Below are 223,314 nucleotides of genomic sequence, written 5' to 3'. Positions count from 1 at the left end.
ACGCGGACGCGTTCAAAGCCCTCATCCTCCGGCACGGGTCCCTGGTCCGGGCCTACGTGGCACGGATCGTGGGATCCCTCATCGACGCGGACGACGTCACCCAGGAAGCGTTCTACACCGCCTGGCAGCGGCTACCCGAGCTGCGCGACCCCGCCGCGGTTAAACCCTGGCTGATGCGCGTCGCCAGCAGACACGCATTCGCCCACCTCCGACACAGGCCCCCCACCGAGCCGCTCCCCATCCTGGACGCGGCATACCCCTCCACAATGGAGCCAGAAACCGTCGCCGTCCGCAACGCGCAATTGACGGCGTTAGCTGAGGCCCTGGACAGCCTCCCCGACCAAGAGAGACGCTGTTGGCTCCTCCGCGAAGTTGGAGAACTCAGCTACGACGACATCGCCCAAGAACTCGACATCCCTCGATCGACCGTTCGAGGCAAACTAGCCAGAGCCCGCGCGAGCATCCACGCGCAGATGGAGGGATGGCGGTGACCGACAACAGCACTATCCGCGAACTGGACTGCGGGAAGACCATCGAGCAGCTCAGCGACTATCTCGCCATGGACCGGATCCCCTACGACCCGACCATCGAGACCTGCCCGGAATGCCTCAACGCCCTCCACGCCCTCGATCAAGTCGCCCAACTCTCCCGCGATCTCCTCCTCGACGACGCCGCCCACCTGCCCCCACCCCCGTCGGGATGGCTGGACGCGATCTTGACCAACATTCACAACGACGTCCGCGCAGGACGTTCCCTCCCTTTGCGTCACCCCGACCCGCGCGCGCAACTCAGCATCACCGAAGGTGCCGTGCGGGCGCTGCTACGCTCCGTCGCCGACCAGATCCCCGGCACCGTCATCGGCAAATGCCAGATCGACGGTGATGCCGAACAACTCGGCGCACCCGTCACCATCAACGTCACACTCAGCATCGCCTGGGGCACCCCAATGACTCCCACCGCGCACGATGTCCGGCAACGCATCTACAACGCCCTCACCGAACACACCCACCTCAACGTCACCGCGGTCGACGTCACCATCGAAGACATCCACGGACACGACGACACCCCCACTCAGGAGATGCCATGAGCAGCGACATCGACATCCCCCTCCCCTCTGACGCACTGGACCCCGACACCCTCACCGCCGCAGTACTCGAAATCGACAGCGTCATCGACATCTACCCTCTCGCAGCAACGCTCACCCAGGCGCCCCAGCTGGTTACCGCACTGATCACAGGGAAACCGAGCCGCTTCAACCGGGTCGATGTACGCAGCGATGGCACTGCCCACACCCTCACAGCCCGCATCGGCACCCACCTCAATACCCCCGCCCCCGAAGCCGCCGCACGGGCTGCCGAGGCCCTCCTTTCCCGCATCCCCGAGGGCCACAATGCGACTGTAAACGTCCAGATCTCTCGCATTGCCTGACGCGAGCTCCACCACGTGATTCCCGTAGCGGCGTTGGAATTCACCGACGACACCCTCCTGTTCGCCGCGATCGGCGTGATGACCCTGGCCGCGGCGCTCCTGCCCCGACTGCTCGGCAAACTCCCAATCTCGATCCCCATGGTGTTTCTCGCCGCGGGGATCATTGTGTTTGCCCTTATCCCCGACCTCCCCGACCCACACCCGAGCGAACACCCTGACGTCACCCTGCATCTGACGGAGATCTGCGTCCTGGTCTCCCTCATGGGCGCAGGCCTCGCCATTAACCGGCCGTTGCGCTGGCGAACATGGTCCACCACTTGGCGGCTCCTGGCAGTCACCATGCCGCTGTCCATCGCCGCCGTCGCGGTCCTCGGGTGGGTCGGACTCGGACTCGGAGCTGCCAGCGCCCTGCTCCTCGCGGCAGCTCTTGCCCCCACCGACCCGGTGCTCGCCACCGAGGTGCAAGTCAGCGAACCCGTCGAAGATGAGATGCGCCGGCAAGGCTGGGACATCGGCCGCGACCAGACCGAACGCCTCATGCGGCTCGCCGGGGTCCGCGGCGTCCGCAAGTCGAAGCGGGTATTCACCACGCGCTCCGACAAGACCGGGGCGCTGCCGAGCGACCTGGTCAACCGTCGCTTCACCGCGCCGGCGCCGCGACGGCTCTGGGTGTGTGACGTGACGTATGTCGCCACCTGGTCCGGGTTCGCGTTCGTCGCGTTCGTCACCGACGTCTACTCGAGGCGGATCGTCGGCTGGAACGTCGCCGCCACGCTGCGATCCGAGATCCTGCCGCTGCAGGCGCTCGACATGGCCGCCTGGGGCGCCGGCGGCCGGCTCGACGGGCTCATCCATCACGCTGACCACGGGTCGAACTACACCGCGATGGTCTACACGGAGCGGATCGTCGAGCTCGGCGCGGTCCCCTCCACGGGGACCGTCGGCGACTCGTTTGATAACGCGATGGCAGAGGCGGTCAACAACCTCTACAAGACCGAGCTGATCCGTCAGCGCGGACCGTGGCGGACCGTCGAGCAGGTCGAGCTCGCGACCCTCGAATGGGTGTGGTGGTGGAACAACCAGCGCCTCCACGGCGAGCTCGACATGCGCACCCCGAATCGAGGCTAAGACGGGAGCATGTGAACCTCGTCGAGGCTCCCTGCTACGAACCTCGTGAGGGGCATGTTCGCAGATCTGGCCGGCTTGGGAACAGGGGGATGGAGGGTGAGGTGGTGGTGTCCAGTTCTGAAGCCGACACGGACGAGCAGTTGCTCGCTCGGGTCGGCGACGGGGATGAACGCGCCCTCGCCGCGCTCTATTCGCGGTATGGCTCGATCGTGTTCGGGTTCGTGCTAGCCCGTGCCCCTGACCGTGGTGTGGCCGAGGAAGTGAGTGCGGATGTGTGGCTGGGGTGCTGGCGGTCAGCGCGCGCGTTCCGGGGAGACAGCCGCGTTCTGACATGGCTGTTGGGGATCGCGAAGCGCCAGGTCTATGTGCATACGCGACGGAAGCAGCTCCCACAGGTCCTGCTTGACGAGGAGGCGTACGAGCTTGCGACCGACGACCCGAACCCGGCGGAGTTGATTGTCTCGGCGGCTGCGACACGAGCACTACTTGACTCGCTCGACGCGCTCCCTGCGGAGTTGATGGAAGTGGTGCGTCTGGCGTGGGTGCATGAGCTTCCGTATGACGACATCGCGTCTGTCGTCGGGGTTCCGGTCGGAACCGTCAAGAGTCGTATTTCGAGAGCGCGGCGGGTGCTGCAAGAGGTACTGAGGAGGCAGGATGTCTGATCGTGACATCGGTCCTGGGCAGGACGAGACGTTCCGAGAGGTGCTGGGTCATTGGGAGGCTCGGTACACGTCAGGGGTGCCCGATTTCGAGATGGTGCAGCGGCGGATCGCTGCGTCACCCTCGCCGCTGGCCGTCGGCCGCTGGCCGGCAGGGCGCAGCGCGCGGCTGGTGGGTGCGCTCGCCTGGGCGCAGGTGCGGATCGTGCCGTGGCTGGTCGTGCCGGTCGCTTTGGTGACAGCGACGATGGCCGTGCTTGCGGCACGCTTTTTCGGGGTGAGCCACAGCGCACCTGCGGCCGTGGCTGGCTTTTCGTCGCTGATGTTGTTCGGCATCGCGGTGACCATCACCATGGCACTGTCCTCCGCCAAGGCTGATGCGCTGTCACTCGCGACGCCATTGGGCCCGCAGGTGGTGGTGATGGCCCGGGTGTTCGTCGTGCTCGCGATTGATGCGCTGGTCGGCCTCGCTGCTTCCGGTCTTGTATGGGTCTGGGGCTACACGAGCGACCTTTCCGTGCTGATCGCGAGTTGGACGATGCCCTTGGCGGTGATCGTCGGAGCCGTTGTCTTCGTTGCGATCTGGGTAGCACCCTGGGTGGGTGTGGTGGTCGGCGTGGTGCTAATCCCGCTGGCGACGCCGCCGGCAACTTCGGTGTCGTTCGGTCTCGGAGCGATGTCCGGGGTGTTGTGGGAGACGCTGACACCGGCCGGTGTGCTCGGTGCGGGCCTGCTGCTGGTGATCGTCGCCATCGGCTCTGCGCGTCGCGCCGCCGGTGCAGGGGTCGCGGCTGTCTGAAACCTCCCGTGAACCCGACGCGGGTATCTCGCTACTGACTCAGTAGGGCGATACATCCGAGAAGGGAGCGGGCGTGAGGGGTGGAGTGATCCGGGCGCAATGGCGCCGTGTCGGGCGGGTCATCGTCGTGGGACCGGTTCTGGTCGGTGGCCTGATCGCGCTGGCCGGGTGTGCCGCAGGATCGGCGTGGCCTCTGGTGCAGGCGATGACGATGGTGAGCTGGGCGGCTCAGATCTTTGTGATCTGTGTCGGAGTCTGTGTGGCCGTTGCTGTCACCGGTGATCCGCTCATCGAGCTGCACGAGGCCACGGCAGTCGGGTTTCGTCTTGTCCTGATCGTCCGTGCCGGGATCCTCGCCGTGTCGGGTGTCATCGGCGCGGTGGTGATGTTCGCTCCGCTGCACGCGGTCCGAGTCTGGCCGCGGGATGAGGGATGGATCAGCGTCGTTGTCCCGGTAGGTGCGGTGCTGATCGTGGCCGTGGTTGCGGTGGCCGCTTCCGCGTTCGCGGGAACCGTGTCGGCAACGACGATCGCTGTCGTCGCTGCGTGGATGTTCCTGGCGATGATCTGGGACCCCTACGTGCTCCCTCTGTTTGCGCAGCGGGGCCTCCCGCTGATCGCGGCGGCGGGAATGCTGCTGGTCGCGTGGCGACGGCTGGGAGATGCGGAAGCCAACATTGCGAAGGTCGCGGCAGCATGACACTTGTTGGTCTGTGCCGCGTTCATGCGCGGATGGCACGCCGGCAGAAGGCGTTGTGGTTCACGACGATTCCCTTGACTGCTCTGGCGGCGCTGATCGCCATCGGCAATCGGAGCGCGCCGGGCACCGGCGGCGTGGAGGACTTGGCGTTCACCGGGCAGATGCTCGCGATCTTCACCGGTATCGCTTACGCCGCGGCATTCGCGGACTTCTTCACCACACCGGCGAAGCTCGGAGTGCATGAGCTGGAAGCCTCCGCCCCGATCGCGCCGGTGCTGCTGCGACTGGCGAGGGTGCTGGGTTCGTTCCTCGTTGTTACCCTGCCGTCGTTCGTCGTCTTGCTCGTCATGGGGATCGTTCAGACGATCAACGGCAGCACCTGGTCAATACCGGGTGCCGTCGCGGTCACGCTCACGGTCGTCGGGCCTGCGGCGCTGATTGCGATGACACTGTCCGGACTCGCCGGCGCGGCTCTGCCTTCCGCGTTGGGACGGATCGTCGCGGTGGTGGTGTGGTTTGCCCTGGTGTTTTCCAGCCCGATGATTCCGATCCCGACGCCGAACGGCACTGTGTTCAACGTCATCGGCGATGCCATCCTCCCCGGCTACTTCGGAACGAGCCCGACGTACGCGGCCGCTGGCCCTCTCGGCTTTGACGGCACACCTGTGGGCGCAACCGTCTCCCTGATCTTCCAGTTCGTCGTGATCCTCGTGCTGCTCGTCGCCGGGTCGGTGCTCGCCGAACGCTCCCGGAAGCGTTGAAAGGAATCCCATGTACATCTCGATCGACCATCTGGGCAAGGACTTCCGCAAGAAGCCCGCCGCACTGGAAGGCGTCACCCTCGACCTGCCCAGCGGCATGATCGGGCTTCTGGGCTCCAACGGTGCGGGCAAGACCACGCTCATGCGGATTCTGTGCGGGATCATCCAGCCCACCCGAGGCCGAGTCCTCATCGACGGCCGCGACCTCGCCGATGCTGGCGTGCGCCGAGCGGTGAAGAAGGCGCTCGGATATCTGCCGCAAGACATCGACCCGTACCCCAACCTCACCCCCTTGGAGTTCCTCGACTACGTGGGAATCCTCAAAGGCATCGACAGCGCGAAGACACGCAAGCAGCAGGCGCGTGAGCTCATCGTGCGGGTCGGTCTCGCGGACGCGCAAAACCGCCGAGTGGGTGGATTCTCCGGCGGCATGCGGCGCAGGGTCGGGATTGCGCAGGCGTTGATGGGTGATCCTCAACTGCTGATCGTGGACGAGCCGACCGCCGGCCTTGACCCGGAAGAACGGATGCGCTTCCGCACCCTGCTGGCGAGCCTCGGCCAGAACCGCACGGTGATCCTGTCCACGCACATCCTCGATGACGTTGCACAGACCTGCCCCTACGTGTTCGTGCTGCGCGATGGCGAGCTGCGATACGACGGCTCGACGGAGGGTCTGATCGAAGCCGCGCGGGGCCGAACCTGGCTCACCGCTGCCCGCACCGCACCGCCGCCAGAACACGTCACTGTCGTCAACGCCACGACCACCAGCGCCGGCACGCGATACCGGATCGTCACCAACAACCCGCCCGCGGGCGCCACTGCCGCCGAGCCCAATCTCGAAGACGGGTACATGGCGCTCGCTCTACCGAAGGAACAACCATGACCATCACGTCTCCCCGCAAGCGCCATCTCTCGCGGGATGTTCTCGCTGCCGCAGGTGTGGGGCTCGCCGCGCTGAGCCTGACCGCGTGCGGACTGACCCACCCGGAAGACTTCCCGCTCGACGGCCCGACGCGGACCGCCACCAGCAACCCCGCCGAAGTGACGGCCGAGCAGTTCGGGCACTCGTGGACGCTGAAGGTCGATCACGGCACAGTCGCCTGCGTGATGAACGACGAGGGGGACCCGGTGCTGACCTTCACCGCACCCGACGGCACGGTCTACGCCCTCAACGCGCTCAAGGAGAACAACGACCTCCCCGACATCAGCGAAATCGCAGACGGCTCCATCGGCACGCTCCGCAGCTTTGCATTCACCGTCTGCGACCTCTGAGCTCCTGGAACGGCGACGCCACGCCATGGCACCAACGCCCATGAACCTGCAATCCTGTGCCGTGCTGTCAAAACCGTGGGCAGATGACCCGAAAGCGTTCCTGCCGAAAGTCGGAAACCGTACCTGACGCCAACCAGCACTCTTCGGCGCCCGAACGCGCAGCGAACTACCGATCGGCGGCTAGGAAAGTGTCACGACAAAGTCCGCTGGATCTGCCGCTGATGCCCGAACTCCGGTGACATCTAGTGTCATCTCACCGCGTTCCCGACAGGCGGGGTGAAGCTCGTGATCAGCGATGCCCACACCGGCCTGATCGCGGCGATCGACACGGTGTTCCAGGGCTCCAGTTGGGAGCGTTGCCGGGTGCACTTCATGCGCAACGCGCTCTCGACCGTTCCGAAGGCGACCGGCCCGATGGTCGCGTCGATCATCCGCACGATCTTCGCCCAACCCGACACCGAGCACGTCTTCACCCAGTTCCATGAAGTCGTGCGGATGCTCACAAGGTCGCATCCCAAGGTCGCCGAGATGCTCGAAGACGCGCAGAACGACATCCTCGCGTTCTGCGAGTTCCCGGTGGCGCATTGGCGACAGATCTGGTCCACGAACCCGCTCGAGCGGGTTAACAAGGAGATCAAACGCCGCACCGACGTCGTTGGCACATTCCCCAACCCCGCCGCGCTGCTCCGCCTCGCCGGGCACGTCCTGATCGAGCAACACGACGAATGGGACGGCGCCGACCGACGCTACTTCAGCGAGCACTCCATGAAGCTCCTGAACACCACAGAAGAGGAGGTCGCGATCCCAGAACTAGCTGCGGCATAATCACACACAGCTGAACTCGCACGGTGTTGAAAAACTCCACCACTCAGCGGGACGTCACCGGCGTCGCGGGTGTCTTATCGAGGCATCTCACGGGGGTACGCGCGTGGGTAAAGACGAACGTAGGTGAAGTGAGGCGAGTGGAACCGGTGCTGAGGTCGAACCGCGTGATTACGCGGCGAACGCACTTACCGGCACCCCAGTGAACCCCAAACACTTGGGTTCAAATCCCACCGTCACCGCCACGAAGAACCCCCGCAGATCCCCGAGAACAGGGCGATCGCGGGGGTTCTCTCCTTCCCGGCGCGTCCGTCTCGCGTGCGCCCGGAGGACGTCGGTCGGCGAGGACTCAGGCCCGCGAGGAGCCCCGGCGTGCGAATGCGACGTAGAGCCCGAGCACGACGATCGCGCCGATGATCGAGCCGATGATCCCCGACGTCTGGAAGAAGCCCCCGTTGGGGTCGCTCCCGAAGATGAGGAAGCCGAGGAAGCCTCCGACGAACGAACCGACGATGCCGAGCACGATGGTGAGCAGGATGCCCATGCTCTGCTTGCCGGGGATGACGGCGCGGGCGATGAGCCCGGCGATCAGACCGATGACGATCAGGCCGAGGATGGTCCAGAGCATGGTGTTCTCCTTCGTTCAGCGCCCGTCCGGATGGGACGGGTCGCACAGGTGAGGATCACGCTATCCGCCCGGTGGCCCCGCGATCCCCTCGAGGTCGCACCCTTGACAGCGGGCCGCGAGGGTGGTTCGCGCGCGACGCCGGCTCACCACCCCGTCGAGCCCGGACCTCCCTTGAACGGTCCGACGACGGCTCGCGTGACCCAGCCGCCGTAGAAGCCGCCGGGCTGCGGGGTGACGGTCTCGCCGTCGACGGTGCACGCGTCCATCCGGCCCGCGTAGACGGCCACGCGGTCGGCGAGCGGCGCGAAGCCGGGCGAGGGCTGCGGGTAGGTCCAGGCCGCGCCCGCGCGCACCTCGCCGCCGCCGTGGACGTCGAAGTACGCGGCTGCGCCCTTGAACTCGCAGAAGGACGACCCAGCGGCGGGGATGAGCGACCCGGGGGCGAAGTCCGAGATCGGCAGGTAGTAGACGGGCGGATGGCTCGTCTCGAGCACGCGCACCGCATCCTCGGTGTCGGCGATGACCTCTCCGCCGAGGCTGATCGTGATGCGTCCCGCGACGGGTTCGAGACGCGGCGGACGCGGGTAGTCCCAGACGGACTCCTGCCCGGGGCCGGGGCGCTGCGGCGTAGGACGGGGCACCTGTTCACTGTACGTCGGCGGTGCTTGACTGGGGCCATGCCCACCATGCCGATGTTCCCGCTCGGCGCGGTCCTGTTCCCGCACACTCCGCTGCCGCTGCGGATCTTCGAGCCGCGCTATCTGACGATGGTCGGGCGCCTGCTGGAGGAGGATGACCCGGAGTTCGGCGTCGTCCTCATCGAACGCGGACGGGAGACCGGCGGCGGCGACGAGCGCGTCGGCGTCGGGACCCTCGCGCGCCTCGTGAGCGTGAGCGCCGGGGCGGAGGACCTGCACGTGGTCGCCGTGGGCACCGAGAGGTTCACCGTCGACCGCTGGCTCGACGACGACCCGCATCCGCGTGCCGACCTCACCCTCCTCCCGCCCCTCGTGTGGGACGAGGCGCTGACCCCCCTGCGGACGGAGGCCGAGGCCATCGTCCGCCGCGTCCTCGGCCGCCTTCCCGACGCGGAGTGGGATGCGGACACGGAGCTGTCCGACGATCCGCTCGCCTCCTCGTGGCAGCTCGCCGCGATCGCGCCGCTCGGCGCTTACGACCAGTACACGCTGCTGCGCGCGACGACCCTCGGCGGACTTCTGCGCCAGGTGATCGATGCGACCCTCGATGCCGAGATGCTCTGGATGGCGGAGTAGCCCGAGATCACCCGAGGAGCGTCTCGCCGATGTAGCCGCCGGGCGCACAGCCTGGCGGGATGGCGAACACGGCCGAGCCGATCGGCGTCGTCCACTCGTTCAGCAGGTCGAGGTCGTCCAGGCGCCGCTGGATCGGCACGAACTGGCCGTCCACGTCGGCCTGGAAGGACACGAAGACGAGGCCCGAGTCGGAGACCTCGGCATCCGCGGGCCGTTCGTCGTAGTTGTAGGCGCGCCGGAAGATCCGCTGGGCGGCGTCCTCCGGGCGCGCGCGGCGCACGTGCGAGAACTCGGGGATCACGGGGAAGCCGATCGCGGTCTTCGCGTCGAAGTCCGGTTCGTCGTGCTCGGCCGTGCCGGTCAGGGGGGCACCCGTCGCCAGCGTCCGCCCCACGGACTGCTCCCGCCCCGGACGGTCCAGGCGATCCCACTTGTCGAGATTCATGTGGATGCGGCGGACCACCATCCCCGTGCCGCCCGCGAGCCACCCCTCGCTCGACCAGACCACGGTGTCGAACTCGCTCGTGCCGGGCTTCGGGTTCGAGGTGCCGTCCACCTGGCCGAAGAGGTTGCGCATCGTGGTGCCCGGCGCGACGGTGCCGTACGCGCGCCGGAAGCCCTGCTGGGTCCAGCGCACGCGGCCGAAGCCCCGGGCGTCCTTCAGGAGCATGCGCGTCGCGTGTGCGACGGTGAGCGGGTCGTCCGCGGCGAGCTGGAGGAGCAGGTCTCCGCCGGAGAACTCGTCCTGCAGCCGGTCGATCGCGAAGGCGGGAAGCGGCCGCAGCCACGCCGGCGCGGCGGCGGCTCCCCGGGCGCGCTGGACGAACCGGGGCCCGAATCCGAAGGTGACGGTGAGGCGTGCGGGCGAGATCGCCAGTTCGGGCTCCGAGTCGGCGAGGGCGCCGCGGCCCTGGGTGAGCCGTTCGGCGTCGTCGCTCAGGATCCGCATGAGGCGTCGGAGCGCCGCGGCATCCACGTCGTCGTTCAGGTCGATGGCGACGAAGGTGCCGTGCGCCTGGGCGTCGGTGTCGATCCCCGCCTGGTGGATGCCGTGGAACGGCACGATCTCATCGCCGTTCAGGGGCGTCGAGGGCACGGCGGGCGCGGCGGTGCCGGCGGCGGAGAGCGCGAGGTCGACGCCGATCGCGGCGGCGGCGCCGACGCCGGCGACAGCCCCTCCGAGGAGGAACTGCCGCCGGGTCGATCGCGCCCGACCCGAACCCGGAGCGGGCGCGCTCATCAGTGGCTCGGCGTGGGGGTCGGGCTCATGTCCATGTCCATGTCGCCGCCCTCGTAGTTCTCGTTGGCGCCGGAGTAGTCCTTGACCGGAGCGGTGAAGTCGTACGTCGACCCGTCGGAGAACGTGAGCGTGAACGTGGTGTCCTCGCCCGCCTTCAGCGGTGCGGAGAGGTCCATGAGCATGATGTGGTTCGCGCCCGGCTCGAGCGGGAACTCGCCGCCGGCGGGGATCACGAAGCCGCCGTCCTTCTGCTTCATCACCATCTCGCCCGCGTCGTTCGCGACGGTCTCGTGCAATTCGATCATCGACGAGGCCGGAGTCTCGGCCGAGACGATCGTGATGTCGGCGGTCGAGTCGTTGTGGAGCGTGCCGAACGCGGCGGACATGCCCGAATCGGCCGACTTGACCCAGGCATCCGAGATCGAGACGGACTCGCCCGCCGGTGCGGAGGAGGTCGCCGGAGCAGGTGCGGGCGACGCGCAGCCGGCGAGAGCGAGGGTCGCCGCGGCGGCCACCGCGCCGAGGCGGGCGAACGCGGACACGCGGGTGGTGGTGAGGGAACTGGTCATGATGTGGAGTCTTTCTTCCTGCGAAGGAGGTGGATGAGGGCGTAGGCGGCGACCGCGACGATCGCGCCCCCCACGCCGACCAGCAGGATCCGGATGATCCCCTGGTCTTCGGATGCGCTCTGCGTCTGCGCGTCGGCCGGGTCCGGCGTCGCGGCATCCCCGGTCTCGGCCGCCGATGCCCGATCGAGCGGCGCGGCGCCGCCGACCGTGAACGGCACGATGCCGCTGATCGGATGCCCGTCGGAGGAGACGACCCGCCAGCGGATCTCGTACCCGCCGGTGGGCAGTGCGTCCTCCAGGAGGACCGTCACCACGCCGCTCGCGACCGTCGGCTGATCGACCGCCCAATCGCGACCGGAGCCATCCGCGACGATCACCGCAGCGCCGATCGTGAGGACGTCGGCCGAGAACGTCAGCGACACCTCGGTCGGGCCCGCCGCCACGTCCTGCCCAGGGGACGGCGAGCTCGCGATGAGCTCATCGTGCGCCTGGGCGGGAGCGGCGCCGGCGATCACCCCGGCCATCGCGAGCGCGACGGCGAGGCCGAGGGAACGCAGGCGGGGACGGGAACGCGGACGGGAGCGGGGAGGACGGGACACGGGGCACCACCGATCGATCGCGCGCACGAGGCGCGCACGCTGATCCCGCCGTGCGGGTGCGCGGCGGGCGGGTCAGAGCGCGATCGGGAGGGGAGGCCCGCGGAGCCGGTCATCGGCGAGGCGGGCGGCGGGGCGCACGACCCAGAACGGGGCCGTGGCGCCCACGGAGGTGGAGCGTGCCGTGCGAAGTGCGGGGACGGCCCGCCGGGCGAGGCGCCGCGCCCAGGCCTGGACCTCGCGTGCGAGGGCGAGGAGTGTGCGGGCGGCACGCTCGCCGTGGAGGAGGAGAAGGGTCGTGAGCGTGGCGGCCACCCCGTGCATCGCCCACATGAGCGGGTCGGCGCAGAATGCCGCCGCGGTGCCGGATGCCCCGAGAGCGGGCGCCAGAGCGGTCATCGCGCCGTGGTGATCGTGCGGCACGCTCGCCGCGCCGGCGACCACCGGAGCCCCCATGACGAAGAGGGTGTGGAACAGCAGCTGGCTGACGCCGACGCTCAGCGCGAGGCGGAAGGCCGACAGCGTCCGTCCTGCGAGCAGCGTGGATGCCATCAGCGCGAGGATCCACGGTGCGGCGATGCCCGCCCACCCCGGGACCTCCCCACCCGCGACGACGTGCGACAGCAGCGCCGTGAACGTCGCGATGCTCGCGACGACGGCGCCGCGCGCGACGCGCGAGGCACGGGAGGAACGCATGTCCCCAGTCTTCCATGGCCGTCACCCCGGTCTGGGATGATGCGGGCATGGACGACGAGTTCGAGAGCCTGCGTGCGAGCGCGCAGGAGGCGCTGCGTGTGCGCGACCTGTCCGCCGTGGGGGAGCTTCTCGCCGCGCACGATCCGCCGGAGATCGTGCGGCTCCTCGAGCAGGAGCCGCACGCGGCCGACCGCGCCGTCATGTACCGCCTGCTCGACAGGGAGAGCGCGATGGAGGTCTTCGAGCTCCTCGACACCGGGATGCGCGCGGAGCTCATCGAGGGCCTTCGCGACGAGGATGTCGCCCTCATCTTCGAGCAGATCGATCCGGATGACCGCGCACAGCTCGTCGACGAGCTCCCCGCGGGGGTCGCGAAGCGCCTCATGCAGGGGCTGTCGCCGGCGGAGCGCGAGGTGACGCTCTCCCTCCTCGGCTACCCGAGGCGGAGCATCGGCCGGTACATGAGCCCAGAGTTCGTGCGCCTGCGCCCCCGCCTCACGGTGGGCGATGCGCTCACGCACATCCGCCACCGAGGAGCGGACGCGGAGACGATCTACCTCCTCCCCGTCACCGACGACGCGCGACGGGTCGAGGGCGTCGTCGGCCTCCGCGAGCTCGTCATGGCACGGGCGGACGAGACGGTCGCCGGCCTCATGGTCGAAGCGCGCACCGTGCGCGTGACCGATGACGCCGAGAGCGCCGCACGGCGCATCGTCGAGGCGCAGCTGCTCGCCGCACCGGTCGTGGACGGCGAGGACCGCATCGTCGGCATCGTCACGATCGACGACGCGTCCCGCATCCTGGAGGAGGCCGACGATGAGGATGCCGCCCGCCAGGGTGCCGCTGAGCCGCTGCGGCGGCCGTACCTCACGACACCGGTGCTCGGCATCGTCCGCTCGCGCGTCGTGTGGCTGCTCGTCCTCGCCGTCTCGGCGCTGCTCACGGTGCAGGTGCTCGGCGTGTTCGAGGCGACGCTCGAGGAGGTCGTCACCCTCGCCCTGTTCATCCCCCTGCTCACGGGCACGGCGGGCAACACCGGCGCCCAGGCGGCCACCACCGTCACCCGCGCCCTCGCGCTCGGCGAAGTCCGCGCGCGGGACGTGCTCGCCGTGGCCTGGCGGGAGGTGCGCGTGGGGTTCGTCCTCGGCGCGCTTCTGGGCCTGCTCGGGTTCGCCCTGGCATCCCTCGTCTTCGACGTCGCCTTCGGCGCTGTCATCGGACTCACCCTCGTCGCCGTCTGCACGCTCGCCGCGACCGTCGGGGGTGCGATGCCGATGCTCGCGCGAGCCGTGCGGGCCGACCCGGCGGTCTTCTCCACACCGTTCATCTCGACGTTCTGCGACGCCACGAGCCTCATCATCTACTTCGTGATCGCCACCAGGATCCTCGGACTCTGATCGGCGCCGCGCCCTCAGCGGGGCGTGACGAGCCCGGAGCGATACGCGAGCACGACCAGCTGCACCCGGTCGCGCGCACCGGTCTTGGTGAGTGCGCGGCTCACGTGCGTCTTCGCGGTGAGCGGCGAGACGAAGAGGCGCTCGGCGATCTCGTCGTTCGCGAGGCCGTGCGCGACGAGGGCGACGACCTCGCGTTCCCGGTCGGTGAGGAGATCCAGCGCGTCCGCCTCGACCTCGACCCGTGTGACGGGTTCGGCGAGGACGTGCCCGACGACGGCGGCGGTCGCGGCGGGCGAGAGGAGCGCGTCACCGCCGGCGACGGTGCGGATTCCGGCGATGAGGGCCTCGGGCGCGGCGCCCTTGCCGAGGAATCCGCTCGCGCCGGCCCGGAGCGCGCCGAGGACCTCGGCATCCCCCTCGAAGGTCGTCAGGATGATCACCCGCACCTCTGACAGCTCAGGGTCGGCGGCGATCTCCGCCGTCGCCGCGATCCCGTCGAGCCCCGGCATCCGGATGTCCATCAGTACGACGTCGGGGCGGGTGCGACGGACGGCGTCGACCCCGCTGCGGCCGTCGGATGCCTCGCCGACGACCTCCATCCCCGGCGTGTGGGCGACGAGGGCGGCGACCCCGCCGCGGATGAGGTCCTGATCGTCCACGACGACAACGCGGATCGTCATCGGGGCTCTCCTTTCGTCGTCGGGCGATCCTGGATCGGGAGCTCGGCACGCACGCCGAACTCCTCCGGAGCAGCCCGCACCGACAGCAGGCCTCCCATGGCCTCGACCCGCTCGCGCATGCCGACCAGGCCCAGCCCCGTGGACGCGGCCGGCGTCTCGGTCACCGCCGATGGCGCGGGCACGCCGTTGCGCACCGTGATCACGAGGCGCGACCCCTCGACGCGCACCTCCAGACGGGCCGCGCCGTCACCGTGCTTGTGCGCGTTCGTCAGACCCTCCTGGACGACACGGTAGGCGGCGAGGTCGACGGCGGGAGCCAACGCCGGCACCGCATCCGGGACGCGCGCGTGAACGGTCAGGCCTGTGCGGCGGATGTCCGCCAGCAGGCCGTCGAGGCGCTCCAGGGACGGGGCGGGGGAGCGCATCGCCTGGGCGGACTCGTCGCCCCGGCGCAGCAGGCGCAGGAGGGTCGCGAGCTCGTCGAGTGCGCTCCCGCTGGCGGCCCGAGCCGTCTCGAGCGCGGCGCGGGCAGCGGCCGGGTCTTCGTCGATCACATACTGCGCGAGCCCCGTCTGCACTCCGATCACTGCGATCCGGTGGGCGAGGACGTCGTGGAGCTCTCGTGCGATCCGCAGACGCTCCTCCGCCACCGCGCGCTCCGCCTCCGCCGTGCGCAGAGCCTCCGCGCGCTCGGCGCGCCCGACCGCCTCCTGCAGGGTGCGGCGTCGTGCGTCCTGCACGAGGCCGATCGTCACGCCGAGGGCGAGCGCCGACACGCTCGCGACGACAGCGCTGTCATCCCACCGCGCGCCACGCACGAGCAGAACGCCGACGAGGACGGCTGCGGCCGCCCCGGTGAGCGCCGCGCCCAGGCCACGGCGCCCGCTCTGCACGACGGCGGCCCCGGCGAAGCCGATGGGCAGCGCGACCGTCCCGCCGTGGCCGAGGGCGGCGGAGAGGATGCCGACGACGGCGGTGACCGCGAACACCGCGAGCGGAAACCTGCGGCGCCACAGGAGGGCGACGATCGCGACGGCGCTGAGGAGGACCTCCGGCACGGTGGATCCCTGTGGGTCCAGCGCCCACACCGCGGCGGCGAGCACCAGCAGGGCCGCGACGATCACGGCATCCATCACCGTCGATACGAGGCCGGGGCGCGCAGACGCCGTCGTCGGCGCGGTGTGCTCCCTCATGCTCCTCACCGTACTTCGCGGGGAGTACGCGGGAGTGTCTCCTCGCGGCGGACGACGTCGCGAGGCATCCGCGGGATCGTTGAGTCATCGGTGCACAGGGCACCGACGGAGAGCGGAACTCCCGAAGAAACCGCGAAAGGACCGGCGCAGTCGTCATGGCCGCCTCACTCACCCCCGCCGCCTCCCAGGAGGGCGTGGCTCCCCACGCCACGCCCGAGCGGGACTTCCCCTTCTACAACGGCGTTCCCGTGCAGGTCGGCGGTGGCCGCTGGGCGCTCGTCGTCCTCGGCGTGCTCGCCGGGGCTGCCGCAGACCTGCTCGTCGACGTCCCGGGGCCCGGATGGCTCAGCGTGCTGGCGCGCGCGGCGCTGTTCGTGGGGATCCCGCTCGTCGTGTACGCGCTCGCCGTGCCCGGTCACTGGCGGACCATCTTCCACAGGATGACCGGCCGCGAGGTCCTCACGATGCTCGGGTTCACGGCGCTCAGCCTCGTCGTCTCGTCGATCGCGGGCGTGATCGCCGGCCTCGTCACGCAGACCCACGCCAACGGCATGGGCGGCGTTCTGCACGGCATGGGCATCGGCGACCGGATCATGACGTTCGTGTCGATGGTGCCGCAGCTGCTCGGCGAGGAGATCTTCACGATCCTGCCGCTCCTGGCCGTCCTCTGGTTCGCCGTCACCAAGCTGCGCCTTCCGCGCACGGCCGCGGTCGTGATCGCGTGGGTGGTCACGGCGGTGCTCTTCGCCCTCATCCACCTGCCGACGTACGGATGGAACATCGTGCAGTGCCTCATCATCATCGGCAGCGCACGTCTCGTGCTGAGCCTCGCGTATCTCGTGACGAAGAACCTCTGGGTCTCGACCGGGACGCATGTCCTGGGTGACTGGACCCTGTTCGCGATCCCGCTCCTCGTGTCCTGATCTCCAGACTCCCCGATCGGGAAGGCCCGGCTCCCCCCCAGCCGGGCCTTCCGCCTGTCCGGCCCCGGTCTAGGCTTCAGCCATGGACCCCGCCGCGTGGACCTTCCTGATCCTCGGGGTCGCGATCGTGGCGTTCGTGAGCGGCAAGGTGCCGCTCGCCGTCGTGTCGATCGGTGTGGCGCTGGCGCTCTGGGCGACCGGCGTCCTCACCCTCTCGGGGGCCTTCGCCGGGTTCGGCGACCCGACGGTGCTGTTCATCGCGAGTCTGTTCGTCGTGAGCGAGTCGCTGGATGCCACGGGCGTCACCGCCTGGCTCGGTCAGCAGGTCGTGACGCGGGCGGGGCAGGGGCGGAGACGCCTGACCGTCGTGATCGGGGCGATGGCGGCGGTGCTGTCGGCCTTCATCTCCATCAACGGCGCCGTCGCCGCACTCCTGCCGGTCGTCGTCGTCGTGGCCGTCCGCGCCAGGATCGTCCCATCGAAGATGCTGATCCCTCTCGCGTTCGCCGCGAGCGCGGGATCGCTCCTGACGTTGACGGGAACACCCGTCAACATCGTCGTCTCGGAAGCGGCGGCCGCCGCCGGCGGGCGGGAGTTCGGCTTCTTCGAGTTCGCGCTCGTCGGGGCGCCCCTCGTCATCCTGACCGTCGCGATCGTCGCCCTCGGGGGCAACCGGCTGCTGCCCGAGCGTCGCGCCGAGCACTTCGGCGATCCGGCCGACCCGAGCGAGCACGCCCGCGCGCTGCGCGACAGCTACGCCGTCGACATGGACACCGCAGCCCTCTTCACCGCTCGCGACGGCGTCGCGGAAGTGCTCGTCGCGCCGCGCTCCCGCCTCATCGGACGCACCGTCTCCGCCGGCATGACGACCCGCGGCGAGGACCTCGTCATCCTCGCGGTCCGTCGCGGCGCCGACGACGGGCCGAACGCCTCCCGGGGGACGGGCGTGACCGGATCGCTCACACTGCAGGCGGGCGACGCCGTGCTCGTCCAGGGGCCGTGGGCAGCTCTCACGCGGTACACCCAGTCGGCGGACGTCATCGCCGTGACGCCCCCGCAGTCGCTGCAGCGGGCTGTGCCGCTCGGTCGCGGGGCGAAGCGCGCCCTCGTCATCCTGGGGCTCATGGTCCTGCTCCTGGCGACCGGGCTCGTGCCGCCCGCGGTCGCGGGGCTGCTGGCCGCCGGGTCGCTCATCCTCACCGGCGTCCTCACGATCCCGCAGTCGTACCGCGCGATCTCGTGGACCACCGTCATCCTCATCGCGGGCATGGTGCCGCTCTCGTCGGCATTCATCGCCACGGGCGCAGCGGGGCGGGTCGCCGACGTCGTGCTCGCGGTGATCGGCTCGACGTCGCCGCAGCTCGCCCTCCTCGTGCTGTGTGCGCTCACGATGGTGCTCGGACAGTTCATCTCGAACGTCGCGACGGTCCTCATCGTCACACCGATCGCCGTCGCGATCTCGCAAGAGCTCGGCCTGAGCGTGCTGCCGTTCATGATGGCGTTGACCGTCGCCGGGGCGGCGTCGTTCCTGACCCCGGTGGCGACGCCGGCGAACCTCATGGTGCTGCAGCCCGGCGGCTACCGCTTCGGCGACTACTGGAAGCTCGGCCTGCCGCTCATGCTCGTCTACCTCGCGGTCGCCGTCCTCTACGTGCCGCTCGTCTGGCCGTTCTGAGGCCGCACCGGCGCGGCGGGGATGCCGCGGTGGTCCCGTCGCGAGAGCAGGCGCGACGCCGCGGCGATTCCTGTCGCGAAAGCAGGCGGGATCGACCGCGCGGTCGAAGTCGACCGGGCGTAGCGTCGATCCCGCCTGCTTTCGGTGCGCCCACTCCACCGGTCACCTTCGTCACCGCCGTCTCGACAGACGTCGCCGCTTCGACAGACCTGCCGTCACCGAGGATCCGGGACGGCTCCCCGAGCCCGCACGTCCTGAAGGGTCCGGATTCGCCCGAGGGGCCGGCGTCAGCCCGCGAGCCCGAACAGCTGCAGCGGGTGAGTCAGCCGCCACCACGGGTCGGGGTCGGGGATATCTGCGGTCAGCCGCGCGCCGGACGACGACGACCCGAGGGGGCCCTTGGTGGAGACGGTGCCCACCTCGGCATCCGCGCTGCGCGCGTCGCCCAGCGACAGGTCGGAGGTCACGGCGGCAGACGCGCCGTTCCACAGAAGCAGCGACAGCTCGCTGTCGGTCACGATGCTCGCGCTCGCCCCCCACGCCGTCGTCACGGTGCCGACGATCGCTCCCGTCGACAACACGGTCGGCACGGATGCCTCCGTCGCCACCGCGTCGAGCAGGCGCGCGGTCTCAGCGTCGCGCGCCTCGTCGTCACCCTGGCCGAGGGCGACGGCGTACACGCGCACCGTGGTGTCGCCGACGACCTGCTCCTTCGCGGCGAGCAGGTTGTACAGGCTCTCCAGGCTCCCCGTCTTCAGTCCGACGACAGATGGATCGGCGAGCAGATCATTGGTGTTCACCACCTCGCCGGCACCGGGAAGGTCCACGACGCGCGTGCGCACGATCTCCGCGATGACGGGGTCGGCGAGCGCGAGCCGCGCGAGGGTGATGAGGGATGCCGGGTCCGCGGAGTTCTCGGGATCGATGCCCGTCGGCTCGACGACCGTGATCCCCGCGAGGCCGTGGCGATCCAGCCACGCGCGGGCGGCAGCCGCATAGACCGCGTCGCTCGGCCAGATCGTGCCTGCGAGGCGGTCGGTGTAGTTCCCCGCCGAGCCGATCAGCATGCCCTGCATCATCTGGAACTGGCTCAGGGTGCCGTCGACCGGGACGTCGAGAGCGGACTCGTCCTCCGCGAGGTACGCGAAATAGGTGTCGCGGTCGCTCTCGTCGAACGAGAACGACGGGCCACTCTCGCCGACGGCGAGCGGCATCTGGTCGAGCACCATCAGAGCCGTCACGAGCTTCGTGATGCTCGCCATCGGCAGCCGGTCGCCTGTCGATGCGGGAGTGCTGTCGACCCCGGCGACACCGACGGCCGCAGAACCCTGTTCCGGCCAGACGACGGCCGTCGCCGCGCCGGTGAGGTCCGCAGTGGCGACCGCCTCGATCCGGGGAGCGACCGCCCACAGCGGCCAGAGCAGCGTCGTCGCGGCGTAGACGCCGACGACGCCGACCGCCGAGAGGATCGGCACGACGACGCCGGCGCGCAGGGGCGAGCGATGCGGTCGCCGCGCGAGCAGGTCGGGGGCGACCTCCGTGCCGACCGGGCCGGTCGAACGCGCGGCGACGGCGTCGTCGTCCATCCATCCGAGGGCGCGACGGCCCTTCGCGTTGCGCACGACGACGGCATCCGAGAGGGGGAGCTCCGCACCTTCGCGCCGCGCGCGCCGCGAGTCGGCGGGCGCGTCTTCGATGGTCACGCGACCAAAACTACCGGCTCCGCGGCTAGACTCGACGTCACAACCACGGGAGTCCGGTGAGCCGGGCTGAGAGGAAGCGATCCACGCTTCGACCGTCGAACCTGATCCGGATCATGCCGGCGCAGGGAGGAGAGAACATGAACGCTTCGGCGTCCCCGTCCACCGTCTCATCGAAGGATGTCGCTGCGAGCGGCACGTCGCACCCGCTGCGACGGCTGCGCTGGCGCATCGTCGACATCGTCGTCGCCAGCGTGCTCGGCGTGGCATCCGGTCTGATCTTCCTGCTGTGGAACATCGGATATCTCGGCCCCAAGGCGATCCTCGAGCCTCTCCTTCCCGGACTGCAGGGTCTCCTCGACGGGCCGTGGCTGTTCGCCGGCGTCCTCGGCGCGCTGATCATCCGCAAGCCCGGCGCCGCGCTCTACACCGAGACCCTCGCCGCCGTCGTCTCCGCCCTCGTCGGCAATCAGTGGGGCGGATTCCTCACCCTCGAGGCGGGCCTCGTCCAGGGACTCGGGGCGGAGCTCATCTTCCTCGTCTTCTTCTACCGGGTGTGGAGCCTCCCCGTCGCGATGCTCGCGGGTGCGGGCGCGGCGATCGCCGGTGGCATCAACAACCTCATCCTCTGGTACGCCGGCGCCGACACCGCGTTCACCGTCATCTACCTCATCAGCACCGCCGTCTCGGGGGCTGTCATCGCGGGCGCGCTCTCCTGGTTCCTCGCGCGAGGCATCGCGGCGACGGGCGCGCTCGACCGCTTCGCGTCGGGGCGCGAGCGGCGCGAGCTCGTCTGAGCGGATGTCGGACGTCGCGGGACGCGGCCACCGTGTCGCCCCGGCGCGTGTGGAGGCGCGTGGATGGGGATGGCGACATGCGTCCCGTCGGGCCTGGGCGCTCGACGCCGTCGACCTGATCATCGAGCCCGGCGAGCGGGTGCTCCTCCTCGGCGCATCGGGGGCGGGGAAGTCGACCTTCCTGCATGCCGTCGCCGGCGTCCTCGGCGGTGCGGAGGAGGGGGAGAGTCGCGGCGACCTCCTCATCGACGGGGCGCCCCCCGAGGCGGCACGCGGCCGGTCCGGTCTCGTCCTGCAGGATCCCGACTCGCAGGTGATCCTCTCGCGCGTCGGCGACGACGTCGCGTTCGGCTGCGAGAACCTCGGCGTTCCGCGCGAGGAGATCTGGCCGCGGGTGCGCGAGGCGTTGGATGCCGTGGCCCTGGATGTCGCCCTCGATCGCCCGACCAAGGCCCTCTCGGGCGGGCAGAAGCAGCGTCTCGCGCTCGCCGGGGCCCTCGCGATGCGGCCCGGACTCGTCCTCCTCGACGAGCCGACGGCGAATCTCGACCCCGACGGGGTCGCCGAGGTGCGCGCGGCGGTCGGGCGCGCGGTGGCGGAGAGCGGCGCGACCCTCATCGTCGTCGAGCATCGCGTGGAGGTGTGGCTCCCGCTCGTCGATCGCGTGATCGTGCTCGGCCCGGAGGGCGTGATCGCCGACGGCACCCCCGGGCACGTCCTGGGGGAGCGCGGCGCGCGGCTCGCCGCCGCGGGCGTCTGGGTCCCGGGCATCCCGCCCGCCACCCCGCCCGCCCCGGCCCGCCCGCCGGGCGAGGTGCTTCTGCGCGCGCGGGACCTCGCCGTCGCGCGCGTGCGCGGCGTCGCGGTCGCGTCCGGGCTGGACCTCGACGTCCACGCGGGTGCCGCGCTCGCCATCACGGGCCCGAACGGCGCCGGGAAGTCGACCCTCGCTCTCACGCTCGCAGGGCTCCTGGCGCCCGCCGCGGGCGAGGTCCGTGCCTCCGAATCGCTGGATGCCGGGGCCGGCGAGGTCCCGCTGCGCTGGCGCTCGCGCGACCTGCTCACGCGGATCGGCACCGTCTTCCAAGAGCCCGAGCACCAGCTCCTGCGGACCACGGTGCAGGACGAGCTCGAGGTCGGACCGCGCGCGCTCGGCCGCTCCGAGGACGTCATCGCCGCCCGCACCGACGAGCTGCTGGAGCGGCTGCGCCTCGCGCACCTCGCCCGCGCGAACCCCTACACGCTCTCCGGCGGCGAGAAGCGCCGGCTGACCGTCGCCGCCGCCCTCGCCACGTCTCCGCGCCTGCTCGTCCTCGACGAGCCGACCTTCGGACAGGATGCGCGCACCTGGTCCGAGCTCGTCGCCCTCCTCGCCGCCCTCCGGGACGAGGGAACGGCGATCCTCACGGTCACCCACGACGCCGCCGTCGTCGCGGCCCTGCACGCCCGCCGGTTCGTCCTCGGTGCGCAGGCGGCGCCGGCCGAGAGGGAGGACGCCTCGTGACCCTCCTCGACACCCGGGCGCGTACGGGCCGGGTCGCGCGCATCAACCCGGTCGCGAAGCTCGGCGCGAGCGCGCTCATCGCGATCCCGCTCATCCTCACGCTCGACCCGGTCTCGGCCGCGGTCGCCCTCGCGCTCGAGTGCGCACTGTTCGCCTTCGCGGGGCTCACCTGGCGCGAGTTCTGGGTGCGCACCTGGCCGGTGTGGCTCGCGGCGCCGCTCACGGCGCTCACGATCGCGCTCTACGGCGAGGCATCCGGCCACGTCTACGTCGAGTGGTTCGTCGTGCGCGTCAGCGAAGGCTCGCTCGCCCTCGCCGCCGCGACCTTCCTGCGCGTCCTCGCGATCGCGCTGCCCTCCGTCGTCCTGTTCGTCACCGTCGACCCCACCGACCTCGCCGACGGGCTCGCCCAGGTGGTCCACCTGCCGGCGCGGTTCGTGCTCGGCGCGCTCGCCGGTCTCCGCATGGTGGGGCTCTTCCTCGACGATTGGCACGCGCTCGAACTGGCGCGTCGGGCGCGCGGCGTCGCCGATCGGGGGCGCGTCCGGCGCTTCGTCGGCATGGCCTTCGCGCTCCTGGTCCTCTCCATCCGACGCGGATCCAAGCTCGCGACCGCGATGGAGGCGCGGGGGTTCGGAGCGCCCGTCCGTCGCACCTGGGCGCGCCCGTCGCGTTTCGGGGCCCCTGAATGGGGCCTCCTGCTCATCGGCGCCGCCATCTCCGGGCTCGCCGTTGCCGCCGCCGTGGCCGCGGGCACGTGGAACTTCATCCTCGGACCGAGCTGAGCGTCGGATCGCGCCGACCCCGCAGATCGTGCGACCGGGCGCGGTCAGCGCGGATCGCCTGCCCGACGCGGGCGGGCGGGCGGGGCCCCCGCGAGCGCGCGGGCGACCCCCTCGTCCACGACGAGATCCGTGACGAGGGATGCCGCGAGGGCGCCCCGCAGCGCCGTGAGCTTGGACAGGCTCGACACGACGCACACGCGGCGCGGGATGCGGCGGATCGCAGGGAAGCTCGGCCCGCTGGATCGTCGGTTCAGGTCGATGCCGTCACTCGATCCGTCTTCGCGGTAGAACACGGTCGCGCAATCGCCGACGATGCCGTCGCGCAGGAGCGCACGCGAGTCCTCGCCGGTGAGGTAGCCGCCGGAGTAGACGTGCGAGGGGACGTCGGCGCGCGGCGACCCGAGTCCGAAGACGAACATCCCGACCTCGTCCTGGGCGTCGAGCACCCGGCGCACCGAGCGCTCGCGCCACATCAGGTCCTTCGTGTGCGGGTCGTCGAAGAGCGCCGGAGCGGGGAAGAGCTGGACGTCGGCGCCGAACGCGCCGCCGAACCGCTCGAGGATGGACGAGGCGTAGGGGAGGCCGGAAGTCATCGGGTTCGCCGCGCCGTTCATCTGGACGACGTGGACGTTGTGCAGGCGGCGGGCCGGCAGCTCCCGCGCGATCGCCGAGACGGTGGCCCCCCAGGCGATGCCGATGCTCATGTTGTCATCGGCGAGCGTCGCGACGCGTCGCGCCGCCGACCGCGCGACCCGGGCGAGCCGCTCCGCGTCACTCGCGCGGACGGGGGTGGGCACGATCTCCGCCGTCACGCCGAAGAGGTCCGCGATCCGCTCCGTGAGCCCGTCGACGCCGTCCTGGGGGGAGTGCACCGTGATCTCCACGAGCCCGATCTCACGGGCGTACGCGAGCAGCCGGGAGATCGACGAGCGGGAGATCCGCATCTCCGAGGCGATCTCGTCCATCGTCAGCTCTTGGACGTAGTAGAGGTGGGCGGCGCGCAGGGCGTCGCGCGTGCGCACGTTCGTGACGTCGTCGGTCTCCATGTCGGGCCGCGGCCCCTCTCTTCCCTCGTCTGGACTGCACGATCGTGCGCATTCTCCCGGTCTGCGCACGTTCGTGCACAAGGGGTTGTGCGAACGTGCGCGGATGATCAAGTGTAGAACTCGTCACCGATGGAAGGACCGACGATGAGCAACGCGACACAGCTGCGGCCGAACGTACAGGCGCTCCGGGAGCGCCCCGAGGCGGATGTCCTCATCATCGGCGGCGGGATCAACGGCGTCGCCACGTTCCGCGATCTCGCCCTCCAGGGGGTGGATGTCGTCCTCGTCGAACGCGGCGACTACGTGAGCGGCGCCTCCTCGGCATCCAGCCACATGGTCCACGGCGGCGTGCGATACCTCGAGAACGGCGAGTTCCGGCTCGTGCAGGAGGCGGTCGTGGAGCGCAACGCGCTCGTGCGCAATGCGCCGCACTTCGTGAAGCCCCTCCCGACGACGATCCCGATCCACAAGACGTTCTCCGGCATCCTCGCCGCGCCGTTCCGCCTTCTGTTCACCCACGGGCGCGGCAAGCCCCGCGAGCGCGGCGCTCTGCTGATCAAGCTCGGCCTGACGATGTACGACACGTTCTCGCGCGACGGGGGCACCGTTCCGCGCCACACGTTCCACGGGCGCCGCGCCTCGCGGGTGCGCTTCCCCGACCTCGACCCGCGCTTCGCCTACACGGCGACCTACTACGACGCCTCGATGCACGACCCCGAGCGGCTCGCCCTGGACGTCCTCCGCGACGGACAGCAGGAGGGGGCCGCGCGCTCGGCCAACTACGTCAGCGCCGTGGGCGCGCACGGCTCGGCCGTGACGCTGCGCGACGAGGTCTCCGGCGAGGAGTTCGACGTCACGGCGAAGGTCATCGTGAACACCAGTGGGCCCTGGACGGACCTCACGAACACGGCGCTCGGCGAGCCGACCCGCTTCATGGGGGGGACGAAGGGCTCGCACATCGTGCTCGAGAACGACACCCTGCTGGCAGCGACCCGCGGCAACGAGATCTTCTTCGAGGCGTCCGACGGGCGCATCGTGCTGATCTACCCGCTCAAGGGGCGCGTCATGGTCGGCACGACCGACATCGACGCCGACCCCACCCGACCCGTCGTCTGCACCGACGACGAGATCGAGTACTTCTTCGACCTGATCGCGCAGGTCTTCCCGGACATCTCCGTCACGCGCGACCAGATCGTCTACACCTTCTCCGGCATCCGCCCTCTGCCGCGGCACGACGACCTCGCCCCCGGTTTCGTCTCCCGCGACTACCGCGTCGAGCGCGGCGACCTCCACGGGACGCCCGTGCTCAGCCTCGTCGGCGGGAAGTGGACCACCTTCCGCGCCCTCTCCGAGCACGTCGCGAACGACGCGCTCACCCTGCTCGGGCGCCCGCGCGTCCAGTCGACCGCGAACCTCGCGATCGGCGGCGGAGCGGGCTACCCGAAGGATGTCGACGCCCGCGCCCGCTGGGTCGCCGCCCACCGCGGCGCGCACGAGGCGGCCTTCGCCGACCGCATGCTGGAGCGCTACGGCACCTACGCCGCGAAGCTCCTCACGGCGCTGCCGGTCACCCAGCAGCCGCTGCAGCACGCGCCGGGCTATTCGCGCGAGGAGATCGCCTTCCTCGCCGAGCGCGAGGAGGTCGTCACCCTCATGGATCTGCTCCTGCGCCGCACCTCGGTCGCCTTCGTCGGGAACATGACCCCCGAGACGCTCGAGGAGATCGCGGATGCCGCGGCGCCCGCCCTGGGCTGGGACCAGGACCGGGTGCGCAACGAGATCGAAGCCACGACGTCGAGCCTCCGCGACGCCCACCGCGTCGACCTCGAGCACGCCGGGGTCGCGGCGCTCGCCGGTCCCGGCCGCTGACGGCCGCACACCGCTCCGGCGCGGCCTGACGCCGGTCCCTCCTCAGGCCACCCACGAAAGGTCAATGTCGACATGCAAGAAGTAAATCTGGGGCTCTATTTCCTCTCCGAACTGGTGGGTACGGGGCTCCTCCTCCTTCTCGGTGGGGGCGTGGTCGCCAACGTGGCGCTCAAGGGCACCAAGGGCAACAACGGCGGATTCCTGATGGTGAACTGGGGCTGGGGCCTGGCGGTGTTCGCCGGTGTGCTGGCATCCGCCTACTCGGGTGCTCAGCTGAACCCCGCCGTCTCGATCGGCCTTCTCGTCGCGGGCAAGATCCCCTTCACCCTGTTCCTGATCGCGATCGCCGGCCAGATGGTCGGCGCGTTCCTCGGCGCGGTGCTGTGCTGGCTCACGTACAAGGAGCACTTCGACATCGAGCCCGACCCGGCGAACAAGCTCGGCGTGTTCTCCACGGGCCCGGCGATCCGCTCGTACGGGTGGAACCTCGTGACGGAGATCATCGCGACGTTCGTGCTCGTCTTCGTGATCTTCGCCTTCGCCGACTACGGCGATGTCCAGGTCGGCGTCCCGGGTGCCCTCGGCCCGCTGACGGCCGTCCCCGTCGCCCTTCTCGTGGTGGGCATCGGCGCCTCGCTCGGTGGGCCCACCGGTTACGCGATCAACCCGGCTCGTGACCTCGGACCCCGCATCGCGCACGCCGTCCTCCCGATCAAGGGCAAGGGCTCGAGCGACTGGTCCTACGCGTGGGTGCCGGTCGTCGGCCCCCTCATCGGTGGCGTCCTGGCCGCGCTCGCGGCGCCGGCGCTCCTGCACTTCATCGCCGCGTGACGCGCGCGAGCACTCTTCTCACCCGACAGACAAGGAAGTCCATCTCATGACTCAGTACATCATCGCCCTCGATCAGGGCACCACCTCGAGCCGCGCCATCATCTTCGACAAGAAGGGCTCGGTCATCTCCATCGGCCAGAAGGAGCACGAGCAGATCATGCCGCGCGCCGGATGGGTCGAGCACGACCCCATCGAGATCCGTGACAACATGCGCGAGGTCATCGGCATCGCGCTCGGTCGCGCGAACCTCACCCGCCATGACATCGCGGCCATCGGCATCACGAACCAGCGCGAGACGGCGGTCGTCTGGGACAAGAACACCGGCATCCCCGTCTACAACGCCATCGTCTGGCAGGACACCCGCACGCAGCCGATCGTCGACCGCCTCGCCGGCGACGAGGGCGTCGACCGGTTCAAGGACATCGTCGGACTGCCGCTGGCCACCTACTTCTCCGGCACGAAGATCGTGTGGATCCTCGAGAACGTCGAGGGTGCGCGCGAGAAGGCCGAGGCGGGCGACCTCATCTTCGGGACGACCGACTCGTGGGTGCTGTGGAACCTCACCGGCGGCCCCGACGGCGGGGTGCACGCGACGGACGTCACGAATGCCTCGCGGACGCTGTTCATGGATCTGAAGACCCTCCAGTGGCGTGAGGACATCCTCGCCGAGTTCGGCGTGCCGCTCTCGATGCTGCCGGAGATCCGCTCCTCCAGCGAGGTGTACGGCGAGGCTCGCGACACGTCGCTGCTGCGCGAGACGCCGGTCGCCGGCATCCTGGGCGATCAGCAGGCGGCGACCTTCGGCCAGGCGGCGTTCGATCCGGGCGAGAGCAAGAACACCTACGGCACGGGCAACTTCCTGATCTTCCAGACGGGCACCGAGATCGTCAAGAGTGAGAACGGGCTGCTGACGACGGTGGGGTACAAGCTCGGCGACGGGCCGGCGCACTACGCGCTGGAGGGTTCGATCGCCGTCACCGGATCGCTCGTCCAGTGGCTGCGCGACCAACTCGGCATCATCTCCTCCGCCCCCGAGGTCGAAGAGCTCGCGGCGAAGGTCGAGGACAACGGCGGGGTGTACTTCGTGCCCGCGTTCTCCGGGCTGTTCGCGCCGTACTGGCGCCCCGACGCGCGCGGCGCGATCGTCGGGCTCACCCGCTACGCCAACCGGAACCACATCGCGCGTGCCGCGCTGGAGGCGACCGCCTTCCAGACCCGCGAGGTGCTGGATGCCGTCAACGCCGACTCCGGAGTGGACCTCGCCGAGCTCAAGGTCGACGGCGGCATGACCGCCAACGACACGCTCATGCAGTTCCAGGCCGATGTCCTCGGCGTCGAGGTGGTGCGCCCGGTCGTGGCGGAGACCACGGCGCTCGGCGCCGCATACGCCGCCGGCCTCGCCGTCGGGTTCTGGAACGACCTCGACGAGCTGCGCGCCAACTGGCAGGAGGACAAGCGCTGGTCGCCGACCGGCGACACCGAGGAGCGCGAGCGTCAGCTGCGCCTGTGGAAGAAGGCCGTCACGAAGTCGATGGACTGGGTCGACGACGACGTCCGCTGATCCCGCGAGTCCGAGCGGCGGGTCGCTTCGGCGGCCCGCCGCTCACGGCGTGCGGCGGTCCAGGGCGGCGACGAGACGCCGCGGCGCGGTCGCGCGGTACGAGGCATCCATCAGCTCGGCGACCTCCGTCCAGTCGACCCCGCTCTCCAGATCGAGCGCGAGCCAGCCGTGCGGCCACAGGTAGGCGGGCTCCCAGAAGCGGTCGTCGGCGCGCAGGGCGGGCTCGTCCTCGGGGTCGGGGCGGAACAGGATCGCGCTGTCGTGACGATCGTGGGTGGCGCCGCGCGGCGATCCGCCGTAGTAGCCGAACACGCGCTCGGTGAAGAAGGTCGGCCGCCCGTGCGTGATCTTCTCCGCGGCCTCGGGGAGCGCCAGCGCGATCTCGCGGACCCGCGCGAGGATCGGATCAGCGTCGTCGAACATCACGGGGTGGGTCATGGCGCCATTCTGCCCGCGGCTCAGGTGGCGTTCCAGAGGTCCCGGTAGAAGGAGAGCCGCTCCGCGTCGGGTTCCACCCCGTACGCATCCAGCAGAGCATCTTCCCATCCGGGCCCGTAGTTCCAGACGGTGCTCATGGATGCCGCGGCGAGGTCACCCCAGCGGTCGGCGAGGCCGAGAGCGCCGAGGTCGACGTGCCCGAGCCAGCGGCCGTCCGCGTCGAGGAGGGTGTTCGGGCAGCACGCGTCCCCGTGGCAGACCACGAGCCGGTCGATCGGCGGGGCGTCGCGCAGCGCGCCGGGCACGATGACACCCCGCCGTGCCGCGTTCTCGACGCGCTCGGCGACCGACCAGTCGAACGGGCAGTCCTCGACCGGCAGAGCCTCGTGCAGGGCGCGCAGCCCCTCGCCCACCGCGCGCACCGCCACGGCGGGTTCGGTGATCCAGCGCGGATCGGCGGCGGACAGACCGGGGAGCGCACGCGTCACGAGCCACTCCTCCCCTCCGTCCGACCCGACGTCGAGCACCTCCGGCACGCGCGTGAACCGCGCGGCCCAGGCCAGGCGCTCCGCCTCGGCCGCCATCGAGGTCTCGCCGTGGACGGGCCCGTGCTTGATGTAGCGGCCGTCGCCGGTGCGGAAGGTGACGCCGCCGACGTTGTTGCGCCACACCGGCACCAGCGCGTCGTCCCGGGCGATCGCGCGCACCCGAGCGGGCACCGGCAGATCTGGTGCGGGGAAGGTCATGGCATCCATCCTGCCCGCCGCCGCAGACCCGAGCCCAGGAAGCCCGTGTGATGAGATGGGGGATGCCCGCCGCTCCGCCTCGTCGACACGGAGCTTTCGCCGTGATCTCCGGCCCGATTCCGGTGCTGGCCGTCGGCGACGTGCTCGAGCGGCACGTCGTCCTGACCCCGGCGTCGCTGACGCTGTTCTCCGGCGGTCGTCCACGCGACACCGTCGCCTGGCTGGAGGTCGCCGAGGCCTCGGCGCGTCTGCCGCGGGTGCGGCTGGTGCCGCCCCGCGTCGCGGACGCGCTCGCGGGACTCGTCGCGGCGTACCTCGGCCCGGTGGCGGCGTCGTCGATGACCGGCGAGGTGCGTGTGCGCACGCACGACGGCATGGCGCGCGAGTGGCAGATCGACGGCCATCACGCGGCCGGCTACCGGAGCGAGGACGTGCTCCGAGCCGCCCGCCTCTTCGCGCATCTCACCGCCGCTCCGCAGTCGCGGCGGCTGCTCGGCGACCCCGACGAGGTCCTCGCTCTGCTGGCTCGGGCGACGCCCGCGCGGTGAAACTCAGTTCCTTTGCTACTGGTACGCGATGTCATCGCGTAGGCTGAGCGACGAGTTCGAAGGAGAGCACATCATGGATATCACCGGCGCATCCGCACTCGTCACCGGCGGTGCGAGCGGGCTCGGTCTCGCGACCGCCCGACGCCTGGCCGATGCCGGGGCGCACATCGTGATCGTCGACCTCCCCTCCTCGCCGGGGGCCGAGCGCGCCGCCGAACTCGGGGGGACGTTCGCTCCGGCCGACGTCACCGATCCCGATCAGGTCGCCGCGGCCGTCGCCGTCGCCGGGGAGCACGGGCCGCTCCGCGTCGTCGTGAACTGCGCCGGCATCGCCCCGCCCGCCAAGGTCCTCGACCGCGACGGCCATCCCGGCGACCTCGCCCACTTCGAGAAGATCGTCCGCGTCAACCTGATCGGCACGTACAACGTCATCGGCCAGGCCGCCGCCGCCATCGCGCAGACGGAAGCCACCGACGGCGGCGACCGTGGCGTCGTCGTGAACACGGCATCCGTCGCCGCGTTCGACGGGCAGATCGGACAGCCCGCCTACTCCGCGAGCAAGGGCGGCGTCCACGCCATGACGCTGCCGATCGCGCGCGAGCTGGCGCGCTACGGCATCCGCGTCTGCACGATCGCCCCCGGGATCATGGAGACGCCGATGCTCGCGGGGCTTCCGGAGGCGGCGCAGGAGAGTCTCGGGCAGCAGGTGCCGTACCCGGCGCGTCTCGGCCGGCCTGACGAATACGCCTCCCTCGTGCTCGAGATCGTGCGCAACGGCTACCTCAACGGCGAGACCATCCGCCTCGACGGCGCCATCCGCATGGCGCCGAGGTGAGGAGAAAGAAGACGATGAGCGACTCGATCCTGTTCACCCGTGACGGCGGCCTCGCGCGCCTCACCTTCAACCGCCCCGCGAGCCTCAACGCGATGGGGTTCGAGATGGGGCGCCGTTGGCGCGACCTCGCGCGGGAGATCGCGAGCGACGACGCGGTCGGCGCCGTGCTCATCGACGCGAACGGACCGGCGTTCTGCGCCGGCGGCGACGTGATCGAGATGGCGACCTCCGGCGCATCGGGAGCCGACGTCACCGAGATGGCCGGGATCATCCACGACGGGATCCGCGCGCTCGTCGAGTCGTCGGTGCCGGTGGTCGCCGCTGTGCAGGGCGCTGTCGCGGGCGGCGGCCTCGGACTCATGCTCACCGCCGACTACGTGGTGGCGAGCCCTCGCGCGAAGTTCGTCAGCCGGTACGCGAACATCGGCCTGACCCCCGATCTCGGCGTCTCCACGCTTCTTGCGGCGGCGGTGGGCCAGACCCGCGCGCTGCGCCTGCTGCTGCAGGACGAGACGATCGACGCCGACACCGCCCTCGACTGGGGCCTCGTCACGGAGGTCGCGGACGACCCCGGCGCGCGGGCCGACGAGATCGCGCGGTTCTGGCTCGCGAACGCCACCGGAGCCTTCGGGCACGCCAAGCGCCTGATCCGCGCCGCCGGCCGACGCGCCTTCGCCGACAACCTCGGTGACGAGGCGCGCACGATCGGCGCGCGTTTCGACACCGAGGAGGCGCGCACGCGCGTCGCGGGCTTCGCCGCGGCATCCCGCAGGCCCGCCACCGCCGCTCCGCCGGCCTCAGACTGACCCCCCCCCCCACCCCCCCCCGCCCCCCCGCCCCCCCTCCCCGCGGTCTGACGCCGCCCCGCCCCCCCGCCCCCCCCGCGCGGCCCCCCCCCCCCCGCCCCCCCCCCCCCCGCCCTGGTGGCGCTGCGCCCCCCCCCGCGGGGCCACCCCCCGGCGGACCCCCACCCGCCATAACCGGGACAAGGAGAACACCTGATGACCGAGCCCACCCTCGCCGGCAAGACCATCCTGATGTCGGGCGGCAGCCGTGGCATCGGTCTCGCGATCGCCCTGCGCGCGGCGCGCGACGGCGCGAACATCGCGCTCATGGCGAAGACCGACACCCCGCACCCGAAGCTCGAGGGCACCGTCCACTCCGCGGCCGCGGCGATCGAGGCGGCGGGCGGACATGCGCTGCCGATCGTCGGCGACGTGCGCAGCGACGACGACATCACCGAGGCCGTGCTGAAGACCCAGGGCGAGTTCGGCGGCATCGACATCGTCCTCAACAATGCGTCGGTGATCGACCTCTCCGGCTCGCTCGACCTGGCCGCGAAGAAGTACGACCTCATGCAGGATGTCAACGTCCGCGGCACGTTCATGCTGTCGCGCGCCGCCGTCCCGATGCTGAAGGATGCCGCGAACCCGCACATCCTCTCCCTCTCCCCGCCCCTGAACATCACCCCGCGCTGGCTCGGCGCCCACACCGGGTACACCCTGGCGAAGTACGGCATGACGATGGCGACCCTGGGGCTTGCGGCCGAGTTCGAGGGCGATGGCATCGCCGCCAACACCCTCTGGCCCGAGACGACGATCGCGACGGCGGCGGTCCAGTTCGCCCTCGGCGGCGATCGGATGATGAAGGCCAGTCGCACGCCCGAGATCTACGCCGACGCCGCGTACGCCGTCCTCACGACGCCCGCGGGCGCGCGCACGGGGCAGACGCTCATCGTCGAGCAGGTGCTGCGGGATGCCGGCGTCACGGACTTCTCCGGCTACGCCGCCGTCGCCGGCACGCCCGACGCGGAGCTGTTCCCCGACATCTTCCTCTGACTCGGCGCGGGCGGCCCCGAGAGTCCAAGACGCGCGGTCCCGGTACCTGCGGCATCCGCGTGTCTTGGACTCTCGGCGGAGCCGGAGCCGGAGCCGGGGGCGCGGGGCGAGGGCGGGGGCGAGGGCCCCGGCGAGCCGCGCCGGGGCGAAGGGGATCAGACCAGGCCGAGGCGGACGAGGGCGCGGTGCACGCCGTCGTCCAGGACGCCCGAGGTCACGACGTCGGCCTTCGCCTGCAGTTCGGGATCCGCGCCGCCCATCGCGACGGCCGTGCCCACCACCTCGAACATCTCGACGTCGTTCCAGCTGTCGCCGATGCCCACGGCGGCCGCCGCGTCGATTCCGAGTGCGGCCAGCACCTCGAGGATCGCCGATCCCTTGTTGACGCCGCGCATCGCGATCTCGCCGTTCGACGCGCCCGGCATCGGGATCGAGCCGGGGATCACGTGGAATGCATCGCCGAGGTCCGCCTCGGCGCGGTCGAGGGTGTCGGAGCTGCTGCTGATGAACGTCGCCTTGACGACCTGGTCGAGGTCCAGATCGCCGATCGGGCGGTAGGAGATCGCCGGCAGGGGCGCGTCGTCGTCGTCGAGACCGAGCGCGCGCAGATCGTCCCGGTGGCGGGCGCGACGCTGCCGGAAGAACTCCTCCGCCGCTGCCGCGACGCCCTCCGAGGCGTAGACCCCCTCATCCGTCTGCAGGAAGTAGTGGATGCCGTTGCGCTCGAAGTAGGCGACCATCCGATCGACCGCGGTCCGCGGCATGAGGTGGGCGGCGATGCGCTCCTGGGTGCCGTCGGCGAGGATGCGCACCGAGAAGGCGCCGCCGTTCGTGACCGCTCCGTCGAAGCCGATCTCGCGGACCGCGGGATGGATGTCGCCGGCGGATCGGCCCGTGCAGAGATAGACGAGGTGGCCGGCGCGGCGTGCGGCGCGGATGGCGCTCACGGTCGATGGAGCGATGACCGAGCCGTGTTCGAGGATCGTCCCGTCGACGTCGATGAACACGATGCGCGGCGAGAGGTCGGGTGTGGTCACGCTCTATCCTCCCGCATTCCGCGGCTCATCCCGACCGCGGCGGGACGCCCGGGCGGGATGCGGTGACCTTCGGGAATCCACGCCGGAAAGTGCTTGACGAGATCTCGCAGCTGATTCATAATCTCCTCAGGATAAATCGATTTATCACGAGGAAGTGATCGACATGGCACGAGTCCGCATCTCGGATGTGGCTGCCGCCGCGGGGGTTTCGGTGACCACCGTGTCGCTCGTGCTCAACGATGTCGAGTCGCGCATCTCCGCCGAGACCCGCGAGCGGGTCCGCGCCGCCGCCGCTGCCGTCGGCTACGCGCCCAGCTCGGTCGCCCGGGGGCTGCGCCAGCAGCGGACCAACACCGTCGGACTCATCTCCGACCAGATCGCGACGACCCCGTTCGCCGGTCGCATGCTCGCCGGTGCGCAGGATGTCGCACGGGAGAACGGCAAGCTCGTCTTCCTCGTCGACACGTCCGGCGACCGCGTCGTCGAGGACGCGGCCATTCGCGCGCTCGCCGCCCAGCAGGTGGACGCCATGATCTACGCCGCCATGTGGCACCGCGTGGTGCCGGTCCCGGAGAGCCTGCCCGCCGACGCCGTCTTCCTCGACTGCCGCCCGGAAGGCGGCGGACGACGCAGCGTCGTCCCCGACGACCATGCCGGGGGAGTGGCCGCCGTCCGCGAACTCGTCGCTGCGGGCCACGAGCGGATCGCGTACGTCGATGCCGTCCCCGGCCCGGGCCGCCCGATCGCCGCCGATCTGCGTCTCGCCGGTTACCGCGAGGTCCTCGCCGATGCGGGCATCGCGGCAGATCCGCTCTGGCACGTCCACGGCGAGATGTCCGCGCGCGGCGGACGCGACGCGGCGGACCAGCTCCTCGCGCTGGATGACGCCCGGCGGCCCACGGCGCTCTTCTGCTTCAACGACCGCATGGCGGCCGGCGCCTACCTCGCGGTGCGCGCCCGCGGTCTGCGCATCCCCCACGACATCTCGATCATCGGCTACGACGACCAGCAGCTCATCGCCGCCGAGCAGGACCCTCCCCTGACCACCGTCGCTCTGCCCCATTACGAAATGGGGCGCTGGGCGATGGAGGTCGCGCTCGGCATCCGCGTGGGGGAGACGGATGCCACACACCAGATGGAGTGTCCCGTCATCCGGCGAGACTCCGTGGGCCCGCCACCGGCGCACGTCGGCAAACAGAACCGGCGACGGGCTTCACAGCACACCGAGCGGTCGCGTGACGCGACCCCCGAACGGTGACCGGCTGACCGGTCACAGGAAAAGGAAACCACAATGAAGCGCACATCCGTTTCGATTCTCGCCGCGGCGGGACTCGTCGGCGTGCTGGCGCTCACCGGCTGCGGTCAGGCCGGCCAGGGTGACAGCACGACCGAGGACGGCAAGACGAAGCTGACGATGTGGACGCACTCGGCAGGAAATCCCGCCGAGCTCGCCGTCTACCAGCAGATCATCTCCGACTTCAATGCGTCGCAGGATCAGTACGAAGTCGTCGAGGAGTCGTTCCCGCAGGGGGCGTACAACGACGCGGTCGTCGCCGCGGCGGCCTCCGGCGACCTGCCGTGCCTGCTGGACCTCGACGGTCCGATCATGCCGAACTGGGCGTGGGCCGGTTACCTGCAGCCCCTCGGCATCGACACGAAGATCACCGACTCGCTGCTGCCGACGGCCGTCGGAAAGTGGGACGGCGAGATCTACTCGGCCGGCTACTGGGATGCGGCGCTGTCGATCTTCGCCCGCAAGTCGGTGCTCGAGAAGAACGGCATCCGCATCGCGACGGTGGATCAGCCCTGGACCGAGCAGGAGTTCGCCAGCGCGCTGGCGACCCTGAAGGCCGCCGGATACGACACCCCGATCGACATCGGCGCCGAGGACAAGGGCGAGTGGTGGCCGTACGCCTACTCGCCGTTCCTGCAGAGCTTCGGCGGCGACCTGATCGACCGCGACACGATGCTCAGCGCCGAGGGCGCGCTCAATGGGGACGACGCGATCGCCTGGGGCACCTGGTTCCAGAACCTCTTCAAGGACGGCTACGCCAACGCCGACGGCACCGTCGGCAACCAGGAGTTCGTGGACGACAAGGTGGCGCTCAGCTACACGGGCGTCTGGAACGCGCTGGCATCGGTGGATGCCGTCGGCGACGATCTCGTCGTCCTGCCCCCGCCGGACCTCGGCACGGGCCCGAAGATCGGCGGCGGCTCGTGGCAGTGGGCCATCTCGAAGGGCTGCAACGACGCCGACGGCGCACGCAAGTACCTCGAATTCAGCTTCCAGGATAGGTACATCACCCAGTTCGCCGACGAGCAGATCGTGATCCCGGCGACGGATTCCGCCGCGCAGGCGTCGAAGTACTTCGGTGACGACGGCGTGCTGCGCCCGTTCGTCGAGCTGTCGCAGAAGTTCGCGGTGCTGCGCCCGGAGACCCCGGCCTACGCCGTCATCTCCACGACGTTCGAGACCGCGGCGAAGGACATCATGAACGGCGCGGACGTGAAGACCGCGCTCGACCAGGCCGTGAGCGACATCGACGCGAACATCGCGTCGAATGACGGATACGGCTTCAAGAAGTGACACGCGGAGCGGGCGGGGGCACACCCCGCCCGCTCCCCGCAACGACCTTCTACGACGTGCACCGACCCTGAGAAGAGCTCTCATGACTGTCTCCTCTGCCATCGTCGCGGCCGAAAAGCCGCGGCGCGCGCTCGGCCGCTTCCGCTCGATGCGGGGCCGCGAAACCTGGGCGGGTCTCGCGATGATCGCGCCCGCCGGCATCCTGCTCGTGCTGTTCCTCGTGATCCCGGTGCTGCTCGCCTTCGGGCTCTCCTTCACCAATGCACGTCTGATCTCGCCGAACCCGCCCCGCTTCGTCGGCCTCGACAACTTCGCGCGGGCGTTCGGGGCCGACCCGATGTTCCTGCAGTCGGCGTGGAACACGTTCCTGTTCGCGCTCGTCGTCGTGCCGGTCCAGGCCGGTCTCGGTCTGCTGCTCGCGGTGCTGGTGAACCGCCGGATGCGCGGTGTCACCGCGTTCCGCGTGATCTTCTTCATCCCCGTCGTCACGTCGATCGTCGTGGTCTCGATCCTCTGGAAGTTCATGTACCAGAAGGACGGGCTCATCAACTCGTTCATCGACACGCTGACCTTCGGTGCGTGGCAGAGCGTGGACTGGCTGAACAACCCGACCACCGCCCTCCCGGCCATCATCGTGCTGTCGATCTGGCAGGCCGTCGGATTCCACATGATCATCTGGCTGTCGGGGCTGCAGACCATCCCGGAGGAGCTCTACGAGGCCGCCAAGATGGACGGTGCGAGCCCCTGGCGTCAGTTCACCAGCGTCACCTGGCCGGGTCTGCGACCGACCATGATCTTCGTGCTCATCACGATCACGATCGCCGCTCTCGGACTGTTCGTGCAGGTCGATGTCATGACCCAGGGCGGCCCGACCGGCTCGACCTCCACGATCGTCTACCACGCCGTCCGCAAGGGCTATCAGCAGCAGGAGATCGGGTACGCCGCAGCCATCTCGCTGATCTTCTTCGTCGCGGTGCTCATCATCGCGCTCATCCAGCGCCGCCTCACGCGAGACAAGGACTGACCATGACCGCGACACAGACCCTCACGGCGGGCCCCGCCGGGCGTCGCCCGTCGGCGAAGGCCGGCGCGGAGCGGACCCCGGCACGCCAGCGGCGGAGCCGCCGGATCAGCGGGATCCTCTACTACGGCGCCATGAGCATCTTCGGGATCGCCTTCCTCTTCCCGCTCGTGTTCATGTTCGTCTCGAGCCTCAAGCCCGACAGCCAGATCCTCCAGGACGTGAACTCGCCGGCAGCGTTCCTCCCCGTCGGCGACATCAGCCTCGACAACTACTTCGGAGTGTTCGAGCGGGTGCCGGTGGCGCAGTTCATGTTCAACTCCGTGCTCGTCACGGTGCTGACGGTGGGGCTCGGCCTCATCGTCAACTCGATGGCGGGCTTCGCCCTCTCGCGACTGCGGTGGAAGGGGCGCCTCGTCGTGATGGCCCTCATCATCGCCACGCTGATCGTGCCGTTCGAGACGATCGCCGTGCCGATGGTCTACTGGGTCTCGCAGCTGCCGACCCTCGTCATGGAGGGCGGCGTGCTGAAGTACGACTTCGGCTGGCTGAACACGTACCAGGTGCAGATCGTGCCGTTCATCGCGAACGCGTTCTCGATCTTCCTGTTCGCCCAGTACTTCTCCACGATCCCCGCATCCCTCGACGAAGCGGCGCGCATCGACGGGGCGAGCTGGTTCACGATCTACCGACGGATCATCGTGCCCCTGTCCGGGCCGGCGTTCGCGACGGTCGCCATCCTCACCTTCCTGCCGGCGTGGAACCAGTACCTGTGGCCGCTGATGGTCGTCCAGAAGGAGGGCCTCCGGCCGGTGATGGTGGGGATGCAGTACTTCTTCCAGCTGAACACCGCGTGGGGCGAGGTGATGGCGTACACGTCTCTCATCACGATCCCCGTGCTCCTCGTGTTCCTCGTCTTCCAGCGGGCGTTCGTCAGCAGCATCGCGGCGAGCGGGGTGAAGGGATGACCGGCGTCGCGTTCGATCTCCCCGGGTCCTGGGTCTGGGACTTCTGGTTCGCCGACGACGGTGAGCGCTACCACCTGTTCTTCCTGTACGCCTCGCGCGCGCTGCACGATCCGGACGCGCGGCACTACCGGGCATCCGTCGGGCACGCCGTCTCGGATGACCTGCGCACGTGGACGCAGGTGCCCGATGCCCTCGTCCGCAGCGATGCCGTCGCGTTCGACGACCTGGCGACGTGGACGGGCTCGACCGTCCGCGCCGACGACGGGACCTGGTTCCTCTTCTACACGGGCTCGACCCTGGCCGCCGAGGGGAAGAACATCCAGACGATCGGGTACGCCACCTCCGCCGACCTCGTCACCTGGACGAAGCAGCCCGGGCCGGTGCTGCGCGCGCAGGGCCCCTGGTACGAGACGATCGATTCCGGGGCGTGGCACGACGAGGCGTTCCGCGACCCGTGGGTGTTCCGCGATCCCGACGGCGACGGATGGCACATGCTGGTCACCGCGCGTGCTCCCGAAGGCCCCGAGCTCGGGCGCGGCGTGATCGGGCACGCGTGGTCCGCCGACCTGCGCACGTGGGAGCTGCGCCCGCCGCTGACCGCTCCCTCGGCGAACGGCTTCGGCCAGCTCGAGGTGACCCAGGTCGAGGTGGTGGACGGCCGTCCGGTCCTGCTGTTCTCCTGCCTCGCGGAGCACTCGACGCCCGCCCGAGCCGAGGCGCGCGGCGGGACCTGGGCCGTCCCGGCCGCGGGTCTGCTCGGACCGTTCGACATCGACGGGGCCTATCCGCTCACCGACGAACGGCTCTACGTGGGACGCCTGCTGCGTCGGCGCGACGACGGTCAGTGGCTGCTGTTCGCCTTCCGCAACGCGGACGAGGCGGGGGAGTTCGTCGGTGGCGTCACAGAGCCGGTGCCGGTGTTCTGGGACGGGGGGCGACTCGTCGCCGGTGAGGCCGCCGCTGCCGACGCCTAGGGCGGCATCGACCGCCGTTCGGGGCGCGCTCGCCGATGGGATAGCGTCGGTGGGAGCCCACAGGGACGGACGCGAGCGGAGGTACCGATGGCCCGGCCGAAGCTTCACGACGTCGCGGCGCACGCGGGCGTCTCGGTCACGACCGTGTCGCGCGTCCTGAACAACCGCGGCTACCTGAGCGACGACGTCCGCACGCGCGTGAACACCGCCATCTCCGAGCTCGGCTACCGACCCGACGGCATCGCGCGCTCCCTCATCGGGCGCAAGTCCGCCATCGTCGGGGTGATCGTGCCGACCGTCGCGGACCCGTTCTTCGGCGAGCTCGTCTCGGCGATCGAGAACAGGCTCGCCGAGCGCGGATACAAGGCGATGCTCTGCGACTGTCAGGAGAACGCCGCCCGCGAGGCGGACTACCTCGACCTCCTGCAGGCGAACCGCGTCGACGGCATCATCACCTCGACCCACAACCGCGACGTCGAAGGATACGGGAAGGCGGAGCTGCCCATCGTGGCCGTCGACCGGCGCATCGGCGCGCACATCCCGATCGTCCGGAGCGACAACCGGGCCGGCGGGCGTCTGGCGACGGAGCACCTTCTCGCCCGCGGCACCCGTACCCCTCTCCTCATCACGGCGACCGACCACGCCGGCAACGACCGCGCCGCCGCCTTCCGCGAGGTCGTCGCAGCGCGCGGCCTCGAACCCGTCGTCCGCGCCTACGGCTACGCGACGCCGTTCCCGCAGCGGCGCGCCCTCATCGAGACGTGGCTCGCCGAGACGGGCGCCGACGGCGTCTTCGCGACAGACGACCTCACGGCACTCATGGTGCTCGAGTGGGCCCACAAGACCGGCCGCGCCGTCCCGCACGACGTCCGCATCATCGGCTACGACGGGTCCGCCGCGGTGCGACTGGGGATGCCGGGGCTCACGACCGTGCAGCAGCCGATCGCGCAGCTGGGCGCCCGTGCCGTCGAACTCGTCGTCGACCGGATCGAAGCCGAGGCCGATGACGAGGCCGAAGTAGGCGCCGACACCGCAGCCGAGCCGCCGCTCCCGGTGGAGCTGCGGCTCGGCTGGACGACCTGACGGGTCAGCGGGCGCGCTGCGGGTCGAGGACCGCGATCGGTGCGACGGAGAGGGAACGCACCGTCACGGGTGCATCCACCGCCTCCACGGTGATCGGCGCGGTGAGCGCCGTCGAGGCCGGGTAGACGGCCATCGTGAGGGCCGAACCGTCACCGAGGAACACCTCGACGCTCGACGCATCGACCAGGATGTCGAGGTTCAGCACGTCGCCGGAGAGGACGTCGCTCGTGCGGACGTCGCGGTAGGCGTCGGGGAGCTGCGACGCGAGCGTGTCGTGCGCCCGGTCGACGAAGGCGACCCCGCGTTCCGCGTCGTAGCCGACGGTCACGTCACCGGCGCCGGAGCCGCCCAGACGCAGCCGCAGGCTGCCCGCATCCTCCCGGTCGATCGACACACGGAGGCGGTAGGACACCGCGTCCGGCTGCGTCGCGAGGGGTGCGATCGCGCCCGGCTCGATCGTCTGCGCGGGGGCCGATACCTGGACCCCCTCCAGCCCGCGCAGAGTGTCGACCGGACGCGACCGCAGCATGAGACGACCGCCGTCCTCATCGAGGGTGAGGGTGCGCGTCACGGACAGGGCGCCGCCCTGCCATCCGTCGGTCGGGAGCTCCCGGGCGTAGGCCCAGTTGTTGATCCAGCCGAGTGCGTGGCGCTCGGTCAGCCGCTCGGCGTCGCCGCGGCGCGGGTCGTCCCACGTCACGGCGGCGTAGAAGTCGGCCCCGTCGTCGAGCCAGAGCGGCTCGTCGACATCCGGGGTGAAGCGCTCGCCGTCCCAGTCGCCCGTCCAGTAGGCGAGACCGGTCGTGCGTCCCTCGCTCGTGCCGTCCGCGCTCGCGGCGAGGATCCAGGTGCGTCGGCCCGACTGGGGGTCGACCATCTCGAACAGGTCGGGGCATTCCAGCAGGCCCCAGCGGTCGGTTGCGTAGTCCGAGACGTAGGTCCACGCCCGGAGGTCGTCGGAGACGTAGAAGCCCAGACGCTCGCCCTCGGCGAGGACCATGACCCAGCGGTCGTGCGTCTCATCGCGGATGATCTTGGGATCGCGCCAGTCGACGACGCCGGGGTTGTCCATGATCGGGTTTCCGTCGTAGCCCTGGAACGTGTAGCCGTCGTCGGTCGAGTAGAAGAGCGACTGGCGCTGCACGCCGTCGTCCTGCTGGGTGACGATCGCGATGATCGCGCCCTTGCCGAAGCCGGCGCTGCCGGTCTCATCGACCACGGCGCTGCCGGTGAGGATGTCGCCGAGTCCGTTGCGGTATTTCTCGATCGCGACGCCCTCGTTGTGCCACGTCACGAGGTCATCGGAGGTGGCGTGGTACCACTCGGTGCCGTTCCCATCGGGGTAGTCGGCGTTGTAGAGGTAGTAGAGGTGCCACGTGCCGCCGGCGAAGAAGGGCCGCTGCGGATCGTTGATCCAGTGCGCGTCCGGGGTGAGGTGGAAGCTCGGCCGGTAGGTGGTCCAGTCGGCGGGTCGCTCGAAGGTGAGGGCCTCCGGGCTCGGTGAGGCGGTGGGAGTGGTCGGGGTGGGAGTGGGGGCGTTGTCCCGGGGGAAAGCGAGCACCGCGATCACGGCCGCGACGATGAGAATCGTCACGGCCGTGATCGCGAGGACCACGATCCGGCGGGTGCGCCGCGTGCGGTCGTCCATGCTCACAGGCCGCTCCGCCGGCGTGCGCGGCGGTGGGCAAGGCCCAGCGCGACCGCTCCCAGCGCGGTGCACAGCGCCGCGAGGCTGGCGCCGCCTGCCGCGGTCAGCGGCGAGCCGCCGGTCACCGCGAGGCGCTCCGGCGTCGGGGGCGTGGTCGTGCTCGGCGTCGGGGTGGGCGTCGGCGTCGGCTCGTTCGGCGTGGGTTCGCTCGGGGTGGGCGTCGGCGTCGGGGTCGGCGTGGGCGTCGGGGTGGGTGTCGGGACCGTCTCGAGCAGGGGCTCGATCACCGTCTGGCGGGTCACCGTACCCGGAGCCGTCCGGGTGCCGGTGACGGTCGCGACGTTGGTGACGTCCGTCTTCCCAGCCGCCACGAGCGCGTCGAAGGCGACCTCGACGATCTCGCCGTCGCCGACGGAGCTGATGTCCACGCGCAGGCCGGAGCCATCGCACGCGATCGTCAGGCGCTCCGCTGCCACGGGCTGCAGGTCCACCAGGTAGCCGGTTTCGGGTTCGGTCTGCGTCGTGGAACGGACGCTCACGTCCGTGCAGTCCACCGTCTGGCCGGCGGGCGTCGGGTCCTCGACGGTGATGACATCCCACGGCCCCTTCGGGGTGTCGATGGTCCACCGGACGGTTGCCGGGTCGCTCTCGATCCAGAGACCGTACTTGTTCGCGAGCGACCGGTCCGGCGCGCCGTGGAACGGTCCGGGCTCGTCGTCGGCACCGAGGCGCCCGTCCGCGGGGAACGTGAACGAGGAGGTCTCGCCCGGCGTCGTCGTCTCGGTGGTCGTGACGATCGCTTCGCCGGTGCGGTTCGCCGGGTCATCCGCGGCGTCGTTCAAGACGAGCACGAGTTCCCCCTGGGCGTCGAGGCTGATCGTCCCGATGACCGCGCCGCTGTGAGCGGTCCACGTGTCATTCTCGAGGACGCTGGCGGTGTGGTCGGGGAGGGAGAGGCGCAGGCTGTCGCCCGAGCGGGCGGCGTCCGGAAGGTTCCAGACGACATCGGTCACGGCCGAGCCCGGGACGACCTCGGTGGAGGTCGTCGCCGGGAGGTCGGTGCCTGTGGCACCCCACGCGGGGGTGCCACAGGCGAGGGCCGCGACCGCGACGGCTGCCAGTGCGGAGAAGGTGCCCACGCGTGCGGCGCGTCGACGGGTCACGGCGGGGATCACTCTGACTCCACCGCCTCGGCCGCACGACGGCGGTTGCGGACGACGAGGCCGGTACCGGCCGCGGCGAGCGCGACGCCCGCAAGGACCGCACCGGCGATGACGGTCGAGTCGCCACCGGTCCGCGCGAGCGCGCCGCTGGCCTTGGTGCCGGCGGGGTCACCGGTCGACCCGGCGGGGATGCCCGCGATGGGGGTCGTGGTGCCGGTCGGGGTCGCGGTCGGCGTCTCGGTGGGCGTGGGGTTCGCGCCGGGGGTCGAGGAGATGCCGGCGCCCGCGAGCAGGAGCGTCGTGTCGAGCTGACCGTCGACGGTGTCCGCGACGGCGGCGACGATCGTGGTCTCCGCACCGGGCGTGACCTTCGTCGTGCAGGTGAGGGCCGTGGTGAAGCCGTTCATCTCGGTGTCGTGCGCGGTTCCGGGGTTGCGGCCATCGACGTTGGACACGTACGAGGCCGCCTGGGCACCCTCGTTGATCGTCGCGATGCCGGCGGGCTGCCCCTCGACGGTCGAGCAGAGCTGCCCGTCCACGAAGATGCCGATGGCGTCGTTGTAGTCCTTCGCCGCCCAGACGCCGTACTCCTCGCTACCGAACTGGTAAACGATTGACAGAGTGTCGCCCTCGGGGACGACCGTCAGCGCAAGCTGCGCGGCGTCGTAGGTGGTGGCGCCCACGAGCGTGGCGAGCTCCTGGGAGCCCGCTCCGCCGAGGTCGCCGGTCGTGGTGAGCTTCGAGTTCGGTCCGGTCAGGGCCGAGTGCGTGAAGTCGACATCCGCCGCGGAGGTGGGGTCGGCGTCGCGCAGCGCGCCGGTGGAGAGCGCGACTCCCGAGGCGATGGCGGGGTCGAGCGTGGCGCCGGAGAAGGCCGCCGCCTGCACGGGGCGGCCGTGCGTGAGCGAGGCGGACACGAGCGTGACGTGCGCACCGAGCAGGCTCTGTGCGGCGGATTCCGCCGTAGCGGACTCGAATGTCTGGACATCGGTGGCGGCGAGGGCCGCGGTGGCGGCGAGCGTCGACACCGAGGCGAAGATGCCGACGGCGACGCCGGCGGCGAGGACGCGGCGATCAGCGCGCGTCGGGTGGAAACGGAACATGGCACTCCCTGGTGCGGTCGGGGCGCTCGGCGGCGCCCCCGGCGGAGGCCGGTCGGCGCGCGTCGATGCGTGGAGGGGTGGTGTGGGCGGGAGCCCGTGAGAGTCGAACCACGGGATGCCGGGAGGATCGGCATCCACCCTCAGTGAAGCAGGGCGGACGGCATATGTCAAACGTTTGACAGAATCGCCACAGATGCCCTAGTCTCCTGACTGAGAGCAGACCCACGCCTTCCGCCCCTCCAGAAAGCTGACAGACGTGACCACCATCCACACCTCCGGTCGATTCCGCCGGCGCCTGCGCGCCGCAGGGATCGCCGCCGCCGCGGCGACCGTCGCGACGCTCATCGCCGCCGCGCCCGCGACGGCTGCCGACGAACCGGATGCCGTTCCCGGCTTCCCGGCTCCGACGCAGCACTCGCAGCAGGCCTACGACCCCACGGACGACTTCACCGCCAAGTGGACCCGCGCCGATGCGCGCCAGATCCAGGCCATGAGCGACCCCACCGCACCTCCTCGTGCGAACTCCATGCCCGAGGAATACACGATGCCGACGGTCCCGCAGGACTTCCCCGACATGAGCAACGACCAGGTCTGGGTCTGGGACAGCTGGACGCTGACCGACGAGACCGCTGCGCAGCCCAGCTTCAAGGGCTGGGAGGTCGTCTTCTCCCTTGTCGCCGACCGCAAGCTCGGCTTCGATGACCGTCACACCTACGCCAAGCTCGGCTACTTCTTCCGCAAGGCGAACGTCGCCGAGCGTCCGGAGAACGGCGGCTGGACGTACGGCGGGCTCGTGTTCCCCGAGGGCGCCTCCGGCGCGATCTTCGAGGACCAGTCCTTCAGCCACCAGACCGAGTGGTCGGGCTCGACCCGCATCTTCGACGGCAACAAGCTGCGCATCTTCTACACGGCGGTCGCGTTCTACCGCAACGAGGACGGCAGCAACCGCAAGCCCTACGACCCCCGCATCGTGCAGAGCGAGGGGCGCCTGTTCGCCGACGAGAACGGCGTCTGGATGACCGGCTTCCGCGACCAGCACGACATGCTGCAGGCGGACGGCAAGTACTACCAGGACGGCGACCAGAACGAGTTCTTCAACTTCCGTGACCCGTTCACCTTCGAGGACCCGGCTCACCCCGGCAAGACCTACATGGTGTTCGAGGGCAACACCGCCGCCGTGCGCGGCGAGCGTGTCTGCACCGAGGAGGACATGGGCTACCGCCCCGGCGACCCGTACACCGAGACGGCCGACGAGGTCATGGACAACGGCGCGCACTACCAGCTCGCCAACGTGGGACTCGCGGTCGCCGACAACGCGGCCCTCACCGAGTGGACCTTCCTCCCGCCGATCCTCTCCGCGAACTGCGTGAACGATCAGACGGAGCGCCCGCAGATCTACATGAAGGACGGCAAGTACTACCTCTTCACGATCACCCACCGCGGCACGTACGCGGCAGGCGTGGACGGTCCTGAAGGCGTCTACGGCTTCGTCGGCGACGGCATCCGCAGCGACTTCGAGCCGGTCAACCGCGGCTCGGGCCTGGCGCTCGGCAGCCCGTCGAACCTGAACTACGCCAACGGTGCGCCCTTCGCGCCGGACTTCAACCAGAACCCGGGCCAGTTCCAGGCGTACTCGCACTACGTCATGCCGGGCGGCCTGGTGCAGTCCTTCATCGACACGATCGGCACCAGCGACGACTTCGTCCGCGGCGGCACCCTCGCCCCCACGGTGAAGGTCGACATCAACGGAGCCGACGTGACCGTCGACCGGACCTACGGGAACAACGGGCTCGGCGAGTGGGCCGACATCCCGTCGGGATACGCGCACGACATCGACCCGACGTCTGACGTGCGACCCGTGCGCTGAGGTTCGCCTCTCGCACAATGAGCGGCCCCCGTGCCGCGATCGGAAGATCGCGACACGGGGGCCGCTCCGCTGTGCGCGGGGGCGTGCGGAGGCCGCGTGCGTCTCGCCGGGCGATCGAGTCGGTAGCGTTACCTCTGATCGAGGAGGCGTCATCGACGGTTCGGCAGGGGACGCGCGCACTGCGGCGGAGGTCGCGTCGGCACTCGGCGGGCCCGCGAACGTGGTGTCGCTCGTCCACTGCGCGACGCGACTGAGGGTGAGTGTGCGGGACAGCGGTCGTGTGGACCTGGGCGCGGTCTCGGGACTCCCCGGCGTCATCGGTGTCGCGACGCTCGGCGATCAGATCCAGATCGTCGTCGGGCCCCAGGCGGTCGAGCGGGCGCATGCAGCCCTCGCGCTGGCGCTGCACGTCCCGATCAAGGAGTCCGAGGCCGGCGGGGCGGGCGATTCCGGCCCTGACGCCGCGCCGGCGGAATCGCCGCACCGTCGCCCCATCGTCCGTCCGCTCTACGTCCTGATGGACATCGTGGCGCCGCTCCTGCCGACCTTCGTCGCGGCGGGCATGCTGCTCGCGCTGCACAACATCCTCAGCGCGCCCGGCGTGTTCGGCCAGGGCTCAGTGGCGGCGACCGTGCCGTGGCTCGACGGGCTCTCCGCCCTCATCGGCATCCTCGGCATCGGCGTCTTCACGCTCCTCCCCGTCTTCGTCGGCTACTCGGCTGCCGCCCGGTTCGGCGGCAGCCCGTTTCTCGGCGCGGCGATGGGGGCCGCGCTCGTCGCCGCGCCGTTCGTCGTGGATGCCGGAAGCTTTCCCGCTCTCCACGTCGGGGGCGGCGGCAGCTGGACGATCGCCGGCGTGGATGTGCTCGGCATCGACTACCGGGGCACGGTCATCCCCATCGTCGCCATCGCCTACCTCCTCACCCTCATCGAGCGCGGTCTCGGGACCGTCCTGCGCGGCGCGGCCCGCTTCCTGTTGGTGCCGATGCTCACCCTCCTGCTCACGGGCGTCCTCGCCTTCCTCGTCGTGGGCCCGGTGCTGCGATTCGCCGGCGATGGATTCGCCCGGCTGATCGCCCTGGTCTACGAGCAGTCCGGGCTCCTCGGCGGAGTCGTGTTCGGCGCGCTGTACCCGCTCCTCGTCCTCACCGGCACCCACCAGAGCCTGGTCTCGCTCGAACTCGGCCTCCTCGCGACCGGCGGGTCCTTCATCTTCCCCGCGGCCGGAGCCGCCAATCTCGCGCAGGCGGGAGCGTGCTTCGCCGTCGCCGTGCTCGCCGGCCGGCGGACGCGGCTCCGTGCGCTCGCCGCCGGAGCAGGCCTTCCGGCGTGCGTCGGCATCGCCGAGCCGGCGATCTTCGGCATCAACCTGCGACTGCGCTTCCCGTTCATCGCCGCCGTGATCGCCTCGTCCATCGGCGGGGGCGTCCTCGCCGCCTTCAACGTGCAGGCGGTGACCCTCGGGGCCGCCGGCGTGGTCGGCGTCGCGTCGATCGCGCCGGGCTCCGGCCTCGCGTATCTCGCCGCGATCGGCGCGAGCGGCATGATCGCCTTCCTCGTCACTCTCGTGTGGGGACGCAGCGGGCGCGCACGTGCCCTCGTGGAGGACGCGGTGCACACCGTCCCCGCGGACGGCGCTCGTCCAGGTGGTCTCGGTACCCTGGACTCATGACCGAATCCAGCCCCGTCCGTACGACGAAGCCGCGTCAGGTACGCCCGCGCGCCGAGGGCTGGACCCAGCGAGTGGATGCCGAGGGCAAGCCGCTCCTTCAATTCGCCGCGCCGAAGAAGGGCATGCCGCCCGTCCACCTCGCCGACCTCACCCCGGCGCAGCGTGTCGAGAAGGCCGTCGAGCTCGGGCTCCCCGGCTTCCGGGCGAAGCAGCTCGAGAAGCACTACTTCCAGCACTACACCTCGGATCCCGCGAAGATGACCGACCTGCCGGCATCCGGGCGCGACGACCTCGTCGCCGGCCTCCTGCCGCACCTGCTCACCGAGGTGCGGCGCCTGCAGACCGACAGCGGCGACACGATCAAGTTCCTCTGGAAGCTCCACGACGGCGCGCTCGTGGAGTCGGTCCTCATGCGGTATCCGGGACGCATCACCCTGTGCGTCTCCAGCCAGGCCGGGTGCGGCATGAACTGCCCGTTCTGCGCGACGGGACAGGCGGGCCTCACCCGCAACATGTCGGCGGCGGAGATCATCGAGCAGGTCGTGCGGGCGAACGCGGCGATCCGCGCGGGAGAGCTCGGACCAGCCGAGCACCCCGACGAACGCGTCACGAACATCGTGTTCATGGGCATGGGGGAGCCGCTGGCCAACTACAACCGGGTCATCCAGGCCGTCCGCACCATGGTCGACAAGGAGCACGGCCTCGGCATGAGCGCCCGCGGCGTGACGGTGTCGACCGTCGGGCTCGTCCCCGCGATCGACAAGCTCGCAGGCGAAGGCATCCCCGTCACCTTCGCGCTGTCGCTGCACGCCCCCGACGACCACCTCCGTGACGAGATGATCCCGATCAACTCCCGGTGGAAGGTCGATGAGGCGCTGGATGCCGCGTACCGCTACTTCGAGAAGACCGGGCGCCGCGTCTCGATCGAGTACGCCCTCATCAAGGACATGAACGATCACGCATGGCGCGCCGATCTGCTCGCGACGAAGCTCAACGAGCGCGGTCACGGCTGGGTGCACGTCAATCCGATTCCGCTGAACCCGACGCCGGGATCCGTCTGGACGGCATCCGAGAAGCCGGTGCAGCGCGAGTTCGTCCGCCGGCTCAATGAGGCCGGCATCCCGACGACCCTCCGCGACACCCGCGGCAAGGAGATCGACGGCGCCTGCGGGCAGCTCGTCGCGACGGAGGAGGATCGCGAGGTCGCCTCCGCCGTTCCCGTCGACTGACGCGCGACCCCCCCTTTCGCCGCCGGCCGTCCTCCGATGGACTGGGTCTATCGGCCAGCGACGAAAGGGACCGCACGTGTACTACAGCAACGGCAACTACGAGGCCTTCGCCCGCCCCCGCAAGCCGGAAGGCGTCGATGACAAATCCGCCTGGATCGTCGGCGGCGGCCTCGCGGGCATGGCCGCGGCGGTCTTCCTCGTCCGCGACGGACAGATGGCGGGCGATCGGATCACGATCATCGAGGAGCTCATGCTGCCCGGTGGAGCGCTCGATGGCATCAAGTACCCCGACAAGGGGTTCGTCATCCGCGGCGGACGCGAGATGGAGGACCACATGGAATGCCTGTGGGACCTCTTCCGCACGATCCCCTCGATCGAGATCGAGGGCGCGAGCGTCCTCGACGAGTTCTTCTGGCTGAACAAGGACGACCCCAACTACTCGCTCTGCCGGGTCACCGAGAAGCAGGGGCAGGACGCCCACACGAACAAGCTGTTCACGCTGTCGGAGAAGGCTCAGAAGGACATCACCAAGGTCATCCTCGCCACGCGCGAGGAGATGGAGGACAAGCGCATCGACGAGGTCTTCGGAGAGGACTTCCTGAAGAGCAACTTCTGGCTCTACTGGCGCACGATGTTCGCGTTCGAGGAGTGGCACTCCGCCCTCGAGATGAAGCTCTACCTGCACCGTTTCATGCACCACATCGGGGGGCTCCCCGACCTGTCGGCGCTGAAGTTCACGAAGTACAACCAGTTCGAATCTATCGTGATCCCGATGTACAACTGGCTGCAGGAGCAGGGGGTGCGCCTCCGCTTCCGCACGAGCGTCACCGACATCGACTTCGCGTTCGACGGCGACACGTTCCGCGCGACCCGCATCGAATGGACGGATGCCGACGGCGCGGGCGGGGTCGACCTCGGCGAGGACGATCTGTGTCTCGCGATCATCGGGTCGCTCACCGAGAACTCCGACAACGGCGACCAGGAGACGGCGCCGGTGATCAAGGCAGGCCCCGCCCCCGCGTGGGACCTGTGGAGGAAGCTCGCCGCGAAGCGCGACGACTTCGGCCGGCCGGAGGTCTTCTGCAGCGACATCGACAAGACCAAGTGGGAGTCGGCGACGGTCACGACCATCGACGAGCGCATCCCCGCCTACATCGAGAGGATCGCGCAGCGCGATCCCTTCAGCGGCAAGGTCGTCACCGGCGGCATCGTCACGGCGAAGGACTCGTCGTGGCTCATGAGCTGGACGGTCAACCGTCAACCGCACTTCAAAGCCCAGAAGCCGAACGAGATCGTCGTCTGGGTCTACGGCCTGTTCGTGGAGACTCCCGGCGATTTCGTGAAGAAGCCCATGCAGGACTGCACCGGCGAGGAGATCACCCAGGAATGGCTCTACCACATGGGCGTTCCGACCGACCAGATCCCCGAGCTGGCGGCATCCGGAGCGAAATGCGTGCCCGTGATGATGCCGTACATCACGTCGTTCTTCATGCCGCGCAAGGCCGGCGATCGGCCGCAGGTCGTGCCGGACGGGAGCGCGAACTTCGCATTCCTCGGCCAGTTCGCCGAAACCACGCGCGACACGATCTTCACGACCGAGTATTCGGTGCGGACGGCGATGGAGGCGGTGTACCAGCTGCTCGGCGTCGATCGGGGCGTACCCGAGGTGTTCAACTCGACCTACGACATCCGCTACCTGATGAAGGGGATGGCGCGGCTGCGTGACGGCGAGACCGTCGACATCCCCGGGCCGAACTTCCTGAAGGGGCGCCTGTACGACCGTCTCGACAACACTCAGATGGGGGAGCTGCTGACGGACTTCGGGGTGATCCCGGCGCACGGGGACACCGCCCCGCGTCCGCGTCACGACGACGCGATCGCCTGACGCAGCGGCCCTCGGCATCCGCCTCGGGACTAGCGTGGAGACATGGTCAATTATCGGTACCTCGGCAACAGCGGCTTCAAGATCTCGGAGATCACCTACGGCAACTGGGTGACGCACGCCTCGCAGGTCGGCGACGACGCCGCCGTCGCCACCGTGCACAAGGCACTCGATCTCGGCATCACGAGCTTCGACACCGCCGACGCGTACGCCAACACGGCGGCGGAGGTCGTGCTCGCCAAGGCCCTCAAGGGTCAGGAGCGCGCGAATCTCGAGATCTTCACGAAGGTGTACTGGCCGATCGGCAAGAAGGGCCCGAACGACCAGGGCCTGTCCCGCAAGCACCTGATGGACGGCATCCACGGGTCGCTGCGCCGCCTCGAGGTCGACTACGTCGACCTCTACCAGGCGCACCGCTACGACTACGAGACCCCGCTCGAGGAGACGATGCAGGCCTTCTCCGACATCGTCCGTCAGGGCAAGGCGCTCTACATCGGCGTCAGTGAGTGGACGGCGGAGCAGCTGCGCGCGGGGCATGCGCTCGCGACCGACCTCGGCTTCCAGCTGGTCTCGAACCAGCCGCAGTACTCGGCGCTGTGGCGCGTCATCGAGGAGAAGGTGATCCCCACCTCCGAGGAGCTCGGAATGTCGCAGATCGTCTGGTCGCCGCTCGCGCAGGGCGTGCTCACCGGCAAGTACCTGCCCGGGCAGCCGGTTCCGGAGGGGTCGCGCGCCACTGACGAGAAGAGCGGCGCGAACTTCATCAAGCGCTTCCTGAACGATGACGTCCTGACCGCGGTGCAGAAGCTGAAGCCCATCGCAGACGAGGCCGGGATCACCGTCGCGCAGCTCTCGCTCGCGTGGGTCCTGCACAACCCGAACATCGCCGCGGCGCTGGTCGGCGCCTCGCGCCCCGAGCAGCTCGAAGACACGGTCAAGGCCTCCGACATCACGCTCGACGACGCGACCTACGCCGCCGTCAACGACGCGCTCAGCAGTGTCGCCGTGACCGACGGCGCGGAGACCGACACGGTGTCGCCGAAGAGCCGACCGGCCTGATCGGGCGGTCGCGACGTGGTCACGACGAGCGCCGGCATCCTGCTGTACCGGGTCGACCTGGACGGAGGGGTGTCGGCGCTCGTCGCACACATGGGCGGCCCGTTCTGGGCCACGAAGGACGCCGCCGCGTGGTCGATCCCCAAGGGAGAGTACGACCCCGCCGTCGAAAGCCCCCGGGATGCGGCGAAGCGCGAGTTCCGCGAGGAGCTGGGCCTCGAGCCGCCCCCGGGGTCGGACGACGACGACGCCGAGCTCGGAACGTTCGCCTCCTCGTCCGGCAAGCGGGTGACCGTCTTCGCCGCCGACGGCACCGGCTTCGAGGTGGAGGGCGCCGTGTTCGGCCTGTTCGAGATGGAGTGGCCCCCGCGGTCGGGGCGGCGGCAGAGCTTCCCCGAGGTCGACCGGGTCGAGTGGATGCCCCTGGCCGAGGCGCGGCCCCGGCTGGTCGCCGGGCAGCGTGCCGCGCTCGACCGCCTCGAGGAGTGGCTCGGCGAACGGCGGAACCCGCCTCGCCCGAACTCCTCCTGATCGGCCCCGGCGGGGATATCGCCGTGGCGGGCGCCGGAGCGGACCGGGCCGGCCGGGGTCAGCGCTTCTTCGCGGGCGCAGCCGACACATCGAGGGTCGGGTGCAGGCCGCCGAGGCTGGACCAGGCCGATGCCGTCCCCTTCGCCGCGTGCTCGGCGCCGCGCACGGCCCGTTCGTCGGCCCACTCGTTCAGGACGTGCCCGCGGTGTCCGCGGACGTGCTCGAGCACGACGTCGGGCAGTCCGGCCGCGCGCCGCGCGTCACGGGCGGCGATCAGCTGTTCGAGCAGATCCTGGTTCTTCGTCGGGGCGCCCGTCGAGGTCTTCCACCCGCGCCGGCGGTGAGCGTCCATCCACGAGGCGTAGGTGTCGATCGCATACTTCGAATCGGCCTGCACCACGAGGTGCGGCACGTCGGCGTGATCCTCGATCGCCTTGAGCATGCCCATCAGCTCGCCGATGTTGTTGGTGCCGACCGGGATCGCGCCGGCGGCCCACTGGCCGTCTTCGCCGACCCACGCCCATCCGGTCGGTCCCGGATTGCCCTTGCAGGCTCCGTCGGTGGCCACGGTGTAGGTGTCGGGTGCGGACGTCACCGTTCGACGGTAGTCGATGCGCGCCACTCGTCGGCCAGCTGCGGCAGGCGTTCGGCGAGGAAGCGCAGGAACGAGGCCGTGTCGCGCGCGCGACGCACCGAGGCCGGAGCCGCCGTGTTCTCGTCCGCGATGGCATCCATCAGCTCGGCGAGCCGCGTGTAGATCGGCGAGTTCGCGGTGATCACCCCGTGCCAGGCATCGTCGGCGAGGTCGTAACGGTCGCGGCGGTCGCCGGGGCGCGAGATCCGGTCGATCATCCGCATCGACTGCAGGTAGCGCACGGCGCCCGAGACGGCGGCCGCCGAGACGCCCAGCCGCTCGGCGAGCTCGGCCGCGGTGTAGCCGTCGTCGGGCGAACCCACCAGGGCCATCATCACCCGGGCGGGCATGCGCGCCATGCCGGCGGCGGCCAGGCCCGCGGCCGCCTGCTCGGCGGGCTCGACCCCGGGATGCGCGACCATCGTCATCCTCCCGTCGCCAGTTCGCGGCGCCGCATGAGCGCCAGCGGCACGATGATACCGGCGACGGAGGCCGCGAGGATCCACCAGAATCCGCCCGCGTCGACGCCCTCCGGTGTCGGGGTGAGCGCAGAGGCGAACGGCGAGACGGCGGCGATCGCCTGGTCCATGCCGACCAGGGGACCGAAGAGACCGACCAGGGCGGCGAGCATGACGAGCGTCCAGCCGAGCCCGATCGTCAGGCGGGGAGCGAGGACGAACACGAGGGCGGTGAGCCCCGCGAACACGGCCGCGGGCAGCACCTGACCCGCGCCGGCGACGAGCGCATCCCGGGTGAGCGCGCCCGCGTTCGGCGCCGACAGTCCGCCGAGCGCCGCGCCGACGACTCCGGCCGCGAGGGTGAGGGTGAGCGCGACGAGCGCCACGACGAGGTAGTCGGCCAGCCAGCGTACGCGTGCGATCGGGGTCGCGAGGACGATCTCCGCGGTGCCCCGTGCCTCATCCTGCCGGGCGCGGATGACGGTCTGGACGCCCGCGCAGGCGGCGAGGATGCCGAGCATGGTGAAGAACACGACCACCATCTCCGTCTGCAGATCGGCGCCTCCGCCGAGCTTCCGGAGCACTGCGGCGACGGTCGGATTCTCGCCCCCGATGTCGCCCACGACCGCGCCGAGCGCCGTCGCAAGCGCCCCGACGAGCAGCCCGCCGACGATCCAGCCGACGGTCGAGGGCGTCGCCTGCCTGGTCACGAGCGCCAGGTGCGAGCGCAGTCGCGGGCGGGCTGTGGCGCGTCCCGCCCGCTCGGCGATGAACGCCCCGCCGAGATCCCGCCGCCCGTGCAGCACGAGGGCGCCGGCGATGAGAACCGCGGCGGTGAGGGCCAGAAGTCCGATCGGCCATCCGGCATCCGCATCGAACGCGCGCGTGTTCTCGGCCCACCCGAAGGGCGAGAGCCATGTCAGCCACGAGCTCTGCATCCGGGTCAGATCGTCGCTCGGGGTGCCGAGGGCGTTGCCCATACCGGCCAGGACGAAGGCGCCCAGCAGGACCCAGGTCGACAGCGAGTTCGCCCCGCGCGAGGTCGGCATCAGCTGCGCGGCCACGAGGCCGACCCCGAGGAAGGCGATGCCGATGAGAGCGCACGCGGCTCCGACGAGGAGCGCACCCGGTGCCGCGGCGCCGTTGGCGAGGAACGCCGCCGCCACGAGCGCGCCGAGGACGACGTTGGCGCCCGCGCCGTGGATCACGGTCGCGATCGTCGGGAGCCAGCGGGCGGCGGGCGTCGCCGAGATCAGCTCGAGCCGCCCGTCCTCCTCGTCGCTGCGCGTGTGGCGCACGGCCAGGAACGTGCTCATCATCGCCGCGAGCAGCAGCAGCCACGGCAGCAGGAGGAAGACGACCATCTGCGACTCTCCTGCGCCCGAGGGCAGGCCGCGGAAGAGCAGGATGACCGGGTTGGCCATGACGGTCGCGAGCAGCGCGGTGCGCTCCTGCTCGTCCCCGTACGAGCCCTGGACCCCGGCGAACCCGGCGCCGGCGAGCGCAGCGGTGCCGCCGATCCACAGGATGAGCTGCACCCGATCGCGCCGCAGGCGCTGCCCCAGCAGGGCCAGCAGGGTGCCCCTCATCGTCCGACCTTCGAGCCGGTGCCCGAGATGGGCGAGGGGGCGTCCCCGTAGTGCCGCAGGAACAGCTCCTCGAGCGAGGGCGGGGCGATGCGCAGCCCCTCCACTCCCCATGCCCCCAGTGTGGGGAGGGAGGCCGCAACGGCGTCGCTGGCCAGGGTCACGCTCACCCTCCCGGCATCCTCGACCGCATCTGCCGCGCCGGGGATCGCCTGCGCGGCCGCGAGCGTGGCGATGGGGGAGGCGGCGAACGACACCTCGGTGCGGGTCAGATGGCGCATCTCGGTGAGCGTGCCGGCGTCGACGATGCGGCCGGCGCGGATGATCGAGACGCGTTCGCACAGCAGTTCGACCTCGGAGAGGATATGGCTCGAGAGCAGCACCGTCGCGCCCGCCTGCCGCACGCGGGCGATCTCGCCGCGGAAGACGACTTCCATGAGCGGATCGAGGCCGCTCGTCGGCTCATCGAGGATGTAGAGCTCGGCGGGCACGGCGAACGCCGCGATCAGCGCGACCTTCTGACGGTTGCCTTTCGAGTAGGCGCGGCCGTGTTTGCGCGGATCGAACTGGAACGCGGCGATGAGGCGCTCGGCGGACTCCCGGTACGCGCGGCCCTGCCCGCCTCCGCGCAGACGGCTGAGCAGGTCGATCGTCTCGCCGCCCGAGATGTTCGGCCACAGGGTGACGTCGCCGGGGACGTAGGCGATGCGGCGGTGCAGGCTCGCGGCGTTCCGCCACGGTTCGACGCCGAATACGCGTGCCTGACCGCTCGTGGCGCGTGCGAGTCCGAGCAGGATGCGGAGGGTCGTCGACTTGCCTGCGCCGTTGGGGCCGAGGAATCCGTGCACCTGCCCCTCTCCGACGGTGAGGTCGAGGCCGTCGAGGGCGCGCGCCGCTCCGAAGTGCTTGTGCAGGTCCGACGTCTGGATCACGGAGGTCATGGCCGTGACTCTACGCTGATTTCACAAATTCGTGAATAGTCGGATCAGCCGATCCTCTCGATGAGGGTCGCGTTCGCCATGCCGGCGCCCTCGCACATCGTCTGCAGGCCGTACCGGCCGCCGGTGGCCTCCAACTGGTTGACGAGCGTCGCGAGCAGACGCGTCCCCGAGGATCCGAGTGCATGGCCGAGGGCGATCGCCCCGCCGCGCGGGTTGAGCCGGTCGGGATCGGCGCCGGTCTCGGCGAGCCAGGCGAGCGGGACAGGAGCGAACGCCTCGTTGACCTCGAACGCGTCGATGTCGCCGATCGACAGGCCCGTCCGCGCGAGGATCCTGGCGGTCGCCGGGATCGGGCCGGTCAGCATGAGGATCGGGTCATCGCCCACGACGGCGAACGAGACGAAGCGGGCGCGCGGCCTGAGCCCCAGGGCTCTCGCCTTCTCGGCCGACATGATGAGGGCTGCGGAGGCGCCGTCGGTGAGCGGCGAGGAGTTCCCCGGCGTGATCGCCCACTCGATCTGCGGGAACCGCTGCGCGTACGCGTCGGTGCGGAAGGATGCCGCGAGGGCCCCGAGCCCGGCGGCGGTCGTCGTGGGTCGCACGGTCTCGTCGACGGTGTGGGCGCGGGCGGCTCCGGAGGCATCCATGACCTCGATCGGCACGATCTCGTCGGCGAACAGCCCCGCCTGCTCGGCCGTAGCCGCACGCGCATGCGACTGCGCGGAGAAGTCATCCAGACGCGCGCGCGAGAGGCCCCACCTGGCCGCGATCAGTTCGGCGGAGATGCCCTGGTTCACGAGCCCATCGGGGTAGCGGCGGCGGAGCTTCGACCCGGCGAAATCCTGCCCGAGCGTCTGAGAGCCGAGGGGCACGCGACTCATGGACTCGACACCGCACGCGATGACGACATCCTGCATGCCGGAGATCACGGCCTGCGCCGCGAACGCCGCCGCCTGCTGGCTCGACCCGCACTGCCGGTCGATCGTGGTCGCGGGAACGTGTTCGGGGAACCCCGCGGCCAGAACCGCCTGACGGGTGATGTTCGCGGACTGCTCGCCGACCTGACCGACGCAGCCGCCGATGACGTCGTCGATGAGAGCGGGGTCGAGTCCGGTACGTCGGACGAGCGCCTCGAGCACGGTGCTGAGGAGGTCCACCGGATGGATGCCGGAGAGCGCGCCCCCGATCTTGCCCCGTCCGGACGCGGTGCGGACGACGTCGACGATGACGGCCTCGGCCATGGTGTGTCTCCTCCGGTGCAGACGGTGCGCGCCGCGCGCACCGTTCCAGGATGCCTCACCGCCGCCGGTCGCGGGTCGCGTCAGACGCCGCGGAGGCCGTCGGTCCGTTCGAAGATGAGGCTCGTGTTGGTCGCGGCCACGATGGAGTGGGTCGAGAGGTGATCGGTCACGAACGACCGGAGATCCGCGCTGTCGCGCCCGCGGAAGTGGATCACGAAGTCCTCCGCCCCCGCGACGTAGAAGTACTGCGCCACGTCGGGGTGGGACTTCAGCTCCTCGGCGAACCGCGTCAGCTGCGCACGCGCTCCCGGGCGGATCCGCACCGAGACGAGCGCCTCCGTGCGGTAGCCGAGAGCGGTGGGATCGACGTCGACGGTGAAGCGGCGGATGACCCCGCGCGAGACGAGGCGGGCGATCCGCGCGTGCACCGTGGATGCGGCCACCCCGAGCCGCTCGGCCAGCCGGCTGAGGGGCTGTCGTGCGTCGGCGCGCAGCTCGTCGACGAGTCGGAGATCCGTCGCATCCATCGACGGATCGGAGCCTGTAGCAGCCATGGGCCGATCCTAGTTCGATCCGGACCGTCGATTCAGGTGATTCTTCGATCGCCCTTGTCGCGGACTCGCGGGAGTGCGATCGTTTTCGCCGCGCCGCCCCATCCGAGGGCGGACCGATCGGAGGAGTCCCCATGATCATCGGTGTTCCCGCAGAGATCAAGGACAGCGAACGCCGGGTCGGCATGACGCCGACGGGCGTCGACGAGCTCGTCGCGCGCGGGCACCGCGTGCTGATCCAGAGCGGGGCGGGTGCGGGGTCGGGATTCTCCGACGACGACTACCGCGCCGCGGGCGCGGAGATCGTCGCCACCGCGGTCGAGGTCTGGAACGCCGCGGAGCTCCTCGTCAAGGTGAAGGAGCCCATCGCCGCCGAGTACGGCTACCTGCGCGCGGACCTGACCCTCTTCACGTACCTCCACCTCGCGGCGGACCCGGCGCTGACGCAGGCGCTTGTGGATGCCGGGACCACGGCGATCGCCTACGAGACCGTTCAGCTGCCCGACCGGTCGCTGCCGCTCCTCGCCCCGATGAGCGAGATCGCGGGCCGCCTGTCGGTCCAGGTCGGCGCGGAGCATCTCCTCGGACCGGCCGGGGGGCGAGGCATCCTCCTCGGCGGCGTCCCGGGCACGCCCCGCGGACGCGTCGTCGTCATCGGCGGCGGCGTCGCCGGCACCCATGCGGCGCAGATGGCCGTCGGTCTCGGCGCGCACGTGACGATCGTGGACGTCTCGATCCCGCGCCTGCGCGTGCTCGACGAGCAGTTCGGTGGTCGCGTGGACACGCGCGTCTCGTCGCGCCGCACGATCTCCGACCTCGTCGCGGACGCCGACCTCGTCGTCGGATCGGTCCTCATCCCGGGGGCCGCGGCGCCGAAGCTCGTGACCCTCGACATGGTCGAGCGGATGCGGCCCGGGTCGGTGCTCGTGGACATCGCCGTCGATCAGGGCGGCTGCTTCGAGGGGACGCATGCGACGACGCACTCCGCCCCCACGTACCGCGTCCACGACGCGATCTACTACGCCGTGGCCAACATGCCCGGTGCGGTGCCGCTGACCTCCACGCTGGCGCTCACGAACGCGACCCTGCGGTACACGATCGCCCTCGCCGACCTCGGGGTCGACGAGGCTCTCGCCGCCGATCCGTCGCTGGCCGCGGGGCTGTCGATCCGGGGCGGAGAGGTCATCGACACCCGCATCCTGGGCTGAGGCGGAAGGCGGAGGTCGAATCCCCGCCTGTGTACACAGAAGGCCTCTCTCGGGTCTTCGTGGCCCGCAGCACGGCGTTGTGTATACAATGATCCTGTCTGACGGGAGGATCCGGTGCGAGCAAGCGATCGCGCGTACGCCACGCTGCGGGAGGAGATCCAGTCCGGCGTGCTGGCGCCGGGCGCCGTCCTCGGCGAGGTCGAGCAGTCCGCGCGTCTCGGCGTGAGCCGGACGCCGCTGCGCGAAGCGCTCTCCCGCCTGAGTGCGGACGGCCTCGTCGCGCAGGCATCTCCCCGCGTCACGGTCGTCACCGCCGTCGATGTCGACGACATCCGCGCCCTCTTCGAACTGCGCCGCGCCCTCGAGGAGAGCACCGCCCGCGTGGCGGCCGCACGCGGCGACCGGAGTGTCTTCCGCGCCCTCGCGGACGAGTTCGCCGCCACGGATGCCGCGGCCGGCCCCGACGCGTACTACGCGCTCATCGCCCGGTTCGACCGCGAACTCGACGACGCGGTCGCGAACGATTACCTCGCCGCGGCGCTGCGGAACGTGCGAACGCACCTCGTCCGGGTCCGACGGCTCGCGCGCGACAAGCCGGAACGCCTCGCGGCCTCTGCCGGGGAGCATCGCGTCATCGCCGCCGCGATCGGCGCCGGCGACGGCGACCTCGCGGCCCACGCCACCCACGTCCACCTGCACAACGCACTCACCTCGATCCTCGACACCCTGGAGGCCTCCGCATGACCGTCACCCACCACGTCCGCGTGCACCCGAGCTCCGCGAACCTCGCTCGCGAGGATCAGCTCGCCCACGCCATCGCCGAGGTCGCCGTCGACCCGGTCGCCGTCGACGCCGACGTCGTCGAGATGATCATCAACCGCGTCATCGACAACGCGTCGGTCGCCGCGGCATCCCTCACCCGCGGGCCCGTGACCGCCGCCCGCGCGCAGGCGCTGGATCACCCCGTGTCGCGCAACGGACACGGCGCGACCGTGTTCGGCGAGCCCGCCGAGACTCTCACGAGCCCCGAGTGGGCAGCCTGGGCGAACGGCGTCGCCGTGCGCGAACTCGACTACCACGACACCTTCCTCGCCGCCGAGTACTCCCACCCCGGCGACAACATCCCGCCGATCCTCGCCGTCGCCCAGCACGTGGGTGCCGACGGAGCGGCGCTCGTCCGCGGCATCGCGACCGGCTACGAGATCCAGATGGATCTCGTCCGCGCCATCAGCCTCCACAAGCACAAGATCGACCATGTCGCCCACCTCGGGCCCTCCGCCGCCGCCGGGATCGGCACCCTCCTGGGGCTCGACGCCGAGACGATCGAGCAGGCCGTCGCGCAGGCGCTGCACACGACGACCGCGACCCGCCAGTCTCGCAAGGGCGAGATCTCGACCTGGAAGGCGCATGCCCCCGCGTTCGCCGGGAAGATGGCGGTCGAGGCCGTCGACCGGGCGATGCGCGGACAGACCTCGCCGGCGCCGATCTACGAAGGCGAAGACGGTGTGATCGCCTGGATGCTCGACGGCAAGGATGCCGCGTACGACGTGCCGCTCCCGGCGTCGGGCGAGCCCAAGCGGGCGATCCTCGACTCGTACACCAAGGAGCACTCGGCCGAGTACCAGGCGCAGGCCTGGATCGACCTGGCGCGCAAGCTCCACGGGGCGTGGCCCGCCCTTCGACAGGCTCAGGGGCCGGACGGCCAGGAGATCGAGTCGATCGTCCTGCACACGAGTCACCACACCCACTACGTGATCGGCTCGGGCGCGAACGACCCGCAGAAGTACGACCCGCGGGCCTCTCGTGAGACGCTCGACCACTCCATCCCCTACATCTTCGCGGTGGCCCTGCAGGACGGCGGCTGGCACCACGTCGACTCCTACCTGCCCGCGCGCGCCGCGCGCCCCGACACCGTCGCGCTGTGGCACAAGATCACGACGGCGGAGGATGCCGAGTGGACGCGCCGCTACCACTCCGAGGACCCGGATGAGAAGGCGTTCGGCGGTCGCGTCGAGATCACCTTCGCCGACGGCACCACCCTCGTGGACGAGATCGCCGTCGCAGACGCGCACCCGCTGGGCGCGCGTCCGTTCACCCGCGAGAACTACGTCGCGAAGTTCCGTCTCCTCGCCGAGCCCGTGCTCGAGCCCGCCGAGATCGAGCGGTTCCTCTCCCTCGCCGAGCGGCTGCCCGATCTCACCGCCGCCGAGGTGCAGGAGCTGAACATCGTCGCGACGTCGGGCGTGCTGGCGTCGGTCCCGTCGCCCGCGGGGCTGTTCTGATGCTGTACGCACAGACGCCGGCCGCCGAGAAGCGGCGCATCCTGAGGGAGCGTCTCGCGGCGGGGGAGATGCTGCGCTTCCCCGGAGCGTTCAACCCGCTGTCGGCACGCCTCATCGAGGAGAAGGGGTTCGAGGGCGTCTACATCTCCGGCGCCGTGCTCTCGGCCGACCTCGGCCTTCCCGACATCGGCCTCACGACTCTCACCGAGGTGGCCGGCCGCGGTCAGCAGATCGCCCGCACGACCGAGCTGCCGGCCATCATCGATGCCGACACCGGGTTCGGCGAGCCCATGAACGTCGCGCGCACCATCCAGACCCTCGAGGATGCGGGCCTGGCGGGGGCCCATATCGAGGACCAGGTCAATCCGAAGCGGTGCGGCCACCTCGACGGCAAGCAGGTCGTCGACGAGTCCACGGCGCTGAAGCGCATCCGCGCCGCCGTCGACGCGCGTCGCGACCCGAACTTCCTCATCATGGCGCGCACCGACATCCGCGCCGTCGAGGGACTCGCAGCGGCGATCGACCGTGCGAAGGCGCTCGTCGATGCCGGGGCCGACGCGATCTTCCCCGAGGCGATGCGGGACCTCGGCGAGTTCGAGGCCGTGGCGGCGGCCGTCGACGTCCCGGTGCTCGCCAACATGACCGAGTTCGGCAAGAGCGATCTCTTCTCCAGCGCGCAGCTGCGGGATGCCGGCGTGCAGATCGTCATCTGGCCGGTCTCGCTCCTGCGGATCGCGATGGGCGCGGCGGGGCGCGCGCTGGATACTCTGAACGACGAGGGGCACCTCACGTCGCGGCTCGGGGAGATGCAGCACCGCGCAGACCTCTACGACCTGCTCGACTACGAGGCCTACAACCACTTCGACACGAACGTCTTCACCTTCCAGATCACGAGGAGTGAGCAATGACCGACACCGACATCCACAAGGGCCTCGCGGGCGTCGTCGCCGACGTCACGGCCGTGAGCAAGGTGAACCCCGAGACCAACTCGCTCCTCTACCGCGGCTATCCCGTGCACGAGCTCGCCGCGACGCAGCCGGTCGAGGCGGTCGCCTACCTCCTCTGGAACGGCGACCTCCCGGATGCCGACCAGCTCGCGCAGCTGCGCGCCACCGAGCGCGCCCACCGCGCGCTCCCGGACGACGTCAAGGCGGTCATCGACATGACCCCGCTCGACGCCCACCCGATGGACGAAGTCCGTTCCGCGGTCAGCGTGCTCGGCGCGCGGGACCTCGCCGGCACGGGCTCGGTGCTGGATGCCGCGGGCACGCCCGAGCAGAACCTCGCGCGCAGCATCCGCCTGTTCGCGGCACTTCCCGCCATCGTCGCCTACGGACAGCGCCGCCGCCGCGGGTTGGACCCGATCGACCCGCGCGAGGATCTCGACTACGCCGCGAACTTCCTCTGGATGACCTTCGGCCAGGACCCGTCGACCGAGTCGGGCATCGCGGATCCGGTCGTCGTGGACGCGTTCAACCGCTCGATGATCCTGTATGCGGAGCACTCCTTCAACGCATCCACCTTCACGGCGCGGGTCATCACCTCGACCCTGAGCGACCTGTACTCGGCAGTCGTCGGTGCGATCGGCGCCCTCAAGGGACCGCTGCACGGCGGCGCCAACGAGGCGGTGCTCCACATCTTCGACGAGATCGGCGATGCCGACAACGTCGTCCCGTGGCTGGAGGACGCCCTCGCCCACAAGCGGAAGATCATGGGCTTCGGCCACCGCGTCTACAAGCGCGGCGACTCGCGCGTGCCGACCATGAAGGCGGCGCTCGACACCCTGGTCGCGCACTACGACCGGCCGGACGTCGAGGCGCTGTACGCGACGCTCGAGCGGGAGTTCGTCGAGCGCAAGGGCATCTACCCGAATCTCGACTATCCGTCGGGTCCGGCGTACAACCTCATGGGGTTCGACACGCTCACCTTCACTCCGCTGTTCGTGGCGGCTCGCGTCGTCGGGTGGACGGCGCACATCATGGAGCAGACGGCATCCAACGCGCTCATCCGTCCGCTGTCGGCCTACAACGGCCCCGATGAGCGCCACGTCGACGGGTTCGTGGATGACGCCGGAACCTCGGCGATCTCCCTCCGCGCCGCCGAAGCCGAGGGCTGAGCGGGCGCCGACGCAGGCCCGGGCCGAGAGAGAGTCCCGAATGAGAGCATTCTCATTCGGGACTGGGACCGGTAACAGTACCCTCGGAGGGAACCAGGGCACACGGTCGTGCCCCCGCATCCCCCCAGGAGCCACCCGTGTCGACGAAGACTCTTCCCGTTCCCTTCCGCCGTGCACTCGCGTTCGCCGCGACCGCCCTCCTCGTCGCCACCGGCGCCGTGGCCGTCTCGGCGGCGCCGGTGCTCGCGGCGGAGCGCAGCCCTGCCCTCGTCGGCGATCTCCAGAGCGAACTCGGCTGCGGGGGCGACTGGGACCCGGGCTGCGCCGCGACGGTCCTCGACCCCGTCGAGGGCACGACGCAGTTCGCGCGGACCTTCACCCTTCCCGCGGGCACCTACGAGTACAAGATCGCCCTCGATGGCGGGTGGGACGAGAGCTACGGGGCCGACGGCGCGGCGGGCGGCGGGAACATCCCGCTCACGATCGCCGGCCCCGCCACGCTGCGGTTCGTCTACGACGACAGCTCGCACCGCATCGCGATCGAGGCGCAGTCGCTGGCCGCCGGCTCGACGGCGGACGATGACGCGCTCGTGACGCCGCCCGTCCGCCAGGCCGGCGACGGGAAGCAGTTCTACTTCGTCATGACCGATCGGTTCGCCAACGGCGACCCGGCCAACGACACGGGCGGGCGTGCGGGCGACCGGCTCGCGACCGGGTTCGACCCGACCTCCAGCGGCTTCTACAACGGCGGCGACATCGCCGGCCTCCGTCAGAACCTCGACTACATCGCCGGGCTCGGCACGAGCGCCATCTGGCTCACCCCGAGCTTCACCAACAAGCCCGTCCAAGGGGAGGGCGATGCCGCGAGCGCCGGATACCACGGCTACTGGATCACCGACTTCACGCAGATCGATCCGCACCTGGGGACGAACGAGGAGCTCGAGGCCCTCATCGCCGAAGCGCACGCGAAGGGCATCGACGTCTACTTCGACATCATCACCAACCACACCGCCGACGTCATCTCGTACGCCGAGGACCAGTACTCGTACATCGACCAGGCGACGAAGCCGTACCAGGATGCCACCGGCACCCCCTTCGACCCGGCCGACTACGCGGGCACGTCGACCTTTCCGGCCCTGGATGCCGCGACGAGCTTCCCCTACACACCTGTCGTGGAGCCGGCCGAGGCGGACATCAAGGTGCCGGCGTGGCTCAACGACGTGACGCTGTACCACAACCGCGGCGACTCGACGTATTCGGGGGAGTCGACGACGTACGGGGACTTCTCCGGCCTCGACGACCTCATGACCGAGAACCCCGCCGTCGTCGACGGGTTCGCGGACGTCTACGAGACCTGGATCGACCTCGGCATCGACGGGTTCCGCATCGACACCGCCAAGCACGTGAACTTCGAGTTCTGGCAGAGCTGGACCACGAAGGTGCTCGACTACGCGCACAGCCAGGGCAAGCCCGATTTCTTCATGTTCGGCGAGGTGTACGACGCCGATCCGGCCGTCCTCTCGCCGTACGTGCGCGACAGCGACATGAACTCCGTGCTCGACTTCGGCTTCCAGTCCGCCGCGACGAGCTTCGCCAAGGGCGGAGACGTGCAGGTGCTGCAGAAGATGTTCGCGGGCGATGACCGCTACACGACGCCCGATTCGTCCGCGACGGCACTGCCCACCTTCCTCGGCAACCACGACATGGGCCGGATCGGGTACTTCCTGAAGAACTCGCCGGACGCCGCGACGCGCGACCTCCTCGCCCATGACCTCATGTTCCTCAGCCGCGGTCAGCCCGTCGTCTACTACGGCGACGAGCAGGGCTTCACCGGCGCAGACCCGGGCGGCGACAAGAGCGCGCGGCAGAGTCTTTTCGCCAGCCAGGTCGCCGAGTACCAGGATCAGGCGCTCATCGACGGCACGGCTGCCGGGTCGGTCGACCGCTACGACACCGACACCGCCGTGTACTCCCGGATCGCCGAGCTCTCGCAGCTCCGCGCAGCGCATCCGGCCCTCGTCGACGGGGCCCAGATCGAGCGCTACGCGAAGGACGGCGTCTACGCCTTCTCCCGCGTGGACGCGGACGAGAAGGTCGAGCACCTGGTCGCGCTCAACAACACGGCATCCGAGCAGACGGTGACCCTTCCCACGCTGACCGCGGGTGCGGCGTTCGCGCCGCTGTTCGGCACGGACGCGGCGATCTCCTCCGACGCGGAGGGCGCCGTCACCGTCACCGTCCCCGCGCTGTCCGCCCTCGTCTGGGCGGCCGACCGCACCGTGAGCGCTCCCGGGGAGGCCGCCCCGATCCGGGTGAGCGTGCCGGCGCCGGGCGCCGCGCTGTCGGGCCAGGCCGCCGTCTCGGCGACCGCCGACCAGTCCTGGCGGCAGACGAGCTTCGCGTGGCGGATCGTCGGCGGCGACGAGTGGCACGCCCTCGGCACCGCCGAGGACACCACTCCGGGCGTCTTCCACGACGTCGCCGGGCTCGCCGCGGGCACCCTCGTCGAGTACCGCGCCGTGTCGACGGATGCCGCGGGCCACCGCTCCGCGGCATCCACCTACGCCTCGGTCGGAAACCGCGTGAACCTCGTCGACGACGCCGCGCCCGAAGAGCCGGACGACGCGACGCCGTACGGCAGCGTCAGCATCCCCGGGTCGCTGAACTCCGAGATGGGCTGCGCAGGGGACTGGACGCCCGATTGCGACCAGGCCCAGATGACGCAGGTGGACGGGATCTGGCGGCTGACCGTCGACCTCCCGGCGGGGACGTACGAGTACAAGGTCGCGACCGAGAAGAGCTGGGATGTGAACTTCGGCGCGAACGGCGTGCCGAGCGGACCCAACCTCTCGATCACGCACGCGGGTGGACCGGTGACGTTCTGGTTCGACCCGCGGACGAAGGTCGTGCAGTCGAGCGACGAGGGCCCCGTGGTCACGCTCGCCGGGTCGTTCCAGTCGGAGATCGGCTGTCCGGGGGACTGGGCGCCGGACTGTCTTCGCGCCATGATGTTCGACGGAGACCGGGACGGCGTCTACGACTTCTCGACGACCAAGCTGCCGACGGGCTCCTACGAGCTCAAGGTGGCACACGGGCTCAGCTGGGCCGAGAACTACGGGGCGGGTGGCGTGAAGGACGGACCGAACATCGCGTTCTCGGCGACCGAGGGCAAGCGGGTCGCGTTCCGCTACGACTCCCGCACCCACGCGCTCGAGGTCGTTTCGGCCGACCCGCCGCTGGCGGGCACCGGGCAGTCCCGCGCGCACTGGATCGACGCCGACACCATCGCCTGGCCGGGGGACCTCGGCGCGGACGCGGCGACGGCGACGTGGGAGCTGTACGGCTCCACGACGGGCGGCCTCTCCGTCGCGGACGGCGTGATCGCGGGCGGTGACCCGATCGCGCTGACGCGCGTCGCGGACGGTCTCACCGACGCGCAGCGCAGCCGCTTCCCCGCGCTCTCCGGCTTCGTCGCGCTGCGGGTCGAAGGACAGGATCGGGATGTGGTGGCGGCGCTCCTGCGAGGCCAGCTCGCCGTCGCCCAGCGCGGCGCGGACGGAGCCCTCCGCGCCTTCACCGGCGTGCAGATCCCCGGCGTCCTGGACACCCTCTACGCCGACGCCGTCGCGGGGGAGAAGCTCGGCGTCTCCTTCCGCGGATCGAAGCCCACGTTCCGGCTCTGGGCTCCCACCGCGCAGTCCGCGACGCTTCTGACCTGGGATGCCGGGGCCGTCGGCGATGCGCGCCGGCACGAGGCATCCTTCGATGCGGCATCGGGGACCTGGACGGTCGCCGGGGGACGCGGCCTGAAGGGCGACGAGTACCGGTGGGAGGTCGTGGTCTGGGCGCCGACGACCGGGGCCGTGGAGACGAACAGCGTGACCGATCCGTATTCGGTGGCCCTGACGACGAACTCGACGCGATCGGTCGCGGTCGACCTCGACGACGCGGCCTGGAAGCCGAAGGCATGGTCGCGGACGAAGGCGCCCGTCATCGCCCGTGACGTCGACCGCGCCATCTACGAGCTCCACATCCGAGACTTCTCGATCGGAGACGAGAGCGTGCCGGAGGCCGAGCGCGGCACCTACCTCGCGTTCACCCGCGAGGGGGCGGGGACGCAGCAGCTGAAGCAGCTGGCATCCGCGGGCATCAACACCGTGCACCTCCTGCCCTCCTTCGACATCGCCACGATCGAGGAGAACCGTGCCGCGCAGGCCGTGCCGGGCTGCGACCTGGCATCCTTCGCTCCCGACTCCGATCAGCAGCAGGCGTGCGTCGCGGCGGTCGCCGACGCGGACGGCTTCAACTGGGGCTACGACCCGTACCACTTCCAGGCCCCGGAGGGCTCCTACGCCGTCGACCCCGAGGGAGGCGCGCGCGTCGCCGAGTTCCGCTCGATGGTAGGGGCGCTGCACGGCATGGGGCTGCAGGTCGTCCTCGACGAGGTCTACAACCACACCTCCGCATCCGGCCAGGCGGACACATCGGTGCTCGACAAGGTCGTGCCCGGCTACTTCCAGCGGCTGGACGGCAACGGCGCGGTGCAGACCTCGACCTGCTGCCAGAACGTCGCGACCGAGCACGAGGTCGCGCAGAAGCTCATGGTCGACTCGATCGTCGTGTGGGCCAAGCAGTACAAGGTCGACGGGTTCCGATTCGACCTCATGGGCCACCATTCGAAGGAGAACCTCCTCGCCGTCCGTGCCGCCCTCGACGAGCTCACCCTCGCGAAGGACGGGGTCGACGGGTCTCGGATCTACCTCTACGGCGAAGGCTGGAACTTCGGAGAGGTGCAGGATGACGCCCTGTTCGTGCAGGCCCGCCAGGGCAACCTCGGCGGCACGGGGATCGGCACGTTCAGCGATCGCCTGCGCGACGCCGTCCACGGCGGGAGCCCCGTCGATGCCGGCTCGACGTTCCGCCAGGGCTTCGGGACGGGCCTTGCGACCGACCCGAACGGCGACCCGATCAACGGGACGGCCGACCAGGCGCTCGCCGATCTCGGCCATCAGACCGACCTCGTGAAGCTCGGCCTCGCCGGCAACCTCGCCGACTACACCCTGACGACCGCCGACGGCCGCGTGAAGAAGGGCTCCGAGATCGACTACAACGGGCAGAGGGCGGGATACGCGGCGGAACCCGAGGAGATCATCAGCTACGTCGACGCACACGACAACGAGACGCTGTACGACCTCGGGGTGCTGAAGCTCCCGCGCGACACCTCGATGGCGGACCGCGTGCGGATGAACACGCTGTCCCTCGGGACGGTGACGCTGTCGCAGACGCCCGCGTTCTGGCACGCCGGGACGGAGCTGCTGCGCTCGAAGTCGCTCGATCGCAACAGCTTCAACTCGGGCGACTGGTTCAACCGCGTCGATTGGACGGGGCAGACCTCCACCTTCGGGTCCGGCCTGCCGCCGGCCGCCGACAATGCGGAGAAGTGGGGGATCATGCAGCCCCTGCTCGCGGACCCGGCTCTGAAGCCCGGGGCGGCGGACATCGCGGCGGCGGAGGCATCCGCCCTCGATCTCCTGCGGGTGCGCACGGAGGTTCCGCTCCTGAGACTCGGGTCCGCGGAGCGCATCGCGCAGAAGGTGTCCTTCCCGGGCAGCGGGCCCGGGGCGACGCCGGGCGTCATCGTCATGCTGATCGACGACCTCCTGGGCGAGGACGTCGACCCGAGCCTCGCGGGTGCGCTCGTCGTGTTCAACGCGTCTCCCGAGGCGACCACCCAGACGGTCTCCGCGCTCGCCGGCCGCACCTTCGCCCTCACGGGAGCGCAGGCGAACGGCTCGGATGCCGTCGTGAAGACGACCACGTGGGACACCGCGACGGGCGCGGTGACCGTGCCCGCGCGGTCGGTCGCGGTGCTGACCGAGGCGCAGGTGCAGCCCGTCCGCACCCACGTGTACGCCCAGCCCGATCGGCTGCTGGTGCGCGCCGGCGCGACGGTGACGATCTCCGGAAAGGTCGTCGCCGACGACCGCAGCGCGCCCGTCGGCACCGTCACGGTCACCGACAACGGGCGGATGGTCGCGACGGTGGAGCTCCGCCCCGGCGACCGTGGACGCTTCTCGGTGCCCGCCCCGAAGATCGGTCGCGGAGTGCACCTGTTCCGGGTGACCTTCACGGGCGATGCGCCGTGGGTGGATGCGCGAGCGCGGGGGGTGCTGCCGGTCCTCGCCTACTGAGCGTCCGTCGACAGTCTGCGTGCGAAGAGGGGCTGGGGTTCGCGGCCACATCCCCGTACACTGAGCAATGTGCCCTACCGGGCGCGGACGAAGACGTCGATTTGTCTCACGAGGACGTGACCATATGAGCATGACCGCTACCCCTGCCCCGCTCACCGCCGAAGAGCGCGACGCCATCCTGGACGCCGTGCAGGGCTTCGCCGCCGCGCGACTCGCGCCGAACGCCCTCGACTGGGATCGACGCAAGCACTTCCCCCGGGACGTGCTCACCGAGGCGGGCGACCTCGGCCTCGGCGCGCTCTACGCGCGCGAGGACGTGGGCGGGACCGGCCTGCGCCGTGAGGATGCCGCGGCCGTCTTCGAAGCCCTCGCGATGGGGGACCCGACGATCGCGGCCTACATCACCATCCACAACATGGTCGCGTGGATGATCGACACGTACGGCACCCGCGCGCAGCGCGAGGAGTGGATCCCGCGCCTGGCCACGATGCACGACCTCGGCTCGTACTGCCTCACCGAGCCCGGCGCGGGCTCGGATGCGGCGGCGATCGCGACGAGCGCCATCGCGGACGGCGACGAGTACGTGCTCACGGGCGTCAAGCAGTTCATCTCCGGAGCCGGCGAGGCATCCGTCTACGTCGTCATGGCCCGCACCGGCGCATCGACGGGGCACGGGACCGGCGGCGCCAAGGGCATCACGGCGTTCCTCGTCGGTGCGGATGCCGCGGGGCTCAGCTTCGGGCCCAATGAGCAGAAGATGGGCTGGAACGCGCAGCCGACCCGTCAGGTCATCCTCGACGAGGTGCGCGTCCCGGCCTCCGCGATCCTGGGCGAGGTCGGCGGCGGATTCCGCATCGCCATGAAGGGCCTGAACGGCGGCCGTGTGAACATCGCCGCCTGCTCCCTCGGTGGCGCGCAGTGGGCGCTCGATCGCGCCGTCCGGTACGTCCACGAACGCTTCACATTCGGGGAGGCGCTCTCCGAGCGGCAGTCCGTCGTGTTCGCCCTCGCCGACATGGCGACGGAGCTCACCGCCGCCCGCGCGCTCGTCGAGCGCGCCGCGCGCGCCATCGACGAGGATGCGCCGGATGTCGCGGTGCAGTGCGCGATGGCCAAGCGCTTCGCGACCGATGCCGGGTTCGAGGTCGCCAACCGTGCGCTGCAGCTCCACGGCGGGTACGGATACCTGCAGGAGTACGGGATCGAGAAGGTCGTCCGCGACCTCCGCGTGCACCAGATCCTCGAGGGGACGAACGAGATCATGCGCGTCGTCATCGGCCGCGGCGTGGTCGGCGCGTGAGGGTTCGAGCCCCTGGGAGACTGAGCGCATGACCGACTACGAGACGATCCTCATCGAGACCCGGGGACGCGTCGGCTGGATCACGCTGAACCGGCCTGATGCCCTGAACGCCCTGAACTCGCAGGTGATGCGCGACGTCGTCGCCGCGGCCGGGGCCTTCGACGCCGACCCGGCGATCGGCGCCATCGTCGTCACCGGCAGCGAGCGCGCCTTCGCAGCGGGCGCCGACATCAAGGAGATGGAGGGCAAGTCGGGGCGCGAGATGCTCATGGATGATCATTTCGGCGCGTGGGGCCGCTTCGCCGCCGTCCGCACCCCCGTCATCGCCGCCGTCTCGGGCTACGCGCTCGGCGGGGGGTGCGAGCTCGCGATGATGTGCGACATCATCCTCGCCGCCGACTCCGCCCGCTTCGGCCAGCCCGAGATCACGCTCGGCGTCATCCCCGGCATGGGCGGAACCCAGCGGCTCGTGCGGGCCGTGGGACCTTACGTCGCGGCGGACCTCGTCCTCACCGGGCGGCTCCTCTCGGCCGACGAGGCCGCCCGAGCCGGCCTCGTCTCGCGGGTCATCCCCGCCGCGGACCTCCTCGCCGAAGCCGAGAAGGTCGCCGAGGCGATCGCCGCGAAGTCCCTCGTTGCGCTGTTCGCGGCGAAGGCGGCACTGGATGCCGCGGTGGAGACGACCCTCGCCGAGGGGCTCCGCTTCGAGCGGCAGGCGTTCGCCGGGCTGTTCGACACCGACGACCAGAAGGAGGGCATGGCCGCCTTCCGAGAGAAGCGTCCGCCGGAGTTCACCCACCGGTGACCCGTGGGGCCGGGTCTGGCCCGGCGGCAGGGCGTCGTCGACGCGCTCGGCCTCGGCGATGATTCTCAGTCCCACAACGTACGGGACTGAGTCGCATCTCGTAGTATTGATGCATCGCGAAGGAGAATCGATGAAGATCGTGGTGCTGGTCAAGGAAGTCCCCGATACCTACGGTGACCGCAAGCTCAGCCTGGAGACGGGCCTCGCCGACCGCAGCGCATCCGAGCGCGTGCTCGACGAGATCGGCGAGCGGGCCCTCGAGGTCGCGCTCTCCTACGCCGACGCCACGCCCGGCACCGAGGTGCAGGTCGTCTCGATGGCTGCGGAGGAGTCCGCGGCGACGATCCGCAAGGGCCTCGCGATGGGCGCGGCATCCGCGCTGCAGGTCGTCGATCCGGCGCTGGCCGGCGCCGACCTCGGCGTCACTGCGCGCGTGCTCGCCGCTGCCGTGACGCGTGCGGGATTCGACCTCGTCATCACCGGGAACCTCTCCACCGACGGATCGGGCGGGGTCCTCCCGGCGATGCTCGCCGAGCACCTCGGGGTGCCTCAGGCGACCGCGCTGTCGGCGGTGACGATCACGGAATCCGGCGTATCCGGCACACGGGCGACGGATGCCGGGACGGCCCAGGTGAGCGCTGCGCTCCCCGCCGTCATCTCCATCACCGAGGCTCTGCCCGACGCGCGCTTCCCGAACTTCAAGGGCATCATGGCCGCCAAGAAGAAGCCGTTCGAGACGGTGTCGCTCGAGGACCTCGGCGTCGACGTCGCGCCGGCATCCGCGCCCCAGTCGATCCTCACCCAGGTGAGCGAGAAGCCACCGCGCGGCGCGGGCATCACGATCGTCGACGAGGGCGACGCCGGAGAGAAGCTCGCGGCGTACCTCATCGAGAACCGACTGGCGTAAGGGGCGACGGACATGGCTGAATTCGCAGCGGACTCGATCCTCGTCCTCCTGGACGTCACGCCCGGCGGCGCGCTCGCGTCCTCCTCGGCGGGGCTCCTCGGCGCGGCCGCGCAGGTGGGCACCCCGGTCGCGCTCATCGTCGCCGGGGCGGACGCGCACGCATCCCTCTCCTCGGACGCCGCCACGCTCGGCGCCGCGACGGTCCTCACCGCGGACCTCGGCGGCGCCGATACCGCGCTGACGGTCCCCGTGGTGGATGCCCTGGCCTCCGCGTACGACCTCGTGCACCCCGACGCCGTCCTCATCTCCAACTCGATCGAAGGCCGCGACGTGGCCGGACGGCTCGCCGCCCGCCGATCCTTCGCCCTCGCTGTCGACGCCGTGGGTGTGGGGCGCGACGACGACGGCGTGCTCGCCCAGCACTCGGTCTACGGAGGGGCGTTCAACGCCGCGAGCGCGCCGACGTTCGGTCCCCTCGTCGCGACCGTGCGTCAGGGCGCCGTCGACGCCCGTGCCGAGTCGGTGGCATCCCCCGTCGTCGAGCCGCTGACCGTGACGGGCTCAGCCGCCCCCGCCGCGCAGATCACCTCGTTCACCGCGGAAGTCGCGACCTCGTCGCGACCGGAGCTGCGTGGCGCGGCGAAGGTCGTGTCGGGCGGGCGCGGACTCGGCTCGGCGGAGAAGTTCGTCCTCGTCGAGGAGCTCGCCGACGCGCTCGGCGCCGCCGTGGGCGCGTCGCGTGCGGCGGTGGATGCCGGCTACGTCCCGTACTCGCATCAGGTCGGCCAGACCGGGGTGTCGGTCGCGCCGCAGCTGTATGTCGCCCTCGGAATCTCCGGCGCGATCCAGCACAAGGCCGGCATGCAGACCGCCAAGACGATCGTGGCGATCAATAAGGACGGCGATGCGCCGATCTTCGAGATCGCCGACTACGGCATCGTGGGCGATGTGTTCCAGGTCGTTCCCCAGCTGATCGCCGCGCTCGCCGCCAAGAAGGCCTGAGCCGCATGGCGACCTTCCGCCCCGGCATTCGCCGCGGCCTGCCTCGTACCCCCGCCGGCGAGCCGTGGCCGCCTGCGGACAGCGCCGCCGTCGGGGTCGCGGACGCCCCCGCGACGGGCTCGGAGACCGAGGCGGGTGCTGCCATCCCCTCGACGGGCTCGGGGGCCGAAGCGGGTGCCGCCAGTCCGGTCGCTGAGCTTGTCGAAGCGTCGTCGCAGGTCACCGTCGACCCCTCGACAAGCTCGGGGACCGAGGCAGGTGCCGTCGCCCCCTCGACAGGCTCGGGGGCCGAAGCGGGAGTCGCCCTGCGTCGCGGTCTCCCGCGGGTCGCGGGAGGGGAGCCATGGCCGCCGACGACCGGCGGTGGGCGGTCCGCTCTCCCGGCGCCGGCTCCCGCCGCCCCCGAGGCGAACATCCCGCCCGAGCCCGAGGCGTCGATCATCGCCGCGGCGGCAGCGGCGTCGCCGTCCACGGCGCCCGCCGACGGCAGGGGAGCGGACGTCCGCCGAGGTCTGCCGCGCACGCCCGGTGGCGAGCCGTGGCCGCCGGCGGGAACGGTGGGTGCCGTCGAAGCGGCTGCAGCCCCGTCACCCGCTGCGCCCGCGACGGATCCGGATGCGGCGGCGCTCGCGCCGGCATCCCCACCTGCCGCGAAAGCTCCCGCTCCCACGGGTCCCCGCGCGCCCCTTCCCTTCACGCGCACCGTGTGGGCCGGCCCGGCGGCGGCGTACCGGTCCGAGCCGAAGCCGGAGCCGAAGCGGTACGGCCCCTTCACGAAGGGGCAGTGGGCGGGCGCCGTCATCCTCGGCGGTGGCGGACTCCTCGTCGCGGCGGCGATGGCCGTCCTGTTCGTGCGCGCGTTCCTCAGTCTGGGGTTCATGCAGGACTTCCTCGCCACGTACCCCGGCGAGTACCACCTGCCCGAGGGCGCGCCCGTCGGCATCCCCGCCTGGCTCGGCTGGCAGCACTTCTTCAACGCCTTCCTGATGGTCCTCATCATCCGGACCGGGCTGACGATCCGCTCCGAGAAGCGACCCACGGTCTTCTGGGCTCCGAAGCGGAATCCGAAGGGCAAGACGAGTCTGACCATCTGGTTCCACCAGTCCCTCGACCTCCTGTGGGTCGTCAACGGGGTGGCCTTCGTCGTGCTGCTGTTCGCGACGGGGCAGTGGATGCGCATCGTCCCGACGAGCTGGGAGGTCTTCCCGCACGCGTTGTCGGCGGCGCTCCAGTACGTCTCGCTGGACTGGCCGACCGAGAACGGGTGGGTCAACTACAACGCCCTGCAGCAGCTCGCCTACTTCTCGACCGTGTTCCTCGCCGCGCCGCTCGCGATCGCGTCGGGCTTCCGGATGAGCGGCCTCTGGCCGAAGGGCAACAAGAAGCTCAGCGCGGCCTATCCGATCGAGTGGGCGCGCACGGTGCACTTCCCCGTCATGCTCTTCTTCGTGGTGTTCATCATCATCCACGTGTTCCTCGTGCTGGCGACCGGAGCGCTGCGCAACCTGGGCCACATGTACGCCGCACAGGGCTCGGTCGACCCCACCGCCTACGCGGACAACTGGACGGGGTTCTGGCTGTTCGTGGCATCCCTCGTGGTCATCGCCGTGGCGTGGATCGCCGCGCGCCCGATGACCCTCGCCCCGATCGCGCGCCTGTTCGGCACCGTCTCGGGTCGCTGACGCGTCGCACCCGCGTCGCGGGGCCACCCCTCAACGTCGCCGAGTGTCCAGAACACGCGGAGCGGGGTGCCGCATCATCCGCGTGTTCTGGACACTCGGCGAGGGCGTCCGCGTCGGCGACGGCGGGGCGATGCCGGGTCAGCGGACGAAGCGGACCTCGGTGAGCGTCTCACCCAGGAAGGGCTCGGTGTGGCTCGCACCGTCGAGGGCGAAGCCGTTGCGCGTGTAGAAGCCGTGCGCGCGGGGGTTGTCCTCGGCCACCCACAGGTAGACCGATTCCCCGTCTTCGATGGCGGCGTCGAAGAGGCGCTGGCCGATGCCGGTTCCGTGGAACCGATCGAGCAGGTAGATGAAGTACAGCTCTCGATCGCGCGGAGCATCGCGGTCGCGGGCCGGGCCGGACCCGACGAAGCCGACGATCTCACCCTCGACGAGCGCGGCGAACATCTTGAAATCAGGCCCCTGCGAAGCCCAGTGCGTCCACAGCTCGGCGAGGCGGCGGGCCGACACGTTCTCGAGCGCGGCCTTGCTGATCAGGTGGTCGTAGGTCTCATGCCAGCACGTGGCGTGCACCCGTCCGAGGGCCTCGGCATCCACGTCCCGAACGGGACGGACGACGATGTCGGTCGTGAGTTCGGCTTCCATGGCCAGACTCTACGTCCGGCCTCGTCGCTTGCAAAATCGGTGGGGGCGTGTCAGAGAGGCCCCCGGATCATTGGAGATCATCGACAACGCAATTCGAGATCGGCCTGCGGATGCCGCTAGTCTCCGGCGAGTGAACGTATGGTGGCGGACCCTTCTGACGATCTGGCGCGCGAAGACGCTCCTGCGGCGGCGTGGGCCCCTTCCGCCTCACACGGTGGGGAAGGTCCGCCTGCGCACTCTGCCCACCGACATCGACCTGCTCCTGCACATGAACAACGGGCGCTACGCCTCGCTCTTCGACCTCGGCCGCTTCGATCTGCTCATCCGGACGGGCCTGTGGGATGCCATGAACGCCCACGACTGGTACGCCGTCGTGGCGAGCGAGACCGTCACCTTCCGCAAGTCGCTCCAGCTCTGGCAGCGCTTCACGGTCGAGACGCGCCTTCTCGGCCACGACGACAAGGCGGTGTACCAGATCCACCGGGCCGTCGTCGGGGGCGAGGTCTACGCGGAGATGATCGTGCGAGCACGGTTCCTCCGCAAGAGCGGCGGGGTCGTCAACACCGCGGAGCTCTTCGAGGCGCTGGGCCGTCCCGACGACATGCCGCCGCTGCCCGCGTGGGTGACCGACTGGGCGAGCGCCGCCGCCCTTCCCTCGACGAAAGCCCCCGCCCCCAGCGTCTGGGAGTAGGGGGCGGTCACGGCCGCGCCGCCGCGAACGCCTCCGCGATGGCCTCCCGGACGAGTCGGATGCCGGGGCGTTCGCCGCTCGCGCGCCGCGATGCCGTGAAGATCTCGCGCACCGGTTCGCCGGGCAGGGCGCCCAGGGCGACGGGCACGGGCTGCCCGGTCCAGAGCAGGTCGGGGAGCATCCCCACGGCGTGGCCGGCGGCGATCAGCGCGACGTGTGCGCCCAGATCGGCCAGTTCGAACCGCACGTCGGGCTCGAAGCCCGCGGCGCGACACTGCTGCACCGCCCAGTCGCGCGCGGCGGTCCCCGCGGGCTCCATCACCCAGGCGTGACCCGCGAGGGAGCGCAGCGGGGCGCCGGCGAGCTCCCCCCGCGGTGCGGCGAGGCGCATTGGGTCAGCGCCGAGCACATGCCGCTCGAGGTCCGGGCGGTGCGCGCGGGTGAGACCGGGGTACTGCTCCGCGATCGCGAGATCGAAGCCGCGCGCCGACAGCTCGAAGAGGCCCTCCTCCGGCGGCACCTCGGAGAGGGCCACGCGAAGCTCGGGCGCGCGCTGCGAGAGGAGGGTCAGTGCCGCCGGGACGACCGTGCGCGCTGCCGTCTGCAGCACGGCGACGCGGACCGGCGCGATCCCCGGCTGGAGGCGCTCGAGTCCGGCGCGGATCCGCTCGTCCGCGTCGAGTGCGTCGGCCGCGTGCTCCGCCAGTGCCGCGCCGTGCTCGGTCAGGCGGACGCGCCGTCCGTCGGGGACCAGAAGAGCGACCCCGGCCTCCCGCTCGAGCTGGGCCAGCTGCTGCGAGATCGTCGACGGACTGTAGGAGAGGGCCTCAGCGACCGCGGACAGCGTCCCGCGCAGGGACAGTTCGTGCAGGAGCCGGAGACGGCGCAACTCGAACACGGCACTCCTTCGGCAGCCTCACACATCTCATCGATGGAAACGAACGTTATCCATCATGGATCATCGCTTTTGTCGAACTATACGCGTGCCGCATCCTGATCGGATGACGACAGTGCAGTCTGGACACGTGCCCTCCGACGACGTTCTCCCCGAGATCACCGATCGAGCCGTCGCGCTCGCCCAGCGCTGGGTCGACGAGTCGGCGGATGTTCCCGTCGACCCCGCCGCCGAGCGCCTCGCCGGGGTGCTGAAGGATCCCCAGGGTCTGCCCTTCACGATCGGCTTCGTCGACGGCGTCATGCGGCCCGAGTCGCTCGCCGCGGCGGCATCCAACCTGCAGCGCGTCGCGCCCCTCGTCCCGGGCTTCCTCCCGTGGTATCTCCGCGCCGCCGTCCGCGCCGGAGGCGCCGTCGCCCCGGTGCTGCCGACCCCCGTCGTGCCGATCGCGCGTCGCGTGCTGCGCGAGATGGTGGGCCACCTCGTCGTCGATGCGCGGCCGGACAAGCTGGGACCTGCGCTCGCGAAGATCCGCGAGGGCGGCGCGCGCCTCAACCTCAACCTCCTCGGCGAGGCGGTCCTCGGCGAGAAGGAGGCGCTCCGACGTCTCGACGGCATCCACGACCTGATCCGTCGCGACGACGTCGACTACGTGTCAGTGAAGGTGTCCGCGATCGCGAGCCACATCTCGATGTGGGCATTCGACGACACCGTCGACCTCGTCGTCAAGCGGCTGCTCCCGCTGTACCTCACTGCGGCGGATGGTGATGTGCCGACGTTCATCAACCTCGACATGGAGGAGTACCGCGACCTCGATCTCACCATCGCGGTGTTCACCCGCATCCTGGAAGACCCGCGTCTGACAGCCCTCGAGGCGGGCATCGTCCTGCAGGCCTACCTCCCCGACGCGCTCCCCGCGCTCCAACAGCTCACGGCGTGGGCGCAGCAGCGCGTGGACGCGGGCGGCGCGCGCATCAAGGTGCGTCTCGTCAAGGGCGCGAACCTCGCGATGGAGCACGTGGATGCCGTGATGCACGGCTGGGAGCTCGCGACGCACGCGTCCAAGCTCGACTCGGATGCCTCCTACCTCCGCTGCCTGAACGAGGCCCTGCGGCCCGAGAACGCGCGCGCCGTCCGGATCGGCGTCGCCGGCCACAACCTCTTCGACATCGCCTACGCGTGGCTCCTCGCGGGGGAGCGCGGCGTCCGCGACGACGTCGAGTTCGAGATGCTGCTCGGGATGGCCGAAGGCCAGGTCGCGGCTGTCACGCGCGAGGTCGGCCACGTGCTGCTGTACGTGCCGGTGGTGCGGCCCGACGAGTTCGACGTCGCGATCAGCTACCTCGTGCGCCGGCTGGAGGAGAACGCGTCGAGCGAGAACTTCCTCTCCGCGGTCTTCGACCTCGCCTCCGAACCGCGGATGTTCGCCCGCGAGCGCAAGCGCTTCCTGGCTTCCGTCGTGCGGGCGCACGACCCGGCCCTTCCCGTCGGGCCGAATCGGCGCCAGGACCGCTCGGATGCGCCGGAAGGCGCATCGGCATCCCTCACCCGTCCGGGCGCCGAGGACGGCGACCTCACCCAGGCGGTGCTCTCGATCGGCCGCGCCTCGTCCCGCGGCCGCGACGCGACAGGTGCCGAAGCGCCGGTCGTGCTCGGGGACGACTGGGTCGAGACCGCGGTGTTCTCGGTGCGCGAGGCGGCCGGGCAGGCATCCGGCGCACCCGGATTCGAGAACGCCCCCGACAGCGACCCGGCCCTCGCCGTGAACCGTGTCTGGGCGGCGGAGATCCTCGCCCGCGTCGAGACGTCGACGGCGGGCGACGCGACGATCGCCGCCGCTCGCGTCGACTCCGAGGAGGGCCTCGAAGAGGTCGTGGCGAGCGTGCGCACCGCCGCGGCGGAGTGGGGTGCGAGCCCCGCCGCCGAGCGCAGCGCCGTCCTGCAGGCCGCGGCCCGCGCCCTCGAGGCGCGCCGCGGCGAGCTGATCGAGGTCGCCGCCTCCGAGACCGGCAAGGTCTTCGCCGAGGCGGATGTGGAAGTCAGCGAGGCGGTGGACTTCGCCGACTACTACGCGGCGACGGCGAAGGAACTCGACCGGGTTCCCGGCGCGGTCTTCGTCCCGGCCCGGCTGACCGTCGTCACCCCGCCGTGGAACTTCCCCGTGGCGATCCCCGCCGGGGGAGTCCTGGCCGCACTGGCCGCCGGATCGGGCGTCGTCTTCAAGCCGGCCCCGCAGGCGCGCCGGTGCGCGGCGGTGGTGACCGAGGCGATCTGGGAGGCGCTGGACGGCGCGGGCGTCCCGCGCGACATCCTGGCCCTGGTCGACGTCGACGAGGGCGATCTCGGCCGCCAGCTCATCTCCCACGAGGGCGTCGACCGGGTCATCCTCACCGGTTCGTGGGAGACCGCGGCCCTCTTCCGGTCGTGGCGCGACGACCTGCCGCTCCTCGCGGAGACGAGCGGCAAGAACGCCATGATCGTGATGCCCTCGGCCGACCTCGACCTGGCGGCATCCGACGTCGTCCGCAGCGCCTTCGGCCACGCGGGCCAGAAGTGCTCGGCGGCATCCCTCGCCATCCTCGTCGGCCCCGTCGCGCGGTCGGAGCGCTTCGCGCGTCAGCTCGTGGATGCCACGGAGTCGCTGCGGGTCGGCGTTCCGTCCGACCCGCGCAGCGAGGTCGGACCCGTCATCGAGCCGCCGCAGGGCAAGCTCGACTGGGCCCTGACGACCCTTGAAGAGGGCGAGCACTGGCTCGTCGCGCCGCGGCCGGTGGAGGATGCCCCGGCCGAGTACGCCGATCGGATGTGGCGCCCCGGCATCCGCACCGGAGTCCGCCCGGGATCCCGGACGCACCTGGAGGAGTTCTTCGGGCCGGTCCTCGGCATCATGCATGCCTCCTCGCTCGCCGAGGCGATCGAGCTGCAGAACGCGGTCGCATACGGGCTGACCGCCGGACTGTACACGCAGAACCCCGCCGATCTCGAGCGATGGTTGGAGGAGGTGCAGGCGGGGAACCTCTACGTGAACCGGGGTATCACCGGAGCGATCGTGCAGCGGCAGCCGTTCGGAGGCTGGAAGCGGTCCTCCGTCGGCGCCGGGACGAAGGCGGGCGGCCCGAACTACCTCGTGGGCCTCGGATCATGGCACGCCACTGCGGGGGGTGCGCCGTCGTCGACACTGCACCTGCGCGGCCTCGACACACGCATCACGGGTCTCATCGAGGCCGCACAGCCGTCGCTGGACTACGAGGGGTTCGAGTGGCTGCGCCGCGGCGCCCTCTCCGACGCCGTGGCATGGGACCGCGAGTTCGGCCGGGTCCGCGACGTGTCGCGGCTGAAGGTGGAACGTAACCTCTTCCGCTACCGTCCGGTGGATGTCGCGGTGCGCGCGACGAGCGATGCGGCCTGGCCCGCGGTCCTCCGGGTGGCGATCGCCGGCGTCCGTGCCGGTGGGCGGATGACGCTCAGTGCGCCCGTCGGGCTGCCCGCCGGCGTCCGTCGCGTGCTCGGTGATCTCGGCATCCCCGTGCATGTCGAGACGGATGACGAGTGGATCGCGCGCGTGCAGCAGGGGCGGCGCGAGGGCGGCGCAGGTCGCGTCCGGCTCGTGGGGGGGACCGATGCCGTCACCGCGTTGCACGGTGCGCTCTCCGCAGCCACCGAGGGGGATCCGGACCTGGCGGTGTACGCGAACGAGGTCACGACGGCCGGTCGCGTGGAGCTGCTTCCGTTCCTGCACGAGCAGGCCATCTCGATCACGGCGCACCGTTTCGGCAACCCCGATCGGTGGAGCGAGGAGGTCATCTGAGCTGCGCGCTCAGATGGACGGCATCCAACAATCGATCCCGGAGAGAAACAAGTTATCTTTCTGTTCTTGCGACGCCGGACGGTACAGCATGTGAATGGCGCATCTGGGGAGCGCCGACGGAGACCGGATCTCCGATGAGGAGATCCGTCTGTCTGACCGTCGTTTGACACACCGGGGGGAGTGTCGCTCTGGGGTTGGGGGGACTCGACCCCAGAGCTCCCGCCCGCCTGCCGGCGTCGCCGGGTCGACTCACGCCCGCTCGACGGGCGTCATGAAGCCGTCGACGAGGGCGCGCACGGAGAGCGCGAACAGCGTCCATTCCCCGGGCGGAACCTCATCGCCCTCCCCGCAGTCGTATCGCGGGTGCTCGATGCCCTCGAGCATGCGCACGGCGAATCCCTCGCCCAACGCGGCCATCGCCTCGGTGAAGTCCTCGATCGTGAGCGGTGAGCGCATCCGCAGGCCGTAGGCCTCCATGAGGAGGGCGTAGAACTCGGCGAACGCGGCGATCGACTCGCGGTGCCGCTCGTTGGATGCCTCGCGCAGCTCCGGCCACGTGTGCGCGGTCGTCCGGAGGGCGAGGGCGATGAGGAACTGCTGGGAATCGAGCGCCGCAGCGGGATCGTCCGCATCGGCGGCGGTCGGACGCAGATGGCTCTCCGCGGCGGCACGGATCACGTCGTTCCCGTCGGCGCCCTCGGCGATGAGCTTCTCGACCGCCGTGCGCACGTAGTCGGTCGGGCGACTGAGGCGCAGCTGCACCATGGCGACGGCCAGGTCGCGCTGGTAGTCGTTCTGATCGGCCCACAGCCGGTACGCGGCGCCCGTGGTGAGCCCCGCCCGGCGCAGCACGTCCTGGAGCCGGATGTGCTGAACGCCCGCCGACACCCCTCTCTCCAGCAGAACCTGCATCCCCACCCGCAGCAGCAGAGCGCGAGTCTCGTCCCCAGAACGACGCTTCATAGAGAGAAAATCTACTCTCCTGCCTCTCCGCACGGGGGGGGGGACGTGACCGGCTCGGGAGCGTCTGGCACAATGGTCCCAGGCGTGCCCGCCCCGACCTTTCCTCGCCGTTCCTGCGGTGGAGTCGAAGCGCCGACGGGCCTCTGGACAGCGTCCGCCGCTCTTGCATTCACACGAGGATCAGAGGAGCGAGATGTCCACCTCACTTCAGCCCGCAGACAGCGCCACCCGCGTCGCACAGCATCGCCGTTACCTGATGTGCGCGCCGCGGCACTTCACGGTCAGCTACACCATCAATCCGTGGATGGAGCCGCGCAACCCCACCGACACGGCCAAGGCCATGGAGCAGTGGCAGACCCTGTACGACACGTACGTCGCCCTCGGGCACGACGTCGAGCTCATCGACCCGGTCGAGGGCCTGCCCGACATGGTCTACACGGCCAACGGCGGCTTCGTCGTCGACGGCCGCGCCCTCGGCGTGCGCTTCCGCGTCGACGAGCGCCGCGGGGAGGAGCGCCCGTTCATGGACTGGTTTGCCCGCAACGGCTTCGAGGTCGTCGAGCCCGTCTCGGTGCAGGAGGGGGAGGGGGACTTCCTCCTCGTCGGGGACACGATCCTCGCCGGCACCGGGTTCCGCTCGGCCTCGGACAGCCACCGCGAGGTCGCCGAGGTGTTCGGCCGGGAGGTCGTCTCGCTCCGCCTGGTGGACCCGCGGTTCTACCACCTCGACACGGCGATCTCCGTTCTCGACCCCGTGGAGGGCCCCTCGACGCTCTCGGGGACCGGGGGCGTCGAGAAGGCGAACATCGCCTACCTGCCCGGAGCCTTCGACGAGGCGTCGCGGGCGATCCTGCGCGAGCGCTACCCCGACGCGATCGAGGTGTCGGATGCCGACGGCGCCGTGTTCGGGCTGAACTCGGCATCCGACGGGTACAACGTCTTCATCTCGCCGCGCGCGACGGGCTTCGAACAGCAGCTCCGCGATCGCGGATACAACCCCGTGCTCATCGACCTGTCCGAACTGCTGCTCGGCGGCGGGGGCATCAAGTGCTGCACGCTCGAACTGCGAGGAAAGTGATGACCACCACCGCTGCTGCCGCCGACGCCCTCACGGGCGATCTGATCGAGGCCGAAGACGCGCACGTCGCGCACAACTACCATCCCCTTCCCGTCGTCGTGGCCCGTGCCGAGGGCGCGTGGGTGACGGATGTCGAGGGCAAGCGCTACCTCGACCTCCTGTCGGCCTACTCGGCCGTGAACTTCGGGCACCGCCATCCCGCGCTCGTCGCGGCGGCGACCGAGCAGCTGGGGCGCGTCACCCTGACGAGCCGCGCATTCCACAACGATCGGCTCGGACCCTTCGCCGCGGCGCTGGCCGCGCTGTCCGGCAAGGACCTCGTCCTCCCGATGAACACCGGCGCGGAGGCGGTCGAGACCGGCATCAAGGTCGCCCGCGCCTGGGCGTATCGCGTGAAGGGCGTCGCCGCCGGCGCGGCGAAGATCATCGTCGCGGACGGCAACTTCCACGGCCGGACGACGACGATCGTGAGCTTCAGCGACGACCCGCAGGCGCGGGAGGGCTTCGGGCCGTTCACTCCCGGCTTCGTGTCCGTGCCCTACGGGGACGCCGAGGCGATCGCGGCGGCGATCGACGAGAACACCGCCGCCGTCCTCGTCGAGCCGATCCAGGGAGAGGCCGGGGTCGTCATCCCGCCGGAGGGCTATCTGCGCGCGATCCGCGAGATCTGCGACCGCGAGAACGTCCTGTTCATCGCCGACGAGATCCAGTCCGGGCTCGCGCGCGTCGGCACGACCTTCGCGTGCGACCGCGAAGGCGTCGTCCCCGATGTCTACCTTCTCGGCAAGGCCCTCGGCGGAGGCATCGTGCCCCTGTCGGCCGTGGTCGCGAACCGGGACGTGCTCGGCGTCATCCAGCCGGGCGAGCACGGCTCGACGTTCGGGGGGAACCCGCTCGCGACGGCGGTCGGCCTGCAGGTGGTCGAGATGCTCGCCTCCGGAGAGTTCCAGACCCGCGCCCAGGCCCTCGGGGACCACCTGGAGGGAGCGCTCGGCGCGCTCCTCGGGCACGGCGTCACCGCGGTCCGGGTCGCCGGACTGTGGGCGGGCGTCGACATCGATCCTGCGTACGGGCCCGGCCGCGAGGTGGCGGAGAAGCTCCTCGCGCGCGGCGTCCTCGTCAAGGACACGCACGGCCAGACGATCCGCATCGCCCCGCCGCTCGTCATCCGCGCGACCGAGCTCGACTGGGCCGTCGAGCAGCTGCGGCTCGTCCTCGCCGGCTGACGGCGTCGGTCAGCCGACGTCCACCGCGACGCTCGGCCAGCCCGTGGCGCCGTCCGGAGCGGGCGGCGCCACGGCCTCCGTCTGCGGCTGGCCGTCGACGCCGATCGCGCGGGCGGTGATCGCGTGCCGCCCGGCGGGGGCGTTCCAGGGGAACGTCCACTGCACCCAGGTGTCGACCCCGATCGCGGGGGCGAGCACGGCATCCTGCCACGGCCCGTCGTCGATCCGCACCTGCACACCGCGAACACCGACGTGCTGCTGCCAGGCGACGCCGGCGATCACCGTGTCGCCCGCGGTGAGGCGCGCGCCGCGCCGGGGCACGTCGATGCGGCTCGCGAGCTTGATCGGACCGAGCTCCGACCAGCCGCGCGGGGTCCAGTAGCCCTGCGCGTCCGCGAACCGGGTGACCTCGAGCTCGACCACCCACTTGGTCGCCGAGACGTAGCCGTACAGGCCCGGCACGACCATCCGCACGGGGAATCCGTGGTCGTCGGGGAGGGGCTCGCCGTTCATGCCCACCGCGAGGATCGCGTTGCGCTCGTCGGTCAGCGCCTCGAGCGGGGTCCCTGCGGTGAAGCCGTCCTGCGAGGTCGAGAGCACCATGTCGGCCTCCGGCTGCACGCCCGCCCGCGCGAGCAGGTGACGGATCGGGTAGCCGAGCCAGCGGGCGGTGCCGATGAGGTCGCCGCCGACCTCGTTCGAGACGCAGGTGAGGGTCGTCACGCTCTCCTCCAGCGGAAGCGCGAGGAGGTCCTCCCAGCCGATCTCGACCTCCTGGTCGACCTTCCCGTGGATCCTCAGCCGCCAGGTCGCGGGATCGATCTGCGGGACGATGAGGGCCGTGTCGATGCGGTAGAAGTCGGCGTTCGGCGTGATCACCGGGGCGAGGCCCGCGATCTGCAGGTCCGCTCCGGCCGGGATGGCGGGACCGGCGACGGCGGCGGCCGGCAGCCGGATGGCGCTGCGCACGGCCGCGACCGACCTCGCGCCCGCCCGCACGAGCGAGCTGCCGATCGCTGCGAGGACGCCGACGCCGACGGCGGCGCCGCTCCAGAGGAGGAAGGTGCGACGGTCCGCGCCGACGTTCGGGTCCGAGGGTGACGCCGGTGACGCGTCGCGCGCTCGCGCCCCGTGCAGCCCCTGCATCCGACGTCGCTGCCCGACGCGACGCAGAGCGCCCAGGGTGATGACGGCGACACCGCCCGCGACGAGCGAGGGCAGCCAGGCGAAGGCGCCGGCATCCGCCCGGGTGACGGCTGCGATCGCACCCGCGACGCCGATCGCGCCGAGGATCACCCGGCCGACGGGAGGTCGCCTCCGCTCGAGCGTCCCGGCGATCGCCGCGACGACGAGGAGGACGATCGCGATCCCGACCAGGAGCGCCGCCTTGTCGGCGGTGCCGAACAGGGCGATCGCCGTGTTCTTCGCCCACGCCGGCGCGGCATCGATGAGCGCGCCGCCGATCGCGGCGAACGGGCTCGACCCGGGCGCGATGAGGGCGGCCACGGCCTCCCCGACCCCGGCGCCGAGCACGACCGCAGCGACCCCCGCGACCGCGTCATCTCCCGGCAGAGCGTCATCGCGTTGCACCATGTGCATACAGTAGGCCCGCGTCAGGGGGGAAGGCTGTGAGATCGGAGCGCACCGCCGCGGATCCGAAACACTCCGGCAACACGGCGCGGGCTAGGCTCGCCTCCATGGGTGATCTGTTCGACGGCTACGGGTCGACGCTGGCGCCGCGCAAGACCGCATCGGGCGTCCCGGCGTTCGACGAGATGTTCGAGGCGCCGACGCACACAGGAGAGGCGCCGCCTTCCCGAGCGGCGTATCGCGAGCTCTATCAGGCGCTGGCGAAGCTGACGCAGGAGGAGCTGCGCGGGCGCACCGAGTCGCTCGCGAGCTCGTACCTCGCGCAGGGGGTGACGTTCGACTTCGCCGGTGAGGAGCGGCCGTTCCCGCTGGACGCCGTGCCGCGCGTGATCGACTTCGAGGAGTGGAGTCACGTCGAGAAGGGCGTGAAGCAGCGCGTGCGCGCACTGGAGGCCTTCCTCGACGATGCCTACGGACACCAGTACTGCGTGCGCGACGGGGTGCTCCCCGCCGCGCTCATCGCGAGTTCGCAGTACTTCTACCGCCAGGCCGCCGGCATCCATGCCGCCAACGGCGTGCGCATCCAGGTCGCCGGCATCGACCTGATCCGCGACGAGAACGGGGAGATGCGCGTCCTCGAGGACAACGTCCGCGTGCCGTCCGGCGTCAGCTACGTCATCTCCAACCGCCGGGTCATGGCGCAGACGCTCCCCGAGCTCTTCCACTCGATGCGGGTGCAGCCGGTGGGCGACTACCCGAACAAGCTCCTCCAGGCGCTGCGCAACTCCGCGCCGCCCGGGGTGGAGGACCCGAACGTCGTGGTGCTGACGCCCGGCGTGTACAACTCCGCCTACTTCGAGCACACACTGCTCGCCCGCCTCATGGGCGTCGAGCTCGTCGAGGGGCGCGATCTGCAGTGCCTCGGCGGCAAGGTCTTCATGCGCACCACGCGCGGCTCCAAGCGGGTGGATGTCATCTACCGCCGGGTCGACGACGACTTCCTCGACCCGCTGCAGTTCCGCGCCGACTCGATGCTCGGGTCGCCGGGGCTGATGCTCGCGTCGCGGCTCGGCAACGTCACGATCGCCAACGCGGTCGGCAACGGCGTCGCCGACGACAAGCTGCTCTACACGTACGTCCCCGATCTCATCCGGTACTACCTGTCCGAGGAGCCCATCCTCAAGAACGTCGACACGTGGCGGCTCGAGGAGCCCGATGCACTCGAAGAGGTGCTCGACCGCCTCGATCAGCTCGTCGTGAAGCCGGTCGACGGGTCGGGCGGCAAGGGACTCGTGGTCGGCCCGGATGCCTCCCCCGCCGAGCTCGAGAAGCTCCGCAAGAAGCTCATCACCGACCCGCGCGGCTGGATCGCCCAGCCGGTCGTGATGCTCTCGACCATCCCGACCCTCGTCGAGGACGGGATGCGCCCGCGTCACGCGGACCTGCGCCCGTTCGCGGTCAACAGCGGCGACGACATCTGGGTGCTGCCGGGCGGCCTCACCCGCGTCGCCCTTCCCGAGGGGCAACTCGTCGTGAACTCGTCGCAGGGCGGCGGGTCGAAGGACACCTGGATCGTCGGCGGCGACGCCCCGCAGCGCGGCCCGCGCGCACCGTACGAACCAGGGGGTCTCGCGGACCTCGTCGCCGATCAGGCGTCCGTCACCCAGGCGATCCCGATCATCTACGACCCGCAGCACTCGCCCGATCAGTCCCCGCGCGACTCCGGGCCGCTCACGGAACAGCAGGAACAGCAGCAGCAGGGAGGCCTCGCGTGCTGAGTCGCATCGCCGAATCCCTCTTCTGGATCGGGCGCTACATCGAGCGCGCCGACGGAACGGCCCGCATCCTCGACGTCCACCTGCAGCTCCTGCTCGAGGACCCCTGGATCGACGAGGACACCGCGTGCCGCTCGCTCATGGGCGTCATGGGGTCCTTTCCCCCGGAGGACACGCAGCGGGTCACCCGCGGCGACGTCCTCACGAGCCTCGCCGTGGACCGGGGGAACCCGTCGAGCATCGCCTACGCCGTCCAGTCAGCGCGTGAGAACGCCCGCCGGGCGCGCGAGATCGTCTCCACGGAGATCTGGGAGACGCTCAATACGACGTACTCCCGCATGCCGCGGCGGATCTACAACGAGAAGGCGCACGAGTTCTTCCAGTGGGTGCGCGAGCGCTCGGCTCTCGCGGTCGGGGTCACCGACTCGTCCACGAGCCGCGACGAGGCGTGGCAGTTCCTCACCCTCGGGCGCGCGATCGAGCGCACCGACATGACGGCGCGTCTGCTCGCGACGCGTGCGCTGACGGAGGCATCCGGTCCGTCCTGGACGACGATCCTCCGCTCCTGCGGCGCGTACGAGGCATACCTGCGCACCTACCGCGGGATGCCGAGCTCCGCCAACGCCGCCGAGTTCCTGCTCCTCGACCGACTCTTCCCGCGGTCGGTCATCCACTCGATCACCGTCGCGGAGACGTGCATGAGCGCCATCGATCCGGTCGCCGACCGTGTGGGCCACTCCAACACCGTGCTGCGGGCGCTCGGGCGCATCCGCAACGATCTCGAGTACCGGCCGATCGAGGAGATCCTCGCGGAGCTCCCCGATCACATGGAGCAGGTGCAGAAGGTGACGCGCCAGGCGTCCGAGGCGATCCGCGACCGGTTCTTCCCGACGCACGCCGAACCGAGCTGGATCGGAGAGACCTCATGACCGCCAGGGCCATTCCGGGTGGGGCGAGCCGGCTCCGCATCGAGCACGCCACCGGGTTCACCTACCCCGGCGAGGTGGGGGCGTCGTACAACGAGGCGCGCATGCTGCCGGGGTCGACCGACTCCCAGTTCGTGCTGAGCTCTCAGCTCGACATCGAGCCGTCCACGAGCGTGAACTACTACACGGACTACTTCGGCACGCGGGTCGCAGCCTTCGACGTGCTCGCCGGCCACAGCGCGCTCGACATCACCGCGCGGTCTCTCGTCGAGGTGCGTCCGCGACCGATCGAGCCCGTCGAGGTGAGGTGGGATCGCCTCCGTCGGGAGAGCGAGCGTGCGATCGCGACCGTCGAGATGCTCGGCCAGTCGCGCCGCACCGAGCCGCATCCGGAGGTCGCCGAGATCGCCCGGTCGATCGCGTCGCACCACGATCACCCCGGCCAGGCCGCGCTCGCGATCGCGAACGCCGTCGGCGACGCCGTCGAGTACATGCCCGGCATCACCGGCGTGCACTCCACGGGCGCCGAGGCGTGGGTCGAACGCAAGGGCGTCTGCCAGGACATCACGCACATCACGCTGGGGGCGCTGCGCTCGGTCGGAATCCCCGCGCGCTACGTCTCGGGGTACCTCCACCCGAGTGCGCACCCCGAGATCGGCGTCGCGGTCACGGGCGAATCGCACGCCTGGGTGGAGTGGTTCCTCGGCGAGTGGCAGGGATACGACCCGACCAACGGCAGCGAGATCGGCGAACGCCATGTCCTCGTCGGCCGCGGTCGCGACTACAACGACGTCCCGCCGCTGCGAGGCGTCTACGCGGGGCCGTTCAAGGGCGAGCTGCACGTGAAGGTGACGATCACCCGCGAGGCGTGATCGGGCGCGGGAGTCCCGCGGGTCAGTGCATCGCGATCGTCTGGACGGCGCGCTCCTGGCCGCGCATGAAGGCGATCGCGTGCCGTGCGAGGTCGTCGCTGTCGTCCCAGAGATTGCGCCATACACCGAGGGTGTTGCTCAAGGTCGGGTCGACGACGGCATTCGAGAAGGACTCGAAGACGACGGGCCCGGTGTAGTCGATGCGTGCCAGCGCACGGAACGTCGCAGCGAAATCCACCGTGCCCGTTCCGAGGTACCCGCGGTGACTCTCTCCGATGTGCACGTATCCGAGCAGGTCGCCGGCATCGAGGAACGGCTCGAAGAGCCCGGACTCCTCGATGTTCATGTGATACGTGTCCAGATGCAGGCGGATGTTGTCGTGGTCGATCTCGCGCAGATACGCGATGGCCTGGCGTGCCGTGTTGATGACGTTCGTCTCATAGCGGTTCACGACTTCCACCGCGAGGCTCACTCCACGCGCTGCGGCGTGGTCGGCGACGCGTCGCAGCACCGCCTGGCCGTTGTGGCGCCCCGTCGGCGTCAGCGGTCGCTCATGCTTGCGCATCGCTCCGTAGATCACGCCGACCAGCCACCTCCCGCCCAACTCGGCGGTCACCTCGACAGCGCGCTCGAGCAATCGCTCGCCCGCGGCGACGGCGCCAGGGTCCTCGCTGCTGATGTCCGTCCCGGCGGACAGACCGAGTGACGCGGTGATCCGCGTGGAATGCTCGGCGAGGACGCGCTGCGCGGCCCCGAGGTCGAAGGCGAAGGGGTCGAGCAGGGGGATCTCGAGGATGTCGTAGCCGGCGGCGGCATTGCCCACCACGGCGGTGCGCAGGCCCGCCTCATCGAAGGAGCCTGTCCAGACCAGACCGTGCGAACCGAAGATCATGGGAGTCCTCTCGGGGGATGCGGGGGAGTCGGGCGTCAGGGACGCGGGTCGAACCGGACGGGGGAATGCGTGCGGCGCACGAGGTCGCGCAGGGCGTCGAGTGAGCCGACGATGCGCCCGGAGGTGCGGGCCTGTACGAGCAGGTTGCCGATCGCCGTCGCCTCCACGGGCCCGGCGAACACGGGGAGTCCTGCCAGGTCGGCCGTGCGCTGGCACAGAAGCGCGTTCAGCGCCCCGCCTCCGACGAGGTGGATCTCCCGCACATCCACCCCGCCGAGGCGGCCGGCGCGGCGAGCGGAGTCGGCGAACGTCCGCGCCAGGGACTCGACGATGCTGCGGGTGATCTCAGCCCGTGTGGAGGGCGCACGCCGGCCCCTCTCGGTGTACCACGCGGCGATGCGGGTAGGCATGTCTCCGGGCGCGAGGAAGACGTCGTCGTCGACGTCGAAGGTGTCCACGTGTCCCCGCACGGCCGCGGCCTCGGCCAGGAGCGGGGCGAGCTCGACGACTCCGCCGTCGACCCGCTCCCACCAGCGCACCGTCTCGCTGAGGAGCCAGAGCCCCATCACATTGTGCAGAAGTCGCACACGGCCGTCGACGCCGATCTCATTGGTGAAGGATGCCTCCCGCACGGCCTCGCAGAGGACGGGCGCCGCCACTTCCACCCCGACGAGTCCCCACGTGCCGCAGGAGATGTACGCGGCGTGCGCGGCATCCATCGGCACGGCGACGACGGCGGAGGCCGTGTCGTGCGATCCGACGGCGATCACCTCGACGCCGCCTCCGAGTCCGGTCTCCTCCCGCACGTCGGTGCGCAGGCCCCCCAGCGCGGTTCCCGCGTCGACGAGCGGAGGGAGGATCGTGGGGGAAAGACCCGCCAGGCGAGCGAGATCGGGACTCCACTGCGCGGTCTCGGCATTCAACAGCCCGGTGGTCGAGGCGTTGGTGCGCTCGACCGACACGGCTCCGGAGAGGAGGTGTGCGAAGAGGTCGGGAATGAGGAGGAGGGTGTCTGCGGCGTCCAGGAGGGCATCCTCACCCGAGGCGAGTTGATTGATGGTGTTGATCGGCATGTGCTGCAGACCGTTGGACGCGAACAGATCCGCGGGGTCCACGCGTTCCAGGAGCGCGTGCGCCCCACGGAGCGAGCGGTCGTCGCGATAGTGGACGGGGTTGCCCAGCAGGCGTCCGGCGCGCAGGAGCGCGTAGTCCACGCCCCACGAATCGACACCCACCGAAGCGATGGGGGCGCCCTCGCGCGCCGCGGCGCTCACGCCTTCCAGAACCCCGCGCCACAGCGACAGCACATCCCAATGGAGACGGCCCTGCATGCGGAGGGGCCGGTTCGCGAAGCGGGCCGTCGTCTGCATCGATATGCCGTCGCGGCTCACCTCCCCGAGGATCACCCTGCCACTCGTCGCGCCCAGGTCGACGGCGATCACCCGCCCGTCGCTCATCGGAGGAATGCGGCGGCGACGCCGGAGTCGACGGGGATGTGGACGCCCGTCGTGTGGTCGAGTTCGGGGCCGGTGAGCACGAAGACCGCGTTGGCGATGTGCTCGGGCAGCACTTCGCGCTTGAGGATCGTCCGGTTCGCGTAGAACTGACCGAGTTCCTGCTCCTCGACGCCGTAGGTCTTGGCGCGGTCCGCACCCCAGCCGCCGGCGAAGATCCCCGAGCCGCGGACGACGCCGTCGGGGTTGACCCCGTTGACGCGGATGCCGTGTTCGCCCAGTTCCGCCGCCAGCAGCCGGACCTGGTGCGATTGGTCCGCCTTCGTGGCGGAGTAGGCCACGTTGTTCGGGCCGGCGAACACGGAGTTCTTCGACGAGATGTAGACGATGTCGCCGCCCAGCCGCTGCGCGATGAGAGCGGATGCCGCGGCTTGCGAGACCAGGAACGAGCCCTTGGACATGACGTCGTGTTGGAGGTCCCAGTCGGCCTCGGTGGTTTCCAGCAGGCTCTTGGCCATTGACAGGCCGGCATTGTTGACGATGAGGTCGATCCCGCCGAAGGCGAGGAGCGTCTCATCGACGGCGGCGCGGACAGCGGATGCGCGCGAGACGTCGACGGCGACCCCGATGGCGACGTCCGGTCCGCCCAGCTCTGCCGCAGTCGCCCGCGCCTTGTCGAGGTCCAGGTCGGCCACGACGACGCACGCGCCCTCGGCCGCGAGCCGCTGCGCGATCGCCTTGCCGATCCCCGACGCGGCGCCGGTGATGAAGGCGATCCGTCCGCGGTGGGACGGCGCGGCGGGCATCCGTTGGAGCTTGGCTTCTTCGAGAGCCCAGTACTCGATGCGGAACTTCTCCGCGTCGGAGATCGGAGCGTAGGTGGAAAGCGCCTCGGCGCCACGCATCACGTTGATCGCGTTGAGGTAGAACTCTCCCGCCACCCGCGCTGTCTGCTTGTCGGCGCCGTAGGAGAACATGCCGACGCCGGGGACCAGCACGATCAACGGGTCGGCGCCGCGGATTGCCGGCGAGTCCGCGTCGGCGTACGTCTCGTAGTACGCGCGGTAGTCCGCGCGGTACGTCTCGTGCAACTCGTCCAGTCGATCGAGCTGCTCGGAGACGGACGCCGTCGCGGGCAGGTCGAGAAGCAGGGGGGCGACTTTGGTGCGCAGGAAGTGGTCGGGGCAGCTCGTGCCGAGCGCAGCGAGACGAGGGTGCTCGGCGCGCTCGAGGAAATCGAGCACGGCGGGGTCATCGCTGTAGTGGCCGACCATGCGCCGGTCCGAGCTCGCGATCGCGCGAATCGACGGGGCGAGGGCCGCTGCGCGCTCTCGGCGTTCTGCGTCGGGAAGGGCGCCGTACCCCGGCAGTCGTGCCCCGAAGGGCTCGGCGCGCCCATGCTCGGCGATGTACGCCGCCGCAGTCTGGATGATCCAGAGGGAATTCGCCTCGCACTCGTCGCTCGTCTCTCCCCACGCGGTGATCCCATGACCGCCGAGGATGCAGCCGACCGCTTCGGGGTGGGTGCGCTGGACCTCGCGGATGTCGAGGCCGAGCTGGAACCCCGGGCGGCGCCAGGGAACCCACACGACCCGATCCCCGAAGATCTGAGAGGTGAGGCGCTCGCCGTCGGCGGCGGTCGCGATCGCGATCCCCGAGTCGGGATGGAGATGGTCCACGTGGGCCTTCTCCACGAGCGCATGCATGGACGTGTCGATCGAGGGGCTGGCCCCGCCGCGTCCGAAGAGGCAGTAGTCGAACGCGGCTACCATCTCGTCCTCGTGCGCGACGCCGCGGTAGACGTTCTCCAGCGCTCGCACGCGATCCAGCCGCAGGGACGCAAGCCCCGCGGGTGTCAACGTCCCCAGGTCGCCCCCGGAGCCCTTCACCCACAGCAGTTCGACGTCGTCGCCGGAAGCGGGGTCTGTCGCAATGCCCTTGGCGGACGTGTTCCCGCCGGCGAAGTTGGTGTTCGCCCGATCGGATCCCAGGCGGTTGCTGCGCGCGATCAGCTGATCGACGGTCTCGGTCATCTCTTCCTCTGTTTCCCTGTGTGGTCGGAAAGGGCGATCCCGCAGCTCAGGCGCCCCACCCGCTCTGCTGTCCACCGACCCGCTCGCGGTCGACGCGCTCCTGGTACCCGGATGTCGCGAAAGCGACCATCGGGTCGGACGGCAGCCCCCGTGCTGCGCGGAGGTCAGCGAGCAGTGGGCGGACATCGGTGTAGAAGGCATCCATGAGGATGGCGTTGGCTCCCAGGACGTCGCCCTCGTGCTGTGCGGCGGTGAGCGCGCTGCGGTCGAGCAGCAGAGCGCGGGCGGTCATCTCCTGCACGTTGAGCACGGACCGGATCTGCGCCGGGATCTTCCGTTCGATGTTGTGGCACTGATCGAGCATGAAGGCCACCTGCGAGTCCTCCTCGAAGGCGCCGCCTCGGAGGCACTCGACGAGGATCCGGAACAGCTGGAACGGGTCGGCAGCGCCGACGATGAGATCGTCGTCGGCGTAGAAGCGACTGTTGAAGTCGAACGAGCCGAGCTTCCCGAGGCGCAGCAGCTGCATCACGATGAACTCGATGTTGGTGCCGGGTGCATGGTGGCCGGTGTCGAGACACACGAGCGCCCGGTCTCCGAGCGCACTGACCTGCGCATAGGAGGTGCCCCAGTCGGGCACATCGGTGTGGTAGAACGCGGGTTCGAAGAACTTGTACTCCAGGACGAGCCGCTGCTCCTCGCCGATGCGCGAATAGATCTCCGCGAGGGAGGCCGCGAGGTGATCCTGACGCTCGCGCATGTCGCTCTGACCCGGGTAGTTGGTGCCGTCGGCGAGCCAGATCTTGAGGTCGCGGGAACCGGTCGCGTGCATGAGGTCGATGCAGGCGAAGTGGTGGTCGATCGCGCGACGGCGCACGGCGGCATCCGTACTCGCCAGGCTGCCGAGCATGTACTCGTCATCCTGGAAGGTGTTGGAGTTGACGGTGCCCAGCGCCACACCGTGCTCCAGCGCGAAGGACCGCAGCGTCGCCGGGTCCTCGACACGGTCCCACGGATAGTGCAGCGCGACGGCGCCGACCAGGCCGGTGAGGCGACCGACCTCGGCGGCGTCCGCGACCTTCTCGAAGGGATCCCGCGGTATGCCCGGCTGTCCGAAGACTCGGAAGCGCGTCCCCGAATTGCCGAAGGCCCACGAGGGCAGCTCGATCCGCTGGCGTTCCAGGACGCTGCGGGCAGCGGGGGAGAAGGTGGTCACGGTCGGGTCCCTCCGTCGTCTGATCGGGTGCCCGTGAGGTGGAAGACCTCCGGGAGTCGTTCGCCTGCCTGATCCGGACGGCCGCTCGCCGCGAGGAAGAAGCGTGCCATCTCCGCCTCCCAGCGCGCCGCCACGGGCGACTCCGACAGCATCCGCTGCGCGTCGGCGTCGTCATCGGTCTCGTAGTAGCCGATGAGCGTGCCGTCCGCCGCGAGGAAGAGCGAGTAGTTGCGCCGGCCGGCCCGCGCGATCGCGGCGCGCATCTCCGGCCAGACCTCGGCGTGACGAGCGCGGTACTCGTCCATCAGCTCCGGACGCACTCGGAGGCGGAAGCACACGCGTTGCGCGTGCGGTACGCCATCAGCGTCGTCGATGCGGGTCATGGGTGCTCTCATACGTCTTCGTACGTTCGGGCCAGCGGAACAGTGCGACCGTACAGCGATCTGCTTTCGTAAGTCAACATCACAGATTTCAAACGAAATACGAAAAGTTGGATTCGGGCATTGACATGGGTTTCGGAATCGAGATAGCTTCCCTCTCGTCGCAACCGACGACACGCAACGACGCGAAGGGAGCACCCGTGGATCACGACAGTGACGCCCGCTTCGAAGGCATCCTCTCCGCGATCGAGCACGAGGGGCAGGTCTCCGTGGCCGATCTCTCCACACGCTTCGGCGTCTCGGCGGTGACGATCCGCAAGGATCTCGAGGCGCTCGAGCGCCGATCCCTTCTGCGCCGGGTGCGCGGCGGTGCGCGCGGCAGCGCTCCGCAGGAGGAGGGGTCGTTCGCCGACCGACTCGGTCGCAGCGTCGCAGCGAAGAAGGCGATCGCCCGACGTGCGGCGGAGCTCGTGTCCCACGGGGACGTCATCGCGTTGGACTCGTCGACCTCGGCATTCTTCCTCGCTCTCGAGATTCTCGACCGGCGCGACCTCGTCGTCGTCACGAACTCCCTGCGGACAGCGACGGTGCTGAGTGAGGACTCCGACGCCACGGTGATACTCCTCGGCGGGACCGTCCGGCGCACGTCGTCGTCCACCGTCGGCGAGCTGTCCGACGTCCTGGTCGGGCGCGGCAGCCTGTCCACGGCCTTCGTCGGCCTGTCCACCCTCTCCGTCGAGCGCGGGCTCCTCGAGCTCACGCTCGCCGAGGCTGAGCCCAAACGCGCCCTCGTCGCCGCAGCGCGTCGGGTCGTCGCGCTGTTCGACTCGACCAAGGCCGACGGCTTCGGCCTCCACAGCTTCCTGCCCGCCGATCGCGTCGACTGCCTCATCTCCGATGTGGGGTTCCCGCAGGATCATCGCGAGCGCTGGCAGGAGCGCGGAGTGGAGGTCGCACTGTGCGAAGCAACCGCACGCAGCGAGCGAACTCCCGTCCGGCCGGCTCGCGCCGGCTGATGCCCGACTCCGGCGTCGTTCTCGACGGCGGACCACTTCCCTCACCGCGGGGCACCGACGCCCCGGCAGCACCAGAGAAAAGGAAACTCATGCGCAAGTCGATTCTGGCCATCGGCGCCCTCACCGCCGCCGCAGCCCTCGTTCTCGCAGGATGCACCTCGCGAGACGCCGCAGGAGGCGGCAGCACCGGCGCCCCGAGCGGCGACGCGGGAGGGGGCGGCGGCATCACCGTCGCCTTCGTCCCCAAGCTCCAGGGCATCCCCTATTTCGAGGCGATGAACACCGGCGGTCAGGCTGCCGCCAAGGCGCTCGGCATCACGTGGCTCTACCAGGGCCCGACCACCGCGGATGCGGCGGCCCAGGCCGACATCGTCCGCTCCTACATCCAGCAGGGCGTCGACGTGCTCGTCGTCGCACCGAACGACCCCGACTCCATGGCACCGCTGCTGAAGGAGGCCGCGGACAAGGGCATCAAGGTCGCGACCAGCGACACGGACGCCCCCGACTCGGTGCGGGAGGTCTTCGTGAACCAGGCGACCGCACAGGGGATCGGCGAAGGGCTCACCGACGCTCTCATGGAGCCCATGGGCGGCAAGGGCAAGTACGCGATCGTCTCCTGCGGTGAGACGGCGGCGAACCTGAACTCCTGGATCGACGTGCAGAAGAAGTACACGGCCGAGAAGTACCCGCAGGCGGAGATCGTCGACGTCGTCTACGCAGGCGAGGACCAGGCAGCCGCCACCTCGATGGCCACCGATCTCATGAACGCGCATCCGGACCTCACGGGACTCGTCGGTGAGTGCACCTCGTCGGCGCCCGGCGTGGCCCAGGCCGTGCGCGACGCCGGCAAGATCGGCACCGTCTTCACGGTCGGCCTCGGCACGCCGCAGTCGATGAAGCCCTACCTCGACGACGGGTCCTCGTCAGCCGCGATCCTGTGGAACGTGGAGAACCTGGGCTTCCTGACCGCGTGGGCAGGCCAGCAGCTCGCCGAGGGGAAGCCCTTCAGCGCGACGAACAAGGTCAGCGACGACCTTCCCGCAGTCGAGTTCGACTCCGCGTCCAAGACGCTGCTGCTCGGCCCGGCGCTGCGCATCACGTCGAAGAACGTCGACGAGTTCGACTACTGATCCGATCCTCCTCCGATAGGCCGCGTCGCCGTACCGGCCCGGGAGCACCCCGGGCCGGTACGGCACCGAACCAAGGAACGAACCCTCTCGTGGACACACGATCTGACGCTGCGGCAGCCGCCGCCGCACCTCCCCGCCTCGCTCTCTCCGGCATCAAGAAGAGCTACGGAGGAGTGAGAGCCATCCGTCACGCCGACCTCACCGTCGCCGCCGGCGAGGTGCACGCCCTCGTCGGCGAGAACGGCGCCGGCAAATCGACGCTGATCAAGATCATCGCGGGCGCGGAGCGCGCCGACGCCGGGCGGATGCGGTTCGACGGCGAGGATGTCTCGATCTCCTCGACCTCGGACGCGATCGCCCTCGGCGTGCAGACGGTCTACCAGGAACCGCAACTGTTCCCGGAGCTCTCTGTCGCAGAGAACGTCTTCGTCGGCCGCGAGCTGACCCGGCGCGGCCGCATCGACTGGAAGGCGGAAGCCCGGCAGATGGCCGAGCTTCTCGCCACCGTCGGTCTGCCCGAAGGCCTGTCCGCCGTGCCGGTCGGACAGCTCTCCATCGCCGAGCAGCAGCAGGTGTCGATCGCGAAGTCGCTCGCCGCCGAAGCGTCCGTCCTCATCCTCGACGAGCCCTCCGCGATCCTCACCGACAGCGAGATCGAGGTCCTCTTCTCGGTGATCCGACGGCTCACGTCCTCGGGCGTGTCCGTGATCTACATCTCGCACCGCCTCGATGAGCTGTTCCGCATCGCCGACACCGTGACCGTGATGCGCGACGGCCGGACGGTGACCACCGTCCCCATCAGTGAGCTGAGCGTGCGGCAGATCGCCGAGCTCATGGTCGGCGGTCTCGTGACGGAGGGCCGTCGCGAACGTCCGACGGGCTCGACCGACACGGTTCTCGCCCTGACGGGCGCGTCATCCGGGGACCGGTTCCAGGATGTCGATCTCTCCGTCGCGGCGGGAGAGATCGTCGGGGTCTACGGACTCATCGGCTCGGGCGCCGGCGAGATCGCCGCCGCTGTCTACGGGATGAATCCCGTCACGGAGGGGGAGCTCTGGTACGACGGCGCAGCGCGCCGATTCCGCAGTCCTCGACATGCGAAGGCGGCGGGCATCTCGCTGCTGCCGGCGAACCGATCCGCGCAGGGCTCTTTCGCCTTCCAGTCGATCGCGTTCAACATCACCATCGGATCGCTGCGCGCGCTCAGCCGATTCTCGGGGTGGGTCAGCGCTCGCCGCGAGCTCGCGATCGCCGATGACATGATCCGCCGGCTCGCGATCAAGACCCCGTCGGCGCGGCAGGTGATCTCCGCGATGTCCGGAGGCAACGCCCAGAAGGTGATCCTCGCGCGGCAGCTCGTCGAGACGCCGCGATTGCTCGTCCTCGCGGAACCGACCCAGGGCGTCGACGTCGGAGCGAAAGAGGAGATCCATCGAATCATCTCGCAGCTCGCTGACGGCGGCGCCGCCGTGCTGGTCACCACAAGCGATCTCGGCGAGGTGCTGCGCATCTCCGATCGCATCCTCGTCATGCGGGAGGGGCGCATCGCCGCCGAGTTCGGACCGGGCGCCTCCCAGGTCGAGATCCTCGCCGCCGCGGCGGGCGATGTCGTCGCGGCCGCCTCCTCACCGGGCGACCGCGCCCCCGGCTCCGAAGGGACCATCTCGTGACCCAGATCCTCACGCGCGACGAGCCGCCGCTGGAAACCGCCGTCGTCCGTGCCACCATTCGGCGCATCCTCCCGCCCGCCGTCACGGGTCAGGAGTGGGTCCTGCTCGGGGTGATCGCCGTGCTCTGGGTGATCCTCGGCATCACCACCCCCGCCTTCCTCACCCCCGGGTCCCTCCAGCCGCTCCTCGTCGCGGTGTCGCCCATCGCTCTGATCGGCGTCGGCATGACCTTCATCATCCTGACCGGCGGCATCGACGTCTCGGTCGGCGGTGCGATCATGGTCTGCGCGGTCGTCACCGCCAAGGTGATGGTCGGGGCCGACGTCCCGCTGGTCGTCGCCGTGGCGCTCTCGATCGCCGTCGGCGCCGCCCTCGGAGCCCTCAACGGACTCCTCATCGCCTACGGGCGGGTCCACGCCATCATCATCACGTTCGGTACCGCCAATCTGTTCCAGTTCCTCGGCCTGCGCATCTTCGGCTCCTCCACCGTCAACGGCATCCCGCAGACTCTCGAGGTCTTCGGACGGGGCACTGCCGGCCGTACCTTCGGACTGCCGCACAGTTTCGCGATCACCATCGTGGTCGTCCTGATCGCCTGGTGGTATCTGCGCTACGCCGCCGGAGGTCGCCATCTGTATGCGATCGGCGGGAACGAGAACGCCGCGCGCCTGGCCGGGGTTCGCGTGCGACCGCGCGTGATGGGCGCCTACACGATCACCGGCGCGCTCGTCGGGCTCGCCGCGTGCTTCATCATCGCTGCCGGAACGTCCTCTCTGGACCAGTCCGTGGGTGCGGGACGGGAGCTCGCCGTCATCGCGGCGGTCGTGATCGGAGGCACCTCCATCCTGGGCGGGCGCGGGTCGGTCATCGGAACGCTCTTCGGCGCAGTGCTCGTGCAGACGGTCCTGAGCGGTGTCACCCAGCTCGGATGGCCCTCACAGCTCGGCTTCCTGTTCGTCGGGCTGTTCATCATCGTCGCGGTCGGCACCGACCTGCTGCGCGAGAAGGCGAGGAAGAAGAAGTGACCGCTCCTGCCCCCAGCACCCCGTCCGCGTCCGCCGGCGCGGCGTCACCGACGACGACCACGACGACCGTGCCCACCCAGCGATCGTGGGGCAGCCGTGTCATCAGCGCGTTGCTGACCCAGCGAGTCGTCCTGCTCGCCGTGCTGATCGTTTTGCTCGTCGCAGTGATGACCAGCCTGGATGCCGCGGGCGCGCTCAGCGGCGCCTACAACGCCGACTATCTGGCTGCCGCGCTGATCAGTGCCGTCCCGCTGGCCCTGCTCGGGCTCGCCCAGCTGATCGTCATCGCCTCGGGTCGCGGAGGGATCGACCTCTCGGTCGGTGCGATCGTTTCGCTCACCGGAATCGTGTTCGGCTACCTCTACGGAGTGGCGAACGTTCCGCTCGTGGTCGCGATCGTGCTGACCGTGCTCGCCGGCGCCGTGTGCGGTGCGATCAACGGCATCCTCGTCTCCTACATCGGGTTCCCGGCGCTCATCGCCACGCTCGCCACCTTCTACATGTACCGCTCGCTGGCGCTCGTGCTGAGCGGACAGAAGCCCATCAGCTCTCCGCAGATCCAGGACTTCTACTCGGCTGCCAGCGCCGTGGAGCTTCCCCTCATCGGAGGGGCGCTGCCACTGGTCCCGCTCGGGGTGTTCACCTTCCTGCTGCCGGCCGTGGTCATCGTCTGGGTACTGCTGAACAAGACCACCTGGGGTCGACGCATCTACGCCATCGGCACGAACGACACGGCTGCTGTGTGGGCAGGGATCGCCACGCGTCCGACCCGGGCCAGCGCCTACGTGATCTCCGGTGCCATCTCCAGCATCGTCGCCGTCTACACGGTCGCGCAGTTCGCCTCGGCGCGACCGGATGCCGGCACGTCGGGCAACGGGATGGCCCTCCCGGCGATCACGATCGCCGTGCTCGGCGGGGTCGCCATCACGGGAGGAATCGGACGGGTCGCCGGAATCGTCTTGGCGACCGTCCTGGTCGTCTGGCTCAACGCGGGGATCCTCCTCCTCGTTCCGGGCAATGAGGGAACGCAGATGCAGCTGTTCGCGCTCGGCGCGGTCCTGATCTTCGCCGCCCTCCTCAACGGGCTCACCAAACGCCGATTCGGAGGAATCTGACCATGCCCGCTCGACACGCACCGGAACTCGTCTCCGCAGAGCTGCTGGATCTCACCCACCGGCTCGCACTCCCCGAACGCGACCTCGTGATCCTCGCCGAGGGCAACACGAGTGAACAGCTCTCGCCGGAGGCGATCGTCGTCAAGGCATCCGGGTCCTCCATGCAGCACGCGACCGCGGAAGACTTCGTCGCCATCGAGATCGACCCGCTGCTGGAGCTCGTGCGCGACCCGGCCGCCGATCAGGCCGCGCTGACGGCGGCTCTGACGGCGCCGGGAGGCGACGGCGGCGGCGCGCCGCGACGGGCCTCCATCGAGACTCTCGTGCACGCCGCCGTGCGCGCCTTCGCGCCGGTGCGCTTCGTCGCGCACACGCATCCGACGGCGGTGGTGTCGCTTCTCGCGAGCGTGCATGCGGAGGAGTCCTTCGCCGAGGCGGTCTACTCCGATGAGGTGGTCGTTCTCGGGCGGAGCCTGTTCGTCCCGTACGCGCAACCCGGAATCGATCTGGCTCGCATCTTCCTTGAGCGGCTGGAGCGCCACGTCGCCGATCACGGCGAGGTCCCGTCGCTGATCCTGCTCGGCAATCACGGCATCGTCGCGAACTCCGCAACCGCCGACGGTGCCGAGGCGATCTCGCTCATGGCGGTCAAGAGCGCGCGTGTGCGGATCGCCGCGCTGCAGATCGGCGGGATCGCCGGCCTCTCCGCCGCTGCGACGGCTCACTACTTCGAACGCGAGGACTTCCGTGAGCGGCGTGCCGCGCTCGCCGGGATGGAGGGCTGAGCGTGTCGATCGCGCGGCTGCGCCGCCCCCGCGCCGTGTTCATCGATGTGGGTGGCCCGCTGTACGACGATGACAACTACCTTGCCGCCGCCATGAGCGCCGTCAACGGGTTGCGTGCGCGCGAGGGGCGTCCCCCCGCCCCGGCCGCCGAGATGCGTGCGCTCTACGATGCGGTGCGCAACGGCGAAGAGCCGTCGATCCGCACGGCGTTGGCGCGGGAGTTCCTCGGAGATCCTGCACGTCGCGGCGAGCTCCACTCAGCCACGCGGCCGCTCTGGGTCCACCCGCCCGGTACCCTCGCGCCCGACGCCCTGCCCTTCCTGCGGGGCATCGCCGGGAGTGCGGTGGTCGGGATCCTCGCCAACCAGGAGGCGGGTGTCGTCGACGCACTGCGGCGAGACGGCGTCGGCGACTATGTCTCGGTGTGGGGCGTCTCCGCGCTCGTCGGCCATGAGAAGCCCTCCGCGGAGTTGTTCGATTGGTGCCTCGCCGAGGCGGGTGTGGGTGCGGAGGAAGCCGTCCACATCGGCAACCGCTTCGACAACGACGTGCGCCCCGCGCATGATCTCGGCCTCGGCACCGTGTGGGTGCTCCGCGGCGAAGCTCCCGATGATCCGAGCCCGAGCGAGCGGGCTGTGGCGGACCTCGTCGTCCCCGACCTGGTCGGCCTCGACCGAGTGCTGTTCGCGTGAGCGGCGGCGGACGCCTCGCGCTCGGCATCGACCTCGCGACCGCGGGGGTGCGCGCGCGCCTGCTCGACGTGGACGACGGCGCCGTCGTCGCGGAGGTGCGGAGTGCGCTTCCTGCCCCGCGCGAGGTCGAGGGGATGAAGGTGCAGCCGGCGGTGTACGCGCAGGTCGTCGCATCCCTTCTGGATGAGCTCGCCGCCCTGAGGCGGGCGCCTCGAGCGGGCGCCGTCGTGCGCGCGCTGTCGGTGACGGGCACCTCGGGAACGCTCGTTCCCGTGGACGCTGCGGGGGTGGCGATCGCCGACGCCGTGATGTACGACGACACGAGCACCGCGGGGGCGGAGGTCGCTCTCCGATCGGTGTCCCGCGGCCGTCCGATCGCGATGCTTCCGCGTGCGGCGGCGATTCTCGGACGTGTCCCCGGCGCGGCCGGAGTCGCGTCGCCCGCAGACGTCGTCGTCTCCTCCCTCCTCGGCCACGCGGTGCCCATGGACACATCGCACGCCCTCAAGGGCGGCATAGACCCCGCCGCAGCGCACTGGGATCTCGACCTCCTCGCCCACGCCGGGATCGATCCCGCGATGATGCCGGATCTGACCCGTCCGGGGGTCGTGCTCGGTACGGCGAGGACGGGCCCGTTCGCGGGAGCGGAGATCGTCTCGGGGATGACCGACGGCTGCACCTCGCAGATCGCGACGGGTGCGGTGACATCGGGCAGTTCGGTCGGCGTGCTCGGTACGACGCTCGTGCTCAAAGCCGTCGCGTCGCACGAACAGCTCGACCCGACGACCGGCATCTACTCGCACCTCTCACCGGACGGGGCGTGGTGGCCCGGTGGCGCCTCCAACGTCGGGGGCGGAGCGTTGCAGAACCTCGTTCCCGACTTCCCCGGGTGGAATGCCGACACCGACAGCGCCTTGCGCGCGGCGTGGCATCGGCCGTCCCTCCCGCCGGTCTACCCCGTGCCCGGCCAGGGTGAGCGATTCCCCCTCCCGCAGGCGGATCTCAGATTTCAGGCGCCCCCGGGCTGGGATCGGGCGGATGCCATCCAACGCGCTGCGCTGGTGCTGGAGGGGATCGCGATGGTGGAGCGTTGGGGCCTCGATCTGCTGGGGGCGGATCGCACCGGTCACGTCCTCAGCGGCGGCGGTTCCCGGAGCGCGGCCGGCAACCGCTTGCGGGCCTCGATGCTCGGCAGCGTCGTCGCCGTCGCTGAGACGCGAGACTCCGCTCATGGGGCCGCCGTCCTCGCCGCGACGGCGCTGACCCACGAGCCTCTGGCTCACGCGGCGCAGCGCCTGGCGCGCCGCGACGACGATGTCGAGCCCGACGGAACCCTCGTCGCGATGCTGGACGACAGGTATGCCGCGTTCCGGGCCTCGCTGTAGGAGCGGACAGTCGTCACGCCGCCGATGCTCGCGCCGGCCGCCCCGAACCTGCGGGGTCAGTCCTCCGTGGCCGCGGTGACGGTGGCCACCACGGCGCCCCGCGCGACGCGATCCCCGAGTCCGACGCGGAGTCTCACGGTGCCGGGAACGGTCGCCCGGAGGGCGTGCTCCATCTTCATGGCCTCCACGACGACGAGGACATCGCCCGCGGTGACGCTCTCTCCCTCTCGGGCGGCGACCACCACGACCGTGCCGGGGAGCGGGGACACGACGTCGGGGGAGCCCTCGTCAGTCGCGCGTTCGGCGTCCGCCGTCCGCTCCGCGGCGGCGAACCACGTGACGCCGTCCGCGTGCAGCCAGACGCCGTCGCCGGCAGACGCGAAGGTCACCCGCCGCGTGAGACCGTCGACGGTGGTCGTGGCGACGGCATCCGCGGCCCCGTCGTGCGCCCGCTCGAGCGCGACCGGCCACGCGGGCCCCGCGTCGACCGTGGCGCGGACACCCTCCGGCGGTCCGGACAGGTCCACGCGGGTGCGCCGCCGGCCGCTGACGAGGACGTGGCGGCGCGGTGCGGGCGGGCCGAGGCGCCACCCCTCGTGCCGCGCCCAGGCCCCCGCCCCTCGCCGCCCGGCATCCGCTTCCACGGCGTCGAGGAGCATCGCCGCCTCCACGGCCTCGCGCACGCCGGTCTCGCGGAACGGGAGGTCGTCGAACACCCGCGAGATGAGCCCGGTGTCCAGGTCTCCGGCGGCGACCTCGGGCGCCTCGAGCAGCAGGCGCAGGAACTCCAGGTTCGTCTCGAACCCGAGGATGACGGTGTCTCGCAGCGCGTCGACGAGCCGCCGCCGGGCCTCCTCGCGGTCGTTTCCCCAGGCGATGATCTTCGCCAGCATGGGGTCGTAGTCGGTGGAGACGAGGAGGTCATCCTCCAGCGACGAGTCGACGCGGATGCCGGGACCGCCCGGGTGCACGACCTGGAGGACGCGTCCGCCGGTCGGGAGGAAGCCCGCGACCGGATCCTCGGCGTACACGCGCACCTCGATGCTGTGACCGGTGAGCACCACGTCGTCCTGGGTGAACGGGAGCGGCTCGCCGGCCGCGATCCGCACCTGGAGCTCCACGAGGTCGAGCCCGGTCACCATCTCCGTCACGGGGTGCTCGACCTGCAGGCGCGTGTTCATCTCCATGAAGAAGAACTCGTCCGGACGGTCGCCCGCGACGATGAACTCGACGGTGCCCGCACCGACGTAGCCCACGCTCCGCGCCGTCTCGCACGCGGCGGCGCCGATCCGCGCGCGCGTGGCGGTGTCCAGGAGCGGCGAGGGCGCCTCCTCGATCACTTTCTGGTGCCGACGCTGCAGCGAGCACTCGCGTTCGCCGAGGTGCACGGTGTTCCCGTGCGCATCCGCGATGATCTGCACCTCGATGTGCCGGGGTGCGCTCACGTACCGCTCGAGGAACAGCGCGTCGTCGCCGAAGGATGCCGCGGCCTCGCGCCGCGCCGCAGCGACCGCCGCCGCAAGCCCCGCCGCCTCGGTCACGACGTGCATGCCCTTGCCGCCGCCGCCTGCGGACGGCTTGATGAGAACGGGCAAGCCGACGTCCTCCGCACCGGCGATGAGCTCCTCGTCGCTGAGGCCCGGCCGGGCGATGCCCGGCACCGTGGGCACGGACCGGGCCTCCACCGTCTGCTTGGCGGAGATCTTGTCGCCCATGATCTCGATCGCCTCGGGCGTCGGACCGATGAACACGATCCCCGCGGCGGCGCACGCGCGGGCGAAGGCGGCGTTCTCCGCGAGGAACCCGAAGCCGGGATGGATCGCCTGGGCGCCCGACCGCCGGGCCGCGTCCAGCACCCGCTCGATCGACAGGTAGCTCTCGGCCGCGGCAGCGGGCCCGAGGCGCACGGCCTCGTCCGCGAGGCGCACGTGGAGGGCGCCCACGTCGGCGTCGCTGTACACGGCGACGGAGCGGATGCCGAGGCGGCGGAGCGTCCGGATGATGCGCACCGCGATCTCGCCGCGGTTGGCGATGAGGACGGTGGAGGGTGTCGTCATGGGGATCACATCCGGAAGACGCCGTAGCCGACGGGTTCGAGGGGGGTGCGGGTGATGACGTCGAGCGCGAGGCCGAGGACGTCGCGGGTCTCGGCGGGGGCGATGACCCCGTCGTCCCAGAGGCGTGAGGTCGAGTAGTAGGGGCTGCCCTGCCGCTCGTACTGGTCGCGGATGGGCTGCTCGAAGGCGGCCTTCTCGGCGTCGGTCCAGGGGGTCCCCGCGGCATCCAGCTGCTCGCCGCGCACCGTGGACAGGACGGATGCCGCCTGCGGTCCGCCCATGACCGACACGCGCGCCCCCGGCCAGAGCCACAGGAAGCGGGGGGAGTACGCCCGGCCGCACATGGAATACGTGCCGGCGCCGAACGATCCGCCGACCACGACGGTGAGCTTCGGCACGCGCGCGCACGCGACGGCGTTCACCATCTTCGCGCCGTGTTTGGCGATGCCGCCGTGCTCGTACTCGCGGCCCACCATGAACCCGGTGATGTTCTGCAGGAAGACGAGGGGGATGCCCCGCTGGTCGCACAGCTCGATGAAGTGCGCGCCCTTGAGTGCGGACTCGCCGAACAGCACGCCGTTGTTGGCGACGATCCCCACACGGTGGCCGGAGAGGCGGGCGAACCCTGTGACGAGCGTCTCGCCGTACTCCCGCTTGAACTCGGTGAACGAGCCGCCGTCGACCAGGCGGGAGATGATCTCGCGGGCGTCGTAGGGCGCCGTCAGCTCGACGGGGACCACATCGGTCAGGGTCGCGGGGTCGTGCTGCGGCGCGGCGACGGCGGCGGGCTCCTCCGGCAGCGGCGGGGTGGGGGGGAGGGTTGCCACGATCTCGCGGACGATGCGGAGCGCGTCCGCGTCGTCCGCCGCAAGGTGGTCGACGACGCCGGAGATGCGGGCGTGCGTGTCACCGCCCCCGAGCTCCTCCGCACTGACGACCTCGCCGGTCGCCGCCTTCACGAGCGGCGGCCCGCCGAGGAAGATCGTCCCCTGGCCGCGGACGATGACCGTCTCATCGCTCATCGCCGGGACGTATGCGCCGCCGGCGGTGGAGGAGCCCATCACGGCGGCGATCTGGGGGATGCCGTCCCGTGACATGCGCGCCTGGTTGTAGAAGATCCGCCCGAAATGGTCGCGATCGGGGAAGACCTCGTCCTGCAGGGGAAGGAATGCCCCGCCCGAATCGACCAGGTAGACGCAGGGCAGCCGATTCTCAGCGGCGATCTCCTGCGCTCGCAGGTGCTTCTTGACGGTGAGCGGATGGTAGGTCCCGCCCTTCACCGTCGCGTCGTTGGCCACCACCATCACGTGGCGGCCGTGGACGAGCCCGATCCCGGCCACCACTCCCGCGGAGGGCCAGTCATCGCCCAGGTCGCATGCCGCCAGGGGAGCGACCTCGAGAAAGGGCGATCCGCGGTCCAGGAGCTCGTCGATCCGATCCCGCGCGAGGAGCTTTCCGCGCTCGACGTGTCGCCTACGCGATGCCTCGGGGCCTCCCGCGGCCGCACGCCGCCGGCGCTCGCGCAGCTCGTCGACGAGCGCCGCGTAGGTCGGGCGACGGCGGTCGGCGTCGGTCGTCATCGACACGGCATCCTCGATCCAGTTAGGAATCATTAACTGAATGGATGCTAGCGCGTGGGCGTGCGCGCGTCCAGAGGGCGCGTTCGAGGTGCGCGCCGACGCTGCCTGGGTGAGAATATGCGGATGAGCATGCCCTCGGACCGCCCCGCCTCGTACTGGTACGCGGACGACGACGCGCGCTCGACGTCGGTCATGGAGGCGATGCGCTCCTACCGCGCCGCGGAGGTCGCGATGCGGCGGCGCACGCAGCAGTCCATGGACATGGGGGAGAACGAACTCCTCGTCCTGCGCTTCCTCGCGAGGGCCCATCAGCAGGGCGAGAAGGTCACTCCCGTCGCCCTGAGCCGCTACCTCGGAATCACCTCGGCCTCCACGACCGCGCTCCTGGATCGCCTGGAGAAGAGCGGCCACCTCACGCGGATGCCGAACCCCGATGATCGCCGGAGCATCCTCATCTCCTCCAGCGAGAAGTCCGACACGGAGGTGCGGCACACGCTGGGCGCCATGCATGAGCGCATGATGGCGGTCGTGCGGAGCATGGACGAGAACGATCGCGCGACCGTCATCGGCTTCCTGGACGCGATGCGCCACGCCGTCGACGAGATCGACGCGTAAGCCCCGCGTCGGCGCTCAGACGGAGGAGCGCTCGCGTACCCGCACGTTCGCGATGTCGTCCGCGGCATCGGTCATGGCGTCGAGGAACGCGACGACCGCGGCGCGGCCACCCGCCCCGAGGGTGCCGATCTCCTCCGACACGCGCGCCTCGTAGGCGTCGATGACCTCCGCCACTTCGCCCACGGCGCGATCGGTGGGCGCGATGAGGATGCTCCGTCGATCCGTCGGGTGCGTCCGACGTTCCACGCTGCCCTGTCGCTCGAGGCGGTCCAGAAGTGCGGTCGTGGAGGCGGAGCTGATCTCCAGATGGCGGGAGATCTCGCTCGGCTTGACGTCGAAACCGTCCCTCCGGCGAGCGAGGAGGAACTGCAGGATGCGCAGTTCGTTCTCGCCGAGCGAGGTGGTGGCGCGGACCCGCTGATGCATCTGCGCGTCCGACGCGCGGAAGCGCGCCAGGGCGGACAGTACCTCGTCGGTACTCGCAGATGTCGCCATGATCTCGCCCCCGGAACTTCGTCGGCACCAATATATCTCAGCCGAGGTGTAGTTCTCAATGTATCTCGCTTGACTAACTACTTATCGTCGGAATAACCTTTCACCTAACCGACCTCGAGGAGTCACCATGGGCCGCCTGTACTACGGAAACAGCACCGACGCGATCGCGGTCGACGACCGTGAGCTGGCACACCTCAAGGTGGTCGCCACCGCCAAGCTCCGACGGTCGGAGGGCTTCGCCATGACGTTCGCGTCGGCCAAGCACGGGCGGTCGACCGTCTGGATCCACTGCGCGATCCCGCTGCGGTTCGACTTCGACAGCGCAGAGCCGATCCGCCTCGATCCTGCTCACGTCAACGATCTCGCCCAGGCGGCGGCATCCTCGGCCGGCATCGTGATCGACCTCGACGCTCTGGCGCGCGCGGAACGGCCGGAACTGGCGGTCGTGGCATGACCAGCGTCCTGCCGCCGCGCATCACCGGCACCGCCCGGATCACGTGGGTGCGCGTCGAGTCCGGCTTCCACGTGGCATCCCGCTCCGGCGAGTACGTCGGCTACGCCGAGCGGACCGGGGATGGGCACTTCGTGGGGTTCGACGGGCAGTCCACGCCCGTAGGGCACTACATCTCGCTCCGCGAGGCTCAGCGCGCCGTTGAGCGAGCCCCGCGGGCGGCGGCGACGGTCTCGTCGCCGAAGATCGAGTCGGCGCTCCACGTGGCGGCTGCGATGACCGGCTTCGTGGCCGTCGCGACCTTCGCGGCAGCTGTGCTCACGCTCCCGGTGATGTGAGCCCGACGAGGTGAGCGCTCAGGGAGCGAGCTCGGCCACCGCGGCCAGCGTCCGCTCCTGGAGGTACGCGCACATCCGCGCGATCGCGCCGAGGTCCGATGCCAGGCGCGCCACACCCGGCGCATCGAGATCGAATCCCTCTGCGCGCGGCTCGAAGGTCACGACCCAGTGCGGGCCGGAGTCGTCGACGACGGCCTGGATGTAGGTGACGGTCGACGCGTTGCGCAGGGACACGACGACCATGCCCGACTCGGGCCCCGGGGTGAAGTCCTTCTCCAGCACGGTGACGACGACGGCATCCTCCGTGTGGGTGGTGAGGTACTCGTCGACCCAGCTCTGGACCGTCGCCTTGCTCCGGTACGGCATCGACCCTCGATTCATCCCCGCGTACTGACCGGGTCGCAGTGTGCCGAAAGGCACCGAACTATTATGCCTGGTCGAGCGGGCCGCGTCCGGCGTCCGACGTGGCCGAGACACCGGAAGCGCCCCGGGCTCTCCGGTGAGGGAGGATGGCTCGATGGACGGATCGATTCCCTGGGATGCCGGGACATGGACGACAGTGCCCGCACGGGTCGCCGTGCACGGCGACGCCCTGCGCGTCACGGCCGTCGAGGGCAGCGACGCCTGGCGGCACACGTCCTACGGGTTCGTGCACGACACGGAGCACGCCCTCCTCGCGCCGCTCGGGGTCGGAGCAGCGATGGAGGTCGTCTTCTCCGCGGACTTCGCCGCGCAATTCGACCAGGCGGGGATCTTCGTCCGCGTGGACGAGGAGACCTGGGTCAAGGCGGGCGTGGAATACGCCGACGGCGTCCTCGGCGTCGGCGCGGTGGTGACGGCGGGGATGTCGGACTGGTCCGTCGGGGCCGTGCCGGACTGGCGCGGTCTGCCGCTCCGTGTGCGCGTGAGCCGAGGTGCGGATGCCCTGACCGTCCGCGCCGGCGTCGACGGGGAGCCGCTGCGGCTCGTGCGCGTCGCACCTTTCCCCGCGGACGTCCCCGCTCAGGCGGGGCCCTTCCTCTGCGCCCCGACGCGCGCAGGCTTCGAGGTGCTGTTCACGACGTGGGTGCGCTCCGCGGCCGACGCGGCGCTGCACTGAGTCCCGTCAGACGCGCCGCGACCGGTCGGCCGGCGCGATCTCCGGGACATCCATCTCGGGGAGACGGATCGGGGTGGTGCCGGCGACCTCGTCGCTGAACTCTTCGGGGGCGACGGCGTCCACCAGGGTGATCGGGCGCGTCTCGTCGAGCGACAGCGCGAACCGACGGTGCTCGTGCCGGTGCACGCGCCCGGAGGCCAGCATCCATGTGGCGCCGATGCCGAACGCGACGAAGGCGGCACCCGCCCCCACCAGGATCGCGGCGCGGGGGCCGTACGCGTCGGCCACCCAGCCGACGATCGGCGCGCCGATCGGAGTCCCGCCCATGAGGATCGCCATGTACAGCGCGAGCACCCGGCCGCGGAGCGCGGGGTCGGTCGTCGTCTGCACGTAGCCGTTCGCCGTGGTCATGGTCGTGACGACCGCGAACCCCGTGAACATGAGCGTCACCGCGTAGAGGACGTACGTGGGCATGAAGGCGCTCACGGTGGCGGCGAGGGCGAACAGGCCCGTCCCGACGATGACCATGCGGATCCGGGCGCGCTCCCGTCGAGCGGCGAGGAGCGCTCCGGTGAGCGATCCGATCGCGAGGATCGAGGAGAGGAGCCCGTAGCCGTCGGCATCCTTGCCGAACTCGATCGCCATCGTCGAGGCGAAGATCGGGAAGTTCATGCCGAAGGCGCCGATGAGGAACACCATCGCGAAGGCGACCATGAGGTCCGGACGGCCCCGGACGTAGCGGAAGCCGTCGGCCAGGCGCGCGGCGCCGGGCGCCTTCACCCGCGGCACCAGCTCGTCCTGGCGGATGAGGACGAGGGCGACGATCATCGCGAGGAAGGTCACCGCGTTGGCGAGGAACACCCAGCCCGTGCCGACCGCCACGATCATGATCCCCGCGAGGGCGGGACCGATCATGCGCGCGCTGTTGAAGGATGCCGCGTTGAGCGCGACGGCGTTGGACGCGTTCTCGCGAGCGACGAGGTCGGACACGAAGGCCTGCCGCGTCGGATTGTCGAACGCGGCCACCATGCCGAGGACGAACGCGAAGACGTACATGAGGGGCAGCGTCATGGTGCCCGACAGGATCAGCACGCCGATCAGGGCGCCGATGGCCATCAGCAGCGACTGGGTCAGCAGGAGCAGGCGGCGACGGTCGAAGCGGTCGGCGACCCACCCGGTCACCCCGACGAGCAGAAGCGGGGGTGCGAACTGCAGGGCCATGGTGATGCCCATGGCGCCGGCGTCGTTGTCGGTCAGCTGGGTGAGCACGACCCAGCTGAGCGCGGTGCCCTGCATCCACTGCCCGACGTTGGAGACGAGCGCCCCGATGAACCAGACGCGGTAGTTGAAGACGGAGAAGGAGCGGAACATGGGAGAGCTCATCGCGCCGCCACCTCCCGCATGATCGCCGCGGCCTCGTGCAGAGTGCGGCGCTGCCCCTCGGTCAGCTCGGTCAGCGCCTGCTCGAGCCACGAGTCGCGACGGCGCACCGTCTCGGTCACGACGCCCCGCCCGGCATCCGTCAGCGCGATGTTCACCTTGCGACGATCGTTCTCGTCGGGTGTGCGGGAGAGGTATCCCGTCTCCTCCAGGCAGTTGACGGTCCGGTTCATCGATGGTGCCGACACGCGCTCGCGGTCGGCGAGCTCGCCGAGGGTGTGCGGCCCGTGCGAGGAGAGCGCGGCGAGGACGGCGAACTGGCCGTCGCTCATCGTGTCGACGGCTCGCTGGGAGCGGAGGCGTCGGGCGAGGCGGAACGTCGCCATGCGGAGGTCGGAGGCCTCGGTGTCGACGGGGGGAAGCGCGCGATCGGCGGGTGCGGGTGCGGCGGGGTCGGTGCTCATTCTTTTCCTTAGCATAGCTCATTAGCCTTGCTAAGGAAAAGGGGACGCCGGCGGGATCCGCCGTCGGGTCACGCGGCGGCGGCGACGTCGCCGCGCGGCTCCTCCCGGCGGCCCTCCCGCCGCGATGCGCGGCCGAGGGGGATCGTCGCGAGCAGGCCGATCGCGAGGAAGGCCGCTGCCGTGAACGCCGACAGGCGCGTCCCGTCCGAGAAGGCAGCCTTCGCGTCGGTCGCGATGTCCGCCGTCTGGGGGTTCTGCTCAAGCCCGGCGATCGCGGCGCCGGCGCTGTCGACGACGGCGGAGACGACGCTGTCGCGCTCAGCCGCGGGGATGCCGCGGTCATCCAGCGACGAGGAGAGGATGCCCGCCGTCGAGGAGAAGAGCACGGTGCCGAGAATGGCGATGCCGAGCGCGGAGCCGACCTGCCGTGCGGTGGATTGCGTGCCCGATCCCTGCCCGGACAGCTGCACGGGCACGTCCTGCAGGACGACGCCGGTCAGCTGGGCGGTGGCGAGCCCGACACCGAACCCGTAGACGAACAGGGCCGGGAGCAGCCACCCCCACGCGGCATCCGGACCGACGACCAGACCCACCCAGGCGATGCCCACGATCTCGGCCAGAAGGCCGATGCGCACGACCAGCACCGGGCTGACCTTGCCGCTGGATGCTCCCGCGAATCCGCTCGCGACGAAGGAGCCGACGGCGAGGGCGATCAGCACGAGCCCCGTCTGCAGCGCGTCGAATCCGAGGACGAACTGCAGCCAGATCGGCAGCGACAGGATGATGCCGAACTCGCCGAGTGAGACGACCATCGCCGCGATGTTGCCGCTGCGGAAGGTGGAGATCGCGAAGAGCTTCGGGTCGAGCAGGGTCGCCCGGCCGGCGCGCGAGCGGTGGCGCGCCCACGCGACGAATCCGACGAGGGCGAGGACCGAGATCGCGAACGCCACGGGCACGGGGGAGAGCGACCACGGCCATGTCCAGGGGCCGACCGTGAACGCACGCTCGCTCTGCCACCAGCCGAGGGAGCGTCCCTCGATGAGGCCGAACACCAGCGTGCCGAAGAGGACCACCGACAGCACCGCGCCGACGGCGTCGACACGCCCCGCGGCATCCTCGCGGGACTCGGCCACGGTCAGCAGCACGCCGATGAAGATCAGGATGCCGAGGGGCACATTGATCCCGAACGCCCAGCGCCACGAGAAGGACGTCGTCAGCCATCCGCCCAGGAGCGGACCGACGGCCGCCATGCCTCCGATCGTCGACCCCCAGACCGCGAAGGCGATGCCCCGTTCGCGCCCACGGAACGTCGCGTTCAGAAGCGACAGCGTGCTCGGGAGCATCATGGCCCCGCCGATCCCCTGGATGAGCCGCGCCCCGATGAGGAGGTCGCCCGACGGGGCGAACGCGGCGCCCACGGAGGCGCCAGCGAAGAGGACGACGCCGGTCAGGAGCATGCGGCGACGACCGATCCGGTCGGCCAGCGAGCCGAAGAGGAGCAGCATCGAGGCGAAGACCAGGGTGTAGGCCTCCTGCACCCACTGCACCTGCGTGGACGAGATGCCGAGATCGTCGACGATGGCCGGCACGGCGACGTTGACGATCGTCGAATCGACGATGATGAGGGCGACGGCGAGACTGATGAAGACCAGCCCGATCCATCGTCGCGAGGAGACGTCCTTCATGGATCGCTAGCCTAGCTAGCGAAATCGGGCAGCGAAAGAGGCCCGATGAGATCGGCACGCGGAAAGCTCGGTCACTAGACTCGCGCCATGATCACGCCTGCCGAGAGATCCTTCACCGACGGATACGGCGTCCGGATCGTCTTCGATCACTATCTCCCGGAGGTCGCCCCTCGCGGGGTGGTGCAGCTTCTCCACGGCGTCGGAGAGCACGCGGGACGCTACGCGCACCTCATCGGCGAGCTCATCGCGGAGGGCTACATCGTCTATGCCGACGATCACCGGGGGCACGGCCGCACGGGCATGGGACAGCACGGCGGCGATCGCTCCCGTCTGGGTACGTTGGGGCCCGGGGGTCTTCGCGCCGCGGTCGCGGCATGCTGGCAGCTCACCGAGCTGATCCGGGCGGAGAACCCGGAGCTTCCTCTGACGCTCCTCGGACACTCCTGGGGATCCTTCCTCGCCCAGATGCTCGTCGACCAGCACGCGGAGGCATACGACGCCGTCATCCTCACCGGGTCCGCCCTGCGATGGCCGGGATCGATGAACGCCGGGGATCTCAACGCGCCGTGGAAGAAGGAGGACCCGACCGGGATGGCGTGGCTCTCCTCCGATCCCGCCGTCGCCCGCGCTTTCCTCGACGATCCGCTCACGACGAGCGACTCCGTGCTGAAGCTCTTCGGCCCGATCGACGGAGCGCGCCTGTTCGGGAAGCCGGCCAAGAACCTCCCGCGCGACGTGCCCCTTCTCCTCATGGTCGGCCGAGACGACACCGTCGGAGGGCCGCGGAGCGTCCACCGTCTCGCCGACGCATACCGCACACGCTCGGGACTGTCCGACGTCACGACCCTCGTCTACCCCGACGTCCGCCACGAGATCTTCAACGACGTCTCGCGCGAGGAGGTCGTCAGCGACCTCATCGCCTGGCTCGACGCACGCATCGCCGCCCGAGCCTGAACGGCCGCCGCGCGCCTAGGCTGGGAGCATGCACGGGGAGTACAAGGTTCCGGGCGGGAAGCTCGTCGTCGTCGACCTCGAGGTGGAGGGCGGTCGCATCGCCCGGTTCCATCTCGCCGGAGACTTCTTCCTCGAGCCCGACGACGCCCTGGCGGACATCGATGCCGCGGTGAACGGACTTCCCGTCGAGACGGATGCCTCCGGCATCGCCGCGGCCGTCCGCGACGCCCTCCCCGAGGGCGCGCAGCTGCTGGGGTTCACGCCCGAGTCGGTGGGCACCGCGGTGCGCCGCGCGCTCGTCACGGCGCCGGGCTGGAAGGACTTCACGTGGGAGATCATCCACGAGGGAGCCGTCTCGCCGCGGATGAACCTCGCTCTGGACGAGGTCCTGACGGCTCGGGTCGGCGCGGGACTGCGCAACCCCACCCTGCGCATCTGGGAGTGGAACGAGTCCGCCGTCGTCATCGGGTCGTTCCAGTCGTACCGCAACGAGGTCGATCCCGAGGGCGCGGCCCGGCACGGGTACGACGTCGTCCGACGGATCTCGGGCGGCGGCGCGATGATGATGGGCGCAGGGTCGATCGTCACGTACTCGCTGTACGTGCCGGCATCCCTGGTCGCGGGGATGACGTTCGCCGACTCCTACGCGTTCCTCGACGACTGGGTGCTGCAGGCGCTGCGCTCGCTCGGCGTGGAGGCGACGTATCAGCCGCTCAACGACATCGCGTCGCCGAAGGGGAAGATCGGCGGCGCAGCGCAGAAGCGGCTCGCCGGCGGAGGTGTGCTCCACCACGCGACCATGTCCTACGACATGGACGGCCAGGTGATGACCGAAGTGCTGCGCATCGGGCGCGAGAAGCTCAGCGACAAGGGCACGACCTCCGCCGCCAAGCGCGTCGACCCGCTGCGGGCGCAGACCGGCCTTCCGCGGGAGGCCATCATCGAGCGCCTGAAGGAGACGTTCGCGAACCTGTACGGCGCGCAGCCCGGTCATATCACGGAAGCGGAATACGCCGAGGCCGAAGAGCTGGCTGAGTCCAAGTTCGCCTCGGACGCGTGGCTGCACCGCGTGCCGTGACCGTCGAGATCGTCCACGGCGACAGCCTCGCGGTCGCGCAGGGGCTGCCGGATGCCGCGTTCACGCTCGTGTATCTGGACCCGCCGTTCAACACGGGGCGGGCGCGCACCCGGACGTCGGCGACAGCCCCGCGGCTGGGGGACCGCGCGACCCAGACCGGATTCCGTGGCGCGGGGTACGCGCGGCTGCGCGAGGACCTGCGCGTCTACGACGACCGGTTCGACGATTACTGGGACTTCCTCGAGCCGCGACTGCGCGAGGCGTGGCGCGTGCTCGCCGCCGACGGAACCCTCTACCTGCACCTGGACTACCGCGAGGCGCACTACGCCAAGGTGCTGCTCGACGCCCTGTTCGGACGCGACTGCTTCCTCAACGAGATCGTGTGGGCGTACGACTACGGTGCCAAGACGAAGCGGCGGTGGCCGACCAAGCACGACACGATCCTCGTCTACGTGAAGGACCCCGCCCGGTACTGGTTCGACTCGGACGCCGTGGACCGTGAGCCGTACATGGCGCCCGGCCTCGTCACCGCGGAGAAGGCGGAGCGGGGGAAGCTCCCCACCGACGTCTGGTGGCACACGATCGTCCCCACGACCGGAGCAGAACGGACCGGGTATCCGACGCAGAAGCCCGAGGGGATCGTCCGGCGGATGGTGCAGGCCTCGAGCCGCCCCGGCGACCGGGTGCTCGATCTCTTCGCCGGGAGCGGCACGACCGGTGCGGTCGCGTCTCGCCTCGGCCGGCACGCCACCCTCGTCGACGACAACCCGGAGGCGATCGCCGTCATGCGGCGTCGCCTCCCGGATGCGCTCGTCACCCTCCCCGGCTGACGGAGCGGCTCACGCCTCGAGGAAGGCGAGGAGCGCCGCGTTCACCTCGGTGCCGTGCGTCCGCAGCAGGCCGTGCGGGGCGCCCTCGATCTCGACATAGGTCGCGTCGGGGAGGAGCTCGCGGAAGCGGCGCGCGGTCTTGTCGATCGGCAGGATGTTGTCGGCCGTGCCGTGCAGGATGAGCGCCGGCACCGTGATGGCGCTGATGTCCGCGCGGAAGTCCGTCGGCCAGGTCAGGGGCGCGGCGGCGATCGCCGCGTTTCCGGCCTGGTTCGCGACCTGCACCGAGGCATCCACCGCCTCCTGCGAGATCCGCTCGCCGAGGTTCTCGTCGAGGTTGTAGAAGTCACGGAAGAAGCCGGTGAGGAACGCGTACCTGTCCTCCGCGACGGCGGCCGACGTGCCGTCGAAGAACGCCTGGTCACCGGCCCCGTCGGGATTGTCCTCGGTGATGAGCAGATACGGCTCCAGAGATCCGAGGAACGCGGCTTTCGCGATGCGGCCCGCTCCGTAGCGCGAGAGGTAGCGCGCGATCTCGCCGGTGCCCATCGAGAAGCCCACGAGGACCGCCTCGTCCAGCTCGAGGTCTTCGATCAGTGCATGCAGATCCGCGGCGAACGTGTCGTAGTCCGATCCGCTCGCGGTCTTCGTCGAGGCGCCGAAGCCGCGCCGGTCGTAGGCGATCACGCGGTACCCGGCATCGAGGAGGGCACGGGCCTGCAGGTCCCACGACTCGCCGTTCAGCGGGAAGCCGTGGATCAGCACCACGGGCTGCGCGTCCGCGGGGCCGTGGTCGGTGTAGAAGATCTCGATGTCGACCGAGTTCTCGGTCCCGACGATGAGGGAAGCCATCACTGCTCCTTCCGGGCGGGCGGATGCCGCCGTCGGTTCCGACGCTACGGCTGCCCCCGGGCCGATGCCAAGGGGGTTGCGCGCCGGCGGAGCGCACGTCAGGAGTCGCGACGCGCGCCCTCCGATGGCCGCACGGTGAACACGTGCGGCGCCGTGTAGCCGGCGTGCGCGAACGCGGCCTCGACCGCGTCCCTCACCGCGTCGACCCGAGCGTGATCGACGAGCGCGATCGCGGCGCCGCCGAAGCCGCCGCCGGTCATCCGCGCCCCGATCGCGCCCGCGGTCCGAGCCGTGTCCACGGCGAGGTCGAGTTCGGGGACCGAGACCTCGAAGTCGTCGCGCAACGACGCGTGCGAGGCATCCAGCAGCGCGCCGATGGCCCGCGGCCCGTCGGTCCGCAGCGTCGCCACCGTGTCGAGGACCCGCTGGTTCTCGGTGATGACGTGCCGCGCGCGGCGGAAGGTGACATCGTCCATCACTGTGCGCGCGCGAGGAAGATCATCGGCGGAAAGGTCGCGCAGCGCCGCGACTCCCATGAGGGCGGCGCCGCGCTCGCAGGCGGCGCGGCGCTCGCCGTACCCGCCCGTCGAATGCGCATGCGTGACCCGGGTGTCCATCACGACCACCGCGAGTCCCGCCGCCTCGAAGCCCAGGTCGACGACCTCGGCATCCAGGCTCCGGCAGTCGAGGAACGTGCCGGCGTCGACGCGACCCAGCATCGAGGCCATCTGGTCCATGATCCCCGTCGGGGCTCCGACCGCGTCGTTCTCGGCGCGGCGGCCGGCGCGCGCGAGGGCGACGCGGTCGAGGCCCAGCCTCCACACCTCGTTCAGCGCGGCCGCCGTCGCGCCTTCGATCGCCGCGGAGGACGACAGGCCCGCCCCGACGGGCACATCGGAGGAGAAGGCCAGGTCGACGCCCATGACGGATGCCGGGTCGGTGCCGGTCGCCTCCAGGAGCGCCCATGCGACCCCGAGCGGGTAGCGGGCCCACTCGACGACCTCTTCGCGTCGCACGGGGAAGAGGCCGTTGAGATCGGTCGCGGCCACCTCGACCGGGTCGCGGTCGAACGTTGACGAGACCGAGATGCGGCCGTCATCGCGTGCCCGCAGGGCCACCGTCGTGCGATGGGGGGTGGCGAAGGGGAAGACGAATCCGTCGTTGTAGTCGGTGTGCTCGCCGATGAGGTTGACGCGGCCGGGTGCCGACCAGGTGCCGGAGGCTCCCGCCGGTCCCGCTGCTGCGATCTTCGAGGCGGCGTTCACAGCTGCACTCCTTCGACGGCGTCGCGGAGCCGCTCGGCGGCGGTCTCCGGGGGGACGTCGCCGATCCACGCCCCCATCGCCGCTTCCGAGCCGGCGAGGTACTTCAGCTTGTCGGCGGCGCGGCGCGGACTCGTCAGCTGCAGGCTGAGCCGCACGGCGGCGCGCCCCACATTCACCGGCGCCTGGTGCCACGCGGCGATGTACGGCGTGGGCGTGCTGTACAGCGCGTCCACTCCGCGCAGAAGTCGCAGGTAGAACGGGGCGAGCTCGTCGCGCTCGGCATTCGTCAGGGCGGCGATGTCCGGAACGTGCCGATGGGGCAGGACATGCACCTCGACCGGCCACCGAGCCGCGAACGGGACGAACGCGGTGAAGTGCTCGCCGCGCAGCACGACGCGGGGTCCCGCCTGCTCGAACGCGAGGATGCGCTCGAACAGGTCCGGGCTCGTGCGATCGATCGCGTCCAGCAGCCGTTGGGTGCGCGGAGTGACGTACGGGTAGGCGTAGATCTGCCCGTGCGGGTGATGGAGCGTGACGCCGATCTCCTCGCCTCGGTTCTCGAACGGGAACACCTGCTGGATGCCGGGGAGCTCCGAGAGGGCGGCGGTGCGGTCGGCCCATGCCTCGATCACGGTGCGGGCGCGTGAGGGGCTCTGGGTGCCGAACGAGCCGGCGTGCGCGGGGGAGAAGCAGACCACCTCGCATCGCCCGACGCTCGTGCGGGTGCGGCCGAGGCCCGGATGCGCGAGATCCTCGAGGTCGCGGGGAGGGTCGGCCGCGGCGGGCGCGCCACCGATCGCCTCCGCGAGCGCGGGGCCGAAGGACGGCGAGCGGTTCTCGAACACGGCGACGTCGTAGCGGGACGGGATCTCCGACGGATTCAGCGGGGTCTGCGGGGCGAGGGGGTCGAGCTCGGCAGGGGGGAGGAAGGCGCGATTCTGGCGCGCCGCAGCGATGGAAATCCAGTCGCCGGTGAGGACATCCTGCCGCATCGACGCAGTGGCGGGCCGCGGGTCCAGGCCCCGGGCGTCCACCGCGCGGGATGAACCCAGGGTGGTGTCGGCGTCGTCGAAGTAGATCAGCTCGCGCCCATCGGCGAGCAGCGTGGTGCGTTTGACGACTCCCGCGCCGAGGTGGTGCGCGGGCAGGTCCTCGATGCGAAGCTCCGTCATGTTCACGATCACACGGTAACTCACATGCCGTGTTATCGTCAACACATCTTGATGTGGAGGAGTTTTGATCATGACGACAGGGCGACCCGACGCGTCGAGCGGGCGGCGACGCGTGTCGATGGCGGATGTCGCCGCCGTCGCGGGGGTCTCGTCGCAGACCGTTTCGCGCGTCGTGAACGACTCTCCGCGAGTCGACCCCGCCACCCGCGCGCGGGTCGAGGCCGCGATGGACGACCTCGGCTACCGCATCCATCACGCCGCGCGTGCCCTGCGCACCGGCCGCACCGACACCATCGGGCTGATCGTGTCGAACCTCACAGCGGTGGGCAACTCGCGGATGCTCCAGGCGATCGCCGATGCGGCATCCGACCGCGGGTTCGCCCTCGCGGTCGTCGTGGCCTCGGGTCGCGACTCGGTCGCCGCCGGGTTCGCACGCCTGCACGACCAGGGTGTGGATGGGGCCGTCATCCTCAACGAGGCGACCGCCCTCGCGCGGGGCCTCGACGTCCCGCCCGGACTCGCCGTCGTCGTCGTCGATTCACCACCGGACGATCGGCTCGCGCTCGCGCGGCGCTATCTCACCGTGCAGACCGATCACGCCCGCGGCGCCGCGGCGGCGACCGCCCACCTCCTCTCCGCCGGCCACGCGACCGTCCATCATCTGGCCGGCCCGGCCGGATCGTTCGCTGCGCGCGAGCGCGAACGCGGCTGGCGCGACGCTCTCACCGGGGCCGGCCGTCCGGTACCCGCCGTGGTGCGCGGCCAGTGGACCGCCGCCTCGGGTCATGAGGTCGTGCGCGCCCTGCCCGACGACGCCACCGCCCTCTTCGCCGCCAATGACCAGATGGCGCTCGGCGCACTCCGAGCGCTCGCCGAGGCCGGTCGGCGGGTGCCGGAGGATGTGGCCGTCGTCGGATTCGACGACGTGGCGGATGCCGCGGATTACCGCCCTCCGCTGACGACCGTCCGTCAGGACTTCGACGCCCTCGGCGAGGTTGCCGTCGCCGCCGTGATCGACCTCATCGAGGGCGGACCCGGCATCCCCGTCCTCCTGACGCCGACCCTGATCGTCCGCGACAGCGCCTGAGGGCGCGTCGCGCACCGCCCGAGTGTCCAGGACGCGCGGGTTCGGGCCGCCCACCCTCCGCGTGTCCTGGACACTCGGCGGTTCTTTTCGACACTCCGCGGGGGCGGAGGGCTGCGGAGGGCGGGCGGAGAGCTGCCGAGGATGGGCGCCCCCGCGCCGCGGGACGGGTCGCGTCAGGCCTGGGCCGCGCGGCGGGCTTCCCATCCCGTGCGAACCATCTCGTCGACGGTGTACCGGTTGCGCCAGTCGAGGTCGCGCGCGGCGAGCTCGCCGGTCGCGACGATGCGGTCGGGGTCGCCCGCGCGACGTGGCCCGATCGCCGGCGTGAACGGGATGCCGGTGACGCGGGCCATGGCATCCATGATCTCGCGGACACTGAGCCCGTTCTGCGAGCCGAGGTTGTACGCGGCCTCGATCGCCTGCCCCGACTCCAGGCGCTGCGCAGCCACGACATGGGCGGCGGCGATGTCGCCGACGTGGACGTAGTCGCGGACGTTCGTGCCGTCGGGGGTGTCGTAGTCGTCACCGTTGATCTGCGGTGTCTCACCGGCGAGGAGCTTCTCGAACACGATGGGGAACAGGTTGTGCGGGCTCGTGTCGTACACCGACGAATCGGCCGACCCCACGACGTTGAAGTAGCGCAGCGACGTGTGCCGGAGCGGTGCGTCGGAGGATGCCGTGGCGACGCCCTGGTCGCGCAGTAGCCATTCACCGATGAGCTTCGATTCGCCGTAGGGGGAGGCGGGGCGCTTGGGCAGGTCCTCCGTCACGAGCGGTACGTCGGGTGTGCCGTAGACGGCGGCGGAGGAGGAGAAGACGATGTTGTGGACACCGGCATCCGCCATCGCGCCAAGCACGACGCGCGTTCCCTCGACGTTCTGCTCGTAGGTGTGCAGAGGGCGCTGCACCGACACTCCGGCGTACTTGAAGCCCGCGACGTGGATGACGCCGGTCGCCTCGTGCGCGCGGAGCGTGTCGGCCAGCAGGCCGCGGTGCAGGATCGTCGCCTCGACGAGGGGCACGTCCGCGGGGACGAACGACGCGTGGCCGCTCGACAGGTCGTCCACGACGACCGGGGCGATGCCCGCCGCCTGCAGCGCGCGCACCACGTGCGCGCCGATGTATCCCGCTCCGCCGGTCACCAGCCATGTCGTCATGTCGTCCATCCTGCCCGATCCGTCCGGCTCACTCTTCACGGGGCCCGAGCTCGGGCGCGGCGACGAACCGCGCTGTGAGGTCGACGGCCTGCTCCAGCTCGAGCACGACGATCTCGTTCACACCCGCGCGCGTCACGGGCGCCGGGACGTACAGCGTGCGCTGCGGGCCGGAGGACCAGTACCGTCCGAGGAAGAAGCCGTTCACGAAGGCGTAGCCCTTCGCCCAGCCTGACGTGTCGAGGAACAGGTCGGATGCCTCATCCAACGTGACCTCGCCGCGCAGCGCCGTGCGCCCGGCTGATGACCCGGGCGCCGCGGAGACGGCGCGGGCGGCGGCGGAGGGGAGGTCGATGGCCGCCGCGCGCCATCCGCGCAGCGCGCGCCCGCCGAGGGTGACCGGCGCGATGACGCCCTTGGGCTCGCCGAGGCGGTGGTCGTAGTTGACCCGGCCCTGATCCTCGACGAGAAGTGTCAGGTGCCGGCCGCGGGGGAGCGCGAGCGCCCGCTCGTGGAGGGCACGCGACAGTCGGCCGACGGGGCGACCGTCGACCGCGACCCACACCAGGTCGCGCGCCTCGGCGACGCGCAGGACGGCAGCATCCGCGTCGCAGAACGCGACCTCGGGGAGGGCGATGTCGTAGCGCACGAGCGGTCCGAGGTGCCCGAGATCCTCGAAGGTCGGCGGTTCGGCGACGTCGGAGTGTCCGGGCGCGGCACCGCCGGTGGCCCAATCGCCGGTGGCCGTCAGCGGCACGTCGATGCGCGGCGCGGCAGGCCCGGCCGGCACGGTCTCCTCCGGCACGTCGGCGTACTTCGCGATGACCGCGCGGAACGCCTCGAACTTCTCCGTGGCGAATCCGGCCTCGTCCAGCGGGGCGTCGTAATCGTAGGACGTCACGATCGGCGCAAAGCGACCCTTGTCGTTGGCGCCGTTGGTCGCACCGAAATTCGTCCCCCCGTGGAGCATGTAGATGTTCACGGATGCCCCGGCGGCGAGCAGGGCGTCGAGCTCGGTCGCGGATGCGGCGGCATCCGTCGTGTGGTGGATGCCGCCCCACCAGTCGAACCAGCCGTCCCAGAACTCCGAGCACATGAGGGGCCCGGTGGGCTGGTGTTCGCGCAGCGTGCGGAGGCGCTCGGCGGCGCGCGAGCCGAACGAGCCCGTCCGATGGAGCTCGGGGAGGCTGCCGCCCGCGAGCATCGCGGGCTCGGGCTGATCGACGGTCGTGAGCGGTACCGTGATGCCGGCGTCGCGCGTCACCCGGACGAGCTCGCGCAGGTAGGTGGCATCCGAGCCGTAGGCGCCGTACTCGTTCTCGATCTGGACCAGGACGACGTTACCGCCCCGGTCGATCTGACGCGGTGCGACGATCTCGTACACGTGGCGCAGGTAGGAGGTGACCGCATCGAGGTACTGCGGTTCGCTGCGCCGCAGGCCGATTCCGGGCGTGCTCGTCAGCCAGACCGGCAGACCGCCGTTGTGCCACTCGGCGCAGATGTACGGCCCGGGCCGCACGATCGCGTGCATCCCCTCGGCGGCGACGAGGTCCAGGAAGCGGCCGAGGTCGTTCCAGCCCGTGGCATCCCACTGCCCGCGCACCGGTTCGTGCGCGTTCCATGCGACGTAGGTCTCGACCGTGTTGAGCCCCATCAGACGCGCCTTGCGGATGCGGTCGGCCCACTGGTCGGGGTGGATGCGGAAGTAGTGGAGGGCGCCGGAGATGATGCGGTGCGGCGTGCCGTCCAGGAGGAAGTCGGCGTCGCCGATGGTGAACGTGCTCACGTCGGAGGCTGCTTTCGTGTCGATGTCGTGAGGGGCTCGGGTTCGGCGGGAGTCATCGCGTCACCCCGTCTTCCTCGAGCGGGTGAGGACGACGCGCGCCCAGGAGATCGGCGGGAGGAGGAGGACGAGGTCGTCGCCGTCCCGGCGAACGGTCAGCGGGATCGGGTGCACCGCCTCGTTCCCGGCGGCGTTCACCGCCGTCCACCCGCCGTCGCCCGACGCCGCCAGGACGCGGGCCTCGACGTCGGACCCGCCCCAGTCGTCCGACGGGAGCGGGACGCGTACCTCGCAGGGTGCCGCCAGGCCCCGGTGCACGAGGAAGAGGGCCAGGGTGTCGCCGTCGGTCGTCGCGGCGGCGTCGATGACGGGGACCTCGCCGTAGCGGGTCGTCGGTGTCGACGGGGCGCTCACGCGGAGGGGGACGAGGCGTCCACGGGCGGCGCCGGCCGTGTCGCGGAACGGGAAAAACGTGCTCTGCCGCCAGGCTGCGCCGCCCGGCTCGGTGCGGATCGGGGCGATGACGTTCACGAGCTGGGCGAGGTTGGCCATCGACACACGGTCGGCGTGGCGGAGGAGGGAGATGAGGAGCGAGCCCACGACGACGGCATCCGTCGCGGTGTACTCGTCCTCGATCAGTCGGGGCGCGACGGGCCAGTCGCCCGTGAACACGCGGGGCTTGTCGACCTCGTTCCAGCGCGTCTGGTTCCAAACGTTCCACTCGTCGACGCTGATCCCGATGGCGCGCTCGATCCCGAGTTCCGCGCGCACCTCGTCGATGATGGTCGCCGTCTCGTCGAGGTAGCGGTCGAGGTGCGCCGCCGAGGCGAGGAAGCTCGCGACGTCGTCGCCGGACTGCTCGTAGTACGCGTGGACGGAGATGTGATCGACGAGCGTCGCGGTGTGCCGGAGCACCGTACGCTCCCACGCCCCGTAAGTGGGCATCTCGTGGTTGGAGCTGCCCGCGGCGACGAGCTCGATGTCGGGATCGATGAAGCGCATGAGACGCGCGGTCTCCGCCGCGATGCGCCCGTACTCGTCTGCGGTCTTGTGGCCGATCTGCCAGGGGCCGTCCATCTCGTTCCCGAGGCACCACAGCCGGATGCCGAAGGGCTCCTCCCGACCGTGCGCGCGGCGGCGATCGCTGAGCGTGGTGCCGCCGGGGTGGTTGGCGTACTCGAGGAGGTCCGCCGCTTCGGTGGGACCGCGCGTGCCGAGGTTCACGGCTTCCATCACCTCGAGGCCGGCGCGCTGCGCCCAGTCGGCGAACTCGTGCAGGCCGACGGCATTGGTCTCGGTGGAATGCCACGCGGCATCCAGACGGACGGGGCGCTCCGCGCGCGGCCCGACCCCGTCCTCCCAGCGATACCCGGAGACGAAATTGCCGCCGGGGTAGCGCACGACGGTCGCCCCGAGCTCGCGGACGAGATCGAGCACGTCGGTGCGGAAGCCCTGCTCGTCGGCTGCGGGGTGCCCCGGCTCGTGGATGCCATCGGTCACGCAGCGCCCCATGTGCTCGACGAACGTTCCGAACAGGCGCGGCGAGACGTCGGCACCAGGAGCCTCGAGATCGAGATCGATGCGGGCGGAGGGCATGGGACTGCTCCGTTCGGGAGGCAGTCGACGGGCGGACGGCGAGCGCCCGCCCGTCGACATCGTGGGGGAGTGGACCGCGGGGACGGGCTCGGGCAGTCCGTCCCCGCGGGTCTGTCACTTGTTGACGGAGAAGCCCTGGGCGTTCCCGTAGTCGACAAGCTGCTTCTGCCAGGACGCGAGCCCCTCGTTGAGGTCGCCCTTCGTCTTGTAGGCCTGGCCGACCGTGTCACCGAAGATGCTGTTCGCGTACACCTGGAACGGGAGGTAGCTCCAGCCGTTGACGACGTTCTTCGCGCCGTCGGTGAGCACCTCGTTGATCTTCTGACCGCCGAAGTAATCGGATGCCTGGCCCAGGAAGGCCGCGTCGCTCAGCTGCGCCGTCGTGGAGGGGAACCCGCCCGACTCGGCGAAGATCTTCAGCGACTCGGGGTCGTTGTTCAGCCACTTGAGGAACGCCGCAGCAAGAGCGGGGTTCTTGCTCTGCTTGGTGACCGCCTGGCCGCCGCCGCCGTTCTCGGCGTTGGCGGGGGTGTCGTCATAGGTGGGGATCGGCGCGACGCGCCACTTGCCGGCGCCGTCCTTGACCGAGGACTCGAGGACGCCCGGCATCCACGCGCCGATGACGAGCGAGGCGATCGATCCGTCGCCGAGGCCCTTGAACCACTCGTCGCTCCAGCTGGGGGTGGTCGAGAGCAGCCCCTTCTGCAGGAGGCGGTTCCAGTTGTCGGCGAACTTCTTCGACCCGGCATCCTGCAGGTCCAGGGTGACGTCGGTGCCGTTCTTCGTGATGAAGGGCGTGCCGCCCGCCTGCCAGATCATGCTCGTGGTGAACCCGGAGTCGCCGGTGTCGGCGGTGAGGTACTTCGTCGGGTCGGCGGTGTGGAGCTTCTCGGCGGCGGCGACGTATTCGTCCCAGGTGGTAGGGACGTCGATGCCGTACTGGTCGAAGACCTCCTTGTTGTAGAACAAGGCCATGGGGCCCGAATCCTGCGGGAGGCCGTAGAGCTTGCCGTCGAAGTCGACCGAGCCCCAGGGGCCCGTGCTGTAGTCCTTCTCCAGGTCGGCGAAGCCGTACGGTGCGAGGTCGAGGAGCGATTCCGACAGGGCGAACTGCGGGAACGCGTAGTACTCGATCTGCACGACGTCGGGTGCCCCCGAGCCGGCCTTGATGGCGTTCTGGAGCTTCGCGTACTCGTCCTTGTTGGTCCCCGCGTTGACGTAGTCGACCTTCACGTTCGGATACTTCGCCTCGAAGGCCTTGACCTGCGCCTCCGCGGAGGGCGTCCATGACCAGTAGGTGATCTCGCCGCCCTTCTGGAGCGCGGCGTCGAGGTCGGCAGCGCTGCCGCCGCCGGTTCCGCCGCCGGAGCTGCTCGACGCGCAGCCGGCGAGTGAGCCGCTCGCGACGAGGACCGCTGCGAGCGCGATCGCGATGCGACGCGACCCCTTGCCCATGATCTTCATGAGATGTCCTTCACTTCGTTGTTGGAGAACCGGCGCAGGACGCTCCGGTGAGGGGGTTTCGGTGCACGGGCAAACAGCGCCCCTCGTTCACTGCTTGACGCTTCCGGCGCTCAGCCCCGACTGCCAGAACCGCTGCAGCAGGAGGAAGGCGACGACGATGGGGATGATCGACAGGAGCGACCCCGTGATCACCAGGTTGTAGATGGGTTGCGCGCCGACACCGATGGCCTGTGCGTTCCACTGGTTGAGCCCGACCGTGAGCGGGTACCAGGACGGATCGCTCAGCATGATCAGCGGCAGGAAGTAGTTGTTCCAGGTGGCGACGACGGCGAACAGCACGACCGTCACGATCCCGGGTGCCAGCAGCCGCGCGGAGATGGTGAAGAACGTGCGGAACTCGCCCGCACCGTCCATGCGCGCCGCCTCGAGGAGTTCGGTCGGCACGGCGTCGGTCGCGTACACCCAGATGAGGTACAGCCCGAAGGGGCTGATGAGGGAGGGGATGATGATCGCCCAGGGGGTGTTCGTCAGCCCGAGCTGGCTGAACATGAGGAAGGTGGGGACGGCCAGGGCCGTGCCGGGGACGGCGATCGCACCCAGGATGACGGCGAAGACCGCCTTCCGGCCGCGGAAGTTGTACTTCGCCAGGCCGTAGCCCGCCATCGTCGCGAGGATCGTCGCGCCCCCGGCGCCGACGACGACGTACAGCAGCGTGTTGCCGAGCCACCGCACGAAGATGCCGTCGCGATAGGTGAGCGTCTGACGGATGTTCTCCCACAGCTGGACGTCGTCGGAGAACCACAGGCCGAACGAGCTGAACAGATCCGCCTGCGACTTCGTCGCGTTGATCACGAGCCAGAAGAGGGGGAGGAGGGTGTAGATCAGGAACGCGCTCATCACGAGCGTCAGGACGAGGGAGCGGCGGGTGTGCGCAGGGGAGGTCCGGGCCAGGGCGGGAGCAGCCATCAGCGCACCTCCTGCCGCGAGCCGCGCAACTGCACGACGTAGGCGATCGCCGCCGTGATGATGCCCATGATGATGGCGATCGTGGCCGCGTAGTTGTACTGCTGGCCGGCGAAGGAGAGGTTGTAGGCGTACATGTTCGGCGTGAAGTTCGTCGTGATGATGTTCGGGGCGAGCGGCTTGAGGATGTTGGGCTCGTTGAACAGCTGGAAGCTGCCGATGATCGAGAAGATCGTCGCGATGACGATGGCGCCGCGGATGGCGGGGATCTTGATCGCCGAGATCGTGCGCCAGGCGCCCGCGCCGTCGATGGATGCCGCTTCATAGAGCTCGCCGGGGATCGTCTTGAGCGCGGAGTAGAAGATGAGCATGTTGTAGCCCACGAACTCCCACGTGACGATGTTGCCGATCGACAGCAGCATCCACTGCGGGTCGAACGGGCGGAGGACGTCGCTGCCCAGCAGGTCGTTGATGTTCGAGGTGAGCCCGAACTGGTCGCCGTAGATGTAGCCCCACATGAGGACGGCGACGACGGCGGGAACGGCGTAGGGGAGGAAGATCACGATCCGGGTGAACCCGGCGGCGTGCAGGCGCGCGCTGTCGATCGCGAGCGCGGCGGCGAGGGCCAGGATGAGCATGATCGGGACCTGCACGACGAGGAAGGCCAGGACGCGGAGGAACCCGTCCCAGAACTTTTCGTCGCCGAGCGCGGTGACGTAGTTGTCGATCCCGACGAAGGCGTTGCCGCCGACGAGCTGATCGCGGAACAGGCTCAGCCAGAGCGAGTACGCGAGCGGTGCGAGAAAGACGAGGGTGAACACGATCGCGAAGGGGGCGACGAAGAGCCACCCGCGTTGTTCGACGCTGATGCGCGTGCGCTGTTTGCGGGGTGGCGCGAACGCCGGTGCAGGTGCCGTGGTCGTCATTGTCCTTCTGCCTTGCATGGTGGATCCGACGAGGAGGTCGGATGTTGACGTAAACATAACCGGCCGGGGGGTATCATGTCAACGTCAATATGGAAGGGCGCTCGATGGTCGACTCACCCGATGATGCCCCGGCGACGGGGACGCGCGGGCGTCGGCGCGAGACGTCGATGGCGGACGTCGCACGGGTCGCGGGAGTCTCGGGTCAGACCGTCTCGCGGGTGGCCAATGACCGCGACAACGTCGATCCGGAGACGCGCGCCCGGGTGCTTTCGGCGATGCGCTCGCTCGGGTACCGCCCGAACAGCGCCGCGCGCGCGCTGCGGTCGGGGCGGTTCCGCTCCATCGGCGTCATCCTCTTCTCGCTGTCGTCGTACGGCAACTCGCGCACGCTCGACGCGATCGCCTCCACCGCAGCCGCCGCGGGATACTCGCTCACGCTGATCCCCGTCGAGACGGCGTCGCAACAGGACGTCGCGGGTGCCTTCGACCGTCTCGGCGAGCATGCCGTGGACGGCGTGATCATCCTCATCGAACGCCACCGGCTCGGCGAGGCGGACATCGCACTGCCCACCGGTCTGCCCGTGGTGGTGGTGGATTCCAGCGCATCGCACCCCTACCCCGTCGTCGATACGGATCAGGCCCAGGGCGCACGGATCGCGGTGGAGCACTTGCTCGAGCTCGGACATGAAACGGTCTGGCACGTGTCCGGCCCGCAGGACTCCTTCGCTGCGGAGCGCCGCCGCCGCGCCTGGGAGGACGTCCTGCGTGAACGCGGCCTCCGCATCCCCGACGTCGCCGTCGGCGATTGGACACCGCGCTCGGGGTATCGCATCGGTAGGGCGCTCGCGCGCGACCCAGAGGTGACCGGCGTGTTCGTGGCGAACGACCAGATGGCCCTCGGGGTCATCCGCGCCCTCCACGAGGCCGGGCGCCGCATCCCGGAGGAAGTGAGTGTGGTCGGCTTCGACGACATGCCCGAGAGCGCCGACTTCTGGCCGGCGCTGACCACCGTTCGCCAGCATTTCGACCTCGTCGGTGAGAGGTCACTGCAGGCGCTGGTCGCCGAGATCGAGGGCGACGAGGCGCGGCCGCGCCTGCTGGTGCCCACCGAGCTGGTCGTCAGGGACAGCACCGGGACGGCGCCCCGCGGCGCGTCCCGATCCGGAGTCTGACCGCGTGGCGCGCACGGCGCGGGCTCCGATGTGCCCGGCTTCTCCGGTGATCAACGAGCTCATCGAGCTCCATCGTTCGACGACGTCTGCGTACTCTCCCAGTACGACGCCGCGACGAGTGCATCGAAGGAGCTCAGCATGAGGTTCGGGATGTCGGCCATCGGCGTCGAGAAGGTCGCGACCACGAGCCGTTTGGAGTTCGGCACCGTGTACCAGTAGTCGGCGGTCAGGGTCGGGGCACGCAGCCCCGGCTGTTCGGGCAGGGTGCCGATGGGGAGAACTGCCCATGGCGAGAGCGGACACTAGGCTGACGCCGAGCGGGCCGGAGGGAGTGCGCGATGCGTGTGGTGATCGCCCTGGACAGCTTCAAGGGTTCGATCGGCGCCGCCGCGGCGTGCGCCGCCCTCGCGCAGGGCTGGCTCGCGGAGCGCCCCGCGGACGAGGTCCTCCTGCGGCCCATGGCCGACGGCGGGGAAGGGACGCTCGACGCCGTCGCCGCGGCCCTTCCGGAGGCGCGGCGCATGCCGGTCACGGTCACCGGGCCCGCCGGCCGACCCGTCGAGGCATCCTGGCTGCTTCTGCCGGACGGCACCGGCGTCGTCGAACTCGCCTCGACGAGTGGGATCGAGCTCCTCGCGGGCGAGCTGCGGCCCTGGGATGCCTCGACGCGAGGCTTCGGCGAGGCCATCGCCGCGGCACTCGATGGCGGTGCCCGGCGCCTCGTCCTCGGGATCGGATCGAGCGCGTCGACGGATGGCGGCGTCGGCGTGCTGTCGGCGCTCGGGCTGCGATTCTTCGGCGCGGACGGGGCGCCCATCCCCGACGGGGGGCGCGGCCTTCCCGAGATCGTCCGGACGGACGCCGGATCGCTGCGGCTGCCGCCCAGCGGCGGGGTCACGGTCCTGACCGACGTGAGAAACCCCCTCCTCGGCCCGACCGGGGCGGCGGCGGTATACGGCCCGCAGAAGGGGGTGCGGGACGTGGCGCGCGCCGAGGCCGGGCTCGCGCGCGTCGCGGAAGAGGCGCCGCAGATCGATCCGTCGACGCCCGGGGCGGGCGCCGCCGGCGGGACGGGGTTCGCCCTCCTCGCGTGGGGAGCGCGACTCGTGCCCGGCGCCGACGAGGTCGCCGCCCTCGTCGGGCTCGACGCGTCGATCGCCGAGGCGAGCCTCGTGATCACCGGTGAGGGTTCCTTCGATCCGCAGTCCAGCGCCGGAAAGGTGCCCGGCTTCGTGCGTGAGGCGGCGGAGCGCGCGGGCATCCCGGCGGCGATCGTCGCGGGCCGGATCACCGGGGACGCGGATGTCTCTGGCTTCGCCGCAGCGCTGTCGCTGAGCGAGCTCGCCGGCTCACCCGCGGCGAGCCTCGCCGACCCGACGAGGTGGCTCCGCGCGGCCGGTGCGCGCCTCGCGGCGTACCGTACGCAGGACGAATGAGGCCTCGCCCGCGCTGATCCCGCGGATTTCCGGGCCTCGGGCGCGCCGCGGCCACGGTGGGTCCTGCAAACGGTACGCGCCGCGCGCGGAGGTGTGACGCGCGGGTGCGCCGCGCGCGAACGCCGACTACGCGCCGCGCGCGGAGGTGTGACGGGCAGGCCCGTCACCCGCGCGGCTCACGCTCCGCCGAGCGCCTCCGACACCACGGCGCGGGCTTCGGCCTGCACCTCGGCGAGGTGTTCCGGGCCGCGGAGCGACTCGGCGTACAGCTTGTAGACGTCCTCCGTGCCGGACGGCCGGGCGGCGAACCACGCGTGCTCGGTCTGCACCTTGAGCCCGCCGATCGCCGCGCCGTTGCCGGGCGCGTGCGAGAGCTTCGCCGTGATCGGCTCGCCGGCGAGCTCGGTCGCGCTGACCGCCTCGGGGGCGAGCTTTCCGAGCGCGGCCTTCTGCGCGGGCGTGGCCGGGGCGTCCACCCGCTGATACGCCGACGCGCCGAACTCGGACTCGAGCTCCGCGTAGCGCTGCGACGGCGTCTTGCCCGTCACGGCGAGGATCTCCGCGGCGAGGAGGCACAGCAGGATGCCGTCCTTGTCGGTCGTCCACACACTGCCGTCGAACCGCAGGAACGAGGCTCCGGCCGACTCCTCGCCACCGAAGGCGACGGAGCCGTCCAGGAGGCCGGGCACGAACCACTTGAACCCGACGGGCACTTCCAGCAGCCGCCGCCCGAGGGCCTCGGCGACCCGGTCGATGATCATCGAGGACACGAGCGTCTTGCCGATCGCGGCATCCGACGGCCACTGCGGACGGTTGGCGTAGAGGTAGTCGATCGCGACGGCGAGGTAGTGGTTCGGGTTCATCAGCCCCGCGTCGGGCGTGACGATGCCGTGCCGGTCCGCGTCGGCGTCGTTCCCGGTGAGGATGTCGTACTCGTCGCGCCGTGCGACGAGGGAGGCCATGGCCGAGGGCGAGGACGGATCCATGCGGATCTTCTCGTCCCAGTCGAGCGTCATGAACCGCCAGGTCGGGTCGACGTCGGGGTTCACCACCGTGAGGTCGAGGCCGTAGCGCTCGCCGATGAGGGCCCAGTACTCGACCGACGCCCCTCCGAGCGGGTCGGCGCCGATGCGGATGCCGGCCTTCTTGATGGCCTCGACGTCGATGATGTTCTCGAGGTCGGCGACGTAGCCCTCGCGGAAGTCGTAGGAGCCGACGGCGTCGTCGGGGATGTCGGCGGCGCGCGTGCGGCGCACGCCCTCGAGGCCCGCCTCGATGTAGGCGTTCGCGCGGTCGGCGATCCACCCCGTCGCGTCGGTGTCGGCCGGGCCGCCGTGCGGCGGGTTGTATTTGAAGCCGCCGTCGCGCGGCGGGTTGTGGCTCGGAGTGACCACGATGCCGTCGGCGCGACCCGCGTGCTCACCCGGTCCCTGAGCCCGTCGAAGGGCCGTGTTGTAGGCGAGGATCGCGTGGCTGAGCGCGGGCGTCGGCACCCACGAGTCGCGCGCGTCGGTGCGCACGTCGACGCCGTTCGCGACGAGCACCTCGATCGCCGATCGCTCCGCGGGCAGCGAGAGTCCGTGCGTGTCGCGACCGAGGAACAGGGGGCCCGTGATGCCCTGCTCCGCCCGGTAGTCGGCGATCGCCTGCGTCGTCGCGAGGATGTGATCCTCGTTGAAGCTCGTCGAGAGGGACGAGCCGCGGTGGCCGCTCGTGCCGAACGCGACGCGCTGCGCGGGCACCGAGGCATCCGGCTTGCGGTCGTAATAGGCGGCGATGAGCTCATCGATGTCGATGAGGTCGGAGGCTTCTGCGGGCTGTCCTGCGCGGCTCATGCCCACAGTCTGTCACTGCGGCGCGCGGGATGCACCGAGATGTCGGTCGAACCTCAGCCGCGATGCAGGACGGCGGTGGCGGATGCCCCGCCGACATCCGAGACGAGTGTGAGCGTGTCGCCGGCGCACGTGTACGCCGCGTCGGTGATCGGTGCCCCGGCGACCTGGTTCACAACATCCCCGGCATCGGTCTCGGCGCCGTCGATCGTCGCGGAGATCTGGAGTCCGTCGGCCGACTGGTCGGTGGTGGTGATGTGGTCGGCCGTCGCGGTGTAGGTGCCCGTGATGTCGCCGGCGACGCTCACATTGATGGTCGTCCCCGACACGGCGGCATCCAGCTGCAGCGCCGGCGTCCAGACGAATGCGCCGTCCGCGCCGAGCGCGAGCGTCGCGGTGCCCTGCGGTGTGAAGCTCACTCCAGCGCCGGAGAGCGCGGCGTTCACGTCCGCGTAGAAGCTCTCGAGGTCGCCCTGGCCCATCGTCCACGTGCCGGGGAGGCACGCGGCGGGATCGCCCGTCGGGGTCGCCGTCGGCGAGGCACCGGGCTCGGCGGGGGCCGACCCGGACGGCGTCGTGCCGGCCGTCGCGCTCGCGGTGGGGCGTGCCGAGGAGCTGCTCCCGCTCGGAGACGGCTGCGCCGACTCGGCGACGCAGCCGGTCAGCGCGAGCGCGATCAGGGCGCCGGAGGCGACGGTGACGGGGAGGAGACGGCGGGGGAGGGGACTCGTCATGAGGTTCAGGATACGAGGCGGAGCGGCTCCACCGCGCGGCTAGGCTTGGTCCCCGTGAGTCCCGAACCCGCCGCCACGCCTCACCCGCCGCGCCGCACGTACAGCTATCTCGGCCCCGCGGGCACGTTCACGGAGGCGGCGCTCGGTCAGGTCCCCGAGGCGCGCGATCAGATCTGGCGCCCCGTGCGCAACGTCGGCGAGGCTCTCGCGGACGTCGTCGAGATGCGCGCGGATGCCGCGATGATCGCGATCGAGAACTCGGTCGACGGCGGGGTCTCGACGGCGCAGGACGCGCTCGCCACCATGCCCGGCCTCCGGATCGTGGGCGAGTACCTCGTGCCGGTGAACTTCGTCCTCGTCGCCCGCCCCGGCGTGCGCCTGGAGGACGTGGAACTGGTCGCCGCGCATCCGGTCGCGTACGCCCAATGCCTCCAGTGGCTGTCGGCGCATCTGCCCGAGCACGCGCACCTCCCCGCCGCGTCGAACGTCGCCTCGGCTGTGGGGATCGTGGACGGGATCAGCGATGCGGATGCCGCGATCGCGCCCCCCGGCATCCTCGACCACTACGACCTGGAGCTCCTCGCGAAGGGAATCGGAGACAACCCGAACGCGGTCACCCGGTTCGTGCTCGTCAGCCGCACCGCCCCGTCGCCGGCTCCCACGGGCGCGGACAAGACCTCCCTCATCGTCGAGCTCCCCGAGGAGTACCCGGGCGCGCTGCTCGAGCTCCTCGAGCAGTTCGCGACCCGCGGCATCAACCTGTCGCTCCTCGCGTCGCGCCCGATCGGCGACGCCCTGGGCCGCTACCGGTTCGTGATCGACGCCGACGGACACGTCCAGGACGAGCGGATGGCGGATGCGCTGCTCGGGCTGCGGCGCTTCAGCCCGAAGGTCATCTACCTCGGCTCCTACCCTCGCGCCGACCGGCAGATCGTGCGGTACCCCGAGCGGTATTCTGACGACGTCTTCATCGAAGCGCGCGACTGGCTGCGCGGTCTCATCTCGGGGGAGCCCGAGGCGTAGCGCTTCTCGGGTCCCGCCCGCGGGGCTCGGGCCCCGACATGGGCCGCCGGTCTCAGGCCGCGAGGAGCTCCAGCGTCGCCGTGCGCCCGGTCGCGTCGTCCGGGCCTTCGACCTCGTACGCGCCGGCGACCGGCGAGATCATGACCTCGTCGACGTCGTGTCGGGCTGCGAAGTCGGTCAGGCGCGTCCGCGCAGTGTCGGGATCGCCGACGAACCACCGCCGGCGGAGCGCGTCCAGCAGGGGCGCGGCGAGGTGGTCGGAGGCCTCCGCGGTCGTCGCCTCTTCGACCGTCTCGAGAGCGGTCAGCGGGCGTCCGCCGCGCAGTCGGGCCATCATGCGGGCCTGCGGGAGCATGCGCTCCTCGGCTTCCTCGGCGGTGGGCGCGACCACCGCGTTCGCGGTGAGGAAGGTGCGCGGAGCGGAGAGATGCTCCGACGGCTGGAAGCCCTGGCGGTAGAGCTCGAGGGCGCGCTCGAGCCCCTCGCCGGAGAAGTGGTTCGCGAAGACATACGGGAGCCCGAACGCGGCCGCCAGCTGCGCCGAGTAGTCCGAGGAGCCGAGCAGCCAGAGCTCGGGCGATCCGGTCGCGGCGGGGGTCGCGTGGATCGCGTAGCGGTCCTCGCCGTCGGGTCGACCCGTCAGGCGCACCGTTGCGCCCTCCGGCGACACGAGGGCGAGGATGTCGCGGATGTGGTCGGGGAAGCGGTCGACGTCACTCGTCGTTCCCGTCATCCGCAGGAGCTGCGTGATCACGGGGTCGCTGCCCGGGGCGCGCCCGATCCCGAGGTCGATGCGGCCCGGGGCCACCGCCTCCAGGGCCGCGAACTGCTCGGCGACGACGAGGGGGGAGTGGTTGGGCAGCATGACGCCGCCCGATCCGAGTCGGATGTGGGAGGTCCGCGCAGCGGCGGCCGCCGCGAGCACGGGCGGCGTCGTCGACGCGACCGCCGGCATGTTGTGGTGCTCGGCGAACCAGTAGCGGCGGTAGCCGAGCTGGTCGGGGCGGGTCGCGAGGGCGAGCGCGGGGGCGACCGCCTGCGTGCTGGTCTGGCCGGTGCGGACCGGAACGAGGTCGAGGACGGAGAGCGCGGGAGTCATCGTCACCATCAACCGCGCCGAACGCCCGGCTATTCCTGCAAGGACTTGCGCTCCCCTGCAAGGACTTGCGTAAGATGACGCGCATGTCGAAGCGTTTGGCCGAGGTGGCGCGGAAGGTCGGGGTGAGCGAGGCGACCGTCAGTCGCGTGCTCAACGAGAAGCCCGGGGTGTCGGATGCCACCCGCCAGGCCGTGCTCACCGCGCTCGACGTCCTCGGCTACGAGCGCCCGACGAAGCTCCGTGGCGAACGGGCGCGGCTCGTGGGCCTGGTGCTCCCCGAGCTGGCCAACCCGATCTTTCCCGCACTCGCCGAGATCATCGGCGGGAGCCTCATGCAGAGCGGGTACACGCCCCTGCTCTGCACCCAGAACGCGGGGGGCATCACCGAATCCGACTACATCGATCTGCTCCTGCAGCAGCAGGTGTCGGGCGTCATCTTCCTGGGAGGCAACTACAGCCAGACCGGCGCGTCCCATGAGCACTACGAGCGGCTGCACGCGGTCAACCTCCCGACCGTGCTCATGAATGCCGGGACGGACGGCCTCGGCTTCGCGACCGTGTCGACCGACGACACGACCGCCGCCGAGCAGGCCGTGCGCCACCTGAACCAGCTGGGGCACCGCCGTATCGGCATGCTGCTGGGGCCGGCCGACCACGTGCCCTCCGAGCGCAAGCTCGCGGGCGCGCGTCGCGTGCTCGCCGAGCTCGGCGAGCCGCTCGATGACGCGCTCGTCGTGCGGGGGCTGTACACGCTCGAGTCCGGTCAGGCGGGCGCCGCCCGGCTGCTCGCGGACGGAGCGACGGCGATCGTCTGCGCGAGCGACATCCTGGCGCTCGGGGCCATCCGCGCAGTGCGGCGCTCCGGTCGGCGGGTGCCCGAGGACGTCAGCGTCGTCGGCTACGACGACTCGGCGCTCATGAGCTGCACGGAGCCGCCGCTGACGACCGTGCGACAGCCGATCGACGCGATGGGGCGCACCGTGATCGAGCTGCTGCTGGCGCAGATCCAGGGCGGCGCGCCGGGGGGCGGCGAGCTCCTGTTCGAGCCGGAGCTCGTGCTGCGATCCTCCACCGCGCCGCGGCGCCCCTGAGGCTCGCCCGTCGTTCACCGCGGTCCGGCCGGCGTCGCGTCCCCCGGATGTCGGGTCGTTGTGCGCGCTTTCGATAGATCGCAAAATTGCTTGATTCAATCGGTTTCTTGCATCAAACGGTAATCCTCGCTACATTCGTGAGCACACGATCCGAGGAGACCTGTGGACACCGACGTCCTTCCCGACCGCCCCGCCCCGCCGGCGATCGATGACCCGCTGTGGTGGCGCTCCGCCGTCATCTACCAGGTGTACGTGCGCAGCTTCGCCGATGGCGACGGCGACGGGACGGGCGACCTCGCCGGCGTCCGCGCCCGGCTGCCCTACCTGAAGGCGCTGGGGGTGGATGCCCTCTGGTTCAACCCCTGGTACGTCACGCCGCTCGCCGACGGCGGGTACGACGTCGAGGACTACCGGCGCATCGACCCGCGCTTCGGCACGCTGGACGAGGCGGAGCAGCTGATCGCCGAAGCCCTCGCTCTCGGCATCCGCACGATCATCGACATCGTCCCGAACCACCTGAGCGACCGGCATCCGTGGTTCCAGGCGGCACTCTCCGCCGGCCCCGGCAGCCCCGAGCGCGAGCGTTTCTGGTTCCACCCCGGCAAGGGTCCGGGCGGCGACGAGATCCCCACCCATTGGGTCTCGAGCTTCCAGGGCTCGACGTGGACCCGCACGACGAACCCCGACGGCACCCCCGGCGAGTGGTACCTGCACCTGTTCACCCCCGAGCAGCCTGATCTCAACTGGAACCACCCCGACGTGCAGCGCGAGCACGAGGACATCCTGAGGTTCTGGTTCGATCGGGGCGTCGCGGGCGTGCGCATCGACTCGGCCGCCCTGCCCGTGAAGGACCCCGATCTGCCCGAGGTCCCCGCGCGGCCCGGGCCGGGCGGACACCCGCACCTCGACCGCGACGGCATCCACGACATCTACCGCGCCTGGCGGGCCGTGGCCGACGAGTACGACGGGTCGCGCGTGCTCGTGGGGGAGGTGTGGCTCGACGACGCGGAGCGCTTCGCCCGCTACCTCCGTCCGGACGAGATGCACACGGCCTTCAACTTCGACTTCATGACCCAGCCGTGGAACGCCGGCCGGATGCGCGGGTCGATCGAACGGACGCTCGCCGAGCACGCTCCCGTGGGAGCCCCCGCGACCTGGGTGCTCTCGAACCACGACGTGACCCGACCGGTGACGCGATACGGGCGCGCCGACAGCGGGTTCGCCTTCGACCGGAAGCGGTTCGGCACCCCCACCGACCTCGCGCGCGGCACGCGCCGGGCGCGGGCGGCGGCGCTGCTGGTCGCGGCACTGCCGGGCTCGATGTACATCTATCAGGGCGACGAGCTGGGCCTTCCCGAGGTGGAGCTGCCCCGCGAGGTCATCGAAGACCCGATGCACTTCCGCTCCGGCGGCGTCGATCCCGGGCGCGACGGCTGCCGCGTCCCTCTTCCCTGGGCGGGGGCTCGTGCGCCGTACGGATTCGGCACCGATCGGGCGCACCGGCCGTGGCTGCCGCAGCCGGCGGATTGGGCCGCGCTCACGGTCGCCGCCGAAGAGGCCGATCCGCAGTCGATGCTCACGCTGTACCGCAGTGCCATCGCGACCCGCCGCTCGCGCGGCGACCTCGTCGGCGAACACCTCGCCTGGCTCGAGCTCGGCGCGGACGTCCTCGCCTTCCGGCGGGGCGAGCACACGGCATCCGTCACGAACTTCGGCCCCGTGCCGATCAGCCTCCCCGCGCACCGCGGGGTGGTCCTCAGCAGCGCACCTCTCGAGGACGGCGCGCTGCCGCCCGACACCACGGTCTGGCTCGACCTGTGAGCCCGGCTCCTCGACCCCGCACCACCACAGCACGAAAGGCACAGACAATGTCGTCGAAACCCACTCGCCTCGTCCTCGTCGGCGTCGCGACGATCAGCAGCTTCGCGCTGCTCGCAGGATGCTCCGGAGGGGGATCCTCCGACTCCTCCTCGGACGGCAAGGTGACGATCACCGTCGCGATCGACGCCGGCCTGGAGAAGGAGGCGCGCGACAACTTCGATGCGCGCGTCGCCGTCTTCGAGAAGGACCACCCCGATGTGACCGTCGAGGCGCAGGAGTACACCTGGACCGCGCCGACCTTCACGACCGACCTCGCCGGCGGCACCCTCCCCGACGTGTTCACGATCCCGTTCACCGACGGGCGGGGTCTCATCGCCAACAAGCAGATCGCCGACATCTCGAAGCTCGTCGACGCGCTGCCCTACGCCGCGAACTTCAACCCCAACGTCGCGCAGGCGGGGCAGGCCGAGGACGGCACCCAGTGGGCCATTCCCATCGCGGCATACGGTCAGGGGCTGCACTACAACCGCACCCTGTTCACCGCGGCCGGCCTCGACCCCGACAAGCCCCCGACGACGTGGGAGGAGGTCCGCGCGGCGGCGAAGAAGATCTCCGACGCCACCGGCGAGGCCGGGTACGCCACCATGACCGCGAGCAACACCGGCGGGTGGATCCTGACGACCCTCACCGACGCATTCGGCGGCCGCACGGAATCTGCGGACGGCACGGAGCCGACGCTCGACTCGGACCCCGCCGTCGCCAAGGTGCTGACGTACCTGCAGGATCTGCGCTGGAAGGACGGCTCGATGGGCTCGAACTTCCTCTACGACTGGGGCACGATCAACCAGGACTTCGCCGCCGGCCGCATCGGCATGTACGTCTCCGGTGGCGGGAACTACGGCAACCTCATCACCCAGAACGCCCTGAAGCCGGACGACTACGGGCTCACGGTCCTTCCCCTCGAGGGCAGTGACGGCGGAGTGCTCGGCGGCGGGACTCTGGCCGCGGTCAGCCCGAAGGCATCCCCGGCCGAGAAGAGCGCCGCCGTGGACTGGATCGACTTCTACTACATGTCCAAGATCGCCGACGAGACGGATGCCGTCGAGACGGCGAAGCTCGCGGCATCCCTCGACCAGCCGGTGGGTGCCCCCGAGCTGCCGGTCTTCGACCAGGAGCAGTTCACGCAGTACCAGTCGTGGATCTCGCCGTACGTCAACGTGCCGACGAAGCAGATGGCGCCCTACACGGACCAGATCTTCGACCAGCCCCTCGTGCCGGAGCCGCGCACGGCCACTCAGGATGTCTATGCGCTCCTGGACTCGGTGGTGCAGTCGGTTCTGACGGATCAGAACGCCGACATCCCGGCGCTCCTGGCGGACGCGCAGAAGCAGGCCGAAGCGCTCTACGCCAAGGCGGGCTGACCTCGCCGCCCCTCCTCCCGGCCGCCCGAGCCGGGAGGAGGGCACCCCATCCCGCTTCAGGAGGCATGACGATGACGCAGCTCACTCCCACCACCTCGCCGCCGTCGGCGCCCGCCGCGCTCGACGCGCTCGAGGACGCCGTGACGGTCAGGCGCCCGCGCCGACGCCGGGTGCGGCGATGGATCGGGGGAGACGGTCCGCACACCCTCCTCTTCCTCCTGCCGCTGCTCTTCAGCTTCGTGCTGTTCTCGTGGAAGCCGATCGTCGACGCCGCGATCATGGCGTTCCAGAAGACGAACCTCATCACACCCGCCGAATGGGTCGGGTGGGACAACTTCGCCACGGTCCTCTCCGATCCGCTGCTGGGCACCGCCATCGCCAACACGCTGTGGTTCGCGCTCCTGGCGCTCCTGCTCGGCTACCCGATCCCGCTCGTGGCGGCGGTGCTCATGAGCGAGGTCCGTCGCGGCCGAGGGCTCTACAGCGCGCTGGCCTACCTCCCCGTGATCGTGCCGCCGGTGGTCGGCGCCCTGCTCTGGAAGTTCTTCTACGACGCCTCGCCGACCGGCGTGTTCAACACGATGCTGGGATGGCTCGGCCTCGGACCGGTGCCGTGGCTGCAGGATGCCGCGACCGCCATGCCGTCGATCGTGCTGTTCGCGACGTGGTCGGCGGCCGGCAGCACCGTGATCATCTACCTCGCCGCGCTCGTCGGCGTCGCTCCCGAGCTGTACGACGCGGCCGAGGTCGACGGGGCCGGCGTCTGGGGCAAGGTGTGGCACGTGACGCTGCCGCAGCTGCGCGGCGTCCTCTTCATCACCTTCATCCTGCAGATCATCGGGACGGCGCAGGTCTTCCTCGAACCCTTCCTGCTGACCGGCGGAGGGCCGGCGAACTCGACCATGACGATCCTGATGCTCATCTACAAATACGCGTTCCAGAGCAGTCTGGGCGGAGACTACGGCGCCGCGACGGCGCTGAGCCTCCTGCTCGCAGGCGTGCTCGCGGTGTTCTCGGCGCTGTACTTCGCCCTGACGAAGAAGTGGGGCACCTCGTGAGCGCCGAGGACGCCCGCGACCGCGGCATCCTGTCGGTCGCCGACTGGCGGCGCAGGCGCGTGCGCGCGACCACGCGGCTGACCCACGGCATCCTCCTCGTCTCGTTGGTGGTCGTGGGCCTCGGGCCCATCCTGTGGCTCGCGAAGTCCGCCCTCACGCCGACGCAGGACACGCTCCGCCAGCCGCTCGCCCTGTGGCCGAACGGCATCGACTGGGCGAACCTCTCGGAGGCGTGGACCCGGGTCGAGATCGACAAGTACTTCCTCAACACCGTGATCATCGCCCTCGGGGTGTGGGTGGTCCAGATCGTCGTGGCGACCACGGCCGGCTACGCCCTCTCCGTCCTGCGGCCGCGGTACGGGAAGGTCATCGTGGCCCTTGTGCTCGCGACGCTGTTCGTCCCGACGATCGTCCTGCTAGTGCCGCTGTACCTGGCCATCGTCCAGCCGCCGCTGCTCGGCCACTCGCTCATCAACACCTTCTGGGCCGTGTGGCTGCCCGCCGGCGCGAACGCGTTCAACGTCCTCCTCGTGATGCGCTTCTTCGACTCGCTGCCCCGCGAGGTGTTCGAGGCGGCGCGCATGGACGGGGCGGGCCCGTACCGGCTCTTCACGTCGATCGTGCTCCCGATGTCGCGGCCCATCATCGGGGTGGTGTCGGTGTTCGCCGTCATCGCGGCGTGGAAGGACTTCCTCTGGCCGATGCTCGTGCTGAAGGATCCGGCGCTGCAGCCGCTCTCGGTGCGCCTGCCGCAGCTGCAGCAGTTCATCGAGCTCGACGTGTTCCTCGCGGCCCTGGCGATCGCGACCGTGATCCCGATCGTGCTCTTCCTCGTCTTCCAACGCCTCTTCCTGAACGGCGCCGGCCTGGGCGGAGCCGTCAAGGGCTGACCGCGCCGCCCGCGCCCCGTCGCCGAGTCCGCGCGCACGCCGACATGCCGAGTGTCCAAAACGCGCGGTTCCCCGCCGCCCCGGCTCCGCGTGTCTTGGACACTCGACGGAGGTGCGGGGGCGCGGAGGGGAGCGGGTGCGGGGCGGAGGGCGAGGGCCGGCCGCCGCGGCCGCGCGAGCATTCCCGGCCGCCGACTGTACCGATTGCAGGATCGACGGCGCGCGGGAGGTCCGTAACCGCGTGATTCCGGGGCGCGGGTGGTCAGCAGACGGTAACGATCCTGCAATCGGTACAGCGAGGAGCGGAGTCAGGCGCGCTTGACGGCCTCGTAGGCGGCGAGGGCGGCCTTGCGCGTGTCGGCGAGGTCGACGATCGGGAGTCGGGCGCCCACGCCGACGGCATCCGGAGCCCACTCCTTCACGTAGCGGCCGTCGGGGTCGAACTTCTTCGCCTGCAGCTCCGGGTTGAAGATGCGGAAGTAGGGCGCGGCGTCGGCTCCCGAGCCGGCGACCCACTGCCAGTTGAACGGATTGCTCGCCTCGTCCGCGTCGACAAGCGTGTCCCAGAACCACTGCTCGCCGTGCCGCCAGTCGATGAGCAGGTTCTTGATGAGGAAGGATGCCGTGACCATCCGCACGCGGTTGTGCATGTAGCCGCTCGCCCAGAGCTCGCGCATCCCGGCGTCGACCAAGGGGAAGCCGGTCTCGCCCTTCTGCCAGGCGCTCAGCATCGAGGGCCGCAGGCGGGGCCACGGGAAGGCATCGAAGGCCGAGCGCAGGTTCTTCGTCGCGAGATCCGGGAAGTGATAGAGCGTGTGCCAGGAGAACTCCCGCCAGCCGAGCTCGGAGAGGAACCCGCCCACGCGGGCGCCCGATTCGATCGCGGCGTGCCACACCTGGAAGGGGCTCAGCTCGCCCCACCGCAGCCGGGGGGAGAGCAGCGACGTCGCGCCGGCCGACGGCTCGTCGCGTGCGCGGTCGTAGTCTGCCGCGTCCTCGGTGAGGAACGCGTGCAGACGCGCGGTGGCGCCGCGTTCCCCGGGCGCCCAGCGGTCACGCAGGCCGCCCGCCCAGTCCGGGGATGTCGGCAGGAGCTGCCACTCGTCCAGATCGTCGGTGGCGGGATGCGCGTGCGGACCCGCGATCTGGCGGGGTGCGGGCAGGGGTGCGCGCGGCGGCGGGAGCTGCTGGGCGGCCTTCCAGAACGGGGTGAAGACCCCGTAGGGGGTGCCGGTGCCGGTTCGCACCGTCCACGGCTCATGGAGGAGGGATGCCGCAAAGGACTGCACCTCGAGCCCGTCGGCGCAAAGGCCCTCCTTCAGGCCCGTGTCGACCTCTCGCTCAGCCGAGCCGTACCGTCGGTTCCAATACACCGCCCCGGCGCCGACATCCCGGGCGAGCGCGGGGATCACCTCGCCCGCGGCGCCGCGCCGCAGCACGAGGACCGATCCCTTCTCGCCGAGGCGCTCGCCGAGCTCCGCGAGCGAGTGGTGCAGCCACCAGCGCGCCGCGCCGCCGAGAGCGCGGATGCCGGGAGACTCCTCGTCGAGGACGTACACCCCGATCACCGGCTCGCCGCGGTCGACCGCGGCCCGCAGCGCGGGGTGATCCGCCAGCCGCAGGTCGTCGCGGAACCAGACGAGGCTCGGGGATGCCGACATGCCCCCCATCGTGCCCGGTCCGCTCCTCCGCGGGGAGCCCTTGCGCCCGCCGCTGTCGAACGGCTACGGCATCCGCTGCGCGCTGCGGGTCGCCCCCTCCGCGCCTGCGCCCCCTCGCGCCCTCCGCTCCCTCGCCCCCTGGGCCCCCTGCCGAGTGTCCACAACACGCGGACGCCGGGCGGCACCGCACCGCGTGTTCTGGACACTCGGCGCTTCGGGGACGGGGCGCGGGCGCCCCGGCGCGGGCGCACCGGCGCCGCGCCACGGCGCCGGCCGCGGCGCCTACAGCCCGGGGATCACGTGGCCCGCGGGCACCGCGAGGCGCAGGGCGCCGGCATCCACCCGGGCGCTGACGGCGGTGGCCTCGCCGAACTCGTCGCCGTCGAGCTGGATGGGCTGCGCGGCCGAGGCGGCGAGTTCGACGCCGCGGCCCTTCGCGTAGCGGACGGTGTTGTCCTTCGTCCGCAGGCGCAGGATGCTCCTACCGGCGCGGAATTTCCGCAGCACGCTGTTGTCCCAGGCGACCCGGCGCCAGACGGCGAGCCAGCCGAGTGCCGTCTTGGGCTGGAAGATGACGACGTCGAGGTCGCCGTCGGCGACGGATGCCTCGGGGATCAGCTCGAGCCCGGCCGGCAGGGAGCCGCAGTTCGCGAACAGGACGCTCTGGATCTGGGCGCGATGCATACGGTGACCGAGCACCTGGTACATGATCGGGAACGGCTTCGCCTTCACGAGCGACTTCGCCGCGCCGTCGACGTAGGCGACCCAGCCCACCCTCTTCTTGAGGTCGCCGCTCGTGTTGGCGATCATCGCGGCATCCAGGCCCATGCCGCCCATGACGACGAACGCGTGCTCCTCGTGGTGGCCGCCCGCGCGGACGAGCCGGGCCCACCCCACGTCGATCGCGTGCACGTCGCCGCTGAAGGTCGCCGCGACCATGGCATCGGGGTCCGCGAGAGGCAGGTCGAGGTTTCGGGCGAGGAGGTTGCCGGTGCCGCTCGGGACGATCGTGAGCGGCACGCCCGACCCCGCCATCGCCTGGCTCACGGCCCGCACGGTGCCGTCGCCTCCGGCGACCAGGACGGCCGCGGCGCCCGCGTCCAGAGCGTCGCGTGTGACCCCGTCGCCGAGATCGTCGACGGTGGTCTCGAAGAAGAGCGGGTCGGCCCATCCCGCCGCGGCCGCGTGGGCGGCGACCCGTGCGCGCAGGTTCTCGGCATCCACCTTCGTCGGGTTGTACACGAGAGCCGCGCGGCGCCCGGTGGAGGGGGAGGTCATGCGCCCACGATAGTCGTCCGCGATCCGACGGTTCCCCGTCCGGGTTCCCGTCCCCTGTCACCCGGCATGACGCCGCGCTAGCGTGGCGCTCGAGACACTCGTCCGGCGCCCACGAGGCGCGGCGACGACGAACGAGAGGCACGACCGATGACGACGACTCCACAGGCGGCCCGGGGCGACGACGAACGCGACGAGGTGGAACTGAGTCCCCTCTTCGCGCGGCCGGGCGAAGCCACGGTGCTGCCGAAGTTCCGGCTGCCCGGCGGTGAGAGCCTTCCCGACACCGCGTACCAGATCGTCCGCGACGAGGCGATGCTCGACGGCAACGCGAGGATGAACCTCGCGACCTTCGTCGGCACGTGGATGGACGACCACGCGAACCGGCTGTACGTCGAGTCGGCCGACAAGAACATGATCGACAAGGACGAGTATCCGCACACGGCCGCGATCGAGACCCGCTGCTGGACGATGCTCGCCGACCTCTGGCACGCCCCCGATCCCGACCACGCGATCGGCACCTCGACGATCGGTTCGTCCGAGGCGTGCATGCTGGGCGGCCTCGCTCTGAAGCGGCGCTGGCAGCACGCCCGACGGGCCGCGGGCAAGACCGTCGACGCGCCGAACCTCGTGATGTCCAGCGCCGTCCAGGTGTGCTGGGAGAAGTTCTGCAACTACTGGGACGTGGAGGCGCGGTTCGTCCCCCTCACCGAAGATCACAGAGTGCTCGACCCGGCAGCCCTCGCGGGTGTCGTCTACGAGAACACCATCGGCGTCGTCGCGATCATGGGTGTCACCTACACGGGCATGTACGAGCCCGTCGCCGAGATCGCCGCCGCGCTCGACGAGATCCAGCGGACGACGGGCCTCGATGTGAAGATCCACGTCGACGGGGCATCCGGCGCCATGATCGCGCCGTTCCTCCAGCCCGACCTCGCGTGGGACTTCCGCCTCGACCGGGTCGCCTCGATCAACACCTCGGGCCACAAGTACGGGCTCGTCTATCCCGGACTCGGCTGGGTCGTGTGGCGCGACGCCGCGGCGCTTCCCGACGACCTGGTCTTCCGTGTGAGCTATCTGGGCGGTGACATGCCGACGTTCGCGCTCAACTTCTCTCGACCGGGCGCACAGGTCCTGCTCCAGTACTACGTCTTCCTGCGGCTCGGGGTCGAGGGCCACCGCCGGGTGCAGGCGGCGTCCCGCGCGGTCGCGATGTATCTCGCTCAGCAGATCGAGGCGATGCCGGCCTTCGACCTGTGGAACGACGGCTCCGACATCCCGGTGTTCGCCTGGCGTCTGCGCGACGGGCACACCACGAACTGGACGCTGTACGACCTCTCCGAACGCCTGCGGATGAAGGGATGGCTCGTTCCCGCCTATCCGATGCCCGCCGACCTCACCGAGATCACGGTGCAGCGCATCGTCGTGCGCAACGGCTTCAGCCACGACCTGGCGGACGCGTTCCTCGCAGACCTCACTGCCGAGACGGCCTTCCTCGATTCCCTGGAGGGCCCGCTGCCCGCGCGCGCACCGCAGCCCGGATTCCACCACTGACCCAACACTGACGCTGCGCCGGGGGCGCCCCCGCGCGGGCGGACCGGCGGGCGAGGCGCAGAACTAGACTCGACGGGTGATCGATCTCGCTCTGCTCCGCGACAACCCCGACCTCGTCAAGCGCTCTCAAGAGGCACGCGGCGAGTCGCCGGAGACGGTGGATGCCGCGGTGGCGGCCGACCGCGCTCGCCGCGCGGCCATCACCGCGTTCGAGGAGCTGCGGGCCGAGCAGAACGCGCACGGCAAGCTCGTCGCCCGGGCGCCCAAGGAGGACAAGCCCGCCCTCGTCGCGCAGGCGAAGGACCTCAGCGACCGCGTGAAGGTCGCGCAGCTCGCCGTGACGGATGCCGAGGCCGCCGCAGATGAGGCCCTCGCGCGCATCGAGAACATCGTCATCGACGGGGTTCCCGCCGGCGGCGAGGAGGATTTCGTCACCCTGCGGACGCACGGCGAGCCGGCCTCCTTCGACTTCGCACCGCGCGATCACCTCGCGCTCGGCGAGAAGCTCGGGGCGATCGACATGGAGCGGGGCACCAAGGTCTCCGGCAGTCGGTTCTACTTCCTGACCGGCATCGGCGCGCGCCTCGAGTACGCGCTCATGTCCCTCGCGCTGCAGCGGGCGGTTGACGCCGGATTCATCCCGATGATCCCGCCCACGCTCGTGCGGCCGGAGGTCATGCGCGGCACCGGATTCCTCGGGCAGCACGCGGACGAGGTCTACAAGCTCGAGGCGGACGACCTCTACCTCGTCGGCACGAGCGAGGTGCCGCTGGCCGGCTACCACATGGGCGAGATCATCGACCTGACGGCGGGCGCCAAGCGATACGCCGGGTGGTCCACCTGCTACCGGCGTGAGGCGGGCTCGTACGGCAAGGACACGCGCGGCATCATCCGCGTGCACCAGTTCAACAAGCTCGAGATGTTCGTCTACACGACGCCGGAGGATGCCGAGGCGGAGCACCTGCGCCTCGTCGCTCTGCAGGAGCAGATGCTCCAGGACCTCGGCCTCAGCTACCGCGTGATCGACGTCGCCGCGGGAGACCTCGGATCGAGCGCCGCCCGCAAGTACGACGTCGAGGCGTGGGTGCCGACGCAGGATGCCTATCGCGAGCTCACCTCGACGAGCAACTGCACGACGTATCAGGCGCGTCGCCTGGATGTGCGGTACCGGCCGGCCCTGGAGGGCGGGAGCGGCGGCGGTGCGGGCAAGACCGCGCCGGTCGCGACGCTCAACGGCACGCTCGCCACGACGCGATGGATCGTCGCGATCCTCGAGACCCACCAGCGGGAGGACGGCTCCGTCGTCATCCCCGAGGTCCTGCGGCCCTACCTGGGCGGTCTGTCCGTGGCGGAGCCGATCGCATGACGGACGCCGAGGACGCGACGCTCCCGCCGACAGGGTCGATCGAGGTGACCGCTCCGGAGACGGCGGCGCAGCTGGTCGAGGGGATCGCGGCGGACGCGGAGAATCCCGCCCTGCCGACGCAGCCGCTCCTCATCGCCCTCGACGTGGACGGCACGGTCCTCCTCGAGGACGAGACGCTCAGTCCGGGGGTCGTCGACGCGGTCGCGCACGCGCACCGTGCCGGCCATGAGGTCATGCTCGCCACCGGGCGTTCGTGGGAGGGGACCCGCGGCATCCAGCACGTCCTCGACCTCGCGCCGGAGTACGCGGTCTGCTCGAACGGCGCCGTCATCATGAAGCGCGCATCGGGCGACCTCGGCGAGGAGAGCGTCTACGAGCGCTTCCACGTCGAGACGTTCGATCCGACCGAGGTGCTCGCGCACCTGCGGGACCACCTCCCGCACGCGAAGTACATGGTCGAGCTCGCCGACGGCGCGCGGCTGTACACCGAGCCGATGGATGACTGGAACCTCGTCCACGCGCGCCGCGTGCCTTTCGCAGAACTGTCCGCACAGCCGGTCTGCCGTGTCGTCGTCGTCTCGCCGGATGAGTCGGACGAGGACTTCCTGACTCTCGTCGACCGGATCGGCCTCACGAAGGTGTCCTACGCGGTGGGATGGTCGGCGTGGCTCGACATCGCGCCGCAGGGTGTCGACAAGTCCACTGCGCTCGAGAGGGTCCGGACCTGGCTCGGCGTCCCGCCCGATCGGGTGCTCGTCATGGGCGACGGGCGCAACGACGTCGGCATGCTCCGCTGGGCGCAGGCGCATGGCGGCCGAGCGATCGCGATGGGTCAGGGCCCCGACGAGGTGCGCCGCGCTGCGGGGGAGACGACGGCGTCCGTGCATTCGGGCGGCGTCGCGGACGTGCTCCGCGCCCTCTGAGGGCGATTCTCGCGTGCCGTTCAGTCCTCACTCAGGAGGGCGCGGGATGATGAGGCGTCGCCTCGACTAGACTCGACGCCTGTTCGACGGATGCGCTTCGCCGCGTCTCCGCCGGGAGGGTTGTCCGAGCGGCCGATGGACCTGGTCTTGAAAACCAGTGGGCAGCGATGTCCCGTGGGTTCGAATCCCACACCCTCCGCTTTCGCGGTGCGGGCCCTGTGCCCCGCCGTGGCTTCACCGAAAGGAACCCCCGTGAGCCCACGCACGGACCGGTCCCGTCGGACGCCCGTCGCGCGGCACGGTGTCCTCCGCTCGCCCAACCCCCTCCTGCAGGTGCTGACGGTGCTCGGCGCGATGGTGGCCGTCGCTGTCATCAGCGTGTCGGCGGTCGGAGCCTTCGCGGTGTGGGATGCGGCCCGTGCGGTGAGCGATGCGGGCGTATCGATCGGCGACGACGATTCGCAGCTGCCCCCGTCCCTGGGTGAGATCGAGGGCGGCGTGAACATGCTGCTCGTCGGCACCGACTCGTGCGAGGGGCCGAACACGGCGCTGTCGGGGGCGTGCCAAGAGGGCGACACGGACGGCGAGCGAAACGATGTCACGATGCTCGTGCACATCTCCGACGAGCCCCGCCGGGTCACGGTGGTCTCCTTCCCGCGCGACATGATCGTCCCGATCCCGGCGTGCACGGGGCAGGACGGCACCGAATACTCCGCGATGAGCGCCCAGATGCTCAACGTCTCGTACATGTACGGCGGGCTCAGCTGCAGCGTGGCGACGGTCGAGAAGCTCACCGGTGTCGACATCCGGTTCGCCGCCGCGATCCGCTGGACGGGTGTCATCAACCTGTCGGACGCCATCGGGGGCGTGGACGTCTGCGTCGCGGACGACATCAGCGATTCGCACACCGGTCTGAACCTCACGGCCGGCACGCACACGCTTCAGGGCGTCGAGGCGTTGCAGTTCCTGCGCATCCGACACGGCATCGGCGACGGTTCCGACCTCGGGCGCATCTCCAACCAGCAGCAGTTCATGAGCTCGATGGTGCGCAAGCTCCAGTCGGGCGGCGTCCTCGGCAACCCCGCGACTCTTCTGAACCTCGCGACGACCGCGGTCCAGCAGGTGACGAACGGCCAGCTCGTGCTGAGCCAGTCGCTCGCCAACCCGCAGCGCATGGTGCAGATCGCGATGGCGGTGCGCAGCGTGCCCTACGAGGACATCGTCTTCGTGCAGTACCCGACGGCCTACGCGTCGGACGGTTCGCACGTCCTGCCGCTGACGGATGCCGCCGACGTCCTCTTCGAGGCGCTCGCCGCGAACCAGCCGCTGCAGCTGACCGGGTCGACGAGCGACGGCTACGGCACCGCTGTCGTCGGCGAGGCCGAGCAGGGTTCGACCGATGCATCGGCGACCCCCGCACCGACGGACAGCGCCGCTCCGGACGCAGGCGCCGGTGACGGCTCCACCGGCCAGACCCCGGTCGCGCTGCCGTCCGTGATCACGGGTCAGACCGCCAAGCAGGTCACCTGCACGCAGGCCGAGCGCTGAGCGGATCCCGCGAGCGGCCCGGCCGGTCTCGGCGCGGTTCGTGCGCGGTTCGGGTTCGGTGCGGCGACCGGTTATGATTGCCGGGTGCGTTCGCGCGGTTTCGGCCGCTGAACGCCTGGAGACGTCGCATAGTCAGGCCTAGTGCACCACCCTGCTAAGGTGGAGTCCCCTTACGGGGACCGAGGGTTCAAATCCCTCCGTCTCCGCCAATTCTCGGCTGGTCAGAGGACGTTCCTGCGTCCCCCAGTGGCCCGGCGGCCGTGATCGTGCCTCCCGTCACCGGCTCAACGAGTGCGAGGAGTGCGGCTAGACCTCGGGGCTCGCGGTGGGTGCAGTCTGCGCGGGAGGGAACCCCTCCTCGGAGAGCCCGGCGATGGAGTGGTCGTCTTCATGTCGCGCCCGGCGGACGGGGGAGAAGGCGATGATGAGCGCGGCGCCGGCGAAGATGACCGCGGCGAGGCCGATCGCGAACCGGTAACCCAGGGCGGTCGCGATCGCGCCGGAGACCAGGGCGCCGATGAAGAAGACGACGCGATTGGCAGTCCGGATGGTCGAGTTCATCCTGCCCTGCATCGCATCGGGGGCGGCGGCCTGGCGGTAGCCCATCTCGTTGGCGTCCTCAATCCCCTGCGAGAGTGCGTAGATGAACTGCACGGCCGACAGTACGACGACCAGGACGACGAGCGACGTCGTCGGCGTAACGGGAAGCAGAGCGAGTGCGAGCCACGGCGCGACGGTGAGGCCACGCCCGAGGAGTATCGCTCGCCCAGCCCCGCGCCGTGCTCCGGTGCGGGGGGCGAGCATGGCGCCGACGAACCCGCCCACTCCGCCGAACGCCAGTATCAGTCCGAACGCCCACTCCGGAACGTCCAGCTCTCGCAGGACGAAGACGCCGAACAAGGTCGTGACGATGCTGTGGGCCAAGAACCACGTGTGCACGGAGAGCGCGAGAGGACGCAGAGTGCGGTGGCGGTAGGTGTAGTGGAACCCTTCCGTGATGTCGTGGCCGATGTGGCGTCCGGGCACGCGAGCCGGCGCCCCCGCTTCGGAGACCTTGATCCGGGACTGCAGCAACGCGGACACCGCGAGGATGACCGACTCCAGGGCGAACAGGAGCGGAGCACCGATCAGGTTCAGAAGTGCGCCACCGGCTGCGGGGCCGGCGGTGGCGGCGACGGTCGCGCTCTGGCCGAGCCGCGCGTTCGCCACGACGAGTGATCGTCTCGGAACGAGGAGCGGCAGAAGCGGTTGCGCTGCGGAATCGGCGAAGAGTGTGAGCACGCCCAGTATCAGCACGACGATCGCGAGGGTCCAGAAACTCAAGGTGTTCGTCAGCAGCATCACGGGAATGGCCGCGAGCGCGAGTGCGCGACCGATGCTCGTGAGCACGAGAGTGCGCTGACGGCGCCACCGGTCCATCAGTGCGCCGACGATCAGACCGAGGAAGAGATACGGGACGACCCCCAACGCGCTCAAGACACTGATCTGGATCGGCGTGGCATTGATGACCGTGACGATCAGCACCTGGAAGGCCACGCCGGCGGCGGCGCTGCCGAATGCCCGGATGGTCGTCGCGCTCCAGAAGAGCGCGAATGCCGGAACGCGCAGCACCTCCGCCGGGCGCCCGGCGGAGGACGCCCCCGCTGCGACTTCATCCACCCTCACCAGCCTAGGCGGCGCCGCCGATGGCATGTCCGGTCAGGATCCTCGCCGATCGCACGATCGCACGATCGCACCGAACACGGCCAGGCCGGCGTATCCTCACGACTGTGCCGAGGCGGCGAAGTCTGATCGTGTGGATCATCGTCTGCGCCCTGACGGCGCTCGGCGGCTGGGCGTTGTGGGTGTGGATGTTCTGGTTGGGCCACGGAACGAACTGGTTCGAGCGATGGTGGCCGCTGATGATGGCGATTCCCTTCTCGCTCGCGGCACTCATGACGGTGCGCTTGGTTCGGCGAACGACGTCTTCGCGCTGAGATCGCAGCCCCTCCCGCGTGTGAGCGACGGCGCGGCGCGCCCGCCGGGAAGCGTTGGCCCTCTGGCCGCCAGACGCGCAGAGCCCCGGCGGTGGGACGCCGGGGCTCTGCGTGGCGGGGTCAGCCCCCGATGGGGGTGGGGTTGACGGGGTCCGGCGGCACGGGCAGCGATCCGTTGATGCGGTTCTGCGCCTGGCACTGGCTGGTGCAGTTCGTGGCGCCGGCGGACAGCTCGATGGCATCCTCACCCAACACGCCGCCCATGCGGCCGCCGGGCTGGACGACCCACTTCGTGACCGTCCCGGTCTGGAGGGTCTTCACGGCGACCTGCGGGCTGTCCTTGCCGAGGAGCATCTGGTGCGCCCCGGAGCCGCCCGTCACCGCGTCGACGCCGTCGCCGAAGTTCACCTTCCCGGTGAACGAGTTGACGAAGTAGAACAGCCCCGGGCCGAGGGTGTGGACCAGTTCGACCGGGCCGGCGAACTCGGGCTCCATCTGGAAGATGCCGCCCTGCGCGCCGTCCTTCGCCTGGATCTTCAGCTTCCCGGCGGCGGTGGTGAAGATCGCGATGACCGCGTCATCCTTCAGCTCCAGCTTCGACAGACGCACTCCCGAGAGCTGGCCCGTCGTCAAGGTCGGCACCTTCGAGGCGAACACGACAGTCGGGGACGTGACCATTCGCTGCGTGTCGGCCGCACCTGTGAGTGTGTAGTCGTACACGCCGAGGGTCGCGGGATCGATCGTGAAGCGGTTGTTGCGACCCGCGACGGTGACGGCGCCGCTGACGGCGAGGTCCTGGAGCTTGAGATCCTTCCCGGGCGCGGGGTTGTAGGTGGTGCCGTTGACGGTGACGGCGTAGTCGCCGCCTCCCGCAGTGGTCTTCGCCTGCGCGGCGCCGCCGCTGAACAGGATGCCGGAAGCCGCCAGCACCGCGGTGAGGGCGATGACCGTGCGGCGGGGGAGTGTGCGTCTGCTCATGGGATGCCTCGTTTCGTGGGGGTGAGCAATGCCACTGTGCGTTCCTCCCCTCGCGCCCGGCAATCGGACCATGGTCGTAGTACCCGCCGGGGTCGGGCCTGGTCGTAGGACCAAGGTGCGATTGCCGCGGCTTCGGCCGCGGTCGAGGGTGGAACCACGAGCATGCGGCGGCGCCGCACGACAGGCGGACGCGGAAGCGTGAGAATGAGCGGAAGGTCATCATGAAAAGACGAATCCTCCTCGGCGTCGCCGCGATCGCCGTCGTGGCGACACCCGCCGCTGTCGGGCTGTGGGGCAACGCCTCGTTCGCGCAGTCCGTTCCCGTTCGGGTGCCCGCGTCCATCGCGACGCCTTCGCCGTCCGCGACGCCTTCTCCGTCCGCAACGGGCGACGACCACGGGGGCGACGCCCCGCGCGATGAGCGGGTCGAGCCCGGTGACGACCGTGGGGGCGACGACGCCGGCGACGACCACGGTGGGCACGGCGGAGACGACTGAGTGGTACCGGACCCCGCCCCGCGTTCGTCGCCGTCGACCCTCGACGGCGACGGCGCTGCGTGGCGCGTGCTGGTGGCGGCATCCGACGCTGATGCTCCGACCCCGCCCGGGCTGAGCACACGAGCGGTCGTCCTCCGTCTCGCCGCGGGACTCGTCGCCGTCCTCGTGATCGTCGGTCTCCTGGCCACGTTCGCGGCGCAATGGCTGGCGGAGCGGGAAGCCGTCAACGATGCCGCCGGCGTCACCGACGTGCTCGCCGACGCCGTGATCCAGCCCGCGCTGACCTCGGCGCTCGCCGACGGGGAGGCGGACGCCGCCGAGGCGATGGACGATCTCGTGCGCACGCACGTGCTCGGAGACGACGTCGTCCGGGTGAAGATCTGGAGCCCGGGCGGTACGGTGCTGTACGCCGACGAGCCGCATCTCATCGGGCGCACCTTCGAGCTCGACGAGGCGCAGCGGCAGGCGCTCGCCGATCCCGCCACCCACGCGGCGGTCTCCGATCTCTCGGAGGCGGAGAACGAGTTCGAGTCGGGGACGCGGCTTCTCGAGGTGTACCGACCCGTGTGGACGCCGGACGGACGCGAGCTCCTCTTCGAGGTGTACCTGCCGTACGATCCGGTCGCGGCCCGTTCCGCCGACCTGTGGCGCGGGTTCGCGGGCGTCACCACCAGCAGCCTGCTGTTGCTGGTGGCGCTGACCGCCCCCATCGTGTGGGGGCTCCTGCGTCGGCTCCGCGGGGAGGAGCGCAGACGCACCACGCTGCTCGAGCACGTCGTGGATGCCTCCGACGCAGAGCGCCGCCGCATCGCCGGAACCCTGCACGACGGGCCCGTGCAGGAGCTCGTCGCCACGAGCTTCGCGGCGGAGGTGGCGGCGGACACCGCCGGGCGACGGGGCGATGCGGCGTCGGCCACCGCGCTGCGTGACGTCGGCAACGCGGTACGCGGGAACATCCGCGTCCTCCGATCCCTGCTCATGGACATCTACCCGCCGAGCCTTCGTGCCGCGGGGCTGCGCCACGCGCTCCATGACCTCGCCGCGACCGCCCGCACGCGCGGTGTCGCGGTGGAGGTGACCCTCGACGGCGACGTCCTCCCGATCTCCGAGGCGCGCGAGCAGCTCATCTATCGCGTCGTCCAGGAGACCCTGCGCAACGCCGTCGCGCACGCCGCCCCGTGCACGGTCTCCGTGCGTCTCCGCCGGGACGGCGGGGACATCCTCGTCGACGTCGGCGACGACGGCCCGGGCTTCGACGCGGACGCCGTCGCGCGGAGCCGCCCCGACGGGCACCTCGGCACGCAGGTGCTGCTCGACCTGTGTGCGCGTGCCGGTGCGGAGCTCTCGCTGCGCACCGCCCCGGGCGCCGGCGTCGATTGGCGCCTGCGCGTCCGCGCCGCAGACCCCGGAGAGGAGCCTCGATGATCCGCGTTCTCGTCGCCGATGACCATGCCATGGTGCGGGAAGGTCTTGCCAGCGTCCTGTCCGCCGACGGCGACATCGACGTCGTCGGTGCCGCCGCGAACGGCGAGGAGGCCATCGCGCTCGCGACGACCCTGGCGCCCGATGTGGTCGTGATGGACCTGTCCATGCCCGTCATGGACGGTGTCGCCGCGACCCGGGGCATCCGCAGCGTGCTTCCCGGCGCCCGCGTGCTCGTGCTCACCTCGTTCACCGACCGCGAGCGCGTGCGTCGCGCGATCGAGGCGGGAGCCATCGGCTATCAGCTGAAGGATGCCGAGCCGGTGGAGCTGCGCGCCGCGGTCCGGGCTGCCTCCGCGGGGCACGCCCCGCTCGACCCGCGTGTCGCCGGCATCCTGCTCCCGGAGCAGTCGGCGGCCGACCTGCTGAGCGCGCGAGAGCGCGAAGTGCTGGCACTGGTGGCGCAGGGTCTTGCGAACAAGCAGATCGCTGCACGCCTCGACATCGCCGAGCGCACCGTGAAAGCGCACCTCGGGAGCATCTTCCGTCAGCTCGGTGTCGCCGACCGCACGAGTGCCGCCCTGTGGGCACGCGACAACCTCACGCCGTCGTGAGCATCGCTTCTCGTCCCGGCCGCCCGGTCACATCCACTTCTGGCGTTTGAAGATCAAGAAGAGCACGAGGGCGAACGCGACCATCCCGCCGATGGCGAGAGGGTAGCCGAACGGCCAACTCAGCTCGGGCATGTTCTCGAAGTTCATCCCGTAGATGGCGCCGATGAGGGTCGGGGCGAAGAGGATCGCCGCCCAGCCGGAGATCTTCTTCATGTCCTCGTTCTGGCGCTGGGCGACGAGGGTGCCGTTGACGGTGAGGATCTGGGAGAGCGACTCGCGCAGCTCGCCCACCTGGGTGTCGACCCGGCTGAGGTGGTCGGCGACGTCCTGCAGATAGGTCTGCAGGGCCGCCGGGATGCCGTAGCGATCGAAGCCCATCCGGAGCGCGTGCAGCACGTCGGTGAGCCCGGCGGTGGCCTGGCGGAGGTCGATCACCTCCTGGCTGAGGCGGTAGATGCGTTCGGTCACGGCGGCGTCCCCGCTGAAGACCTGGCGTTCGATCTGCGCCTTGTCGATCTGCAGACCGCGCAGGACGGGGGCGTAGCCGTCGACGATCGCGTCGAGCAGACGGTAGACGACGGCTTCCGGACCATAGTGCAGCAGCCGCTCATCGTCGAGCAGCGTGTCCTCGCCGCGATCGGCGGCGCCGGACGCGGCACCGGCGTCGACACCGTCGATCCATCGTCCGTCCTGGCAGAACACCGCGACGGCGCGCGGGCGGATCAGGATGTGGAACTCGGCGAAGTCGACGTCCTCGGCCGCGTCGATGTACCAGGCCGAGCGGACGACGATGAACAGCGCGTCGTCGTAGCGCTCGAGTTTCGGCCGCTGGCCGGCGTGCAGCAGGTCTTCCACGAGGAGGGGGTGCAGATGCCACGTCTGCGCGAGCTCCACGACGTCCTCGGCGGTGGGGCGCGGATAGAGCAGAAGGGCCGTGCGCTCCGGATCGCCGTCGATGAACGCCTGAGCGTCGTCGACAGTCGTGCCGTGCGGCGCTCGCGTCAGGTGTCCGTCGTCGACGTATCGGACCCGTCGTGTCGTGGCATCGGGCGCGTCGATCGTCGGCTCGGTCGACGGCCTCCGCCGGAAGAGGCCGGCGCGCCGCCCCGCTGCATCATCCCGCGAATGGACCATGGCCGTCTCCCCTTCGCTCGTACGGTGGCGTCGGCTGTGCCGGGGGAGCAGAATGCGTCCGGGGGAAGCCTCGGATCATGTTAGGTCACGAGTTGCCGCGCCGCGCCGCACGGAAGGGAAGCTCATGCAGTGGAATCTCGAAGTCGTCCCCGTCACCGTCGACGACGTGGACCGGGCGAAGGCCTTCTACTCGGATCAGGTCGGGTTCCGCCTCGACCTGGACGTGCGGGTCGGCGAGGAGATGCGCATCGTCCAGCTCACGCCCCCCGGATCCCACAGCAGCATCCAGCTCCGGGTCGGATCCACTCGCCTGCACGGTCTGCAGCTCGTCGTCGACGATGTCGACGCGGCTCGCGGCGAACTCGCTGAGCGCGGCGTGGACGTCAGCCCGGTGACGCACTTCGAAGACGGCATCCGCCGTGAGGGCCGCGGCGGCGACTGGAACTCCTTCGTCTTCTTCGACGACCTCGACGGCAACTCGTGGGTCGTTCAGGAGCGCCCCTCGACGGCGTGAGCCTCGGCATCCGCGGCGTGCTCGTCCGTCGTGCGGGCGTCCGTGAGCGTGAGCGCGCCGATCCCCGAGATCACGCCGACCGCGATCGCCAGGGCGATGAACGCGATCTGCTCACCGCGGAAATACGTCGATGACAGCGCGTCGCTCCACGCGCCCCCCGGCAGTGTGGCGGTGACCAGCACGGCGATCAGCGTGCCGATGAACGCCGTGCCGATGCTCGTTCCGACCTCCTGCGCGGTGTCGTTGAGCGCCGCGCCCATGGAGGTCCGATCGTCCGGCATGGCACCCACGAGCGCGACCGCGCAGATGGTCATCACCGTGCGGAGACCGACCGTCATGACGATCATCGCGACGGCGATCGCGAGGTAGGTCTGCGAGACCGCCCACGCCATGATGCCGAGCCCCGCGGCCAGGACCGCGGCCCCGATCACGCAGGCGATGCGGTGCCCGAACCGGCGGACCAGGGCCTCCGTGAGAGGCGTCGCGAGGATCATGGTCAGGATGAGCGGCAGGTTCGCGAGGCCCGCCATCATGGGGCTCCAGCCCCAGGCGTACTGGAAGTGCAGGATGAGGGCGAACATGACGCCCGCCATGGCGATCGAGGTGCCCACCTGCGCGAGCGCGGCCCCGCGGACCGTCCCGAGGCGGAAGAGGCGCAGGTCGAGCATCGGCGACGGCGTCCGTCGTTCATGCGCGATGAAGAGGGCGATGGATGCCACGGCTGCGACGGCGACCGCGAGGGTGATCGGCGACAGCCATCCGAACTGCACGCCGCTCGTGAGGCTATAGCACGCGAGCCCGATCGAGAGGATGCTCAGGCCCGCGCCGGCGAGGTCGAGGCGATCCTTCGTGAGCCCGTCGGCGGCGTCGGCGGGGACGCCGAACCGTACGCCGAGCCCGGCGAGCAGCGCGACCGGCGCGTTGATGAGCAGGAGCCACTGCCACGGCAGGTGCGCCAGCATCGTGCCGCCCAGCAGAGGGCCCACGACGAAACCCGACATGCCGACGACCATCATGAGCGTGATGGCGCGCATGCGCAGCGTGTCGTCGTCGAAGAGGCGGAACACGAGCGAGTTGGTGATCGGCGCCATCGCCGCCGCGGCGATTCCGAGGGCGGCGCGGAGCGCGATGAGCTCGCCCGTGGTGCTGACGACGAGGACGGCGAGACTGATCGTGCCGAAGGCCGCGAGCCCGATCTGCAGCACGCGGCGCCGGCCGAAGCGGTCCGCGATCGACCCCGCCGTCAGCAGCAGCCCGCCGAAGGTGAGGGAGTAGGCGCCCGTGATCCACTGCAGGGCGGTGGTGTCCCCGCCGAGGTCGCGGCCGATGGTCGGCAGCGCGATCGAGAGGAGCGTGTTGTCGACCATCTCGACGAAGAACGCGAGGCAGAGGGCGGCGAGAGGCATCCACGCCGCTTTCAGCGACGGGTATGCGCGCGGGACTGCGGGTGCGGCGGCCATCAGGGCTCCTTTCATCGAACACCGTTCGATTATCGATCAGTGTTCGAAAGCATAGAACACTGTTCGATACTCGCGCAACGCGACCGCGGCGATGTGATGTGATGGGGGCATGACCGAGGAGCGACCGGGCCCCCGCGGCAGAGGGCCTGCACTGCAGCGCCGGGCCCGCGCATCGCACTCCATCGAGGCCGTCCTCGCCGGAGCCGTCGAGATCCTCGACGAGTCGGGGGCGCAGGGCCTGACGACGCGGGCCCTCGCCGCGCGCCTCGGCGGCGGCCCCGCGAGCATCTACTGGTACGTGTCGGGCCGCGATGAACTGCTCGACCTGGCCGCAGACTCCGTCCTGGGCGGTGTGCTCGTCGCCGTCGCCGGCGTGGGGGAGGACGGCGCAGGTGATCCGATCGCCGATCTGCGCACGATCGCCGTCGCGATGTTCGATGCGATCGTGGACCGCCCCTGGCTCGGCGCGTACGCCATGCGCGACACCGGCCGACAGGTTCACTCGCTCCAGCTGTACGAGAAGATGGGCGAGCAGGTGATGCGCCTGGGTCTGACGCCGACGCAGTGCTTCCACGCGACGTCGGCGATCGTGGGGTTCGTCATCGGGACCGCCGCGGACATGGGTCAGCAGCTGCCCGCCGCCGTCGCCTCCGGCAGCGTCACCCGCGCCGAGTACCTCGGCGGCGCGGTGGCGGAATGGCGGAGACTCGACCCCGCCGAGTATCCGTTCATCCACCACATCGTCGACGAGTTCGCGGTCCACGACGACCGCGACCAGTTCCGCGCCGGTCTCGACCTCCTGCTCGACGGCCTGCGGCTGAGCGCCCAGCGCTGAGCGTTCAGCGCACTCCGCTCAGGGGGTCGGCGCCGGGTCGTCCGAGAGGACGAGCTGATCGACGAGGAGGTGGCCCCACTCGCCGAAGGCTTGATCGACGATCTGGATCCGAGCCGTCTCGCCGAGATGCGGAGTGAGGTCGATGGATGCCCACGTCAGCGCCGAGCTGTCGTTGCCGGTCGCAGAACCGACGACCTCTCCGTCGATGAGGACGTTGACGCTCGTCTCGGTCGACCACGGCGCGGCGGGCGAGTCGGAGAACACGATGTGGTCGATGAGGACGTGACCCCAGTCCCCGGTCGATCGCTCGTCCACGACCTCGATGTGCGCGTCGTGGCCGCGCCACTGACGGACATCCCAGGAGGCCCAGTCCAGGACGTCGGAGTCGGCTCCCGTGGCGGAGCGCACCGTCACGCCGTCGACCACGAGGCGCACGGCCGTCGCGCCGGGCTCGCCGAGCGGATGATCTCCCCCCGCGACCAGAAGATCGATCCAATCGCTTTCCACCGTGAACGTAGGGGAGGCCGCCGTCCCCACCGCCGGATCGCACGCTCCCACGCACGTGTCGAGCCGCCCGCCCGACTGGCCGGGCACGAGGTCCGTCGACGTGCGGATCCCCGCCAGGTCACCGGTGCCCGTCCATCCGTCGGGGATCGGAGCCGCGAACGCTTCGAAGACGCGACCGGGGGGCGGCGCGATCGAGGCGCCGGGAACGTGCGGGTGCCGCCCGCCGCCGACCAGGAGATTCAGGAACGGATGCGTGATCGTCAGGGGCGGAGACGTCAGGTTGCCGGTCGCCGCGTCGCCCTTCCCGGTGCGCTCTTCGCCGGGGGCGAAGCGGACGTAGCTGTCGCTGTACTGCTGTCCGAGGTAGCCGGTCACGTCGAGCGCGGAGGTCGCGTCGCTCGCGCCGTAGTCGTAGGCGAGCCCGAACGGACTGATCGTGCCCCCGTACTCGTTCGTCTGGCCTTCCGGGAGCTGATTGGGCAGCCATCCGCTCGCGTAGTACCCGTTCTCGAAGTCGAGGACCACATCGGGCGGGACGCCGTCCGCGTGCGCCGCGATCGGCGTCATGACGAGGAGGCTCGCCCCGGCCGCAGCGGTCAGTGTCAGCCGAAGACGACGAGGACGTCGCGATCGAGCGCGGTGGTGTGCAGAGTTCCCCAGAGCGTGCATGCGAGCATCTTGACATCGTTGTCATAGAGTTGTCACCCCCTTCGTGTCCCGAAAGTCGTCACGTGACGATCTGCGGGGCGCTGAGCGAAATGGGTGTGATTAAACGGTTGACCACGGCGACATGTTCTGATTATCATCTGGATAACCGCTTAACCAGATAGGAACGGAATGAACCGACGAGGGTTCTATCAGCCGCAGGACGCATGGGTGGGGGATCTCATCCCCTACGAAGAGGACGGCGTTCTGCACCTCTTCTACCTGCACGAGACACGTCGCACCCCCAAAGACGGGATGCCGTGGCTCCGGGTCACGACCGAGAACCTGGTCGACGTCGATGAGCGGGGTGTGGCGATCGCCTCGGGCGGCGTGGATGCCCCCGACTTCAACATCTACACCGGCAGCATCGTGCGGGACGAGTCCGGTCGGCATCACGCGTTCTACACGGGTCAGAACCCGTCTCGCACGGGCGCGGACGGGCTCGCGCTGCAGCTCGTGATGCACGCGACCAGTGACGACGGGATGGAGACGTGGACGCGTCACCCCGAGCTGACCTTCGGCGCCACCGCGGGCTACGAGAGCGCCGATTGGCGTGACCCGTTCGTCTTCCGCGACGAAGAGGCGGGCCTCTGGCGCATGCTGATCACCGCACGCCACACCGACGGTCCGGCTCGCCGCCGCGGCGTGATCGCCCAGTGCACCTCGACGGACCTCACGACATGGCGCGCGGCCGCGCCGTTCTGGGATCCGCGACGGGGAGTCGCTCACGAGTGCCCCGAAGTGTTCCAGTGGGGCGACTGGTGGTACCTCGTGTCGTCCGAGTTCAGCGACGCCTTCGTGACGCGCTACCGGATGGCCCGCACTCTCGCGGGGCCGTGGATCGCCCCGGACCACGACACCCTCGATGGTCGGGCCTATTACGCCGCGAAATCGGCGGCGCTGGGCGGAAGGCGCCTGTTCTTCGGCTGGATCGCCAGTCGGGAGGACGACTCCGATGACGGAGCCTGGCAGTGGGCCGGCACACTCTCCGTGCTCGAGGCGGAGCAGAACGCCGACGGGACGCTGGCCTTCCACCCGCCGCGTGAACTGCTCGACACCTTCGGCGACCCGACGGATGCCTTCGCGCCGCGCACCTCGATCGCGGCCCCTGACGCCCACGCCCAGCTGATCTCGGCCCACGACGTTCCCGACGCGTTCCGGCTCACCGCCCGGTTCGAGGCGGTGGCGGGGACGCGGGAGTACGGGGTGCTGCTGCGCGCGAGCGAGGACGGAGACGAGGGTTACATCCTGCGCCTCGAGCCCGGGCGCGGGCGTCTCGTGTTCGACCGCTGGCCGCGCCGATCGACCGGCGGCGAGCAGTGGCAGATCTCCGGCGACGTCCCGTTCGCGATCGAGCTGGAGCGACCGGCCCGCCTCGAGGGCGGGGAGCACGTCCTCGAGGTGATCGTCGACGGCGACATCTGCGTCGCGACCCTCGACGACGCCGTCGTGCTCAGCACACGGCTCTACGACCGTTCGTCCGGCCGCGTGGGCGCGTTCGTCGACGACGGTGAGCTCCTGATCACCGAGTTCACCGTGCGCCCGCGGGTGCACAGCGACATCGCCCCGATCGCCGTCGCACTCGCGACGGCGCACACCTGAACCCCACCATCCCTCACGCAACGACCCGACATCAAAGGAGATTCGACCATGAAACGACCCGCACAGAAATCCGCGCTGAGGCTCACCCTCGTGGGCCTCGCGGCCGCCGCCGCCCTCGTCCTTTCCGGATGCGGTTCCGCCGCGCCCAGCGGCGAGATCGACCCCCAGGGTGAGATAAAGCCGCGGGAGATCTCGTGGCTGCTCTCGCGCCCCGCGGACGGCGGCGTCATCACGGCGATGGAGCAGATCGCCGACGAGTACGCAAAGGATCACCCGGGCTTCTCGCTCAACCTCATCACGACGCCCGACCGGCCCTCGTACATCCAGAAGTACGAGACGCTCGCCGCTGCGAACAAGCTGCCCGAGCTGTTCGACACCGACGCGACGCCCTTCGCGCAGAAGCTCGCGACGAAGGGACAGATGGTCGACGTCGAGAAGCTCCTCGATGACATCGGGCTCTCCGACGAGTACCGCGAGGCGGCCCTGAACTATCAGCGGTTCGACGACGGGTCGCTCTACATGGTGCCGTTCGAGTTCCAGCTCGAGTTCTTCTGGTACAACAAGGCGCTCCTGCAGAAGGCGGGGGTGGCGATCCCCGCCACGCTCGATGACTTCCCGGCGATGTGCAAGGGGCTGCGCGCGGCGGGCATCACCCCGATCGCCCTCGACGGCGCCGACCAGTGGCCGCTGGAGCGGTACATGTCGTACTACCCGTTCCGTCTCGCGGGCCCCGAGTACGTGCAGGAGCTCAAGACCGGCAAGGCATCCTTCGCCGACCCGGCCGGCCGCGCCGCCGCCGAGTGGCTGTACGACCTCGGGCAGGCGGGATGCTTCGCGGAGGGCTTCTCCTCGACGGGGTACGCGGACGCTCAGGCCCTGTTCACCTCGGGCAAGGCCGCCGTCTACAACATCGGCACCTGGGAGCTCGGCAACCTCGCCACGGATGCCTTGGACGCCGGCGTCCGGAGCGACGTCGACTACTTCACGCTGCCGACCATCGACGGCGCTGTCACGAACGACAACGAGTACGTGACCCCATCCGGGATCGGCATGGCGGTCAACGCGAAGACGTACGATCCCCTCGTGCGCGACTTCCTGAGCTTCGCGCTGAAGCGCTACCCGGAGATCTACGCCGCCACGGGCGCCCTGTCGCCCACGACCGGTGTCGAGACGACGATCCCCGACAACGCGACCCCGCTGTACAGCCGCGCGATCGAGCAGGCCGGGGACGTCGGCCCGAAGATCGCGATGCCGTGGGACACCCAGCTCGACCCGGCGACCAACACCCGGCTGCAGCAGGAGCTCACCCTGCTCGTGCAGGGCGAGATCACCCCGGATGAGTTCATCGACACGATGGACAAGACCCTCACGGAGAACGTCGGTGGCTGAGATCGCTCAGGCCGGGGTGGGCGCGCAGCGCCCGCCCCGGCGGCCCCGCCGCCCGAACGGAGCGATGCTCCCGCGGCGGTCGACGCTGTCCGTGCTGGTGTTCCTGGTGCCGCCGCTCGTGCTCTACGGCGTCGCGGTGCTGCTGCCGATCCTGCAGTCGCTCGTCCTCAGCTTCTTCCGGTGGGACGGCATCACGGAGATGACCTTCGCGGGCATCGACAACTACGTCAAGATGCTCACCCGCGACGACGTCTTCTGGACCGCGTTCGGGAACGCCCTCGGCTACCTCGCGATCTGCCTGGTCCTCCAGCTGGGCGGTGCGCTGCTGGTGGCGGGCCTGCTCACCGCCCTCCCGCGCGCGCGTGAACTCGTCAAGACGCTGTATCTGCTGCCGGCCGTCATCTCCACCGTCGCGATCGCGCTGCTGTTCCAGCGCATCTACTCTCTCGACCCGGTGGGGCTCATCAATCAGGCGCTCGCCTGGGTCGGCCTGGAGCACCTCCAAACCGCGTGGCTGTCGAACGTGCAGACCGTCCTCGTCGCCGTCTCCATCCCCGAGGGATGGCGCTTCACGGGCCTGTACATGCTCATCATCTACGCGGCTCTGATCGCCGTGCCGCGCGAGCTCGAAGAGGCCGCGCGCCTCGACGGCGCGTCGTGGTGGCAGGTGTTCTGGAAGATCCGGTTCCCCTACATCCGACCGGTCTGGATCACCACCACGATCATGGCGACGACCTTCGCGCTGCGTGGGTTCGACATCCCGTACCTCCTCACCGGAGGCGGCCCCGGGCAGGCATCCGAGCTGCTCACCACCTACATGTACAAGACGGCCTTCGTGCACACCGACTACGGCTACGCCAGCGCGATCTCCGTGTTCATCGTGATCGAATGCCTCGTGGCGGTCGGGATCATCCTCCTGCTGCTGCGCCGAAGGGACGACTCATGACCTCCGCGACCCTCACCCGGGAGTCCCCGGCGACTCTCCCGCCCGCCCCCGCGTCGCCGCAGCGACGGAGCATCCCTCCGCGGATCAGGGTGCAGCGCACGCTCCTCACCGTGACGATCATCCTGATCGTCATCGTGCAGGTCTACCCGCTCGCGTGGCTGCTCATCACCAGCTTCCGCACGGCGTCCGACTTCGCCGGGGGCAACCCGTTCGCCTTCCCGACGGAGTTCACCCTCGAGAATTACGGCCGCGCGTTCGCCACCGGCAACCTGGGGCTGAACATCGTGAACAGCCTCATCGTCACGCTCGGCGCGAGTCTCCTCATCGTCGTCGCGGGGATGATGGCGGCGTATGCCCTGCAGGTGCTGGGCTTCCGCTTCAGCGGGTTCGTGCGTGCGCTGTTCCTGCTGGGGATCATCGTCCCGGTGCAGATCGCCCTGGTGCCGCTGTTCATCGACTACTCGCAGGTCGGCCTCCTCGACACGCACCTGTCGATGATCATCCCGCTCGCGGCGTTCGCGCTGCCGATGTCGGTGTACCTGTTCTCGTCGTTCTACGAGTACATCCCGCGGGAGAACTACGAGGCCGCCTCCCTGGACGGGGCGGGCCCCTACCGGATCTTCGCGCAGATCACCTTGCCGCTGTCGGTCAACACGATCATCACCGTGGTCCTGGTCAACAGCATCTTCATCTGGAACGACTTCATCTTCGCGAACACATTCGTACTCTCCGACGGGTTGAAGACCATTCCCCTCGGTCTGCAGAACTACATTGGGGCCATGGGCAACACGGACTGGACCGCGACCTTCGCCGCCGTCTGCGTCACGGTGACCCCGCTCCTGCTCGTCTTCCTCGTTCTCAACAAGGCGATGATCCAGGGCCTGGAGAGCGGGGCGACAAAGGGATGAGCCGCTCTTCGCACGGCGCGCATTCGCCGAACGTCACGATGCGCGACGTCGCGAAGGCGGCGGGGGTGTCGATCGCCACCGTCTCGCACGTGATCAACGACAAGGCGGGCGCGCGGATCGGCGACGATGCGCGGCGGCGGGTGCAGGATGCGGTCATCGCGCTCGGGTACCGTCCGAACGCGCTGGCGAAGACTCTCTCGCAGGGCACCTCGCGCTTCATCGGCCTCGTCGCCGACCAGATCGCCACCACGCCGTTCGCCGGCCAGATCATCCACGGAGCACAGGACGAGGCGTGGCGGCACGGGTACGTCCTGCTCGTGGCCAACAGCGACGGCAACGCAGCCGCCGAGGACGAGGCGATCGCGATGATGCTGGAGCATCAGGTCCACGGCATCCTCTACTCCAGCTGGTACCACCGGGAGATCGACGTCCCCGAACAGCTCCACCAGGCCGACACCGTCCTGGTGAACTGCTTCGCCCCCGGCAGCGGTCTGCGCTCCGTCGTCCCCGACGAGGAGCAGGGCGGTCGCACGGCGACCGACGAGCTCATCGCGGCGGGTCACCGCAGGATCGCGTTCGTCAACACGACCACTCCGTCGCCCGCGAAGGTCGGTCGCCTGGCGGGATACCGTGCGGCGCTGGCCGCGGCCGGCATCGACACGGGCGAGTCCCTCGTCGTCGAGGCCTCACCCGAGCAGGAGGGCGGGTACGCCGTCGCGCAGCGGATCGTCGACTCCGGCGCCACGGCGGTGTTCTGCCACAACGATCGTGTCGCGATGGGTCTCTACGACGGGCTGCGCGAGCGGGAGCTGCGGATTCCCGAAGACGTGGCGGTGATCGGGTTCGACAACCAGGAGGTCATCGCGGCGCACCTGCGGCCGCCCCTCACCTCCGTCGCGCTGCCCCATTACGAGCTCGGTGTCGCGGGGGTGCGGATCCTCCTCGGCCTGGACCCGGCGGACGAGGCGAGCCCGACGCTCATCTCCTGCCCCATCGTCGCGCGCCGATCGGTGTGATCCGGATCCGACGCCCGGGCGGGCGCGCACTCACCGCGCATCGGATCTGACGAGGGGGACGCGCCCGAGGAGGACGCCCGCCGCCGCCGCTCCGAGACCGCCCGCGGCGAGGTCGCCGATCGTGTCCTCGTAGTCGACGTGGATCGCGTCGGAGATGAAGCGCCAGCCGGCCCATTCGACCATCTCCCACAGCGTGCTCAGTGCGAGGCCGATCGCTGTGGCGACGAGGATCGTGCCGATCGCCGTCCGCCACCCGCGGTCGGCGCGACGCGGGTCGGGGACGGCGTCGAGCCGCGCGAGGGCGACATAGCCCGCCACGGTCAGCACGGCCGTCCCGAGCATATGCATCGGGATGTCCCACGCGGGCCACAGGGCGTACAGATCCACGACATTGCTCCAGGCGGCGAGGAGGATCACGATTCCCGTGACGATGTCGACCCCGGCCCGCAGCCCCAGGAAGCGCGGCACCATGAGCGCGGGCAGGGCGAAGGCCAGGATCCCGGCATCCGTCGGCTGGAGCCACACCGCAGCGAACAGGACGCTGAGGATGCCGGCGACGCGGACCCCGTCAGCGACGAGATCGGCGGCGCCCCGCGGGCGGCGGAGGAAGTTGTGCTTCATCCCTCCTCCCCACGCGGCGCATCGTCCAGGCGCAGGATCGCCTGGACGGGGAGGTGGTCCGACGGCCATCCGCCCGCGACCCGGTCGCCGCCGATCGCGATCTCGTCGACGGTCACGCCGGGCCCCACGAAGACGGCGTCGATCCGCGGCTTCGCGGTCCGCGGCGGACGGTATGCGGCATACGTCCCCCACTCCGGCGTGCGGTGCCGCGCGGCGGCGGGCCACGCATCCCGGAGCACCCCGTCCGCCAGAAGGGATCGCACCGGCGGCGAGCCGGGGTCGGCGTTGAGATCGCCGAGGACCACCGCCGGGATCCCCGCGCCCCGCGCGGCGATGAGATCACGGATCGCCGCCGCGGAACGCAGCCGGGCGCGGGCGGAGAAGACGTCCAGATGGGTTCCGATGGCGAGGAACCGGGCACCGGTCTTCCGGTCGCGGAACACCGCCTCCACCAGGGTGCGGGGGAGGGGATTCCCCCAGCCGAGTGACCCCGGATCGTCGGGGCGGTCCGAGAGGGCGCGCTGCGACCATCGTTCGAGGCTCAGTCGATCGGCGTCGAAGAACAGCGGCGTCGCCTCGCCGCGGAGCCGACCGGACCGGTCTCGCGTTCTGCCCGCGCCGATCCGCCGGTAGGTCGGCCCGAGCGCGGCGGAGATGACGGATGCCTGCGCCGGGACGACCTCCTGGGCTGCCAGCAGCGTCGGCCTCTCGCGGCTCAGCAGCTCCGCGAGGAGCGGCCGCCGTCGCGTCCACCGATCGGCGGCGCGCCACGTCACCGGCAGCGGGCGGCGGACGTTCAGCGTCATCACGTGCAGGCCGGGCGCCTCGATCGGGCCGATGAGGGGCGTCATGGATGCCTCCGCGCGCGTCCCCGATCCGCGCTCCGCCGCGCGTGCCGGGCGAACGCGCGGCGGATCACGAGACGGTTCCACCGCAGGGGAGGGAAGTCATCGGGCCAATGCCGCAGCACCGTGCGCGCACCCCGCCCGATGCGGCGCCCGAACGACCGCGCATCGCGGAACGGTCGCATCGAGATCCCCATCGTCGAGGCGGGCAGGTGCCGGATCCGGTGCCGCTCGCCGATGTGGAAGGAGAGGTCGAAGTCGTCGTGGACGGTGTCGTCCCCCCGATGGACGCCGTGTCTGACGCGGCGCCACACGTGACGGCGCAGCGCCAGGTTCGATCCGAAGAGGGGGAGGTGGCCCAGCGTCACCGCCCCCACGATCGTGTACGCGCCGAGGTACAGGTGCGCGAGCGGCGCCCGCAGACTGCGTGGTCCGTCGATGAACCGAGCGCCCCCGGTGACCGCTCCGGCCGCGGGATGCCGGTCGAAGGTAGTGAGGACGGCGGCGATCCAGGAGGGGTCGGGGACGCAGTCGGCATCGATGCGCAGGATGAGGTCGCCGGTGGCGCGGTCGTATCCGTGGGCGGCGGCGGCGGGGATGCCGGGGCGGTCGCATCTGGTGACACGGGCGCCGGCCGCGCGCGCCACGGCCACTGAGCGGTCCGTCGACCCGTTGTCCACGACGAGGACCTCGTCGGCGGGCCGCGTCTGCACCGCGAGGGCCGCGAGGCAGCGGCGGAGCATCCGGTCGTCGTCCTTCACCGGGATCACGACCGAGACGGTGACGTCGGTCACAGATGCTCCTCGGGGTCGGTGTCCTTCCCCGATCGAATCACGACGCGCGCGCACCGCGCAGGGGGTTGCGCGATCCGACGCACGGCAGGTAGGCCGTCGTCGGGCCGCTCCGGTCAGTGCCCCTGGTGCGGGTCGATCACGGGGATCGTGCCGTCGCTGCGGACCGTGGCGGCGTCCTGCACCGCGCCGAGCGCCGGAGTCGCGAGGAGCGTGACGAGGGTCGCGGCGATGAGCAGGGGCGCCATTCGCACTCCTGTGGGCGCCGCCCGGTGACGCATCTCGCCGGCGGTGAGGATGGCGGAGGCGAGAAGGAGCGCGACGACGACGGCCGCCGCGATGATGCTCGCCCGTCCGCCGGTGGTGGCGAGGAGGGCGGCGACACAGCCGAGGGACACCATGATTCCGCCCAGGGCGGTGCGCGGGGCGAGGACGGTTCCGCGGGAGAGGCACCACCCTGCCCAGACGATTCCGGCGACGCCGAGCGCGACCGCGAGGCCGCCCACGGCGCGCGCCGGAACGCCGCTCTGGGAAGAGACGATGACCGCGGCCCCCATGCCCGCGAGGATCAGCGCCGCTCCCCACGCCGCGGGGGCCAGCCCGGTGCGCCGGATCGCTGCGCTGCGTGAGGCAGGAGCGGTCGTCGCCGTGACGGCCTCCGCGGCGGCGCTCACGCCGTGACCGCCCGCGTCTCGCGCTCGGCGCCGAGGCCGACCGCGAGCAGCACCACGGCCGAAGCGAGGTGCAGGAAGTGGTCAGGGACGTTGAGCGCGAGGATGTTGGCGGCCGTTCCGACGAGGAAGAAGCCGGCGATGCCGAGCAGCAGGTACGCGGCGCCGACGGTGGTGTTGACGGCCTTCGCCGGGCGGACGCCGGAGATGCCGGCGATCAGCAGTGCGGCGCCGATCAGCAGGTGCGCGACGTTGTGCAAGGGGTTCACGGCGAAGATGCCGAGGAGCAGGCCGCCCTCGGTCGCGATGAACCCGACGCCCGACGTCACGGCGAATCCGAGCAGACCGACGAGGACGTAGACGGCTCCGAAGATCGTGCCGACGAGCCGGTTCGGTGACGAACGCATGAGGGACCTCTCTTTCCGGACGCAGCGGTCGCCGCGTCTGGGAGTGGTTCGTCCCCCGCGCCGGATCGGATTGGTGCGTCCCGATGAGAGGGGGCAGCCCGCACGGACCTGCGAGCGTCAGGCGGGGCCTGCGAGCGTCAGACGAGGCGCGCGCCTGAGGCGACCCGCACCTCAGACGAGGTCGGTGCGGTGCACGAGCGCGGCCGCGCCGATGAGGGGGGCGTCGCCGCCCAGCCCGGCGCGCACGACCCGCAGGCGAGCCGCGTAGGCGTTGACGGATGCCGCGCGGACCGCCGCCGCGATGCGCTCGGGGTAGTCGTCGGCCACGAAGGAGAACCCGCCGCCGACGACGGCGAGGTCGAGATCGAGGAGGGTCGCCGCGTTCGCGAGTCCCACTCCGATGGCCTGCGCGGAGCGTTCGACCGCCGCCACGGCGACGTCCTCACCGGACCGATACGCTGCCGCCAGCTCCTCGCCGGTCGTCCCCGACCACCCCTGCGCCCGCGCCCACGCCACGATGTGCGGTCCGGATGCGCGCTGTTCGACGGTGGATGCCGCGGCGCCGTCCGTGATGTCGGCCACGACGAGCTGTCCCAGGTGCCCCGCGTTGCCCGAGCTCCCGGCGACGATCCGCCCGTCGGACACGATGCCCCCTCCGACACCGGTCGAGACGACGAAGACGATCGCATTGCGGACGCCGCGGGCGGCGCCGAGCCAGGCTTCCGCCAGGGCGATGCACGTGCCGTCCAGGCGCAGCGCGACCGAGGAGAGCCCGCTTGCTGCGCGGACGGCCTCGACGATCGCGAATCCCCGTGCCGCGGGGAGGTTGATGGGCGAGATCGTCCCGGCGGTCATGTCGATCGGGCCCGCGGCGCCGATCCCGGCGGCCGTGACCTCCGCCCACCGGTCGTGGGAGCGGCATCCGTCGACGACGGTGTCGATCGCGGACCGCAGGAGGGAGACGTCGGATGCGGCGGCCGCGCCCGTGGGCGCGCGATGGCGGGACCCGGCGACGATCGTGCCGGCGTCATCGACGAGAGCCGCCTCGACCTTGGTGCCGCCGAGGTCCAACGCGAGGGCGAGAGTCATGCGCTCAGTCTGCCAGCGCGGAGCGGTGTCCGGTCAGGCGTTGCGCTTCACCACGCGCATCAGCCAGGCGATGATCGCGATGATGAGGATCACGAGGCCGATCCAGAGGAGGAACTTCGCCGCTTCGACGAAGACGCCCAGGAGGATGAGGACGATGGCGACGACGAGGAGGATGATCGCGAGTGTCATATGTCGATTCTCGCTCGCTGCGCCCCCGCGGAGAAGGGCTTGACAGCCGCCGTGCGGTCTGTCAACCCCCTGCGTTTCGGACGGCTCCTCCGGTTCTGTAGGAGGCACGGACCGAACGAACGTGACGAGGCGCAGCAATGAAAGACATCCTGATCGAGGGTCACCGCATCCTGACGACCGACGCGATCGCGGATGCCGTGCTCTTCTATGCGCGCACGCTCCGCGAGCACGGCGGAACGGACATCGTCGAGTTCCCGAGCATCCATGACGGCAACCCCACTCTGTGCTCGCTTCTGCTCGGCGGATCCGGGGTCATGGCCGTCGTCGACGCGCCGATGGCCCTCGCCTCGCCCGTCGGCGGTGCTGACCTGGCATGCGACGAGATCACGCGACGCGCCGACGCGTTACGGTAGGTGCGTGGGCAGGTTCAATTACGACGGCAGCGTCAAGGTCGATTTCGATGACCGCGTGCTGGCGCACCTCCAGGTCGTCATCACGCAGAAGCTGCGACGGGGAGAGCCCTTCCCGTTCACGTGGCGCAATGATGCGAGTCTGGGTGACGGGCGCACCACCGTGTGGCTGCATCCCCACGCATCGCTCGTCTACAAGTACAGCGGCAGCCGCCAGCCGGCGCTCAACCGCGCCTGGCTCGAGGCTCTGACGCACGCCGCGAACTCCACCGCCGGCCTGCACATCGTTCCGGAGCCCGAAGGCGCGAACGCCGGAGAGGTCATGACCGGCTAGGTCCTGACGTCAGTCCGCCACCTCGACGGTCTGCGGGGCATCGTCGGGGATGCCTTCCGCCTCGATGTGCTCGGCGACCAGGCTGATCCCGCCCGACGAGTTCGCCGACTGCGCGAGCTCCTCGATCCACGTGCGGCTGAGCTCGGAGGGCTCGGGGTCGTCGAAGACGAACCGCAGCGGGATCGACGGGTGCAGCCAGATCGTGCTGCGCCCGCGAGGCTCGTCCGGGAGGTGCCGCCAGGACACGGTGAAGCTCTCGCCCCGGCGGAGCTTGGTCGCGATGACGACCTTGAGGTGCGCCAGCGCCCGGTCCTCGATCTGGATCGGGGTCGCCGATCCGCCGTAGTAGATGGTTCCCACGGGAGTGATTGTAAGTCGAGTCGGTGCGATGTCGGCACGCGGCTCGTCGAGATCACGGAGTGAGGACGGTCACGTTCGCCGCAGCCAGGGCGGCGGCGAGATCACCGGGAGGCGGCGCATCGGTGATCAGGTAGTCGGCGCCCTCGAGCGGCGTCACCTGGGCGAAGAGGCGACGGCCGAGCTTGCTCGAATCGGCGAGGATCACCGTCCGCTCGGCCCGCTCCATCATCTCGGCCATCATGGTCGCGTCGCCGAGGTTGCTGGTGGAGTACCCGGACGCATCGATGGCTCCGACGGCGACGAACGCCAGGTCGCTGCGGATGTCGACCTCCGGTCCGCCCGCCGACATCGTGAAGGCGACGGGGCCGGTCGTGGCCTGCGTGATCGTGCGCACGGCGCCCCCGAAGAGGTAGAGATCGCGGAAGGCGGTCGGCGCGATCTCTGCAGGGATGCGGAGGTTGTTGGTCGCGATCGTCAGGTCGCGGTGGCCGCGGAGGGCGCGCGCTACGGCGAGGGCGGTCGTCCCGGCATTCAGCATGATCACCGCTCCGTCGTCGACCATCTCTGCGGCCAGACGAGCGATCTTCTCCTTCTCCTCGACCTGCACGCGCAGGCGGACGTCGAGGCCGCGGTCGCGCAGGCCTCCCTCGATCGTGCTGACCGCTCCGCCGTGGGTGCGGACGAGGGCGCCCTCCCGATGCAGCTGGTCGAGGTCTCGCCGGACGGTGTCGATGGACACGGAGAAGTGCTCGGCGAGGTCGGCCACCGTGACCTGGCCGTTTTCCGCGACGTAGGCGGCGAGGGCGGCTTTGCGCCCCGCGGGAAGGCGTCGTCCCCGTTGCGTCGTCGATGTGCTCATGCCTCATATCTAGCACAGAGACGCTCGCAAAGCGTCCGTAAAACCGCAGATAGCCGCAGGTAGCGGCAAATATCTTCCCGAAACTCTTGACTATGCGGCAAAGAAGCGCATACTTATGCTGAAAGCCGCACGAATCAGCACACCGGTGCACGCGGCCAGGAACTCAAAGAGGAGAGACCATGACCAGAGCGGGTCTGAGGCACAGCAAGGCCCTCACGATCACCGGAGCTGCAGCGGCGGCTGCAGCGCTGCTGCTGGTGACGGGATGCTCGGGCGGAGGCGGCGGTGCCGCGTCCGGCGACGCCGGCGGCGACGTCACGATCGAATTCGCGCAGTGGTGGGAGCCGGAGCTGCCGGATGGTCAGTTCCAGGGGCTCATCGACTCCTTCGAGAAGGAGAACCCGGGGATCACCGTCAAGCTCGTCAGCGGTCCGTACGCCTCCACCGAGGAGCAGCTGTTCGCCGGAGCCGCCTCGGGAACCATGCCCGACGTCGTCGGACTCGACGGTGCGTGGGTCAGCGACTTCGCCTCGCAGGGCGTCATCGCCAACCTCACCGACCTCATGAAGGATGCCGGGTACGACGACAGTCAGCTGGCCAGCCAGATCGCGGTGGATGGCAGCACCTACATGATCCCGGTGGTCAACTTCGTCTACCCGATGTTCACGAACGACGATCTCCTCGCGAAGGCCGGTGTGAGCGCGCCTCCCTCGACCCGCACCGAGTTCGCCGATGCGGCCAAGAAGATCAAGGCTCTCGGCGGCGACGTCTCCGGCTGGGTGCTTCCGCTCTCCCTCGAGGCACCCAACGGCGTCCAGAACGACGTCATGTCCTGGGTGTGGGCCTCGGGCGGCACGATGCTCGACGACGGCAAGCCCGACCTCACCAATGACGACGTGACCTCGGCCGCGGATTACATCCAGGGGCTGTGGAACGACGGCGTGATCGCACCCGGATCGTTCACGATGAAGGAGCAGGACAAGGTCGAGGAGTTCACCAACGGACGCGTCGGCATGATGATCGACTCGCTCGCGCACATCAACCTGATCCGCGAGTCGAACCCCGACCTCAAGTTCTCCATCTCGGCGATCCCCGCCGAGGACGGCTACACCGGTGAGCGGGGCATCCCGTACGCGTCGTGGGGCATCGGCGTCGCCGAGAACTCCGAGCACAAGGATGCGGCGTTCAAGCTCGTGCAGTACCTGATGAGCAAGGACGTCAACTCGGAACTGTCGACGATGGCCAAGGCCTTCCCCGGCAACACGGAGTCCACACCCGACTTCTCCGACAGCGACCCCCTCTTCAAGACCGCCTTCGACATCTACAAGGCCGGCGTCCCGGCGAACGAGTTCACCGGTCTGCCCACGGCCGAAGACCTCATGCGCCAGCTCGGTGAGCAGTTGCAGTCGGACCTCGGTGGGCAGCAGTCGATGGACGACGCGCTGAAGAAGGCGCAGACATCCTGGCTCGCGGCGTTCTGACCCGACCGGCCTGATTCCAGAACCGGGTGCCGCGTCGCGCGACGCGGCGCGGCACCCGACCATTAAGGAGCGAATGGGTCATGACCCTGAAAAGCCCAGCGGCGCTGGACACCGAGGTGATCGTCACCGGCGTCCCCCACAGCGCGCGTCGGCGTCAGCTGCGGCGGACGGCCGAGTCGTACGCCTTCCTCAGCCCGACGATCATCCTGCTGCTCGTGCTGATGATCATCCCGATCGTCATGGTGATCGGGTACTCGCTGCAGGACAAGGCGATCATCGGCAAGAACCACGAGTTCGTCGGCCTCGACAACTACGTGTCGGTCCTGACCAACCCGAACTTCTGGAATGCGACCAGCAACACGGTGATCTTCACCGTCGTCAGCGTCGCCGCCCACCTAGTCCTCGGACTCGGCTTCGCGCTGATGCTCAACAACACACTCATCGGCACCGTGCCCCGCGCGATCTTCCGAGGCCTGTACGTGCTGCCCTGGCTTTTCACCGTCGCCGTCATCGCCGTGCTGTGGCGCATGCTCCTCGCGCCGAACGGCGTCATCAACTTCCTGCTGAACACCGACATCGAGTGGCTGGCCTCCCCGCAGCTGGCTCTGGGCACCATCACGTTCATCAACATCTGGGCGGGGTACCCCTTCTTCATGGTGAGCCTGCTCGCCGGCCTCCAAGGGATCCCGAGTGATCTCTACGAAGCAGCCACCGTCGACGGAGCCTCCCCGGTGCAGCGCTTCTGGAACGTCACCGTTCCGCAGCTGCGTCCCATCATCATCAGCCTGGTGCTGCTGGACCTCATCTGGACCTCGCAGCAGTTCGCGCTCATCTGGATGACGACAGGTGGGGGCCCGATCAACGTCACCGAGGTGCTCAGCACCTTCACCTACAAGCTCGCGTTCGCCAAGTACGACTTCTCACAGGCGGCGACCTCCGCGGTCCTGGTGCTTCTGATGTCGATGGTGCTCGCCGTGTTCTACGTCCGCCACCAGAAGGCGAGGGACTGACATGGCCATGTCCCTCAAGACGCGCGGGCGCACGGCCCGCATCGGTCTCGTCGTCGGTCTCCTCCTCGGGGCGGTCTTCGCCGCCGGTCCCGTCGTGTGGATGCTGTCGAACTCGTTCAAGTCGAACACCGAGATCTTCCAGAACCCGCCCCAGCTGATCACGGACGGATTCTCCTTCGACGCGTACATCGCGATCTTCACCAACCCGGAGACGATGCGGTTCTTCCTGAACAGCTACATCGTCGCGTTCGCCGTGACCGCCCTGACCCTGCTGATCGCCGTCCAGGCCGCGTACGCGCTCAGCCGATTCGAGTTCCGTGGCAAGCGCATCCTCAACGTCGTCATCGTGAGCGTCCAGGCCGTGCCGCCGATCACCCTGCTGATCCCGTACTTCGGCCTCATGGTCGGGCTCGGGCTGTACAACACCTACGGCGGCCTCATCCTCACCTACATGGTGTTCACCCTGCCCTACGCGATCATCATGATGACCGGCTACTTCAACACGCTCCCCAAGGAGCTCGACGAAGCGGTGCGCGTCGACGGCGCCGGGTCGATGACCGCGCTGTGGCGCGTGCTCGTGCCGATCTCGGTGCCGGGCCTCGTCTCGGTGGGCATCTACACCTTCATGATCGCGTGGAACGAGTATCTGTTCGCCCTGACGCTGACCAAGTCGATCGACATGCGGACGGTGCCCATCGGCATCCAGCTGCTCATGGGCCAGCACTCCTACGAGTGGAACCAGATCATGGCGATGAGCGTCCTCGGGTCGATCCCCGTGCTGATCCTCTTCCTCTTCTTCCAGCGGTTCTTCATCAGCGGCCTGACGGCCGGCTCGGTGAAGAGCTGATCCGCCCGACCCACCCACCGAAACAGGAGAATCCATCGTGGTGCTGTACACCGGCAAGTCCATCCTCGACATCGCCAATCAGAACAACTTCGCCATCCCGGCCTTCAACATCAGCGACTGGGCCATGTTCCTGGGCGTCATGGACGTCAGCGAGGAGAAGAACGCTCCGGTCATCATCGCGATCCATCCCGACGAGGTCTCGCACGTCACGACCGATCTCATCGCGGCAATGCGCTCCCGCGCCCACCACTCGCCCGTGCCCGTCGCGATCCACTGGGACCACGGCGGCACCTACGAACAGATGATCACGGCGATCCAGGCCGGATTCACGTCCGTCATGATCGACGCGTCCCTCCTGCCCTTCGACGAGAACGTCGCGCTCACGAAGAAGGTCGTGGATGCCGCGCATGCCGTCGGCATCCAGGTCGAGGGTGAGCTCGGCACCATCGGAGCGAATGACAGCTACGGCGAATCGGGGGCGGCGGAGATCATCTACACGAACGTCGACGACGCGGTGCGCTTCGTCGCGGAGACCGGTGTGGACAGCCTCGCGATCGCCATCGGCACCTCGCACGGGCTGTACCCCGCCGACAAGAACCCCGAGCTGCGCCACGACCTCCTGGAGCAGATCAAGGCGGCCGTCGGCATCCCCCTCGTCCTGCACGGCGGATCGAGCAATCCCGACGCAGAGCTCGCCCGCGCCGTCTCGCTCGGCATCAACAAGATCAACATCTCCAGCGACATCAAGGTCAGCTACCACAACCGCATGCGCGAAGTCCTCGGCACCGATGAGCGGCTGCGTGAGCCGAACGCGATCCAGCCCGAGCCGATCAAGGCGCTCAAGGTCACCGCGGCTGAGAAGATCGATCTGTTCGGCGCAGCGGGCAAAGCCGACCTCTACTGACGCCGAGACGACGGAAGGCGCCCACGCGATGACCGGTGCAGTGGTTCTGGGACTCGGCGGCACGGTGGACTACGAGATCGGCTGGGATGCCGAGGTGCTCGGGACACTGGCCCGCGAGCTGGGCGTGCGCCGTCACGAGCTCACGACGCACGCGGAGATCGGCGATGAGCGTGCGCTCGTCATCGCGATCCTGGCGTTCCTGGCCTCGGGGGCGGGCGGCGAGAGGTTCGTCGCCGCCTCCGAGATCGTGGAGCGCTTCGCCGCGCGGTTCGAGAAGACGATCACGTTGGGCGGCACGGGTGTGCGTGCGGGGCTGGCCCTGGCACGCCTCGGCATCCCCAGCGTCCAGCATCTGGTGAGCATCGACGACAATGTCCGGCGGCTCATGCCGCCCGCCCTCGGCTGGATCTGCTCGGCGACCGAGGACACCCTCGATCCCCACCTGATCGTGCAGTATCCGGTCGGTGCGACGGTTCAGCTGGTCGACGGCGACGTCATCGCGCCGTCGGCGAACCGGCTGATCTTCGCCAACGACGCGCCCAATCGCTCGATGGCGCTGTCCGCGGAGCTGCCCGCCGCGCTCGCAGCGGCACGGGTGTTCCTCGTCTCCGGGTTCAACACGATGCAGGACGCGGTGCTCCTCCGGCGCCGACTGGATGAACTCGACCGGGCGCTCGGTGCGCTGCCTGCGGAGGCGGTCGTCTATTACGAGGATGCCGGCTTCTACCACCGCGACCTGGCCGCGATCGTCCGCGATCGGCTCCTCGCACGGATCGATGTGTACGGGATGAACGAGGACGAGCTGCAGGAGTACGTCGGCAGGACCGTCGACCTCCTCGACCCCGACGCCGTGGCATCGGCCCTCGACGACGCCCACCGGATCATCCCCGCCGACGCCCTCGTCGTGCACACCCGGTTCTGGTCGATCGCCGTCGGACCGGGCGCCGGGCGGCATCGCGCGTCGCTGGAGAGCGCCGTCCGGGTGTCGGCCACGCGGTACCGGCTCGGCGACGTCTTCGCGCCCGAGGACCTGCGCGTCACCGCACGCCTGCCCCGACATGCCGGGGGCGCGCGGGTGGTGGAGGCGGTCGTCGCGCGACGGGCCGATGCCGCGGGCGTCGCTGCCGTCGTCATCGACACCGACACTCCGACGACGATCGGACTGGGGGACAGCTTCGTCGGCGGATTCCTGGCGCCGATCGCGACCGCATCCGTCCTCGCGTCCTGAGCCGGGCGACGGCCTGACGCCCGGGCCTACGGCATCACGCGACGGCTGCGCGCAGGGCCTGGTCGAGGTCGGCGATGAGGTCGCCGGCCGTCTCGATCCCCACCGAGAGGCGGATGAGGCCATCGGTGATGCCGAGCCGCGCGCGCTCCTCGGCGGAGAACGCGACGTGCGTCGTCGTCGCGGGGTGCAGCGCCATCGACCGCACGTCGCCGATGTTCGTCATCCGGCTGATCACGCGGAGCGCGTCGAAGAAGCGCTCCGCGCCGCCGCGCCCGCCGCGGACGGTGAACGCGAACACGGAGCCCGCGCGTCCGCCGAAGCGCTCCTGTGCGATCCGGTGATACGGGCTGTCCGGGAGTCCGGCGTAGTCGACGCTCTCCACGGCGGGATGCCGCGTCAGCCACCGCGCGACCTCCTCCGCGTTGGCGAGGTGCCGATCCATCCGCAGAGACAGCGTCTCCATGCCCTGCTGGAGGAGGAAGGAATGCACCGGCGACAGCGCCGCACCGAGGTCGTTGACGATGCCGAAGCGGAGGAAGGCTTCGAGCGCCCGCTCGCCGTACTTCTCCAGGAAGGACGCCGCACCCGGTGCGGGCGCCTCGGTGATCCCCGGATAGGCGCGGTCAGATCCTGCCCAGTCGAACGAGCCGCCGTCGACGATCGCGCCGGAGAGGGCGGCGCCGTGACCGGTGAGGAACTTCGTCGACGAGTGCACGACGACGTCCGCGCCGAGTTCGAGCGGCCGGATCACGTATGGCGTCGCCACCGTGTTGTCGACGACGAGCGGGATGCCGTGGGCGCGGGCGACCTCGGCGACCGCCACGATGTCGACCAGGTCGTTCTTCGGGTTCGGGATCGTCTCGACGAAGATCGCCTTCGTCTCCGGTGCGATGAGCCGGTCCCACTCCGCGCGATCGCCGGGAACGCGCACGTAGTCCACGGCGACACCGAGCCGCGCGAACGTGCGGTCGAAGAGGGTCCGTGTTCCGCTGTAGATGCTGGCGGTGGAGACGATGCGCTCGCCGCTGCCGGCGAGGCCCAGCAGCAGGCCGGTGATCGCAGCCTGACCCGATCCGACGACGATCGCGCCCGTGCCGCCCTCGAGCGACGCGAGCCGCCGCTCGGCCACCTGGTGGGTGGGGTTGAGATTCCGTGAGTAGAGCTGGCCCTCCGCCGCACCCGTGAATCGCGCCTCCGCCTCGGCGAAGTCGTCGAAGAGGTAGGCCGCGGTCAGGTAGATCGGCGCGACCCGTGCTCCGTGTTCGCGCTCCGGCGTCTCACCGGCGTGGACCTGCCGGGTGTCGAACCCGAACCCGTCCCAGTCGTCGTTCGTGCTCACTCGGCCAGCGTAGGGGCGGTGTCCCGATTGTGACGTCCCCGTCGTAACACTTCGCGGCATCCGCCCTGCGGCGACGTCCTCCGGGTTACCGTGTACGCGTGTCCCTGACCTGTCGCTGTTGTCGCTGAGCCGTTCCCGGCTCCTCCGACGACCCCGACAATCGCCGCACGCCCTGCGCCTGAGCCTTCGGCTCGGCCGTCGTTCGCGGCCCATCCTCAGGACACCCCATGCGCTACGCCTCACACATCGCCGATCTCGTCGGCGGCACCCCCCTCGTCCGCCTCGGTCACGTCACGGACGGGGTCGCCGCGACCGTCCTCGCGAAGGTCGAGTATCTGAATCCCGGCGGATCGGCGAAGGACCGCATCGCGCGGAACATCGTCGACGCCGCCGAGCGGGACGGCCTGCTGCGCCCCGGCGGCACGATCGTCGAGCCGACGAGCGGCAACACGGGGGTCGGACTCGCCCTCGTCGCGTTGCAGCGGGGCTACCGGATGGTCTTCGTCGTGCCGGACAAGTTCACCGGCGAGAAGACCGCGGTGCTCCGCGCGTACGGCGCCGAGGTCGTCGAGGTGCCGACGAACGTCCCGCCCGAGCATCCCGACTCCTACTACAGCGTGTCCGACCGGCTGGCGCGCGAGATCCCCGGCGCGTTCAAGCCCAACCAGTTCGCGAACCCGAACGGCCCCCGCGCGCACTACGAGACGACCGGTCCCGAGATCTGGCGCGACACCGACGGCAGGGTCACCCACCTCGTCGCGGGCATCGGCACGGGCGGCACGATCAGCGGGACCGGCCGGTTCCTGAAGGACGCGACCGCCGAGGAGGTCGTGGTGGTGGGCGCCGATCCGGAGGGGTCGATCTACTCCGGCGGCCCGATCCACGGCTACGCCGTCGAGGGCGTCGGGGAGGACTTCTACCCGGACACGTTCGACCCCGCCGTCGTCGACCGATACGAGAGGGTGTCGGATGCCGAGAGCTTCGCCATGACGCGCCGTCTCGCCCGCGAGGAGGGACTGCTCGTCGGAGGATCCTCCGGCCTGGCCGTCGTCGCGGCCCTCCGCGTCGCGCGGCACCTTCCCGCGGACGCCGTCGTGGTCGTCATCCTCCCCGACCACGGCCGCGGCTACCTCACGAAGCTGTACGACGACGCGTGGCTCGACGCCCGCGGCATCCCCCTGGACACCCTCACCGAAGGAGCACTCTCATGACCCTCGACTCCGCCCGCGGGTTCGCGAGCCTCGCCGTCCACGCGGGGCAGGATCCCGACGCCGCGACCGGGGCCGTCATCCCGCCCGTGCACTTCTCCACGACGTATGCGCAGGACGGCATCGGCGGTCTGCGCCAAGGGTACGAGTACGGTCGCAGCGGCAACCCGACGCGTACGGCGCTGCAGCTCCAGCTCGCGGCGATCGAAGGCGGAGCGCACGCGTTCTCGTTCGCCTCGGGACTCGCCGCGGAGGACACCCTGCTGCGCGCCGCGCTCGAGCCGGGAGACGAGGTCCTGCTCGGCGACGACGTGTACGGGGGCACCCACCGCCTCCTCTCGCGCGTGCTGGGCCCGTGGGGCGTGCGCCTGCGGGTGGTCGACATGAGCGATCCGGACGCCGTCCGCGCGGCTGTCGCCGCCCGCCCGCCGCGGCTGCTGTGGGTCGAGACGCCCTCGAACCCGCTGCTGCGCATCACCGACATCTCCGGCCTCGCGCGGATCGGGCACGATGCCGGCGCGCTCGTCGTCGTCGACAACACCTTCGCGACGCCCGCCCTGCAGCAGCCGCTCTCCCTGGGAGCCGACGTCGTCGTCCACTCGACCACCAAGTACCTCGGCGGGCACTCCGATGTCGTCGGGGGAGCGCTGGTGCTGAACGACGACGCGCTGGCGGAGCGCATCGCCTTCCTGCAATACGCCGTCGGCGCCGTCTCGGGTCCGCTCGACGCCTGGCTCACCACGCGGGGCATCAAGACGCTGGCCGTGCGGATGCAGCGCCACAGCGAGAACGGAGCGGCGATCGCCGCATTCCTCGAGGGGAATGAAAGGGTGGCGCGCGTCTACTATCCGGGCCTGGAGTCCCATCCGGGGCGCGAGCTCGCCGCGCGGCAGATGTCGGGCTTCGGCGGGATCGTGTCCGTGGCGCTCGAATCGGGGGAGGCTGCGCGTCGCTTCGCCGAATCGACCCGGCTGTTCACCCTCGCCGAGTCGCTCGGCGGCGTCGAGTCGCTCGTGAACTACCCCGATGCCATGACCCACGCGTCGGTGCGCGGGACGGAGGCGGCGGTGCCGGTCGAGATCGTGCGCCTGTCGGTCGGGATCGAGGATGCCGCCGACCTCCTCGCGGACATCGAGCAGGCGCTCGCGCGCTGAGCGCGTGCCGACGGGGGTGTGGCGCGCCCGTCGGTCGCCCCGTCAGCGTCGGCGGAAGAGCCCCCGCCGCCGCGGCGGTGATGCCTCCGGTCGGCGCGCCGCGGCTGCTCGCGCGGCGCGTCGCTCCTCCCACGCGACCACGTCCGCCTCGGGGTCGCGTGTGGGCGTGACCACCGGCGGCCCGCCGAGGAGCTGTCGGCGCGCATCGACGACGCGGCGGTTGAAGTCCTCCACGTGGGCGCGGACGTCGGCGGCGCGCGTCAGAGCGTCGAGCCGGTCCTCGAACTCGGCCGCCTCCGTGCGCAGCATGAGCGCGGGCGGGCCGAGTCCGGTGAGCTTCTCGGTCTGGATCTTCCGGCGGATCCACCAATCGGGGTCGTGACGGTCTCCCAGGCCTTCCAGCGGCTTGCCGGCACCCGGAAGGTCATCGAAGTCGCCGCGACGGATCGCCTGCTGGATGGCCGTCTCCACATAGAGAGCCCGATCGTGCGCGGTCGGCGCCGTGGCCTCCTGCGCTTCGGGCGCGTCGGCGGCGGGGTCACCGGATGCCTCGGCGGCATCCTCGCCCTGTTCGGTGTCCGCGCGGGCGGCGCGGGCCGCGCGGTACCGCGCAGCCTCCAGGCGCGGGTCCTCGCTCATACGTCCAGGCTACGTCGCGCGCGCCGCGCTCACACCGGCCGCACACTGCCGGGCGCGAGGAACGGGTCTCCGTGGAGCTCGCCGTGCAGACGCTCCATCCGGGCGTCGAGCAGGGCGGCCGAGTCGGCGGCATCCTTCAACTCGGCCAGCAGGCCGTCGGGGACGATGCCGCCGAACTTGTAGTAGATCTTGTGCTCGAGGCTCGCCCAGAAGTCCATCGCGATCGTGCGGAACTGCACCTCGACCGCCACATCGACGCGGCCCGTGGAGAGGAACACCGGTACCTCGACGATGACGTGCAGGCTCTTGTACCCGTTGGCCTTCGGGGCGGCGATGTAGTCCTTCACGGTTCGCACGGTGATGTCGTCCTGCGTGGTGAGCAGGTCGAAGAGGCGATAGGCGTCCTTCGTGAAGCTCGTGGTCACCCGGATGCCGGCGATGTCGGTGATCTCCGCGCGGATCGCGTCGAACGCAGGATCCACGCCCTTCCGGACGAGCTTCTCGACGAGGCTGTCCGCCGTCTTCACCCGACTGGAGACGTGCTCGATCGGGTTGTAGTCGTGCATCTGCTGGAACTCGTCGCGCAGGATGCCGAGCTTGGTCTCGACCTCGCGGAGCCCGAACTGATACTCCAGCAGGAACCGCTGGAACTCGTCGCGCATCGTCCGCAGCTGATCCGGGGAGAAGGACTCGACCCCTTCGGACGTCGCCACCATCAGGTCTCGCGCGGCAGTGCTCACCCGCACGACCGTACCCGGCCGGGCTACGCGGAAGCTGTGCGTTCGAAGGTCGGGGGCGTCCGGCGATCCGGGCCTGCCGCTCCCGTGCTTCCGGGTATGCATATACTCGGAAACCAGATACTCGGTATGTATGCCGAGCGGGGGGAGCGGCGGATGTCGGTGCGACAGAGCCTGTTGGCGATCCTCGATCAGGGGCCGTGCTACGGCTACCAGCTGCGGGCGGAGTTCGAGCGCCGGACCGGCTCGACGTGGCCGCTGAACGTCGGTCAGATCTACAACACGCTCGAACGGCTCGAACGAGACGGGCTCGTCGCGAAGGGCGAGACCGACGAGCAGGGGCATGTGTACTGGGCGATCACCGAGGACGGATCCGCCGAGGTGCGCGCATGGTGGTCGTCTCCGATCGCCCGGACCACGGGCACCCGAGACGAGCTGGCGATCAAGATCGCCGTCGCCGCCACGCTCCCCGGCGTCGACGCCGACGACGTCATCCGGGAGCAGCACCGAGCGTCCCTCGCCCACGTCCGCCTGCTGGACGGACTCCGTCGGCAGAGCGTCACGGCCGGCGACGGCCACGGCGAAAGGGCGGAGGCTGAGGCCTTCGCTCGCTCGCTGGTCCTGGACGCGATGGTCTTCGCAGCGGAGGCGGAGGTGCGATGGCTCGAGCTGGCCGCTGAGCGCCTCTCGGAGCGCCCGTCGCAGAGGCGTGCGCTCGAGCTCACGACGGACGCGCCGAAGCGCGGTCGACCGGCCAAAGTGCTCTGAGCGCGCGCCCCGTCCACACCGCCGACGGAACGGTAGCGTCGGATCCATGACCCGCGAGCACCTCACCTCCGCGTCGGAACTCGCCGATGCCCTCCGCACCGCCCGCCCTCCGATCGTCCTCGACGTCCGGTGGAAGCTCGGCGGCCCTCCAGGGCATCCGCTCTACCTCGAGGGCCACATTCCCGGCGCCGTCTTCGTCGACCTCGAGCACGACCTCGCCGCCGACGGCGCGCCGCAGGAGGGCAGACATCCGCTGCCGACCCCCGAGCGGTTCCAGGCGACGGTCCGCGGCTGGGGCGTCGACGATGGGGACGAGGTCGTCGTGTACGACGACGACAAAGGATGGGCCGCCGCGCGCGCCTGGTGGATGCTGACGGATGCCGGCGTCGCCGCACGCGTCCTCGACGGTGGTCTGGCGGCATGGCGTGCCGCCGGGCTCGGCCTCGAGGCCGGCCAGGTCGACGCGGAGCCGGGGGCCGTGACCCTGCGCCCCGGGCAGCGCACGCGCCTCAGCGCCGATGAGGCCGCCGCTCTCGCCGCAGGCGCGGACGGGATCCTGTTCGACGCTCGCGCGGGGGAGCGGTATCGCGGCGAGGTCGAGCCGATCGATCCCCGCGCCGGCCACATCCCCGGCGCGGTCAGCGCCCCGACCACCGAGAATCTGAACCCGGACGGCACCCTCCGCACCCCCGTGGAGCTGCGCGAGCGGTTCTCGACGCTCGGAGTCGGAGTCGGGTCCGGGCAGGTCGGCGTCTACTGCGGGTCCGGCGTCAGCGCGGCCCAGGAGGTGCTCGCCCTCGCCGTCGCCGGCTATGACGCGGCGCTGTATCCGGGGTCGTGGAGCCAGTGGTCGAACGATCCGGCCCGCCCCGTGGCGACCGGGTCGACGCCCTGATCGGTGGGATCGCCGACCCGGAGGGGCGGCATCCACGAGAATGACCTCATGACCGTCACGCCCCGCTCCGGCACCCCGTTCACCCTCCGCGCCGGTGCCTACGAAGCGGAGATCGCCAGCGTGGGAGCCAGCCTTCGCGCGCTGCGCTACGACGGGCGCGACCTCATCGTGCCGTTCGCCGCCGACGAGGTGCGGCCAGGATCCCGCGGCGCGCTCCTCGCGCCGTGGCCGAACCGCGTCATCGACGGGCGGTACACCTTCGGTGGCTCCGAATACGAGCTCGCCCTCACCGAGCCGCGCCGCGGCCATGCGCTGCACGGGCTCGTCAGCTGGCTCGACTTCGCTCCGGCCGAACGCTCGGAGGCCGCCCTCACGTTGACCGCCGTCATCGAGCCCCGGACGAGCTACCCGTGGCGGGTGCGCGTCGAGACCGCTTTCGTCCTCGACGAGCAGGGACTGACGCAGACCGTCCGAGCCGTCAACGAGAGCCCGGATGCCGCTCCCTTCGGTACGGGATCCCACCCCTACCTCGTGGCCGGCCCCGGTGCGCTCGACACCTGGACGCTCGCGCTCCCCGCCGCTGACGTCCTGGACGTGACGCCCGACCGGCTCGCGCCGCTCGGCCTGAAGTCCGTCGCCGAGTTCGAGCCCGACCGGTTCGACTGGCGCGCACCCCGCGTCCTCGGCGCGGTCGAGCTGGATCATGCGTACACGGGCCTCGAGCGTGCGTCAGACGGCACCGCCACCGTGACCCTCACGGATCCTGACGGCACGGGCGTGCAGGTGACGTGGGATGCCGCGTGCCCGTGGGTGCAGGTGCACACCGCCGACCTCCCCGGGGGACCGAGCCAGCCGTTCCACCGCGCCGGTCTCGCCGTCGAGCCGATGACGTGCGCACCCGATGCCTTCAACGCCGGCCGCTACGACTACGACGCCGGTCTCGTGGTGCTCGCGCCCGGCGGCCGAGCCTCGGCCTCCTGGCGCATCAGCGCGCTCTAGCGGCTCTCGGGCACGCAGAAAGGCCCCGGAGTACTCTCCGAGGCCCCTCGCTTGTGCACCGGCGTCAGTGACGCCGGGCAGGTACAGGTCGGATCAGAGGATCACTCGTCGTCTCCGCGCAGCTTCGCCTTCACGTCGTTGCGCTTCTCGACGGAGTCGCGCTCCGCTTCGGCGCGCTTCACGTCAGCGTCGGCCTTCGCCTCGTCGACCTTGTCGCCGATGCGATCCTTCGTGTCCTCGAAGCCTTCCTTGATCTTTCGTCCCGCCGTCTCGGCGGTCTCCTTCGCGTCGTCCAGAAAACCCATGTCGCGCTCCTTTCAGAGAGGAAGTGATGCGCGTTCCACACTACGGACACGCCGAACGGCGCGGAGGGGGTTGATCATGGATCGATGCCGTGCTACCCCCTAGCATGAGCGTCATGGACGTCGACAACACCACCCTGGATCAATGGCAGAACGCCTTCGGCGGCACCGCGGGCACGATCATCGGCATCGCCTACTACATCCTCCTCGCCATCGCGATGTGGAAGGTCTTCACGAAGGCGGGCTATCCGGGCATCCTCGCCCTGATCCCGATCGTGAACTGGTTCTTCCTCGTGAAGGTCGCCGGGTTCTCCGCCTGGTGGGGGCTGCTCGCCCTGATCCCGATCGTGAACATCGTGTTCGCGATCATCGTGGCGCTCCGGATCGGAAGGGCGTTCGACCACGGCGCCGTCTTCTCGATCTTCCTCCTCTGGCTGATCGCCCCGATCGGCTACTTCATCATCGGATTCAGCTCCGACCGCTACACGCGCCCGGTCTGAGCACGCTCTCCCGGGGCCGCCTGCGAGGCATCCTGGAGCGACACGCTCGTCCGTCGACGGGGAGGGCGGATCCGCCCTCCCCGTCGCTGGTGACGGACCCGGTTGCCTAGGATCGACTCGAGGGGGTTCCGTGGCGAAGAAGAATCGGGTGCGCACGCGCGATGTCGTCGCCGAAGGCCTCTACATCGCCTCCGCGGCCACTCGGTTGAGCCTGAAGAACACGATCCTCGTGCACATCCTGGCCGACGGCGAGGACTTCGACGCTGATCGCTACACCTCCGCCGCGAAGGACGCGCTCGAGATGCTCGCGGAGGAGGCCGAGGCGGATGCCGCCCGGGCCGCGGCCGACCGCCGGCGCGCCCGCGGGCGCCACTACGAGTCGGACGGGACGCACGACTATCGGGCGCGCGATGTGCGCAACCTCCGCCGCCGTGAGAAGCAGTCGCTCCACGTCGCGAGCGAGCTGCGTCAGCGCGCGGCGGACGAGGCCGAGCTCCGCGCTCTCGTCTCCGATGCGCGGGATGCCGCGTGGTCGGAGGTCGCGAAGAACATCGACCGGACGCTGCGCATCGAGGCATCCCGCCCCGATCTCGAACCCGACTACGACCGCATGCGGAAGGCGCGCATGCAGGCCCTGCGACTCGTCGATCTGCCGAAGCTGCGCGCGCAGCGGCGCACCGCCTCGTCGCAGCGGGCTCTGCACGCGGCCGGCGAACTCCCGGACATCGTGACCGACGGCGGCGCCCCTGCTCGAGGGGTCGACCCGGGCGAGCTGGAGTAGAGCTCGATTCGCCCCGCGGTGCGGCGTGCGCTAAGCTGTTCCACGGCCTTCCGCACGGAAGGCATGCGCCCGTAGCTCAATGGATAGAGCATCTGACTACGGATCAGAAGGTTAGGGGTTCGAGTCCCTTCGGGCGCACACTGTGTTGAGACAGTGACGAGACCTCCGGGAGACCGGGGGTCTTCGTTCTTCTCCGGCGTCCCGCGCGACCGACGGCTCCCGAGGGACTCGGCGACGGCGTCGCCGGTGTCGGCCCCGGGGAGCCATCCCCGGTCGGAGGCGTCGGCCCGATGCCGGATCCGACGTCCGCGTGCGTGAGCACCTGCCACGCCGTGACGTAGCCTTCGACATCGGTCGGGCCGGAGCGGTGCGCGGCGATGTAGGCGGCCACGGGGTCGCCGCCCGGATAGGTATCCGACCACCCCGGGATGCTCACGGTGGGGAAGGCGAGACCGTCCTGCGTGGCGTAGTGGTTGTACGCGACCACCGCCGACAGCGGTGCCGTCGCGTCCCACTGCGTGGGGAACGCGTTGCCGGCGGGATCTTCGCCGTGGTACTTCGCGGCGCCGGCGCAGAAGTCGTGCGGGTAGCCGGATGCGGAGATGCTCTGACTGAGCTGGAGCATGTAGGAGATGCCGGTCATGATCCGCGTGCGCTGTTCCCCGTACAGATCGTCCCCCTGGAGCGAGGCCGTCTCCGCCGCGTTGACGATGCCGCCGACGCCGGCGGATGAATGCCACATGTCCCGGCAGATCTCCATGTTCTGACCGTTCTGATAGGTCATCCCCGGCGCCGTCTTCGGGTTCGACGTGCAGTGCGCGGAATAGTCGTGCGCCCAGCGGCAATCGAGGTCCGCCGCGGACCCGCCCATGAGCGACGCAGGCCGGGGGCCGTCGCTCGCCAGGTAGATGTACGACGGCGTCACGTCTCGCCACAGGGACAGCGCCTGGTCGTAGAGGCCGCGATCGTCGAGGAACACCGCGACATTCATCAGCCCGTCCGTGGCGCTGGTGCGCCAGTTGTTGACATCCGGGCCCCCGTTCTCGAGCCGGGGCACGAATGCGGTTCGGAGCATCGACTCGAACGCGCTCACATCGAACGCGGTGCTCCCCGAGCTCGGCGTATACGTGTAGCGGATGATCTCCGCAGCGCGGACGAGGGTCTCCGCCATCCATCCGGCGAACAGGTCGCCGGAGTGATTGTTCGCGGGCGTCGAGGTGAACCCTCGGAAGCTGTGTCCGTAGGCGTTGAGCATCCGGATGGCGTTCTGCGCGTACACCTCCTTTCCGCCCGAGTAGTAATACAGGAGCGCGTTCAGGTAGGCGCTGTCGATCTGCGTGCTCATGTTCTCTTTGGCGGCGTCGGTGTGCTGGCGTCCCCCGGGCGTGGTGACGTAGCCCGCATCCATGACGCACCCCTGGGGGCTCTCGGGCGCGCAGGGCGCGGACAGGTCGTGGGCGTCGGCGTAGACGCTCCACACGGGCCGACGGTTCACCAGGGAGGCGCCGGAGGGCCCCGTGAGCTCGGAGTAGATCGATGCCTGGGGCTCCTCGCCCGCGGCGATCCTCCGGCGGACCGCTTCGAGTTGCGGCAGTCCGAGGAAGACGCCGGGGTGAGTGAAGCCGGCGGCCGAGATCGTGGGCTGGTCGCCGTCGAGGTACGCCGCCCGGCCGGCCGAGCCGCCCGCGATCAGGCCCGAGCCGAGGATGACGACGACGACCCCCACGGCGGCCACGCCGGCGACCAGACCGGCCCACAGTCCTCTCATCGACAGATCCTCGCTCCTCGGGTGGACGGCGACGGGGCCGTCTCGCCGTGGCGGCGGGTGTGGTCCGGCCCAGGCGCCCTCCGCAGAATATGTCGCGGACGTCGCATAGGGACGGGCCGGCATCGGGTCCATACCGATCTCATACCCGGGATAAAACTTCCACTCGGAGGTTTTGTGGAGTATCGTCGCTGGCGGCGCAGCTGCCTCGCCGCGCGCAGCGCTGCGCGGCATCCCACAACGACGTATCCCAGAAGGACGTGCCATGACCCTTCCCGAAGCCTCGGTCCAGCTCTACTCGCTGGCGAAGGAGTTCTCCGCCGACATGCAGGGCTCGCTCGACGCGCTCGCGGCGACCGGCCTGCGCAACGTCGAGGCGTTCGACTTCGTCTCGCGCCCCGCCGAGATCCGCGCCGCCCTCGACGCATCCGGTCTCGCCTCACCGACGGGGCACGCCCCCCTCCTGACCGACGAGCTGTGGACGCCGGACGGGTCGATCCCCACCCCCGCGCCGGAGGTCGTCTTCGAGGCCGCTGCACAGATCGGCATCCGCACCGTCATCGACCCGTTCGTCGCCCCCGAGCGCTGGCTCACCGAGGACGGCGTCCTCGACATCGCGGAGCGCCTGAACGCGCTCGCCGAGACCGCGCAGGGGTTCGGGCTGTCCGTCGGCTACCACAACCACGCACAGGAGTTCATCGCGAGCTTCGACGGCGTCTCCGCGTACGAGCGCTTCGTCTCCCTCGCCGACCCGCGGGTCGAGCTCGAACTCGACCTGTTCTGGGCGCTCACCGGCGGCCAGGATGTCCCCGCGCTCGTCGCGCGCCTCGGCGATCGGCTCACCGCCGTGCACGTCAAGGACGGCGTCGTCCCGGCATCCAACCCGTGGGCTCAGGGAGCACCGGAGTTCGGCTCGGACTCGCTCGACCAGCGCCGCGCCGGCGAAGGCGACGTCCCCCTCGCCGAGGCGCTCCGTGCCGGGACCGCGATCCGCTACGCCGTGATCGAGTACGACAAGGCCCCGGGCGACGTGTTCGCCGACGTCGCCGCCTCTCTCGCCTTCCTGCGCGACGGCGGGTTCGTCGCATGAGCGCCGCGGAGGCCACTCGGCGGCTCGGCGTCGGCATCATCGGCACGGGCGTCATCAGCCAGACGTACCTGGAGAACCTGACGTCGTTCCCCGACATCGACGTCGTCGCGGTCGGAGACCTCGTTCCCGAGCGGGCGCGGGCGAAGGCGGAGGAGTTCTCGGTCCGCGCGTGGGGTACCGCCGCGGACGTGCTGGCCAACCCCGAGGTCGACCTCGTGGTGAACCTCACGATCCCCGCTGTCCACGTGGCGGTCTCGCGTGCAGCGCTCGAGGCCGGCAAGCACGTCTGGACGGAGAAGCCGATCGGCCTCGACCGCGACGCCACGCGTGACCTCCTCGCGCTCGCGGACGAGCGCGGCCTGCGCATCGGCGCGGCGCCCGACACGCTCCTCGGCCCCGGGTTCCAGACGGCGAAGCGTGCCATCGCCGACGGGGCGATCGGCACGCCGCTGTTCGTGCAGACCACGTTCCAGACGCAGGGTCCGGATGCCTGGCATCCGGAGCCCGCCTTCCTCTTCGCGAACGGCGCGGGGCCCCTCCTGGACATGGGGCCGTATTACTTCTCGGCGCTCGTCAGCCTCCTCGGGCCGATCGACGCCGTCGCGGCACGCGGCTCACGGCCGCAGCTCGAGCGGACGATCCGCACCGGCCCGAGGGCGGGAGAGACCTTCCCGGTCGAGGTTCCCTCGACAGTTCAGGTGCTGACCTCCTTCGCAGGCGGCCAGCACGGCACCCACCTGCTGAGCTTCGACTCCGCCCTCGAGCGGGCCGGCGTCGCCGAGATCCACGGGTCGGAGGGGTCGATGGTCCTCCCCGACCCCAACATGTTCTCGGGTCGCATCGCCGTCGTGAAGCCCCTGGGCTCCATCTCCGACGCGGACCGCGGCGAGCAGCGCTGGATCGAGATCCCCGAGCAGGGCGCCCTCACGGGCCGCGGTATCGGGGTGCTCGACATGGCCCGCGCGATCGCGGCGGACCGCCCGCACATCGCGACGGGTGAGCTCGGTGCGCACGTGCTCGACGTGATGCTCTCGGCCCAGGATGCCGCCGCCTCCGGCGAGACGGTGCGGATCTCCTCGACGGTGGCGCCGGTTCCGCTTCTGCCGGAGGGGTTCGACCCCTTCGCTCGCACCCTCTGAGATCGCGGGCGGGGCCTGGCCGCGGGCCGGGCCCTGCGTTCACCGGCCGCGCCCTGCGTTCAGTGGGCGCGTGCGCCGGAAACCCCCACAAGATGTCCCTCCGATGCGCCCGGGGACGAGGGCGCAGACGCGCGCCGGGATGGCTCGGCGGAGGCGCGCAGCGCCGCGTCGAGGTCTGCGATGAGGTCCCCGGCATCCTCGAGTCCGATCGAGAGCCGTACGATGTCCGCGCCCGGGCGGGCCTCGATCGGAACCGGGCGGTGCGTGAGCGCGGCGGGGTGCTGGATGAGTGAGTCGACCCCGCCGAGGGAGACGGCGTGGGTGAACAGGCGCACCGCGCCGGTGAGGGCGGATGCCGCCGCCGCCCCACCCCGAAGCCGCACCGAGACCATGGCGCCGGTACCCCGCATCTGACGCTGCAGGAGACCGCGCGGATCCCCGTCGTGCCCGGGGTAGAACACCTCGGCGACGGCGGGATCATCCGCGAGCCAGGCCGCGATCCGCTGCGCCGACGTCTGCTGACGCTCCATCCGGAGCGGAAGCGTCGGCAGGCCGCGGTGAAGGAGGTAGGCGCCGAGCGGATGCAGCAGGCCGCCCGTGATCGCGCGGACGCGGCGCAGGGCCGCGATCGTGGCAGAGGGCCCGGCGACAACGCCGGCGACCACATCGCCGTGTCCGCCGAGGTACTTCGTCGCGCTGTGCAACGACATGGCCGCCCCGAGGTCCAGCGGGTTCTGCAGCACCGGGGTCGCGAACGTGTTGTCGACGACGACCGGCACATCTCCCGCCTGCGCCACAACCGCGGCGATGTCGACGAGCTCGAGCGTGGGGTTCGCCGGGGTCTCGAGAACCACGAGGCCGGTGTCGGGGCGGATGCTGGCCGCGACCTCGCCCTCGCGGCAGAAGGTGACCTCGGTGCCGAGCATCGCGGATCCGAGCAGGTGGTCGGTGCCGCCGTAGAGCGGCCGCACCGCGACGACGTGGGGCTTGCCGATCGAGACGGTGTGGGCGATGACGACCGCCGTCATCGCCGCCATCCCGGAGGCGAACGCCGCCGCGGCATCCGCGTGCTCGAGCGCGGCGAGGGCATCCTCGAACCGGGCGACCGTCGGGTTCCACAGGCGCGCGTAGACCATCCCACCCTCCGCGAGCGGGCGTCCGCCTCCGGCCATCGCCTCGTACGAGTCCCCGCCGCTGTCGATGTCGGGGAGGGGGTTGGTGGTCGAGAGGTCGATCGGCGGAGCGTGCACGCCGAGGGCCGCGAGGTCGTCGCGGCCGGCGTGGACGGCCAGGGTGTCGAGGTGCCAGAGGTCATCGCGCATCCTCTCATCCTGCGTTCTGGGGAAGGAATACGCGCGAGATGCGTGGATTCCGGCAGAATCATGAGCAAAGAGCCCGGAATCCTCAATTCGAGCACGCGCGAGAGAGGTCGAGATGGTGAGAACGCAATCCGAGGACAGGATGCCGATCGACGACATCGACGCGGCGATCCTCCGCATCCTCTCCGTCGATGCGGACGTCAGCAACACCGCTCTCGCCCGGCGCCTCGAGATCGCCGAGTCGACGTGCGCGCACCGCGTGCGTGCGCTTCGGGCGCGGGGCGTCATCCGCGACACCCGTGCGCGGATCGATCCGGTCGCGATGGGCTTTCCCCTGCAGGCGATGATCCGCGTGCGGCTGACCAATCACACGCCCGCGAACGTGCGATCGCTCGCGGACGCCCTCGCCGAGACGCCGCGGGTGCTGCAGGTGTTCCACGTCGCCGGCGCCGACGACTTCCTCGTCCACGTCGCGGTGCAGGACACCGCGGCGCTGCGTGACATCGTGCTCGAGCACATCACGGTGCATCCCGTCGTCCGCGCGACCGAGACGCAGCTGATCTTCGACCTGCGCGACGGGCGCGGGTTGCTCTGATCCGCCGGCCGGGCCTGTGCCCGCCCCCGCCGCTCGCGTGCGGAAAGCAGGGCCGATCGGCTGTTCGGGGGCCGGGACGGTCACCGAAGTCCGATCCGCCCTGCTTTCGGCACGGCCGGTGCCGGTGAGGGCTGCCGCGGCGCGGGCACGGGAGGGGGCGTCAGCCGGCGGCGGCCCGGTCCGCGACGTCGAGCGCGCGGTCGATGATGTCGAGGCCGCGGACGAGGTCCTCCTCCGAGATCACGAGCGGGGGCGCGACGTGGACCCGGTTGAAGTGGGTGAAGGGCCACAGGCCCTCCTTCTTGCACGCCGCCGCGATCGCCGCCATCGGGGCGGCATCCGGGCCGGACGCGTTGAACGGCACGAGCGGCTCGCGCGTCTCGGCATCCTTCACGAGCTCGATCGCCCAGAACAGGCCCTGCCCGCGCACCTCGCCGACCGATGGGTGCTTCGCGGCCATCGCGCGCAGGCGCGGCTCCACCACGCGTGCGCCGAGGTCGCGGACGCGCTCCAGGATGCCGTCGCGCGCGAACACCTCGAAGGTCGCCACCCCCGCGGCGCACGCGAGCGGATGCCCCGAGTAGGTCAGACCGCCGGGGAAGGCGACGGTGTCGAAGCGGGCGGCGATCTCGTCCGAGATGATGACGCCGCCGAGCGGCACGTACCCCGAGTTGATCCCCTTCGCGAAGGTGATGAGGTCGGGGACGACGTCGAAGGCCTGGAAGGCGAACCACTCGCCGATCCGGCCGAAGCCGACCATGACCTCGTCGGCGATGTACACGATCCCGTACCTGTCGCACAGCGCGCGCACACCCGGCAGGTACCCGGGTGGCGGCACGAGCACCCCGTTCGTGCCGACGACGGATTCGAGGATGATCGCCCCGATCGTCGAGGCGCCCTCGAGGATGATCGTCTGCTCGAGATGCTCGAGGGCGCGCCGGGTCTCCTCTTCGGGGGATGCCGAGTGGAACGGCGACCGGTAGGCGTACGGCCCGAAGAAGTGGGCGACCGAGCCGTCGGCGGGCTCGTTGGCCCACCGGCGCGGGTCGCCGGTGAGCGTGATCGCCGTCGAGGTGTTGCCGTGGTAGCTGCGGTAGGCGGCGAGCACCTTGCGCTTGCCCGTGACCAGGCGCGCCATGCGCACCGCGTTCTCCACGGCATCCGCGCCGCCGTTCGTGAAGAAGACCTTGCTCATGCCCTCGGGCGCGACCTCGCAGATGCGGCGCGCGAGGTCGCCGCGCACGTCGTTGGCCATCGACGGCTGGATCGTGGCGAGGCGCCCCGCCTGCGCCTGGATGGCGGCGACGAGATCGGGATGCTGGTGCCCGAGGTTTAGGTTCACGAGCTGGCTGGAGAAGTCGAGGAAGGTGTTGCCTTCGTAGTCCCAGAAGCTCGCGCCGGCACCCCCCGCGACGGGGTGCGGGTCGATGAGCGCCTGGGCGCTCCACGAGTGGAAGACGTGGGCCCGGTCGTCGGCGCGGACGCGCGCGTTCGCCTCCGGATCGGCCACGGCCCCGGTGGGCACGGCTGCGGCGGCGGAGGGTGCGGCCGCGGATGCGGGCGTCGCGATGGTCGCGGTCCCTGAGACTGTCGAAGCGTCGGTCATGAGCGGGTCTCCGTCGGGTCGTCGGTGAATCTTCGGAATTCGAGGCCGTGGCCACCGTAATACGGGGAGTAGGGTCGGACCACCATCGGGGTGCGTCGTCGACGAAGGAGATCCCATGCCCACCACTATGTCGGCCAGAGGAGCGCTGTCCGCGGCATCCCTCGCGCTGGTCCTCGCCGTCAGCGGATGCACGGGCGCCGCCCCGGCCCCGGCGCCGACCGGCTCGTCGGCGCAGCTGCCCGCGCCGGTCATCGTCGAGCTCGGATCGATCGACGGCACGACCGTGACCGTGCCCCTCGGAAACGTCATCGTCCTCGCTGCGGGCGACACGAGCGTCTCCGCGTGGACCGCCGACATCGACGATCCCGACGTCCTGTCGTTCACGCCGGGGCGCGACGACGGTTCGGCCACGTTCAACCCGGGTCTGACCCCGCTGAAGGTCGGCGACTCGGGCGTCACCCTCACCGACGGCGAGACGGGCGAGACGGTGTCGTTCGAGGTCGAGGTGACGCAGGGCTGACGCCCTCGCGAGCCGCCCCGCCACCGCGGCGACCGTCGCTACACGAGGTAGACCTTGCGCAGCGTCTCGCGCACCGTCCAGACGGTCTGCATCCCCGCGGCGAGGCGCACCACGGCGCCGGGCGTGAGCGTGATCGGTGGGAGCGTGGGCGAGGTGAACTCCACCGTCGCGTCTCCTGCGAGGACGACGAACACCTCGTCGATCTCCACGTCGCGCATCGCGCCGACGGTCATCTCCCAGACCCCGATCCCCATGTCCTCGTCGAGGTCGACGGACCCCGACGCCGGGGACCCGGCGAGCACCTGTGCAGCCGGCACCGGCACGAGCGGCACGTCCACCGTGAGAGCGGACACGACGACGCCCGCATCCAGGTCGCCTCCGTCGAGGTCGTCGTCCCAACCGTCGGAGACCTCGGTCATGAGTCGAACCCGAGGCCGAGGGAGTCGAGGGTCTTCAGCAGCAGATTGCGCCGGCCCTCCCGGTGGTCGGCGCGGTCCATCGACCAGCGCGTCAGGTTGATCCCCACCGCGGCGGCGGGCTCCGGCGGGAACGGCAGCGGACGCCCCCGGACCATCTTCAGGCGCGTGCGCTCGGTGTCGGCGCCCGCGAGCAGGTCGAGCATGACCTCGCCCGCGAAGCGCGTCGATCCGACGCCGAGGCCCGTGAAGCCGGCGGCGTAGGCGACCCGTCCGCCGCGCGCCGTGCCGAAGAAGGCGGTGAACTGCGTCGAGGAGTCGATGGGCCCCGCCCACTCGTGCGAGAAGCGGAGTCCCTCGAGCTGGGGGAACGTGGTGAAGAAGTGGCTCGCGAGCGTGCGCCACACGTCGGGGCGGTGCTCGTAGCGCGGGTCGACCCGGCGGCCGTAGTGGTACAGCGCGTCATATCCGCCGAAGAGGATCCGCCCATCCTGCGTCGGACGGTAGTAGTGGAACTGGTTGGCCATGTCGCCGATTCCCTGGCGGTCGCGCCAGCCGATGGCATCCCACTGCTCGGCGCTCAGCGGCTCGGTCATGAGGGCGTAATCGTAGACAGGCACCGTCATGAGCCGGTTGCGCTTGAGCAGCGACGGGAAGACGTTCGTCGCGAGGACGGCCTGCGAGGCCCGCACCCATCCGCCGGAGGTGATGACGGTGACGCCGTTCGTGGACGAATCGAGCGCCGTGACGTGCGAGCGCTCGAAGATCTCGACGCCGCGCTCCTCGCACGCCCGCGCGAGCTCGGCGGCCAGGCGCGCGGGGTGGACGAGAGCGGCGGACCGCTTCTCCCAGATCGCGGCGAGGTAGGTCGGCGACGCGATGGACGCGCGGACGGCGGCCTCGTCGAGGTAGACGACGTCGGGATCGCCCGCGGCTTCGGCGCGCCAGTCGTCGAGCCACGCGAGCTGATGCTCCTCGACGGCCGGCGCGAGCTCGCCGGTGCGCTCGAACTGCACGTCCAGGCCCAGGTCGGCGACGGTCTGCTCGATCGCGTCGAGGTTCTCCCTGCCCAGTCGCTCGAGCTCGTCGATCTCGTCCGGCCAGCGGCTCGCGCCGTTCTCGTGGCCGTGGGTGAGGCTCGCCTCGCAGAATCCGCCGTTGCGGCCCGATGCCGCCCACCCGACCCGCTGCGCCTCGACGATCACGACGCGGCGGTGCGGGTCGCGGAGCTTCGCGAGGAGCGCCGTCCACAGTCCGGCGTAGCCGGCGCCGACGACGACGAGGTCGGCGCGCACGGTGCCGCGCAGGGGCGGACGGTCGGGCCGGAGCGCCGCCGACAGGTCCTGCGTCCAGAACACCGCCTCCTGCGTGCGGTCGAGGGCGTGCTCGACGACGGATGCCGGGGGTGCGTTTCTCTCGAAGACCGTGGTGCCCACGGGGATCACTTCCTGTCCTGTGCGGCGCTGCGACGCGCAGCGCTGTGCGCTATTCAATACGGCGCCTCGATCGGCGGCAAGGCGGGCGGGCAGAGCGACCGCGGTGCCTGTCTCAGGTCAGAGCGGACGGACCCGCAGCCACATGAACCCGTGCGGCGGCAGATCCAGCCCCTCGTCGAGGTCGCGCTCCGCGTCGTGGACGAGGTCGAACGCGGAGCGCTCGAAGCCCGAAAGCGTCAGCGGGTCGAGCCGCACCTCGGCATCCCCGACGTTCGCGAGGACGAGGAGGCGCGTCTCCGCCCCCGGGCGCTGATACCCCAGGATCGACGGATGCGGGGTGCGGAATCCGACGAGCGCGTTCCCCGCCAGCTCGGGCGCGGACTGACGGACCGAGATCAGCTTCGTCAGCCGACGGAAGACACGTCCGGCGGAGGTGCTCGGATCCTCGCGCTCGGCGTAGCGGTCGCGCGGGCGGTTCCCGCGGTGCACCCAGCGGCTGTCGCCGCGGCGCACCGGGTCGTCGGCGTACGAGTAGTCGTTCAACTGCGCTACTTCGTCGCCGAGGTAGAGCAGCGGGATGCCGCCGGTCGAGAGGGCGAGGGCGTAGGCGAGGACGACGCGGTCCTCGCCGCCCGGATCCCCGGCCTCGATGCCCGCCAGGGAGGCGGTCGTGCCGGTGACGCGGGCATCCCCGGTCTCGGGGTTCTCCTGGAAGGCGACCCCGCGGGCGAAGGACCCGTCGAACCGGCCGGTGTAGAAGCGGTTGAGGAACTGGCGGTGGCGGTAGCCGTCGATGCCGAGCGCTGCGGCGTCCTCGTCGGCGAACGTCCACCCGATGTCGTCGTGGCTGCGCACGTAGTTGACCCACGCGGTGCCTTCGGGAAGCGCGTGGCGGTGCTCGAGGGCATCCTGCAGCAGACGAGCGTCGCGCGTGGCGAGCGCCTCCCACGTCAGCGCCATCTGCAGCGGGTTGTAGGACAGCTCGCACTCGGTGGGGGAGATGTAGCTGATGACCTCGTCGGGGTGGACGATCGCCTCCGACTTGAAGAGCATGCCCGGGGCCGCCATCGCGAGCACCGCATTGAAGGCCTGCAGCAGCAGGTGCGCCTCGGGGAGCGACTCGCAGGAGGTGCCGAGGCGCTTCCAGATGAAGGCCACGGCGTCCATCCGCAGGACGTCGACGCCGCGGTTGGCGAGGAAGAGCATCTCGCCGGCCATCGCGCGGAAGACGGCGGGGTTCGCGTAGTTGAGGTCCCACTGGTAGTGGTAGAACGTCGACCAGATCCACCGCCCGTCCTCCAGCTGGACGAACGATCCGCGGTGATCGTCGGGGAAGATCTCCCGGGTCGTCCGCTCGTAGGCGTCGGGCATCTCGCGGTCGGGGAAGATCAGGTAGAAGTCGGCGTACTCGGGATCTCCCGCGACGGCCCCCCGCGCCCACTCGTGCTCGTTGCTCGTGTGATTGAAGATGAAGTCGACGACGAGCGCGATCCCCGCGGTACGCAGGTCTCCGGCGAGGTCGGTCAGGTCCTCCATCGTCCCGAGGCTCGGATCCACGGCGCGATAGCTCGAAACGGCATACCCGCCGTCGTTGTCGCCCTCCGGCGCCGCGAACAGCGGCATGAGGTGCAGGTAGGTGAGCCCGAGGTCGCGCAGGTATGGGATCTGGTCGCGCATACCGGCGAGGTTGCCCGCGAACCGGTCGACGTAGGCGACCCCGCCGAGCATCCGCTCCGATTGGAACCACTGCCGGTCGGTCTCGCGTTGCGCGTCGCGGGCCTTCAACTCCAGCGGGCGCGCGTTCCACGAGGCGGATGCCGCGGCGACGGTCGCGGCGAGCTGCTCCTGCCCGTCCGTCCGGTCGCCGTAGAGCTGGGTGAACAGGCCGTGCAGCCGGGGGAACTGGGCGTCGAATCGCTCCAGGAACCCTTCGTCGACGCGCCCGGCCGCCTCGAGGGCCTCGAGCGCAGCGGCGCGATCGGATGCCAGAGCCGTCAGCGCGGTCACGGTGCCTCAATCCCCATGCCCCACAGCCTAGATGCAGTGGTCCGCGAGCGCCCTTTCGCGGCGGCGTAGTCTCGGAGGATGAGTGCGTACGTCTCCGCGTTCGAGCTGTTCTCCATCGGAGTGGGCCCCTCGAGCTCGCACACCGTCGGCCCGTTGCGGGCCGCACGCGACTTCGCCGCACGCGCGGTGAGGCTGCCGGGCCTCCGCCGGGTGACGTGCGTGCTGTACGGGTCTCTCGCCGCCACCGGCCTCGGCCATGGCACGCCGGACGCCGTCGTGGCGGGTCTCCTCGGTCACGACCCGGAGACGGTGGATCCCGACCTCGTCCGCGGCGCGTGGACCGACTGGGCCGACGGCGCGGACCTCCGTGTCGCGGGAACCCGACCGGTCCCGTTCGCGCGCGAGGACATCTCGTTCGAGCCGCGGAGCCGCCCGGGCGGTCACCCCAACACGATGACGCTGCGCGCCTGGGGTGACGGCGGGGGCCACATGGACGAGCTTCTCGCGGAGGATACGTACCTCTCGATCGGCGGTGGGTTCATCCGCCGTGAGGGAGCGGAGCCCGACCTGACCACGGCTCCTTTCCCGTATCGGTTCTCGACTGCCGCCGAGCTGCTGGACGTGTGCGACGAGCACGGCCTGACGATCGCCGAGCTCGCCCGCCGCAACGAGGAGGCCCTCCGCAGCGAGGACGAGGTGGCCGCAGAGCTCGACGCCATCTGGGATGCCATGTCCGCGTGTGTGGACGCTGGCCTGCACTCCGACGGGGTGCTCCCCGGCATCCTGCGCGTCAAGCGGCGCGCGAGCGCGATCCGGGAGCAGCTCGAGGAATCGGAGGCGGAGACGGGGCGCGAGCTTCCGGGGGAGTGGCTGGGAACCTTCGCGCTCGCGGTCAACGAGGAGAACGCCGCCGGCGGGCGGGTCGTGACAGCGCCCACCAACGGCGCCGCCGGCATCCTTCCTGCGGTCGCGATGTACTGGTGGCGCTTCCTCGCCGACGCGGGCCTCGGGTCCTCGACCGCCGTGACGCCCTACGGGGAGCTCGTCGGGTCGGCGCTGCTCGGCCTGCACGCCCCGGACGGCCCGCCGTCCGTCCTCGACGCCTCGGCGGAGCTCGCCCTCGCCGACGCGAACCGGCGTCGCGGCATCCGCCGCTACCTGCTCACGGCGACGGCCCTCGGCTCGCTCTTCAAAGCGAACGCGTCGATCTCCGGTGCGGTGGGCGGATGCCAGGCGGAGGTCGGGTCCGCGTGCGCGATGGCCGCCGGCGGGTTGACCGCCGTCATGGGCGGCACGAACCGCCAGATCGAGAACGCCGCCGAGATCGCCATGGAGCACCACCTGGGCCTCACCTGCGACCCGGTCGGTGGGCTCGTGCAGATCCCCTGCATCGAGCGCAATGCGATCGCGGCATCGACCGCGGTGACTGCGGCGCGTCTCGCGCTCCGCGGCGACGGAGAGCACTACGTCTCGCTCGACATGGTCGTCGAGACGATGCGTCAGACCGGGATCGACATGTCCACGAAGTACAAGGAGACGAGCGAGGGCGGCCTCGCTGTCAACGTCATCGAGTGCTGAGCGTGCTGGCGGGGCGCGCCCGTTCGCCGGGCGCGCTCCCCGGGAATGCGCGGCTCGAACCCCGCCGATGCGCCAGGTGGACGCGATGGCGGGGATCGCGGCATCCCCCGCGGCGTGCGATTGCGGCGCGCAGGACCCCGACGTCGGTGTGCTCGCGCCGGATGTGCAGCGAGGTGAGTCGCACGCGGGCAATCAGCGCCACGACAAGCGCGAACGCGTCACATGCAGGCGCAGAATCCCGCGCCCCGCCCAGCCCCGCCCCGTCAGTCCAGGTCAGCGGCAGCGCAGCTTCTGCGCCAGCGCCTGGAGCTGGGCGAGTTCGACATCGTCGAGCACCGACATGCGCTCCGCGATCGATCGCGCGTGGGCGGATGCCACGCGGCGGAACGCGCTGAGGCCGTCCTCGGTCGCGGTGAGCACCGCGCCGCGCCCGTCCTGCGGGTCGGGGCATTTGGAGAGAAGCCCCCGCGAGACCATCCGGTCGACGAGCCGGGACACGCTCGGCTGACTGATCAGCATGTTCGCCGTCACGTCCCGCAGGCGCGCCGAGCCGTTCTCGCCCCGCGCGACCGTGAGCAGCACGTCGTACTCCGCCTGCGCGAGATCGGAGTCCGAGAAGTCGCCGCTGATCTGACGGAACACCTCGTGCTGAGCGCGGAAGAGACTCTCCCACGCCGACACGGCGAGGCGGCGATCGGTCATGCCGTCAACTGTAGTGCGTGCCGTGTGAGGGCCCCCGTAGGGTGGTCGCATGCGCCGGAACCGTGTCCTCGCCGCCGTCCTCACCACGGTCGCCGCGACGGCCGCATCGCTCGCGATCGTCCTGATCGGGCCGACTGCGGCGAGGGCGCAGACCCCCACCGAGGCCGCCCTCGCCGTGCCCTCCGGAGTCGACGACTTCGTCTTCGACTCGTTCGACGCGGACTACACCCTCACGCGGGCCGAGGACGGGGGGAGCAGGCTGCGCGTCGTGGAGACGATCGTCGCGGTCTTCCCCGAGACGGACCAGAACCACGGCATCCGGCGTCTCGTGCCCGACACCTACAACTCGCAGCCGGTGCGCCCGCACCTCGTCTCGGTGACCGACGAGACCGGCGCGCCGCGGGAGAGCGAGGTCGAGGAGGACGGTGGGGTGTTCTCGATCGTCTCGCGGGCCGATTCCTACGTGCACGGGCGGCAGACCTACGTCCTGACCTACACGCTCGAGAACGTCACCTGGAACTTCCCCGACACCGGCCTCGAGTTCTACTGGGACGTCAACGGCGTCGACTGGGAGCAGCCCTTCAGCGCCGTGACCGCGCGCCTGCACCTCGCGTCGGACCTGGCGTCGCAGCTCACCGGAAGGCTGTCCTGTTACCAGGGTGCGCAGGGCTCGGCGGATGCCTGCGCGTCGATCACCTCGGATCCCGGGCCGGACGGGGGCGTGGTCATCACGGCATCCGCCGGCTCCCTCGCGCCGCAGCAGACGCTGACGATGGCGGTGGGCTTCGCACCGGGGACCTTCACCGTCTTCGATTCGTCGTACCTCGGCTCACCCCTCGGCTGGCTGCAAGCGGTCGCCGGCCTCGGGGTCCTCGGTGGCGCGGGGCTCGCTCTCCGCGCGAGGCGGCGGGGGCTCGCCGACGACCCGGGGCGGCCCACCATCATCGCCGAGTACACGCCGCCGAGCGGCGTCGATGCGCTCGAGAGCGCAGTGCTGCTCGGCAAACGCGACAAGGCGATCCCCGCCGAGATCCTGGAGCAGGCGGTCGCCGGGTCGATCCGCATCATCGAGGGCGAACGCGGGTGGACGGGCAAGGCGAAGCTCACCGCGGAACTCGTCGACCCCTCCCGCGCAGACGCCGACGGCAGTCTGCTGCTGGGCGCGCTCTTTCCGGCGGGGCAGGCGGGCGAGACCTATCAGTTCGGGCGACAGGATTCGCGGTTCGCCTCGAAGGCGCAGAAGATCCTCACCGCCGCCGACAAGGACCTCACCGCGCGCGGGCTGCGGCGTGCGGTGCCGACGGGGACGCGAGCATGGCCGATCGTCGCGACCCTCGTCGCCGGCGCCCTGGTGTTCGTCTTCGGAATGGTGGCGCTCGGGTCGGGGGTGCAGGCCGTCGTCCCGACGGTCGTCATGGTCGCCGCCGGCCTGCTCGTCGTGCTCGCGCTCTGCCTCGTCGTCCGCCGTCCGCTCTCGGCTCAGGGTGCGGAGGTGCGTGACCACCTGAAAGGTCTCGAGGAGTTCATCGCCTGGGCGGAAGCCGACCGCATCCGCATGCTTCAGTCGCCCGCCGGCGCCGAGCGGGTGCCGGTCGACGTGAGCGACCCGCGGCAGAAGCTGGCGCTGTACGAGAAGCTGCTGCCGTATGCCGTCGTGTTCGGGCAGGAGAAGGAGTGGTCGAGCCAGCTCGCCGTCCTCTACACAGCGGTGGGCGCGGCGGGTCCGTATTGGTACTACGGGACGGGCGCCTTCGACGCATCGGGGTTCTCGTCGAGCATCGGCTCACTCTCGGCGGCGGCGGCGAGTTCGTCTTCGACCTCGGGCGGCTCCTCGGGCGGCGGGTCGGCCGGGGGCGGGGGCGGTGGCGGAGGCGGAGGTGGGGTGTGAGCTCAGCGCGCGGTGGCGCCACTGCCCGGCTCGAGGATCTCGCGGAGCGTGGCGAGGTCGATCGGAGTCTGGGCGCCCTCGATGCTCTCCGTGAGTGAGAACGGCAGGCCGTGGTCGGTGAGGAAGGCGATCGCCTTCTCGAGGCGGGGGGCCGTCACGATGTGCGCGGTGCCGAACAGACGCGCGGTGTAGAGCGGCTCGCCGGCGCGGATCGCGTGGCGCATCTCCACCGTCGACCGGTCCGTGATGCGATACAGGGCCTGCAGGATGGCGCTCGGAAGATCCGGGCGTCCGTCGAGGGTGAGGGAGATCGCGAGGTCGGTCATCCGACCAGTCCACCACAGTGCCGGGCCGGGACGCAGTGAGGGCCGGTCGGAGAGGCATCCGACCGGCCCTTGTCCCTTTGCACCAAGAGTGTCCTGCAATCACATGAGGTAGCTGCCACAGCAAAACAACTACCGTGCGAGCACTCTATAACGGAAAGATAACGACCCACAAGGCCCGGTCGTTATCTTTTCGTGACTCATTCCGGATGCATAGGTTCACGCGCTCGGTCGCGGCCGCCGACGGGTCGACGCCGACGACATCGCGTCCTGGCGCCGCGAGGCTCACGGTCAGCATTCCGGTTCCACACCCCACGTCGAGGATCGTGGACGCACCGATCTCATCAGCGAGGGACCGGTAGAAGTCGTCATCTGGCCCGTCGGGGTTGTCGATGTCGTACAGCTCGACGAGCCGCGGGTCCTCATACGCCATTCGCCGAAGCTACCTGTCGGAAGGGCCCTGCGCGTCGGGCGTCGTTCCACCGTGTGCACGGTTGCCGCTCGTGGACCCGGGTGATCGTGCAACCATGATCGGCATGCGTATCGACGCCTACGACGGTGCATCTGCGGCAACGCAGGTGGGCATCGTGCACGCCGTCTACGCGAGCCAGTATCCGCCAGGGACTCCGATCGACGAGTGGCGCGAAGGTATCTGGTCTGCGCATCGCTCTCGCGAAGGCTTCGACCTCCTGATCGCGAGAGAGGGTGACGAGGTTGCCGGCCTGGTCTGGGGCTACGTCGGCGAGCGAGGGCAGTTCTGGACGGACCTCGCCGCAGCCTCCCTCGCCGAGGACGTCGCCGACGCCTGGCTCGGGGGGCACTTCGAGGTGGTGGAATTGATCGTTCTCCCTGCCTACCGCCGTCGGGGACTCGGTGCGGCCCTTCTGGCGAGGATCCTTGAGCGTTCTGATCGGCCCCGAGCCCTTCTCAGCGTGGCTGACACGAACGTGCCGGCGCGGGCCCTCTACGCGTCGATGGGATGGGTGGTGCTCGGACCTCTCGGAGCCCGTTCGTCGGTCATGGGTATCGCGCCCTGCCTCGAGGCCGGCCCCATTTGAGGATTGCGGCGGGGAGGGTTACGGCCGCGTACCTCCGGCTCGCCCTCGGCCCTCGGCCCTCGGCCCTTGTCGTGGGAGTGCGGTGATCGAACGCGGGCACGAGGAACGCCACGATGAGAACGACCGCCGCGACCAGCCCTGTCGCGCCGAGCACGGGGTTCGTCGCGAGAAAGGCGAGGGACACAGCGGCCAGCACCGCGCCGCCGACGACGCCGATCCACCGACCACGAGTCTTCTCAGCCATGGCGTCAGCTTCTCGCCGCTCGGTCGAGTTCCACAGCCCCCTGGTCGGTGGAGACGGCGCCGCCCCACGCGCACCCATCCGATTCGAGGACCGCGCCGAACAACTCAAGTACCCCGACCCCGGCGGCAGGAGATCACTGTGACGACGCACACCGGCCGTGCCCGTTCCCTCGCGCTGGCGGCCCTGGCAGGCATCGTCAGCGGCGCCGTCTTCCTGGGGGTCGCGGAGCTTCTCGCGCTGCTCGTGGCGCGGGGCGCCAGCCCGATCCTCGCGGTGGGTGGCTTCGTGATCGACATCGTTCCGCAGCCGTTCAAGGAGTTCGCGATCGCGACCTTCGGCGCCAACGACAAGATCGCCCTGCTCGCCGGCCTCGGCCTCGCGGTGGTCATCGCCTCGGCGATCGGGGGCGTTCTGGAGTATCTCCGCAGCCCGCTCGGCGTCGTGGTCGTCGCCATCGCCGGTGTCCTTTCGACCGCGGCGATCGTCTCTCGTACGGGTGTCACGCCCCTCTCCTTCCTGCCGCCCGTGATCGCCACCGTCGCGGCATCCGTCGTGCTGATCGTCCTCGGCCGGCGCCTCCGTCGGTGGCGGAACGGTGTGCCGGAGGGGAGCGAGTCGGACGCCGATCGACGCGGGGTCGACCGTCGAGGCTTCTTCCTGCTCGCGGGCATCGCCGGCGCCTCGGCGGTCGTCGTCGGCGTCGCGGCCCGCGTGGTCACGGCGGCGACCTCGTCGGTGGAAGCGCTGCGCAGCGCGCTCCGGCTCCCGCCCCCGCGCTCCCGTCTGACTGTCCCGGCGGGTGCAGAGCTGGACGTTCCCGGTCTGTCGCCCCTGTTCACTCCGAACGCGGACTTCTACCGCGTCGACACGGCACTGACCGTGCCGACAGTCGACCCGACGACGTGGCGCCTGGTCGTCGACGGCATGGTCGACCAGCGCGTGGAGCTGAGCTTCGATGACCTCGTCGGCATGGGCCTCGACGAGTACGGCATCACGCTGACCTGCGTGTCGAACGAAGTCGGCGGCCAGCTCGTCGGCAACGCCGTCTGGCTCGGGGTCCCCGTGCGCGACATCCTCCGCATGGCCGGGCCGCAGGCAGGCGCTGACATGGTGCTCTCCCGCAGCGTCGACGGCTACACGGCCAGCACCCCCCTCTCCTCCCTCACGGACGACGGGCTCGACGCGATCCTCGCGGTGGCGATGAACGGCGAGCCCCTCCCCGCCGAGCACGGCTTCCCCGTGCGGATGGTCGTCCCCGGTCTGTACGGCTACGTGTCGGCCACGAAGTGGCTGACCGAGCTGAAGGTGACGACGTTCGCCGCGGACGAGGCCTACTGGACCCCGCGCGGCTACAGCGCCGAAGCCCCCATCAAGCTCGCGTCGCGGGTGGACGTCCCGAAAGCCGGGGACGCCGTTCCCGCAGGACGCGTCGCGGTCGCGGGCATGGCATGGGCACAGCCGGTCGGCGTCGACCGCGTCGAGGTGAACATCGACGACACCGGGTGGATGCCGGTGACGCTCTCCGCGCCGGTGAACGGCGACACCTGGGTGCAGTGGATGTACGAGTGGGATGCGACGCCCGGCACGCACTACATCGCCGTGCGCGCCCGCAACAAGAACGGCGACCTGCAGATCCAGGAGCGCGCGCCGATCGCGCCGAACGGCTCGAGCGGGTGGCAGCGTGTGCTCGTGACGGTCGGGTCCTGAGCGATCCGCGCCTGCGGAACGAGCTCGTCCGCGACGCCCCGTGAACCACGTACCCCCGCGAGGGGCCCTCGGGCGCGTCGACGGTGGGTGGGGTATGTCAGCATGTCTTCATGCCGCTCATCGGTCAGTCGGATCTTTCGGTTCCGGTCGTCGTTCAGGCGAGAAGCCGCGTCGCTCCGCCGCGGGCCTTCGACATCGTCGTGCCGATCGACCTCTCCCGGATCTTCACGCGGTGGGGGCCGTTCCCGGGTGTGCGCGGGGTGCGCGATCAGGGTGGACCCTGGGATGCGGTGGGGCGAACCCGGACGCCGCTTCTGACCGACGGCTCGACCGCCGATGAGCGGATCACAGAGCTCACGGCGCCGTCCAGCTTCGCGTACGAGATCACGGGGTTCACGAATATCCTGGGTCGGCTCGTGCACGGCGTCCGTGGGGAGTGGACCTTCACGCCCGATGGTGGCGGAACGGTGCTGCGGTGGACCTACGAGTTCCACCCGCGTCCTGGCCGGCATGTCCTCGTCGCCGCGATCATCGCGCCGCTGTGGCGGCGGGCGATGGGCGCCGCGATGGGCAGGACGGTTCGCGTGATCGACGAGGCCTCCGGTCCGGCGTGACCCTGACGGTCGCCGCGGGTCTCAGCGACCGAGCATCGCCGCCAGTCGAGTGATGTCCGCGGGGGTGGTGCGGCAGCATCCGCCGACGATCCGGGCGCCGGAGGCGATCCACTCCTGGGCGCCGTCCGTCGGGATGCCGGCATCCCCCTCCCAGCGGCGAGCCTGCGCGTCCCAGCGCTCGCCGCTGTTCGGGTAGGCGAGGCCGGGCAGCCCCGGCGGGACGAGGGCGAGAGCCCCCGCGACGGCCTCGGGCGCGCAGCAGTTCACCCCGGCGGCGACCATCCCCGGGGTCGCGGCGATCACGGCGAACGCGTCGGCGAGCTCTCCCGGTCGCCAGCCCGTGCTCGACGCGGAGAGGGAGACCCACGCGGTCGCGCCGAGCTCCGCCACCTCGGCGCACAGCGCCTCGACCTCGGTGAGGCAGGGCACGGTCTCGATGGCGAGCGCATCGGCGCCCGATGAGGCGAGGGCCTCGAGGCGTCGACGGTGCCAGTCGCGCAGCTCCGTGCGCGAGAGGCCGTAGTCGCCGGTGTACTCGCTCCCGTCCGCGCGGACGGCGCCATATGGGCCGACGGATGCCGCGACGAAGCGCGCACCCGCGTCGCGGGCGACCGCGACGCTGTTCTGGAGCAGGAGCTCGACCTCGTCGTCCGCCAGCTGAATGCCGAAACCCACCTGGTAGGAGGTCGTGATGAGGATGTCCGCCCCCGCGGCGACGAACTCCTCGTGGGCGCGCCGTACCTCGTCCGGGTCGTCGCGAAGGAGCCGAGCCGACCAGAGATTGCCGCTCACGTCGTTGCCCCTCGACTCCAGCAGGGTGCCCATGCCTCCGTCGAGGAGGAGAGGCCCGTCCGAGAGTGCCGCGCGCAGATCTCTCACGATGCCGGTGCCTCGGGCGGCGCACCCGACGCCCCGGCGGCACGGTCCCGGCGGACGTTCTCTGCGATCAGCTGGCCGCCGCTCGTGAGGAGGGCCCGACGCCAAGGAGCGACACCCTCGATCTCGATCTGGATGGACATCGAGAGCACCGTCCGGATCAGCACGATGAGACCGAGGATCAGGGCGTCCTCGATCGACGGTTTCGACGTGATGGTGCGGATGAGATCCGCCGCGACGAGAACCTCGAGGCCCAGGAGGATCGCGGCGCCGAGCGTGTTGCGTAGAAGCAGGTAGGCGGCGTGACCGTCGCGTGACCGTCGCAGCGAACGGACGGCGAGCACCACGGCGATGATGAATCCGACGACCATCGCGAGTGCACCGAGCGCCTCGAAGCTCACCGCGATCACGGTGAAGAATGATTCGATCCCGTCGACCACGCGGCCCCCTCATCCTCGTTCCGGTCAGGTCGCGATCCCGACAGGATCACTCTACGGCGACCCCGCAGACGCACGAACGCCCCCGTCCGAAGACAGGGGCGTTCGTGGGCGGTTTACTTGAAGGCGTCCTTGACGTCTTCGCCGGCCTTCTTGACCTTGGCCTTGGCCTGGTCGGCTTCACCCTCGGCTTCGAGGCGCTCGTTGTGCGTCGCCTTGCCGACGCCCTCCTTCACCTTGCCTCCGAGGTCTTCCGCTGCGTTCTTGATCTTGTCGTCGAGTCCCATAGGGTTCCCCTTTCGCTGGCGAATGCCTCGAACGTACGCCCGCGCGGGACGCGCGAGCCAGGGGGTTGACGCGGTGGGGCGCCCGGGCCTAATGGCCGTCGCCGTCACGACCGTGGGGGTCGTGGTCCAGCACGTCCTCCTCGGCCCACACGGGGAGCGGATCGGCCCACGTGGCCCACGCCTGCGGGCCGGCGGCGAGCTCGGCATCCGTCACCAGCGCCTCGTCGAGCAGACGCGCGACCGCGCCCGGCATGAGGTCGACGCCGGTGAACGCCAGATCCTGTGCGGTGAGGCTGCTCTCCATGTCGGCATCGAGCGGATCGATCCAGATCGCCGGGCCGACCTGGTCCCATCGTGCGAGGGTGCGGGCGCGGGAGGCGATCCGGCAGAATCCGGCCGAGCGCACGAGGCGTCCGGCCCGACCGGCGTCGAGCGCATCCAGCGCGGCGACGAGCCGCGCGGGGTGGAAGGGGCGGAGCCGCTCGTAGCGCTCCGTCGTCACGCGCCGGTCGGTGAGGTACGGGTCGTGCTCGTCGTTCAGGGCGCGAACCCATCCGGCGCGCTCGAGGATCTCGTCGGCGGCATCCCCGGCGCTCGCTCGGCCGCCACCGCGCAGGGCGTCGAGGTCCTCGGCGGCCCCGCGGGAGAGGCGCACCCGCGCGGTCGGCGCGAGGTGGGCGAGCAGCGACATGAGCACGGAGAGTCGTGCCGTCTCCAGTCGCTCCCAGTTCACGATGCAGACGTGGGAGGCCGTCTCGATCTGAGACGCGCCGCGCCGAGCCCGCGCGCCGACATCGCCGCGGTCATCGCCCGGCCCCGCGCCCGGCACCAGGCGGGAGCGGTCGCGCAGGTCGTCGAGCAGGTGCGGGGCGTCGACGACGCAGATGACGTCGGGCGCGGGGCGGCGCAGGCAGGGCTCCAGGTGGAGCGCGTCGACGTCGGCGTCCACGTCGAGGACGACGCCGTCGATCTCGTTCCGTGTCCGCGCGATGCGCACCGGGGTGGGCTGCGGGGCCGAGCCCGACGCGGCGCCGGAGGTCGGATCCGACACCCGCACGACGGCCCGACCGATCGCCGTCGCCAGGGCCGCAGCGTACCTGCGCCGCTCCGAGGAGCAGAGGCCGACGACGACGATGGGGGAGGAGGGCACGGGGGGTCCTGCTTTCGCGTTGACGATGGGGTCCGGGACAGCCTAGCCTGATAGTGAGAAACGTTCTCAATAAGGAGGCATCGTGAAAGTCCGTGCGTCACTCAAGTCGCTCAAGGAGCAGCCCGGCGCCCAGGTCGTCCGCCGTCGCGGGCGCGTCTACGTCATCAACAAGCAGAACCCCCGTTTCAAGGGCCGTCAGGGCTGAGAGCCACGCACCCCGGGGGTGGCGCGCTCAGGCGAAGCGCCCCAGGTGGATGCCGGCGAACGCGAGCGCGGCCACGCTCTCGCCGTCGGTGATCTCGCCGCGGCGCACCATCGAGAGGACCTCGCCGAACGGCAGCCAGCGCACCGCATCGATGCCCTCTTCGCCCTGCGTCGCGCCGGCATCCTCGGCCGGCGCGATGCCGCGGGCGAGGTAGACGTACTCCGGCGCGCGCGCGATGCCGTTGAGCGCATCCATCTGTCCGATCAACGTCCACTCGAGGGCGGAATGCCCCGTCTCCTCGAGGAGTTCGCGCTGCGCGGCGAGCAGTGGATCCTCCCCATCCGAGCCTCCGGCGGGCACCTCGACGGAGGCGCCTGTCGTGTACCTGTCCAGCGACACGAGGCAGACCCGGTCCTCGTCGTCGATCGCGACGATGAAGACGGCCGGATGCCGCATCTCGACGACGCCGTAGATGCCCTCTCCGTGCGGCCCGAGGATCTCATTCTCCTCGACGCGGATCCAGCGGTTCTCGTACACGATGCGCGATCCGCGCGTCTCCCACGCCATGTCGCCACCCTATCCGCGCGTTCGGAGCCGCGGCGGCGTCACCCGCAGACGCCGAACGGCCCGGAGCATGCTCGACGCATGTCGCTCCGGGCCGTTCGTGACTGTCGCGGCGTGGACGGTCGCCGGTCAGTACCAGCCGTTGGACTCCGAGTGGTCCCACGCGCTGCACGGCGAACCGTAGCGGCCGGCGATGTAGCCGAGGCCCCACGCGATCTGCGTCGCAGGGTTCGTCTGCCAGTCCGCGCCGGCGGAGGCCATCTTGCTGCCGGGGAGAGCCTGCGGGATGCCGTAGGCGCCGCTCGAGTTGGCCGCATTGACGCGCCAGCCCGACTCGCGGTTCCACAGCGACAGCAGGCAGGCGAACTGGTCGTCGCCCCAGCCGTAGCTGGAGGCGGCCATCGAGCGTCCGATGCCCTGTGCCGACGCGGGGTCGACGTTCACGTCGACGGAGGGGGCGGAGCTGCCCCCGGAGGATGACGAGGACGAGGACGAGGACGACTGCTCCTCCGCCGCCTTCGCAGCGGCGGCCGCCTCGGCTTCGGCGGCGGCCTGCGCGGCCGCGGCTTCGGCGGCGGCCTGCGCGGCGGCGGCAGCGGCGGCTTCGGCGGCGGCCTTCGCAGCAGCTTCCTCCTCCGCCTTCTTCGCGACGGCCGCGTCGAGGCGACCGCGGAGCATGGCGGCCTGCTCGCGCACCGTCTGCGTCGCGGTGGAGGCCTCGGCGGTGAGGCTCGGCACCAGCAGCGCAGGCGTCACATCGAGCGCCTCGAGCTTTTCGACGACCTCGCCGAGCGGAGCGGTGTTCACGACCGTGGAGCTCGCGCCGATGTCGAGCCCGGAGGTGCGGATGTCGACCGTCACCTGTCGGGCCTCATCGATCGCAGCACGCGCGTCCAGGAGGGCGGAGCGGCCCTGCGAGGCGATCTCGGCGAGCGGCGCCGATACGGCCTCGGCACGCGCGGACGCGGGGGAGGACGAGGTCGACGCGGCGTGCGGAAGCGCCGCTCCGGTCGTGGTGATCATTCCGACGACGAGCCCGGCGCAGACGATCGCGGGCGTGAAGGAGCGGAGAGAGAAACGGGGCATAGAGAGACTTCCGGTGAACCTGGACCGCAGGGTGCTGGGCATCAGCCACGGTGTGCGTCCTCGGGTGGGCGCGAAGGTCACAGGTTTGCAACGTTCTCTGGACAGAACAGGTGTGAAGCCTGGACGTTCCCTGAGTGCGCAGCCCGAGAATGCGGGTCGGAGGGGCCCCGCCGGACCTCATTTTCTCCGGGCGCTTCCCCCTGTTCTCGGCCCGTGCACCGGTATAGAGTCACGGGCGAAGGGGCGGTGACAGGCCACATCTCAGACGCCTCCGAAGCGAAGCATCAGGTGCGAAACCCAGGGGAGAGACACCATGGCATCCAATTCCGCAGCGGAGATCATCGACGCCGTCGGGGGGCCCGAGAACGTCGCGAGCCTCACGCACTGCGCCACGCGGCTCCGGTTCCAGCTGCATGACGGCGACAAGGCGGACAAGTCCAAGGCCGAGGCGATCCCGGGCGTGATGGGCGCCGTTCCGCAGGCCGGCGACCGCTTCCAGGTGGTCATCGGCGGCGGCGTGCAGAACGTCTACAACGAGATCATGGCTCTCCCCGTGATGGCCGGTGTCGGAGCGGGTGGCGGCGGAGCGGCGGCCGCCGGCGGCGGCGCGGACAGCGACGCCGACATCAAAGCCCGCGAGCGCTCGAAGGGCCCGCGCGGGACGAACGCCTGGCTCGACAGCCTCTTCGAATTCCTCTCCGACTCGTTCCGCCCGATCCTCGGCGCGCTCCTCGGGGCATCCCTGTTCATCACCTTCATGGCGCTGATGGCGACCCTCGGGGTGATCCCCGCGTGGAACGCGCCCGGTGTGACGCTCGAGCCGTCCTGGGCCTTCGTGAACCTGATGTGGCAGTGCGTGTTCGTCTTCCTGCCGCTGATGGTCGCCTACAACGCGTCCGCGAAGATCGGAGCCGACCCGTGGGTCGGATTCGCGATCATGGCGGTGCTGATGCTGCCCGGATTCGCCGGGCTCGCCACCGGCGTGGACAAGACCCCGCTGTTCGGCTTCGAACAGGCCCAGGTCGCGATCGTCCAGGTCTGGGGCCTGCCGATGCCGATCGCCGATTACTCGTCGCAGGTCTTCCCACCGCTTCTCATGGCGGCCGTCCTCGGCCCGCTGTACAAGCTCCTGCGCCGGATCATCCCGGAGAACCTGCAGCTGATCTTCGTCCCGTTCCTCGCGATGCTCATCATGATCCCGCTGACGGCCTTCCTGATCGGTCCGATCGGCGTCTACGTCGGCGCGGGACTGGCGAGCGCGCTCGCCGCGATCAACACGTTCTCGCCCTTCATCTTCGCGATCGTGATCCCGCTGGCCTACCCGTTCATGGTTCCGCTCGGCCTCCACTGGCCGATCAACGCGATCATGCTCCTCAACATCCAGACCCTCGGCTACGACTTCATCCAGGGCCCCATGGGCGCATGGAACTTCGCGTGCTTCGGCGCCACGGCCGGTGTCCTCTTCCTCGCCTGGCGTGAGAAGGACAAGGACATGAAGCAGACCGCGACCGGCGCGCTGGCGGCGGGACTGCTCGGCGGCATCTCCGAGCCCTCTCTCTACGGCATCCACCTGCGGTACAAGCGGATCTACCCGCGCATGCTCGTCGGATGCCTCACGGGAGGCCTGATCATCGGCATCGGCTCGCTCGTGCTCGGTCTGAAGAACGGCATCACGACGCAGGCGTTCGTCTTCACCTCGCTGCTCACGATTCCGGCGTTCAACCCGATCGGGCTGTACTCCCTCGCGGTCATCGCCGCCTTCGCGGTCGCGATGATCCTCGTGATCCTCTCGGGCTACAAGACGCCCGAGCAGGCCGGCGCCACCGCCGTCGCGGCTGCCGCCGCCGGTCCGGGCACCGTGGCGCGCGACGCCGACGAGGCCGCCTCGGTCTCGAACGTCGCGGGGGGCAGCGAACTCCTGCCTGGGGCTGCAGCCGCCGGTGCCGCGACGGCGGTGGCCACCAAGGCCCCGGGGGCGACGGCGGAGGTCGGCGCGCTTCTGCAGCTCGCCGCGCCGATCGACGGGACCGCGATCGCCCTCGACCAGGTGCCGGACCCCGTCTTCGCCGGCGGCGTGATGGGCCCGGGTGTGGCCATCGAACCCTCGGGGGACACCGTGTACTCGCCCGGCGCCGGAACGGTGGCCGCCGCGCAGCCGACCGGCCACGCGTTCGGCCTGCAGCTGGACAACGGCATCGAGCTGCTCATCCACGTCGGCATCGACACCGTGAACCTGAAGGGCGAGGGGTTCGACGTCAAGGTGAAGACCGGCGACCGGATCGAGGCCGGGACTCCGCTCGTCACGTTCGACCGTGCCGTCATCGAGAAGGCGGGCTACCCGCTCGTCACCCCGGTGATCGTGCTCAACGCGGACGCGTTCGACACGGTCGACCCGGTGAAGCTCGGCCCCGTCACGCACGGCGACCCGCTCCTGGACGTCCAGCAGAAGGCCTGAGCGCCGCCCCGGAGGCGTCATCGTGCGGGGGCCGACACGGCTGACCCGCACCATGACGCCTCCGCAGAGGGTTCAGGGACGCGACGCGACCACGGCGTCCCAGACGGCATCGGCGACAGCGCGCTTGGTGCCGGCGGCATCCGCGACGAGCGTGCCGTCTGCCGCAAGGATGAGAACGCGATTCTCGACGGCCTCGAACCCGCGGTCCCAGTCGACGCGGTTGACCACGAGGAGGTCGGCGCCCTTGCGCGCGGCCTTCCGTCGCCCGCGCTCGAGCAGCTCGTCGTCGTCCGACGCCGTTTCCGCAGCGAAGCCCACGACGGTCTGACGAGCCGGGCCGCTCCCGCGGGATGCCGCGAGATCGGCGAGGATGTCGGGGTTCGGGACGAGGCGCAGCTCCGGCACGCCGTCCTCCTTGCGGAGCTTTCCCTGCGACACCTCGGCGACGCGGAAGTCCGCCACCGCCGCGACCATCGCGACCACGTCGGCGGAGGCCGCGGCATCCGTCATCGCCGCGTGCAGGTCGGCGGCGCTGGACACGCGCACGAGCGCGACGCCCGGATGCGAGAGAGCGTCGTCGAGCACGCCGTCGTCGACGTGCGCGGCGACGAGGGTCACCGCGGCTCCCCGCTCCGCGGCGGAGACGGCGAGGGCGGCGCCCTGCCGCCCGCTCGAGCGGTTGCCGAGGAACCGCACCGGGTCGATCGGCTCGCGCGTCCCGCCGGTCGACACTGCGACCCGCAGCCCCGCGAGGTCGGAGCGGAGGGGGCGGGCCGCGGCGGCATCGAGGGCGGCGACGAGGATCGCGTCGGGCTCGACCATCCGGCCCGGGCCGCTGTCGCCCCCGGTGAGGGGTCCATCGGCCGGGCCGATGACGTGCACGCCGCGGCTGCGCAGCGTGCGGATCGACGCCTGCGTTGCGGCGTGCTGCCACATCGCGGTGTGCATCGCGGGGGCGACGACCACCGGCGCGGTGCTCGCGAGCAGCGTCACGCCGAGGAGGTCGTCGGCGATCCCGGCCGCCATCTTCGCCAGTGTGTTCGCGGTGGCGGGTGCGATGATCACGAGGTCGGCAGAGGTGCCGAGGGCGACGTGGCGGACCTCCGCGACGCCGTCGTGGACACTGGTCGTGACAGGATGCCGGGAGACGGCCTCCCACGTGGCCGTCCCGACGAAGCGCAAGGCGTTCTCGGTGGGAACAACATGCACCTCGTGTCCGTTCGTCACCAGTGCGCGCACGAGGTGCACCGTCTTGTACGCGGCGATGCCGCCCGTCACGCCTACGACAACGAACATGGACCGATCCTCCCATGTGCCCGAGCCCCGGGCCCGGATCGGCGGAGAGGTCACGAGCACCGTGTGCACCGTCATCGTCCACGTCCCCGAGGCCCCTGCGCTCGGCGAGACCCCCGCCCCGGTGCGCCTCCTCGCCGTCCGCGACGAGAATCCGACCCGCGCCTGGGACCCGCTCGGCCCGTGGTGGCCGGAGCTCCCCGACGTCCGCGGCGTCCGGGACCGCCGCGCCGGAGGCGCCTGGCTCGCGGTGGATGACGCGGCCGGGCGACTCGCGGTCATCCTGAATCGCGCGGACGTCCTGACCGCGGACGGGGAGAGCCCCGCACCGCTCTCGCGCGGGCGGGTCGTGCTGGACGCGGTCGCCGGTGTCGAGCTCGCGGGCTCGCCGCGGACGCACGGGTTCAACCTCGTCGAGGCGACGGCGGACGGGGCATCCGTCACGATGTGGGACGGCCGGCGCATCCGGCGCATCGGCCTCGCCCCGGGGGTGCACATGATCGCCCACGACGACCTCGACGATCCGGGCACCGCACGGATCGCCGCGTGGCGGGATGCCTTCGCGCCGCCCGCGAGAAGCGACGGCGACTGGTGGACGGGATGGCTCGATGTCCTCGAGCGCACGAGCGCCGTCGGTCCGGTCGATGACCGGGCGATCGTCCGCGACAACCGCCCCTTCGGCTACCCGACGCTGTCGCTCCTCGTCTGCGCGGCCGAGATCGGGGCGGACGGCGTCGACGTCCGGTACGGAGAGTTCGCCGAGCCCGGCGCATGGAGCCGTCCCGACCTCGTCTGACGGTGTCGGCAGCGGCTGCTAGCGTCGCGGTCATGGACAGCGCGGACCCGGAGATCGTCTTCTTCGCGGATGCCGCCGCGTTCCGTGCCTGGCTCGACGAGCACCACGAGACGGCGTCCGAGCTGTGGATGGAGCGACGTCCGAAAGGGCACCCCGACCAGGGGTTGACCTGGGAGGACGCGGTTCCGGAGGCGCTGTGTTTCGGCTGGATCGATTCGACCGCCCGCCTCATCAGGGGGGTCCGCGCCCAGCGCTGGTCGCCGCGACGCCCTCGCTCGAACTGGAGCGCGGTCAATGTCGCGCACGTGGAGCGGCTCCTCGCGCAGGGGCGGATGCGCCCGTCCGGCCTTGCGGCCTACGAGCGGCGCAGCCCCGAGCGCACCGGCGTGTACTCGTTCGAGCGGCGCGACGAGGTGACCGGCGCCGAAGCGGCCGCGATCGAGGCCGATCCCGCCGCACGCTCCTTCTGGGACGCGGCGACGCCGGGGTACCGCCGCATCTGCGCCAACTGGCTGCACACCGCGAAGCGCGAGCAGACGCGCGCGGATCGCCTCGCCGCCCTGATCGCCGAGAGCGCGGCGGGTCGGCTGATCCCCTCGCAGCGCTACGGGGCCGAGCCCGCCTGGCTCGCCCGTGCGGCCGAGGCCGCCGCGGCCGCGGCCGGAGGGATCACGGATGCCGACGGAGGACGAGCACCCCGTCCTCGATGACGGCGGGCGCGCCGTCAGGGTCGACGACATCTCGTCCGCGCACCTCGGCGAGTTCGACGGTCCATCCGTCCTCCCGGTCGCGAAGACCCTCCTCGTCGACGCCGAGGAGAGGGAGCTCCTCTCGAGGGGTGCGCAGCGGCGGTCTGTCGCCGTGCGCCTCCGTGGCCCACGGCGGCGAGGCGGCGTGCGACACCGAGACGAACGCGCCGCCCGGGGCTACGCGCGACATCCCGGCGCGCAGGATGCCCGCCCTCGGGAACTCGACCTCCCACGAGTGCAGGAAGCTCGACACGACGAGGTCGAACGGACCATCCGGAAGAGCGCCGGGCTCTGCGCCGGGCGGCTCGCCCGCGGCGTCCACGACTCGGAAGTCGATGCCCAGCCCGCGCTCGTGCGCGGCGGCTCGGGCGCGCGCGATCGCGGTCGGCGACACATCCACCGCCGTCACCGTCCACCCCTGCTCGGCGAGCCAGAGGGCGTCGGCTCCCTCGCCGCATCCGATCTCCAGCACCGACCCGGGCTGAAGGCCCCGGAGGACGTCGCGTGTCGTGGCGTTCACCCGACCCGACCAGACCCGGTCGAGCTCGGCGTAGCGCTCCTCCCAGCGCGCGTTCCGCTCGCGGCGTCGCGCGGCGACCGCCTGCGCGGCATCCTGTGCGACGAGGCCCGCATTGGCTCCGGCGCCGGCCATCGACCCAGAGCCCATCGACAGGGGGACGTTGCCGAACGGCGCCACGAGGTTGCCCGCCGCCCAGACGCGCGGGTGGCTCGTCGCGCCGGTCGCATCCACGGCCAGCGGGGCGCCGGGTCCATCGACGCGCGCAAGGGAGAGCGGTTCGGCGTACGCGAGGTCGAGCCGCGGCGTCGGCGCGGTGAAGAGCGCATCGACGTCGTGGCGGACGCCGTCGGCGGTGAGGATGCCGGCCAGACGGTCCTGCTCCACGTCGAGCTGCACGACGGGCGAGGCGACGATGCGGATCCCGCGCGCCCGGAGCGCCTCCGCGACCTCGTCGGGGACGGCACCCGCCAGCGCCGTGAACGCGGTGACCTCGTCGCTCCACTGCCGAACAAGACCCGCCTGGTGCAGGCCCATCGCCGACGTCACGAGGACGCCGATGCGGCTGTCGGCGACCTCGAAGCCGTGGCAGTACGGGCAGTGCAGCACATCGCGCCCCCACCGCTCCGCGAGCCCCGGGATGTCGGGCAGGTCGTCCACCAGGCCCGACGTCAGCACGACCGTTCGCGCGACGTCCACCGCGCCGTCCTGTCGCGTGACCTCGATACGATCGCCGAGATCCCGGGCGGCGACGACCTCGCCGACGACGATCTCGACCCCGTAGGCCCGCGCCTCGGCGCGGCCACGGGCGAGCAGATCTGCCGGGGCGATGCCGTCGTGGCCGAGCACGCCGTGCATGTGCGCCGCGAACCGATTGCGCGGAGCCCCGGCGTCGATCACCAGCGTGCGTCGCCGGGCGCGCCCCAGCATCTGCGCGGCGCTGAGCCCCGCGGCCCCGCCGCCGACGACGATCGCATCCCATTCGTTCTCTGTCATGACGGCAGTCTGCGACGGAGTATGCGGGAAGGGCAAGTGATCTTGCAGGTATGGCAAAGTGGAGGCCATGACAACAGCACTGGATCACGTCGGCCCACGGCTCCGGTCCGCACGGCAGGCGAAGGGGTGGACGCTCGACGATCTCGCCGGCCGCGCCGCGATGTCGACGAGCACCCTGTCCCGCCTGGAGTCGGGCAAGCGGCAGGCGAGCCTCGAGCTGCTGGTGCCGCTGACGCGACTCCTGGGCATCCGCCTCGACGACCTGGTCGCCGAGCCCGCCGACCCGCGTGTGCGCCGCGCGCCCACGCGCCGGCACGGCTACGTCGTCGCACCGCTGACGCGGGCGGACTCACCCGTCCAGACGTACAAGGTCACCTACCCGGCGCGGGATGCCGCTCCCGCCCCGCGGGTGCACGACGGCTTCGAGTGGCTGTACGTGCTCAGCGGCCGCATTCGGCTGCTCCTGGAGGGTCGCGAGCTCATCCTCGAGCGCGGCGAGGCGGCCGAGTTCGACACGCGGATGCCGCACTCCCTCAGCGCGACCGCGGACGGAGTCGCCGAGGTCGTGAGCATCTTCAGCCCCGACGGCGAGCGTCTGCACACCCGCACGTCCGAGTGAGCCCGCTGCGGACGTGCCTCAGCGGCGGTGGGCGCGGTAATACTCCAGCAGCGCGCGCGTCGAGGCATCCTGCGCATCGAACGCGGCTTGATCGCCCTCGACGGCGGGCGCGATCTGCAGAGCGAGCTGCTTGCCGAGCTCGACGCCCCACTGATCGAAGGAGTTGATGCCCCAGATGACGCCCTGCGTGAAGGTGATGTGCTCGTACAGCGCGATCAGCTCGCCGAGGGTGCGCGGCGTGAGGGCGGGCGCGAAGATCGAGGTCGTCGGCCGGTTGCCGGCGAACGTCCGTGCGGCCACGAGCGCCCCCGTCGTGCCTTCGGCCTCGACCTCTTCTGCCGTCTTGCCGAACGCGAGCGCCTTCGTCTGGGCGAGGAAGTTCGCGAGGAACAGCCCGTGCACGTCGCGGCCGTCGTCGGCCAGCGGGTAGGCGGGGTTGGCGAACGCGATGAAGTCCGCGGGGATGAGACGTGTGCCCTGGTGGATCAGCTGGTAGAACGCGTGCTGACCGTTCGTCCCGGGCTCGCCCCAGAAGATCTCCCCGGTCTCGCTGGTGACGGGGGAGCCGTCCCACCGCACGCTCTTGCCGTTGGACTCCATCGTCAGCTGCTGCAGGTACGCCGCGAACCGGCTGAGCTGCTGCGCATAGGGCAGCACCGCGTGCGACTGCGCACCGAGGAAGTTCGTGTACCAGACGTTGAGCAGCCCCATGAGGACGGGCACGTTCCGCTCGATCGGCGTGGATGCCACGTGCTCGTCGACCGCGTGGAAGCCCGCGAGGAGCTCGCGGAAGCTCTCCGGACCGAACTCGATCATGAGAGAGAGCCCGATCGCCGAGTCGACGGAGTAGCGCCCGCCCACCCAGTCCCAGAAGCCGAACGCGTTGGCCGTGTCGATGCCGAACGCCGCGACCTTGTCGAGTGCCGTGGAGACGGCGACGAAGTGGTGCGCGACGGCATCCGTCCGCTGCGCCTCCGCATCGGTCCCCGAGCCTGTCGAGGGGCCGATGGCGCCGGATGCCTCGAGGCCGGCCCATAGCCAGTCGCGTGCGAGCCGGGCGTTGGTCAGGGTCTCGAGCGTGGTGAAGGTCTTGGACGCGACGATGAACAGGGTCGTCTCGGGGTCGAGGCCCTTCGTCTTGTGCGCGAGGTCGAAGGGGTCGATGTTCGAGACGAAGCGCGCCTCGATGTCGCCGCCGAAGGGCTCGAGCGCCGCCGAGATCATCACGGGGCCGAGGTCGGAGCCGCCGATCCCGATGTTCACGATCGTCTGGACCTTCTTGCCGG

General features: G+C 70.5%; 210 protein-coding genes, 3 tRNA genes, 1 pseudogene and 1 riboswitch (2 of these 215 only partly in view). Of the genes and pseudogenes, 125 read left to right on the top strand and 89 right to left on the bottom strand.

Going from position 1 to position 223,314, the window contains the following annotated elements; genetic code table 11:
• The 11 genes and pseudogenes from J0P97_RS01910 to J0P97_RS01860 all read left to right on the top strand — a co-directional run.
• Positions 1-491 carry the 3' portion of an RNA polymerase sigma factor gene (locus J0P97_RS01910; RefSeq protein ID WP_215486068.1) on the top strand. Its footprint begins 82 nt before the window's first position, so the window shows 491 of its 573 coding nt (coding positions 83-573); its start codon lies off the left edge, out of view; it ends in the stop codon at positions 489-491.
• Complete coding sequence (locus J0P97_RS01905; RefSeq protein WP_215486067.1) at positions 482-1,087, top strand: Asp23/Gls24 family envelope stress response protein; 606 nt, start codon at positions 482-484, stop codon at positions 1,085-1,087. The genes J0P97_RS01910 and J0P97_RS01905 overlap by 10 nt, the downstream gene beginning before the upstream one ends.
• On the top strand, positions 1,084-1,428 hold the full coding sequence (locus J0P97_RS01900) for a hypothetical protein (RefSeq protein ID WP_215486066.1): 345 nt from the start codon (positions 1,084-1,086) through the stop codon (positions 1,426-1,428). The genes J0P97_RS01905 and J0P97_RS01900 overlap by 4 nt, the downstream gene beginning before the upstream one ends.
• 33 nt (positions 1,429-1,461) lie before the next feature.
• Positions 1,462-2,556, top strand: a complete 1,095-nt coding sequence (locus J0P97_RS01895) for an IS3 family transposase (protein WP_215486065.1) — start codon at positions 1,462-1,464, stop codon at positions 2,554-2,556.
• An 11-nt stretch (positions 2,557-2,567) separates the two neighbouring features.
• Positions 2,568-3,221: an RNA polymerase sigma factor gene (locus J0P97_RS01890; protein ID WP_215486064.1), complete on the top strand. Its 654-nt coding sequence runs from the start codon at positions 2,568-2,570 to the stop codon at positions 3,219-3,221.
• A 76-nt stretch (positions 3,222-3,297) separates the two neighbouring features.
• Complete coding sequence (locus J0P97_RS01885) at positions 3,298-4,017, top strand: hypothetical protein (RefSeq protein WP_215486063.1); 720 nt, start codon at positions 3,298-3,300, stop codon at positions 4,015-4,017.
• An 85-nt stretch (positions 4,018-4,102) separates the two neighbouring features.
• Positions 4,103-4,717: a hypothetical protein gene (locus tag J0P97_RS01880; protein ID WP_215486062.1), complete on the top strand. Its 615-nt coding sequence runs from the start codon at positions 4,103-4,105 to the stop codon at positions 4,715-4,717.
• Positions 4,718-4,749: 32 nt separating this feature from the next.
• Positions 4,750-5,478, top strand: a complete 729-nt coding sequence (locus J0P97_RS01875) for a hypothetical protein (protein ID WP_215486061.1) — start codon at positions 4,750-4,752, stop codon at positions 5,476-5,478.
• A gap of 10 nt (positions 5,479-5,488) precedes the next feature.
• Positions 5,489-6,361, top strand: a complete 873-nt coding sequence (locus J0P97_RS01870; protein ID WP_215486060.1) for an ABC transporter ATP-binding protein — start codon at positions 5,489-5,491, stop codon at positions 6,359-6,361.
• Complete coding sequence (locus J0P97_RS01865) at positions 6,358-6,750, top strand: hypothetical protein (RefSeq protein ID WP_215486059.1); 393 nt, start codon at positions 6,358-6,360, stop codon at positions 6,748-6,750. The genes J0P97_RS01870 and J0P97_RS01865 overlap by 4 nt, the downstream gene beginning before the upstream one ends.
• A gap of 273 nt (positions 6,751-7,023) precedes the next feature.
• Positions 7,024-7,575 (top strand): annotated as a pseudogene (locus J0P97_RS01860) (transposase); the annotation flags it as partial.
• 346 nt (positions 7,576-7,921) lie between these two features.
• Here the strand turns inward: J0P97_RS01860 and J0P97_RS01855 are convergent.
• Both J0P97_RS01855 and J0P97_RS01850 read right to left on the bottom strand, forming a co-directional pair.
• Positions 7,922-8,200 (bottom strand): GlsB/YeaQ/YmgE family stress response membrane protein, encoded by a 279-nt coding sequence (locus J0P97_RS01855; protein ID WP_215486057.1) that lies wholly within the window; start codon positions 8,198-8,200, stop codon positions 7,922-7,924.
• A gap of 143 nt (positions 8,201-8,343) precedes the next feature.
• The gene (locus tag J0P97_RS01850) at positions 8,344-8,841 is read right to left on the bottom strand and encodes a DUF427 domain-containing protein (protein ID WP_215486056.1); all 498 of its coding nucleotides are present in this window, start codon (positions 8,839-8,841) and stop codon (positions 8,344-8,346) included.
• Positions 8,842-8,877: 36 nt separating this feature from the next.
• Here J0P97_RS01850 and J0P97_RS01845 point away from each other — a divergent pair, with 36 nt between their 5' ends.
• A complete protein-coding gene (locus J0P97_RS01845; RefSeq protein ID WP_215486055.1) occupies positions 8,878-9,474 on the top strand; it encodes an LON peptidase substrate-binding domain-containing protein in 597 nt (198 codons plus the stop codon).
• Between the two features lie 7 nt (positions 9,475-9,481).
• Here J0P97_RS01845 and J0P97_RS01840 read toward each other — a convergent pair whose 3' ends face one another.
• The 4 genes from J0P97_RS01840 to J0P97_RS01825 form a co-directional block, all read right to left on the bottom strand.
• Complete coding sequence (locus tag J0P97_RS01840) at positions 9,482-10,714, bottom strand: Dyp-type peroxidase (protein ID WP_215486054.1); 1,233 nt, start codon at positions 10,712-10,714, stop codon at positions 9,482-9,484.
• Positions 10,714-11,283: a copper chaperone PCu(A)C gene (locus J0P97_RS01835; protein ID WP_215486053.1), complete on the bottom strand. Its 570-nt coding sequence runs from the start codon at positions 11,281-11,283 to the stop codon at positions 10,714-10,716. The genes J0P97_RS01840 and J0P97_RS01835 overlap by 1 nt, the downstream gene beginning before the upstream one ends.
• A complete protein-coding gene (locus J0P97_RS01830) occupies positions 11,280-11,882 on the bottom strand; it encodes a copper resistance CopC family protein (protein ID WP_308163354.1) in 603 nt (200 codons plus the stop codon). The genes J0P97_RS01835 and J0P97_RS01830 overlap by 4 nt, the downstream gene beginning before the upstream one ends.
• A 72-nt stretch (positions 11,883-11,954) precedes the next feature.
• On the bottom strand, positions 11,955-12,575 hold the full coding sequence (locus J0P97_RS01825; RefSeq protein ID WP_215486052.1) for a hypothetical protein: 621 nt from the start codon (positions 12,573-12,575) through the stop codon (positions 11,955-11,957).
• A 47-nt stretch (positions 12,576-12,622) separates the two neighbouring features.
• On the opposite strand from J0P97_RS01825, the gene mgtE reads away from it, so the two are divergent.
• Complete coding sequence (gene mgtE / locus J0P97_RS01820) at positions 12,623-13,972, top strand: magnesium transporter (protein ID WP_215486051.1); 1,350 nt, start codon at positions 12,623-12,625, stop codon at positions 13,970-13,972.
• A gap of 14 nt (positions 13,973-13,986) precedes the next feature.
• Here mgtE and J0P97_RS01815 read toward each other — a convergent pair whose 3' ends face one another.
• Both J0P97_RS01815 and J0P97_RS01810 read right to left on the bottom strand, forming a co-directional pair.
• Positions 13,987-14,652, bottom strand: coding sequence for a response regulator (locus J0P97_RS01815; RefSeq protein ID WP_215486050.1), 666 nt, complete (start codon positions 14,650-14,652; stop codon positions 13,987-13,989).
• The gene (locus tag J0P97_RS01810) at positions 14,649-15,845 is read right to left on the bottom strand and encodes a sensor histidine kinase (protein WP_215486049.1); all 1,197 of its coding nucleotides are present in this window, start codon (positions 15,843-15,845) and stop codon (positions 14,649-14,651) included. The genes J0P97_RS01815 and J0P97_RS01810 overlap by 4 nt, the downstream gene beginning before the upstream one ends.
• A 155-nt stretch (positions 15,846-16,000) precedes the next feature.
• Here J0P97_RS01810 and J0P97_RS01805 point away from each other — a divergent pair, with 155 nt between their 5' ends.
• Positions 16,001-16,768, top strand: a complete 768-nt coding sequence (locus J0P97_RS01805) for a CPBP family intramembrane glutamic endopeptidase (protein WP_215486048.1) — start codon at positions 16,001-16,003, stop codon at positions 16,766-16,768.
• 82 nt (positions 16,769-16,850) lie between these two features.
• Positions 16,851-18,443, top strand: coding sequence for an SLC13 family permease (locus tag J0P97_RS01800; RefSeq protein WP_215486047.1), 1,593 nt, complete (start codon positions 16,851-16,853; stop codon positions 18,441-18,443).
• Between the two features lie 287 nt (positions 18,444-18,730).
• Here the strand turns inward: J0P97_RS01800 and J0P97_RS01795 are convergent, their stop codons facing one another.
• A complete protein-coding gene (locus J0P97_RS01795; RefSeq protein WP_215486046.1) occupies positions 18,731-20,146 on the bottom strand; it encodes a D-alanyl-D-alanine carboxypeptidase family protein in 1,416 nt (471 codons plus the stop codon).
• A gap of 35 nt (positions 20,147-20,181) precedes the next feature.
• A riboswitch (TPP riboswitch) is annotated at positions 20,182-20,291 on the top strand.
• On the opposite strand from J0P97_RS01795, the gene J0P97_RS01790 reads away from it, so the two are divergent.
• The 3 genes from J0P97_RS01790 to J0P97_RS01780 all read left to right on the top strand — a co-directional run bounded on the left by J0P97_RS01790 (position 20,284) and on the right by J0P97_RS01780 (position 23,229).
• Positions 20,284-20,940 (top strand): ECF transporter S component, encoded by a 657-nt coding sequence (locus J0P97_RS01790; RefSeq protein WP_215486045.1) that lies wholly within the window; start codon positions 20,284-20,286, stop codon positions 20,938-20,940. Its footprint overlaps the riboswitch before it by 8 nt.
• Before the next feature lie 4 nt (positions 20,941-20,944).
• A complete protein-coding gene (locus J0P97_RS01785) occupies positions 20,945-22,444 on the top strand; it encodes an ABC transporter ATP-binding protein (protein WP_215486044.1) in 1,500 nt (499 codons plus the stop codon).
• A complete protein-coding gene (locus tag J0P97_RS01780; protein ID WP_215486043.1) occupies positions 22,441-23,229 on the top strand; it encodes an energy-coupling factor transporter transmembrane component T family protein in 789 nt (262 codons plus the stop codon). The genes J0P97_RS01785 and J0P97_RS01780 overlap by 4 nt, the downstream gene beginning before the upstream one ends.
• A gap of 44 nt (positions 23,230-23,273) precedes the next feature.
• On the opposite strand, the gene J0P97_RS01775 is transcribed toward J0P97_RS01780, so the two are convergent.
• Positions 23,274-24,275 (bottom strand): sugar-binding transcriptional regulator, encoded by a 1,002-nt coding sequence (locus J0P97_RS01775; protein WP_246539394.1) that lies wholly within the window; start codon positions 24,273-24,275, stop codon positions 23,274-23,276.
• A 144-nt stretch (positions 24,276-24,419) separates the two neighbouring features.
• Between J0P97_RS01775 and J0P97_RS01770 the strand changes: the two genes are divergently transcribed.
• From J0P97_RS01770 to glpK, 3 genes are all read left to right on the top strand, one after another.
• A complete protein-coding gene (locus tag J0P97_RS01770) occupies positions 24,420-26,144 on the top strand; it encodes a glycerol-3-phosphate dehydrogenase/oxidase (protein ID WP_215486042.1) in 1,725 nt (574 codons plus the stop codon).
• Between the two features lie 72 nt (positions 26,145-26,216).
• A complete protein-coding gene (locus J0P97_RS01765) occupies positions 26,217-26,975 on the top strand; it encodes an MIP/aquaporin family protein (protein WP_215486041.1) in 759 nt (252 codons plus the stop codon).
• A gap of 46 nt (positions 26,976-27,021) precedes the next feature.
• Positions 27,022-28,536, top strand: coding sequence for a glycerol kinase GlpK (gene glpK, locus J0P97_RS01760; RefSeq protein WP_215486040.1), 1,515 nt, complete (start codon positions 27,022-27,024; stop codon positions 28,534-28,536).
• Positions 28,537-28,578: 42 nt separating this feature from the next.
• Here the strand turns inward: glpK and J0P97_RS01755 are convergent, their stop codons facing one another.
• Together J0P97_RS01755 and J0P97_RS01750 are read right to left on the bottom strand one after the other, a co-directional pair.
• Complete coding sequence (locus tag J0P97_RS01755) at positions 28,579-28,974, bottom strand: MmcQ/YjbR family DNA-binding protein (RefSeq protein ID WP_246539392.1); 396 nt, start codon at positions 28,972-28,974, stop codon at positions 28,579-28,581.
• A gap of 20 nt (positions 28,975-28,994) precedes the next feature.
• A complete protein-coding gene (locus J0P97_RS01750) occupies positions 28,995-29,720 on the bottom strand; it encodes an aminoglycoside 3'-phosphotransferase (RefSeq protein WP_215486039.1) in 726 nt (241 codons plus the stop codon).
• 101 nt (positions 29,721-29,821) lie between these two features.
• Here J0P97_RS01750 and J0P97_RS01745 point away from each other — a divergent pair, with 101 nt between their 5' ends.
• From J0P97_RS01745 to J0P97_RS01730, 4 genes are all read left to right on the top strand, one after another.
• Entirely contained in the window at positions 29,822-30,268 is a 447-nt protein-coding gene (locus J0P97_RS01745; RefSeq protein WP_215486038.1) for a hypothetical protein, read from the top strand.
• A 73-nt stretch (positions 30,269-30,341) separates the two neighbouring features.
• A complete protein-coding gene (locus tag J0P97_RS01740; protein ID WP_215486037.1) occupies positions 30,342-31,103 on the top strand; it encodes an SDR family NAD(P)-dependent oxidoreductase in 762 nt (253 codons plus the stop codon).
• Positions 31,104-31,117: 14 nt separating this feature from the next.
• Positions 31,118-31,909, top strand: coding sequence for an enoyl-CoA hydratase/isomerase family protein (locus J0P97_RS01735; protein ID WP_215486036.1), 792 nt, complete (start codon positions 31,118-31,120; stop codon positions 31,907-31,909).
• Between the two features lie 195 nt (positions 31,910-32,104).
• The gene (locus J0P97_RS01730) at positions 32,105-32,941 is read left to right on the top strand and encodes an SDR family oxidoreductase (protein ID WP_215486035.1); all 837 of its coding nucleotides are present in this window, start codon (positions 32,105-32,107) and stop codon (positions 32,939-32,941) included.
• Between the two features lie 155 nt (positions 32,942-33,096).
• Here the strand turns inward: J0P97_RS01730 and J0P97_RS01725 are convergent, their stop codons facing one another.
• Positions 33,097-33,978 (bottom strand): Cof-type HAD-IIB family hydrolase, encoded by an 882-nt coding sequence (locus J0P97_RS01725; RefSeq protein ID WP_215486034.1) that lies wholly within the window; start codon positions 33,976-33,978, stop codon positions 33,097-33,099.
• 163 nt (positions 33,979-34,141) lie between these two features.
• On the opposite strand from J0P97_RS01725, the gene J0P97_RS01720 reads away from it, so the two are divergent.
• The 6 genes from J0P97_RS01720 (at position 34,142) to J0P97_RS01695 (ending at position 40,611) form a co-directional block, all read left to right on the top strand.
• Positions 34,142-35,236, top strand: coding sequence for a LacI family DNA-binding transcriptional regulator (locus tag J0P97_RS01720; protein ID WP_215486033.1), 1,095 nt, complete (start codon positions 34,142-34,144; stop codon positions 35,234-35,236).
• Between the two features lie 33 nt (positions 35,237-35,269).
• Positions 35,270-36,565: a sugar ABC transporter substrate-binding protein gene (locus J0P97_RS01715; RefSeq protein ID WP_215486032.1), complete on the top strand. Its 1,296-nt coding sequence runs from the start codon at positions 35,270-35,272 to the stop codon at positions 36,563-36,565.
• Between the two features lie 82 nt (positions 36,566-36,647).
• On the top strand, positions 36,648-37,589 hold the full coding sequence (locus tag J0P97_RS01710) for a carbohydrate ABC transporter permease (protein ID WP_246539391.1): 942 nt from the start codon (positions 36,648-36,650) through the stop codon (positions 37,587-37,589).
• Positions 37,590-37,591: 2 nt separating this feature from the next.
• Complete coding sequence (locus J0P97_RS01705; RefSeq protein WP_215486031.1) at positions 37,592-38,554, top strand: carbohydrate ABC transporter permease; 963 nt, start codon at positions 37,592-37,594, stop codon at positions 38,552-38,554.
• Entirely contained in the window at positions 38,551-39,528 is a 978-nt protein-coding gene (locus tag J0P97_RS01700) for a family 43 glycosylhydrolase (protein WP_215486030.1), read from the top strand. Before J0P97_RS01705 ends, J0P97_RS01700 begins: the two co-directional genes overlap by 4 nt.
• An 87-nt stretch (positions 39,529-39,615) precedes the next feature.
• Positions 39,616-40,611, top strand: a complete 996-nt coding sequence (locus J0P97_RS01695; protein WP_215486029.1) for a LacI family DNA-binding transcriptional regulator — start codon at positions 39,616-39,618, stop codon at positions 40,609-40,611.
• A gap of 4 nt (positions 40,612-40,615) precedes the next feature.
• On the opposite strand, the gene J0P97_RS01690 is transcribed toward J0P97_RS01695, so the two are convergent.
• Genes J0P97_RS01690 through J0P97_RS01680 form a run of 3 tightly spaced genes read right to left on the bottom strand, consistent with a single transcriptional unit; the run spans position 40,616 to position 44,525 of the window.
• Complete coding sequence (locus J0P97_RS01690; protein ID WP_246539583.1) at positions 40,616-42,259, bottom strand: glycoside hydrolase family 32 protein; 1,644 nt, start codon at positions 42,257-42,259, stop codon at positions 40,616-40,618.
• Between the two features lie 2 nt (positions 42,260-42,261).
• Entirely contained in the window at positions 42,262-43,422 is a 1,161-nt protein-coding gene (locus J0P97_RS01685) for a hypothetical protein (protein WP_215486027.1), read from the bottom strand.
• 8 nt (positions 43,423-43,430) lie between these two features.
• Positions 43,431-44,525: a choice-of-anchor L domain-containing protein gene (locus J0P97_RS01680; protein ID WP_215486026.1), complete on the bottom strand. Its 1,095-nt coding sequence runs from the start codon at positions 44,523-44,525 to the stop codon at positions 43,431-43,433.
• A gap of 256 nt (positions 44,526-44,781) precedes the next feature.
• Between J0P97_RS01680 and J0P97_RS01675 the strand changes: the two genes are divergently transcribed.
• The 6 genes from J0P97_RS01675 to J0P97_RS01650 all read left to right on the top strand — a co-directional run bounded on the left by J0P97_RS01675 (position 44,782) and on the right by J0P97_RS01650 (position 52,762).
• Positions 44,782-46,392, top strand: coding sequence for a glycoside hydrolase family 68 protein (locus J0P97_RS01675; RefSeq protein WP_308163345.1), 1,611 nt, complete (start codon positions 44,782-44,784; stop codon positions 46,390-46,392).
• Positions 46,370-48,064 (top strand): PTS transporter subunit EIIC, encoded by a 1,695-nt coding sequence (locus J0P97_RS01670; protein WP_281423577.1) that lies wholly within the window; start codon positions 46,370-46,372, stop codon positions 48,062-48,064. The genes J0P97_RS01675 and J0P97_RS01670 overlap by 23 nt, the downstream gene beginning before the upstream one ends.
• Positions 48,061-49,293 carry a dual-specificity RNA methyltransferase RlmN gene (gene rlmN, locus J0P97_RS01665; RefSeq protein WP_215486024.1) on the top strand — a complete coding sequence of 411 codons (1,233 nt, stop codon included), beginning with the start codon at positions 48,061-48,063 and terminating at the stop codon, positions 49,291-49,293. The genes J0P97_RS01670 and rlmN overlap by 4 nt, the downstream gene beginning before the upstream one ends.
• 76 nt (positions 49,294-49,369) lie before the next feature.
• Complete coding sequence (locus J0P97_RS01660) at positions 49,370-51,178, top strand: oleate hydratase (RefSeq protein ID WP_215486023.1); 1,809 nt, start codon at positions 49,370-49,372, stop codon at positions 51,176-51,178.
• 42 nt (positions 51,179-51,220) lie between these two features.
• Positions 51,221-52,234: an aldo/keto reductase family protein gene (locus J0P97_RS01655; protein WP_215486022.1), complete on the top strand. Its 1,014-nt coding sequence runs from the start codon at positions 51,221-51,223 to the stop codon at positions 52,232-52,234.
• Between the two features lie 15 nt (positions 52,235-52,249).
• A complete protein-coding gene (locus J0P97_RS01650; protein WP_215486021.1) occupies positions 52,250-52,762 on the top strand; it encodes an NUDIX hydrolase in 513 nt (170 codons plus the stop codon).
• Positions 52,763-52,820: 58 nt separating this feature from the next.
• Here J0P97_RS01650 and J0P97_RS01645 read toward each other — a convergent pair whose 3' ends face one another.
• From J0P97_RS01645 to J0P97_RS01620, 6 genes are all read right to left on the bottom strand, one after another.
• Positions 52,821-53,357 (bottom strand): ribonuclease H family protein, encoded by a 537-nt coding sequence (locus J0P97_RS01645; RefSeq protein ID WP_215486020.1) that lies wholly within the window; start codon positions 53,355-53,357, stop codon positions 52,821-52,823.
• Positions 53,354-53,818 (bottom strand): GbsR/MarR family transcriptional regulator, encoded by a 465-nt coding sequence (locus J0P97_RS01640; protein WP_246539389.1) that lies wholly within the window; start codon positions 53,816-53,818, stop codon positions 53,354-53,356. Before J0P97_RS01640 ends, J0P97_RS01645 begins: the two co-directional genes overlap by 4 nt.
• Before the next feature lie 2 nt (positions 53,819-53,820).
• A complete protein-coding gene (locus tag J0P97_RS01635) occupies positions 53,821-55,443 on the bottom strand; it encodes an ABC transporter permease (protein ID WP_215486018.1) in 1,623 nt (540 codons plus the stop codon).
• The gene (locus tag J0P97_RS01630; protein ID WP_215486017.1) at positions 55,440-56,381 is read right to left on the bottom strand and encodes an ABC transporter ATP-binding protein; all 942 of its coding nucleotides are present in this window, start codon (positions 56,379-56,381) and stop codon (positions 55,440-55,442) included. Before J0P97_RS01630 ends, J0P97_RS01635 begins: the two co-directional genes overlap by 4 nt.
• 44 nt (positions 56,382-56,425) lie before the next feature.
• Positions 56,426-57,622: a thiolase family protein gene (locus J0P97_RS01625; RefSeq protein ID WP_215486016.1), complete on the bottom strand. Its 1,197-nt coding sequence runs from the start codon at positions 57,620-57,622 to the stop codon at positions 56,426-56,428.
• 80 nt (positions 57,623-57,702) lie between these two features.
• Positions 57,703-58,176 (bottom strand): Lrp/AsnC family transcriptional regulator, encoded by a 474-nt coding sequence (locus J0P97_RS01620; RefSeq protein WP_246539387.1) that lies wholly within the window; start codon positions 58,174-58,176, stop codon positions 57,703-57,705.
• 131 nt (positions 58,177-58,307) lie between these two features.
• On the opposite strand from J0P97_RS01620, the gene ald reads away from it, so the two are divergent.
• The 11 genes from ald (at position 58,308) to J0P97_RS01565 (ending at position 75,666) form a co-directional block, all read left to right on the top strand.
• Positions 58,308-59,381: an alanine dehydrogenase gene (gene ald, locus J0P97_RS01615; protein ID WP_215486015.1), complete on the top strand. Its 1,074-nt coding sequence runs from the start codon at positions 58,308-58,310 to the stop codon at positions 59,379-59,381.
• A 114-nt stretch (positions 59,382-59,495) separates the two neighbouring features.
• Positions 59,496-60,125: a GntR family transcriptional regulator gene (locus J0P97_RS01610; protein WP_215486014.1), complete on the top strand. Its 630-nt coding sequence runs from the start codon at positions 59,496-59,498 to the stop codon at positions 60,123-60,125.
• Positions 60,122-61,663 (top strand): MmgE/PrpD family protein, encoded by a 1,542-nt coding sequence (locus J0P97_RS01605; protein ID WP_215486013.1) that lies wholly within the window; start codon positions 60,122-60,124, stop codon positions 61,661-61,663. Before J0P97_RS01610 ends, J0P97_RS01605 begins: the two co-directional genes overlap by 4 nt.
• Entirely contained in the window at positions 61,663-62,571 is a 909-nt protein-coding gene (prpB, locus tag J0P97_RS01600) for a methylisocitrate lyase (RefSeq protein WP_215486012.1), read from the top strand. Before J0P97_RS01605 ends, prpB begins: the two co-directional genes overlap by 1 nt.
• Entirely contained in the window at positions 62,568-63,779 is a 1,212-nt protein-coding gene (locus J0P97_RS01595; protein WP_215486011.1) for a bifunctional 2-methylcitrate synthase/citrate synthase, read from the top strand. The genes prpB and J0P97_RS01595 overlap by 4 nt, the downstream gene beginning before the upstream one ends.
• 137 nt (positions 63,780-63,916) lie before the next feature.
• Complete coding sequence (gene pulA / locus J0P97_RS01590; RefSeq protein ID WP_215486010.1) at positions 63,917-69,970, top strand: pullulanase-type alpha-1,6-glucosidase; 6,054 nt, start codon at positions 63,917-63,919, stop codon at positions 69,968-69,970.
• Positions 69,971-70,094: 124 nt separating this feature from the next.
• Positions 70,095-71,270 carry an acyl-CoA dehydrogenase family protein gene (locus J0P97_RS01585; protein WP_215486009.1) on the top strand — a complete coding sequence of 392 codons (1,176 nt, stop codon included), beginning with the start codon at positions 70,095-70,097 and terminating at the stop codon, positions 71,268-71,270.
• A 28-nt stretch (positions 71,271-71,298) separates the two neighbouring features.
• Positions 71,299-72,075, top strand: coding sequence for an enoyl-CoA hydratase-related protein (locus J0P97_RS01580; protein ID WP_215486008.1), 777 nt, complete (start codon positions 71,299-71,301; stop codon positions 72,073-72,075).
• Positions 72,076-72,205: 130 nt separating this feature from the next.
• On the top strand, positions 72,206-72,982 hold the full coding sequence (locus J0P97_RS01575; RefSeq protein ID WP_215486007.1) for an electron transfer flavoprotein subunit beta/FixA family protein: 777 nt from the start codon (positions 72,206-72,208) through the stop codon (positions 72,980-72,982).
• A gap of 12 nt (positions 72,983-72,994) precedes the next feature.
• Positions 72,995-73,984: an electron transfer flavoprotein subunit alpha/FixB family protein gene (locus J0P97_RS01570; protein WP_215486006.1), complete on the top strand. Its 990-nt coding sequence runs from the start codon at positions 72,995-72,997 to the stop codon at positions 73,982-73,984.
• Positions 73,985-73,989: 5 nt separating this feature from the next.
• Positions 73,990-75,666, top strand: a complete 1,677-nt coding sequence (locus J0P97_RS01565; protein WP_215486005.1) for a cytochrome b/b6 domain-containing protein — start codon at positions 73,990-73,992, stop codon at positions 75,664-75,666.
• A gap of 138 nt (positions 75,667-75,804) precedes the next feature.
• Here J0P97_RS01565 and J0P97_RS01560 read toward each other — a convergent pair whose 3' ends face one another.
• Positions 75,805-76,311 carry a GNAT family N-acetyltransferase gene (locus tag J0P97_RS01560; RefSeq protein WP_215486004.1) on the bottom strand — a complete coding sequence of 169 codons (507 nt, stop codon included), beginning with the start codon at positions 76,309-76,311 and terminating at the stop codon, positions 75,805-75,807.
• A gap of 130 nt (positions 76,312-76,441) precedes the next feature.
• On the opposite strand from J0P97_RS01560, the gene J0P97_RS01555 reads away from it, so the two are divergent.
• Positions 76,442-77,002 carry an acyl-CoA thioesterase gene (locus J0P97_RS01555; protein WP_215486003.1) on the top strand — a complete coding sequence of 187 codons (561 nt, stop codon included), beginning with the start codon at positions 76,442-76,444 and terminating at the stop codon, positions 77,000-77,002.
• A gap of 7 nt (positions 77,003-77,009) precedes the next feature.
• Here the strand turns inward: J0P97_RS01555 and J0P97_RS01550 are convergent, their stop codons facing one another.
• Positions 77,010-77,900 carry a LysR family transcriptional regulator gene (locus tag J0P97_RS01550; RefSeq protein WP_215486002.1) on the bottom strand — a complete coding sequence of 297 codons (891 nt, stop codon included), beginning with the start codon at positions 77,898-77,900 and terminating at the stop codon, positions 77,010-77,012.
• A 103-nt stretch (positions 77,901-78,003) separates the two neighbouring features.
• On the opposite strand from J0P97_RS01550, the gene J0P97_RS01545 reads away from it, so the two are divergent.
• Positions 78,004-81,705: a proline dehydrogenase family protein gene (locus tag J0P97_RS01545; protein WP_215486001.1), complete on the top strand. Its 3,702-nt coding sequence runs from the start codon at positions 78,004-78,006 to the stop codon at positions 81,703-81,705.
• Between the two features lie 249 nt (positions 81,706-81,954).
• Here the strand turns inward: J0P97_RS01545 and J0P97_RS01540 are convergent, their stop codons facing one another.
• A complete protein-coding gene (locus tag J0P97_RS01540) occupies positions 81,955-82,668 on the bottom strand; it encodes a TetR/AcrR family transcriptional regulator (protein ID WP_215486000.1) in 714 nt (237 codons plus the stop codon).
• 193 nt (positions 82,669-82,861) lie between these two features.
• Here J0P97_RS01540 and ddaH point away from each other — a divergent pair, with 193 nt between their 5' ends.
• Positions 82,862-83,746, top strand: coding sequence for a dimethylargininase (ddaH, locus tag J0P97_RS01535; protein ID WP_215485999.1), 885 nt, complete (start codon positions 82,862-82,864; stop codon positions 83,744-83,746).
• On the top strand, positions 83,746-84,972 hold the full coding sequence (gene rocD / locus J0P97_RS01530; protein ID WP_215485998.1) for an ornithine--oxo-acid transaminase: 1,227 nt from the start codon (positions 83,746-83,748) through the stop codon (positions 84,970-84,972). Before ddaH ends, rocD begins: the two co-directional genes overlap by 1 nt.
• Positions 84,973-84,981: 9 nt before the next feature.
• Here the strand turns inward: rocD and J0P97_RS01525 are convergent, their stop codons facing one another.
• Positions 84,982-86,565 carry a molybdopterin-dependent oxidoreductase gene (locus J0P97_RS01525; protein WP_246539385.1) on the bottom strand — a complete coding sequence of 528 codons (1,584 nt, stop codon included), beginning with the start codon at positions 86,563-86,565 and terminating at the stop codon, positions 84,982-84,984.
• Positions 86,566-86,669: 104 nt separating this feature from the next.
• On the opposite strand from J0P97_RS01525, the gene J0P97_RS01520 reads away from it, so the two are divergent.
• Genes J0P97_RS01520 through J0P97_RS01510 form a run of 3 tightly spaced genes read left to right on the top strand, consistent with a single transcriptional unit; the run spans position 86,670 to position 90,135 of the window.
• On the top strand, positions 86,670-88,340 hold the full coding sequence (locus J0P97_RS01520) for a circularly permuted type 2 ATP-grasp protein (protein WP_215485996.1): 1,671 nt from the start codon (positions 86,670-86,672) through the stop codon (positions 88,338-88,340).
• Positions 88,334-89,266, top strand: coding sequence for an alpha-E domain-containing protein (locus tag J0P97_RS01515; RefSeq protein ID WP_215485995.1), 933 nt, complete (start codon positions 88,334-88,336; stop codon positions 89,264-89,266). Before J0P97_RS01520 ends, J0P97_RS01515 begins: the two co-directional genes overlap by 7 nt.
• Positions 89,263-90,135: a transglutaminase family protein gene (locus tag J0P97_RS01510; protein WP_215485994.1), complete on the top strand. Its 873-nt coding sequence runs from the start codon at positions 89,263-89,265 to the stop codon at positions 90,133-90,135. Before J0P97_RS01515 ends, J0P97_RS01510 begins: the two co-directional genes overlap by 4 nt.
• Before the next feature lie 22 nt (positions 90,136-90,157).
• On the opposite strand, the gene J0P97_RS01505 is transcribed toward J0P97_RS01510, so the two are convergent.
• From J0P97_RS01505 to J0P97_RS01485, 5 genes are read right to left on the bottom strand one after another with little or no spacing between them, the layout of a single operon-like run.
• A complete protein-coding gene (locus tag J0P97_RS01505) occupies positions 90,158-91,027 on the bottom strand; it encodes a sugar phosphate isomerase/epimerase family protein (protein ID WP_215485993.1) in 870 nt (289 codons plus the stop codon).
• A gap of 35 nt (positions 91,028-91,062) precedes the next feature.
• Positions 91,063-92,484 (bottom strand): rhamnulokinase, encoded by a 1,422-nt coding sequence (locus J0P97_RS01500; RefSeq protein ID WP_215485992.1) that lies wholly within the window; start codon positions 92,482-92,484, stop codon positions 91,063-91,065.
• Positions 92,481-94,514 carry a bifunctional aldolase/short-chain dehydrogenase gene (locus J0P97_RS01495; protein ID WP_215485991.1) on the bottom strand — a complete coding sequence of 678 codons (2,034 nt, stop codon included), beginning with the start codon at positions 94,512-94,514 and terminating at the stop codon, positions 92,481-92,483. Before J0P97_RS01495 ends, J0P97_RS01500 begins: the two co-directional genes overlap by 4 nt.
• Before the next feature lie 46 nt (positions 94,515-94,560).
• A complete protein-coding gene (rhaI, locus tag J0P97_RS01490; RefSeq protein ID WP_215485990.1) occupies positions 94,561-95,730 on the bottom strand; it encodes an L-rhamnose isomerase in 1,170 nt (389 codons plus the stop codon).
• Entirely contained in the window at positions 95,727-96,113 is a 387-nt protein-coding gene (locus tag J0P97_RS01485) for an L-rhamnose mutarotase (protein WP_215485989.1), read from the bottom strand. The genes rhaI and J0P97_RS01485 overlap by 4 nt, the downstream gene beginning before the upstream one ends.
• Positions 96,114-96,310: 197 nt before the next feature.
• Between J0P97_RS01485 and J0P97_RS01480 the strand changes: the two genes are divergently transcribed.
• The 8 genes from J0P97_RS01480 (at position 96,311) to J0P97_RS15855 (ending at position 104,928) form a co-directional block, all read left to right on the top strand.
• Entirely contained in the window at positions 96,311-97,126 is an 816-nt protein-coding gene (locus tag J0P97_RS01480) for a DeoR/GlpR family DNA-binding transcription regulator (protein WP_215485988.1), read from the top strand.
• A gap of 89 nt (positions 97,127-97,215) precedes the next feature.
• Positions 97,216-98,256, top strand: a complete 1,041-nt coding sequence (locus tag J0P97_RS01475; RefSeq protein WP_215485987.1) for an autoinducer 2 ABC transporter substrate-binding protein — start codon at positions 97,216-97,218, stop codon at positions 98,254-98,256.
• Positions 98,257-98,345: 89 nt separating this feature from the next.
• Positions 98,346-99,926, top strand: a complete 1,581-nt coding sequence (locus J0P97_RS01470) for a sugar ABC transporter ATP-binding protein (protein ID WP_215485986.1) — start codon at positions 98,346-98,348, stop codon at positions 99,924-99,926.
• The gene (locus J0P97_RS01465; RefSeq protein WP_215485985.1) at positions 99,923-100,951 is read left to right on the top strand and encodes an ABC transporter permease; all 1,029 of its coding nucleotides are present in this window, start codon (positions 99,923-99,925) and stop codon (positions 100,949-100,951) included. Before J0P97_RS01470 ends, J0P97_RS01465 begins: the two co-directional genes overlap by 4 nt.
• Positions 100,948-102,066: an ABC transporter permease gene (locus J0P97_RS01460; protein WP_215485984.1), complete on the top strand. Its 1,119-nt coding sequence runs from the start codon at positions 100,948-100,950 to the stop codon at positions 102,064-102,066. The genes J0P97_RS01465 and J0P97_RS01460 overlap by 4 nt, the downstream gene beginning before the upstream one ends.
• A 2-nt stretch (positions 102,067-102,068) precedes the next feature.
• A complete protein-coding gene (locus J0P97_RS01455) occupies positions 102,069-102,851 on the top strand; it encodes a class II aldolase/adducin family protein (protein WP_215485983.1) in 783 nt (260 codons plus the stop codon).
• A 2-nt stretch (positions 102,852-102,853) separates the two neighbouring features.
• Positions 102,854-103,543 carry an HAD family hydrolase gene (locus J0P97_RS01450; RefSeq protein ID WP_215485982.1) on the top strand — a complete coding sequence of 230 codons (690 nt, stop codon included), beginning with the start codon at positions 102,854-102,856 and terminating at the stop codon, positions 103,541-103,543.
• Positions 103,540-104,928 (top strand): FGGY-family carbohydrate kinase, encoded by a 1,389-nt coding sequence (locus tag J0P97_RS15855; RefSeq protein ID WP_215485981.1) that lies wholly within the window; start codon positions 103,540-103,542, stop codon positions 104,926-104,928. Before J0P97_RS01450 ends, J0P97_RS15855 begins: the two co-directional genes overlap by 4 nt.
• Positions 104,929-104,984: 56 nt before the next feature.
• On the opposite strand, the gene J0P97_RS01440 is transcribed toward J0P97_RS15855, so the two are convergent.
• A complete protein-coding gene (locus tag J0P97_RS01440) occupies positions 104,985-106,985 on the bottom strand; it encodes an acetyl/propionyl/methylcrotonyl-CoA carboxylase subunit alpha (protein ID WP_215485980.1) in 2,001 nt (666 codons plus the stop codon).
• Positions 106,986-106,990: 5 nt separating this feature from the next.
• Complete coding sequence (locus J0P97_RS01435) at positions 106,991-108,565, bottom strand: carboxyl transferase domain-containing protein (RefSeq protein ID WP_215486110.1); 1,575 nt, start codon at positions 108,563-108,565, stop codon at positions 106,991-106,993.
• 123 nt (positions 108,566-108,688) lie between these two features.
• Here J0P97_RS01435 and J0P97_RS01430 point away from each other — a divergent pair, with 123 nt between their 5' ends.
• Positions 108,689-109,180: a MarR family winged helix-turn-helix transcriptional regulator gene (locus J0P97_RS01430; RefSeq protein ID WP_215485979.1), complete on the top strand. Its 492-nt coding sequence runs from the start codon at positions 108,689-108,691 to the stop codon at positions 109,178-109,180.
• A gap of 15 nt (positions 109,181-109,195) precedes the next feature.
• On the opposite strand, the gene J0P97_RS01425 is transcribed toward J0P97_RS01430, so the two are convergent.
• On the bottom strand, positions 109,196-109,675 hold the full coding sequence (locus J0P97_RS01425) for a MarR family winged helix-turn-helix transcriptional regulator (protein WP_215485978.1): 480 nt from the start codon (positions 109,673-109,675) through the stop codon (positions 109,196-109,198).
• Between the two features lie 127 nt (positions 109,676-109,802).
• On the opposite strand from J0P97_RS01425, the gene J0P97_RS01420 reads away from it, so the two are divergent.
• Complete coding sequence (locus tag J0P97_RS01420; RefSeq protein WP_215485977.1) at positions 109,803-110,129, top strand: DUF7882 family protein; 327 nt, start codon at positions 109,803-109,805, stop codon at positions 110,127-110,129.
• Complete coding sequence (locus tag J0P97_RS01415) at positions 110,126-110,464, top strand: peptide ABC transporter permease (RefSeq protein ID WP_215485976.1); 339 nt, start codon at positions 110,126-110,128, stop codon at positions 110,462-110,464. Before J0P97_RS01420 ends, J0P97_RS01415 begins: the two co-directional genes overlap by 4 nt.
• Positions 110,465-110,482: 18 nt before the next feature.
• On the opposite strand, the gene J0P97_RS01410 is transcribed toward J0P97_RS01415, so the two are convergent.
• Positions 110,483-110,884, bottom strand: a complete 402-nt coding sequence (locus J0P97_RS01410) for a protein-L-isoaspartate carboxylmethyltransferase (protein ID WP_282837614.1) — start codon at positions 110,882-110,884, stop codon at positions 110,483-110,485.
• 97 nt (positions 110,885-110,981) lie between these two features.
• On the opposite strand from J0P97_RS01410, the gene J0P97_RS01405 reads away from it, so the two are divergent.
• Positions 110,982-111,563, top strand: coding sequence for a DUF1349 domain-containing protein (locus J0P97_RS01405; protein ID WP_215485975.1), 582 nt, complete (start codon positions 110,982-110,984; stop codon positions 111,561-111,563).
• A gap of 6 nt (positions 111,564-111,569) precedes the next feature.
• Here J0P97_RS01405 and J0P97_RS01400 read toward each other — a convergent pair whose 3' ends face one another.
• The 3 genes from J0P97_RS01400 to J0P97_RS01390 all read right to left on the bottom strand — a co-directional run bounded on the left by J0P97_RS01400 (position 111,570) and on the right by J0P97_RS01390 (position 115,092).
• Positions 111,570-112,946: an MFS transporter gene (locus tag J0P97_RS01400; RefSeq protein ID WP_246539381.1), complete on the bottom strand. Its 1,377-nt coding sequence runs from the start codon at positions 112,944-112,946 to the stop codon at positions 111,570-111,572.
• The gene (locus J0P97_RS01395) at positions 112,943-113,407 is read right to left on the bottom strand and encodes a MarR family winged helix-turn-helix transcriptional regulator (protein ID WP_372449662.1); all 465 of its coding nucleotides are present in this window, start codon (positions 113,405-113,407) and stop codon (positions 112,943-112,945) included. Before J0P97_RS01395 ends, J0P97_RS01400 begins: the two co-directional genes overlap by 4 nt.
• Before the next feature lie 68 nt (positions 113,408-113,475).
• The gene (locus tag J0P97_RS01390; RefSeq protein ID WP_215485973.1) at positions 113,476-115,092 is read right to left on the bottom strand and encodes a DHA2 family efflux MFS transporter permease subunit; all 1,617 of its coding nucleotides are present in this window, start codon (positions 115,090-115,092) and stop codon (positions 113,476-113,478) included.
• 87 nt (positions 115,093-115,179) lie between these two features.
• Here J0P97_RS01390 and J0P97_RS01385 point away from each other — a divergent pair, with 87 nt between their 5' ends.
• The 3 genes from J0P97_RS01385 to J0P97_RS01375 are packed head-to-tail and all read left to right on the top strand — an operon-like array spanning position 115,180 to position 117,954.
• Positions 115,180-116,046: an alpha/beta hydrolase gene (locus tag J0P97_RS01385; protein ID WP_215485972.1), complete on the top strand. Its 867-nt coding sequence runs from the start codon at positions 115,180-115,182 to the stop codon at positions 116,044-116,046.
• A 28-nt stretch (positions 116,047-116,074) separates the two neighbouring features.
• Positions 116,075-117,124, top strand: a complete 1,050-nt coding sequence (lplAB, locus tag J0P97_RS01380) for a lipoate-protein ligase LplAB (RefSeq protein WP_215485971.1) — start codon at positions 116,075-116,077, stop codon at positions 117,122-117,124.
• Positions 117,103-117,954, top strand: coding sequence for a DNA-methyltransferase (locus tag J0P97_RS01375; protein WP_308163335.1), 852 nt, complete (start codon positions 117,103-117,105; stop codon positions 117,952-117,954). The genes lplAB and J0P97_RS01375 overlap by 22 nt, the downstream gene beginning before the upstream one ends.
• Positions 117,955-117,963: 9 nt before the next feature.
• On the opposite strand, the gene J0P97_RS01370 is transcribed toward J0P97_RS01375, so the two are convergent.
• From J0P97_RS01370 to galT, 3 genes are all read right to left on the bottom strand, one after another.
• Positions 117,964-118,806 (bottom strand): alpha/beta fold hydrolase, encoded by an 843-nt coding sequence (locus J0P97_RS01370; protein ID WP_215485970.1) that lies wholly within the window; start codon positions 118,804-118,806, stop codon positions 117,964-117,966.
• Between the two features lie 98 nt (positions 118,807-118,904).
• Positions 118,905-120,071: a galactokinase gene (gene galK / locus J0P97_RS01365; RefSeq protein WP_215485969.1), complete on the bottom strand. Its 1,167-nt coding sequence runs from the start codon at positions 120,069-120,071 to the stop codon at positions 118,905-118,907.
• A complete protein-coding gene (gene galT, locus J0P97_RS01360; RefSeq protein ID WP_215485968.1) occupies positions 120,068-121,243 on the bottom strand; it encodes a galactose-1-phosphate uridylyltransferase in 1,176 nt (391 codons plus the stop codon). Before galT ends, galK begins: the two co-directional genes overlap by 4 nt.
• A 70-nt stretch (positions 121,244-121,313) precedes the next feature.
• Here galT and J0P97_RS01355 point away from each other — a divergent pair, with 70 nt between their 5' ends.
• Positions 121,314-122,330 carry a LacI family DNA-binding transcriptional regulator gene (locus J0P97_RS01355; RefSeq protein WP_372449661.1) on the top strand — a complete coding sequence of 339 codons (1,017 nt, stop codon included), beginning with the start codon at positions 121,314-121,316 and terminating at the stop codon, positions 122,328-122,330.
• Between the two features lie 173 nt (positions 122,331-122,503).
• Here the strand turns inward: J0P97_RS01355 and galE are convergent, their stop codons facing one another.
• The 6 genes from galE to J0P97_RS01325 all read right to left on the bottom strand — a co-directional run bounded on the left by galE (position 122,504) and on the right by J0P97_RS01325 (position 130,216).
• Positions 122,504-123,487, bottom strand: coding sequence for a UDP-glucose 4-epimerase GalE (gene galE, locus J0P97_RS01350; protein WP_215485967.1), 984 nt, complete (start codon positions 123,485-123,487; stop codon positions 122,504-122,506).
• Positions 123,488-123,515: 28 nt separating this feature from the next.
• Positions 123,516-125,270, bottom strand: coding sequence for a glycoside hydrolase family 35 protein (locus tag J0P97_RS01345; protein WP_215485966.1), 1,755 nt, complete (start codon positions 125,268-125,270; stop codon positions 123,516-123,518).
• A gap of 60 nt (positions 125,271-125,330) precedes the next feature.
• Entirely contained in the window at positions 125,331-126,863 is a 1,533-nt protein-coding gene (gene arfA, locus J0P97_RS01340) for an arabinosylfuranosidase ArfA (RefSeq protein WP_215485965.1), read from the bottom strand.
• A gap of 114 nt (positions 126,864-126,977) precedes the next feature.
• Positions 126,978-128,327: an ABC transporter substrate-binding protein gene (locus J0P97_RS01335; protein ID WP_215485964.1), complete on the bottom strand. Its 1,350-nt coding sequence runs from the start codon at positions 128,325-128,327 to the stop codon at positions 126,978-126,980.
• Between the two features lie 87 nt (positions 128,328-128,414).
• Entirely contained in the window at positions 128,415-129,293 is an 879-nt protein-coding gene (locus tag J0P97_RS01330) for a carbohydrate ABC transporter permease (protein ID WP_215485963.1), read from the bottom strand.
• A complete protein-coding gene (locus J0P97_RS01325) occupies positions 129,293-130,216 on the bottom strand; it encodes a carbohydrate ABC transporter permease (RefSeq protein ID WP_215485962.1) in 924 nt (307 codons plus the stop codon). Before J0P97_RS01325 ends, J0P97_RS01330 begins: the two co-directional genes overlap by 1 nt.
• Positions 130,217-130,320: 104 nt before the next feature.
• Here J0P97_RS01325 and J0P97_RS01320 point away from each other — a divergent pair, with 104 nt between their 5' ends.
• Positions 130,321-131,388: a LacI family DNA-binding transcriptional regulator gene (locus tag J0P97_RS01320; RefSeq protein WP_246539379.1), complete on the top strand. Its 1,068-nt coding sequence runs from the start codon at positions 130,321-130,323 to the stop codon at positions 131,386-131,388.
• 59 nt (positions 131,389-131,447) lie between these two features.
• On the opposite strand, the gene J0P97_RS01315 is transcribed toward J0P97_RS01320, so the two are convergent.
• The gene (locus J0P97_RS01315; protein ID WP_215485961.1) at positions 131,448-131,594 is read right to left on the bottom strand and encodes a hypothetical protein; all 147 of its coding nucleotides are present in this window, start codon (positions 131,592-131,594) and stop codon (positions 131,448-131,450) included.
• Positions 131,595-131,726: 132 nt separating this feature from the next.
• Between J0P97_RS01315 and J0P97_RS01310 the strand changes: the two genes are divergently transcribed.
• Positions 131,727-132,824, top strand: a complete 1,098-nt coding sequence (locus tag J0P97_RS01310; RefSeq protein WP_215485960.1) for a glycerate kinase — start codon at positions 131,727-131,729, stop codon at positions 132,822-132,824.
• A 176-nt stretch (positions 132,825-133,000) separates the two neighbouring features.
• Here the strand turns inward: J0P97_RS01310 and pgm are convergent, their stop codons facing one another.
• The gene (pgm, locus tag J0P97_RS01305) at positions 133,001-134,659 is read right to left on the bottom strand and encodes a phosphoglucomutase (alpha-D-glucose-1,6-bisphosphate-dependent) (protein ID WP_215485959.1); all 1,659 of its coding nucleotides are present in this window, start codon (positions 134,657-134,659) and stop codon (positions 133,001-133,003) included.
• A 53-nt stretch (positions 134,660-134,712) separates the two neighbouring features.
• Positions 134,713-135,390 (bottom strand): hypothetical protein, encoded by a 678-nt coding sequence (locus J0P97_RS01300; RefSeq protein WP_215485958.1) that lies wholly within the window; start codon positions 135,388-135,390, stop codon positions 134,713-134,715.
• Positions 135,391-135,444: 54 nt separating this feature from the next.
• On the opposite strand from J0P97_RS01300, the gene pheA reads away from it, so the two are divergent.
• Positions 135,445-136,413, top strand: coding sequence for a prephenate dehydratase (gene pheA / locus J0P97_RS01295; protein WP_215485957.1), 969 nt, complete (start codon positions 135,445-135,447; stop codon positions 136,411-136,413).
• A gap of 52 nt (positions 136,414-136,465) precedes the next feature.
• Here the strand turns inward: pheA and J0P97_RS01290 are convergent, their stop codons facing one another.
• On the bottom strand, positions 136,466-137,521 hold the full coding sequence (locus J0P97_RS01290) for an LLM class flavin-dependent oxidoreductase (RefSeq protein ID WP_215485956.1): 1,056 nt from the start codon (positions 137,519-137,521) through the stop codon (positions 136,466-136,468).
• Positions 137,522-137,595: 74 nt separating this feature from the next.
• Between J0P97_RS01290 and J0P97_RS01285 the strand changes: the two genes are divergently transcribed.
• From J0P97_RS01285 to J0P97_RS01265, 5 genes are all read left to right on the top strand, one after another.
• Positions 137,596-138,603 (top strand): LacI family DNA-binding transcriptional regulator, encoded by a 1,008-nt coding sequence (locus tag J0P97_RS01285; RefSeq protein ID WP_215485955.1) that lies wholly within the window; start codon positions 137,596-137,598, stop codon positions 138,601-138,603.
• 162 nt (positions 138,604-138,765) lie between these two features.
• Entirely contained in the window at positions 138,766-140,424 is a 1,659-nt protein-coding gene (locus J0P97_RS01280) for a glycoside hydrolase family 13 protein (RefSeq protein ID WP_215485954.1), read from the top strand.
• A gap of 47 nt (positions 140,425-140,471) precedes the next feature.
• Positions 140,472-141,845, top strand: coding sequence for an ABC transporter substrate-binding protein (locus tag J0P97_RS01275; protein WP_215485953.1), 1,374 nt, complete (start codon positions 140,472-140,474; stop codon positions 141,843-141,845).
• 71 nt (positions 141,846-141,916) lie between these two features.
• The gene (locus J0P97_RS01270) at positions 141,917-142,903 is read left to right on the top strand and encodes a carbohydrate ABC transporter permease (RefSeq protein WP_215485952.1); all 987 of its coding nucleotides are present in this window, start codon (positions 141,917-141,919) and stop codon (positions 142,901-142,903) included.
• The gene (locus J0P97_RS01265) at positions 142,900-143,793 is read left to right on the top strand and encodes a carbohydrate ABC transporter permease (protein ID WP_308163332.1); all 894 of its coding nucleotides are present in this window, start codon (positions 142,900-142,902) and stop codon (positions 143,791-143,793) included. The genes J0P97_RS01270 and J0P97_RS01265 overlap by 4 nt, the downstream gene beginning before the upstream one ends.
• Positions 143,794-144,101: 308 nt before the next feature.
• Here J0P97_RS01265 and J0P97_RS01260 read toward each other — a convergent pair whose 3' ends face one another.
• Entirely contained in the window at positions 144,102-145,454 is a 1,353-nt protein-coding gene (locus J0P97_RS01260) for a cryptochrome/photolyase family protein (protein ID WP_215485950.1), read from the bottom strand.
• A 282-nt stretch (positions 145,455-145,736) separates the two neighbouring features.
• Positions 145,737-146,732 carry a diacylglycerol/lipid kinase family protein gene (locus tag J0P97_RS01255; RefSeq protein WP_215485949.1) on the bottom strand — a complete coding sequence of 332 codons (996 nt, stop codon included), beginning with the start codon at positions 146,730-146,732 and terminating at the stop codon, positions 145,737-145,739.
• A gap of 147 nt (positions 146,733-146,879) precedes the next feature.
• Between J0P97_RS01255 and gad the strand changes: the two genes are divergently transcribed.
• The 6 genes from gad to J0P97_RS01225 all read left to right on the top strand — a co-directional run bounded on the left by gad (position 146,880) and on the right by J0P97_RS01225 (position 152,329).
• Positions 146,880-148,283: a glutamate decarboxylase gene (gene gad, locus J0P97_RS01250; RefSeq protein ID WP_215485948.1), complete on the top strand. Its 1,404-nt coding sequence runs from the start codon at positions 146,880-146,882 to the stop codon at positions 148,281-148,283.
• A gap of 76 nt (positions 148,284-148,359) precedes the next feature.
• Positions 148,360-149,649 carry a serine--tRNA ligase gene (gene serS / locus J0P97_RS01245; RefSeq protein ID WP_215485947.1) on the top strand — a complete coding sequence of 430 codons (1,290 nt, stop codon included), beginning with the start codon at positions 148,360-148,362 and terminating at the stop codon, positions 149,647-149,649.
• A complete protein-coding gene (locus J0P97_RS01240) occupies positions 149,646-150,572 on the top strand; it encodes an HAD family hydrolase (RefSeq protein ID WP_215485946.1) in 927 nt (308 codons plus the stop codon). The genes serS and J0P97_RS01240 overlap by 4 nt, the downstream gene beginning before the upstream one ends.
• A gap of 114 nt (positions 150,573-150,686) precedes the next feature.
• Positions 150,687-150,771: transfer RNA gene (locus J0P97_RS01235), tRNA-Ser, on the top strand.
• A 53-nt stretch (positions 150,772-150,824) separates the two neighbouring features.
• Positions 150,825-152,120: an LCP family protein gene (locus tag J0P97_RS01230; RefSeq protein ID WP_308163329.1), complete on the top strand. Its 1,296-nt coding sequence runs from the start codon at positions 150,825-150,827 to the stop codon at positions 152,118-152,120.
• A 117-nt stretch (positions 152,121-152,237) separates the two neighbouring features.
• Positions 152,238-152,329 (top strand) — tRNA-Ser (locus tag J0P97_RS01225).
• A 97-nt stretch (positions 152,330-152,426) separates the two neighbouring features.
• Here J0P97_RS01225 and J0P97_RS01220 read toward each other — a convergent pair.
• On the bottom strand, positions 152,427-153,779 hold the full coding sequence (locus tag J0P97_RS01220) for an MFS transporter (protein WP_308163328.1): 1,353 nt from the start codon (positions 153,777-153,779) through the stop codon (positions 152,427-152,429).
• Positions 153,780-153,913: 134 nt separating this feature from the next.
• Here J0P97_RS01220 and J0P97_RS01215 point away from each other — a divergent pair, with 134 nt between their 5' ends.
• Entirely contained in the window at positions 153,914-154,096 is a 183-nt protein-coding gene (locus J0P97_RS01215; protein ID WP_215485944.1) for a hypothetical protein, read from the top strand.
• Positions 154,097-154,216: 120 nt separating this feature from the next.
• Here J0P97_RS01215 and J0P97_RS01210 read toward each other — a convergent pair whose 3' ends face one another.
• Positions 154,217-155,074, bottom strand: coding sequence for a hypothetical protein (locus J0P97_RS01210; RefSeq protein WP_215485943.1), 858 nt, complete (start codon positions 155,072-155,074; stop codon positions 154,217-154,219).
• A gap of 221 nt (positions 155,075-155,295) precedes the next feature.
• On the opposite strand from J0P97_RS01210, the gene J0P97_RS01205 reads away from it, so the two are divergent.
• The 3 genes from J0P97_RS01205 to J0P97_RS01195 are packed head-to-tail and all read left to right on the top strand — an operon-like array spanning position 155,296 to position 157,607.
• On the top strand, positions 155,296-155,571 hold the full coding sequence (locus J0P97_RS01205; protein WP_215485942.1) for a hypothetical protein: 276 nt from the start codon (positions 155,296-155,298) through the stop codon (positions 155,569-155,571).
• Positions 155,572-156,996: a sensor histidine kinase gene (locus J0P97_RS01200; protein WP_215485941.1), complete on the top strand. Its 1,425-nt coding sequence runs from the start codon at positions 155,572-155,574 to the stop codon at positions 156,994-156,996.
• Positions 156,993-157,607, top strand: coding sequence for a response regulator (locus tag J0P97_RS01195; protein WP_215485940.1), 615 nt, complete (start codon positions 156,993-156,995; stop codon positions 157,605-157,607). The genes J0P97_RS01200 and J0P97_RS01195 overlap by 4 nt, the downstream gene beginning before the upstream one ends.
• A gap of 27 nt (positions 157,608-157,634) precedes the next feature.
• On the opposite strand, the gene J0P97_RS01190 is transcribed toward J0P97_RS01195, so the two are convergent.
• The gene (locus J0P97_RS01190; protein ID WP_215485939.1) at positions 157,635-158,741 is read right to left on the bottom strand and encodes a magnesium and cobalt transport protein CorA; all 1,107 of its coding nucleotides are present in this window, start codon (positions 158,739-158,741) and stop codon (positions 157,635-157,637) included.
• A 124-nt stretch (positions 158,742-158,865) separates the two neighbouring features.
• Here J0P97_RS01190 and J0P97_RS01185 point away from each other — a divergent pair, with 124 nt between their 5' ends.
• Entirely contained in the window at positions 158,866-159,255 is a 390-nt protein-coding gene (locus tag J0P97_RS01185) for a VOC family protein (protein WP_215485938.1), read from the top strand.
• Here J0P97_RS01185 and J0P97_RS01180 read toward each other — a convergent pair.
• Complete coding sequence (locus J0P97_RS01180) at positions 159,231-160,715, bottom strand: MFS transporter (protein WP_215485937.1); 1,485 nt, start codon at positions 160,713-160,715, stop codon at positions 159,231-159,233. The two genes, J0P97_RS01185 and J0P97_RS01180, sit on opposite strands and share 25 nt — an antisense overlap.
• Positions 160,716-160,824: 109 nt before the next feature.
• Between J0P97_RS01180 and J0P97_RS01175 the strand changes: the two genes are divergently transcribed.
• Entirely contained in the window at positions 160,825-161,550 is a 726-nt protein-coding gene (locus J0P97_RS01175) for a TetR/AcrR family transcriptional regulator (RefSeq protein ID WP_215485936.1), read from the top strand.
• An 18-nt stretch (positions 161,551-161,568) separates the two neighbouring features.
• Here J0P97_RS01175 and J0P97_RS01170 read toward each other — a convergent pair whose 3' ends face one another.
• Complete coding sequence (locus J0P97_RS01170) at positions 161,569-162,624, bottom strand: hypothetical protein (RefSeq protein WP_215485935.1); 1,056 nt, start codon at positions 162,622-162,624, stop codon at positions 161,569-161,571.
• 270 nt (positions 162,625-162,894) lie between these two features.
• Here J0P97_RS01170 and J0P97_RS01165 point away from each other — a divergent pair, with 270 nt between their 5' ends.
• The 5 genes from J0P97_RS01165 (at position 162,895) to J0P97_RS01145 (ending at position 168,623) form a co-directional block, all read left to right on the top strand.
• A complete protein-coding gene (locus J0P97_RS01165) occupies positions 162,895-164,364 on the top strand; it encodes a glycoside hydrolase family protein (protein WP_215485934.1) in 1,470 nt (489 codons plus the stop codon).
• Between the two features lie 48 nt (positions 164,365-164,412).
• Positions 164,413-165,753 (top strand): ABC transporter substrate-binding protein, encoded by a 1,341-nt coding sequence (locus J0P97_RS01160; protein WP_215485933.1) that lies wholly within the window; start codon positions 164,413-164,415, stop codon positions 165,751-165,753.
• A gap of 64 nt (positions 165,754-165,817) precedes the next feature.
• Positions 165,818-166,699 carry a carbohydrate ABC transporter permease gene (locus J0P97_RS01155; protein WP_215486103.1) on the top strand — a complete coding sequence of 294 codons (882 nt, stop codon included), beginning with the start codon at positions 165,818-165,820 and terminating at the stop codon, positions 166,697-166,699.
• Positions 166,696-167,607 (top strand): carbohydrate ABC transporter permease, encoded by a 912-nt coding sequence (locus J0P97_RS01150; protein ID WP_215485932.1) that lies wholly within the window; start codon positions 166,696-166,698, stop codon positions 167,605-167,607. The genes J0P97_RS01155 and J0P97_RS01150 overlap by 4 nt, the downstream gene beginning before the upstream one ends.
• The gene (locus tag J0P97_RS01145; RefSeq protein WP_215485931.1) at positions 167,604-168,623 is read left to right on the top strand and encodes a LacI family DNA-binding transcriptional regulator; all 1,020 of its coding nucleotides are present in this window, start codon (positions 167,604-167,606) and stop codon (positions 168,621-168,623) included. Before J0P97_RS01150 ends, J0P97_RS01145 begins: the two co-directional genes overlap by 4 nt.
• A gap of 30 nt (positions 168,624-168,653) precedes the next feature.
• On the opposite strand, the gene J0P97_RS01140 is transcribed toward J0P97_RS01145, so the two are convergent.
• The 7 genes from J0P97_RS01140 to J0P97_RS01110 all read right to left on the bottom strand — a co-directional run bounded on the left by J0P97_RS01140 (position 168,654) and on the right by J0P97_RS01110 (position 173,236).
• A complete protein-coding gene (locus J0P97_RS01140; RefSeq protein WP_215485930.1) occupies positions 168,654-169,244 on the bottom strand; it encodes a DUF2238 domain-containing protein in 591 nt (196 codons plus the stop codon).
• A complete protein-coding gene (locus J0P97_RS01135; protein WP_215485929.1) occupies positions 169,241-170,095 on the bottom strand; it encodes an endonuclease/exonuclease/phosphatase family protein in 855 nt (284 codons plus the stop codon). Before J0P97_RS01135 ends, J0P97_RS01140 begins: the two co-directional genes overlap by 4 nt.
• The gene (locus J0P97_RS01130) at positions 170,092-170,883 is read right to left on the bottom strand and encodes a glycosyltransferase family 2 protein (protein WP_308163325.1); all 792 of its coding nucleotides are present in this window, start codon (positions 170,881-170,883) and stop codon (positions 170,092-170,094) included. Before J0P97_RS01130 ends, J0P97_RS01135 begins: the two co-directional genes overlap by 4 nt.
• A 113-nt stretch (positions 170,884-170,996) precedes the next feature.
• On the bottom strand, positions 170,997-171,554 hold the full coding sequence (locus J0P97_RS01125) for a hypothetical protein (RefSeq protein ID WP_282837210.1): 558 nt from the start codon (positions 171,552-171,554) through the stop codon (positions 170,997-170,999).
• The gene (locus tag J0P97_RS01120; RefSeq protein WP_215485928.1) at positions 171,551-171,958 is read right to left on the bottom strand and encodes a DUF4383 domain-containing protein; all 408 of its coding nucleotides are present in this window, start codon (positions 171,956-171,958) and stop codon (positions 171,551-171,553) included. Before J0P97_RS01120 ends, J0P97_RS01125 begins: the two co-directional genes overlap by 4 nt.
• Before the next feature lie 171 nt (positions 171,959-172,129).
• A complete protein-coding gene (locus J0P97_RS01115; protein ID WP_215485927.1) occupies positions 172,130-173,047 on the bottom strand; it encodes an ROK family protein in 918 nt (305 codons plus the stop codon).
• Between the two features lie 33 nt (positions 173,048-173,080).
• Positions 173,081-173,236, bottom strand: a complete 156-nt coding sequence (locus tag J0P97_RS01110) for a hypothetical protein (protein WP_170214286.1) — start codon at positions 173,234-173,236, stop codon at positions 173,081-173,083.
• A 137-nt stretch (positions 173,237-173,373) separates the two neighbouring features.
• On the opposite strand from J0P97_RS01110, the gene J0P97_RS01105 reads away from it, so the two are divergent.
• Together J0P97_RS01105 and J0P97_RS01100 are read left to right on the top strand one after the other, a co-directional pair.
• Positions 173,374-173,649, top strand: a complete 276-nt coding sequence (locus J0P97_RS01105; protein WP_215485926.1) for a hypothetical protein — start codon at positions 173,374-173,376, stop codon at positions 173,647-173,649.
• Positions 173,650-173,653: 4 nt separating this feature from the next.
• On the top strand, positions 173,654-173,980 hold the full coding sequence (locus tag J0P97_RS01100; protein WP_215485925.1) for a DUF7882 family protein: 327 nt from the start codon (positions 173,654-173,656) through the stop codon (positions 173,978-173,980).
• Positions 173,981-173,989: 9 nt separating this feature from the next.
• Here the strand turns inward: J0P97_RS01100 and J0P97_RS01095 are convergent, their stop codons facing one another.
• Positions 173,990-174,340 carry a DUF7882 family protein gene (locus J0P97_RS01095; protein WP_215485924.1) on the bottom strand — a complete coding sequence of 117 codons (351 nt, stop codon included), beginning with the start codon at positions 174,338-174,340 and terminating at the stop codon, positions 173,990-173,992.
• Between the two features lie 52 nt (positions 174,341-174,392).
• A complete protein-coding gene (locus J0P97_RS01090) occupies positions 174,393-175,199 on the bottom strand; it encodes a DeoR/GlpR family DNA-binding transcription regulator (RefSeq protein WP_215485923.1) in 807 nt (268 codons plus the stop codon).
• A gap of 179 nt (positions 175,200-175,378) precedes the next feature.
• Here J0P97_RS01090 and J0P97_RS01085 point away from each other — a divergent pair, with 179 nt between their 5' ends.
• The 5 genes from J0P97_RS01085 (at position 175,379) to J0P97_RS01065 (ending at position 180,669) form a co-directional block, all read left to right on the top strand.
• Positions 175,379-176,680 carry an ABC transporter substrate-binding protein gene (locus tag J0P97_RS01085; protein WP_215485922.1) on the top strand — a complete coding sequence of 434 codons (1,302 nt, stop codon included), beginning with the start codon at positions 175,379-175,381 and terminating at the stop codon, positions 176,678-176,680.
• 80 nt (positions 176,681-176,760) lie between these two features.
• On the top strand, positions 176,761-177,690 hold the full coding sequence (locus J0P97_RS01080; RefSeq protein ID WP_215485921.1) for a carbohydrate ABC transporter permease: 930 nt from the start codon (positions 176,761-176,763) through the stop codon (positions 177,688-177,690).
• 1 nt (position 177,691) lies between these two features.
• Entirely contained in the window at positions 177,692-178,537 is an 846-nt protein-coding gene (locus tag J0P97_RS01075; RefSeq protein WP_215485920.1) for a carbohydrate ABC transporter permease, read from the top strand.
• A gap of 37 nt (positions 178,538-178,574) precedes the next feature.
• The gene (locus tag J0P97_RS01070) at positions 178,575-179,441 is read left to right on the top strand and encodes a ketose-bisphosphate aldolase (RefSeq protein ID WP_215485919.1); all 867 of its coding nucleotides are present in this window, start codon (positions 178,575-178,577) and stop codon (positions 179,439-179,441) included.
• A 28-nt stretch (positions 179,442-179,469) separates the two neighbouring features.
• A complete protein-coding gene (locus tag J0P97_RS01065) occupies positions 179,470-180,669 on the top strand; it encodes an ADP-dependent glucokinase/phosphofructokinase (protein WP_215485918.1) in 1,200 nt (399 codons plus the stop codon).
• 34 nt (positions 180,670-180,703) lie between these two features.
• On the opposite strand, the gene J0P97_RS01060 is transcribed toward J0P97_RS01065, so the two are convergent.
• Positions 180,704-182,008, bottom strand: a complete 1,305-nt coding sequence (locus tag J0P97_RS01060) for an O-acetylhomoserine aminocarboxypropyltransferase/cysteine synthase family protein (protein ID WP_308163324.1) — start codon at positions 182,006-182,008, stop codon at positions 180,704-180,706.
• Positions 182,009-182,235: 227 nt separating this feature from the next.
• Between J0P97_RS01060 and J0P97_RS01055 the strand changes: the two genes are divergently transcribed.
• Together J0P97_RS01055 and J0P97_RS01050 are read left to right on the top strand one after the other, a co-directional pair.
• A complete protein-coding gene (locus J0P97_RS01055; protein ID WP_215485916.1) occupies positions 182,236-183,219 on the top strand; it encodes a PLP-dependent cysteine synthase family protein in 984 nt (327 codons plus the stop codon).
• On the top strand, positions 183,216-184,370 hold the full coding sequence (locus J0P97_RS01050; protein ID WP_215485915.1) for a cystathionine gamma-synthase: 1,155 nt from the start codon (positions 183,216-183,218) through the stop codon (positions 184,368-184,370). Before J0P97_RS01055 ends, J0P97_RS01050 begins: the two co-directional genes overlap by 4 nt.
• Before the next feature lie 42 nt (positions 184,371-184,412).
• Here the strand turns inward: J0P97_RS01050 and J0P97_RS01045 are convergent, their stop codons facing one another.
• Complete coding sequence (locus J0P97_RS01045; RefSeq protein ID WP_215485914.1) at positions 184,413-185,009, bottom strand: DnaJ family domain-containing protein; 597 nt, start codon at positions 185,007-185,009, stop codon at positions 184,413-184,415.
• A 29-nt stretch (positions 185,010-185,038) separates the two neighbouring features.
• On the bottom strand, positions 185,039-185,725 hold the full coding sequence (locus J0P97_RS01040; protein WP_215486100.1) for a GTP pyrophosphokinase: 687 nt from the start codon (positions 185,723-185,725) through the stop codon (positions 185,039-185,041).
• A gap of 177 nt (positions 185,726-185,902) precedes the next feature.
• On the opposite strand from J0P97_RS01040, the gene J0P97_RS01035 reads away from it, so the two are divergent.
• The 3 genes from J0P97_RS01035 to J0P97_RS01025 are packed head-to-tail and all read left to right on the top strand — an operon-like array spanning position 185,903 to position 188,408.
• Positions 185,903-186,514, top strand: coding sequence for a PadR family transcriptional regulator (locus tag J0P97_RS01035; protein ID WP_215485913.1), 612 nt, complete (start codon positions 185,903-185,905; stop codon positions 186,512-186,514).
• A 46-nt stretch (positions 186,515-186,560) separates the two neighbouring features.
• On the top strand, positions 186,561-187,409 hold the full coding sequence (locus J0P97_RS01030; RefSeq protein WP_215485912.1) for a sulfurtransferase: 849 nt from the start codon (positions 186,561-186,563) through the stop codon (positions 187,407-187,409).
• Between the two features lie 48 nt (positions 187,410-187,457).
• The gene (locus J0P97_RS01025) at positions 187,458-188,408 is read left to right on the top strand and encodes an aldose 1-epimerase family protein (protein ID WP_215485911.1); all 951 of its coding nucleotides are present in this window, start codon (positions 187,458-187,460) and stop codon (positions 188,406-188,408) included.
• A 101-nt stretch (positions 188,409-188,509) separates the two neighbouring features.
• Here the strand turns inward: J0P97_RS01025 and J0P97_RS01020 are convergent, their stop codons facing one another.
• Positions 188,510-188,713 (bottom strand): hypothetical protein, encoded by a 204-nt coding sequence (locus tag J0P97_RS01020; RefSeq protein ID WP_215485910.1) that lies wholly within the window; start codon positions 188,711-188,713, stop codon positions 188,510-188,512.
• Positions 188,714-188,826: 113 nt separating this feature from the next.
• On the opposite strand from J0P97_RS01020, the gene J0P97_RS01015 reads away from it, so the two are divergent.
• From J0P97_RS01015 to J0P97_RS01005, 3 genes are all read left to right on the top strand, one after another.
• Complete coding sequence (locus J0P97_RS01015; RefSeq protein WP_215485909.1) at positions 188,827-189,210, top strand: DUF5684 domain-containing protein; 384 nt, start codon at positions 188,827-188,829, stop codon at positions 189,208-189,210.
• A 130-nt stretch (positions 189,211-189,340) separates the two neighbouring features.
• Entirely contained in the window at positions 189,341-189,991 is a 651-nt protein-coding gene (locus tag J0P97_RS01010) for an asparagine synthase (protein WP_215485908.1), read from the top strand.
• A gap of 65 nt (positions 189,992-190,056) precedes the next feature.
• Positions 190,057-190,129: transfer RNA gene (locus J0P97_RS01005), tRNA-Arg, on the top strand.
• Here the strand turns inward: J0P97_RS01005 and J0P97_RS01000 are convergent.
• Positions 190,095-191,759: an alginate lyase family protein gene (locus J0P97_RS01000; protein ID WP_215485907.1), complete on the bottom strand. Its 1,665-nt coding sequence runs from the start codon at positions 191,757-191,759 to the stop codon at positions 190,095-190,097. The genes J0P97_RS01005 and J0P97_RS01000 overlap by 35 nt on opposite strands.
• 262 nt (positions 191,760-192,021) lie before the next feature.
• On the opposite strand from J0P97_RS01000, the gene J0P97_RS00995 reads away from it, so the two are divergent.
• A complete protein-coding gene (locus tag J0P97_RS00995) occupies positions 192,022-192,846 on the top strand; it encodes a sugar phosphate isomerase/epimerase family protein (RefSeq protein WP_215485906.1) in 825 nt (274 codons plus the stop codon).
• Positions 192,843-193,985, top strand: coding sequence for a Gfo/Idh/MocA family protein (locus tag J0P97_RS00990; RefSeq protein ID WP_215485905.1), 1,143 nt, complete (start codon positions 192,843-192,845; stop codon positions 193,983-193,985). Before J0P97_RS00995 ends, J0P97_RS00990 begins: the two co-directional genes overlap by 4 nt.
• 59 nt (positions 193,986-194,044) lie before the next feature.
• Here the strand turns inward: J0P97_RS00990 and J0P97_RS00985 are convergent, their stop codons facing one another.
• Positions 194,045-195,307, bottom strand: a complete 1,263-nt coding sequence (locus J0P97_RS00985; protein ID WP_215485904.1) for a trans-sulfuration enzyme family protein — start codon at positions 195,305-195,307, stop codon at positions 194,045-194,047.
• Positions 195,308-195,446: 139 nt separating this feature from the next.
• Here J0P97_RS00985 and J0P97_RS00980 point away from each other — a divergent pair, with 139 nt between their 5' ends.
• On the top strand, positions 195,447-195,899 hold the full coding sequence (locus J0P97_RS00980) for an Lrp/AsnC family transcriptional regulator (protein WP_215485903.1): 453 nt from the start codon (positions 195,447-195,449) through the stop codon (positions 195,897-195,899).
• Between the two features lie 160 nt (positions 195,900-196,059).
• On the opposite strand, the gene J0P97_RS00975 is transcribed toward J0P97_RS00980, so the two are convergent.
• Positions 196,060-197,505 (bottom strand): aspartate aminotransferase family protein, encoded by a 1,446-nt coding sequence (locus J0P97_RS00975; protein WP_215485902.1) that lies wholly within the window; start codon positions 197,503-197,505, stop codon positions 196,060-196,062.
• A 115-nt stretch (positions 197,506-197,620) separates the two neighbouring features.
• On the opposite strand from J0P97_RS00975, the gene J0P97_RS00970 reads away from it, so the two are divergent.
• Entirely contained in the window at positions 197,621-198,025 is a 405-nt protein-coding gene (locus J0P97_RS00970) for a hypothetical protein (protein WP_215485901.1), read from the top strand.
• Positions 198,026-198,063: 38 nt separating this feature from the next.
• Here J0P97_RS00970 and J0P97_RS00965 read toward each other — a convergent pair whose 3' ends face one another.
• The 3 genes from J0P97_RS00965 to J0P97_RS00955 all read right to left on the bottom strand — a co-directional run bounded on the left by J0P97_RS00965 (position 198,064) and on the right by J0P97_RS00955 (position 201,884).
• Positions 198,064-198,444 (bottom strand): cupin domain-containing protein, encoded by a 381-nt coding sequence (locus tag J0P97_RS00965; RefSeq protein ID WP_215485900.1) that lies wholly within the window; start codon positions 198,442-198,444, stop codon positions 198,064-198,066.
• On the bottom strand, positions 198,441-199,877 hold the full coding sequence (locus J0P97_RS00960; protein WP_215485899.1) for an NAD(P)/FAD-dependent oxidoreductase: 1,437 nt from the start codon (positions 199,875-199,877) through the stop codon (positions 198,441-198,443). Before J0P97_RS00960 ends, J0P97_RS00965 begins: the two co-directional genes overlap by 4 nt.
• A 117-nt stretch (positions 199,878-199,994) precedes the next feature.
• Positions 199,995-201,884 carry an alpha-amylase family protein gene (locus J0P97_RS00955; RefSeq protein WP_215485898.1) on the bottom strand — a complete coding sequence of 630 codons (1,890 nt, stop codon included), beginning with the start codon at positions 201,882-201,884 and terminating at the stop codon, positions 199,995-199,997.
• A 78-nt stretch (positions 201,885-201,962) separates the two neighbouring features.
• On the opposite strand from J0P97_RS00955, the gene J0P97_RS00950 reads away from it, so the two are divergent.
• Positions 201,963-203,462: an L-serine ammonia-lyase, iron-sulfur-dependent, subunit alpha gene (locus J0P97_RS00950; RefSeq protein ID WP_215485897.1), complete on the top strand. Its 1,500-nt coding sequence runs from the start codon at positions 201,963-201,965 to the stop codon at positions 203,460-203,462.
• A gap of 273 nt (positions 203,463-203,735) precedes the next feature.
• Here J0P97_RS00950 and J0P97_RS00945 read toward each other — a convergent pair whose 3' ends face one another.
• Complete coding sequence (locus tag J0P97_RS00945) at positions 203,736-204,164, bottom strand: MarR family winged helix-turn-helix transcriptional regulator (RefSeq protein ID WP_215485896.1); 429 nt, start codon at positions 204,162-204,164, stop codon at positions 203,736-203,738.
• A 49-nt stretch (positions 204,165-204,213) separates the two neighbouring features.
• Between J0P97_RS00945 and J0P97_RS00940 the strand changes: the two genes are divergently transcribed.
• Positions 204,214-206,052, top strand: a complete 1,839-nt coding sequence (locus J0P97_RS00940) for a DUF2207 domain-containing protein (protein ID WP_215485895.1) — start codon at positions 204,214-204,216, stop codon at positions 206,050-206,052.
• A gap of 2 nt (positions 206,053-206,054) precedes the next feature.
• Here J0P97_RS00940 and J0P97_RS00935 read toward each other — a convergent pair whose 3' ends face one another.
• Both J0P97_RS00935 and J0P97_RS00930 read right to left on the bottom strand, forming a co-directional pair.
• Complete coding sequence (locus J0P97_RS00935) at positions 206,055-206,378, bottom strand: hypothetical protein (protein ID WP_215485894.1); 324 nt, start codon at positions 206,376-206,378, stop codon at positions 206,055-206,057.
• Between the two features lie 145 nt (positions 206,379-206,523).
• Positions 206,524-206,808 carry a class I SAM-dependent methyltransferase gene (locus J0P97_RS00930; protein ID WP_215485893.1) on the bottom strand — a complete coding sequence of 95 codons (285 nt, stop codon included), beginning with the start codon at positions 206,806-206,808 and terminating at the stop codon, positions 206,524-206,526.
• Between the two features lie 94 nt (positions 206,809-206,902).
• Here J0P97_RS00930 and J0P97_RS00925 point away from each other — a divergent pair, with 94 nt between their 5' ends.
• The 3 genes from J0P97_RS00925 (at position 206,903) to J0P97_RS00915 (ending at position 209,998) form a co-directional block, all read left to right on the top strand.
• Positions 206,903-207,433, top strand: coding sequence for a GNAT family N-acetyltransferase (locus J0P97_RS00925; protein ID WP_215485892.1), 531 nt, complete (start codon positions 206,903-206,905; stop codon positions 207,431-207,433).
• A gap of 382 nt (positions 207,434-207,815) precedes the next feature.
• The gene (locus tag J0P97_RS00920) at positions 207,816-209,384 is read left to right on the top strand and encodes a molybdopterin-dependent oxidoreductase (RefSeq protein ID WP_215485891.1); all 1,569 of its coding nucleotides are present in this window, start codon (positions 207,816-207,818) and stop codon (positions 209,382-209,384) included.
• Between the two features lie 110 nt (positions 209,385-209,494).
• Positions 209,495-209,998, top strand: coding sequence for an SRPBCC family protein (locus tag J0P97_RS00915; protein ID WP_215485890.1), 504 nt, complete (start codon positions 209,495-209,497; stop codon positions 209,996-209,998).
• Positions 209,999-210,019: 21 nt separating this feature from the next.
• On the opposite strand, the gene mmuM is transcribed toward J0P97_RS00915, so the two are convergent.
• From mmuM to J0P97_RS15850, 4 genes are all read right to left on the bottom strand, one after another.
• Positions 210,020-210,877, bottom strand: coding sequence for a homocysteine S-methyltransferase (gene mmuM / locus J0P97_RS00910; protein WP_215485889.1), 858 nt, complete (start codon positions 210,875-210,877; stop codon positions 210,020-210,022).
• Positions 210,874-211,314 (bottom strand): DUF1622 domain-containing protein, encoded by a 441-nt coding sequence (locus J0P97_RS00905; RefSeq protein ID WP_215485888.1) that lies wholly within the window; start codon positions 211,312-211,314, stop codon positions 210,874-210,876. The genes mmuM and J0P97_RS00905 overlap by 4 nt, the downstream gene beginning before the upstream one ends.
• Positions 211,315-211,427: 113 nt before the next feature.
• Positions 211,428-211,598: a CsbD family protein gene (locus J0P97_RS00900; RefSeq protein ID WP_215485887.1), complete on the bottom strand. Its 171-nt coding sequence runs from the start codon at positions 211,596-211,598 to the stop codon at positions 211,428-211,430.
• Between the two features lie 88 nt (positions 211,599-211,686).
• Positions 211,687-212,748 (bottom strand): GTP-binding protein, encoded by a 1,062-nt coding sequence (locus tag J0P97_RS15850; protein ID WP_215485886.1) that lies wholly within the window; start codon positions 212,746-212,748, stop codon positions 211,687-211,689.
• 82 nt (positions 212,749-212,830) lie between these two features.
• Here J0P97_RS15850 and ykgO point away from each other — a divergent pair, with 82 nt between their 5' ends.
• Positions 212,831-212,953 (top strand): type B 50S ribosomal protein L36, encoded by a 123-nt coding sequence (gene ykgO / locus J0P97_RS00890; RefSeq protein WP_005049715.1) that lies wholly within the window; start codon positions 212,831-212,833, stop codon positions 212,951-212,953.
• A gap of 27 nt (positions 212,954-212,980) precedes the next feature.
• Here ykgO and J0P97_RS00885 read toward each other — a convergent pair whose 3' ends face one another.
• Both J0P97_RS00885 and J0P97_RS00880 read right to left on the bottom strand, forming a co-directional pair.
• A complete protein-coding gene (locus J0P97_RS00885) occupies positions 212,981-213,520 on the bottom strand; it encodes an NUDIX domain-containing protein (protein WP_215485885.1) in 540 nt (179 codons plus the stop codon).
• Between the two features lie 126 nt (positions 213,521-213,646).
• Positions 213,647-214,603 carry an aggregation-promoting factor C-terminal-like domain-containing protein gene (locus J0P97_RS00880; RefSeq protein ID WP_215485884.1) on the bottom strand — a complete coding sequence of 319 codons (957 nt, stop codon included), beginning with the start codon at positions 214,601-214,603 and terminating at the stop codon, positions 213,647-213,649.
• Between the two features lie 313 nt (positions 214,604-214,916).
• Between J0P97_RS00880 and J0P97_RS00875 the strand changes: the two genes are divergently transcribed.
• Positions 214,917-217,058 carry a glucose PTS transporter subunit IIA gene (locus tag J0P97_RS00875; protein ID WP_215485883.1) on the top strand — a complete coding sequence of 714 codons (2,142 nt, stop codon included), beginning with the start codon at positions 214,917-214,919 and terminating at the stop codon, positions 217,056-217,058.
• Positions 217,059-217,130: 72 nt separating this feature from the next.
• On the opposite strand, the gene coaBC is transcribed toward J0P97_RS00875, so the two are convergent.
• Positions 217,131-218,354, bottom strand: a complete 1,224-nt coding sequence (coaBC, locus tag J0P97_RS00870) for a bifunctional phosphopantothenoylcysteine decarboxylase/phosphopantothenate--cysteine ligase CoaBC (protein ID WP_215485882.1) — start codon at positions 218,352-218,354, stop codon at positions 217,131-217,133.
• On the opposite strand from coaBC, the gene J0P97_RS00865 reads away from it, so the two are divergent.
• Positions 218,353-219,147 (top strand): NRDE family protein, encoded by a 795-nt coding sequence (locus J0P97_RS00865; protein WP_246539374.1) that lies wholly within the window; start codon positions 218,353-218,355, stop codon positions 219,145-219,147. The two genes, coaBC and J0P97_RS00865, sit on opposite strands and share 2 nt — an antisense overlap.
• A gap of 32 nt (positions 219,148-219,179) precedes the next feature.
• Positions 219,180-219,857, top strand: a complete 678-nt coding sequence (locus J0P97_RS00860) for a YdeI/OmpD-associated family protein (protein WP_215485881.1) — start codon at positions 219,180-219,182, stop codon at positions 219,855-219,857.
• Here J0P97_RS00860 and J0P97_RS00855 read toward each other — a convergent pair.
• Entirely contained in the window at positions 219,817-221,409 is a 1,593-nt protein-coding gene (locus J0P97_RS00855) for a bifunctional NAD(P)/FAD-dependent oxidoreductase/class I SAM-dependent methyltransferase (protein ID WP_215485880.1), read from the bottom strand. The two genes, J0P97_RS00860 and J0P97_RS00855, sit on opposite strands and share 41 nt — an antisense overlap.
• 67 nt (positions 221,410-221,476) lie before the next feature.
• On the opposite strand from J0P97_RS00855, the gene J0P97_RS00850 reads away from it, so the two are divergent.
• The gene (locus J0P97_RS00850) at positions 221,477-222,028 is read left to right on the top strand and encodes a helix-turn-helix domain-containing protein (protein ID WP_215485879.1); all 552 of its coding nucleotides are present in this window, start codon (positions 221,477-221,479) and stop codon (positions 222,026-222,028) included.
• An 18-nt stretch (positions 222,029-222,046) separates the two neighbouring features.
• Here J0P97_RS00850 and pgi read toward each other — a convergent pair whose 3' ends face one another.
• Positions 222,047-223,314, bottom strand: the 3' portion of a protein-coding gene (pgi, locus tag J0P97_RS00845; RefSeq protein ID WP_308163319.1) for a glucose-6-phosphate isomerase. The gene runs 430 nt beyond the window's last position; only the last 1,268 of its 1,698 coding nucleotides appear in the window; its start codon lies off the right edge, out of view; the stop codon is at positions 222,047-222,049.

The organism is Microbacterium flavum (genome assembly GCF_018717645.1).
Lineage (GTDB): Bacteria > Actinomycetota > Actinomycetes > Actinomycetales > Microbacteriaceae > Microbacterium > Microbacterium flavum.
Note: the sequence above shows the minus strand (reverse complement) of the source record. Positions and strands in the feature narration are given on the sequence as shown.

Excerpts from the sequence above, each read along its gene's own strand:
- J0P97_RS01655 (WP_215486022.1), top strand. The coding sequence starts at position 51,221 with ATGGTCAATTATCGGTACCTCGGCAACAGCGGCTTCAAGATCTCGGAG.
- J0P97_RS00885 (WP_215485885.1), bottom strand. The coding sequence starts at position 213,520 with ATGGCGTGGGAGACGCGCGGATCGCGCATCGTGTACGAGAACCGCTGG.
- prpB (WP_215486012.1), top strand. The coding sequence starts at position 61,663 with ATGCTGTACGCACAGACGCCGGCCGCCGAGAAGCGGCGCATCCTGAGG.
- J0P97_RS01155 (WP_215486103.1), top strand. The coding sequence starts at position 165,818 with ATGCTCCCGCGGCGGTCGACGCTGTCCGTGCTGGTGTTCCTGGTGCCG.
- J0P97_RS01170 (WP_215485935.1), bottom strand. The coding sequence starts at position 162,624 with ATGACGCCGATCGCGGCGCACGCGGACGGCGTCCCGCCCGATGTGGTC.
- J0P97_RS01045 (WP_215485914.1), bottom strand. The coding sequence starts at position 185,009 with ATGAGCGAGGACCCGCGCCTGGAGGCTGCGCGGTACCGCGCGGCCCGC.
- J0P97_RS00965 (WP_215485900.1), bottom strand. The coding sequence starts at position 198,444 with ATGACCGAGGTCTCCGACGGTTGGGACGACGACCTCGACGGAGGCGAC.
- J0P97_RS01560 (WP_215486004.1), bottom strand. The coding sequence starts at position 76,311 with ATGGAAGCCGAACTCACGACCGACATCGTCGTCCGTCCCGTTCGGGAC.
- J0P97_RS00950 (WP_215485897.1), top strand. The coding sequence starts at position 201,963 with ATGAGTGCGTACGTCTCCGCGTTCGAGCTGTTCTCCATCGGAGTGGGC.
- J0P97_RS01285 (WP_215485955.1), top strand. The coding sequence starts at position 137,596 with ATGTCGAAGCGTTTGGCCGAGGTGGCGCGGAAGGTCGGGGTGAGCGAG.
- J0P97_RS01680 (WP_215486026.1), bottom strand. The coding sequence starts at position 44,525 with ATGTTCCGTTTCCACCCGACGCGCGCTGATCGCCGCGTCCTCGCCGCC.
- J0P97_RS01320 (WP_246539379.1), top strand. The coding sequence starts at position 130,321 with ATGGTCGACTCACCCGATGATGCCCCGGCGACGGGGACGCGCGGGCGT.
- J0P97_RS01825 (WP_215486052.1), bottom strand. The coding sequence starts at position 12,575 with ATGCGTTCCTCCCGTGCCTCGCGCGTCGCGCGCGGCGCCGTCGTCGCG.
- J0P97_RS01405 (WP_215485975.1), top strand. The coding sequence starts at position 110,982 with ATGGACGGATCGATTCCCTGGGATGCCGGGACATGGACGACAGTGCCC.
- J0P97_RS01075 (WP_215485920.1), top strand. The coding sequence starts at position 177,692 with ATGGCCATGTCCCTCAAGACGCGCGGGCGCACGGCCCGCATCGGTCTC.
- J0P97_RS01175 (WP_215485936.1), top strand. The coding sequence starts at position 160,825 with ATGACCGAGGAGCGACCGGGCCCCCGCGGCAGAGGGCCTGCACTGCAG.
- rlmN (WP_215486024.1), top strand. The coding sequence starts at position 48,061 with ATGACCGAATCCAGCCCCGTCCGTACGACGAAGCCGCGTCAGGTACGC.
- glpK (WP_215486040.1), top strand. The coding sequence starts at position 27,022 with ATGACTCAGTACATCATCGCCCTCGATCAGGGCACCACCTCGAGCCGC.
- J0P97_RS01790 (WP_215486045.1), top strand. The coding sequence starts at position 20,284 with ATGAACGCTTCGGCGTCCCCGTCCACCGTCTCATCGAAGGATGTCGCT.
- rocD (WP_215485998.1), top strand. The coding sequence starts at position 83,746 with ATGACCACCACCGCTGCTGCCGCCGACGCCCTCACGGGCGATCTGATC.
- J0P97_RS00865 (WP_246539374.1), top strand. The coding sequence starts at position 218,353 with ATGGACCGATCCTCCCATGTGCCCGAGCCCCGGGCCCGGATCGGCGGA.
- J0P97_RS01545 (WP_215486001.1), top strand. The coding sequence starts at position 78,004 with ATGACGACAGTGCAGTCTGGACACGTGCCCTCCGACGACGTTCTCCCC.
- J0P97_RS01595 (WP_215486011.1), top strand. The coding sequence starts at position 62,568 with ATGACCGACACCGACATCCACAAGGGCCTCGCGGGCGTCGTCGCCGAC.
- J0P97_RS01495 (WP_215485991.1), bottom strand. The coding sequence starts at position 94,514 with ATGACCGAGACCGTCGATCAGCTGATCGCGCGCAGCAACCGCCTGGGA.
- J0P97_RS01625 (WP_215486016.1), bottom strand. The coding sequence starts at position 57,622 with ATGGCCGAGGCCGTCATCGTCGACGTCGTCCGCACCGCGTCCGGACGG.
- J0P97_RS00935 (WP_215485894.1), bottom strand. The coding sequence starts at position 206,378 with ATGACCGACCTCGCGATCTCCCTCACCCTCGACGGACGCCCGGATCTT.
- J0P97_RS01810 (WP_215486049.1), bottom strand. The coding sequence starts at position 15,845 with ATGAGGGAGCACACCGCGCCGACGACGGCGTCTGCGCGCCCCGGCCTC.
- J0P97_RS01785 (WP_215486044.1), top strand. The coding sequence starts at position 20,945 with ATGTCGGACGTCGCGGGACGCGGCCACCGTGTCGCCCCGGCGCGTGTG.
- J0P97_RS01540 (WP_215486000.1), bottom strand. The coding sequence starts at position 82,668 with ATGAAGCGTCGTTCTGGGGACGAGACTCGCGCTCTGCTGCTGCGGGTG.
- J0P97_RS01030 (WP_215485912.1), top strand. The coding sequence starts at position 186,561 with ATGACCCGCGAGCACCTCACCTCCGCGTCGGAACTCGCCGATGCCCTC.
- arfA (WP_215485965.1), bottom strand. The coding sequence starts at position 126,863 with ATGCCCTCCGCCCGCATCGATCTCGATCTCGAGGCTCCTGGTGCCGAC.
- J0P97_RS01870 (WP_215486060.1), top strand. The coding sequence starts at position 5,489 with ATGTACATCTCGATCGACCATCTGGGCAAGGACTTCCGCAAGAAGCCC.
- J0P97_RS00925 (WP_215485892.1), top strand. The coding sequence starts at position 206,903 with ATGATCGGCATGCGTATCGACGCCTACGACGGTGCATCTGCGGCAACG.
- J0P97_RS00945 (WP_215485896.1), bottom strand. The coding sequence starts at position 204,164 with ATGACCGATCGCCGCCTCGCCGTGTCGGCGTGGGAGAGTCTCTTCCGC.
- J0P97_RS01040 (WP_215486100.1), bottom strand. The coding sequence starts at position 185,725 with ATGGTGGCGACGTCCGAAGGGGTCGAGTCCTTCTCCCCGGATCAGCTG.
- J0P97_RS01330 (WP_215485963.1), bottom strand. The coding sequence starts at position 129,293 with ATGGCTGCTCCCGCCCTGGCCCGGACCTCCCCTGCGCACACCCGCCGC.
- ddaH (WP_215485999.1), top strand. The coding sequence starts at position 82,862 with ATGTCCACCTCACTTCAGCCCGCAGACAGCGCCACCCGCGTCGCACAG.
- J0P97_RS01485 (WP_215485989.1), bottom strand. The coding sequence starts at position 96,113 with ATGACCCGCATCGACGACGCTGATGGCGTACCGCACGCGCAACGCGTG.
- J0P97_RS01585 (WP_215486009.1), top strand. The coding sequence starts at position 70,095 with ATGAGCATGACCGCTACCCCTGCCCCGCTCACCGCCGAAGAGCGCGAC.
- pgm (WP_215485959.1), bottom strand. The coding sequence starts at position 134,659 with ATGAGCCGCGCAGGACAGCCCGCAGAAGCCTCCGACCTCATCGACATC.
- J0P97_RS01735 (WP_215486036.1), top strand. The coding sequence starts at position 31,118 with ATGAGCGACTCGATCCTGTTCACCCGTGACGGCGGCCTCGCGCGCCTC.
- galE (WP_215485967.1), bottom strand. The coding sequence starts at position 123,487 with ATGACGACATGGCTGGTGACCGGCGGAGCGGGATACATCGGCGCGCAC.
- J0P97_RS00875 (WP_215485883.1), top strand. The coding sequence starts at position 214,917 with ATGGCATCCAATTCCGCAGCGGAGATCATCGACGCCGTCGGGGGGCCC.
- J0P97_RS01185 (WP_215485938.1), top strand. The coding sequence starts at position 158,866 with ATGCAGTGGAATCTCGAAGTCGTCCCCGTCACCGTCGACGACGTGGAC.
- J0P97_RS01730 (WP_215486035.1), top strand. The coding sequence starts at position 32,105 with ATGACCGAGCCCACCCTCGCCGGCAAGACCATCCTGATGTCGGGCGGC.
- J0P97_RS01110 (WP_170214286.1), bottom strand. The coding sequence starts at position 173,236 with ATGACACTCGCGATCATCCTCCTCGTCGTCGCCATCGTCCTCATCCTC.
- J0P97_RS01435 (WP_215486110.1), bottom strand. The coding sequence starts at position 108,565 with ATGACGACCGACGCCGACCGCCGTCGCCCGACCTACGCGGCGCTCGTC.
- J0P97_RS01520 (WP_215485996.1), top strand. The coding sequence starts at position 86,670 with ATGGGTGATCTGTTCGACGGCTACGGGTCGACGCTGGCGCCGCGCAAG.
- J0P97_RS01640 (WP_246539389.1), bottom strand. The coding sequence starts at position 53,818 with ATGGTCGCGCATCCCGGGGTCGAGCCCGCCGAGCAGGCGGCCGCGGGC.
- J0P97_RS01575 (WP_215486007.1), top strand. The coding sequence starts at position 72,206 with ATGAAGATCGTGGTGCTGGTCAAGGAAGTCCCCGATACCTACGGTGAC.
- J0P97_RS00860 (WP_215485881.1), top strand. The coding sequence starts at position 219,180 with ATGGACAGCGCGGACCCGGAGATCGTCTTCTTCGCGGATGCCGCCGCG.
- J0P97_RS01275 (WP_215485953.1), top strand. The coding sequence starts at position 140,472 with ATGTCGTCGAAACCCACTCGCCTCGTCCTCGTCGGCGTCGCGACGATC.
- J0P97_RS01775 (WP_246539394.1), bottom strand. The coding sequence starts at position 24,275 with ATGGAGACCGACGACGTCACGAACGTGCGCACGCGCGACGCCCTGCGC.
- lplAB (WP_215485971.1), top strand. The coding sequence starts at position 116,075 with ATGCACGGGGAGTACAAGGTTCCGGGCGGGAAGCTCGTCGTCGTCGAC.
- J0P97_RS00880 (WP_215485884.1), bottom strand. The coding sequence starts at position 214,603 with ATGCCCCGTTTCTCTCTCCGCTCCTTCACGCCCGCGATCGTCTGCGCC.
- J0P97_RS01525 (WP_246539385.1), bottom strand. The coding sequence starts at position 86,565 with ATGGTGCAACGCGATGACGCTCTGCCGGGAGATGACGCGGTCGCGGGG.
- J0P97_RS01370 (WP_215485970.1), bottom strand. The coding sequence starts at position 118,806 with ATGGCTTCCCTCATCGTCGGGACCGAGAACTCGGTCGACATCGAGATC.
- J0P97_RS00900 (WP_215485887.1), bottom strand. The coding sequence starts at position 211,598 with ATGGGACTCGACGACAAGATCAAGAACGCAGCGGAAGACCTCGGAGGC.
- J0P97_RS01270 (WP_215485952.1), top strand. The coding sequence starts at position 141,917 with ATGACGCAGCTCACTCCCACCACCTCGCCGCCGTCGGCGCCCGCCGCG.
- J0P97_RS01420 (WP_215485977.1), top strand. The coding sequence starts at position 109,803 with ATGGGCCGCCTGTACTACGGAAACAGCACCGACGCGATCGCGGTCGAC.
- J0P97_RS01310 (WP_215485960.1), top strand. The coding sequence starts at position 131,727 with ATGCGTGTGGTGATCGCCCTGGACAGCTTCAAGGGTTCGATCGGCGCC.
- J0P97_RS01300 (WP_215485958.1), bottom strand. The coding sequence starts at position 135,390 with ATGACGAGTCCCCTCCCCCGCCGTCTCCTCCCCGTCACCGTCGCCTCC.
- J0P97_RS01325 (WP_215485962.1), bottom strand. The coding sequence starts at position 130,216 with ATGACGACCACGGCACCTGCACCGGCGTTCGCGCCACCCCGCAAACAG.
- J0P97_RS01475 (WP_215485987.1), top strand. The coding sequence starts at position 97,216 with ATGCGCAAGTCGATTCTGGCCATCGGCGCCCTCACCGCCGCCGCAGCC.
- J0P97_RS01705 (WP_215486031.1), top strand. The coding sequence starts at position 37,592 with ATGACCGCGACACAGACCCTCACGGCGGGCCCCGCCGGGCGTCGCCCG.
- J0P97_RS01430 (WP_215485979.1), top strand. The coding sequence starts at position 108,689 with ATGAGCATGCCCTCGGACCGCCCCGCCTCGTACTGGTACGCGGACGAC.
- J0P97_RS01145 (WP_215485931.1), top strand. The coding sequence starts at position 167,604 with ATGAGCCGCTCTTCGCACGGCGCGCATTCGCCGAACGTCACGATGCGC.
- J0P97_RS01025 (WP_215485911.1), top strand. The coding sequence starts at position 187,458 with ATGACCGTCACGCCCCGCTCCGGCACCCCGTTCACCCTCCGCGCCGGT.
- J0P97_RS01765 (WP_215486041.1), top strand. The coding sequence starts at position 26,217 with ATGCAAGAAGTAAATCTGGGGCTCTATTTCCTCTCCGAACTGGTGGGT.
- J0P97_RS01195 (WP_215485940.1), top strand. The coding sequence starts at position 156,993 with ATGATCCGCGTTCTCGTCGCCGATGACCATGCCATGGTGCGGGAAGGT.
- J0P97_RS01715 (WP_215486032.1), top strand. The coding sequence starts at position 35,270 with ATGAAGCGCACATCCGTTTCGATTCTCGCCGCGGCGGGACTCGTCGGC.
- J0P97_RS00850 (WP_215485879.1), top strand. The coding sequence starts at position 221,477 with ATGACAACAGCACTGGATCACGTCGGCCCACGGCTCCGGTCCGCACGG.
- J0P97_RS01875 (WP_215486061.1), top strand. The coding sequence starts at position 4,750 with ATGGCACGCCGGCAGAAGGCGTTGTGGTTCACGACGATTCCCTTGACT.
- J0P97_RS01700 (WP_215486030.1), top strand. The coding sequence starts at position 38,551 with ATGACCGGCGTCGCGTTCGATCTCCCCGGGTCCTGGGTCTGGGACTTC.
- J0P97_RS01565 (WP_215486005.1), top strand. The coding sequence starts at position 73,990 with ATGGCGACCTTCCGCCCCGGCATTCGCCGCGGCCTGCCTCGTACCCCC.
- J0P97_RS01120 (WP_215485928.1), bottom strand. The coding sequence starts at position 171,958 with ATGCGTTCGTCACCGAACCGGCTCGTCGGCACGATCTTCGGAGCCGTC.
- J0P97_RS01165 (WP_215485934.1), top strand. The coding sequence starts at position 162,895 with ATGAACCGACGAGGGTTCTATCAGCCGCAGGACGCATGGGTGGGGGAT.
- J0P97_RS01080 (WP_215485921.1), top strand. The coding sequence starts at position 176,761 with ATGACCCTGAAAAGCCCAGCGGCGCTGGACACCGAGGTGATCGTCACC.
- J0P97_RS01190 (WP_215485939.1), bottom strand. The coding sequence starts at position 158,741 with ATGGTCCATTCGCGGGATGATGCAGCGGGGCGGCGCGCCGGCCTCTTC.
- J0P97_RS01905 (WP_215486067.1), top strand. The coding sequence starts at position 482 with ATGGCGGTGACCGACAACAGCACTATCCGCGAACTGGACTGCGGGAAG.
- J0P97_RS01740 (WP_215486037.1), top strand. The coding sequence starts at position 30,342 with ATGGATATCACCGGCGCATCCGCACTCGTCACCGGCGGTGCGAGCGGG.
- J0P97_RS01815 (WP_215486050.1), bottom strand. The coding sequence starts at position 14,652 with ATGACGATCCGCGTTGTCGTCGTGGACGATCAGGACCTCATCCGCGGC.
- J0P97_RS01035 (WP_215485913.1), top strand. The coding sequence starts at position 185,903 with ATGTCGGTGCGACAGAGCCTGTTGGCGATCCTCGATCAGGGGCCGTGC.
- J0P97_RS01630 (WP_215486017.1), bottom strand. The coding sequence starts at position 56,381 with ATGACCTCCGTGATCCAGACGTCGGACCTGCACAAGCACTTCGGAGCG.
- J0P97_RS01805 (WP_215486048.1), top strand. The coding sequence starts at position 16,001 with ATGGCCGCCTCACTCACCCCCGCCGCCTCCCAGGAGGGCGTGGCTCCC.
- J0P97_RS01180 (WP_215485937.1), bottom strand. The coding sequence starts at position 160,715 with ATGGCCGCCGCACCCGCAGTCCCGCGCGCATACCCGTCGCTGAAAGCG.
- J0P97_RS01205 (WP_215485942.1), top strand. The coding sequence starts at position 155,296 with ATGAAAAGACGAATCCTCCTCGGCGTCGCCGCGATCGCCGTCGTGGCG.
- J0P97_RS01580 (WP_215486008.1), top strand. The coding sequence starts at position 71,299 with ATGACCGACTACGAGACGATCCTCATCGAGACCCGGGGACGCGTCGGC.
- J0P97_RS01720 (WP_215486033.1), top strand. The coding sequence starts at position 34,142 with ATGGCACGAGTCCGCATCTCGGATGTGGCTGCCGCCGCGGGGGTTTCG.
- J0P97_RS01440 (WP_215485980.1), bottom strand. The coding sequence starts at position 106,985 with ATGACGACACCCTCCACCGTCCTCATCGCCAACCGCGGCGAGATCGCG.
- J0P97_RS01695 (WP_215486029.1), top strand. The coding sequence starts at position 39,616 with ATGGCCCGGCCGAAGCTTCACGACGTCGCGGCGCACGCGGGCGTCTCG.
- J0P97_RS00980 (WP_215485903.1), top strand. The coding sequence starts at position 195,447 with ATGCCGATCGACGACATCGACGCGGCGATCCTCCGCATCCTCTCCGTC.
- ald (WP_215486015.1), top strand. The coding sequence starts at position 58,308 with ATGATCATCGGTGTTCCCGCAGAGATCAAGGACAGCGAACGCCGGGTC.
- J0P97_RS01395 (WP_372449662.1), bottom strand. The coding sequence starts at position 113,407 with ATGAGCACCGACCCCGCCGCACCCGCACCCGCCGATCGCGCGCTTCCC.
- J0P97_RS01335 (WP_215485964.1), bottom strand. The coding sequence starts at position 128,327 with ATGAAGATCATGGGCAAGGGGTCGCGTCGCATCGCGATCGCGCTCGCA.
- J0P97_RS00940 (WP_215485895.1), top strand. The coding sequence starts at position 204,214 with ATGCGCCGGAACCGTGTCCTCGCCGCCGTCCTCACCACGGTCGCCGCG.
- J0P97_RS01900 (WP_215486066.1), top strand. The coding sequence starts at position 1,084 with ATGAGCAGCGACATCGACATCCCCCTCCCCTCTGACGCACTGGACCCC.
- galT (WP_215485968.1), bottom strand. The coding sequence starts at position 121,243 with ATGACGGAGCTTCGCATCGAGGACCTGCCCGCGCACCACCTCGGCGCG.
- J0P97_RS01385 (WP_215485972.1), top strand. The coding sequence starts at position 115,180 with ATGATCACGCCTGCCGAGAGATCCTTCACCGACGGATACGGCGTCCGG.
- gad (WP_215485948.1), top strand. The coding sequence starts at position 146,880 with ATGACGACGACTCCACAGGCGGCCCGGGGCGACGACGAACGCGACGAG.
- J0P97_RS01210 (WP_215485943.1), bottom strand. The coding sequence starts at position 155,074 with ATGAGCAGACGCACACTCCCCCGCCGCACGGTCATCGCCCTCACCGCG.
- J0P97_RS00975 (WP_215485902.1), bottom strand. The coding sequence starts at position 197,505 with ATGACCGACGCTTCGACAGTCTCAGGGACCGCGACCATCGCGACGCCC.
- J0P97_RS01415 (WP_215485976.1), top strand. The coding sequence starts at position 110,126 with ATGACCAGCGTCCTGCCGCCGCGCATCACCGGCACCGCCCGGATCACG.
- J0P97_RS00930 (WP_215485893.1), bottom strand. The coding sequence starts at position 206,808 with ATGGCGTATGAGGACCCGCGGCTCGTCGAGCTGTACGACATCGACAAC.
- J0P97_RS01015 (WP_215485909.1), top strand. The coding sequence starts at position 188,827 with ATGGACGTCGACAACACCACCCTGGATCAATGGCAGAACGCCTTCGGC.
- J0P97_RS01050 (WP_215485915.1), top strand. The coding sequence starts at position 183,216 with ATGACCCTCGACTCCGCCCGCGGGTTCGCGAGCCTCGCCGTCCACGCG.
- J0P97_RS01020 (WP_215485910.1), bottom strand. The coding sequence starts at position 188,713 with ATGGGTTTTCTGGACGACGCGAAGGAGACCGCCGAGACGGCGGGACGA.
- J0P97_RS01750 (WP_215486039.1), bottom strand. The coding sequence starts at position 29,720 with ATGACCTTCCCCGCACCAGATCTGCCGGTGCCCGCTCGGGTGCGCGCG.
- J0P97_RS01135 (WP_215485929.1), bottom strand. The coding sequence starts at position 170,095 with ATGACGCCCCTCATCGGCCCGATCGAGGCGCCCGGCCTGCACGTGATG.
- J0P97_RS01425 (WP_215485978.1), bottom strand. The coding sequence starts at position 109,675 with ATGGCGACATCTGCGAGTACCGACGAGGTACTGTCCGCCCTGGCGCGC.
- J0P97_RS01835 (WP_215486053.1), bottom strand. The coding sequence starts at position 11,283 with ATGACCAGTTCCCTCACCACCACCCGCGTGTCCGCGTTCGCCCGCCTC.
- J0P97_RS01500 (WP_215485992.1), bottom strand. The coding sequence starts at position 92,484 with ATGAGCGACGGGCGGGTGATCGCCGTCGACCTGGGCGCGACGAGTGGC.
- J0P97_RS01240 (WP_215485946.1), top strand. The coding sequence starts at position 149,646 with ATGACGGACGCCGAGGACGCGACGCTCCCGCCGACAGGGTCGATCGAG.
- J0P97_RS01620 (WP_246539387.1), bottom strand. The coding sequence starts at position 58,176 with ATGGCTGCTACAGGCTCCGATCCGTCGATGGATGCGACGGATCTCCGA.
- J0P97_RS01400 (WP_246539381.1), bottom strand. The coding sequence starts at position 112,946 with ATGAGCTCTCCCATGTTCCGCTCCTTCTCCGTCTTCAACTACCGCGTC.
- J0P97_RS01635 (WP_215486018.1), bottom strand. The coding sequence starts at position 55,443 with ATGAGGGGCACCCTGCTGGCCCTGCTGGGGCAGCGCCTGCGGCGCGAT.
- J0P97_RS00985 (WP_215485904.1), bottom strand. The coding sequence starts at position 195,307 with ATGCGCGATGACCTCTGGCACCTCGACACCCTGGCCGTCCACGCCGGC.
- J0P97_RS01505 (WP_215485993.1), bottom strand. The coding sequence starts at position 91,027 with ATGATCTTCGGTTCGCACGGTCTGGTCTGGACAGGCTCCTTCGATGAG.
- J0P97_RS01255 (WP_215485949.1), bottom strand. The coding sequence starts at position 146,732 with ATGACCTCCCCCTCCACCGGGCGCCGCGCGGCTCTCGTGTACAACCCG.
- J0P97_RS01290 (WP_215485956.1), bottom strand. The coding sequence starts at position 137,521 with ATGGTGACGATGACTCCCGCGCTCTCCGTCCTCGACCTCGTTCCGGTC.
- J0P97_RS01510 (WP_215485994.1), top strand. The coding sequence starts at position 89,263 with ATGACCGCCAGGGCCATTCCGGGTGGGGCGAGCCGGCTCCGCATCGAG.
- J0P97_RS01065 (WP_215485918.1), top strand. The coding sequence starts at position 179,470 with ATGACCGGTGCAGTGGTTCTGGGACTCGGCGGCACGGTGGACTACGAG.
- J0P97_RS00970 (WP_215485901.1), top strand. The coding sequence starts at position 197,621 with ATGCCCACCACTATGTCGGCCAGAGGAGCGCTGTCCGCGGCATCCCTC.
- J0P97_RS01000 (WP_215485907.1), bottom strand. The coding sequence starts at position 191,759 with ATGAGAGGACTGTGGGCCGGTCTGGTCGCCGGCGTGGCCGCCGTGGGG.
- J0P97_RS01115 (WP_215485927.1), bottom strand. The coding sequence starts at position 173,047 with ATGACTCTCGCCCTCGCGTTGGACCTCGGCGGCACCAAGGTCGAGGCG.
- J0P97_RS00855 (WP_215485880.1), bottom strand. The coding sequence starts at position 221,409 with ATGACAGAGAACGAATGGGATGCGATCGTCGTCGGCGGCGGGGCCGCG.
- J0P97_RS01090 (WP_215485923.1), bottom strand. The coding sequence starts at position 175,199 with ATGAGCACATCGACGACGCAACGGGGACGACGCCTTCCCGCGGGGCGC.
- J0P97_RS01390 (WP_215485973.1), bottom strand. The coding sequence starts at position 115,092 with ATGAAGGACGTCTCCTCGCGACGATGGATCGGGCTGGTCTTCATCAGT.
- J0P97_RS01710 (WP_246539391.1), top strand. The coding sequence starts at position 36,648 with ATGACTGTCTCCTCTGCCATCGTCGCGGCCGAAAAGCCGCGGCGCGCG.
- J0P97_RS01140 (WP_215485930.1), bottom strand. The coding sequence starts at position 169,244 with ATGAAGCACAACTTCCTCCGCCGCCCGCGGGGCGCCGCCGATCTCGTC.
- coaBC (WP_215485882.1), bottom strand. The coding sequence starts at position 218,354 with ATGTTCGTTGTCGTAGGCGTGACGGGCGGCATCGCCGCGTACAAGACG.
- J0P97_RS01800 (WP_215486047.1), top strand. The coding sequence starts at position 16,851 with ATGGACCCCGCCGCGTGGACCTTCCTGATCCTCGGGGTCGCGATCGTG.
- J0P97_RS00995 (WP_215485906.1), top strand. The coding sequence starts at position 192,022 with ATGACCCTTCCCGAAGCCTCGGTCCAGCTCTACTCGCTGGCGAAGGAG.
- J0P97_RS01770 (WP_215486042.1), top strand. The coding sequence starts at position 24,420 with ATGAGCAACGCGACACAGCTGCGGCCGAACGTACAGGCGCTCCGGGAG.
- J0P97_RS01160 (WP_215485933.1), top strand. The coding sequence starts at position 164,413 with ATGAAACGACCCGCACAGAAATCCGCGCTGAGGCTCACCCTCGTGGGC.
- J0P97_RS01455 (WP_215485983.1), top strand. The coding sequence starts at position 102,069 with ATGCCCGCTCGACACGCACCGGAACTCGTCTCCGCAGAGCTGCTGGAT.
- J0P97_RS01755 (WP_246539392.1), bottom strand. The coding sequence starts at position 28,974 with ATGACCCACCCCGTGATGTTCGACGACGCTGATCCGATCCTCGCGCGG.
- J0P97_RS00990 (WP_215485905.1), top strand. The coding sequence starts at position 192,843 with ATGAGCGCCGCGGAGGCCACTCGGCGGCTCGGCGTCGGCATCATCGGC.
- J0P97_RS01150 (WP_215485932.1), top strand. The coding sequence starts at position 166,696 with ATGACCTCCGCGACCCTCACCCGGGAGTCCCCGGCGACTCTCCCGCCC.
- J0P97_RS01855 (WP_215486057.1), bottom strand. The coding sequence starts at position 8,200 with ATGCTCTGGACCATCCTCGGCCTGATCGTCATCGGTCTGATCGCCGGG.
- J0P97_RS01865 (WP_215486059.1), top strand. The coding sequence starts at position 6,358 with ATGACCATCACGTCTCCCCGCAAGCGCCATCTCTCGCGGGATGTTCTC.
- J0P97_RS01570 (WP_215486006.1), top strand. The coding sequence starts at position 72,995 with ATGGCTGAATTCGCAGCGGACTCGATCCTCGTCCTCCTGGACGTCACG.
- J0P97_RS01355 (WP_372449661.1), top strand. The coding sequence starts at position 121,314 with ATGACGACAGGGCGACCCGACGCGTCGAGCGGGCGGCGACGCGTGTCG.
- J0P97_RS01845 (WP_215486055.1), top strand. The coding sequence starts at position 8,878 with ATGCCCACCATGCCGATGTTCCCGCTCGGCGCGGTCCTGTTCCCGCAC.
- J0P97_RS00915 (WP_215485890.1), top strand. The coding sequence starts at position 209,495 with ATGCCGCTCATCGGTCAGTCGGATCTTTCGGTTCCGGTCGTCGTTCAG.
- J0P97_RS01840 (WP_215486054.1), bottom strand. The coding sequence starts at position 10,714 with ATGAGCGCGCCCGCTCCGGGTTCGGGTCGGGCGCGATCGACCCGGCGG.
- mgtE (WP_215486051.1), top strand. The coding sequence starts at position 12,623 with ATGGACGACGAGTTCGAGAGCCTGCGTGCGAGCGCGCAGGAGGCGCTG.
- J0P97_RS01605 (WP_215486013.1), top strand. The coding sequence starts at position 60,122 with ATGACCGTCACCCACCACGTCCGCGTGCACCCGAGCTCCGCGAACCTC.
- J0P97_RS01105 (WP_215485926.1), top strand. The coding sequence starts at position 173,374 with ATGAAAGACATCCTGATCGAGGGTCACCGCATCCTGACGACCGACGCG.
- J0P97_RS01260 (WP_215485950.1), bottom strand. The coding sequence starts at position 145,454 with ATGTCGGCATCCCCGAGCCTCGTCTGGTTCCGCGACGACCTGCGGCTG.
- J0P97_RS01085 (WP_215485922.1), top strand. The coding sequence starts at position 175,379 with ATGACCAGAGCGGGTCTGAGGCACAGCAAGGCCCTCACGATCACCGGA.
- J0P97_RS01055 (WP_215485916.1), top strand. The coding sequence starts at position 182,236 with ATGCGCTACGCCTCACACATCGCCGATCTCGTCGGCGGCACCCCCCTC.
- J0P97_RS01690 (WP_246539583.1), bottom strand. The coding sequence starts at position 42,259 with ATGGACGACCGCACGCGGCGCACCCGCCGGATCGTGGTCCTCGCGATC.